The organism is Winslowiella sp. 2C04 (genome assembly GCF_050037805.1).
GTDB lineage: Bacteria > Pseudomonadota > Gammaproteobacteria > Enterobacterales > Enterobacteriaceae > Erwinia > Erwinia toletana_A.
Window position 1 is genome coordinate 3,452,483 of the sequence record NZ_CP188300.1, and the last position, 230,189, is coordinate 3,682,671.

General features: G+C 52.2%; 218 protein-coding genes, 1 tRNA gene, 1 other RNA gene, 4 pseudogenes, 1 riboswitch and 1 other annotated feature (2 of these 226 running past the window's edge). Of the genes and pseudogenes, 121 read left to right on the top strand and 103 right to left on the bottom strand.

The genetic code is table 11. From position 1 onward, the window contains the following. The 6 genes from ACP3TC_RS15605 to ACP3TC_RS15630 all read right to left on the bottom strand — a co-directional run. A protein-coding gene (locus tag ACP3TC_RS15605; RefSeq protein WP_426816796.1) for a hemagglutinin repeat-containing protein crosses the window boundary here: on the bottom strand, nt 1-6,606 show its 5' portion. It extends 3,873 nt beyond the left edge of the window; 6,606 of the gene's 10,479 nt are visible here — the first part of the coding sequence; it begins with the start codon at nt 6,604-6,606; its stop codon lies beyond the left edge, outside the window. Nucleotides 6,607-6,628: 22 nt separating this feature from the next. Next, nucleotides 6,629-8,257, bottom strand: a complete 1,629-nt coding sequence (locus tag ACP3TC_RS15610) for a ShlB/FhaC/HecB family hemolysin secretion/activation protein (protein ID WP_313857619.1) — start codon at nt 8,255-8,257, stop codon at nt 6,629-6,631. A gap of 971 nt (nt 8,258-9,228) precedes the next feature. Next, the gene (locus tag ACP3TC_RS15615; RefSeq protein WP_313856301.1) at nt 9,229-9,465 is read right to left on the bottom strand and encodes a hypothetical protein; all 237 of its coding nucleotides are present in this window, start codon (nt 9,463-9,465) and stop codon (nt 9,229-9,231) included. 233 nt (nt 9,466-9,698) lie between these two features. Beyond that, nucleotides 9,699-10,679, bottom strand: coding sequence for a 3-oxoacyl-[acyl-carrier-protein] synthase III C-terminal domain-containing protein (locus ACP3TC_RS15620; protein WP_426816797.1), 981 nt, complete (start codon nt 10,677-10,679; stop codon nt 9,699-9,701). A gap of 18 nt (nt 10,680-10,697) precedes the next feature. Next, nucleotides 10,698-11,684: a 3-oxoacyl-[acyl-carrier-protein] synthase III C-terminal domain-containing protein gene (locus ACP3TC_RS15625; protein ID WP_426816798.1), complete on the bottom strand. Its 987-nt coding sequence runs from the start codon at nt 11,682-11,684 to the stop codon at nt 10,698-10,700. Between the two features lie 2 nt (nt 11,685-11,686). Then, nucleotides 11,687-13,378: a thiamine pyrophosphate-binding protein gene (locus ACP3TC_RS15630; protein WP_426816799.1), complete on the bottom strand. Its 1,692-nt coding sequence runs from the start codon at nt 13,376-13,378 to the stop codon at nt 11,687-11,689. 1,425 nt (nt 13,379-14,803) lie between these two features. Between ACP3TC_RS15630 and ACP3TC_RS15635 the strand changes: the two genes are divergently transcribed. The 15 genes from ACP3TC_RS15635 (at nt 14,804) to ACP3TC_RS15705 (ending at nt 29,511) form a co-directional block, all read left to right on the top strand. Then, on the top strand, nt 14,804-16,054 hold the full coding sequence (locus tag ACP3TC_RS15635; RefSeq protein ID WP_313856295.1) for an ammonium transporter: 1,251 nt from the start codon (nt 14,804-14,806) through the stop codon (nt 16,052-16,054). Between the two features lie 164 nt (nt 16,055-16,218). Further along, nucleotides 16,219-16,521 (top strand): urease subunit gamma, encoded by a 303-nt coding sequence (locus ACP3TC_RS15640; RefSeq protein WP_313856293.1) that lies wholly within the window; start codon nt 16,219-16,221, stop codon nt 16,519-16,521. A 33-nt stretch (nt 16,522-16,554) separates the two neighbouring features. Next, nucleotides 16,555-16,995 (top strand): urease subunit beta, encoded by a 441-nt coding sequence (locus ACP3TC_RS15645; protein WP_313856291.1) that lies wholly within the window; start codon nt 16,555-16,557, stop codon nt 16,993-16,995. A gap of 31 nt (nt 16,996-17,026) precedes the next feature. Continuing rightward, entirely contained in the window at nt 17,027-18,745 is a 1,719-nt protein-coding gene (locus tag ACP3TC_RS15650; RefSeq protein ID WP_313856289.1) for an urease subunit alpha, read from the top strand. Between the two features lie 39 nt (nt 18,746-18,784). Then, nucleotides 18,785-19,435, top strand: coding sequence for an urease accessory protein UreE (ureE, locus tag ACP3TC_RS15655; RefSeq protein ID WP_426816800.1), 651 nt, complete (start codon nt 18,785-18,787; stop codon nt 19,433-19,435). Beyond that, the gene (locus ACP3TC_RS15660; protein WP_313856286.1) at nt 19,419-20,135 is read left to right on the top strand and encodes an urease accessory protein UreF; all 717 of its coding nucleotides are present in this window, start codon (nt 19,419-19,421) and stop codon (nt 20,133-20,135) included. The genes ureE and ACP3TC_RS15660 overlap by 17 nt, the downstream gene beginning before the upstream one ends. Before the next feature lie 16 nt (nt 20,136-20,151). Beyond that, nucleotides 20,152-20,775 carry an urease accessory protein UreG gene (gene ureG, locus ACP3TC_RS15665; protein ID WP_313856285.1) on the top strand — a complete coding sequence of 208 codons (624 nt, stop codon included), beginning with the start codon at nt 20,152-20,154 and terminating at the stop codon, nt 20,773-20,775. A gap of 9 nt (nt 20,776-20,784) precedes the next feature. Further along, entirely contained in the window at nt 20,785-21,735 is a 951-nt protein-coding gene (locus ACP3TC_RS15670) for an urease accessory protein UreD (protein ID WP_313856283.1), read from the top strand. Nucleotides 21,736-21,837: 102 nt separating this feature from the next. Then, the gene (gene yut / locus ACP3TC_RS15675) at nt 21,838-22,836 is read left to right on the top strand and encodes an urea transporter (RefSeq protein WP_313856281.1); all 999 of its coding nucleotides are present in this window, start codon (nt 21,838-21,840) and stop codon (nt 22,834-22,836) included. Between the two features lie 35 nt (nt 22,837-22,871). Next, entirely contained in the window at nt 22,872-24,626 is a 1,755-nt protein-coding gene (locus tag ACP3TC_RS15680) for a SulP family inorganic anion transporter (RefSeq protein WP_426816801.1), read from the top strand. An 80-nt stretch (nt 24,627-24,706) separates the two neighbouring features. Next, a complete protein-coding gene (locus tag ACP3TC_RS15685; protein ID WP_426816802.1) occupies nt 24,707-26,296 on the top strand; it encodes an ABC transporter substrate-binding protein in 1,590 nt (529 codons plus the stop codon). An 11-nt stretch (nt 26,297-26,307) separates the two neighbouring features. Next, nucleotides 26,308-27,306 carry an ABC transporter permease gene (locus tag ACP3TC_RS15690; RefSeq protein WP_313856276.1) on the top strand — a complete coding sequence of 333 codons (999 nt, stop codon included), beginning with the start codon at nt 26,308-26,310 and terminating at the stop codon, nt 27,304-27,306. Continuing rightward, nucleotides 27,306-28,118: an ABC transporter permease gene (locus tag ACP3TC_RS15695; RefSeq protein WP_313857618.1), complete on the top strand. Its 813-nt coding sequence runs from the start codon at nt 27,306-27,308 to the stop codon at nt 28,116-28,118. Before ACP3TC_RS15690 ends, ACP3TC_RS15695 begins: the two co-directional genes overlap by 1 nt. Next, entirely contained in the window at nt 28,112-28,918 is an 807-nt protein-coding gene (locus ACP3TC_RS15700) for an ATP-binding cassette domain-containing protein (protein ID WP_313856275.1), read from the top strand. The genes ACP3TC_RS15695 and ACP3TC_RS15700 overlap by 7 nt, the downstream gene beginning before the upstream one ends. Next, complete coding sequence (locus ACP3TC_RS15705; RefSeq protein WP_426816803.1) at nt 28,918-29,511, top strand: ATP-binding cassette domain-containing protein; 594 nt, start codon at nt 28,918-28,920, stop codon at nt 29,509-29,511. The genes ACP3TC_RS15700 and ACP3TC_RS15705 overlap by 1 nt, the downstream gene beginning before the upstream one ends. Nucleotides 29,512-29,647: 136 nt before the next feature. Here ACP3TC_RS15705 and ACP3TC_RS15710 read toward each other — a convergent pair whose 3' ends face one another. Further along, nucleotides 29,648-30,661 (bottom strand): magnesium transporter, encoded by a 1,014-nt coding sequence (locus tag ACP3TC_RS15710; RefSeq protein ID WP_426816804.1) that lies wholly within the window; start codon nt 30,659-30,661, stop codon nt 29,648-29,650. Nucleotides 30,662-30,717: 56 nt separating this feature from the next. Further along, nucleotides 30,718-30,902: riboswitch (M-box (ykoK) riboswitch) on the bottom strand. A 523-nt stretch (nt 30,903-31,425) separates the two neighbouring features. Here ACP3TC_RS15710 and ACP3TC_RS15715 point away from each other — a divergent pair. Beyond that, the gene (locus tag ACP3TC_RS15715; protein WP_426816805.1) at nt 31,426-32,916 is read left to right on the top strand and encodes a basic amino acid/polyamine antiporter; all 1,491 of its coding nucleotides are present in this window, start codon (nt 31,426-31,428) and stop codon (nt 32,914-32,916) included. A gap of 38 nt (nt 32,917-32,954) precedes the next feature. Next, nucleotides 32,955-34,226 (top strand): phosphatidylserine decarboxylase family protein, encoded by a 1,272-nt coding sequence (locus ACP3TC_RS15720; RefSeq protein ID WP_426816806.1) that lies wholly within the window; start codon nt 32,955-32,957, stop codon nt 34,224-34,226. Between the two features lie 208 nt (nt 34,227-34,434). Here ACP3TC_RS15720 and ACP3TC_RS15725 read toward each other — a convergent pair whose 3' ends face one another. The 6 genes and pseudogenes from ACP3TC_RS15725 to ACP3TC_RS15750 all read right to left on the bottom strand — a co-directional run. Beyond that, nucleotides 34,435-35,706 (bottom strand): phosphatidylserine decarboxylase family protein, encoded by a 1,272-nt coding sequence (locus tag ACP3TC_RS15725; protein ID WP_426816807.1) that lies wholly within the window; start codon nt 35,704-35,706, stop codon nt 34,435-34,437. A 51-nt stretch (nt 35,707-35,757) separates the two neighbouring features. Next, nucleotides 35,758-37,134, bottom strand: a complete 1,377-nt coding sequence (gene potE / locus ACP3TC_RS15730) for a putrescine-ornithine antiporter (protein WP_426816808.1) — start codon at nt 37,132-37,134, stop codon at nt 35,758-35,760. Between the two features lie 193 nt (nt 37,135-37,327). Beyond that, complete coding sequence (gene aguA, locus ACP3TC_RS15735) at nt 37,328-38,428, bottom strand: agmatine deiminase (RefSeq protein WP_313856264.1); 1,101 nt, start codon at nt 38,426-38,428, stop codon at nt 37,328-37,330. 1 nt (nt 38,429) lies between these two features. Continuing rightward, the gene (aguB, locus tag ACP3TC_RS15740; protein WP_313856263.1) at nt 38,430-39,341 is read right to left on the bottom strand and encodes an N-carbamoylputrescine amidase; all 912 of its coding nucleotides are present in this window, start codon (nt 39,339-39,341) and stop codon (nt 38,430-38,432) included. A gap of 606 nt (nt 39,342-39,947) precedes the next feature. Next, complete coding sequence (locus ACP3TC_RS15745) at nt 39,948-41,024, bottom strand: PD-(D/E)XK nuclease family protein (RefSeq protein WP_426816809.1); 1,077 nt, start codon at nt 41,022-41,024, stop codon at nt 39,948-39,950. A gap of 358 nt (nt 41,025-41,382) precedes the next feature. Continuing rightward, nucleotides 41,383-41,532, bottom strand: a pseudogene (locus tag ACP3TC_RS15750) (transposase); the annotation flags it as partial. Nucleotides 41,533-42,198: 666 nt separating this feature from the next. Between ACP3TC_RS15750 and ACP3TC_RS15755 the strand changes: the two are divergent. The 7 genes and pseudogenes from ACP3TC_RS15755 to ACP3TC_RS15785 form a co-directional block, all read left to right on the top strand. Next, on the top strand, nt 42,199-42,513 hold the full coding sequence (locus tag ACP3TC_RS15755; RefSeq protein ID WP_426816810.1) for a hypothetical protein: 315 nt from the start codon (nt 42,199-42,201) through the stop codon (nt 42,511-42,513). 42 nt (nt 42,514-42,555) lie between these two features. After that, on the top strand, nt 42,556-42,762 hold the full coding sequence (locus tag ACP3TC_RS15760; protein ID WP_313856258.1) for a hypothetical protein: 207 nt from the start codon (nt 42,556-42,558) through the stop codon (nt 42,760-42,762). A 423-nt stretch (nt 42,763-43,185) separates the two neighbouring features. After that, nucleotides 43,186-44,333, top strand: a protein-coding gene (locus ACP3TC_RS15765; protein ID WP_426816811.1) for an IS3 family transposase whose coding sequence is annotated in 2 segments (ribosomal slippage) — nt 43,186-43,423 and nt 43,423-44,333 — 1,149 coding nt in all. Because the reading frame shifts where the segments join, the coding sequence is not laid out codon by codon here. A gap of 17 nt (nt 44,334-44,350) precedes the next feature. Then, nucleotides 44,351-44,549: pseudogene (locus tag ACP3TC_RS15770) on the top strand (integrase core domain-containing protein); the annotation flags it as partial. 388 nt (nt 44,550-44,937) lie between these two features. Continuing rightward, entirely contained in the window at nt 44,938-45,258 is a 321-nt protein-coding gene (locus ACP3TC_RS15775) for a hypothetical protein (protein ID WP_313856252.1), read from the top strand. A 341-nt stretch (nt 45,259-45,599) separates the two neighbouring features. Next, a pseudogene (locus ACP3TC_RS15780) lies at nt 45,600-45,852 on the top strand (IS3 family transposase); the annotation flags it as partial. After that, nucleotides 45,846-45,950, top strand: a pseudogene (locus ACP3TC_RS15785) (hypothetical protein); the annotation flags it as partial. The pseudogenes ACP3TC_RS15780 and ACP3TC_RS15785, both read left to right, overlap by 7 nt. Nucleotides 45,951-45,993: 43 nt before the next feature. Here ACP3TC_RS15785 and ACP3TC_RS15790 read toward each other — a convergent pair. Both ACP3TC_RS15790 and ACP3TC_RS15795 read right to left on the bottom strand, forming a co-directional pair. Further along, nucleotides 45,994-46,070, bottom strand: a tRNA-Arg gene (locus tag ACP3TC_RS15790). A 144-nt stretch (nt 46,071-46,214) separates the two neighbouring features. After that, on the bottom strand, nt 46,215-46,709 hold the full coding sequence (locus ACP3TC_RS15795) for a DUF1198 family protein (protein ID WP_426816812.1): 495 nt from the start codon (nt 46,707-46,709) through the stop codon (nt 46,215-46,217). Between the two features lie 237 nt (nt 46,710-46,946). On the opposite strand from ACP3TC_RS15795, the gene folD reads away from it, so the two are divergent. After that, on the top strand, nt 46,947-47,813 hold the full coding sequence (gene folD / locus ACP3TC_RS15800; protein ID WP_313856218.1) for a bifunctional methylenetetrahydrofolate dehydrogenase/methenyltetrahydrofolate cyclohydrolase FolD: 867 nt from the start codon (nt 46,947-46,949) through the stop codon (nt 47,811-47,813). Beyond that, a complete protein-coding gene (gene ybcJ, locus ACP3TC_RS15805; protein WP_313856216.1) occupies nt 47,813-48,025 on the top strand; it encodes a ribosome-associated protein YbcJ in 213 nt (70 codons plus the stop codon). Before folD ends, ybcJ begins: the two co-directional genes overlap by 1 nt. A gap of 220 nt (nt 48,026-48,245) precedes the next feature. Here ybcJ and cysS read toward each other — a convergent pair whose 3' ends face one another. After that, nucleotides 48,246-49,634: a cysteine--tRNA ligase gene (cysS, locus tag ACP3TC_RS15810; RefSeq protein WP_426816813.1), complete on the bottom strand. Its 1,389-nt coding sequence runs from the start codon at nt 49,632-49,634 to the stop codon at nt 48,246-48,248. 289 nt (nt 49,635-49,923) lie between these two features. Between cysS and ppiB the strand changes: the two genes are divergently transcribed. From ppiB to purK, 4 genes are all read left to right on the top strand, one after another. Continuing rightward, nucleotides 49,924-50,418 (top strand): peptidylprolyl isomerase B, encoded by a 495-nt coding sequence (ppiB, locus tag ACP3TC_RS15815; RefSeq protein ID WP_313856214.1) that lies wholly within the window; start codon nt 49,924-49,926, stop codon nt 50,416-50,418. After that, entirely contained in the window at nt 50,418-51,143 is a 726-nt protein-coding gene (gene lpxH / locus ACP3TC_RS15820; protein WP_426816814.1) for a UDP-2,3-diacylglucosamine diphosphatase, read from the top strand. Before ppiB ends, lpxH begins: the two co-directional genes overlap by 1 nt. A 149-nt stretch (nt 51,144-51,292) precedes the next feature. After that, complete coding sequence (gene purE, locus ACP3TC_RS15825; protein WP_426816815.1) at nt 51,293-51,802, top strand: 5-(carboxyamino)imidazole ribonucleotide mutase; 510 nt, start codon at nt 51,293-51,295, stop codon at nt 51,800-51,802. Beyond that, entirely contained in the window at nt 51,799-52,863 is a 1,065-nt protein-coding gene (gene purK / locus ACP3TC_RS15830; protein ID WP_313856210.1) for a 5-(carboxyamino)imidazole ribonucleotide synthase, read from the top strand. The genes purE and purK overlap by 4 nt, the downstream gene beginning before the upstream one ends. Nucleotides 52,864-52,906: 43 nt before the next feature. Here the strand turns inward: purK and ybbP are convergent, their stop codons facing one another. Together ybbP and ybbA are read right to left on the bottom strand one after the other, a co-directional pair. Then, entirely contained in the window at nt 52,907-55,324 is a 2,418-nt protein-coding gene (ybbP, locus tag ACP3TC_RS15835) for a putative ABC transporter permease subunit YbbP (protein ID WP_426816816.1), read from the bottom strand. Beyond that, nucleotides 55,321-56,007: a putative ABC transporter ATP-binding protein YbbA gene (gene ybbA / locus ACP3TC_RS15840; protein WP_313856207.1), complete on the bottom strand. Its 687-nt coding sequence runs from the start codon at nt 56,005-56,007 to the stop codon at nt 55,321-55,323. Before ybbA ends, ybbP begins: the two co-directional genes overlap by 4 nt. Here ybbA and tesA point away from each other — a divergent pair. The 5 genes from tesA to ACP3TC_RS15865 all read left to right on the top strand — a co-directional run bounded on the left by tesA (nt 55,978) and on the right by ACP3TC_RS15865 (nt 59,767). Continuing rightward, a complete protein-coding gene (gene tesA / locus ACP3TC_RS15845; RefSeq protein WP_313856206.1) occupies nt 55,978-56,598 on the top strand; it encodes a multifunctional acyl-CoA thioesterase I/protease I/lysophospholipase L1 in 621 nt (206 codons plus the stop codon). The genes ybbA and tesA overlap by 30 nt on opposite strands. Before the next feature lie 31 nt (nt 56,599-56,629). Continuing rightward, entirely contained in the window at nt 56,630-57,403 is a 774-nt protein-coding gene (locus tag ACP3TC_RS15850; RefSeq protein ID WP_313856205.1) for an SDR family oxidoreductase, read from the top strand. Between the two features lie 80 nt (nt 57,404-57,483). Continuing rightward, complete coding sequence (locus tag ACP3TC_RS15855) at nt 57,484-58,341, top strand: co-chaperone YbbN (protein ID WP_426816817.1); 858 nt, start codon at nt 57,484-57,486, stop codon at nt 58,339-58,341. 59 nt (nt 58,342-58,400) lie between these two features. Next, nucleotides 58,401-59,318, top strand: coding sequence for an SPFH domain-containing protein (locus ACP3TC_RS15860; RefSeq protein ID WP_313856203.1), 918 nt, complete (start codon nt 58,401-58,403; stop codon nt 59,316-59,318). Beyond that, nucleotides 59,318-59,767 carry an NfeD family protein gene (locus ACP3TC_RS15865; protein WP_313856202.1) on the top strand — a complete coding sequence of 150 codons (450 nt, stop codon included), beginning with the start codon at nt 59,318-59,320 and terminating at the stop codon, nt 59,765-59,767. Before ACP3TC_RS15860 ends, ACP3TC_RS15865 begins: the two co-directional genes overlap by 1 nt. Here the strand turns inward: ACP3TC_RS15865 and cueR are convergent. Further along, on the bottom strand, nt 59,764-60,174 hold the full coding sequence (cueR, locus tag ACP3TC_RS15870) for a Cu(I)-responsive transcriptional regulator (RefSeq protein ID WP_313856201.1): 411 nt from the start codon (nt 60,172-60,174) through the stop codon (nt 59,764-59,766). The two genes, ACP3TC_RS15865 and cueR, sit on opposite strands and share 4 nt — an antisense overlap. Nucleotides 60,175-60,397: 223 nt before the next feature. Here cueR and aphA point away from each other — a divergent pair, with 223 nt between their 5' ends. Continuing rightward, a complete protein-coding gene (gene aphA, locus ACP3TC_RS15875; RefSeq protein ID WP_313856199.1) occupies nt 60,398-61,111 on the top strand; it encodes an acid phosphatase AphA in 714 nt (237 codons plus the stop codon). An 87-nt stretch (nt 61,112-61,198) separates the two neighbouring features. Here the strand turns inward: aphA and ACP3TC_RS15880 are convergent, their stop codons facing one another. After that, nucleotides 61,199-61,603, bottom strand: a complete 405-nt coding sequence (locus tag ACP3TC_RS15880) for a hypothetical protein (RefSeq protein ID WP_313856197.1) — start codon at nt 61,601-61,603, stop codon at nt 61,199-61,201. 313 nt (nt 61,604-61,916) lie between these two features. Between ACP3TC_RS15880 and copA the strand changes: the two genes are divergently transcribed. The 3 genes from copA (at nt 61,917) to ybaK (ending at nt 65,958) form a co-directional block, all read left to right on the top strand. Beyond that, the gene (gene copA / locus ACP3TC_RS15885; protein ID WP_426816818.1) at nt 61,917-64,430 is read left to right on the top strand and encodes a copper-exporting P-type ATPase CopA; all 2,514 of its coding nucleotides are present in this window, start codon (nt 61,917-61,919) and stop codon (nt 64,428-64,430) included. A gap of 73 nt (nt 64,431-64,503) precedes the next feature. Further along, nucleotides 64,504-65,307, top strand: a complete 804-nt coding sequence (locus tag ACP3TC_RS15890; RefSeq protein WP_313856195.1) for a TraB/GumN family protein — start codon at nt 64,504-64,506, stop codon at nt 65,305-65,307. A 171-nt stretch (nt 65,308-65,478) separates the two neighbouring features. Next, complete coding sequence (gene ybaK / locus ACP3TC_RS15895; protein ID WP_313856194.1) at nt 65,479-65,958, top strand: Cys-tRNA(Pro)/Cys-tRNA(Cys) deacylase YbaK; 480 nt, start codon at nt 65,479-65,481, stop codon at nt 65,956-65,958. 2 nt (nt 65,959-65,960) lie between these two features. Here the strand turns inward: ybaK and ACP3TC_RS15900 are convergent, their stop codons facing one another. Beyond that, entirely contained in the window at nt 65,961-66,830 is an 870-nt protein-coding gene (locus ACP3TC_RS15900) for a LysR family transcriptional regulator (protein WP_313856193.1), read from the bottom strand. Between the two features lie 90 nt (nt 66,831-66,920). Between ACP3TC_RS15900 and ACP3TC_RS15905 the strand changes: the two genes are divergently transcribed. Beyond that, complete coding sequence (locus tag ACP3TC_RS15905; protein WP_313856192.1) at nt 66,921-67,355, top strand: multidrug/biocide efflux PACE transporter; 435 nt, start codon at nt 66,921-66,923, stop codon at nt 67,353-67,355. Between the two features lie 55 nt (nt 67,356-67,410). Here the strand turns inward: ACP3TC_RS15905 and ushA are convergent, their stop codons facing one another. Beyond that, nucleotides 67,411-69,024, bottom strand: a complete 1,614-nt coding sequence (gene ushA / locus ACP3TC_RS15910; RefSeq protein ID WP_313857616.1) for a bifunctional UDP-sugar hydrolase/5'-nucleotidase UshA — start codon at nt 69,022-69,024, stop codon at nt 67,411-67,413. Between the two features lie 293 nt (nt 69,025-69,317). Here ushA and ACP3TC_RS15915 point away from each other — a divergent pair, with 293 nt between their 5' ends. Both ACP3TC_RS15915 and ybaL read left to right on the top strand, forming a co-directional pair. After that, the gene (locus ACP3TC_RS15915) at nt 69,318-70,520 is read left to right on the top strand and encodes an MFS transporter (RefSeq protein WP_313856191.1); all 1,203 of its coding nucleotides are present in this window, start codon (nt 69,318-69,320) and stop codon (nt 70,518-70,520) included. 334 nt (nt 70,521-70,854) lie between these two features. Then, entirely contained in the window at nt 70,855-72,543 is a 1,689-nt protein-coding gene (gene ybaL, locus ACP3TC_RS15920) for a YbaL family putative K(+) efflux transporter (protein WP_426816819.1), read from the top strand. Between the two features lie 57 nt (nt 72,544-72,600). Here ybaL and ACP3TC_RS15925 read toward each other — a convergent pair whose 3' ends face one another. From ACP3TC_RS15925 to ACP3TC_RS15940, 4 genes are all read right to left on the bottom strand, one after another. Continuing rightward, nucleotides 72,601-73,908, bottom strand: a complete 1,308-nt coding sequence (locus tag ACP3TC_RS15925) for an inosine/guanosine kinase (protein WP_313856189.1) — start codon at nt 73,906-73,908, stop codon at nt 72,601-72,603. A gap of 69 nt (nt 73,909-73,977) precedes the next feature. After that, nucleotides 73,978-74,937, bottom strand: coding sequence for a ferrochelatase (gene hemH, locus ACP3TC_RS15930; RefSeq protein WP_313856187.1), 960 nt, complete (start codon nt 74,935-74,937; stop codon nt 73,978-73,980). 122 nt (nt 74,938-75,059) lie between these two features. Continuing rightward, the gene (gene adk / locus ACP3TC_RS15935; protein WP_313856186.1) at nt 75,060-75,704 is read right to left on the bottom strand and encodes an adenylate kinase; all 645 of its coding nucleotides are present in this window, start codon (nt 75,702-75,704) and stop codon (nt 75,060-75,062) included. A gap of 246 nt (nt 75,705-75,950) precedes the next feature. Then, nucleotides 75,951-76,568, bottom strand: coding sequence for a DUF6024 family protein (locus tag ACP3TC_RS15940; RefSeq protein WP_426816820.1), 618 nt, complete (start codon nt 76,566-76,568; stop codon nt 75,951-75,953). Between the two features lie 268 nt (nt 76,569-76,836). Between ACP3TC_RS15940 and ACP3TC_RS15945 the strand changes: the two genes are divergently transcribed. Then, nucleotides 76,837-77,712 (top strand): LysR substrate-binding domain-containing protein, encoded by an 876-nt coding sequence (locus tag ACP3TC_RS15945; RefSeq protein WP_313856183.1) that lies wholly within the window; start codon nt 76,837-76,839, stop codon nt 77,710-77,712. Nucleotides 77,713-77,811: 99 nt separating this feature from the next. Here the strand turns inward: ACP3TC_RS15945 and htpG are convergent, their stop codons facing one another. The 6 genes from htpG to ACP3TC_RS15975 all read right to left on the bottom strand — a co-directional run bounded on the left by htpG (nt 77,812) and on the right by ACP3TC_RS15975 (nt 83,939). Beyond that, complete coding sequence (gene htpG, locus ACP3TC_RS15950) at nt 77,812-79,680, bottom strand: molecular chaperone HtpG (RefSeq protein ID WP_426816821.1); 1,869 nt, start codon at nt 79,678-79,680, stop codon at nt 77,812-77,814. Between the two features lie 104 nt (nt 79,681-79,784). Next, nucleotides 79,785-80,390: a recombination mediator RecR gene (gene recR / locus ACP3TC_RS15955; RefSeq protein ID WP_313856179.1), complete on the bottom strand. Its 606-nt coding sequence runs from the start codon at nt 80,388-80,390 to the stop codon at nt 79,785-79,787. Then, a complete protein-coding gene (locus ACP3TC_RS15960) occupies nt 80,390-80,719 on the bottom strand; it encodes a YbaB/EbfC family nucleoid-associated protein (protein ID WP_313856177.1) in 330 nt (109 codons plus the stop codon). Before ACP3TC_RS15960 ends, recR begins: the two co-directional genes overlap by 1 nt. A 54-nt stretch (nt 80,720-80,773) precedes the next feature. Further along, complete coding sequence (dnaX, locus tag ACP3TC_RS15965) at nt 80,774-82,708, bottom strand: DNA polymerase III subunit gamma/tau (RefSeq protein ID WP_426816822.1); 1,935 nt, start codon at nt 82,706-82,708, stop codon at nt 80,774-80,776. After that, nucleotides 81,377-81,438, bottom strand: a sequence feature (DnaX frameshifting element). It overlaps the preceding gene by 62 nt. 143 nt (nt 82,709-82,851) lie before the next feature. Further along, the gene (gene apt, locus ACP3TC_RS15970) at nt 82,852-83,403 is read right to left on the bottom strand and encodes an adenine phosphoribosyltransferase (RefSeq protein ID WP_313856174.1); all 552 of its coding nucleotides are present in this window, start codon (nt 83,401-83,403) and stop codon (nt 82,852-82,854) included. A 158-nt stretch (nt 83,404-83,561) separates the two neighbouring features. Then, the gene (locus ACP3TC_RS15975) at nt 83,562-83,939 is read right to left on the bottom strand and encodes a DUF454 family protein (protein WP_313856173.1); all 378 of its coding nucleotides are present in this window, start codon (nt 83,937-83,939) and stop codon (nt 83,562-83,564) included. A gap of 57 nt (nt 83,940-83,996) precedes the next feature. Between ACP3TC_RS15975 and priC the strand changes: the two genes are divergently transcribed. The 3 genes from priC to rsmS are packed head-to-tail and all read left to right on the top strand — an operon-like array spanning nt 83,997 to nt 84,973. Continuing rightward, entirely contained in the window at nt 83,997-84,533 is a 537-nt protein-coding gene (gene priC, locus ACP3TC_RS15980; RefSeq protein ID WP_313856170.1) for a primosomal replication protein, read from the top strand. 36 nt (nt 84,534-84,569) lie between these two features. Beyond that, nucleotides 84,570-84,815, top strand: coding sequence for a GlsB/YeaQ/YmgE family stress response membrane protein (locus ACP3TC_RS15985; protein ID WP_313856169.1), 246 nt, complete (start codon nt 84,570-84,572; stop codon nt 84,813-84,815). Nucleotides 84,816-84,826: 11 nt separating this feature from the next. Beyond that, a complete protein-coding gene (gene rsmS, locus ACP3TC_RS15990) occupies nt 84,827-84,973 on the top strand; it encodes a pleiotropic regulatory protein RsmS (RefSeq protein ID WP_313856167.1) in 147 nt (48 codons plus the stop codon). A gap of 1 nt (nt 84,974) precedes the next feature. Here the strand turns inward: rsmS and acrR are convergent, their stop codons facing one another. Continuing rightward, the gene (acrR, locus tag ACP3TC_RS15995) at nt 84,975-85,622 is read right to left on the bottom strand and encodes a multidrug efflux transporter transcriptional repressor AcrR (protein WP_313856166.1); all 648 of its coding nucleotides are present in this window, start codon (nt 85,620-85,622) and stop codon (nt 84,975-84,977) included. Nucleotides 85,623-85,763: 141 nt separating this feature from the next. On the opposite strand from acrR, the gene ACP3TC_RS16000 reads away from it, so the two are divergent. The 4 genes from ACP3TC_RS16000 to ykgO all read left to right on the top strand — a co-directional run bounded on the left by ACP3TC_RS16000 (nt 85,764) and on the right by ykgO (nt 90,675). After that, nucleotides 85,764-86,960 carry an efflux RND transporter periplasmic adaptor subunit gene (locus ACP3TC_RS16000; RefSeq protein ID WP_313856164.1) on the top strand — a complete coding sequence of 399 codons (1,197 nt, stop codon included), beginning with the start codon at nt 85,764-85,766 and terminating at the stop codon, nt 86,958-86,960. Between the two features lie 17 nt (nt 86,961-86,977). Beyond that, nucleotides 86,978-90,136 (top strand): multidrug efflux RND transporter permease subunit AcrB, encoded by a 3,159-nt coding sequence (acrB, locus tag ACP3TC_RS16005; protein WP_313856163.1) that lies wholly within the window; start codon nt 86,978-86,980, stop codon nt 90,134-90,136. A 126-nt stretch (nt 90,137-90,262) separates the two neighbouring features. Continuing rightward, entirely contained in the window at nt 90,263-90,523 is a 261-nt protein-coding gene (locus ACP3TC_RS16010; protein ID WP_426816823.1) for a type B 50S ribosomal protein L31, read from the top strand. 11 nt (nt 90,524-90,534) lie between these two features. Then, a complete protein-coding gene (gene ykgO, locus ACP3TC_RS16015; protein WP_072133188.1) occupies nt 90,535-90,675 on the top strand; it encodes a type B 50S ribosomal protein L36 in 141 nt (46 codons plus the stop codon). 55 nt (nt 90,676-90,730) lie between these two features. On the opposite strand, the gene ACP3TC_RS16020 is transcribed toward ykgO, so the two are convergent. Genes ACP3TC_RS16020 through ACP3TC_RS16035 form a run of 4 tightly spaced genes read right to left on the bottom strand, consistent with a single transcriptional unit; the run spans nt 90,731 to nt 93,277 of the window. Further along, on the bottom strand, nt 90,731-91,609 hold the full coding sequence (locus ACP3TC_RS16020) for a metal ABC transporter substrate-binding protein (protein WP_426816824.1): 879 nt from the start codon (nt 91,607-91,609) through the stop codon (nt 90,731-90,733). Then, a complete protein-coding gene (locus ACP3TC_RS16025) occupies nt 91,606-92,475 on the bottom strand; it encodes a metal ABC transporter permease (RefSeq protein WP_426818289.1) in 870 nt (289 codons plus the stop codon). Before ACP3TC_RS16025 ends, ACP3TC_RS16020 begins: the two co-directional genes overlap by 4 nt. A 5-nt stretch (nt 92,476-92,480) precedes the next feature. Then, nucleotides 92,481-93,158 (bottom strand): metal ABC transporter ATP-binding protein, encoded by a 678-nt coding sequence (locus ACP3TC_RS16030; RefSeq protein WP_313856161.1) that lies wholly within the window; start codon nt 93,156-93,158, stop codon nt 92,481-92,483. After that, nucleotides 93,155-93,277 carry a hypothetical protein gene (locus ACP3TC_RS16035; protein ID WP_313856160.1) on the bottom strand — a complete coding sequence of 41 codons (123 nt, stop codon included), beginning with the start codon at nt 93,275-93,277 and terminating at the stop codon, nt 93,155-93,157. Before ACP3TC_RS16035 ends, ACP3TC_RS16030 begins: the two co-directional genes overlap by 4 nt. 299 nt (nt 93,278-93,576) lie before the next feature. Between ACP3TC_RS16035 and ACP3TC_RS16040 the strand changes: the two genes are divergently transcribed. From ACP3TC_RS16040 to ACP3TC_RS16050, 3 genes are all read left to right on the top strand, one after another. Continuing rightward, nucleotides 93,577-93,930 carry a hypothetical protein gene (locus tag ACP3TC_RS16040; protein ID WP_313856159.1) on the top strand — a complete coding sequence of 118 codons (354 nt, stop codon included), beginning with the start codon at nt 93,577-93,579 and terminating at the stop codon, nt 93,928-93,930. Nucleotides 93,931-94,081: 151 nt separating this feature from the next. Continuing rightward, nucleotides 94,082-94,462 (top strand): Hha toxicity modulator TomB, encoded by a 381-nt coding sequence (gene tomB / locus ACP3TC_RS16045; RefSeq protein ID WP_313856157.1) that lies wholly within the window; start codon nt 94,082-94,084, stop codon nt 94,460-94,462. Nucleotides 94,463-94,491: 29 nt separating this feature from the next. Beyond that, nucleotides 94,492-94,710: an HHA domain-containing protein gene (locus ACP3TC_RS16050; RefSeq protein ID WP_052899294.1), complete on the top strand. Its 219-nt coding sequence runs from the start codon at nt 94,492-94,494 to the stop codon at nt 94,708-94,710. Nucleotides 94,711-94,768: 58 nt separating this feature from the next. On the opposite strand, the gene ffs is transcribed toward ACP3TC_RS16050, so the two are convergent. Next, an RNA gene (gene ffs, locus ACP3TC_RS16055) (signal recognition particle sRNA small type) lies at nt 94,769-94,865 on the bottom strand. Nucleotides 94,866-95,169: 304 nt separating this feature from the next. Here ffs and ACP3TC_RS16060 point away from each other — a divergent pair. Next, nucleotides 95,170-95,481 carry an MGMT family protein gene (locus ACP3TC_RS16060; protein ID WP_313856155.1) on the top strand — a complete coding sequence of 104 codons (312 nt, stop codon included), beginning with the start codon at nt 95,170-95,172 and terminating at the stop codon, nt 95,479-95,481. A gap of 76 nt (nt 95,482-95,557) precedes the next feature. Here ACP3TC_RS16060 and ACP3TC_RS16065 read toward each other — a convergent pair whose 3' ends face one another. Then, nucleotides 95,558-96,115, bottom strand: coding sequence for a YbaY family lipoprotein (locus tag ACP3TC_RS16065; RefSeq protein ID WP_313856153.1), 558 nt, complete (start codon nt 96,113-96,115; stop codon nt 95,558-95,560). Between the two features lie 223 nt (nt 96,116-96,338). Between ACP3TC_RS16065 and tesB the strand changes: the two genes are divergently transcribed. Further along, nucleotides 96,339-97,199, top strand: coding sequence for an acyl-CoA thioesterase II (gene tesB, locus ACP3TC_RS16070; RefSeq protein ID WP_313856151.1), 861 nt, complete (start codon nt 96,339-96,341; stop codon nt 97,197-97,199). A 99-nt stretch (nt 97,200-97,298) separates the two neighbouring features. Here tesB and amtB read toward each other — a convergent pair whose 3' ends face one another. The 5 genes from amtB to ACP3TC_RS16095 form a co-directional block, all read right to left on the bottom strand. Then, a complete protein-coding gene (amtB, locus tag ACP3TC_RS16075; protein WP_313856149.1) occupies nt 97,299-98,585 on the bottom strand; it encodes an ammonium transporter AmtB in 1,287 nt (428 codons plus the stop codon). A gap of 34 nt (nt 98,586-98,619) precedes the next feature. Continuing rightward, on the bottom strand, nt 98,620-98,958 hold the full coding sequence (gene glnK / locus ACP3TC_RS16080) for a P-II family nitrogen regulator (protein ID WP_313856146.1): 339 nt from the start codon (nt 98,956-98,958) through the stop codon (nt 98,620-98,622). A gap of 267 nt (nt 98,959-99,225) precedes the next feature. Then, nucleotides 99,226-100,995 carry a SmdB family multidrug efflux ABC transporter permease/ATP-binding protein gene (locus ACP3TC_RS16085; RefSeq protein WP_313856144.1) on the bottom strand — a complete coding sequence of 590 codons (1,770 nt, stop codon included), beginning with the start codon at nt 100,993-100,995 and terminating at the stop codon, nt 99,226-99,228. Continuing rightward, entirely contained in the window at nt 100,988-102,757 is a 1,770-nt protein-coding gene (locus tag ACP3TC_RS16090; protein ID WP_313856143.1) for a SmdA family multidrug ABC transporter permease/ATP-binding protein, read from the bottom strand. Before ACP3TC_RS16090 ends, ACP3TC_RS16085 begins: the two co-directional genes overlap by 8 nt. Before the next feature lie 45 nt (nt 102,758-102,802). Continuing rightward, nucleotides 102,803-103,264: an Lrp/AsnC family transcriptional regulator gene (locus ACP3TC_RS16095; RefSeq protein WP_313856141.1), complete on the bottom strand. Its 462-nt coding sequence runs from the start codon at nt 103,262-103,264 to the stop codon at nt 102,803-102,805. A 113-nt stretch (nt 103,265-103,377) separates the two neighbouring features. Between ACP3TC_RS16095 and ACP3TC_RS16100 the strand changes: the two genes are divergently transcribed. Beyond that, on the top strand, nt 103,378-104,424 hold the full coding sequence (locus tag ACP3TC_RS16100) for a PLP-dependent cysteine synthase family protein (protein WP_313856139.1): 1,047 nt from the start codon (nt 103,378-103,380) through the stop codon (nt 104,422-104,424). 3 nt (nt 104,425-104,427) lie between these two features. Here ACP3TC_RS16100 and ACP3TC_RS16105 read toward each other — a convergent pair whose 3' ends face one another. Both ACP3TC_RS16105 and cof read right to left on the bottom strand, forming a co-directional pair. Then, nucleotides 104,428-105,579 carry an RHS repeat-associated core domain-containing protein gene (locus ACP3TC_RS16105; protein WP_426816825.1) on the bottom strand — a complete coding sequence of 384 codons (1,152 nt, stop codon included), beginning with the start codon at nt 105,577-105,579 and terminating at the stop codon, nt 104,428-104,430. A gap of 180 nt (nt 105,580-105,759) precedes the next feature. Continuing rightward, the gene (gene cof / locus ACP3TC_RS16110; RefSeq protein ID WP_426816826.1) at nt 105,760-106,581 is read right to left on the bottom strand and encodes an HMP-PP phosphatase; all 822 of its coding nucleotides are present in this window, start codon (nt 106,579-106,581) and stop codon (nt 105,760-105,762) included. A gap of 99 nt (nt 106,582-106,680) precedes the next feature. Between cof and ACP3TC_RS16115 the strand changes: the two genes are divergently transcribed. Further along, entirely contained in the window at nt 106,681-108,381 is a 1,701-nt protein-coding gene (locus ACP3TC_RS16115) for an SgrR family transcriptional regulator (protein WP_426818290.1), read from the top strand. Nucleotides 108,382-108,431: 50 nt separating this feature from the next. Further along, nucleotides 108,432-109,127 (top strand): 7-cyano-7-deazaguanine synthase QueC, encoded by a 696-nt coding sequence (gene queC / locus ACP3TC_RS16120; protein ID WP_426816827.1) that lies wholly within the window; start codon nt 108,432-108,434, stop codon nt 109,125-109,127. A 68-nt stretch (nt 109,128-109,195) separates the two neighbouring features. Here the strand turns inward: queC and ACP3TC_RS16125 are convergent, their stop codons facing one another. The 9 genes from ACP3TC_RS16125 to bolA all read right to left on the bottom strand — a co-directional run bounded on the left by ACP3TC_RS16125 (nt 109,196) and on the right by bolA (nt 119,672). Further along, entirely contained in the window at nt 109,196-109,597 is a 402-nt protein-coding gene (locus tag ACP3TC_RS16125) for a YbgC/FadM family acyl-CoA thioesterase (protein WP_313856129.1), read from the bottom strand. Nucleotides 109,598-109,707: 110 nt separating this feature from the next. Then, on the bottom strand, nt 109,708-110,049 hold the full coding sequence (locus ACP3TC_RS16130) for a helix-hairpin-helix domain-containing protein (protein WP_313856127.1): 342 nt from the start codon (nt 110,047-110,049) through the stop codon (nt 109,708-109,710). A gap of 141 nt (nt 110,050-110,190) precedes the next feature. Beyond that, nucleotides 110,191-112,059 (bottom strand): peptidylprolyl isomerase, encoded by a 1,869-nt coding sequence (ppiD, locus tag ACP3TC_RS16135; RefSeq protein ID WP_426816828.1) that lies wholly within the window; start codon nt 112,057-112,059, stop codon nt 110,191-110,193. Between the two features lie 252 nt (nt 112,060-112,311). Beyond that, entirely contained in the window at nt 112,312-112,584 is a 273-nt protein-coding gene (hupB, locus tag ACP3TC_RS16140; RefSeq protein WP_313856124.1) for a nucleoid-associated protein HU-beta, read from the bottom strand. A gap of 213 nt (nt 112,585-112,797) precedes the next feature. After that, entirely contained in the window at nt 112,798-115,152 is a 2,355-nt protein-coding gene (lon, locus tag ACP3TC_RS16145; protein WP_313856122.1) for an endopeptidase La, read from the bottom strand. Nucleotides 115,153-115,341: 189 nt separating this feature from the next. Continuing rightward, entirely contained in the window at nt 115,342-116,616 is a 1,275-nt protein-coding gene (gene clpX / locus ACP3TC_RS16150) for an ATP-dependent protease ATP-binding subunit ClpX (RefSeq protein ID WP_267141425.1), read from the bottom strand. A gap of 124 nt (nt 116,617-116,740) precedes the next feature. Continuing rightward, nucleotides 116,741-117,364 carry an ATP-dependent Clp endopeptidase proteolytic subunit ClpP gene (clpP, locus tag ACP3TC_RS16155; protein WP_313856121.1) on the bottom strand — a complete coding sequence of 208 codons (624 nt, stop codon included), beginning with the start codon at nt 117,362-117,364 and terminating at the stop codon, nt 116,741-116,743. A gap of 346 nt (nt 117,365-117,710) precedes the next feature. Beyond that, complete coding sequence (tig, locus tag ACP3TC_RS16160) at nt 117,711-119,015, bottom strand: trigger factor (RefSeq protein WP_313856120.1); 1,305 nt, start codon at nt 119,013-119,015, stop codon at nt 117,711-117,713. Nucleotides 119,016-119,357: 342 nt separating this feature from the next. Further along, nucleotides 119,358-119,672 (bottom strand): transcriptional regulator BolA, encoded by a 315-nt coding sequence (bolA, locus tag ACP3TC_RS16165; protein WP_052899271.1) that lies wholly within the window; start codon nt 119,670-119,672, stop codon nt 119,358-119,360. A gap of 276 nt (nt 119,673-119,948) precedes the next feature. On the opposite strand from bolA, the gene ACP3TC_RS16170 reads away from it, so the two are divergent. The 8 genes from ACP3TC_RS16170 (at nt 119,949) to ACP3TC_RS16205 (ending at nt 128,896) form a co-directional block, all read left to right on the top strand. After that, nucleotides 119,949-120,527, top strand: coding sequence for a lipoprotein (locus ACP3TC_RS16170; protein WP_313856118.1), 579 nt, complete (start codon nt 119,949-119,951; stop codon nt 120,525-120,527). A gap of 128 nt (nt 120,528-120,655) precedes the next feature. Then, on the top strand, nt 120,656-122,131 hold the full coding sequence (gene ampG / locus ACP3TC_RS16175) for a muropeptide MFS transporter AmpG (RefSeq protein ID WP_313856117.1): 1,476 nt from the start codon (nt 120,656-120,658) through the stop codon (nt 122,129-122,131). A 457-nt stretch (nt 122,132-122,588) separates the two neighbouring features. Further along, on the top strand, nt 122,589-123,515 hold the full coding sequence (gene cyoA, locus ACP3TC_RS16180; protein WP_313856116.1) for a cytochrome o ubiquinol oxidase subunit II: 927 nt from the start codon (nt 122,589-122,591) through the stop codon (nt 123,513-123,515). 4 nt (nt 123,516-123,519) lie between these two features. Continuing rightward, complete coding sequence (gene cyoB, locus ACP3TC_RS16185) at nt 123,520-125,502, top strand: cytochrome o ubiquinol oxidase subunit I (protein ID WP_313856115.1); 1,983 nt, start codon at nt 123,520-123,522, stop codon at nt 125,500-125,502. Then, the gene (locus ACP3TC_RS16190; protein WP_313856114.1) at nt 125,502-126,116 is read left to right on the top strand and encodes a cytochrome o ubiquinol oxidase subunit III; all 615 of its coding nucleotides are present in this window, start codon (nt 125,502-125,504) and stop codon (nt 126,114-126,116) included. The genes cyoB and ACP3TC_RS16190 overlap by 1 nt, the downstream gene beginning before the upstream one ends. After that, nucleotides 126,116-126,445, top strand: a complete 330-nt coding sequence (locus ACP3TC_RS16195; protein WP_052899266.1) for a cytochrome o ubiquinol oxidase subunit IV — start codon at nt 126,116-126,118, stop codon at nt 126,443-126,445. The genes ACP3TC_RS16190 and ACP3TC_RS16195 overlap by 1 nt, the downstream gene beginning before the upstream one ends. A 13-nt stretch (nt 126,446-126,458) precedes the next feature. Next, nucleotides 126,459-127,346, top strand: a complete 888-nt coding sequence (cyoE, locus tag ACP3TC_RS16200) for a heme o synthase (RefSeq protein WP_052899265.1) — start codon at nt 126,459-126,461, stop codon at nt 127,344-127,346. A gap of 185 nt (nt 127,347-127,531) precedes the next feature. Next, nucleotides 127,532-128,896, top strand: coding sequence for an MFS transporter (locus ACP3TC_RS16205; RefSeq protein ID WP_313856113.1), 1,365 nt, complete (start codon nt 127,532-127,534; stop codon nt 128,894-128,896). A 76-nt stretch (nt 128,897-128,972) separates the two neighbouring features. On the opposite strand, the gene ACP3TC_RS16210 is transcribed toward ACP3TC_RS16205, so the two are convergent. Then, nucleotides 128,973-129,464: a YajQ family cyclic di-GMP-binding protein gene (locus ACP3TC_RS16210; protein ID WP_313856111.1), complete on the bottom strand. Its 492-nt coding sequence runs from the start codon at nt 129,462-129,464 to the stop codon at nt 128,973-128,975. Between the two features lie 137 nt (nt 129,465-129,601). Between ACP3TC_RS16210 and panE the strand changes: the two genes are divergently transcribed. After that, a complete protein-coding gene (panE, locus tag ACP3TC_RS16215) occupies nt 129,602-130,522 on the top strand; it encodes a 2-dehydropantoate 2-reductase (RefSeq protein WP_426816829.1) in 921 nt (306 codons plus the stop codon). Then, the gene (gene yajL, locus ACP3TC_RS16220) at nt 130,476-131,081 is read left to right on the top strand and encodes a protein deglycase YajL (protein ID WP_426816830.1); all 606 of its coding nucleotides are present in this window, start codon (nt 130,476-130,478) and stop codon (nt 131,079-131,081) included. The genes panE and yajL overlap by 47 nt, the downstream gene beginning before the upstream one ends. A 48-nt stretch (nt 131,082-131,129) precedes the next feature. On the opposite strand, the gene thiI is transcribed toward yajL, so the two are convergent. Beyond that, the gene (gene thiI, locus ACP3TC_RS16225; protein ID WP_313856105.1) at nt 131,130-132,578 is read right to left on the bottom strand and encodes a tRNA uracil 4-sulfurtransferase ThiI; all 1,449 of its coding nucleotides are present in this window, start codon (nt 132,576-132,578) and stop codon (nt 131,130-131,132) included. 233 nt (nt 132,579-132,811) lie between these two features. Here thiI and xseB point away from each other — a divergent pair, with 233 nt between their 5' ends. The 4 genes from xseB to ACP3TC_RS16245 all read left to right on the top strand — a co-directional run bounded on the left by xseB (nt 132,812) and on the right by ACP3TC_RS16245 (nt 136,910). Continuing rightward, a complete protein-coding gene (gene xseB, locus ACP3TC_RS16230; RefSeq protein ID WP_313856104.1) occupies nt 132,812-133,054 on the top strand; it encodes an exodeoxyribonuclease VII small subunit in 243 nt (80 codons plus the stop codon). Next, entirely contained in the window at nt 133,054-133,953 is a 900-nt protein-coding gene (ispA, locus tag ACP3TC_RS16235) for a (2E,6E)-farnesyl diphosphate synthase (RefSeq protein ID WP_313857613.1), read from the top strand. The genes xseB and ispA overlap by 1 nt, the downstream gene beginning before the upstream one ends. A gap of 19 nt (nt 133,954-133,972) precedes the next feature. Continuing rightward, a complete protein-coding gene (gene dxs / locus ACP3TC_RS16240) occupies nt 133,973-135,838 on the top strand; it encodes a 1-deoxy-D-xylulose-5-phosphate synthase (RefSeq protein WP_313856103.1) in 1,866 nt (621 codons plus the stop codon). A 97-nt stretch (nt 135,839-135,935) separates the two neighbouring features. Continuing rightward, complete coding sequence (locus ACP3TC_RS16245; RefSeq protein ID WP_426816831.1) at nt 135,936-136,910, top strand: aldo/keto reductase; 975 nt, start codon at nt 135,936-135,938, stop codon at nt 136,908-136,910. A gap of 56 nt (nt 136,911-136,966) precedes the next feature. Here the strand turns inward: ACP3TC_RS16245 and ACP3TC_RS16250 are convergent, their stop codons facing one another. From ACP3TC_RS16250 to nrdR, 6 genes are all read right to left on the bottom strand, one after another. Further along, entirely contained in the window at nt 136,967-137,488 is a 522-nt protein-coding gene (locus ACP3TC_RS16250; RefSeq protein WP_313856099.1) for an Ail/Lom family outer membrane beta-barrel protein, read from the bottom strand. Between the two features lie 245 nt (nt 137,489-137,733). Next, on the bottom strand, nt 137,734-138,711 hold the full coding sequence (thiL, locus tag ACP3TC_RS16255) for a thiamine-phosphate kinase (RefSeq protein ID WP_313856097.1): 978 nt from the start codon (nt 138,709-138,711) through the stop codon (nt 137,734-137,736). A gap of 53 nt (nt 138,712-138,764) precedes the next feature. Next, the gene (nusB, locus tag ACP3TC_RS16260) at nt 138,765-139,184 is read right to left on the bottom strand and encodes a transcription antitermination factor NusB (RefSeq protein WP_313856094.1); all 420 of its coding nucleotides are present in this window, start codon (nt 139,182-139,184) and stop codon (nt 138,765-138,767) included. A gap of 20 nt (nt 139,185-139,204) precedes the next feature. Beyond that, nucleotides 139,205-139,675, bottom strand: coding sequence for a 6,7-dimethyl-8-ribityllumazine synthase (ribH, locus tag ACP3TC_RS16265; protein ID WP_052899253.1), 471 nt, complete (start codon nt 139,673-139,675; stop codon nt 139,205-139,207). Nucleotides 139,676-139,764: 89 nt separating this feature from the next. Then, nucleotides 139,765-140,868, bottom strand: a complete 1,104-nt coding sequence (ribD, locus tag ACP3TC_RS16270) for a bifunctional diaminohydroxyphosphoribosylaminopyrimidine deaminase/5-amino-6-(5-phosphoribosylamino)uracil reductase RibD (RefSeq protein ID WP_426816832.1) — start codon at nt 140,866-140,868, stop codon at nt 139,765-139,767. A gap of 3 nt (nt 140,869-140,871) precedes the next feature. After that, nucleotides 140,872-141,321: a transcriptional regulator NrdR gene (gene nrdR, locus ACP3TC_RS16275; RefSeq protein WP_026111667.1), complete on the bottom strand. Its 450-nt coding sequence runs from the start codon at nt 141,319-141,321 to the stop codon at nt 140,872-140,874. Between the two features lie 214 nt (nt 141,322-141,535). Here nrdR and ACP3TC_RS16280 point away from each other — a divergent pair, with 214 nt between their 5' ends. Beyond that, nucleotides 141,536-142,114 carry a DUF3251 domain-containing protein gene (locus ACP3TC_RS16280; protein ID WP_426816833.1) on the top strand — a complete coding sequence of 193 codons (579 nt, stop codon included), beginning with the start codon at nt 141,536-141,538 and terminating at the stop codon, nt 142,112-142,114. A 50-nt stretch (nt 142,115-142,164) separates the two neighbouring features. Here ACP3TC_RS16280 and secF read toward each other — a convergent pair whose 3' ends face one another. The 5 genes from secF to queA form a co-directional block, all read right to left on the bottom strand. Beyond that, entirely contained in the window at nt 142,165-143,133 is a 969-nt protein-coding gene (gene secF, locus ACP3TC_RS16285) for a protein translocase subunit SecF (RefSeq protein ID WP_313856090.1), read from the bottom strand. Nucleotides 143,134-143,143: 10 nt separating this feature from the next. Further along, on the bottom strand, nt 143,144-144,991 hold the full coding sequence (gene secD / locus ACP3TC_RS16290) for a protein translocase subunit SecD (protein ID WP_313856089.1): 1,848 nt from the start codon (nt 144,989-144,991) through the stop codon (nt 143,144-143,146). Between the two features lie 26 nt (nt 144,992-145,017). Beyond that, nucleotides 145,018-145,350, bottom strand: coding sequence for a preprotein translocase subunit YajC (yajC, locus tag ACP3TC_RS16295; RefSeq protein WP_313856088.1), 333 nt, complete (start codon nt 145,348-145,350; stop codon nt 145,018-145,020). A 24-nt stretch (nt 145,351-145,374) separates the two neighbouring features. Continuing rightward, nucleotides 145,375-146,499: a tRNA guanosine(34) transglycosylase Tgt gene (tgt, locus tag ACP3TC_RS16300; protein WP_426816834.1), complete on the bottom strand. Its 1,125-nt coding sequence runs from the start codon at nt 146,497-146,499 to the stop codon at nt 145,375-145,377. A 95-nt stretch (nt 146,500-146,594) separates the two neighbouring features. Next, entirely contained in the window at nt 146,595-147,665 is a 1,071-nt protein-coding gene (gene queA, locus ACP3TC_RS16305) for a tRNA preQ1(34) S-adenosylmethionine ribosyltransferase-isomerase QueA (protein ID WP_313856086.1), read from the bottom strand. A 159-nt stretch (nt 147,666-147,824) separates the two neighbouring features. Between queA and ACP3TC_RS16310 the strand changes: the two genes are divergently transcribed. Next, nucleotides 147,825-148,406 (top strand): ACP phosphodiesterase, encoded by a 582-nt coding sequence (locus tag ACP3TC_RS16310; RefSeq protein WP_313857612.1) that lies wholly within the window; start codon nt 147,825-147,827, stop codon nt 148,404-148,406. 195 nt (nt 148,407-148,601) lie between these two features. Continuing rightward, nucleotides 148,602-149,204, top strand: coding sequence for a peroxiredoxin C (locus ACP3TC_RS16315; RefSeq protein WP_313856085.1), 603 nt, complete (start codon nt 148,602-148,604; stop codon nt 149,202-149,204). A 132-nt stretch (nt 149,205-149,336) separates the two neighbouring features. Here ACP3TC_RS16315 and proY read toward each other — a convergent pair whose 3' ends face one another. The 6 genes from proY to phoB form a co-directional block, all read right to left on the bottom strand. Next, nucleotides 149,337-150,695: a proline-specific permease ProY gene (gene proY, locus ACP3TC_RS16320; RefSeq protein ID WP_313856084.1), complete on the bottom strand. Its 1,359-nt coding sequence runs from the start codon at nt 150,693-150,695 to the stop codon at nt 149,337-149,339. Nucleotides 150,696-150,764: 69 nt separating this feature from the next. After that, a complete protein-coding gene (gene brnQ / locus ACP3TC_RS16325; protein ID WP_313856083.1) occupies nt 150,765-152,084 on the bottom strand; it encodes a branched-chain amino acid transporter carrier protein BrnQ in 1,320 nt (439 codons plus the stop codon). A 410-nt stretch (nt 152,085-152,494) separates the two neighbouring features. Next, nucleotides 152,495-153,598, bottom strand: coding sequence for a cobalamin-independent methionine synthase II family protein (locus ACP3TC_RS16330; protein ID WP_426816835.1), 1,104 nt, complete (start codon nt 153,596-153,598; stop codon nt 152,495-152,497). A gap of 229 nt (nt 153,599-153,827) precedes the next feature. Beyond that, on the bottom strand, nt 153,828-154,748 hold the full coding sequence (locus tag ACP3TC_RS16335) for a PstS family phosphate ABC transporter substrate-binding protein (RefSeq protein ID WP_426816836.1): 921 nt from the start codon (nt 154,746-154,748) through the stop codon (nt 153,828-153,830). Between the two features lie 19 nt (nt 154,749-154,767). Next, complete coding sequence (gene phoR, locus ACP3TC_RS16340) at nt 154,768-156,081, bottom strand: phosphate regulon sensor histidine kinase PhoR (protein ID WP_313856079.1); 1,314 nt, start codon at nt 156,079-156,081, stop codon at nt 154,768-154,770. Nucleotides 156,082-156,095: 14 nt separating this feature from the next. Continuing rightward, complete coding sequence (phoB, locus tag ACP3TC_RS16345) at nt 156,096-156,785, bottom strand: phosphate response regulator transcription factor PhoB (RefSeq protein ID WP_052899539.1); 690 nt, start codon at nt 156,783-156,785, stop codon at nt 156,096-156,098. Nucleotides 156,786-157,000: 215 nt separating this feature from the next. Between phoB and sbcD the strand changes: the two genes are divergently transcribed. The 3 genes from sbcD (at nt 157,001) to ACP3TC_RS16360 (ending at nt 162,349) form a co-directional block, all read left to right on the top strand. Then, nucleotides 157,001-158,218: an exonuclease subunit SbcD gene (gene sbcD, locus ACP3TC_RS16350; protein ID WP_426816837.1), complete on the top strand. Its 1,218-nt coding sequence runs from the start codon at nt 157,001-157,003 to the stop codon at nt 158,216-158,218. After that, complete coding sequence (locus ACP3TC_RS16355) at nt 158,215-161,892, top strand: SbcC/MukB-like Walker B domain-containing protein (protein ID WP_426816838.1); 3,678 nt, start codon at nt 158,215-158,217, stop codon at nt 161,890-161,892. Before sbcD ends, ACP3TC_RS16355 begins: the two co-directional genes overlap by 4 nt. A gap of 73 nt (nt 161,893-161,965) precedes the next feature. Further along, nucleotides 161,966-162,349, top strand: coding sequence for a cell envelope integrity protein TolA (locus tag ACP3TC_RS16360; protein ID WP_313856073.1), 384 nt, complete (start codon nt 161,966-161,968; stop codon nt 162,347-162,349). 10 nt (nt 162,350-162,359) lie between these two features. Here ACP3TC_RS16360 and mak read toward each other — a convergent pair whose 3' ends face one another. After that, complete coding sequence (gene mak, locus ACP3TC_RS16365; RefSeq protein ID WP_313856071.1) at nt 162,360-163,265, bottom strand: fructokinase; 906 nt, start codon at nt 163,263-163,265, stop codon at nt 162,360-162,362. A gap of 146 nt (nt 163,266-163,411) precedes the next feature. Between mak and rdgC the strand changes: the two genes are divergently transcribed. Then, nucleotides 163,412-164,323 carry a recombination-associated protein RdgC gene (gene rdgC, locus ACP3TC_RS16370; RefSeq protein ID WP_313856070.1) on the top strand — a complete coding sequence of 304 codons (912 nt, stop codon included), beginning with the start codon at nt 163,412-163,414 and terminating at the stop codon, nt 164,321-164,323. Between the two features lie 48 nt (nt 164,324-164,371). Here the strand turns inward: rdgC and ppnP are convergent, their stop codons facing one another. From ppnP to ACP3TC_RS16395, 5 genes are all read right to left on the bottom strand, one after another. Further along, the gene (gene ppnP, locus ACP3TC_RS16375) at nt 164,372-164,656 is read right to left on the bottom strand and encodes a pyrimidine/purine nucleoside phosphorylase (RefSeq protein ID WP_313856068.1); all 285 of its coding nucleotides are present in this window, start codon (nt 164,654-164,656) and stop codon (nt 164,372-164,374) included. Between the two features lie 95 nt (nt 164,657-164,751). Beyond that, nucleotides 164,752-165,429, bottom strand: coding sequence for an AroM family protein (locus ACP3TC_RS16380; protein ID WP_313856067.1), 678 nt, complete (start codon nt 165,427-165,429; stop codon nt 164,752-164,754). A 318-nt stretch (nt 165,430-165,747) separates the two neighbouring features. Beyond that, nucleotides 165,748-165,939, bottom strand: a complete 192-nt coding sequence (locus ACP3TC_RS16385; protein WP_313856065.1) for a YaiA family protein — start codon at nt 165,937-165,939, stop codon at nt 165,748-165,750. Nucleotides 165,940-166,105: 166 nt separating this feature from the next. Further along, entirely contained in the window at nt 166,106-166,630 is a 525-nt protein-coding gene (gene aroL / locus ACP3TC_RS16390) for a shikimate kinase AroL (protein WP_426816839.1), read from the bottom strand. Between the two features lie 171 nt (nt 166,631-166,801). Then, the gene (locus tag ACP3TC_RS16395; RefSeq protein ID WP_313856063.1) at nt 166,802-167,245 is read right to left on the bottom strand and encodes a YaiI/YqxD family protein; all 444 of its coding nucleotides are present in this window, start codon (nt 167,243-167,245) and stop codon (nt 166,802-166,804) included. A 236-nt stretch (nt 167,246-167,481) separates the two neighbouring features. Here ACP3TC_RS16395 and proC point away from each other — a divergent pair, with 236 nt between their 5' ends. Then, entirely contained in the window at nt 167,482-168,297 is an 816-nt protein-coding gene (gene proC, locus ACP3TC_RS16400) for a pyrroline-5-carboxylate reductase (protein ID WP_313856061.1), read from the top strand. Nucleotides 168,298-168,330: 33 nt separating this feature from the next. Here the strand turns inward: proC and ACP3TC_RS16405 are convergent, their stop codons facing one another. The 6 genes from ACP3TC_RS16405 to cspE all read right to left on the bottom strand — a co-directional run bounded on the left by ACP3TC_RS16405 (nt 168,331) and on the right by cspE (nt 172,967). Next, nucleotides 168,331-169,854: an FAD-dependent oxidoreductase gene (locus tag ACP3TC_RS16405; RefSeq protein ID WP_426816840.1), complete on the bottom strand. Its 1,524-nt coding sequence runs from the start codon at nt 169,852-169,854 to the stop codon at nt 168,331-168,333. A gap of 281 nt (nt 169,855-170,135) precedes the next feature. After that, nucleotides 170,136-171,200, bottom strand: coding sequence for a diguanylate cyclase AdrA (gene adrA, locus ACP3TC_RS16410; RefSeq protein WP_313856059.1), 1,065 nt, complete (start codon nt 171,198-171,200; stop codon nt 170,136-170,138). 101 nt (nt 171,201-171,301) lie between these two features. Further along, the gene (locus ACP3TC_RS16415; RefSeq protein WP_313856058.1) at nt 171,302-171,604 is read right to left on the bottom strand and encodes a PsiF family protein; all 303 of its coding nucleotides are present in this window, start codon (nt 171,602-171,604) and stop codon (nt 171,302-171,304) included. A gap of 183 nt (nt 171,605-171,787) precedes the next feature. Continuing rightward, nucleotides 171,788-172,048 (bottom strand): anti-adapter protein IraP, encoded by a 261-nt coding sequence (iraP, locus tag ACP3TC_RS16420; protein ID WP_313856056.1) that lies wholly within the window; start codon nt 172,046-172,048, stop codon nt 171,788-171,790. Between the two features lie 256 nt (nt 172,049-172,304). Continuing rightward, nucleotides 172,305-172,460, bottom strand: coding sequence for a hypothetical protein (locus ACP3TC_RS16425; RefSeq protein ID WP_313856054.1), 156 nt, complete (start codon nt 172,458-172,460; stop codon nt 172,305-172,307). Nucleotides 172,461-172,754: 294 nt separating this feature from the next. Next, the gene (gene cspE / locus ACP3TC_RS16430; protein WP_052899568.1) at nt 172,755-172,967 is read right to left on the bottom strand and encodes a transcription antiterminator/RNA stability regulator CspE; all 213 of its coding nucleotides are present in this window, start codon (nt 172,965-172,967) and stop codon (nt 172,755-172,757) included. Between the two features lie 342 nt (nt 172,968-173,309). Here cspE and ACP3TC_RS16435 point away from each other — a divergent pair, with 342 nt between their 5' ends. From ACP3TC_RS16435 to ACP3TC_RS16460, 6 genes are all read left to right on the top strand, one after another. After that, a complete protein-coding gene (locus tag ACP3TC_RS16435; protein ID WP_313856053.1) occupies nt 173,310-173,981 on the top strand; it encodes a MarC family NAAT transporter in 672 nt (223 codons plus the stop codon). Between the two features lie 206 nt (nt 173,982-174,187). After that, nucleotides 174,188-174,436, top strand: coding sequence for a biofilm development regulator YmgB/AriR family protein (locus ACP3TC_RS16440; RefSeq protein ID WP_313856052.1), 249 nt, complete (start codon nt 174,188-174,190; stop codon nt 174,434-174,436). 100 nt (nt 174,437-174,536) lie between these two features. Beyond that, the gene (locus tag ACP3TC_RS16445) at nt 174,537-175,373 is read left to right on the top strand and encodes an ATP-binding cassette domain-containing protein (protein WP_426816841.1); all 837 of its coding nucleotides are present in this window, start codon (nt 174,537-174,539) and stop codon (nt 175,371-175,373) included. Then, the gene (locus ACP3TC_RS16450; protein ID WP_313856049.1) at nt 175,373-176,152 is read left to right on the top strand and encodes an ABC transporter ATP-binding protein; all 780 of its coding nucleotides are present in this window, start codon (nt 175,373-175,375) and stop codon (nt 176,150-176,152) included. The genes ACP3TC_RS16445 and ACP3TC_RS16450 overlap by 1 nt, the downstream gene beginning before the upstream one ends. Nucleotides 176,153-176,169: 17 nt before the next feature. Continuing rightward, nucleotides 176,170-177,648 (top strand): ABC transporter substrate-binding protein, encoded by a 1,479-nt coding sequence (locus ACP3TC_RS16455; RefSeq protein ID WP_426816842.1) that lies wholly within the window; start codon nt 176,170-176,172, stop codon nt 177,646-177,648. After that, a complete protein-coding gene (locus ACP3TC_RS16460; protein WP_426816843.1) occupies nt 177,648-179,372 on the top strand; it encodes an ABC transporter permease subunit in 1,725 nt (574 codons plus the stop codon). Before ACP3TC_RS16455 ends, ACP3TC_RS16460 begins: the two co-directional genes overlap by 1 nt. Before the next feature lie 67 nt (nt 179,373-179,439). On the opposite strand, the gene ACP3TC_RS16465 is transcribed toward ACP3TC_RS16460, so the two are convergent. Next, nucleotides 179,440-179,754, bottom strand: coding sequence for a hypothetical protein (locus ACP3TC_RS16465; protein WP_313856045.1), 315 nt, complete (start codon nt 179,752-179,754; stop codon nt 179,440-179,442). Between the two features lie 340 nt (nt 179,755-180,094). On the opposite strand from ACP3TC_RS16465, the gene ACP3TC_RS16470 reads away from it, so the two are divergent. The 4 genes from ACP3TC_RS16470 to ACP3TC_RS16485 are packed head-to-tail and all read left to right on the top strand — an operon-like array spanning nt 180,095 to nt 183,744. Next, on the top strand, nt 180,095-180,457 hold the full coding sequence (locus ACP3TC_RS16470) for a copper resistance protein (protein WP_426816844.1): 363 nt from the start codon (nt 180,095-180,097) through the stop codon (nt 180,455-180,457). Between the two features lie 46 nt (nt 180,458-180,503). Beyond that, nucleotides 180,504-182,522 carry a protein-disulfide reductase DsbD family protein gene (locus tag ACP3TC_RS16475; RefSeq protein ID WP_426816845.1) on the top strand — a complete coding sequence of 673 codons (2,019 nt, stop codon included), beginning with the start codon at nt 180,504-180,506 and terminating at the stop codon, nt 182,520-182,522. Further along, complete coding sequence (locus tag ACP3TC_RS16480; RefSeq protein WP_426816846.1) at nt 182,522-183,241, top strand: DsbA family protein; 720 nt, start codon at nt 182,522-182,524, stop codon at nt 183,239-183,241. Before ACP3TC_RS16475 ends, ACP3TC_RS16480 begins: the two co-directional genes overlap by 1 nt. Continuing rightward, nucleotides 183,238-183,744, top strand: a complete 507-nt coding sequence (locus ACP3TC_RS16485; protein WP_313856041.1) for a protein disulfide oxidoreductase — start codon at nt 183,238-183,240, stop codon at nt 183,742-183,744. The genes ACP3TC_RS16480 and ACP3TC_RS16485 overlap by 4 nt, the downstream gene beginning before the upstream one ends. Nucleotides 183,745-183,791: 47 nt before the next feature. Here the strand turns inward: ACP3TC_RS16485 and ACP3TC_RS16490 are convergent, their stop codons facing one another. Continuing rightward, the gene (locus tag ACP3TC_RS16490; RefSeq protein WP_313856040.1) at nt 183,792-184,088 is read right to left on the bottom strand and encodes an I78 family peptidase inhibitor; all 297 of its coding nucleotides are present in this window, start codon (nt 184,086-184,088) and stop codon (nt 183,792-183,794) included. 384 nt (nt 184,089-184,472) lie between these two features. Here ACP3TC_RS16490 and ACP3TC_RS16495 point away from each other — a divergent pair, with 384 nt between their 5' ends. From ACP3TC_RS16495 to ACP3TC_RS16525, 7 genes are all read left to right on the top strand, one after another. Further along, complete coding sequence (locus ACP3TC_RS16495) at nt 184,473-185,129, top strand: CPBP family intramembrane glutamic endopeptidase (protein WP_426816847.1); 657 nt, start codon at nt 184,473-184,475, stop codon at nt 185,127-185,129. Nucleotides 185,130-185,407: 278 nt separating this feature from the next. Continuing rightward, nucleotides 185,408-186,940 (top strand): ABC transporter substrate-binding protein, encoded by a 1,533-nt coding sequence (locus tag ACP3TC_RS16500; protein WP_390902531.1) that lies wholly within the window; start codon nt 185,408-185,410, stop codon nt 186,938-186,940. Next, on the top strand, nt 186,940-187,992 hold the full coding sequence (locus ACP3TC_RS16505) for an ABC transporter permease (protein ID WP_426816848.1): 1,053 nt from the start codon (nt 186,940-186,942) through the stop codon (nt 187,990-187,992). Before ACP3TC_RS16500 ends, ACP3TC_RS16505 begins: the two co-directional genes overlap by 1 nt. Continuing rightward, the gene (locus tag ACP3TC_RS16510) at nt 187,989-188,849 is read left to right on the top strand and encodes an ABC transporter permease (protein ID WP_313856034.1); all 861 of its coding nucleotides are present in this window, start codon (nt 187,989-187,991) and stop codon (nt 188,847-188,849) included. Before ACP3TC_RS16505 ends, ACP3TC_RS16510 begins: the two co-directional genes overlap by 4 nt. Beyond that, a complete protein-coding gene (locus tag ACP3TC_RS16515; RefSeq protein WP_426816849.1) occupies nt 188,839-189,687 on the top strand; it encodes an ABC transporter ATP-binding protein in 849 nt (282 codons plus the stop codon). Before ACP3TC_RS16510 ends, ACP3TC_RS16515 begins: the two co-directional genes overlap by 11 nt. After that, on the top strand, nt 189,680-190,345 hold the full coding sequence (locus tag ACP3TC_RS16520) for an ABC transporter ATP-binding protein (RefSeq protein ID WP_313857611.1): 666 nt from the start codon (nt 189,680-189,682) through the stop codon (nt 190,343-190,345). Before ACP3TC_RS16515 ends, ACP3TC_RS16520 begins: the two co-directional genes overlap by 8 nt. Nucleotides 190,346-190,521: 176 nt before the next feature. Beyond that, nucleotides 190,522-192,096: an ABC transporter substrate-binding protein gene (locus tag ACP3TC_RS16525; protein WP_426816850.1), complete on the top strand. Its 1,575-nt coding sequence runs from the start codon at nt 190,522-190,524 to the stop codon at nt 192,094-192,096. A 90-nt stretch (nt 192,097-192,186) separates the two neighbouring features. Here the strand turns inward: ACP3TC_RS16525 and ACP3TC_RS16530 are convergent, their stop codons facing one another. The 3 genes from ACP3TC_RS16530 to copM all read right to left on the bottom strand — a co-directional run bounded on the left by ACP3TC_RS16530 (nt 192,187) and on the right by copM (nt 193,312). Beyond that, nucleotides 192,187-192,381, bottom strand: coding sequence for a hypothetical protein (locus ACP3TC_RS16530; protein WP_313857609.1), 195 nt, complete (start codon nt 192,379-192,381; stop codon nt 192,187-192,189). A gap of 103 nt (nt 192,382-192,484) precedes the next feature. Continuing rightward, nucleotides 192,485-192,868 (bottom strand): RidA family protein, encoded by a 384-nt coding sequence (locus ACP3TC_RS16535; protein ID WP_426816851.1) that lies wholly within the window; start codon nt 192,866-192,868, stop codon nt 192,485-192,487. 93 nt (nt 192,869-192,961) lie between these two features. Then, complete coding sequence (gene copM, locus ACP3TC_RS16540) at nt 192,962-193,312, bottom strand: CopM family metallochaperone (protein WP_313856029.1); 351 nt, start codon at nt 193,310-193,312, stop codon at nt 192,962-192,964. Between the two features lie 683 nt (nt 193,313-193,995). On the opposite strand from copM, the gene ACP3TC_RS16545 reads away from it, so the two are divergent. Further along, nucleotides 193,996-194,232 (top strand): hypothetical protein, encoded by a 237-nt coding sequence (locus ACP3TC_RS16545; protein ID WP_426816852.1) that lies wholly within the window; start codon nt 193,996-193,998, stop codon nt 194,230-194,232. 328 nt (nt 194,233-194,560) lie between these two features. Then, entirely contained in the window at nt 194,561-194,731 is a 171-nt protein-coding gene (locus ACP3TC_RS16550; protein WP_313856026.1) for a hypothetical protein, read from the top strand. Between the two features lie 31 nt (nt 194,732-194,762). On the opposite strand, the gene ACP3TC_RS16555 is transcribed toward ACP3TC_RS16550, so the two are convergent. Beyond that, complete coding sequence (locus ACP3TC_RS16555; RefSeq protein WP_426816853.1) at nt 194,763-195,302, bottom strand: chorismate mutase; 540 nt, start codon at nt 195,300-195,302, stop codon at nt 194,763-194,765. Between the two features lie 231 nt (nt 195,303-195,533). Between ACP3TC_RS16555 and ACP3TC_RS16560 the strand changes: the two genes are divergently transcribed. From ACP3TC_RS16560 to ACP3TC_RS16580, 5 genes are all read left to right on the top strand, one after another. After that, entirely contained in the window at nt 195,534-195,767 is a 234-nt protein-coding gene (locus ACP3TC_RS16560) for a hypothetical protein (RefSeq protein ID WP_313856023.1), read from the top strand. A gap of 199 nt (nt 195,768-195,966) precedes the next feature. Beyond that, on the top strand, nt 195,967-196,464 hold the full coding sequence (locus ACP3TC_RS16565) for a DUF523 domain-containing protein (protein WP_313856021.1): 498 nt from the start codon (nt 195,967-195,969) through the stop codon (nt 196,462-196,464). A gap of 21 nt (nt 196,465-196,485) precedes the next feature. Next, nucleotides 196,486-196,638 (top strand): hypothetical protein, encoded by a 153-nt coding sequence (locus tag ACP3TC_RS16570; protein ID WP_313856019.1) that lies wholly within the window; start codon nt 196,486-196,488, stop codon nt 196,636-196,638. A 147-nt stretch (nt 196,639-196,785) separates the two neighbouring features. Beyond that, nucleotides 196,786-197,526: a MipA/OmpV family protein gene (locus ACP3TC_RS16575; RefSeq protein WP_426816854.1), complete on the top strand. Its 741-nt coding sequence runs from the start codon at nt 196,786-196,788 to the stop codon at nt 197,524-197,526. Nucleotides 197,527-197,726: 200 nt separating this feature from the next. Then, the gene (locus tag ACP3TC_RS16580; RefSeq protein WP_313856017.1) at nt 197,727-198,623 is read left to right on the top strand and encodes a Kdo hydroxylase family protein; all 897 of its coding nucleotides are present in this window, start codon (nt 197,727-197,729) and stop codon (nt 198,621-198,623) included. A 38-nt stretch (nt 198,624-198,661) separates the two neighbouring features. Here the strand turns inward: ACP3TC_RS16580 and ACP3TC_RS16585 are convergent, their stop codons facing one another. Together ACP3TC_RS16585 and ACP3TC_RS16590 are read right to left on the bottom strand one after the other, a co-directional pair. Continuing rightward, nucleotides 198,662-198,973 (bottom strand): hypothetical protein, encoded by a 312-nt coding sequence (locus ACP3TC_RS16585; RefSeq protein WP_313856016.1) that lies wholly within the window; start codon nt 198,971-198,973, stop codon nt 198,662-198,664. 150 nt (nt 198,974-199,123) lie between these two features. Continuing rightward, the gene (locus ACP3TC_RS16590) at nt 199,124-199,336 is read right to left on the bottom strand and encodes a DUF1471 domain-containing protein (RefSeq protein ID WP_313856015.1); all 213 of its coding nucleotides are present in this window, start codon (nt 199,334-199,336) and stop codon (nt 199,124-199,126) included. A gap of 296 nt (nt 199,337-199,632) precedes the next feature. Between ACP3TC_RS16590 and ACP3TC_RS16595 the strand changes: the two genes are divergently transcribed. Beyond that, nucleotides 199,633-199,956 carry a hypothetical protein gene (locus ACP3TC_RS16595; protein ID WP_426816855.1) on the top strand — a complete coding sequence of 108 codons (324 nt, stop codon included), beginning with the start codon at nt 199,633-199,635 and terminating at the stop codon, nt 199,954-199,956. A 105-nt stretch (nt 199,957-200,061) separates the two neighbouring features. Next, the gene (locus tag ACP3TC_RS16600; protein WP_313856013.1) at nt 200,062-200,160 is read left to right on the top strand and encodes a YoaK family small membrane protein; all 99 of its coding nucleotides are present in this window, start codon (nt 200,062-200,064) and stop codon (nt 200,158-200,160) included. A gap of 22 nt (nt 200,161-200,182) precedes the next feature. Here the strand turns inward: ACP3TC_RS16600 and umuC are convergent, their stop codons facing one another. Both umuC and ACP3TC_RS16610 read right to left on the bottom strand, forming a co-directional pair. Continuing rightward, nucleotides 200,183-201,445, bottom strand: coding sequence for a translesion error-prone DNA polymerase V subunit UmuC (gene umuC, locus ACP3TC_RS16605; protein WP_313856012.1), 1,263 nt, complete (start codon nt 201,443-201,445; stop codon nt 200,183-200,185). A 256-nt stretch (nt 201,446-201,701) separates the two neighbouring features. Further along, nucleotides 201,702-202,340, bottom strand: a complete 639-nt coding sequence (locus ACP3TC_RS16610) for a DsbA family protein (RefSeq protein ID WP_313856011.1) — start codon at nt 202,338-202,340, stop codon at nt 201,702-201,704. A 111-nt stretch (nt 202,341-202,451) separates the two neighbouring features. Between ACP3TC_RS16610 and ACP3TC_RS16615 the strand changes: the two genes are divergently transcribed. Next, entirely contained in the window at nt 202,452-203,351 is a 900-nt protein-coding gene (locus ACP3TC_RS16615; protein WP_426818291.1) for a LysR substrate-binding domain-containing protein, read from the top strand. Nucleotides 203,352-203,378: 27 nt separating this feature from the next. Here the strand turns inward: ACP3TC_RS16615 and ACP3TC_RS16620 are convergent, their stop codons facing one another. Together ACP3TC_RS16620 and ACP3TC_RS16625 are read right to left on the bottom strand one after the other, a co-directional pair. Continuing rightward, nucleotides 203,379-203,786: a cupin domain-containing protein gene (locus ACP3TC_RS16620; protein ID WP_426816856.1), complete on the bottom strand. Its 408-nt coding sequence runs from the start codon at nt 203,784-203,786 to the stop codon at nt 203,379-203,381. Nucleotides 203,787-203,823: 37 nt separating this feature from the next. Next, entirely contained in the window at nt 203,824-204,462 is a 639-nt protein-coding gene (locus ACP3TC_RS16625; RefSeq protein ID WP_313856009.1) for a carboxymuconolactone decarboxylase family protein, read from the bottom strand. A 131-nt stretch (nt 204,463-204,593) separates the two neighbouring features. On the opposite strand from ACP3TC_RS16625, the gene ACP3TC_RS16630 reads away from it, so the two are divergent. Continuing rightward, nucleotides 204,594-205,493, top strand: a complete 900-nt coding sequence (locus ACP3TC_RS16630; protein ID WP_426818292.1) for a LysR family transcriptional regulator — start codon at nt 204,594-204,596, stop codon at nt 205,491-205,493. A 17-nt stretch (nt 205,494-205,510) separates the two neighbouring features. On the opposite strand, the gene ACP3TC_RS16635 is transcribed toward ACP3TC_RS16630, so the two are convergent. Both ACP3TC_RS16635 and ACP3TC_RS16640 read right to left on the bottom strand, forming a co-directional pair. Then, nucleotides 205,511-205,930 carry a translesion error-prone DNA polymerase V autoproteolytic subunit gene (locus ACP3TC_RS16635; protein WP_313856008.1) on the bottom strand — a complete coding sequence of 140 codons (420 nt, stop codon included), beginning with the start codon at nt 205,928-205,930 and terminating at the stop codon, nt 205,511-205,513. A 192-nt stretch (nt 205,931-206,122) separates the two neighbouring features. Beyond that, on the bottom strand, nt 206,123-208,831 hold the full coding sequence (locus ACP3TC_RS16640; protein ID WP_313856007.1) for a cation-transporting P-type ATPase: 2,709 nt from the start codon (nt 208,829-208,831) through the stop codon (nt 206,123-206,125). Nucleotides 208,832-209,490: 659 nt separating this feature from the next. Between ACP3TC_RS16640 and ACP3TC_RS16645 the strand changes: the two genes are divergently transcribed. From ACP3TC_RS16645 to ACP3TC_RS16655, 3 genes are read left to right on the top strand one after another with little or no spacing between them, the layout of a single operon-like run. After that, nucleotides 209,491-210,573 carry an efflux RND transporter periplasmic adaptor subunit gene (locus ACP3TC_RS16645; protein ID WP_313856006.1) on the top strand — a complete coding sequence of 361 codons (1,083 nt, stop codon included), beginning with the start codon at nt 209,491-209,493 and terminating at the stop codon, nt 210,571-210,573. After that, entirely contained in the window at nt 210,573-213,635 is a 3,063-nt protein-coding gene (locus ACP3TC_RS16650; protein ID WP_313856004.1) for an efflux RND transporter permease subunit, read from the top strand. The genes ACP3TC_RS16645 and ACP3TC_RS16650 overlap by 1 nt, the downstream gene beginning before the upstream one ends. Continuing rightward, nucleotides 213,635-214,591 (top strand): acyltransferase family protein, encoded by a 957-nt coding sequence (locus tag ACP3TC_RS16655; protein WP_313856003.1) that lies wholly within the window; start codon nt 213,635-213,637, stop codon nt 214,589-214,591. Before ACP3TC_RS16650 ends, ACP3TC_RS16655 begins: the two co-directional genes overlap by 1 nt. Nucleotides 214,592-214,628: 37 nt before the next feature. Here the strand turns inward: ACP3TC_RS16655 and ACP3TC_RS16660 are convergent, their stop codons facing one another. Next, complete coding sequence (locus ACP3TC_RS16660) at nt 214,629-215,954, bottom strand: MFS transporter (protein ID WP_313856000.1); 1,326 nt, start codon at nt 215,952-215,954, stop codon at nt 214,629-214,631. Between the two features lie 357 nt (nt 215,955-216,311). On the opposite strand from ACP3TC_RS16660, the gene ACP3TC_RS16665 reads away from it, so the two are divergent. The 9 genes from ACP3TC_RS16665 (at nt 216,312) to ACP3TC_RS16705 (ending at nt 227,383) form a co-directional block, all read left to right on the top strand. Further along, nucleotides 216,312-217,625: an MFS transporter gene (locus ACP3TC_RS16665; protein WP_426816857.1), complete on the top strand. Its 1,314-nt coding sequence runs from the start codon at nt 216,312-216,314 to the stop codon at nt 217,623-217,625. Beyond that, a complete protein-coding gene (locus ACP3TC_RS16670; RefSeq protein ID WP_426816858.1) occupies nt 217,618-218,958 on the top strand; it encodes an enolase C-terminal domain-like protein in 1,341 nt (446 codons plus the stop codon). Before ACP3TC_RS16665 ends, ACP3TC_RS16670 begins: the two co-directional genes overlap by 8 nt. Nucleotides 218,959-219,411: 453 nt before the next feature. After that, nucleotides 219,412-219,951: a sugar dehydrogenase complex small subunit gene (locus ACP3TC_RS16675; RefSeq protein WP_313855997.1), complete on the top strand. Its 540-nt coding sequence runs from the start codon at nt 219,412-219,414 to the stop codon at nt 219,949-219,951. A gap of 23 nt (nt 219,952-219,974) precedes the next feature. Next, nucleotides 219,975-221,606, top strand: coding sequence for a GMC family oxidoreductase (locus tag ACP3TC_RS16680; protein WP_426816859.1), 1,632 nt, complete (start codon nt 219,975-219,977; stop codon nt 221,604-221,606). Further along, nucleotides 221,603-222,988, top strand: coding sequence for a c-type cytochrome (locus ACP3TC_RS16685; RefSeq protein ID WP_426816860.1), 1,386 nt, complete (start codon nt 221,603-221,605; stop codon nt 222,986-222,988). Before ACP3TC_RS16680 ends, ACP3TC_RS16685 begins: the two co-directional genes overlap by 4 nt. A 77-nt stretch (nt 222,989-223,065) precedes the next feature. Then, complete coding sequence (locus ACP3TC_RS16690; protein WP_426816861.1) at nt 223,066-223,569, top strand: sugar dehydrogenase complex small subunit; 504 nt, start codon at nt 223,066-223,068, stop codon at nt 223,567-223,569. A gap of 27 nt (nt 223,570-223,596) precedes the next feature. Next, nucleotides 223,597-225,201 (top strand): GMC family oxidoreductase, encoded by a 1,605-nt coding sequence (locus ACP3TC_RS16695; RefSeq protein ID WP_426816862.1) that lies wholly within the window; start codon nt 223,597-223,599, stop codon nt 225,199-225,201. Continuing rightward, a complete protein-coding gene (locus ACP3TC_RS16700; RefSeq protein WP_426816863.1) occupies nt 225,194-226,537 on the top strand; it encodes a c-type cytochrome in 1,344 nt (447 codons plus the stop codon). Before ACP3TC_RS16695 ends, ACP3TC_RS16700 begins: the two co-directional genes overlap by 8 nt. 156 nt (nt 226,538-226,693) lie before the next feature. Further along, entirely contained in the window at nt 226,694-227,383 is a 690-nt protein-coding gene (locus tag ACP3TC_RS16705) for a FadR/GntR family transcriptional regulator (protein WP_426816864.1), read from the top strand. Here the strand turns inward: ACP3TC_RS16705 and ACP3TC_RS16710 are convergent. Then, nucleotides 227,355-227,564: a hypothetical protein gene (locus tag ACP3TC_RS16710; protein WP_426816865.1), complete on the bottom strand. Its 210-nt coding sequence runs from the start codon at nt 227,562-227,564 to the stop codon at nt 227,355-227,357. The genes ACP3TC_RS16705 and ACP3TC_RS16710 overlap by 29 nt on opposite strands. Nucleotides 227,565-227,614: 50 nt before the next feature. Further along, nucleotides 227,615-228,877 carry a chloride channel protein gene (locus ACP3TC_RS16715; RefSeq protein WP_426816866.1) on the bottom strand — a complete coding sequence of 421 codons (1,263 nt, stop codon included), beginning with the start codon at nt 228,875-228,877 and terminating at the stop codon, nt 227,615-227,617. Between the two features lie 205 nt (nt 228,878-229,082). On the opposite strand from ACP3TC_RS16715, the gene ACP3TC_RS16720 reads away from it, so the two are divergent. Beyond that, nucleotides 229,083-230,189, top strand: the 5' portion of a protein-coding gene (locus tag ACP3TC_RS16720) for an AI-2E family transporter (protein WP_313855986.1). Its footprint extends 3 nt past the window's final position; the window shows 1,107 of its 1,110 coding nt (coding positions 1-1,107); its start codon is at nt 229,083-229,085; its stop codon lies beyond the right edge, outside the window.

Sequence of the window (230,189 nt, forward strand, 5' to 3'; positions counted from 1 at the left end):
CTTAGGCGCAAGAACGGTCTGCCCGTTAACGGTAGTTTTCTCCCACCAGATAATACTGCTGGTCAACGCTGCGACCTGATCCTGCGTGAGGCTGACGCCAAATTGCAGGCCAAGCCCACTCTGCTGTGCAGCTGCGTTATCGATCAAATACTGCATCTGCTCCAGATCAGAGCCGGTTCCGGCGACGTAACGCTGGCCGGTCTGGCTGAGTACCGCATTACTGATATAACGGGTATCAAACGCCGCATCGCCAAGAAATTTATAGTCGTAATCCGGTCTCAGATTAAGCCTGTCGAGAAAGTAGGCTGAGCCGATAAATTGACTCTGATCGGTGTACAACGCCGCCGTCTCAATACGCGGCGCGGTTGGCGTACCCGGTATAACCGCAGGATTCGCTATCTCACCGGCCACAGGGATCCCGCCCGGTAAGGCCTCAGGACTCTGCGCTGAACCGGCCGGTCGTGCGAGATAATCATTTAACGCCTGAAATAATCCAGCATCGGTTTTACCCACGCTGGCCAGCTGCGGATTAGTGGTGACCAGGTACGGACTGGAAGGATCCTCGCTCGCCACAAAGAGACCATTATTTCCCGTCGGCAACGGATAGTCCGTCAGCGCTGCGCCCTGATTACCGATCTGCTTAAGCGCACTGCCAATCGATTCGCTCCACTGTACGGAACCCACGACCAGATTCCCTGCGCTTGCCAGTTGCTGGCCTGGTGTTCCGCTGACCGGTTGCAGGCCTGGCATACCCATTAACGTTGGTGCACTGATTACCTGCGATAAACCGCCCGCGTTAGCGGTTGTCGTCGTGTTACTGATGTCATCACGGAAGCTGGCGTTGACGGCACCGCCTGCCTGAATAACTGAACGATAACCTTCACCAGTATTGACCGTTTCATAGACGGGGCCGCCGACAAGATTGTAGGTAACGAGACTATCGGTTGAATTAGATCTAAAGCAGCACTGCTCAGAATCTGGTGCGAAGAAAGCCAGATCGTACCGGCCACTGAACTCCTTGCTCGCCTGCTTTCCGGTATACTGATACGTCAGATACTCATTCTGAACGCCATTTTCATAGGACTGATTATTCAGCGATTGGCCCGATAAAGAAATATTGCCGCCGGCGAGAATATTACTGGCGATATTATCAAGGGTATCTGCCGCGACGGTCAGATTACCGTTGGCCGCTATACGGCCTGCACCACCATTGGCCTGAGCCGCAACCGTTGAGCTGGCCACTAAATAGCGTTTTTCCGCTCCGCTACTGTTAGGTGCAAGATAAAAGTGTTCGTCATCGGAGCCATTACTGTGACCGGTACTGCCGCCCGTTTTCACCGTTTCCGTGTAGAAACCCAGCTCGCTTTCGTCTAAATCCCCTAATCTCATATCAACCGAGCTTTGACCCAGCCACAAAGGTCCATCAGCCGGTGTGAGCGAGGTGTTGACCACCACCAGTCCATCACGCTGGTTTAGCAGATGATCGGTGTTAATGGTGATATCGCCACGGGTGGTTTCAATATTACCTGAGGTATTGACCACTTCATTGCTGGCATGACCCGCCGCGTCCCTTTGCATCCACAGGCTATTGCCCGCCAGAATGTCACCGCGATTATTTTGAATACTGTTCGCCAGCAGCTGCATGTTGTTACCGGCATAAATCAGCGCACTGTTAATCAGTTGGGTGGCAGCAGTCATCACCAGATTGCCTGCGCCACCAATAAATCCGCTGTTACTGATAAGTCCGCGGCTGTTCAGGGCAATATCACCACCGGACTGCACGCTGCCGCTGTCACTGAGTGTGATATTACCGGCATCAACAGCCACGCGCCCTTCTCCACCGCGCAGTTGACCTTGATTCACAAAGTTCCCGGTCGCGCTGAGCAGAATATCGCTTCCCTGAAGCGTGCCCAGCACGTTGAGGTCGCCCTGAGTACTTAAGTTAAGTGCCTGACCTGCCGCCAGTATCCCGCTCTGAGTGAACCCCGACCCAAGTTGTAACGTCATGTCACCGAGTGCCAGTACGCTGCCCGACTGAGTCAATGTCGGTGTCACCAGCGTCAGCGATCCCGCGCTAAAGAGATTGGCGCCCGACAGATTTTCAATATTTTGCAGACTGAGATTAAGCGCCTGACTGCCGAACAGCGTGCCGCTGTTGCGCAGCGCATTGCCGGTTAATTGCAGCCGATCGCCCTGAAGCTGCCCCTGATTGTTCACCGTCCCGACGCTCACTGCCCCGTCGCCCTGTGCCGTCAGCGTACCGTTGTTGTTCAGTGTGTTACCGCTGAGAGTCAATCCCTGAGCCTGCAGTACACCGCTGTTGTTCAGGACAGGCGCAGACAGCGTCAGTTTACCGCCGGTCAGCAGACTGCCCTGATTATTAAGGCTATCGACCAGCGTCAGCTGGCTAATGCCATCGCCCTGAATGTGTCCCTGATTGAGCAGCGACTGCGCCCCGAGTTCGAAGATTCCCTGACTGCGCAGCGTGCCGCCCAGCAGATTGCTGACATCACCCTGAACCGTCGCCAGCAGGCTATGCTGGCTCTCGACTTGTCCGAGGTTAGACAGGCTATTGGTTTTCAGGATCAGATCGTTTGCCTGGATATTGCCGCGGTTGGCAATACTCCCGGCATTCAGGGTGCTGGTGCCAGCGCTAAGTAATGTGGCGTTCTGCTGCAGCTGTAATGCGCCACTCAGCGTCGCCGCCAGTTGGCTGACGCCAGTGATCGCGCCGCCGTTAGTTAGGGTTTCGCCCTGAAGTGTGAGATTATCGGCCGACCAGTTTCCCTGATTATTCAGGCTACCTGCCTGCAGAATAGCCAGTCCGGAGGAGATAATTTTACCTGAGGCCAGGGTGTTGAGTTCGCCAGAGAGATTGAGCGTTGCACGCGAGACAGTTTGTATCGCACCACTGAGATCAAGCTGGCTGGCATGCAGTTCCGTATTGTCAGCCTGCCAGCGACCTTCATTGATAACATGATTGGCCGCGATGTTTAGCGATCCTTGCGTCAGCACACTGCCGGACGCCGCATTGTTAAGATCCTGCTGAAGCTGAGCAGTCAGCGCTTTCAGGCCAATCAGATTACCGCTGTTATCTGCACTATCCGCGATAACTGTCAGCGTATCGCCCTGAATCTGCCCCTGATTATTCAGGTAACTAACTGAGATCGCGGCATCTTTTCCACTGAGCAACTGGCCGCTGTTATCCAGTTGGGTTGCACCAACGGTTGCCACACCTTGCGTCAGCAGGCTGCCCGAATTGTTGAGCGTATTGTCTATGTTCAGGGAAAGCCCGTTGCTGCCCAGCACCGTACCGCTGTTGGTAAAGCTGTTGCCAGCAACATTCAGCGCATCTGCTTGCAAACGCCCCTGATTGTGGAATTCACCCAGTTGTAAGTCGAGCAATCCGCCGGAAAGCACGCGCCCGGATGCACCATTGCTCAGCAAGTCGGCGGTTAGCGTGAGGTCAGTACTGCCCTGCAGCAAACCCTGGTTCGTCACGCTGACGGCGTTGATGTCTGTCATTGTTGCCGCCAGCTCGCCTGCATTAATCAGAGAGCCGGTCGACAGGCTGAGATTGCCTGTCGCCGCGACAACGCCAGACTCTTGGTTAGTCAGACTGGTAATGGCGTTAATAGCCAAGTGGTCTGCAGAAAGACGTCCCTGGTTAACCAGCGTATCGCCTTTAAGCAATATCTGGTTTTTCGCAGTAAGTTGCCCCTGCTGCTGAAGCGTTTTCGCTTCAATTTGCAGGCTGTCGTCTGCGGTGATAGCCCCTTTGTTGCTTAGGGCACTGACCCTGAGGGCAACCGCATTCGCCGCCAGTGTGGCCGCGCTATTCACTATCCCGGCAAGCAGCGTCAACGCTCCGGGCGTGACCAGCCTGCCGTCTAAATCTGCCCGCTGCGTTGCCGTGAGGCTAAGCGCATTTTTACCCTGGATTTGCGATTCGCTGCCGGTGATCAGCTGCCCGGTTTTCAACGTCATCGCGCCGTCAGCGGATAAAAATCCATTGAGCGTTGCCGATGCTGTATCCAGCATGACATCACCCTGACTGGTTTGCACTGAACCGACGCGGCTGGTCAGCGACCCAGCGTGAAGCTCTGCGCCCCGCGTTGCGGTTAATCTGCCCCCCAGCCCGGCCAGCTCAGTGTGAAGCGTAAGATATCCACCGGACAACAACGTGCTGTTATCGCCTGAGGTCAGTTCATCACGTACGTTCAGGTCAATATTTCCCTGTGCCCCAATCAGCCCCTGATGATTGAGCTGATTCAGGGTTAAGGTCTGATCACCAGCGGATTGCGACGTGCCAGTGTTATTGAAGGTTTCACCGTTAAGCCACTGGCTCCCCATCGACTGAAGCAGCCCGTCGTTATTTAACGTTCTGAAACTAAACTGCCCATTACGATTAGCCGCCAGCGTGCCGCCGTTGCGAAAATCACCGGAAGAGAACGTCAGATCCTGACCGGCAATCAGGCTACCCAGCCACTGACCTCCTTCGGCGATCTGCGCATTAATATCACGGTGTGCGGAGATCTTACCGCTACCGGCGGCATTAAGTTCACGGGTGTCAATTATCAGATTTTTGCCCGCACTGCTCACCCCATCAAGTTGCTGCTGAAGGGCTAACAGGCGCATATCGCCCAAAGACGTCAGCGAGCCAGTATTAGTGAGCACCAACTCACCGCCACTGACCTCCACGCTTTGTGCCTCCAGCACACCCGCCAGCGTGGCGCGATGGCTGGAAGAAATCGACAAATCTTTATCGCTGTGGATCTTGCTATCTGTGCCCACGGCAAGATCGCTGGCATTCAGGCTGATATTGCCCGGCGTTGAAAGCTGACCATTTAGCCACTGCTGCGCTACGTTGAACTGAATATCACCCAGACTGGTGATCAGAGAGTGTGATCCGGCAGAGACCGATGCAGCATTGAGCATCAATCCGCTTTTACCAGTCAGCACGCCGTCAAAAGTCATCTGGCCGCCACCCATCGTCAACCGATCGCCCGCGAAAAGGGATCCTTTCTCGTCAAGCGTCAGGCGCTCGGCTGCCTGTAGCTCCAGTGATTGCTGCGAACCGATAAGCCCAAAATTATAAACATTATTAGTAAAGATTTGCTGTACGCCGCCAGACTGGACATTTCCGCTGTTGCTCAGTTCTGTGGCGTTAATGGTCTGAGAATCCTGCGCCTGAATCAGCCCGCTGTTCGACAGATCCGCGTTGACGCGGAGCTCTGCAGCGCTGTTGGTGGCGAGAGTGCCGCTGTTCTGCAGGCTGTCAGCCTGGATTTTCTGCCCACCGGTGGCCTGAATTTTACCCTGATTATTCAGTGCCGTTGCCTGCACAGCTTGCTCTCCCCGCGCCTGCACTGTACCGGTATTAAGCAGTTTCCTGGTGGTCAGAACGGTATTGCCGTCGGCCGCAATCAGCCCGCTATTGCTGAGATCGCCTGTATTAAGATTAAGATTTTTACCGGCTGTCAGGCTACCCTGCCACTGCCCGCCGTTGCTGGCACTGGCGCTGATATTCCCGGCAGCCGACACCTGCGCCGCACTGTCAGAGCTGAGCTGACCCGCTACCAGCGCCATATTGCCACCGCTGGTGACGCGGCTGCCCTGCATCGCCAGCGTGCCGTCGGTGTTCAGCGCCATATCGCCAGCGGACTGCTGACTACCCTGCAGTGCAATATCCTGCGCATTGGCGATCAGCTTACCCGCCGCCGAGACATTGCTCAGCTTCAGCTTACCGCTGGCATCAATCTGCATATCGCCAACCGCGGTATTCAGGTTGCCGAGATTAACGCCAACTCCTTTTTCACTGGAAACCAGATGGATACGATTGGCGTACATCCCGCCGAGCACGCCGGTATCAATTGCCACCTTCGGCGCATCGCCAGTACCTGCAATCGGCGTAATATGACCCGCAGCATCAACGCGGTTAGCACCGAGGGTAATCGCCGCCTCTTTGGCATAAAGCTGCGCATTGATGTCAGTTGCGCGGGCAATCAGCGCGAACTTGTCACTCTGACTGGCATCCAGCCCTTTACCCTGAATACTGATCGCCCCCTGTGTGACCTCAAGCGACTTAAGTTGCCCGTCTGGCCCCATCACCGGCTTACCTGTGGTCAGCGTTGCGTTCGGTGTGTTGATAAAACCGCAGCCGTTACAGGTAATACCATAGGGATTAGCGACCATAACGCTGGCGGCTTTACCGGCCACTTCCAGGTATCCCTGCAACTGTGAGCGGTTAGGCGCCACCACCTCATTGATGATGCCTTTTGCTTCTTGCCCGGCTTTCAGATTCGGGTTGTTCTGTATCAGCCCCCCAAGCTGGCTTTGAGTCAGCTGACCGGTGGCATTGTTAAGGATTAATCCTTCACTATCGACATTGAACTCATTGTATTTATTGTGGGAGATGCCGGCCTGATTAGGCGTAGCAATATTGACCACCGGCACGCCGTTACCCGCTTTATCCAGCGAGGTATTTCCCGCTGCAACGTTGACGCCAGCGGCAAAAGCAGGCAGCAACGGCTGCCACATAAGCAGGCTACAGAGCAAATAAGTCAGACCACGCTGAGACAGTTTTACCGGTTTGTTATGGTTCATCCCTGATACCTTTTCCTGAAAATTAAAGTACGATGCTCGCGCGATAAAAAACGGAGACGCGGTCGGGCCCAAGCCATTCCGGCCAGGCAAACGGCAAGCCTACGGTGAACTGACTGCTGAAATAACGGTTGCGGCTGCCCACACCCACAGCACCGCCCCACAATGAGCCAGACGCAAAACTGTCCTGGTTATCATGCCTGAGGTAACCGCCATCGATGGCTGCCAGTGCGTTGAGAGTGCCGATAAAAGGCAGCGTCAGCAGGTCATAATTAATTTCATTTCGCCAGTAGCCGCCTTTGTCACCGGAAAGATATTGTTCCCTGAAGCCCCTGACCGAGCTTTCTCCGCCAATGGTCAAACGTTCGCTGCCATAGAGGCGGTCAGGCGTCCATTGCCCGTAAAAGCTGGTCAGATAGTGCCAGCCCTGTGCTAACGGCAGGTAATAGCTGCCTGATAACGTCCATTTGTTGAACCCGGCGCGAGGTACATCTGCGGATTTATCCGCATCATTCTCAGCACCAAACCACGGCACGCCGCGGCTGTAAGCAGGGTTCAGGGTGGCAAACCCTGCCCAGATTTTCTGGCTGTGATTTGCACCCAGCATCACGCTGGTCAGCTTACGGCTGCTGCTAAGGCGGGTATCATTGAGGTAGTTACGGCCGATACGGTGAGACAAACCGAGAGACGCGCCGGTTTTCATATCGCCATTACGGAAAAGCACGCGCGACAGGGTCAGGTGATGAATCTGGCTGTCACCGTCAGAACGCCAGTCAAATCCCTGATTATTAATGGTTGTCAGATAGTCACTGTAGGAATAATTATAATCCATCAGCCAGTAGCCGTAAGGCACGCTGAAGTCAGCCTGCACGCTGCGCGCATTATGATCGCTGGCAAAATCGCTGCTGCGCGCGCCGGAAATAAACCACTGGTCGGCAAATCCGAGCAGGTTATTGGCCGTCAGTGAGCCATTTATTTGCCCGGTGCCGGTACTTTTTTGCCCACTGTTATCAAAACCGACCCCCGCCGTCAGCGGAAACTCAGGAGTGGCAGTCAGATTAACTATCGAATAGCCGGGCAGGGTTCCAGGCAGGATCTCAATTTGGACCGGTAATTTACGCAACCGGTTGATGCTTTCCATGCCCTGTTCAATATCGCGCAGGTTGAGAATTTTATTTTTCAGTCCAGGAAAAGCCATACTTAGCATTCTGGCATCCTGTTTCTCCAGCTCGATTTTCTCCAGCTTTCCTTCAAGGACCTGCAGATCTAATTGCCCGTGGGAGAGATCCTGCTCAGTGAGAAAAGCGCGGCTGGTTATATAGCCGCGGCTGATGTACCAGTCTGATACCTGTTGCACCAGCGTTTGTATCTGGCTAAGGGGAAGACAACGCTGAAGATAGGGCTGAGTCAGTTGCTGCTTTACTGATGCGGGCAGATGCTCAGCACCGTTTAACTGTATGGATGAGATAACAAAACAAGGGCTTCCTGGTTGATTCGCAGAGGGACGGGTTGCCGGTAGCAAGGGAGTAATACTGCGCTGTAACGACTGTCGCTGCTGACTATTTTGTTGTAATAACCGCTGCTGCTGCTGCTGAATGGCATCACGATCGGCAGGCGTAATTAGCGCGGCACTGGCATGAAAGGGTAGTGCCATAACCACAGAGAGAGAAAGCACGGGATAACGAATGAAGGTGAATAATCTCCCCCCACTGATTGCAGCTAAAGATTTTACTGACAGTAATACGCCAGAGTATTTAATATTACTGGAGAAAGCCGCGAGATAGCGTTTTTTATTCTTATGCGCGTAGAGATGCTTATCTAAGCCGTCATCCATGACAGACAATCCATGATAATTTTTTAAGCATAAAATACGCTTTTCTGTTCACAACTCAAGTGCAAAAGTAATTTTTTATCATCAACATCTTAAAAAATTAATTCATTTATAGTTGCACACATAATTATAATAAAGAATATTCTTACTTGTAATATAATTATCGTTCTTTCGATTTATCGCTCTGTTTTTTATTAAGAATATAATTTGCAGGCTATCAAATTTTTTCCCGAACCCGAAAGAGTCAACCTTATCAGACTGACTCTTCCACAGTCTGATAAGAACAATGCATCGACTACAAGATTAAACTGGCAATATATTTACTGGTATAGAATCAGATAAAACAGATGATTGTTTTATCAAAACGTCATATACAGAACGGGTTCAAAGAAATAGATTAAAGCGCCCAGCATGACAAATGATGGCAGCGTTACTAATAACGAAATCCATTTTTTCCGAATAGAAAGGAAAGAGAGTATAATTGTCGATATTGCAAATATTATATTGATAGCAAAAACAAGATAAGGCATGATTATTTGCATACCTTTTAATTCAAAGGTTATAAAAGCATAAAACGTACCGAGAAAAAAACCGAGATTGATTATGGAAAGAAATAAGATAGTCAGATTTTTCTTCACAACAACACAATCTCCTTGATGATAAATATACAATTTTCATGCTATTAAACCGCCGCAAGTTTAAATCATAAACATGAATAATACAATCAATAATCAGGCACTATCGCAATAGCGCCATCAGAAAGCCAGCCGTTTAAAAGCGTAACAGCAAGAAAATCACTTAGGCAGTCCCAACCCTTTAATTCCCATATCTTTTATTACCTGTGCATTTTGTTTATCAAACATTATATCCTGATGGAATTTTTCTGCGCGGCGATCGCTTCTTTCCTCCTGGTAGCAAACATCACGACTTATTCCCTTATCTTCACACTCTTTAATACGTTCCATTTCTGTTTTGGTGGCGCATCCTGAGAGAGAAACAGCAATAACAGCCAAAAAAATTACGTTTTTCATGGTTAATCCTTTTCCTTGTGATCAGGAAAATGATATTAAACAGCCGATCACAAACGTTTTCTAAACGAGCGATAAATGGTACATTTTCAGGAAAGTTCCCTGCCAGAGATGATTCTTAACAATTTTTTTCTTCTGACGATTAAGATGATTCGGAGCAACCGCGGTTGCTGACCATCCTGCTTATATCCGTTGCTGGCTGCGGGCCAGCAACGAGGACAGCCTGAGTAAGGCGTTTAATACTTTATTAATACCGCTGCACTCTGCCATCCCGCACCTATGGTCCAAAAAACCAGGTGATCTCCTCTTGATAACTTTCCTTGTTTTTTTAATTCGTGAAAGGCAATAAAGGGACTATTCGTCGCGGTGTAACCATAGGTATCGCCGATAAATGGCGCTTTAGCGGCAGGGATATTCAACAGCTGACAAATTTTCCTGATATTGCCAAGGGACATTTGAGATAAAAAATAATAGCGAATATCTTCACCTGTCAGGCCATTCCTCGTAAGCAGAACTTCAATCGATTCGCCTGCAACATCGACACAAACTGCATCGTCAAAAGGGATAAATTTAACCCGGGACGAGAGTTCTTCACGCTGGACAGAGGAGAGGCCGTTAGCGGGAAATAGGGAGTTATTAATGACTGAGGTTTGCACCCGAAACTCAGAGTCTATAACCCCCTCACTCGCCGTCGATTTTTCCAGTAATACCGCGACCGCTGAATCAGCAAAACAGGAGTGATAAAAGGGTTCACCCTCGCTGTGTGGACCAAGATAATCTCCACCGACGACCAGCGCCCGCTGGCACGATAATCGTGACATCATAATGCGCGATACCTGCTCAACGGCAATAAGCAAACCTGCACAATTGGCATTCATATCATAAGAGAGTGTTCGCTCTCCTCCACCGAGGGCGTGGTGTATTTTTAGTGCTGTTGCAGGGATAAGATATTCCGGCGTCTGCGAACTGAAAATAATTAGGTCGAGATCGCAGGCCTGCCATCCGGCCTGCTCTAACGCCATTTCAGCAGCAGCGACTGCCATAGTTAGCGTATTTTCAGAATCATCATTAATCAGATAACGATTCTGTTGCCCAAGAGAAGCTAATAAGCCTTTAACCTCAATACCTTGTGATGCATAGTAGTTAATATACCAGTCATTTCCCCTGACATGTTCAGGGTGATAGAGTCCCGTGGATACAAGGCTGATTCCGCTCATTCTTTCTCCGAAAGATCATCATGTCATCTGGTGAGTTATAGATACCGGGACTTTTTTTATTTTCAGCAATACAGCAGTAGCCGTCGCTGCTGGGCCAAATCCCAACAAAATTACGCGATCGCCATCCGACAGGCTGCGGTGATTAATCAGAGTCATAAAACCAAAGTAATTCTGCGCAGGCCCTAAACTTCCATACTGCTGAAAAATTGAGAAAATACGTCTCCGGTCAACACCCAATGCGGTTGCACTGGCACTTGCCACCCAGTTAGTTGGATCATAAATATGAAAAGCATCAATATCTGCCAGGCTAATAGCGGCTTTTTCACACAGCGAACGGCAACATCGAGCAGCGGTTTCCGGGTAATGCTCAGCAATAAATTGGCCGGATTCAGGCGGATAACTGACGTAGCGTGCTCCGTTTATTTGGCCCGCGACCAATGGAGCATAATCATGCGTACTGATGGTATGGCTGGAAATAATTTCTGAACCGGACGCAGAAGCAAGAATCATACAAGCGGCGCCATCACTGAGCAGCGACGTTGCCGAGTCATCTGGCCTGAACCAGTGTGCATAGCTGCAGGCAGCAATAACAGCAATATTGCGATAGTTGCCCTGACTGATTAATCCTGCCGCCAGCTCCAGCGCAGTCAGCCCCCCTGCCGTTCCTGAACTTACGGGCACCACCGGGCAACGTAATTGTGTTTCCCGCACCAGTGCGGAGACCTCCTCATCCAGTATTGTGGCAGGCCAGACCAGGCTAACAATGACATAATCCAGCTGGTTTACTTGCATTCCAACCTGCTGTAGCGCGTTCAACAAACTGGTTTTCATTAATAATGAGATTTGCTGTTGATGCTGCGCGCGCCAGATATGTCTTGGCCCGTCAGACAGTGTGCCGGTGCTGAATACTGTCAGAATATCTTTATCCGGCGTGATAATAATAGTGTTGTCCGGTAGCACACCGGCACAAGAGATGATGTCTACCCTGTCAGTTTTAGCCGCCATCGTCATAGCTTCTGTAACGTATTGATTCTGTCATCCAGAGGCGGGACAGCATAACGATCAACAATCACATCAATAACCGCCGTCTGCCGGGCGCTAATTGCCTGTATCAACGCCTCTTTCAGAGCAGCCTTATCACTGACACGATAACCCGTGGCTCCCAATGATTTTCCGAGTAAAGCAAAGTCTGTGGCGGGAATATCGCAATCCAGCGGCGCATTGCCCAGCATATCCAGCCCCTGTCGGCACATGTTGTAACAGCCATCATTCATCACCAGCCATATAGCCGGAAGTTTATATTGGACAGCGGTACTGACCTCATTGCCCATTAACATCGCACCATCACCAATAACCCCGACCGCACAATGCGTGGTGCTGGCAGCGATTCCGATAAGTCCGCAAGCGTAATGCCCCATCGCACCGAATCCGGTACTGGTTCGATAACGAACCGGCCGGGAGAATTTTAAAAAGCGATTGGTCCAGACAAAAGAGTTGCCTGCGTCTGCTGCCAGGTAGCCGTCATATTTATCTATGACGATCTCCTGTAAAACCTGCATCACGATGCGCGGATGCAGAGCGTTTTCTTTGCGTTCGGCATCCTCTGAATTCGCGGTGAATAACTCAGGTGATGGAGTGAATACCGGTAACAACTGCTGCGGAGTCGGCTCTTTAAGCCTGAGTGTTTGTGATAATGACGCCAGAAACCGATCGATTTCACTCTCAATAACGATGGTCTGTGGCGGCAGATTCGATGCGACATCCCGGCTTTTCAGACCAATATAATAAATAATTGAATCAGACAGTTGATCCTGAGCCCTGGATGAACTGAGCTCGCTGAGGCGCGATCCCAAAATCACTACCACCGGATGACGCCTGCGATCCAGTTGCGCAGCGATGTTTTCGCCATTCGATCCCAGCCCGGTTGCACCGGCATACAGCGGGTGCTTTTCCGGAAATATGCCTTTTCCTCGCGGGGTTGATATCACGCTGGATTGCGTCTTGACTGCTATCCTGGTGAGATTTTCTGCGGCATGACGTGCACCAAAACCGACCCAAAAAAGCGTTTTTTGCGTCATCATGTCATCGGCTAATTTATGGACCTGTGACAGGGCCTTTTCAGATATCCCTTCAGGTGGGGTGCCACCAGCAATATTACATCCGCCATCTTCCAGCAAGGCTTTCTGTAGCGTGGTAGTGATAAACACGCCGATGCTACAGCCAGACGGTTCTCTAAGCTTTGCGGCGATTTCTTTTTTAGCAGCCAGATAATCAGACATCGTTGAAATAACCAAAACGCTATCAAAATAACCCTGCCCGTCATTCTGAAGCAGCGTCTCAACATCCTGTCGGGTTGTTTCCTGCAAACACCAGCGACCGGTCTTGGCTTCAGCGGTAATCGATGAGATAAAAATAAGCTGTGATCCATCAATCCGTGCAGCTTTGATACCGGTCAGCGCATTGGTAATACCCGGCCCCGCAGTTGCGAAGGCGACTGTCGGTTGGTTTTGACACAAACTATATTCAGAAGCAGCAAAAACACCACCGGACTCATGCCTGCAGTGGTAGAGCCTGATTTTTTCTGACTGAGACAGCGCTTGCCAGACAGGAACGATAAATCCACCAGAGACGCCAAAGGCTGCACCCACCCGCAAACCTTCAAGAAATTTTACCAAATCATCTGCGACCGTTATTTCCATTTCACCCTCTCAATTAAATTTGTCGTTGTGACCAATACTGGATTTACAGGTTTCAGTCCGCTTTAAAACGGCTGACAGAACGCTGCGCCAAATCTACGAGATTGAGAAATATAATTACAATTCAATTACTTATTTTATTTACACTAAAAAAAACAGGTTACAAATGGATTTAAGGTTACCTGAGTGTGGTAGATTTAAAATGAAACACCAAATTATGAGACTCAATTCTTTTTTTTCAGCAAATGAGTAATAAAATTACTATAATGATTCGTAACAGGAGAAAGGCGCACGGTGAATAGGGTCATTATTGACCTGACGATTTTGCAGTTAGTCGCGGGAAAACGCCGGTCAAAGCTCCTGCTGAAAGGCCGACAACCAGCGTCACGCAGAAGGAAAAAGATATTCACAGAACGCCAAAGGCGGTGGATTTATTCAAGATCAGTTTTTATAAACCGTGCCCGGTTCAACATTCAGCCAGCTACATCAGCCATCGCTTTTGGGCGCAGATTAACACACTCATCACAGGTCATATTTCCCGACTGACTTGCGCAGCCTGTACGCCATAGCAGTGTCTCGCCCTGATTTCAGGCGATAACAGAGCAATAAAAGATGCCAGTCTAAGCAGAGCATTTTTATAAATACCTTACGGTAAAGAGCCATGTCCATATGTGATCTTAGCAATTTATATAAGTAACGACGGCTATTTGGCAGGAGATAATACCGTGAAACTCTGCTGCCCCAGGCGCACTGTTCTATTTTTAGCCAATAATATTTGAGTATCAGGTATAACAGCCGGGCGTCATTGAACCTGTTGAATCTCAATCAGCGTTATTGCCGTCCAGATATCGGACCATGCCACTGGCTAATATAATTTACTGCTGAAACTTTTGTATTCTTCGCGATGTTATCGTTTGGATAATATATTTTAAATTCAGTGTTAAATGACATAAACGATAAATAAACAAAAGTATTGTGCAATTATTAACTTTAGATAAACCTGCCCTAAACTCCATAATTTTCCCTGATAAATTGAGGAAAAGCTGATTTTGAGACAGCGATACAGCCCGACAGCTATTTTTCCCTGTCTGCCTCACAACCAGATAAAATACAATCGATTGATTTTAATGATAATTTTAAAATAAAGGACATTTATGTGCTGGTTACGGACAACCTCTAACTTTCTTCGTACATTGACCCTCGATTCATAAGGCTATGCTGACTACACACCATAGACTTAAATATTTCTAATGTATTTATTATGTTATCAGCAAAAAAAAACATTACTTTTCTCAAAACATGACTATCCTGAGTAAATACGATTTTTCTGATTGACGGAGTTCCATATAAATCCGATCCGCCAATCGACCTTTTCACAACGCATTCTGAAGCGTTATTAGCGTTTTTATACACGATAGAGAGAACTGTATGGATCATGCACTTGTAGCAATTCAGTCATTAGATGTTCCCAACACGGCATTTATATTGCTCTGTGCCAGCCTTGTTATGCTAATGACGCCCGGACTGGCCTTTTTCTATGGCGGTTTGGTCCCACGCAGAAGCATTGTGACAATAATGTCACAAAGTTTTTTCTCAATGGGATGGGTAGCAATCCTTTGGTTTGTAGTGGGTTATTCGCTTAGCTTTGGCCCGACGATGAATGGAATTATCGGTGACCCGTTCTACTACGCTTTTTTGAACAATATTACTCCGCAAACCATGTATACCGGTAATGACGGTGGATTGCCTCTGTTAGTCCATTTCGTCTATCAAATGATGTTTGCCATTATTACACCAGCGTTAATTACCGGTGCTTTCGCCAACCGCGTGAACTTCCCGGCTTATCTGGTGTTTCTGACTTTCTGGACACTTTTGGTTTATTGCCCATTTGTTCATATGGTCTGGAGTCCGGAAGGGATGTTTGCTAAGTGGGGAGTGGTGGATTTTGCCGGCGGTATTGTCGTTCACGCCACCGCTGGTTTTGCCGCCCTCGCGTCAGCGCTGTATGTCGGTAAACGTACTGTCGTTTCAGATGGCAGCCATAACATTCCCTATATCGCATTGGGTGCCGGTTTACTGTGGTTTGGTTGGTATGGCTTCAACGCCGGTTCAGAACTGCAGGTTAATACCATCACCGTTTCCGCTTTTATCACCACTGATATCGCCGCTGCATTTGCTGCTATCACCTGGTTTATTATCGAGAAAATCCGTACGGGTAAACCTAAGCTGATCGGCTTTTTAACCGGTGCGGTCGCGGGTCTTGCAACCATCACACCTGCCGCAGGCTATGTTTCCATTCAGTCAGCAGCGATTATTGGCATCATTGCCAGCCTGGTCTGTTATTACGTGGTTCTGCTGGTAAGACGCCATCTTGACGATGCACTGGACGTATTTGGCGTTCATGGTGTTGGTGGCATAACCGGCTCAATTCTGGTGGGTGTGTTCGCCTCAACCGCCTGGAACGCGAAAGGTCCTGATGGCCTGCTGGAAGGCAATGGGATGCAAATCGTTAAACAGATTACTGCCGTCGTCTTTACCAGCGTCTGGTCGTTTATTTTTACACTCGCCATTTTGTGGTTAATTAATAAATTCACCCCGGTTAAAGTCAATCAAAATACCGTTGGGGCAGAACTGGATTACACATTATTCGGTGAAGATGCCTACTCTGAGAAGAATTAATATCATCCGTACCTTCGATTCACAGGAGCAGTTTGTCGATGACGTAACCCACAGTCCTTAAATTCAAGTTGGGAATTTATCGGATTAATACGTTAATCGGCAAAACTGCACGTCCTATTCCGGAAGGTATATACATCAAAGATAGCATTGTTAATGGAGAAATTATGCAACTTACACCCAGAGAAATAGAAAAGCTGATGGTTTATACCTTAGCTGATGTCGCGTTAAAAAGGAAAAATAAGGGGCTGAAGCTTAATCACCCAGAAGCCGTCGCTATTATTACCGTCACCGCAATGGAAGGGGCGCGCGAGGGAAAAACCCTGGAAAAAGTGATGGTCGAAGCGCGTACCGTTTTAACTAAAGAAGATGTGATGGACGGCGTTGCTGATTTAATTCCCAACGTGCAGGTGGAAGCCATTTTTACTGATGGCAGCCGCCTTGTAACGGTCCATGACCCGATTCAGTGATTAAACGACGCCTTTTCACTTCAAGGATTATTTATGAAAAAGAAATCTGACACCACGTCAACCGTGGCTACCACCGCTGAAACAACGGTGCCGCTCGGTGGTTATGTATTAGCAGATACACCAATCACATTTAATGAAGATCGTCCGGTCACCAAAGTGAGTGTTAAAAATACCGGCGATCGCCCAGTTCAGGTAGGTTCTCACTTTCACTTTTTTGAAGCGAATAAAGAACTGGAGTTCGAGCGCGAAAAAGCGTTTGGCAAACGGCTGAATATCACCGCAACCACCGCTATACGTTTTGAACCGGGCGATGTTATTACGGTTGAGTTGATTCCTTTCGCAGGCAAACAAACGGTCTACGGATTTAATAACCTGGTTGACGGCTGGGTCGGTAATTCTTCCGGCGATCAAAGTGATGCGCCTGACGAAATTCTTGAAAACGCGGTCAAGCGCGGATTCAAATCGTCTCATTAAAATTTAAAAATTAAATGCAATTGGAGGAATCATGCCAACAATTTCAAGAAAAGAATATGCCAGTCTGTTTGGACCAACCGCCGGTGACAAAATTCGCTTAGGTGAGACCGACCTTTATATTGAAATCGAAAAAGATCTGCGTGGTTACGGTGAAGAATCCGTATACGGCGGAGGCAAATCGCTGCGTGATGGAATGGGCGCCAATAACACGTTAACGCGTGATAACGGCGTGCTGGATTTGGTGATTACCAACGTCACCATTGTTGATGCCAAACAGGGTGTCATCAAAGCTGATGTCGGTATCAAAGATGGCCTGATTGTTGGCATCGGTAAAAGTGGCAACCCGGCAGTCATGGACGGCGTGACGCCAAATATGATTGTCGGACTGAGCACTGACGCCATTTCCGGCGAACACTTAATCCTGACCGCTGCCGGTATCGACAGCCATATTCACTTTATCTCGCCACAGCAGGCTTATGCTGCGCTGTCCAATGGTGTTACCACCTTCTTTGGTGGCGGTATTGGCCCAACAGATGGCACCAACGGCACCACGGTAACGCCAGGGCCGTGGAATATTCGCAACATGCTGCGTTCGTTTGAAGGACTGCCGGTCAATGTTGGCCTGTTAGGTAAAGGCAACGCCTTCGGCAGAGCCCCACTGGTGGAGCAAATTGTTGCAGGTGTCGCCGGTTTGAAAGTGCATGAAGACTGGGGTGCTACGCCAAACGCGATACGCCACTCATTGCGCATCGCGGACGAAATGGATGTTCAGGTATCGGTGCATACCGACAGCCTTAACGAAGCGGGTTATGTAGAAAACACCATTGAAGCGTTCGAGGGTCGCACCATCCACACCTTCCACACTGAAGGTGCAGGTGGTGGACACGCGCCGGACATCATCAAAGTCGCCAGTCAGCCAAATGTGTTGCCAAGTTCAACCAACCCTACCCTGCCTTTCGGCATCAACACTCAGGCCGAACTGTTCGACATGATCATGGTTTGTCACAACCTGAATCCGAACGTAGCTGCAGATGTCTCTTTCGCGGAAAGCCGCGTACGTCCGGAAACTATCGCTGCCGAAAACGTGCTTCATGACATGGGGGTTATCTCTATGTTCTCCAGTGACTCTCAGGCAATGGGCCGCGTTGGGGAGAACTGGTTGCGCATCGTGCAGACCGCTCATGCGATGAAGTGTGCACGCGGCAAACTGCCGGAAGACAGCGACAGCAACGATAACTTCAGGGTACTGCGCTATGTCGCCAAAGTCACCATTAACCCGGCAATTGCGCAGGGTGTAAGCCACGTTATTGGCTCAGTTGAAGTGGGCAAAATGGCTGACCTGGTACTGTGGGATCCGCGCTCGTTCGGCGCTAAACCAAAGCTGGTGATTAAGGGTGGGATGATCAACTGGGCGCTGATGGGCGATCCCAATGCGTCGTTACCAACACCGCAGCCAGTGTTCTATCGCCCGATGTTTGGTGCGATGGGTAAAACCCTGCAGGACACCTGTGTCACTTTCGTTTCTCAGGCCGCACTGGATGACGGCGTGAAAGAGAAAGCAGGACTGGAGCGTCAGGTTATTGCCATCAAAAATTGCCGATCGATTACCAAACAGGATTTGGTGCGCAACTCAGCCACGCCACACATTGATGTCGATCCTGAAACATTCGCCGTAAAAGTTGACGGGGTGCATGCCACCTGTGAACCGATCACTACTGCGGTAATGAACCAGAAATACTTCTTTGGCTAAGCGCACCTTTCGCGCGTTCTGATCTAAGGCGATTACAACATGATACTGATTGAAAACATTATTGGTAATACTAAAAACGACCCGTCATGGCAAGAAAAAACCAAGGGATATCAGCACGATGTGTTGTCTCTCGAGCAGTGGGAAGCCCAGAAGAGTCGTTGCCGTAAGCAAAGTGAACAAGGGCTTGATATCGGTATCGCGCTGGATCGCCGTGTTCGGTTAACGGATGGGGATGTTTTGTTATGTGATGACGACAAAAAATATCTGTTAACCGTTCATATCACCCTGCGCGAAGTTCTGGTTATCCACCTGGAAAGCCTGGCAGATGCAGGTTTCGAAGCGTCTATTAAACGCGTGTTTGAACTGGGGCATGCCCTGGGTAACCAACACTGGAAGTCAGTGATTAAAAGCACTGAGGTGTATGTGCCGCTGACTGTCGAAAAGAAAATGATGAATTCGGTCATGAAAACCCACGGCTACAGTGAGTCTGAATATCACTTTGTACCGGGTGAAACAGTGCTACCGCTTCTCACCCCGTCTGAGTCGCGACTGCTGTTTGGTGGCGCTGAAGATTCCCATGTGCATGTCAGCGTGATCCACCAGCATTCACATGAAGACCATGCTCACCCTCACCATCACGACCATCACGACCACGCACCTCATGGGAAAGAGCATGAGCATAAACATTAATATTGATGAACCACACCAGCTTCTTCATCTGGTCAGGGTGCTTCAATTTGGTGACTCGGTGCTGCCAGTAGGAGCATTTTCCTTTTCCTGCGGGGTTGAATCAGCCATTCAGGTTGGGCTGGTTCACGATGTTGTGACGTTAAAAGCCTTTGTCGAAACCTCGCTGAGGCAGGCCGCACAATGCGATGCCATTGGGTTGGCCCATGCTCACCAAGCCTTGCTTGATGGCGACTTCAGGCAAATTCTGGCCGTTGATCGCGAGATTATTAATCGCAAACTCAACGATGAAGCGCGGGTAATGACTCAGCGGATGGGCAAGAAGCTGGTGGAAATGACCATCAAAGTCTTCGAGTCAGAAGTGCTGACGTGGTGGCTTGATAAAATTAAGGCCGGTGAAACCGCAGGCACCTTTCCGGTAAGCCAGGCATTAATCATGGCATTACAGGGTGTCAGCGCCCAGGAAGCCATCGCCATGCATCAGTATGGCGTTGCCATGACAATCTTAAGCGCCGCCCAACGGTTGATGCGAATAACGCACTTTGATAGCCAGAAAATTCTGTTTGAGGTTAACAAAAGCATACCCGAATTTTGCCAGCAGGCCGTTAATGCAAATATCAGCGAGATGGCATCGTACACGCCACTGATCGATATTCTGGCAGCCGTACACGTTGATGCGCATGTGCGTTTATTTATGAATTAATGAAAAGGAAAGAACAATGAAAAAAATTACGCGCTTAGGTATTGGCGGCCCGGTCGGCTCAGGTAAAACAGCCATCATTGAAGTAATCACGCCAAAATTAATTGAGCGAGGTTATAAGCCGCTGATCATTACCAATGATGTGGTGACCACTGAAGATGCTAAACAAGTCAAACGTACCCTGAAAGGAATTCTCGACGAAGACAAAATTTTAGGCGTTGAAACCGGCGCCTGCCCGCATACCGCGGTGCGCGAAGATCCCAGCATGAATATTGCTGCCGTCGAGGAAATGGAAGATAAATATCCTGACAGCGATCTGATCATGATTGAAAGCGGCGGCGATAATTTAACCCTGACCTTCAGTCCGGCGCTGGCTGATTTTTATATCTATGTTATTGATGTGGCCGAAGGGGAAAAAATTCCGCGTAAAAATGGGCCGGGCCTGGTGCAGGCCGATATTCTGGTAATTAATAAAATTGACTTGGCCCCATACGTTGGCGCGAGCCTTGAGGTCATGGAACATGACACTAAAATTGTGCGCAGCGGCCGTCCCTATATTTTAACCAATTGCAAAACCGGCGAAGGCATCGATGCTCTGGTGGATATGATCGAAAAAGACTTCCTGTTTACTCACGCTAAATAGGGGGCCACGATGCAGATTAATGAAGAGGCGCCGCTGGCGCTTGATTCTCTCTCGCTGGGCGCATTAGCGCCCGAATTAGCGAATTATCAACATGAGCCGCCGCAAATGGCCAGTGCCGCCGTTGGCAAACACGGCTATCTGCGGCTGAGATTTGCTAAGCGTGGCGCTAAAAGTACCCTGCATGAAATGGAAAGAAAAGTACCGCTGCTGGTACAAAAAGCGCTCTACTGGGATGAGGAAATGCCGTTCCTGCCCTGTGTGACGATGATTTCCACTTCAGGATGTATTTTGCAGGGTGATCGCTTAACCGTTGAGATTGACGTTGACGCGGGAGCGTGTGCCCACGTTACCACGCAATCTGCGACTAAAGTTCATTCGATGGATAATAACTTCGCCGCGCAAACGCAGCATATTCGCGTCGGAAAGCAGGCCTATCTTGAATTTATGCCCGACCAGCTGATCCCGCATCGCAATTCACGATTTATCAGTGATACCGTGATTGAATGTGACAGCACCGCGACCGTCATTTATTCAGAGATTTTAATGTCCGGGCGCAAATATCATCATCAGGATGAGCGTTTTGGATTTGATGTCTACTCTTCCCGCATTACGGCGAAAAATGAGCTTGGCAACACCCTGTTTAATGAAAAACTGGTGTTAACGCCGAAAGAAAGGCCGCTGGATGTGGTAGGCGTAATGGGCAAATTTGACGTTTACGGCAACGTCATTGTTTTAACACCGAAAGAACATCAGGATGAAATTTTAGCCCAGTCGCCATCATTTTACAGCGAGCAGTTGTGTTATGGCGTCAGCCGTTTACCGAATGAATCAGGGCTTATTTTCAAAGTGCTTTCGTGCGACAGCACCGATGTGAAAAATGCTATCCGCGAATTCTGGCAAAAAGTTCGTAAAGTCACCACCGGATATTCATTACCCACGCCGTTTATCTGGAAAGTATGATTATTCCGTATTTGTGCCAGCCGAGGAAAAAGGGCTTCTATTGCCCTCTTTCCTCAAAGAGTTCGCCAGGGCAAAAGTCAATTATCAGGAGGAGTTACTGATATGAGTATCTCATCAAGCATATCAACTAAATGGGATCATTTCGCAGATTCCAACGGCGTGATTAAGTTTATCGACGTGACGCTGCGTGGATGCGCGCAGGTGATGTTTCAAAATAATCCGCTTACCGGATTAATCTTCTTTATTGCAATATTTATTGCTGCCTACGGTGAGGGAAACCCCGCTGCGGCATATGGCTGTGTTCTGGGTACCCTGATAGCAACATTTACCGGCCGCTTTCTTCGCGATCGCACATCCTGGCTGGCGGGACTTTACGGTTACAACGGCTGTCTGGTTGGGGTTGCGCTGCCGACCTTTCTGGCAGTGACGCCACTGCTTTGGTGCTGCATTGTTATTGGCAGCATCGTTTCGGTTATCGCCACCGTCAGTATTGCCGACGTACTGAAAACCTGGAAGGTTGCGGCGTTAACGGCTCCGTTCGTACTGACAACCTGGGTTATTTTGCTGGCAAGCTACGCGTTTTCTGATCTGCCAGCTTCAGGCTTGCCGGTCCCTGAACTTCCTCTTCCTTTAATGGATGTCAGCGCACAAAGCTTTTTTAACGACAGAATCTTCGAAAATTTATTTAAAGGCATTTCTGAAGTCTATTTATTGAGTAGCGTCACGGCCGGTGTGCTGTTTGTTGTCGGTCTCGCGGTGGCATCACGCTGGGCGGCGATATTCGCTATCGGTGGCTCGTTTCTCGCCATTATCACTGCCGCGTTGCTGGGTGCGAAAGCCAACAGTATTGAGAGCGGACTGTATGCGTTTAGCGCCGTACTGACGGCCATCGCCCTCGGTTCCACCTTCAATAAACCAAGCTGGCGCGTGCTGGGTTACACCTTGATTGGCGTGGTGTTTACCGTTTTTGTTCAGGGCGCGATGAATACGTTGCTGACTCCAGTGGGCATACCGACGCTGACCATGCCGTTTGTGCTGGCGTCGTGGCTATTCCTGGTACCGAATCAGGATATTATGCCACCGCATCGTCAAGGGCAGTAATGCTTTGCTGACCGATGATAACAGGAGCCACCCCAATGCTGTTGCATAAATTAATTGGCTGGATGCCAGGGCTTAACGATCTCATCCATTATAAGAAAGCGTTTATCAAGGATGATATTGTGGCAGGACTTTCGGTTTCCGCCGTAGCATTGCCGGTGGCTATTGCCTACACCCAGTTAATGGGCATTAACCCGGTGATTGGGCTGTATGCCTGTATCCTGCCGATGATTGTTTATGCATTATTTGGTACTTCGCGCCAGCTTATTGTCGGGCCTGATGTAGCAACCTGCGCGGTTATTGCCTCGGTAACCATGCCGTTAGCAATGGGAAATAGTGATGTCATATGGGAACTGACTATTATTATGACCATCATGACAGGGCTGTGGTGCCTGCTTGCAGGTTATTTTCGGCTCGCTATTTTTGCCGAGTTTCTGTCACAACCTATTCTGACGGGCCTGTTTAACGGCGTGGCGGTCACTATCGTTGCCAGCCAGATGAGCAATATTTTTGGCCTGACTCCGTTACCCACCAACTTCATCGCCAGCGTGCTGGCGTTACCGGGAAAAATAGTCGAACTGCACGGGATTACGCTGGCACTGGCCTTAAGCAGCCTGGCGATTTTATTACTTTTTAAAAAATTCAGACCGACCTGGCCCTCTACGCTTATCGTAATGGTACTAGGTACCGTGCTGAGTGGTTTTTTTGACTTCCATGCCGCCGGCATTGCCATAATTGGTGATATAGGCACAGGTTTACCGCATATTCACACTCCCTACTTTGACTTCTTGCTATATAAAGAACTGCTGATCCCCTCGCTTAACCTGACGGTTATCAGTATCGCCAGTTACATGATGACGGTCAGAAGCTTTGCAGAAAAAAATCATTATGAAGTGGATATTGACCAGGAGCTACGCGCATTAGGCTATATCAATATTGCCGCTGGCATCAGTCAGGGATTTGCCGTAAGCGCCGCGACCAGCCGCACCGCCGTTAACGATGCTAACGGTGGCAAAACCCAGATGGTCTCTGTGGTAGCGGCATTAATGATTGCGCTGGTACTGTTTTTCCTGACGCAATACCTTAGTTTTATCCCGCTGGCCGTACTCGGCGCCGTGCTTGTTTTTTCAGCGACCTCAATGTTTAGTCTGTCCACGCTGTATGCGATGCGTAAAACCAACCGCGCAGATTTTATTTTAGCGTCATTTACGTTTCTGGCGGTGCTGGTCGTTGGATTAGTGAACGGTATTGGCTTTGCTATTCTGGTCGGATTACTGCAGTTTTTGCACACTGTTTTCAGACCAACCGATTTACTCCTTGGTTTAGACGACGGTGGCGTTGTTCGCTCCATGCGTGCGGATAATGATATTAAACCGATCCCCGGTGCGCTGTTGTACCGTTTTAACTCACCACTTACCTATTTTAATATCAGCTACTTTAAAAAGCGGATTCATCAACTTATTGATGACTCATCCACACCGTTGCAATGGGTGATTATCGATGCTGCAAGCAGTTTTACCTATAACGACTCTACGGTGATGAAATATATCAGCGAACTGGCAAATGAATTAAAAAACAGAGAGATAAAATTAATTTTAGCCGGACGCAGCAGCGAATTACGCTCATGGTTACTTAAAAACCAACTGGCCTTGTACCCGAAAGGGCCGATATTAGTTCCCGATCTCTATTTTGCCATCGGTCTGATGCAAAGCTATCGCGAACAAAATGAAATTAACGAACAAACTCTGGCACTGGATTCCGCTGTTGCGCACAGAACCAGCCAGCTTAACTGATTTTGAACAAAATGATTAACCTGCGCAAAAAGATAACATTGCATGATTTATCTTACCGCCATGGAATTTAAGGAAACGACATGCCACTGAACCTGAAAGCACTAAGTTATGCACTTGCCTTAATCGTAAGTACTTCACCGTTTTTTTCCCACGCTGATAATTCGCCGTCACCGCGACACTCGCTCAAACTGGCGATTGGTGACGAACCAGCAGAAGGCTTTGATCCTTTGTTGGGCTGGGGTCACGGCAGCTACTTGTTATTACACAGCCCGCTGTTGAAACAGAAAATCGATTTAAGCTGGGATAATTTACTCACCGAGGAAGTGGTTAATAGCACCGACGGAAAAACCTGGACAATAACACTTAAACCCAACCTGAAATTCTCTGATGGTTCTTCTCTCACCGCCAGAGACGTCGCCTTTACCTATAATCAGGCTGCGCAAAGCGGCGGTAAAATTGATATGGGTAATTTTGCCTCAGCCAAAGCTCTGGACGACCGTCAGGTTGAAATTGCCTTATCTGCGCCGCAAAGCACATTCGTCAATGTCTTAGGGTCGCTCGGGATCGTGTCTGAAGAAAAATACGATGCAAAAACCTATGCGCAGAATCCTGTCGGCGCAGGCCCCTATCGCCTGGTAGATTTCCAGCCGGGTCAGCAACTCATCGTCGAAGCGAACCCTTATTATTCCGGCCCTAAAAATGATTTCGATAAGCTGGTCTTCGTCTTTTTAGATGAAGACAGTGCCTACGCGGCAGCGCAAAGTGGCCAGTTAGGGTTAGTCAGAATAGCGCCTTCTGTCGCGGTGACACCGAAACAGGGTTTAAAACTGTGGGTTCGTCCGAGCGTAGAAAACCGCGGAATTGTTTTCCCAACCACGCCCGCCGGAAAAAAAGACGCCAACGGTTATCCTGTCGGCAATGATGTTACTGCCGATGTCGCTATCCGCCGCGCCATCAACTACGCCATTGACCGTCAACTGCTTGCTGACCAACTAATGGAAGGCCACGCCATCCCCGCCTACACCGCCGTACAGGGTTTGCCCTGGGATAACCCAAAGGCATCGTTTAAAGACGGTGATATTGCCAGAGCGAAACAGATTCTGGATGACGCCGGCTGGAAAGCTGGCGATGACGGAATTCGGGTCAAAAACGGTAAAAAAGCGCAGCTCACGCTTTGGTACGCCAGTGGTGACAGCACCCGACGCGATCTGGCGCAGGCGGTTCGCGCCATGGTGAAACCTTTGGGTATCGAGATGGATCTGAAATCCGGCAGCTGGGAAACGGTTGAGCGAAATATGCATGCCAACCCGACACTGTTTGGCTGGGGCGGCCTCGATCCAATGGAGCTTTACCACCATTACAGCAGCAAAACCGCTGGCATTGAGTATTTCAACCCGGGCTACTACAGCAATAAAACGGTTGACCAGCATCTGCAACAGGCACTTGATGCACCAACCTGGCAGCAAGCTGTTCCTTTCTGGCAGCAGGTTGAATGGGACGGCAAAACCGGAGTAGGCGTACAGGGCGATGCAGCCTGGGCCTGGCTGCTTAATTTACAACATACTTATCTTGCAAATCCCTGCGTCGACTTAGGCAACGCCGCGCCTGAAGTTCACGGCAGCTGGTCGGTACTGAACAATCTGCAAGACTGGAAATGGACGTGCAACTGAAGCGCCTCTTTATGACAACGCTGAGCGTGGCCCGGTCTGACGGGCTGCGCCAGCTGCTGTTTACATTGCTGCGGCTGGTACTGCTGCTGATTCTGGTGATGGCGGGAACCTTTACGCTACTCAGCTTTTCGCCGGTTGACCCGATTCGAGCCTACATCGGTAACGATTTACTGCATGTGCCTCCTCAACAGTATCCGTTGATCGCTGCGCGCTGGGGATTGGATCAACCTTTATGGCTGCGTTTCTGGCACTGGTTTTCGCAACTGATACAGGGCGATCTCGGTTATTCGATGGTGTATAACGCCCCCGTCGCGCAAGTGATCGGTGAGCGCTTCTCGGTTTCTTTTGCCTTATTAGCCAGTGCGTGGGTGCTGTCAGGCGTGTCAGGTATCCTGATGGGATTTCTCGCCGGGCGTTATCTCAATCGCTGGCCGGACCGGTTAATCTGCCGCATCAGCTATCTGTCATCTTCACTGCCGACGTTTTGGGTCGGATTATTACTGCTGGTCATTTTTGCCGTGCACTGGCAATGGTTTCCGGTTTGCTGTGCCTGGGATCCGGGCAGCAACGCGCAGGACGCCAGCATTGGCGATCGTATTCATCATTTAATTTTGCCGGTGATTGCGCTGAGCCTGATGGGCTTTGGACAAATCGCGCTGCACACCCGGGAGAAAATTGCCGAAGTGATGCGCAGTGATTTTGTGCACTATGCCCGCGCGCAGGGTGATAAAGGCTGGTCATTGTTACGCGTACAGGTATTTCGCCATGCGCTGACACCGGCGTTATGCCTGCAATTCGCTTCGATAGGTGAATTGCTTGGTGGATCGTTACTGGCCGAAAAAATATTTGCTTACCCCGGCTTAGGGCAAGCCACCATTGACGCCGGGCTGCGCGGCGATATTCCTCTGCTGATGGGCATTGTGCTGTTTTGTACGCTGCTGGTGTTTTGCGGCAATAGTCTCTCTGCGCTGTTATTGGCAAGAATGAACCGGATTCTGGAACATAAATGATGCTAAATAATCCCGCTCCAGCGTTGCTACGGGTGATCTTTTCCACCCTGCTTCTCAGCCTGTTGACGATATATGGTATTTCTTTGCTGTCAGCTGATATACCGATCGATCTGCTGGCGCGCTATCAGCCACCGAGCGCTGCACACTGGTTTGGCACTGACAATATGGGGCGTGACCTGTGGTTACGCTGCTTTCAGGGCGCATTGATCAGTTTGCAAATTGGTGTTGGCGCAGCATTGTGCAGCGGAATCATCGCGATGCTGGTCGCCAGCCTGACCTTAATCCATCCGACCATCGACCAGGCTCTGCGGTTAGTTATCGACACGTTGCTCTCATTACCGCATTTGCTGTTGCTGATCTTAATTTGCTTTACCGTGGGGGGTGGAAAGCAAGGTGTGATCATCGCCGTCGCCTTAACTCACTGGCCAAAGCTGGCATTAATCCTGCGGGCGGAAGCACAACGCATCCGCACCAGTGATTACATGACGCTGGCCCAGCGGATAGGAAATGGTCGTTGGTACTGCTGGCGGGCGCATTATCTGCCCGCGTTATCGTCACAGTGGTTTGTTGGCACGCTGTTGATGTTTCCTCATGCAGTGTTACATAGCGCAGCGCTGAGCTTTCTCGGCTTCGGGCTGGCACCGCATGAACCGTCACTGGGCATTTTGCTGTCAGATGCTTTACGTTTTCTCAGCAATGGGAGTTGGTGGTTGGCGGTGTTTCCCGGCCTGATGCTTTTGCTGATTGTTTTACTGTTTGATCAAAGCGTTCGCGCTATTCACTCCCTGTGGCTGAGGAATCAATCATGCTAAATTTCAGGCACGTCTCTGTTGAAAATGTTCACTACAATTGGTTTGGCCGCAAACGGCTCTCACCGATCCTCAGCGATATCAATCTGACGCTGCAACGCGGTGAAATTACCGCGCTGGTAGGTGGCAGCGGCGAAGGTAAGAGCCTGCTGCTGCAAAGTGCCCTGGCGCTGTTACCGGAAAATTTGCGGATGCGCGGAGAGATCAGGCTTGAAGGTAAATCGCTTAATTCACGGCAATGCCAAAAGTTGCGTGGAAATACCCTGTGCTATGTGCCGCAAGGCGTAAGTTCGCTTAATCCTTTACTCAGGGTGGGCACTCAACTGAAGCGCAGTCTGCAACTGAGCGGCAGACATACCTGCGCACTGGCACTTGAGCAGCAGATTAAACACTTTCATCTTCAGACCGACATCCTGCTGAAGTACCCCAGGCAGTTATCCGGCGGTATGGCAAAGCGTGTGCTGGCATGTAATGCCGCGTTGGGCGGAGCGCACTATATTCTGGCGGATGAAATTACTGCCTGGCTCGATGAACCGCTGGCCTTCCAGCTCTTACAACAGTTACGCGCGCTGAGCGCCCAGGGTGCCGGAGTACTGTGGGTAACGCACGATCTGTCACTGGCGGCGCGTTTTGCCGATCGTATCGTCGCGCTTAATGAGGGGCGGATTAGCGATGATATCTCAATCAATGAATTAAAAAACGGCAGCGGCAGCGCAGCGCTACGCCGACACTGGCTGGCGCTGCCGGAATACTACAGCTTATTTCCTGACGACAGCTCGTCAGTTCAGGCACGGAGAGCGTGATGTTTTGTGTTTCTCAGCTGACTATCGAGCAAGATAAGCGCCTGCTCTGGAATAATTTATCTTTTGATTTATCCGCGGGTGAAAGATTAGGCATATCCGCGCCAAGCGGTTATGGCAAAACAATGTTAGGCCGGGTATTGGCCGGCTGGCAGACATATCAGCAGGGGCAAATTACCCTGGATGGTCTCCCGCTGCCGAAGCATGGCTATTGTCCTGTCCAGTTAGTTCCGCAGCATCCCGAGCTTACATTTAATTCATTCCGCACCACGGGAGATGCGCTACGCGACGCGTGGAGCCCTGATGAAACCCAGATGGCACATTTTCACGTCAATCCAGAGTGGCTGACGCGTAAACCCGGCCAGCTTTCCGGCGGTGAACTGGCGCGCATTGCGCTACTGCGCGCGCTTGATCCGCGTACTCGCCTGCTGATTGCTGATGAAGTGACTGCGCAACTTGATCCCCCTATCCAGCGAGACATCTGGCAGCGGTTAATTATCGAATCTCAGCAACGCGGTCTGAGCATCATTATTTTTAGTCATCAGCTGGCATTACTGCAGCAAATCTGCACGCGCATTATTGTTGCGCCGGTTTAAGAGGCAGGTGTTTCTGAAGAATAACTGCGGCTGATGCGCTGCAAAAATAACAAAACGCTGCACCGACCGGTGCAGCTTTTGTTTTTAGCAGACCCCGCCAGGATCCGAACATGGCTGAGCGGATATTCAGGCCGGTTTAATTAAGTTCTAAAAAATATTGTGCAATTTTGAAGTAGATTATCAGCCCGGTGCCATCAATGAGAGTTGCAATAAAGGGTGCTGAGACAACAGCGGGATCTATGCCCACGCGTTTTAAAACCATCGGAATAACTGATGAAATGATTGCACTCCACATGGTGATACAAACCAATGTCAGACTGACGATAAGCGTTATTTCAGGCCCAATCCCCATCATCCAGGCTCTACCGCAGCCCGCCAAACCCAGCGTGACTGCCACCATCAGTGATGTTGTCATCTCCTTGCGAATAATTTTACCCAAATCGCGCAAATGCACTTCACCCAGCGCCATAGCGCGCACCAGTGTTGAGGTAATCTGCGTGCCGCTGTTCCCTCCGGTACCAATCAGCAAAGGAATAAAGAAGGCCAGTGCAATCGCTGACTCTAACGCATCTTCAAAGTGCTGAATGACGCTGCTGGTGTAAGCTTCAGCAATAAATAGCAACAATAACCATACCGCACGTTTCTTCCACAGGGTAACTGGGCTGGTTTCAAGATAAGGTTTATCAAGCGGCAAACTTGCCCCTTGCCTTTGTGCATCTTCAGTAACATCATCCTCTAATAAATGCGCAATTTCTTTCGCTGTTACGCATCCCACGAGTTTGCCATTACTGACGACGGGGAGAATATCACAGTCGCTTTTAGAAATTAATTCGACAATATCTTGCCTTTGATCACCCGGTGCCAGACTAATGTAGCTTTCATCCATTAAATTAGTGATTGGCTGCATCACCTCTTTTTCTTTCAACATTTTTTTTACGGATAATATCCCACATAACTTTTTTCCATCCGTGATAAACACCTGTGATGGTATATCGTCATCTTTGAGTTTAGTTAGAAACATCTCGCGAGCTTCGTAAACCTGCAGGATATGCGGCAATGCGATATAGTCAGTGTCCATATACTGAGCTATAGCATCATCTTCAAATTCTGAATAATTGTTATGAATGGTATGTTTGACGTGATGAGGCATGGTTTAATTCCCTATAGAATAAAAATCTCATAGGGGCGACAAGACTTCAATAGGAAAATGGATCCCTACGTCTTGGTTTTAGCACTATACAACGTATCTCACGTTGTCTGCGACAACATAAGAAGTTACCTTGGCAACACCTTGATTCGATGAAACCTGTATTTCCCTGCGAGGCCTCTCTCGATGCCATCAGGGCGGTAACTTGTGTTTGTATAGGAGCCTCGCCATAACGAGATCGTTAACAACAGAACTATCTTACACAGCATCTTCATCATAACGTGTAAAAAATAGATTACGTTTATCAATTGTTTACAAAACCATACTAAGGGTGAGGCTTTTTAGCCTGCGCTTCGCGATTACACAACATTATTCTACTGCGAGCTTTTTTAGGACTCCCCGCGACAACACCTGGCGGGCATCCTTTAATGCTACATATATCCCAGCCATCGAATGACTTTCGCAGATTTTTTAAAGTCACGCTTCCTGATTGCATTCTGTTAGATAGCCGTTGAACATTATAACAACCCGCGCAATCAAAAAACCCTCTGCATCATCATAACATTTACAATAATGAAACTTGCTTTTGATATATAATGCAATAACATATTAATTCTTGATTGGTTATCTTGAAAATATTTTACTTCTTCCCGTTTTCCTACAGGCATCAGATAAATTTGACGCCACCTGTTTTGTCGTCTGATACCGGAGCCATTGATTAAACCTTAATATAAGGAATGACATTTCATTCACTTTAAGGATTTATAATGGCGGTTGACAAGCAAGCTAAACCTGCCCCTACCAAACAACTTGGCGTGCTTGCGATGACGTTACTCGTTATCAGCGCGATGTTTGGTGGGGGTGTATACAACATCCCGCAAAACATGGCTCAATCAGCCGCACTGGGCGCGATTTTGATCGCCTGGGTCGTTACCGGATTGGGCGTTTTTTTCCTCGCAAGAACCTTTCAGATTCTTGCGGACATTCATCCAGAAATGACGTCGGGTATTTACATGTACTCCCGGGCTGGATTTGGGAAATTGAGTGGTTTCTTAATCGCCTGGGGATACTGGATGTCAGCCGCATTCGGTAATGTCGGATACGCCGTCTTACTGATGGACGCACTGAATTACTTTTTCCCTCCCTATTTTCAAGGCGGCAATACCTGGCAAGCCATTACTACAGCTTCGATCATCATCTGGGCACTCAGTATTTTTGTTATGCGTGGGGTTAAAGGCATCTCGGTTCTTAACCTTGTTGGCACCATTGCTAAATTTATCCCGGTTGCTGTCTTTATCTTCGTGTTGGCCTTTTTCTCTCTGCGTTACCACATGATGGGAACTGACTTTTGGGGACACTTAAGAGATAACGCATTACATGATCGACCACTTGGCGGCCTTTTCGATCAAGTCAAAAGCACCATGCTGGTAACGCTTTGGATGTATATCGGGATCGAAGGTGCGGTTGTCATGTCTGATAAAGCCGATGGACGCACCGTAAGTCGTGCGACGATTCTCGGCTTTATCATTTCAACCGTCCTGTTTATGTTAGTCAGTATTTTGCCATTTGGCGTGTTCTCTCAAGGGGAACTTGCCGCCATGAATGCCCCCTCTACAGCGGCAATTCTGAGCGCGATAGTTGGCAAATGGGGTGGCGTCTTTATAAATATCGGCGTCATCATTGCCCTACTCTCTTCATGGCTGGTGTGGACGCTACTGGTAGCCGAACTGCCGTGGGCGTGTGCTAAAGATGGCACCTTTCCCAAGTTTTTTGCAAAAACGAATGCCAACGGCGTTGCTTCAAACTCACTATGGGTTTCAACACTGGTTATGCAGGCAGCAATGGCACTGGTCTTCTTCTCCAATAATGCCTGGAATGCCATGCTTTCTATTACCGGCGTGGTAATTCTTCCTGCCTATATCGGGTCCGCCGCATTTTTGTGGAAAGTTATAGCCAAAAAAGATTATCCAAAAACTGCTCGCTATAGCCTGAACAGCGCATTAGTGACGAGCGTATTAGCAACGCTGTATGGATTTTGGCTGGTTTATGCTGCCGGGATCTCCTTCATCCTTGTTGGATGTGCAATCTACGCCATTGGATTATTAGTATTCGTATGGGCACGTAAAGAACAAGCCCCTAAGGAGCCGTTATTCACAGGCTCAGAAAAAGTATTGGTGATGCTGATTATTATTGCTGCTCTGACCAGCTTGTGGATGCTCTTTACCGGCCATCTCCCGCAGATTTATAAACCATCCTGAATCATAATTTTATTATATAACTTATATCTGGAGTCAAAATGCACGCTTCTTTAAAACCTTGTAATAAGACCTATACCGTTGGAAAATGGATGCCATCCGATCAGCGTACTCTGCGCAATTGGATGTTAAAAATAATGGAAAAGGCCGAGAACAATACCGACGCATTATTACCCTGTGTCGAGGACTTTAAAAACTTTATCGAGAATGACCCGAAAGCATTTATGCTCTTTACGCAAATGTTTGACCAGGTTAATCAAGATGACGCTCACGCACTTTCGCCATCAGGATTACCGCAAGTACGCGATTATCAGCATATGCTGAGCTTAATAAACGTCATCATGACTCATGCGCCAGAGTTCGATGAAACAGGATTAGTGGGCTTCCCTTTTAACGCCATCTTCAACTGGTCTATGGCAACGCAAGGCGGCTGGAGTGGTTTCCTGGACGAACGAATCAATAAACATATTAAAATCATACTTAATGAATGGGCGGTGTTTCTCAGTTCAGCTCAAAGCACCTCGGTTTTAAATGACGATCCCCGCTCTGGCTGGTTTGGTGAAGACGCCCGTAAAGCTATGCCGACATTTGTGGATGACTTTATTTGCGACCCATCGCTTGATCATCACGGATTCAAATCATGGGATGATTTCTTTACGCGACAGTTCCGCGAAGGCGTCCGCCCTGTTGCTGAACCCGATAATGATGATGTGATTGTAAATGCTTGTGAATCAGCACCCTATCGCCTTGCCAAAGATGTAAAACAACGCGATCAATTTTGGATTAAATCACAGCCCTACGCGCTGCAATATATGATGGATAACGATCCTTTGGCTGAGGCTTTTACAGGAGCGACGGTGTATCAGGCATTTCTGAGCGCCCTGAGCTATCACCGCTGGCATGCACCCGTATCAGGCAGGATTGTTAAAACACGTATTATCGATGGAACCTACTACTCCGAAACATTAAGTGAAGGGGAAGATGTTGCAGGCCCAAATGCTTCTCAGGGATATATTACTGAACTGGCAACCCGAGCATTAATTTTTATTGAGGCTGATAATCCGGAAATTGGATTAATGTGCTTTATGGCCGTGGGTATGGCTGAGGTATCCACCTGTGATGTGACCGTTTACGAAGGACAACACGTTAACAAAGGTGAGCAATTGGGCATGTTCCACTTCGGTGGTTCAACTCACTGCTTATTCTTCCGCCCGGAAGTCAATCTGGAGTTTGATTTTCATGGCCAAACGCCGGGACTGGAAAGTAATAATATTCCTGTTAACAGCGCGTTAGCCCGTATCAAACGAAGCTAAGTCACGCAGCCGGGGCAGGTTCCTGCCCCGGAAAAATAATTCAGCGCATAGCGCTTATGCTTATGCCATTCCAACATCAAGACTTTGCAGCTGTCGTTAATTAACCTTAGAGCCTTACTGATTTATCAGCGCCAAAGATGCCTTTCAACAAGATGAAAGGCATCACATCAGGCAATACAGTTATCATTCCCTTTGAGTGGGAGCCGAATCAGCGATTACGCAAGCCAACTTTAGCAATTTGAGCATTGACCGGTATATTATGGCTGTGATGCCCTGGAACCTGACCATGCAGATCAAATTCAATATTCACCTGAGGGCCGAAGAACAGGCAATGGGTTGACCCACCGAAATGGAACATGCCCAATTGATCGCCTTTTTTGACATATTGCCCTTCAAAAGCGGTAATTTCACAGGTGGATACTTCAGCCATACCAATCGCCATAACGCACATCAGACCGATATCAGGATTATCGGCTTCAATGAAAATAAGACCGCGCGTGGCAATCTCGGCAATATACGACTGCGAGCGATCGGGACCGGCTGCATCGATACCGGCATACAGCGATTCTGAATAATAAGTTCCTTCAATCATCCGCGTTTTCACCACACGACCTGATACCGGTGAATGCCAGCGATGATAGCTCAAGGCACTGAGATACGCCTGATAGATAGTGCCGCCCTCAAACTGAGAGACCAGAGGATCGTTATCCATCATAAATTGCAGAGCATAAGGCTGAGCTTTAATCCAGAATTTATCCCGCAGCTGGACATCGGTTGCGACACGGTAAGGTGCTGACTCACAAGCGTTAATGATGATGGCATCATTATCCGGCTCAGCAACAGGCCGTGCACCTTCGCGTAGAGTACGAGTAAAAAAATCATCCCAGGAATGGAACCCGTAATGCGGTAATTGCGGATCACACTGGAAATCCTCTACAAAAGTTGGCATTGCGTTCAGAGCATCTTTACCGAACCAGCCTTTTTTGGGGTCATCACTCAGAACGTAAGCACTGTCAGCAGAACGCAAGAATTTTCCCCATTCGTTCAGAATCGCTTTCAGGTGCAAGTTGACTTTCTCGTTGATAAACCCAGCCCAGCCACCACGGGTTGCCATCGACCAGTCAAAGAGCGCATTGAACGGACAACCAACCAGCCCGGTTTCATCGAAATCGGGGGCATGGGTCATAATCACATTGATCATGCTCAGCATATGGTGGTAATCGCGTACCTGCGGCAGTCCGCCTGGTGACAGTTTTTTGTCTCTGCCAACCTGATCAAACATCTGGTTAAAAAACATGTACGCCTTAGGATCGCTTTCAATAAAATCCTTAAAATTCTGAACCACCGGGAGAAGTGGCGTATCATTATTTTCTGCTTTATTCATAATACGCAGTAACCATTCCGTCAGTGTTTTCTGATCGGAAGGCATCCATTTCCCGATAGTGAAGGTTTTATCGCAAGGATTGATTTCGTTATTCATATTAAGCCTCAATTAATTTATAAATTTTATCTGTAAAAAAAATCAAATACATTATGACTGGAGCACTTCTTTCTGCTCATCATTATTACTCTGTTCAATTACAGGTTTATTTTGCTGAGCGGAGGTATACCGGCCAAAGATAACCCATCCTGCGAAAGTAACCAGTGAGCCATAAACCACTGCCTGACTGCCTGAACTGTAAATGGCATAGAATGTATAGGCATTCGCGAGGAAACAGACCATACCGATTGTGACCAGTTTTGAATGGCTTAATTTTCCTTGTTTAAATTCATCAGATGACTTAATAATTGTGGAGCATGCAGACATTGATAGAATATAAGGAATAAGATCAATGACCACAGAGAAGTCGACAATGACGTTAAACTCATGACTGAAGCTTGGTGTGATGGACATCATCAAAAACAATGACTGAACAATACAAATGATGATCATGCCAATTACCGGTGCCCCCCGTTTAGTTATCTTCCCGAATATTTTGTAAAAATAGCCGACATCTGCGCAGGATTTAAAAACCTGGCCGGTAGTGAACTGCCAGGTCAGTAATGAGCCAAGACAGGCGATACACATCAGCAACTCGATAATTTTTCCGGTAACACCGCCAAACATGTGTGAATAGACTAAGCCGAAGGGCGCAGAAGAAGCAGCCAGTTCCTGATAAGGAATAATGCCGCCAATAACCGCAGTAGAAAGAATATAAATAACCGCAGTAAAAAGTGTTCCTGCCAAAACTGCAATCGGTACCGCTTTTTCAGGATTCTCCACCGCATCGGAATTGGCACTGGCCGATTCAAGACCTAAAAATGCCCACATCGTCAACGCCAGAGCCTGAGGCAGAGCATCAAAAAATCCAAGATGGTGGGGGTTCCAGCCTGCGACATAAATGTCAGTTTTAAACCAGAACCAGCCAAGAATGATGATCCCGATAACCGGTATAATCACGCCCCATACGGTAACGGAACCAATACGCCCGGTTATTTTAGAGCTCCAGAAATTAGGTAACGTTGTCAGCCAGATAAACAGCATCGTCCACAATGCGGTCGCGATACCACCAAGTTCAATATCAAAAAAATTACAGAAATAGCCAACAGCCGAGATCGCGACCCCCACATTAGCAATTACAATAGCGATAGCATACGTGTAGTTGGCAAGCATATTACCCGACCGCCCAAAAGAATACTGAGCATATCCTCCCATCCCACCAATATTTTTACTGTAACGACCACATTTCGCAAATCCATAGGCCAAAGCCATTGCCCCGACTGAAGTTAATATCCAGGAAAAGATAGTGATATTTCCTACACCTGCCATTTGCGAGGGCAGCATAATAATACCTGACCCTATCATATTGACGACAGTGATTATTGTCAGTTGCAAAGCACCCATTTTATGCTTTTGGGAACCTGCCATAATTATCCCCTTATTACTTTTAGAAAGTAATTATCATAATGAATATGCACAGTCGCAGTCGATTATGCATATTTTTTTTAATTTAACTCCCGTATCGCTACTTTCTTATTCAGACAGTCTTCAGCAGGAGTCTACCGGAGGTGTTATCGGGGATCGCCCCCGATAACCGGTGATTAGAATAGTATTAAGATATTTAAATCCGACCTGATGGGATTTGCTGCGTAATACAGTGAATATTTCCACCACCCAGCAATATTTCGCGGCTGGATAACGGTATAATTTTATGCTGCGGAAATGCTTCCTGAATCACCGCGACGGCCTTAGCGTCCGTTTGCGGATCGAACTGTGGAAATATAACCCGTCCATTTGTAACCAGATAATTGACATACGAACCGGCCAGACGCTGACCCACGCCGCGGCTCATGCCTGGACTGGGTTGTATGGAGCTCGCTTCTTCTTCCGTAATAAACAGTGGACCAGGCTGGGGCAATTTTCGGACTTTTATCTTGCGTCCTTTAGCATCTGTTTCATTTTCAAGCACATCAAGCGCTTTTTTTGACCGGGCGTATTGAGGATCACTTTCATCATCCGTCCAGGTCAGGACGACTTCCCCCGGACTGGTGAAGCAACACATATTATCAATATGGCCGGACGTTTCATCCTCATAAACGCCTAAGGGTAACCAGATCACTTTATCAATATTGAGATAATCCCTTAAATAATCCTCGATCTGGGATTTCGTCAATGCAGGATTACGATCCGGATTAAGGTGAACTTCCTCCGTTGCGATGCAGGTCCCCTCTCCGTCGACGTGAATACCGCCGCCTTCTACTACCAACGGGGCCTGATAGCGTTCGAAGTTATGGTGGGCCAGGATCTGTGGCGCGACCTGCTCATCTTTATCCCAGGGATTGTAAAGTCCGCCTTTGACTCCACCCCAAGAGGTAAAAATCCAGTCGACACCACGGCGTTCACCCTTCTCATTAATGACCAGCGTTGGGCCACAGTCGCGTACCCAGGCATCATCGCTTTCCATCGGCACAATAGTGACCCGAGAAGGCAGTATAAGTTTCGCCTCATCTACACATTCCACTGGGACACCAACAAACACTGGCGTAGCGACACTGATGGCCTCGGCCACTGCAGCGTAATTTTTCTGAGCAGGTCTGGCTCCTTCCCGCCAGTTGTCAGTTCGGTACGGCCATAGCATCCATATCGCTTCGTGAGACTCCCATTCGGCTGGCATCCAGAATCCATCGTGTGCAGGTCGGGTAACGCGTGTTGTTGTACTCATCTTATTTCTCTCCTGTCACACTGAAAGCATTCCGGCCATCTGAGGTTGTCAATATGTTGTACATTTCGGGGCGACGATCGCGGAACAGGCACCACCAGTCGCGATGCTGTTTGATTGCATCAAGATCAAAGGAATGGACCAGAATACCTTCTGAGACTTTATCGGCCTGAGCGACGAGTGTGCCGGTTTGATCAGCGATAAAGGAGCTGCCATAGAAGGTCATTTCGAGGCCGGGAGTAAATTTACTCTCTTCAGTACCGATACGGTTAGATGCGATAACCGGCACCATATTGGCGCCCGCTGCACCACATTGCACATGAGTCCAGTGTGGTTGACTGTCATACTGGCCTACCCCCTCACCAGGTTCTGTACCTATCGCGGTCGGATGAAAAATCAATTCCGCACCCATCAAAGCCAATGAACGCTGAGTTTCAGGAAACCATTGATCCCAGCAGATACCGACCCCAATTCGGCCAAACTGTGTATCCCAGACGCGGAAACCGGTGTCCCCGGGAGTAAAATACTGTTTTTCCTGATAACCAAAATCATTGGGAATATGCGTCTTACGGTAATAACCCAGAATGGACCCATCGGCGTCAATCATTGCCAGCGAGTTGAAATAGGCATTATTTCCTTTCTCAAAAAAAGAAAGGGGCAGAACAATATTTAGTGATTTTGCTAACGCTTGAAAATGTCTCAGTAATGGACTGTTATCTACTGACTGAGCCAGAGTTAAATGACGCATATCCTGGTCAATACAGAAATAAGGCGACATAAATAACTCCTGAAGCAGAATCACATTAGCGCCTTTTGCCTGTGCTTCGCGTATGAGCTTATCTGCTCGTGCAATATTTTCCTCTAAATTCCAGCTGCAGTGCATTTGAGTTGCAGCCACCGTAACCATTCTGGTCATAGTTATCTCCTGATATTTAATAATTAATAAGTGATTCGTTCTGATGAAGAATATTATCTAAAAACTACCTTATGTAAAGTTTTCACTAATTACCTATATCTCACTGAAAAAAAAGAGAAGTTATTCATCTTGACATTTCGTGCTTAATTTATTTAAAGGAAGGTTTCATAGTAGTTAAAAGAATTATTTCATAATAAAAAACATAGAGTTAAAACATGATAGTAATTATCATTATGCTTTTCGATAGAGGAATGGCCTAAAAAAGACATTTTTGTTGAAGCTCAGTCGCTATTTGTTTATGAATGAAAGTGAGCAAGCCCCATAAAAAGAAACAGCATGTTTAAGCATCATTTAATTAAGGTATCAGCGTGTTTACACATTATTTAATTCGGGCTGAAGTAATCAGCAAGCAGATAAACAGCGGCAGTAGCAGGTAAGCATCGTAATTTTCTCGCCACGACGATTAATAGTTTGGAGTGAATGTGATTAATAGCAGGATTGCGGCGACAGCAATCATCAGGGCGCAGGACACTGGCTGACGCTCTGAGCCCCACGCGGACGCGCCTGGAGCATTGTTATTTCTACTACAGACCTACGCTTTCGATATTATCGTTGCTCACACTCAAAGCGATCCAGTAGAAGCATACGTTTGGCAACTTCAGTAAATAATGCTGACGTTTTAGTCGTTTGTGGTTGATAGATTCTGAAACCGATGATCGTGCGCTTACCCTCATCCCAATAATCACCCTCACAACCTTCGACGTTCAAAGCAGAGATTGCCCGCTCACGCAGCTCCTCGTCGATAAGCTCGCAAGTGTAGGTACGGACCTCATATTGTTCTTCCGGCTCACCATGCAGGAACAACACGACATCGGAATATGATGTCCAGTGTTCGAAAGAAAAACGCAGTGCTGGATAGCCGGACCATGTGTGCTGTGTCACTTTTACTTCATATTGCTGTCGACTAAATTGCGCAGTTAGCCAACGTCTACCTTCCTCCATCATCCCCTTAATCACACTGTTTTTCAGTTGCACCATTTCATGTATCCGATGCAGGTTTTCACGGATAAACTCTTCAGTTTCCACGGGGAAGGCCGGATTTATCATCAATGACTCCAGATGTAACACATATTCACGTAGCAGAATTAACCACTTATTCAGCGGCGCGCTGATAAAAGCCTCACCGAGGCGGAGAGTCAGTTGTCGGGTAAACTCACGATAGCTGACTCCCGTCCAGCCAACTGGTGCGCGACCATTCGGTGACAGCACGATGTAGTAAGGCTTTTTCTCCCGATAGCTTTCGTCATTCAGGTAAGCAGTGTAATCATCAAATGGGTTATTCAGTAGATGCCCGATTTTGTTTTCGATGATCATTACCCATTCATTCGACTCGAGAAGAAGATCAATACGATTACCCGCCACGGTGCTTACCTCACGTTCCGGCGGTTTAATCAGTGCTGATGCGAGGTCACTCGCCTCTTCCAGACAAGCCAATAGTGCATCCAGCGTCAGTGTATCTAATCCATGCTCACCATCAGGATCGAGATAAAATGCCAGCACGTCACTGACTGGGTTTTCATAATGTCCTCGTGCCCCAACAGAAAAAAGGTTAGCTTCTCTTTCGTGCGGAACAGGTAAGGTTTTAAGATGGTTGAGTAGAGATTCTAAATCCGTGAGTTTCATACAAAGATCCTTGTGATATTAACAGCCTTTTTTTGATAACTGTGGACTAAGAGTCAATCTAATCAATAACTGAAACCCTTTTCCATTACTTTCTCACAGACTATCAAGATCTTATCGATCATCCCTAATAAAACCGGCAATCAATGTCGGTTAATCCACTATGGATAAGTAGGTTCGACAGCTGAAAGAAGAGCAAGGGGAGAAATACCCATATCGTGACCAATGACACCTGAGCAGGTTGAAATACGCGAACTGAAGAAAAGACTTCGATGCGTTAAAATGAAGAGTGATATATTTAAAAAGGCTACTGATGTCGCCGGATCTCAGACAGAGTATCGGGCTGCGTTTAAGTGGCTGATGAATCAGGGCCATACTTTTTTAACCAGGCGTAGAGGCTGTGCGTGGTGATATCAAAACGGGTGGCGACGCATGCAATGGAATGGCCGCGGTCAACAACCTGTTTAACCGCTTCAATTTGGTACTCTTCGGGATGACGTTTATCGCTCATGGGCACCTCTCTTATCAGTCATCTTAAATGACTCTGAGGTGTCTGTTAAACCCGCGGTGATTCAATGTTCCCGCGGGGTTTAGCCTAAATGCTGAGAAGGCCCCCGACTCATCAGCATAGCAGTCTGGCACAAGCTTACCCGGTAGTTCGCATTTGGCCGGTGTGAGTTGAGCAGCACCTCTTTTCCCGGAATATGAAGCTTTGGTGTCTGCCAGCGGACGTCAGGTAATGATAAACATCAGGGCGCAGAAAATTATTTACTTCAGCAAGTATAAAAAATCACATTCTTCTATATGTATTTATTTTTTAATAAAATTCATATGTTCGCATAGCTATTTCAGCATCCATGAACGCCAAAGAAGCTCCCTGTCCAGAGGAGTTGCCCCAATATAAATGAGACACATTTCACATTTATAAAAAAAAGCACAAGTAAAGCGGAAGGAATACTGGAAGCTTTAGGGTGGCATCATCACCCACAACCCCATAACAATTAGCTGATTTTATTATGAAATTAAAAAACACAAGAACCCACTCATAATTATAATATCCAGAAAGAATTTTATAACCAAGAGAAAAACAATTTTTTTATTGTTTCACAAAGTAAGAATTTACGATACCTTACATAAGCCACATACAGGTGGGGTTAAACCAATAAGGATATAGAATATGAGAACGTTATCATTACAGGAAATGGAACAGGTTTCCGGAGCAGGAAATTATTCAGATAAATACGGCCCGGGTAACAGCAACAGCAGCAGTAAAAATAATGGCGGTAATTCCTCCTCCAGTTCATACGTTGAAGGATGCAATAACGGAATTATTGGTGGAATGATTGCTGGATCGGCAGGCGGAGTCGTTGGACTGGGGCTGGGTCTTGCTGGCGGAGCGATTGCGGGCGGATGCTTCTCTGGAAGCTCATCTTCTAATAATGGTAGCAATAACAGTAGTGCTGGCAATATCGGCGGACAGTGTCACTGGTAGTCACCATCCCGGCTGAAACGCCGGGATATTCGGAGTGAAATAATGCAGAAAGTAATTAGTGGACTGGTAATTTTTGTTTGTGTTCTTTTGTCAGCATCATTTTTAAAAGGTGCGGGAGTGGGTTTCGAAAAGTGGTATGGGGCTCCACAGGGTATTTCACAAATTATTGTGATAATCCTGACCATGGTAGGTTTTGTGAAAGCAGCACTCTATCTGCTACAGTTATTTTTCAAAAATAAAAAAAATTAACCTCCGTTAATATAAATAAGAATCTCTTGTTCTGCTGGAAAAATCATTTCTGGCAGAATAAAATTTTTTTAAGAATGAAAATTAATATTTTACTTATCATCAACAGATTCTCTTCAGGCTGAGCACTCTGTTAGCCAGCACCTTCATGGAATGAACTGAATGTACAGAAAGGAAGCGATAGAAAATCGTTCACACAGCTGGCGTGGCCACGCACTACTTCTCCCCGGCGTACCTTTGTGGGTTGTTGCTTTATTCAGCTTCTTTTTCTTTACAGTTTTCCTCGCTTTTATTATTGCGGGATCTTACACGAGAAGAGTGAATGTAGCAGGTGAGATCACCACCTTTCCAAGACCAGCTAATGAATCGCCACAGGTTTAACAGACACCTCAGAGTCATTTAAGATGACTTAAAAGAGAGGTGCCCATGAGCGGTAAACGTTATCCCGAAGAGTTTAAAATTGAAGCGGTAATACAGGTTGTTGAGCGTGGCCATTCTGTTTCCAGCGTCGCAACACGTCTCGATATCACTACTCACAGTCTTTACGCCTGGATAAAGAAGTACGGGCCGGACTCCTCCACCAATAAAGAACAGTCAGATGCTCAGGCCGAGATCCGCCGACTCCAGAAGGAGTTGAAGCGGGTTACTGACGAACGGGACATATTAAAAAAAGCCGCGGCGTACTTCGCAAAGCTGTCCGACTGAGGTACGCCTTTATCCGTGACAACAATCGTTGCTGGCCTGTCCGCCTTCTCTGCCAGGTACTGGATGTGCATCCGAGTGGGTTTTACGCCTGGCTTCAGCAGCCACATTCACGACGGTATCATGCTGACCTGAAGCTGACGGGGCATATCAAACAGTTCTGGCTGGAATCGGGCTGTGTTTATGGCTATCGCAAGATCTATCTCGATCTACGGGATACCGGGCAACAATGCGGTGTAAACAAAGTCTGGCGGTTGATGCAACGTGTGGGGATAAAGGCTCAGGTCGGAGACCGAAGCCCACGGGCGCGTAAAGATGAAGCCAGTATTGTGACGCCTAATAAGCTCCAGCGGCAGTTCAACCCGGAAGCACCGGATGAACGTTGGGTGACAGACATAACCTATATACGAACCCACGAAGGCTGGCTGTATCTTGCCGTGGTCGTTGATCTGTTCTCGCGCAAAGTTATCGGTTGGTCAATGCAACCCCGAATGACAAAAGATATTGTCCTGAATGCGCTTCTGATGGCCGTGTGGCGACGTAATCCTCAAAAACAGGTGCTGGTTCATTCTGATCAGGGTAGTCAGTATACAAGCTATGAATGGCAGTCGTTCCTGAAGTCGCACGGACTGGAGGTCAGTATGAGCCGTCGCGGTAACTGTCATGACAACGCGGTTGCAGAAAGCTTTTTCCAGCTACTGAAGCGTGAACGGATAAAGAAAAAGATCTACGGAACGAGAGACGAAGCCAGAAGCGATATTTTTGATTATATCGAAATGTTTTATAACAGTAAGCGTCGGCATGGCTCGAGCGAGCAGATGCCACCGACTGAATATGAAAACCTATATTATCAACGGCTCAGAAGTGTCTAGATTATCCGTGGCGATTCAAAAGGCTTAACCGCACTTACCGAACAGAATTCCATGATTTTATCTGTTCACAATCCTGAATGAAGTACGGGAAATCACTGAAAGATGGCTGTCAGAGGTTAACTGTGAACCTCCGCATGAATTACTGAAAACCTGGCGGCGGAGGAATACTGGCTACAATATCATCTGGCCGGGATCTCAAACAGAGCGTGGAACTAAAACGGATCTCTTTATAAGCCCAAGAGCTATCGGCCAGCGCATTAGAGTAAAGGCTACAGGCCATCTCAGGCTGGATACGATTGATTAATTCTTCGTCAGTCTCGCCTGATTGAGTATTACGGTGATTTTGCAGTGGTCAGGCATATTACTCTCCTGGTTCATCATCGGGCGCACGCTGAAATGCGCCCTGGGATGAGGACTGTTTGATGATTGCGTCGTCTCAGCAGTTAAGGCTGCCTACCTGACCGGTATCAATTCTATTTTTATAAAGTCAACATATTCAATGTGATAGCGTTATGCCAATATATATACAGCATTCAGTTTATTTAATGTTTAATTCTGGTTCGTAATATAGCGTCTAACAAAATATATAAGGACTATTCCTAACATGAAAATTTCAATCATTGCTGCCACCGTTTTAATTGGTGCTTTTTTAAGCGGATGTTCTGTGCAAAACGATAAAACACAGTTTCAAGGCCTGGGCTTAACGTATCAGTCAGATATCAAAAAGCTGGATAATGGAGATTATCTCACCGAAGTTGAAGCCGCGCCTGCTGCAGGTCGTATTCCAGGTGCTATTGGCACTGCAACTAAAAAAGCTACTGACTTTTGTCGTGTACAAAATAAATCCATGCAAGAAGTGAAAACTGATATTGATACACACTTACTCGTTAATGGCGTTGCTCGCCTGACTTTCAAATGTGTTTAAATATCCCTAAGCTGTAAAGTATTCCATAAGACTTAGAGAGCCGTTGTGAAAGCGGCTCTCAGTTTTTCCAACGCTGCTTTGCATTGGTAAAGTAACTATTGGTAATGGCAGCATAGTTGTCGGGTTAAAAGACTCAACAGATGTAATTTCCGCTAACTCGCGCGAGCGAATTGCATCGTGAATATTCTCGAAATACCCAAGACTCTTTTGTTTTTCGGTTGCGCATAATGTAAGCAATCCACTTATCATTACGCTTACACCAGCAGACCCCTTTCTCCCATATATGTTATTTTTGAGAGCGGTTCTATTCATCCCATTCCGGCTTCTTGTCACCAGCCTTAAATTACACCGTCTCTGACGCCGCCAGGGCTATGGACGTTGGCCTTTCTACGATGACAAAATGGGTAAAATAACTGCGTGATGAGCGTCAGGGAAAAACGCCAAAAGCCTCCCCGAACAGTTCTCGATAATCGGGAAACTCAGGGCGCGTTACCCTGTGTCCACACTCTACCATGTGTTCTGGATTCATCGCAGCAGCTACAAATACTGGAAAACCGTCCTGAAAAACCCGACGGCAGACGAACTGTATTACGCAGGTACAGCGTTATGCTCACCTGGCACCGAGCCACTTAACTGAACATGCGCGCAAAATTGACTCACTTTTGGGGGGTGACGACACAAATATGACATAAGGGGGAAATCAGATGGGATTGAGAATTGCTTAACTTATTGAATTGGTACGCCCTACAGGATTCGAACCTGTGACCTACGGCTTAGAAGGCCGGTGCTCTATCCAACTGAGCTAAGGGCGCATGGTGACTGCGACGAATTATACGGTGCGCGTGTGATGAGTCAACGTTTTTACTTGTTACTACGCCCTGTTGCTGCACTTATGAACAGTAACAGCCTTATTTGTGCCTGAAAGCGCTATTAATCACAGATTATTTAAGTTTTACTCAGTGTCGGTTCAGCCGTGAATCAATTGAATAGACATTGCCGTGTTCCGCTTCAGTGAACGTCTCTGCGGGCGCAAAACGCGCGTTGTAGCGCAAGCGGAAAGCATGCATCTCCTGAGCATCGGGCTCAGTCTCGCGCAGGAAGCTAAGCGCCAGTCGAACATGTTCCCCGCTCAATGTGGTCGGCAGATAGGCTTTGCGCAGCACGCCGCGCCAGAACATCAGGCTTTCATCGGACTCATCAACAATAAAGACCTGATAGATAAATAACACGCTGGCCGCATTGGCAAAGTGGGATTCATTATCACGAGAGAGATAATCGACAAATTCATCCCCTGCCGGTTTTCCCATCAGGCTAACCAGCGATTCCACGTAAACCGGGTCGAGATTCAGCCGTTTGCTCAGCGCTTTGGTTGCCCGGCGTGATTGCGAGTTGAGCACGCGGAAACCAATAATAAACACCAATACCAGAGTCACGAGCATCAGCCAGATCATGCGTTATCCTGCCAAAAGGCGTTGAATCGGGAAATAAGGGTCGTCAGAGTAGCAGTCAGCCCGGGGGCAGGCAACCTGCTGAAGGGGCTGGCGCGGGTTGATATCGCCTGAGTAAAAAAATCTCATGCCTGGATTATCAGCAAACAGAGAACATTCTGTGCCTGACAGCGGCGCTGGCTTCTGACAGAATAGGCGTATTCCCCCGTTTCAACTTAACACAGATGGATTTCCTCTCTGATGGTAGCAAAAATTATTGACGGTAAAACGATTGCGCAGCAGGTGCGCCTTGAGGTTGCTGAAAAAGTTAAGCAACGTCTGGCTGACGGAAAACGTGCACCTGGCCTGGCAGTGGTGTTAGTCGGTGAAAATCCGGCATCGCAGATTTATGTCGGCAGCAAACGTCGTGCTTGTGAAGAAGTCGGTTTTCTTTCGCGTTCATACGACCTGCCCGCCACCACCAGCGAAGCCGAGTTACTGGCGCTGATTGATAAGCTGAATAACGACAGGGAAATCGACGGTATTCTGGTGCAGCTGCCGCTGCCTGCCGGCATCGATAATGTCAAAGTGCTGGAGCACATTTCGCCGGATAAAGATGTGGATGGGTTCCATCCGTATAATGTTGGTCGTCTGTGCCAGCGAGCGCCCAAGCTGCGCCCCTGTACGCCGCGCGGCATTGTAACGCTGCTGGAGCGTTATAATATCGATACCTATGGCCTGAACGCGGTAGTGGTTGGCGCATCCAATATCGTCGGCCGGCCGATGAGCATGGAGCTGTTGCTGTCCGGTTGCACCACCACCGTCACCCACCGCTTTACCCGCGATCTGCGTCATCATGTTGAGCATGCCGATCTGCTGGTGGTCGCGGTCGGTAAACCGGGCTTTATCCCGGGTGAATGGATTAAGCCAGGCGCGATTGTTATCGATGTCGGAATTAACCGTCTGGAAAGCGGCAAAGTGGTCGGCGATGTGGATTTTGACAGCGCATCAGAACGCGCAGCCTATATTACGCCGGTGCCTGGCGGTGTCGGCCCGATGACGGTGGCAACCCTGATTCAGAATACCCTGCAGGCATGCGAAGAGTATCACGACGGAGCAGCAAAATAATGGCAACCTTTTCTCTGGGTAAGCACCCACACGTAGATTTATGCGATTTACTGAAGCTGGAAGGCTGGGTAGAAAGCGGCGCGATGGCCAAGACGCTGATTGCGGATGGTTATGTTACCGTAAATGGCGCGGTTGAAACCCGCAAACGCTGCAAGATTGTCGCCGGACAAGTTGTTGAGTTTGATGGTAATCAGGTGACAGTCACGGCCTGAAGCCAGTGATTAACGGCAGCCCTGGCTGCCGTTTGATGACTTATCCTGAAAAGTACGTTTAGCGTAACTGTCATCAGGATAAGAATTCGTAGGATTGTAAATCATTCTGGAAGCTGCTCAAGCTTTTAAAAAAAAGAGGCCTGGTCGTATCCAAACTCCATGTTGGTTAAACATCCTTTTACTGACAATATCTTCATCTTCCCGCTAATTTAAATCTCATTTACTTACGACGCCAGCTGGTTCCCTGCGGGCCATCTTCCAGAATAATGCCCAGCTCGTTCAGCTTATCGCGGGCAATATCCGCTTGCGCCCAGTCTTTTGCCTGGCGCGCATCAAAACGCATTTTGATCAGCGTTTCAATCTCCGCCACTTCCGCGTCGTTACTCTGTGCACCGCTTTGCAGGAACTGCTCCGGATCCTGCGCCAGCAGGCCCAGCACGCCCGCTAACTGACGCAGTTTCGCCGCCAGACCGTTGGCTGCGCCGATATCTTCGCTTTTCAGGCGGTTAACCTCTCGCGCCATATCGAACAGTGCCGAGTAGGCTTCTGGCGTGTTGAAATCATCGTCCATCGCCTCGCGGAAACGCGCTTCAAAGGCTTCCCCACCGGCAGCGACTGCACTCGCGTCGGTGTTGCGCAGCGCGGTGTACAGACGCTCCAGCGCGGCACGCGCCTGCTTAAGGTTATCTTCACCGTAGTTGAGCTGGCTGCGATAGTGGCCGGACATCAGGAAGTAACGCACGGTTTCCGCGTCGTAATGCGCCAGCACGTCACGCACGGTAAAGAAGTTATCCAGCGATTTTGACATCTTCTCGCGGTCAACCATGACCATGCCGGAGTGCATCCAGTAATTAACATAAGGGCCGTCATGTGCGCAGGTTGACTGGGCAATTTCGTTTTCATGATGCGGGAACATCAGGTCGGAACCGCCGCCATGAATATCAAAATGCTCGCCAAGCTGTTTGCAGTTCATCGCTGAACATTCGATATGCCAGCCCGGACGTCCTTCGCCCCACGGTGACGACCAGCTCGGTTCACCGGCTTTCGACATTTTCCACAGCACGAAATCCATCGGGTTGCGCTTCACGTCAGCAGCCACTTCAACACGTGCGCCCGCCTGTAACTGCTCCAGATCCTGTCGCGAAAGTTTGCCGTAATCGGCATCACTTTCTACCGAGAACATCACGTCACCATTGCTGGCAACATAAGCATGTTCACGCTTAATCAGCTTCGCCACCAGCTCGATAATTTCGCCGATATGACGGGTAGCACGCGGCTCGAGATCCGGCGGCAGAATATTCAGCGCGGCGAAATCGGCATGCATTTCGGCGATCATGCGATTGGTCAGCGTTTCAACGCTTTCGCCATTTTCATTGGCACGCTTGATAATTTTGTCATCAATATCAGTGATATTGCGCACGTAATTCAGCTGATAGCCGCAATAACGCAGATAACGCGAAACGACGTCAAACGCCACAAAAGTACGACCGTGGCCAATATGACAGAGGTCATAAACGGTAATTCCGCACACGTACATGCCGATCTTGCCAGCATGAATAGGTTTAAATTCCTCTTTTTGACGACTCAGGGTGTTGTAAATCTTTAGCATTGAGACATTCCGTATGACGTGTGCGGGTTAACAAACTGATTATTTCCCGGGTAGCTGGCGCGGCAGCAACAACGGCAATCACCCGGGTATATAAAGGCTTATTTTGACGTATTGTTAACGTAAGCGCGCTGCAATGCAAGAACATGGCAGCAACTCGGCTGATGTCGCCATGCTGACGCGTCATCACAATTTGTGATATAAGAAGCGTCTGTCAAAACTGGCCCGGCATTTTTACTACCCTGCCGTGAGCACAGTCGTTTAAAACTCCCACCTTTAACAGGACGAGATTATGGTTACTTTCCAGACCAATCATGGCGACATCGTTATCAAAACTTTCGACGATAAAGCCCCAGCCACCGTGAAGAACTTCCTGGATTACTGTCGTGAAGGTTTCTACGACAACACCATTTTCCACCGTGTAATCAACGGCTTTATGGTTCAGGGCGGCGGCTTTGAGCCAGGCATGAAGCAGAAAGCAACGAAAGAAGAAATCCGCAATGAAGCTAATAACGGCCTGAAAAACACCAAAGGCACGCTGGCAATGGCGCGTACTTCTGCCCCACACTCCGCCACTGCCCAGTTCTTTATCAACGTTGCAGACAACGACTTCCTGAACTTCAGCGGTGAGAACCTGCAGGGTTGGGGTTATTGCGTATTTGCTGAAGTAGTTGAAGGTATGGACGTGGTTGAGAAAATCAAAGGCGTTGCTACCGGCCGTAGCGGTATGCATCAGGACGTGCCAAAAGAAGACGTCGTGATCCAGAAAGTGACCGTTAGCGAGTAATGTCACGCACGCTATTTATCGCAGATTTGCATCTGTGTGAAGAAGAACCGGCAATTACTGCCGGTTTTCTGCGTTTTTTACAGCGCGAGGCACCGCATGCCGATGCGCTGTATATTCTTGGCGATCTGTTCGAAGCCTGGATTGGCGATGACGACCCTAATCCGCTGCATGCCGAAGTCGCGGCGGCGCTGATGGCGCTGAAGCAACAGGGCGTGCCCTGCTACTTTATTCACGGTAATCGTGATTTTCTGCTGGGCCATCGCTTTGCCCACGCCAGCGGCATGATTCTGCTGCCGGAAGAGCAGCTGCTGGAACTGTATGGTAAACGCGTACTGATTCTGCATGGCGACACCCTCTGCACCGACGATCAAGTCTATCAGCGTTTTCGCCGCAAAGTGCATCAGCGCTGGCTGCAAAAGCTGTTCCTCGCGCTGCCGCTGTTTATCCGCCAGCGCATCGCCGCCAATATGCGCGCCAACAGTAAAAATGCCAATCGCGGCAAATCCGCAGCCATTATGGATGTTAATCAACACGCGGTAACGGATGCTTTCCAGCGCCACCAGGCGCAGTGGATGATTCACGGGCATACCCACCGGCCTGCGGTACACGCCTTACAAATTAATGGTCAGCCAGCAGAACGCGTGGTGCTGGGTGCCTGGCACCAGCAAGGCTCGATGATTCAGGTCGATGCTGACGCCGTGACGCTGAGCGCTTTCCCCTTCTGATCTCGCCTTAATAAGCCGAATTTTGCCGCGCCAGGCGGCTACGCAACCGTTTTCCTTGCTGTCGAGTCATGGTATTCTCTCTGCCCTTCCCACCCGGCTGTTTAAAATCGCACGGGTGAAGTTTGTACAATCACAGGAGTCAGACTCGCATGTCATCCAACGCCGCCCCAGCCCGCATTGCCATTGTTATGGGTTCAAAAAGTGACTGGGCAACCATGGAGTTTACCGCAGAGATTCTTACCACCCTTGCGGTTCCTTTCGACGTTGAAGTGGTCTCAGCCCATCGCACCCCGGATAAACTGTTTAGCTTCGCTGAAAACGCAGCGGGAAATGGCTATCAGGTCATTATTGCCGGTGCCGGTGGCGCGGCCCATTTGCCAGGCATGCTGGCAGCGAAAACGCTGGTTCCGGTGCTGGGTGTACCGGTACAGAGCGCCGCCCTCAGCGGTGTTGATAGCCTCTACTCCATCGTGCAGATGCCGCGTGGTATTCCGGTCGGTACGCTGGCGATTGGTAAAGCCGGTGCCGCCAATGCCGCGCTGCTGGCGGCGCAGATTCTGGCAATCCACGATAGCGTACTGGCGGCGCGTCTGGCCGACTGGCGTCAGAGTCAGACCGATGAAGTGCTTAACAATCCTGATCCACGGGGTAATGCATGAAGCCGGTTTGCGTATTAGGTAATGGTCAGCTTGGGCGCATGCTGCGTCAGGCTGGCGAGCCATTGGGCATCGCGGTGTATCCGGTGGGGCTGGACGCCGAGCCGGAAGCGCTGCCCATTCAGCAAAGCGTGATTACTGCCGAGATTGAACGCTGGCCGGAAACTGCGCTGACCCGTGAACTGGCGAAACACCCGGCGTTTGTAAACCGCGATATTTTTCCAATATTGGCCGATCGCCTGACGCAAAAACAGCTTCTCGATCAGCTTGGCCTCGCGACCGCCCCGTGGCAGCTGTTGGCGTCAGACGATCAATGGCCGCAGGTGTTTTCAACGCTCGGTGAACTGGCGATCGTTAAACGTCGCACCGGCGGCTATGACGGGCGCGGACAGTGGCGTTTGCGTGCCGATCAAATCCAGCAGCTGCCGCCAGAGTGTTACGGTGAGTGCATCGTCGAACAGGGCATTAACTTCAGTGGCGAAGTCTCTCTGGTGGGGGCGCGCAACCCTAATGGCGAGACGGTATTTTATCCGTTGACCCATAACCTGCATCAGGATGGCATTCTGCGCACCAGCGTGGCGTTGCCTGAGCCGGATGCCGCACTGCAACAGCAGGCGGAGCAGATGCTGTCTGCCATTATGCATAAGCTGCACTATGTCGGCGTGATGGCGATGGAGTGTTTTGTGGTGCCGGAAGGTCTGTTAATCAATGAACTGGCCCCGCGCGTGCACAACAGCGGTCACTGGACGCAAAACGGCGCATCGATCAGCCAGTTTGAACTGCATCTGCGAGCAATTCTTGATTTGCCAATGCCGAAACCGGTAGTCAGCTCGCCGTCGGTGATGGTTAATCTGATTGGCACCGAGATTAATTTGCAGTGGTTACAGCAGCCGTTAGTTAATCTGCACTGGTATGAGAAAGAAGTGCGTGCCGGACGTAAAGTCGGTCATCTCAATCTGAATGACGTTGAGGGTAGTACGTTAATCAACGCATTAAACGCGCTGGTGCCGATGTTACCGCCGGAATATGCCAGCGGTATTGAGTGGGCTATCGCAAAACTGTAACGGTAAGGGAGCCGAAAACGGCTCCCTTTCGACTAAATGAGCTTTACGCAGACTCATAACTTCTGAATAACGCCTTCCCTTTCAGTAAGCGAATACCCAGCCAGCCACCACACACCGACAGCAGCAGCGCGCCGGCCAGCGGTAACACCCCCCAAAGCATATAGTCAGGCTGCCACGGGAAATCAAATACCTTACGTTGCAAACCCCACAGCGCGGCTTCAGCGCCGATTGCGGCGGCAATCCCGGACACCGCGCCCAGCACGGCAAACTCACTCCACAAGGTGCCGCGCAGCAGTTTTTTACTGGCTCCCAGTGTGCGATACACTACCAGCTCCTGTCGCCGCTGGCGCATACCGACCTGAATTTGTGCCAGTAACAGCAGCACACCACAAGCGGTAACCAGCACTACCATAATTTCCAGCGCACGGCTGACCTGCGTCAGCACCTGCCCGACCTGACGCAAAATGCTGCCAATATCCAGCAGGCTGAGCGTCGGAAACTGGCGATTGAGCTGCGCCAGCATGGTCGGATCGCTGTCCATATGGAAGCTGGTCAGCCAGGTTTGTGGCTGCTGGTCAAGCGCTCCCGGCGGGAAAATAAAGAAGAAGAAGGGGCGCAGGCTTTCACGGTCAATTGAACGCAGGCTGGTAATTTTTGCGCTAAACGACTGCGTATCTCCGGTAAAGGTCAGCGTATCGCCCAGCTTCAGGCCCAGACGCTCCGTCAACTCTTCCGCCATTGACACCTCACCTTGTTTCGGCGGCCAGCTTCCCGCTACCAGCGGGCTGTTATCCGGCAACTGTTCAAGCCACGTCAGGTTAATTTCACGGTTATAGGTATTGTCTTCAGCCGGATCGACCGGCGTATTGTTAGTCTCAGTCAGCCGCACGCGCGCGATCGGATAGAAGTTTTCCGTTTTAATCTGATGCTGTTGCAGGAAGGTTTTCACCTGCGGTACCTGTTCAGTGGCGATATTCAGCAGATAGTAATTTGGACTGTCCGGCGGCAGTTGCTGCTGCCAGCGATCAAGCAAATCACCACGCATCACCAGTAGCAGCGCCAGCAGCATAAACGACAGCGAAAACGCCGCCAGCTGGCTCAGAGTGGTCAGCGGCTGGCGCAACAGGCGATTGATTGCCAGGCGGAATGCCAGATTACGCACCGACAGTTTACGTAACAGCAATAAACCGCCCCAGCCCACCGCACCCAGCAATAGCGCCAGCAATGCAATACCGGCGATCAGCGCCCATAACAGGATGCTGCCGCCTACCAGCAACGCCAGTAAGCCAATCACTACCAGAGCCATAACCGGCAGATAAAACTTCAGCGGCCAGACCTCGGCAATCGCATCACGACGCAGCACCCGCAGCGGCTGAGTTGCCAGCAGCAGGCGATAGGGCCGCAGCCCAACCAGCAACGAGATAACAAACAGCGAGCCAATTGCCCACAGCCATGGCCAGATGCCGGAAGGTGGTAGTGCCGCCGGCAGCACCGGCTTCAGCATTTGTAACAGCAATGCTTCAAATCCCAGCCCCAGCGCGCTACCCACCACCGCCGCCAGCAGTAATACCGCCAGCCACTGGCCGATAATCAGCTTGCGCAGCGCCGCACGATTGGCCCCCAGGGTCTTTAATACGGCGACTAAATCATAGCGACTGCGGCAATAATGGCTCATTGCCACCGCCACCGCTGAAATCGCCAGTATCAGAGTCAGTAATGCGGAAAGCAGCAGAAATTGCTGAGCGCGTTGCAGCGAGCGGCCAAGCGCATCATCGGAATTGTCCACGCTCATCCAGCGCTGATCGGCTTTCAGCTGCGGCTCAATCCAGCGATCGTAGCGGCTGAGCTGCTCCGGCGTACCGGCAAACTTATAACGCCAGGTTAGCCGGCTACCCGGCTGAACCGCGCCGGTTTTTTCCACATCCGCCAGGTTCATCATCAGCCGTGGGGCAGTCTGAAAAGGATTAAAACCGGAATCCGGCTCCTGAATCACCTCGCCCGCGATACGCAGTGAGGTATCACCAACGTCCAGCATATCGCCGGTTTTCAGATTAAGCAGCGCCAGCAAACGTGGCGCGGCCAGCACCGTACCCGGCTGCGGTTTAAGGTTTGCCGGTTCCGTGGTCAGCTGACCAAACATCGGATAAACATCATCGACCGCTTTCACCGAGGCCAGCTGCGGCGTATTTTCGGCGAAGGTCATGGTCATAAAACTCAGTTGGCTGCTGATCTGCAAGCCGTCACTGCGCGCCTGCTGCAACCATTCTGGCGATACCGGATTCGAGCTGCTTAAGGTGCGGTCGCCCGCCATAAAATCGCGGCTTTGTTGATTCAGCCCTTTCTCCATTCGGTCGCTGAGTGAACCCAGCGCCAGCACGCAGGCGACAGCCAGCGTCAGCGCCAGCCAGACAATCAGCAGCGATGGCGAACGCCATTCACGCCAGAACCAGCGCCAAATCATGCTTCCTCCCACAATTTACCGTCGCGCAGCCGCAGTCGGCGGTCACAGCGCGCCGCCAGTTGCTCATCATGGGTTACCAGAATCAGGGTGGTGGCAAAATCACGATTAAGAGAAAACAACAGATCGGCGATGCGGTCACCGGTTTTACGATCAAGATTGCCGGTCGGTTCATCGGCGAACAGCAAATCAGGGCGACCATTGAAGGCGCGCGCCAGCGCCACGCGCTGCTGCTCACCGCCGGACAGCTGGGCGGGAAGATGACTCAGACGTTCTGCCAGCCCCAGTTGAGCCAGCAAAGCGCTGGCCTGCTCGCGACTCTGACTCTCACTGTCGCCGCGCAGCAGGGCCGGAAGCTGCACGTTTTCCAACGCATTTAGCGTTGGCACCAACATAAACGACTGAAAAACAAAGCCAACATGTTTTGCCCGCAAAGCCGCACGCTGCTCTTCGTTATGCTGATGTAACGGCTCGCCGCAAAGAAACACTTCCCCTTCACTGCCGTCATCAAGCCCGGCAAGAATACCCAACAGCGTAGATTTACCCGATCCCGACTCGCCAATCAGGGCGATAGTCTCAGCCGGTTTGACAACCAGCTCAACTCCGGTAAGGATGGTTAACTGATGATCACCCTGACCGACGGACTTACTAAGACGATGAACTTCAAGAATGTTTTCCGCTGGCATTACCCGTTCCTGTTATTATTGCTACTCATTTCGCGCGTGGCGTCGGCAGATACCCTGCTGATTCTCGGCGACAGTTTAAGCGCCGGATATCGCATGTCGGCCAGCGCGGCATGGCCTGCGCTGCTTAACGATAAATGGCAAGAAAAGCCCACCGTGATTAACGGTAGTATCAGTGGTGATACCGCCACTCAGGGTCTGAGCCGTTTGCCCGCCCTGCTGAAACAACATCAACCGCAGTGGGTGCTGATCGAACTGGGCGGTAACGATGGTTTACGCGGTTTCCCGCCGCAAAATATCGAACAGGATCTGCGTAAAATCATTACCGAAATCAAGGCGGCAGATGCCCAGCCGCTGTTAATGCAAATCCGTTTGCCCGCGAACTATGGTCGCCGCTACAACGAGGCATTCAGCGGGATTTACCCGAAGCTGGCGCAGGAGTTCAACATTCCATTAATCCCCTTTTTTATGGAGCAGGTTTATCTGAAACCTGAGTGGATGCAGCAGGATGGTATTCATCCCGCTCCCGATGCGCAGCCCTTTATTGCTGATCTGATGGCCAGACAACTGTCACCTCTAGTTAAGCACGAGTGAAAGAAAACTGTGATCGCTGACAGGTAAAGTTATGAAAAAAAGCATTTTAATTACCGGTTGTTCCAGTGGTATTGGCCTGGTCGCCGCCGAAGATTTACAGCGTCGAGGCTATCAGGTGTTTGCCGCCTGTCGCAAAGCGGACGATGTGGCGCGCATGAATCAGTTGGGATTTACCGGCATTGAACTGGACCTTGATGATGCCTATAGCGTCGGGCAGGCCGCGCAGCAGGTGATTGAGCTTAGCGGCAATCAGCTGTATGCGCTGTTTAATAATGGGGGTTACGGCGTTTATGGCGCGCTGCATACGTTGTCGCGCCAGCAGCTGGAACAGCAGTTTTCGACCAACTTCTTTGGCCTGCATCAGCTGACGATGCTACTGCTGCCAGCGCTGCTGGCGAATGGCGGTGGACGAATTATTAATACCAGCTCAGTGCTGGGATTGCTGTCGACGCCGCGCCGCGGTGCCTATGCTGCCAGTAAATATGCGCTTGAAGCCTGGTCTGATGCGCTTCGCATGGAGCTGCACGGCACCGGGGTACGCGTCAGCCTGATTGAGCCAGGGCCTATTCACACCCGCTTTACTGATAACGTTAATCAAACTCAGCAGGATAGTCCGGTAAAAAATCCGTCGATTGCGGCCCGTTTTACGCTGCCGCCAGCAGCAATTCTGCCGAAATTGCACCATGCTTTAGAGAGTAAGCATCCTAAATTGCGCTATCCGGTCACCCTGGTGGCCTGGGCAATGACCGTTATCCGTCGTTTGCTGCCGGGCTGGATGCTGGATCGCATTTTGCGCAGTAACTAGCACTGCAACAACAATTTCGCTTGAAGCGAGGCGTAACGCCCCAATATTGTTACAAAGTCATCAGCAAAAGAGACGAATTCATGTCACCACAAGCTTCGATTATTAACATCAATGAATCTAACCTGCATCAGACGCTGGAGCAGTCAGCTTCCATTCCGGTGCTGTTTTACTTCTGGTCTGAACGCAGCCAGCACTGTCTGGAGCTGACTCCACTGCTGGAACGCCTCGCGCAGCAGTATGCTGGTCAGTTTATTCTGGCGAAGCTGGATTGCGATGCGGAGCAGGCGGTTGCTGCCCAGTTCGGTCTGCGCTCGATTCCGACCGTCTACCTGTTCCAGAATGGTCAGCCCGTCGACGGTTTCCAGGGGCCACAGCCGGAAGAAGCGGTGCGTGCGCTGTTGGAAAAAGTGTTGCCGCGTGAAGAAGAGCTGAAAGCACAGGAAGCGCTGCTGCTGATGCAGGAAGGCAAAATGATCGACGCGCTGCCGCTGCTGAAAGATGCCTGGCAGCTGAGCAATCAGTCGAGTGAGATTGGCTTTCTGCTGGCCGAAGTTCTGATCGCCCTGAGCCGCAGCGATGAAGCCGAAGCGGTACTGAAAGTGGTGCCATTACAGGATCAGGACACCCGTTATCAGGGGCTGATGGCGCAAATCGATCTGCTGAAACAGGCCGCGGACACCCCGGAAATTCAGCAGTTACAACAGCAGTTGGAAGCCGAGCCGGAAAATGCTGAACTGGCGGCGCAACTCGCGCTGCAACTGCACCAGGTTGGCCGTAATGAAGAGGCGCTGGAGCTGCTGTTCGTGCATCTGAAAAAAGACATGAATGCCGCAGACGGCCAGGTGCGCAAAATGCTGCAGGAGATTCTGGCGGCGCTCGGTACCGGTGATGCACTGGCAGCGAAATATCGCCGCCAGCTCTATTCGCTGCTCTACTAAGCACGAATTAAACGGGTCGGAATGAGTCGGCCCGTTCATCAACAATCTGGAGGTTGTCTATGCTGGCTGTTATCCCGGTGCTGATTATTCTGGCACTGATCGTCGTCTGGTCTGGCGTAAAAATTGTTCCACAAGGTTATCAGTGGACGGTTGAGCGCTTCGGTCGTTATACCAATACCCTCTCGCCTGGGCTGAACCTGATCGTGCCGTTTATGGATCGTGTTGGTCGTAAGATCAATATGATGGAACAGGTGCTGGATATCCCGTCGCAGGAGATCATCTCCAAAGACAACGCCAATGTGACCATCGATGCCGTCTGCTTTATTCAGGTCGTTGATGCCTCACGTGCTGCCTATGAAGTCAGTAATCTTGAGCTGTCGATTCTTAATCTCACCATGACCAATATTCGTACCGTACTGGGTTCGATGGAGCTGGATGAGATGCTGTCACAGCGTGACAATATTAATACCCGCCTGCTGCATATCGTTGATGAAGCCACCAATCCGTGGGGCATTAAAGTGACGCGTATTGAGATCCGCGATGTACGCCCGCCGGTGGAACTGATCGCCTCAATGAATGCGCAGATGAAAGCGGAGCGTACCAAACGCGCTGATATTCTCGAAGCAGAAGGGGTAAGGCAGGCGGCGATTCTGCGTGCAGAGGGCGATAAACAGTCACAGATCCTAAAAGCCGAAGGTGAACGTCAGTCAGCATTTTTACAAGCTGAAGCGCGTGAACGTGCCGCCGAAGCGGAAGCGCGTGCGACCAAAATGGTGTCTGAGGCGATCGCTGCTGGTGATTTGCAGGCGATTAACTACTTTGTGGCACAAAAATATACCGATGCGCTGCAAAAAATCGGTTCTGCCAATAACAGCAAAGTGGTGCTGATGCCGCTCGACGCCACCAGCCTGATGGGTTCGATTGCCGGTATCAGCGAGCTGCTGAAGGAAACTAAACAGGATCGGAGTAACAGCTGATGCTGGCCGAAATGGTTGCCCATCCCCACTGGTTCTGGCTGACGCTCGGCGGGCTGCTGCTGGTCGCGGAAATGCTCGGCACCAGTGGATATCTGCTGTGGAGCGGGATTTCTGCGGTGCTGGTTGGTTTAGCGAGCTGGCTGGTTCCGCTGCCGTGGGCGTGGCAGGGGGTGCTGTTTGCGGTGATCACCATGATTTCTGCCTGGCTTTGGTATCGCTGGATGCAGCGGCGTGAAACACAGCGACAACCCAATACTCTGAATCAACGGGGTAATCAGATGATTGGTCGGCACTTGACGCTGCATACGGCATTGGTCAACGGCATCGGTCATATTCAGACTGGCGACAGTAGCTGGCGGGTACAGGCGGACAGTGACCTGCCTGCCGGTTGCGAGGTGGTGGTGGTAGCAATTGAAGGCATTACCTTACGCATCAGCCCACGGGTTTAAACCGACTTTACCGAGTGACAGCATCCCGCAAGGTTGTTGATAATCGGGCAGTCAGCACTGTCATCGCCAGGGCAAGCCGCTGCCAGTTCCAGCAGGCGCTGGCGCATCTGGCTGAGCTGATCGATATGTGCCTCGATCTCGGCAACTTTATCGAGGGTGCGCGCTTTAACATCCGCGCTGTGGCGTGCAGGATCGTTGAATAGCGCCACCATTTCCCGACACTCATCGAGATTAAACCCCACCTGCCGCGCCTGACGCAGCAGCATCAGTTCATCCAGATGTTTACTGGTATAACTGCGATAACCATTCTCGCTGCGCAGTGGTGGCGTCACCAGCCCTTTCTCTTCATAAAAGCGAATCGCTTTGCTGGTCAGCCCGGTCTTTTTCGCCACGTCACTGATATTCATCGTTCCCCCTCACCTCACCTCTGGTGGTCATATTTTAGCAGATGCTGACTTCAGCGGTACTGCGCCCGCTCCCGAATTTTAATGGCGGTAAAATGTTAGCCTCCAGCACTTTCGACATCACAATTTTCTATGACTCCGATGATAAATCCCTTTAATAATCAGCCTCTGATGGTTATGGTGGAAAAAATCAGATGCATAAAATAACCAGAGGAAAGGGAAGAACATGCGTAAAATCACTTATGCCCTCAGTGCCGCCTGCCTGCTTATTGGCCTCAGCCAGAACCTGATGGCGAAAGAATCGGTACCGGAACCGCTCTATTCAGGCGTAAATGTCGCGCAGCTTGCACAGCAGGCACCGATACATTGGGTTTCCGTCGCGCAAATTGAAAATAGCCTGCAGGGGCGTCCACCGATGGCGGTGGGTTTTGATATTGATGATACCGTATTGTTTTCCAGCCCCGGTTTTTATCGCGGTCAGAAAGAATTTTCTCCTGGCGGGCAGAGCTATTTAAAAAATCCACAGTTCTGGGAAAAAATGAATAATGGCTGGGATGAATTCAGCATGCCGAAAGAAGTCGGCAGCAGCCTGATTGCCATGCATCTAAAGCGTGGTGACAGCATTTACTTTGTAACCGGCCGTAGCCAGACGCAAAGCGAAACGGTGACCAAAACCTTACAGCAAGATTTCAGCATTCCTGACGCCAGTGTTAACCCGGTTATTTTTGCCGGTGATAAAGCAGGTCAGAATACCAAAACGCAGTGGCTGAAAGATAAAGAGATTAAAATATTTTATGGTGACTCTGATAATGATATCACCGCCGCACAGGAAGCGGGTGCGCGCGGCATTCGCGTGCTGCGTGCATCAAACTCCAGCTATCAGCCATTGCCACAGGCTGGCTCATACGGCGAAGAAGTTATCGTAAATTCTGAATATTAAAACGACTGAAAGGCGTGCCGAATAATCCGGCACGCCTTTTTATTTTATGCCGATGGCAAATAGAGGAAATGTCTGTTTATTTAATTATCAGGCTGCGGCAATTGCCCCAATCACAGCAATAGTTGCAGCTGAAACCATAACAATCAGAATCACCGTGGTCGCGGCGACGCCTCCGCCCACCAGCGATGCCGTCTTGCCTTTAGAAAAATCTTTTCTTTCCAGCGAGGCGATATCAGATATCGCAATAACCTTACCTGTATCACTAACAATAGTATTAGGTTCAACTTTCCCTACGGTTAATTCATCCTCTTTGCCATCTTTTAATTTATATTTAATTTTATCACCGACATACAACGGAGGATCCATTTTATAATAACTATAGTCACTGCCTATTTTATCCCGGTTAAGCTGTACAGCGTTATATGACGAGCAGCCGCTCATCGTCAGCGCGGCCAGCAACATCACCGCGGAGATGCTTTTTTTGAATTTCATATTTGTTTGCCCCTACCCAAAGGCGATTAATCAGTACCGGAGTTTGTCACTACGGTTACACTCCGCATTGCTGGAAATAGCGTTAATTTTTTTACCGGCTAAATACCACGTTATAATGGCATAGCCAACCTGACTAAAAGTTAAACAAAATGATTCTGATTAGCGTTACAGACGCGGCACATTTGCAATAAAGTTCTACCCTGCTTAAACAGAGACAGGATAGAGGCTTGACCCTCCCCCTGATGGAAGGTTTAAGCTTATATTCAATCCGGACTGGCACTGGCGTCAATCGGGAAAATCAGGAGCGATAACTATGTCACAGATTATTTCACTGGCGCTGGAAGGGCTATCCTGCCAGCACTGCGTCAAACGGGTAAAAGAGGTTCTGGAACAACGTGATGACGTTGAACAGGCTGACGTGTCCCTTCATGAGGCGCGGGTAACCGGCACCGCTTGCGGCTACAAGTTAATTGAGGCAATCGAACAGGCGGGTTATCAGGCTACCCTGCAAGCGGATACCGCCCACCCAAAGCCTGATCCGCTGACAGATTCAGAACACCAGCCGGAAGCGCTGACAGCGGACACTCCACAGCTTCCGGCACCCACTGCCGTCGACAGCTATCAATTGCTGATCGACGGAATGACCTGTGCCAGCTGTGTCAATCGGGTACAGAGTGCTTTACAACAGGTTCCCGGCGTTACGCAGGCGCGGGTGAATCTTGCCGAACGCAGCGCGCTGGTGCTGGGTTCGGCCTCACCACAGGCGCTGGTGCAGGCGGTAGAAAAAGCCGGTTATGCTGCAGAAGTGATTGAAGATGAAACTGAGCGGCGCGAGAAACAGCAAAATAACGCGCGTCAGGCGATGCGCCGCTTTAGCTGGCAATCGGCGTTAGCGCTGACGCTCGGCATCCCTTTGATGATTTGGGGGATGATCGGCGACAATATGATGCTCACCGAAAGCAATCGCAACGGCTGGCTGGTGGCTGGCGTAATGACGCTGCTGGTCATGGTGATTGCCGGTGGCCATTTCTACCGCAGCGCATGGCGTAGCCTGTTGAAAGGCACCGCCACCATGGATACGCTGGTGGCGCTGGGCACCGCCGCCGCCTGGCTCTACTCAATCAGCGTGAATATCTGGCCTGATTTCTTCCCGATGGCCGCACGCCACCTCTATTACGAAGCCAGCGCGATGATTATTGGCCTGATTAATCTTGGCCATGCGCTGGAGCAACGCGCACGTCAGCGCTCTTCAAAAGCGCTGGAACGGTTGCTCGACCTTACCCCCGCTTCGGCGCGAGTGATAACCGACGATGGCGAAAAAGTGCTGCCGCTGAGTGAAGTGACGCCAGGCATGACTTTACGGCTGACCACCGGCGATCGCGTTCCGGTTGATGGCGAGATTAACTCAGGGGAAGCCTGGCTGGATGAAGCCATGTTGACCGGCGAGCCGGTACCGCAGCAGAAATCTGTCGGTGATACGCTACATGCCGGTACGCTGTTACAGGATGGCAGCGTACTGTTTACCGCTCAGGCTACCGGGAAAAATACCACCCTGGCACGAATTATTCAGATGGTACGTCAGGCGCAAAGCAGCAAGCCGGAAATTGGCAAACTGGCCGATCGGATCTCTGCGGTGTTTGTGCCAACCGTAGTGGCCATCGCCATTATCAGCGCGGCAATCTGGTATTTCGTCGGCCCACAGCCGCAGCTGGTTTATACCCTGGTGATTGCCACCACCGTACTGATTATTGCCTGTCCTTGTGCGCTGGGGCTGGCAACACCGATGTCGATTATTTCCGGCGTTGGCCGCGCCGCCGAATTCGGCGTGCTGGTGCGCGATGCCGATGCGCTGCAACGCGCCAGCAGTCTCGATACGCTGGTATTTGATAAAACCGGTACGCTGACCGAAGGCGCGCCGCGAGTCACGGATATTCTCACCTATAATCAGGCTGAACAGTCACAGGCGCTGCGCTGGGCGGCGGCGCTGGAACAGGGATCAAATCATCCACTGGCGCGCGCCATCACAGAACGCGCCGGTGCAACGTCGCTGCCTGCAACTGAGCAATTTCGTACAATCCCTGGCCAGGGCGTGAGCGGCATAATTGACGGCATCAAAGTGCTGGTGGGCAATCATGCCATGATGCAACAGCATCAAATCGCCACCGATCAAGCGGATGAGTCGATTGCTTCACTGGCTGAAAGCGGTGCTACACCGGTGATGCTGGCAGCCGATGGCAAACTGGTCGCGGTAATGGCCATTCGCGATCCGCTGCGTGCCACCAGCGCCGATGCGCTGAAACGCCTGCATCAGCTTGGCTATCGACTGATTATGCTGACCGGTGATAATCCGGCGACGGCGCATGCCATTGCGCGCCAGGCGGGCATAGATGAGGTGATTGCCGGTGTGTTACCGGATGGCAAAGCGCAGGCGATTATCCGTTTGCAGCAGCAAGGTCGTCAGGTGGCAATGATCGGCGATGGTATTAATGACGCCCCGGCGCTGGCGCAGGCGGATGTCGGTATAGCGATGGGCGGCGGCAGCGATGTGGCGATTGAAACCGCCTCCATTACCCTGATGCGGCATGATCTAAACAGCGTGGCTGATGCGCTGGCGATTGCCAAAGCCACATTACGCAATATGAAGCAAAATCTGCTGGGTGCCTTTATTTATAACTCATTGGGTATCCCGATTGCGGCGGGCGTGCTGTATCCGCTGACCGGTACATTACTGAGTCCGGTGGTTGCTGGTGCGGCGATGGCGCTATCCTCTATTACCGTGGTCAGCAACGCCAATCGCCTGCTGCGTTATCAGCCACCAAAAGCATGAGCTTACAGATCTCCTCTGTTCATCATACAGTTAAACCGCTAGCATAAATTGTTTGATTGCATAAGGCGGAAAAATGGGCAAATTGCTGCGTAAAGTGGCCTCACTGTTCAGAGAGCTTTCTCCGGTGGAATACGCGTACCCGGCGCTGGATATTTTGCTGCCTGGTGAGCGGCAACTGCATCTGGTCGGCAGCATCCATATGGGCACCCGCGATATGATGCCGCTGCCCGCCACGCTGTTGCAGCGTCTGAGTAAAGCGGATGCGCTGATTGTCGAAGCGGATATTACCGGCGGCGTCTCGCCCTTCGCCCACAGCGAATCGCATCCGCCGCTGGAGCAGCGCCTTTCAGCCGAAAACATGCAAACGCTGAAGCGGCTGTGCGAAGAGCTGTCAATTGATGTCGAAATGATCGCCTCACTGCCCGGCTGGCAGGTGGCGCTGATGTTGCAGGCACAGCAGGCGCAGCAACTGGGCCTGCGCCCGGATTATGGTATTGATTACCAACTGTTGCAGGCAGCAAAACAGCAGCAGCTGACAGTGACAGAGCTGGAAGGCCCGGACGAGCAGCTGGAACTGCTGAAAACCCTGCCGGACAACGGTCTGCCGCTGCTGACCGATACCCTGCAACACTGGCATACCAATGCCCGCCTGTTGCAGACCATGGTGAGCTGGTGGCTGGAGACGCCTCCGGCGCAGAACCAGGTGGCGCTGCCGACCACCTTCTGTAGCGAACTGAATGATGTGTTAATGAATCAGCGCAATCTGCGCTGGTGCGAAGCGCTGCACCGCTTACCGGCGGGCCGATACGTGGTGGCGGTCGGGGCACTGCATCTGTATGGCGAGGGAAATTTGCCGGATTTGCTGAAAGGCAGATAAAAAAAAGGCCAATATTGCTATCGGCCCGTCAAAGAGGAATTTTTTTATGATTTTGGTTATCCACCAACAATTGACTTGCTGATGGGACGGCGATTGTCGCTCAAAGCCTGGAATTTCGCCAGCACTTTTCTTCATCAGTGACTATGAGACTTTTCTAAAAAGGATCGAAAAATGACCCCGGCGGTTAAACTACTGGAAAAACAGAAAGTCGCCTTCACTCTGCATCCCTACCAACATGACAGTGATGACACTCACTTTGGTGATGAGGCTGTACGTAAGCTAAATCTGAATGCCGAACAGGTGTATAAAACCCTGTTGGTGGCGATGGACGGCGATGCAAAAAACCTCGCGGTGGCGGTAACGCCGGTTTCGAGCCAGCTGGATCTGAAAAAGGTCGCTAAAGCGCTGGGCGCAAAAAAAGTGGAAATGGCCGATCCACAGATTGCGCAACGCGTAACGGGTTATCTGGTTGGCGGCATTAGCCCGCTGGGCCAGAAGAAGCGACTGCCAACAGTAGTTGATCACCTGGCGACCGGCTGGCCAGCTATCTATATTTCCGGCGGTAAGCGCGGGCTGGATATCGAGCTGGCCGCCAGCGATTTGGTGTCGCTACTTAATGCCCGACTGGCTGATATCGCGCGCCGAGATTAATTTTACCGCTGGGCGCAAAGCTGGTCGATCATCCAGCGTCCGGCCGGACCAGGCGGCGAGCGTTTTGACCACACCGCATCCACCTCAATACTCTGCGGCCAGCCGTTTACCGGCAGCTCGGTCAAGACCTGGTGACCAAACTGCTCCACCAGCCAGCGCGGCAGAATGCTCCAGCCAAAGCCCTGCTCCGCCATCTCCAGCAAAAACAGATAGGAATGCGCATACCACACCGCCGCCGTTGCCGAAGTGCGCGGGTGCAAACTCGGTGCCCAGGTATTCAGCCGCAACTGACGTTCGCCGTCGAGCTGACTTTGCGTCACCAGGCGCTGCTGTGCCAGTGGATGCTGCTGATGAATATAGATCGCCATCTGTGCCTTAACCTGTAGGCGCGAGGAAGCAATTTCCAGCGGCAGTTTAGGCTGCACTCGCACCACGCCGACATGAACGCGGCCAACCTGTAGCTGATCGATAACATCGACATCTTCAGCAATCATGCATTCAAACTCAATTGCCGGGTAACGTGCCGCAAAACGCTTCAGCAGTGATTCATGGTGATCCGCCTGCCAGAAGTCGGAGATCGCCAGGCTGAGCCGCGGCTCAACGTTGCCAGCCAGCCGCACCGCCAGCTCATCCAGCCGCGAACTGGCCGCCAGAATTTCCTGCACCTGTGCCAGCGCCCGTCGCCCTTCCTCAGTCAGCACCGGCTGGCGCGCCTCGCGGTTAAATAGCGCAAAGCCGAGATCGGTTTCTAAATTAGCCACGGCGGTGCTGACGGTTGACTGACTTTTACGTAACGCGCGCGCCGCCGCCGAAAATGAGCCGCTTTCAACGGTTTGTACAAATGCTTCAAGTGATTCAGGAGAGTAACGCATGGCAAACTATCGCTTTTATCGATGGATACTCATTTTATATTACCAATAAAAACGATGATAATCGCCATCAGAACTTATTAAGGAGTGGATATGCGTACCAGAACACTGAAAGAACGTTTTTTACATGCTGCAGGCTTTGAGGTGCTGGCGATCGCAATCGTTGCGCCACTGGCTGCCTGGATTATGGATAAACCGCTGTTTCAGATGGGTGCTTTGGCGATCATGTTATCGACCGTGGCCATGCTGTGGAATATGATTTACAACGCCGGTTTTGATCGCTTGTGTCCACCGGGCGTGGTGAAACGCGGCCTGGGTATTCGTATTATGCATGCGCTGGGATTTGAAGGCGGTTTTATCGCTATTGGCTTGCCGATCGCCGCATGGATGCTGAATGCCACCTTGTGGGAAGCGTTTCTGGTTGAAGTGGGCTTTTTCCTGTTCTTCCTGCCGTACACCGTGGTCTATAACTGGGCGTATGACACCTTACGTCAGAAGGTGATGGCGAAGCGCGAGTGTCAGGCCTGAGAATCGCAACACCATGTCACGGGCGACGAAATCGCCGCCCGTGCAATAAAACGCGTCAGTTTACTGTTTTATAAACAATTTCGCCCTTCGGTGCATATTTCTCCGCATCCAGCGGTGAATGTTGCTCGATATACTGTTTCAATACTTCCGCATCAACAAAACCGGTATTAACGTAACTTGCCAGATTGCTGACCACCGGATAACCGTCACCGCCGGTCGCGTTAAAGCTGAGTAACGCCATGCGGTAAGTTTTGTCCTGCTGCAACGGCTCACCTTTGATTTTGACCTCGCTGACGCCTTTACCGTCGGCAACCAGACTGACATTAGCAAATTGCGCATAGGCTCCGGAATCGACCTGCATATTGGCGACCACCGCCAGATACTTTTCGACATCGCTACCTTTCATATCGACATAAGTCAGGGTATTGCCAAACGGCTGCACCTTCAGCACATCTTTATAGGTGATATCGCCCTTTTCGATGGAATCACGCACGCCACCTCCGCTCATCACGGCAAAATCCGCGTTGGTGCGATCGATCTGTCCGGCAAGGATCACCCGCGACAGGTTAGTCTGAACAAAGCGTACTTTGCTGCGATCGCCTTCCAGATGCTGATTCACGCTACCGATCTTCACGCCAAGCTGTGCCTCGCCTTTTTTCTGGAAAGGCGTCAGTAATTTCATCATCCCCGGATGTTTTTCGATTGGCTGGGTATAGTTCACCCAAGTCTCAGTGCCATCACTGTTTTTGACTTTATGCTTCAGGTTAACCGGGATCAGCTGATAGTGATCCATCGTCAGCTTGCCGTTGAGGAAAGTGAAATCTGCCCGACCAACATATTTGCCCCACTCATGAGCCTGCACGATCCAGGTGCCGTTTTGCTGATCCGGTACGCACGGCGTGCCGGGCACATAGTCAGCCTGTTTAACATTGTCTTTTGCCATACAGACCGGATCCTGCGAATGACCGCCGACGATCATATCGAGATAGCCTGTCGGCAGCTCGCGTGCCATTTCAACATCACCCGGGGCATTTGAACCATGATGACCATTGTCGTAATGGCCCATATGGGTCGCCGCAATAATCACATCCGGCTTTTCACTGGCGCGCAGCGCCTCTACCACGGCTTTTGCTTCCGCAGCAGGCTTACGGAACTCCATATCGGTGAAGTATTCCGGATTGCCGATTTTGGCGGTGTCGTCGGTGGTTAAGCCGATAACCGCGATTTTCAGTCCAGAACGGTTAAATAACGCGTAAGGCTGAAACAGGCGCTCGCCGCTGCTTTTCTGATAAATATTGGCAGACAGCAGCGGAAACTTGGCCCACTTTTGCTGCTGACGCAATACCGACAGCGGATTATCAAACTCATGATTACCGATCGCCATCGCATCATAACCAATCAGGTTCATGCCGCGAAAATCAGGTTCAGCGTCCTGTAAATCGGACTCCGGCACGCCGGTATTAATATCTCCGCCGGAGAGGATCAGTACCGACCCCCCGTGCGCCTGCACATCGTAACGAATACTGTCGACCAGGGTTTTCTGTGCCGCGAGGCCATACTCATCGCGATCGTTATTCCAGAAACGCCCGTGGTGATCGTTGGTGTGCAGTACGGTGAACTTATAGCTGCGGTCTTTTTCCCACGCCTGCGCCAGCAATGGCGTCGCCATTAATGACAACAATAAAATGCCCGGTAAGGCTTTGGTAGTGAAACGCAAAATCAATCTCCTTGTCTGCAACGCCATCTGGTCATCGCGCCAGTGTAAGTCGCCGCGTGCGATAACATCAATGCTTTCAATTTTTTACTCCTGGTGACTTATTATCCCGCAATTTGATTACCGCACCCAGTCAGGATTGTTATAGATATGTTAGCGATCACGGTTTCAGTGATTGCAATCTGTCGGGTAACCCGGTTGAATATCCCGCGAGACACAAAAAAATTCTAACGAAATCAGGTTAATTTATGGCAAGCGATCAAACGGTTTCTGCAACTCCGGCGGCATCCCCACGCACCGCTTTTGGCGTGCTGGGTGCCATCAGCCTGGCGCATTTATTAAATGATATGATTCAGTCGCTGATTCTGGCGATTTATCCGCTGCTGCGCAGTGAGTTTTCACTCAGTTTTGTGCAAATCGGGCTGATAACTCTGACTTTTCAGGTCACAGCCTCGCTGCTTCAGCCGCTGATTGGTCATTTTACCGATAAGCATCCTCAGCCCTGGTCATTGCCGATTGGTATGGGTTTTACCCTTTCCGGCCTGATATTGCTGGCAATGGCGCATAACTTCCCATTAATCTTGCTGGCCGCCGCACTGGTTGGCACCGGTTCGTCGGTGTTTCACCCGGAATCTTCCCGGGTGGCGCGTATGGCATCCGGCGGACGTCACGGTCTGGCACAGTCGCTGTTTCAGGTCGGTGGTAATCTCGGCAGTTCACTCGGGCCGCTGCTGGCTGCATTAATTATCGCCCCTTACGGTAAAGGTAACGTTGCCTGGTTTACGCTGGCGGCGCTGCTGGCGATTGTGGTGCTGTTGCAGATTAGCCGCTGGTATCAGCATCAGAATCGGGTGGCGAAAAGCCGTCCGGTCAGCGTGATTATCAATCCGCTGCCGCGCAAGAAAGTGGTGCTGGCGGTCAGCATTCTGCTGCTGCTGATCTTCTCTAAATATTTTTATCTGTCCAGTATCAGCAGTTATTACACCTTTTATCTGATCCATAAATTTGGACTGTCAGTACAGGATGCACAGTTCCACCTGTTCGCCTTTCTGTTTGCGGTTGCCGCCGGTACGGTAATTGGCGGGCCGCTGGGCGATAAGATTGGCCGTAAATACGTTATCTGGGGTTCAATCCTCGGCGTTGCACCCTTTACCCTGCTGTTGCCCCACGCTTCGCTGGCGTGGACCGGCATCCTGAGCGTGATTATTGGTCTGATTCTTGCCTCGGCCTTTTCCGCCATTCTGGTGTACGCGCAGGAGCTGATGCCGGGACGCATCGGCATGGTTTCCGGCCTGTTCTTTGGCTTTGCTTTTGGGATGGGCGGGCTGGGTGCCGCAGTGTTAGGTCTGGTTGCCGATCGCACCAGCATTGAGTTGGTCTACCAAATCTGTGCTTATCTGCCACTTATTGGCATTCTGACGGCTTTCCTGCCGGATAATCGGCGAAAATAGCCTGCCAGTGCTATGGATATCTGTGAATTGCGTCGCACCTCAGCGTGATAATATATAGTCTGAATTATGATGAGTGGCAGAAATCTCACTCATTGACGGGTTTTCACTGATTTTTCATATTTTTTGCAATTATCACCATTATTGACAAGCGCGCGTCTGAAATATGCAATAAACTTAATGCTTACAACCGGACACATTTGCATACACCCGTAGTGACTGAATATGCAGCAAGGCGGTCAGATTACCCACCGCGATGCAGGGTTGGTATTCGCCGCCCATCCGCGCCTGATGCCGTTACAGCTTCAGTTATTCCGGGAGACACAAGGAGACAGGCATGCATCACACCACACCGCTTATCACGACAATTGTCGGAGGCCTGGTTCTTGCCTTCCTCCTTGGCATGCTGGCCAACCGCCTGCGCATCTCGCCGTTAGTCGGGTATTTGTTAGCAGGGGTACTGGCTGGCCCTTTTACGCCAGGCTTCGTCGCTGACACCAACCTCGCCCCGGAGCTGGCTGAACTCGGCGTTATTCTGCTGATGTTTGGTGTTGGTCTGCACTTCTCGCTTAAAGATTTAATGTCCGTCAAATCCATCGCCATTCCCGGCGCTATTGCGCAGATTGCGGTCGCCACTCTGTTGGGTATGGCGCTGTCGTGGAGTATGGGCTGGTCGCTGATGACCGGCCTGGTGTTTGGCCTCTGTCTCTCCACCGCCAGTACCGTGGTGTTACTGCGCGCGCTGGAAGAACGTCAGTTAATTGACAGCCAGCGCGGTCAAATTGCCATTGGCTGGCTGATTGTTGAAGACCTGGTCATGGTATTAACCCTGGTTCTGCTGCCTGCCATTGCCGGTATGCTGGAGCAAGGCAATGCCAGTGTCTCAATGCTGGCGTGGGATCTGGTGCTGACCATCGGTAAAGTGGTGGCATTTATGGTGCTGATGATGGTGGTTGGCCGCCGCGTAGTACCATGGATTCTGGCAAAAAGCGCCGCTACCGGTTCACGTGAGCTGTTCACTCTCGCAGTATTAGCATTGGCGCTGGGTATTGCCTTTGGCGCCGTTGAATTCTTTGATGTCTCCTTCGCGTTGGGCGCCTTCTTTGCCGGTATGGTGCTGAATGAGTCAGAGCTGAGCCACCGTGCTGCCCACGATACGCTGCCGTTGCGCGATGCGTTTGCGGTGCTGTTCTTCGTCTCGGTTGGTATGCTGTTTGACCCGATGATTCTGGTACAGGAGCCGCTGGCGGTTCTTGGTGCGCTGGCCATTATCGTGCTCGGCAAATCCATCGTTGCCTATTTCCTGGTGACACTGTTTGGACACTCGCGTCGTACCGCGCTGACCATTTCGGCAAGTCTGGCACAAATCGGCGAGTTCGCCTTTATTCTGGCTGGACTGGGTATTTCTCTCAATCTTCTCTCAGCAGAGGGGCGTAATCTGGTGCTGGCAGCGGCGATTCTGTCGATTATGCTCAACCCGATTCTGTTTACCCTGCTGGAGCGTTTTCTGGAAAAAACAGAAACCATCGATGAACAGACAATGGAAGAAGCCATCGAAGATGAGAAACAGATTCCGGTCGACCTGTGTAATCACGCGCTGGTGGTCGGCTACGGGCGCGTCGGCAGCCTGCTTGGCTCGCGCCTGATTGAAGCTGGCGTACCGATTGTGGTGGTTGAAAACTCCCGGCCACGCGTCGAGGCGTTGCGTGAACAGGGAATCAAAGCGGTGCTGGGCAATGCGGCGCGCGCCGACACCATGGAACTGGCGCGGCTGGATTGTGCCCGCTGGTTGTTACTGACGATTCCAAATGGTTATGAAGCCGGAGAGATCGTCACTGCCGCTCGCGAAAAGCGCCCTAATATCGAGATTATTGCCCGTGCGCATTACGACGATGAAGTGGAATACATCATGGAGCGCGGAGCCGATCGCGTGGTGATGGGCGAGCGTGAAATCGCTAACAGCATGTTGAATATGCTTAAGCTGGACCTGGAAACCGAGCCGCAACCCCAGCAGTGCCCAATTTAATCGCTATAAAGCAATATGGGCGGCATTTAGCCGCCCATTCGCTGAATTAACCGGTAGTTACCTTTCCCAGTAAGACTCTTCCAGGCTGTCTTCACGTTCCGGCAATCCCCGTGTCAGGCGTGGTGAGTGCTGATTTAACACCTGATAGCTGACGCGATTAGCGTACTTACATACTTGTGCCAGCGAGGAGTAGGTCAGATAACTGCGTGCATGCTTGCTGGAATTCGGCACATTGGTCCGGTGATAGTTGTTGGCGGTAATATCGTGCAGTAACGCCGCCAGCGCTCCATCCCCTGCCCCGTTGGTATTCATTATCTTCTCAGGGCCGCCCATATAGGGAGCGATATGCGAGAAAATGCGCAGCGGCTGCTGACAATCCTGATGGCGCATCGCACGGCTGAATTCATACTGGTTAAACTCGGCAATTGCCCCCGGCAGCAGCGGATGATTGGTCTTGCGTTTGCCTTCATCCTCGGTAAAACCTGCCATATACAGCCCGTTTGGCCCGGCGGTACATAATACCAGGTCAACCCAGTCCAGTGCCTTATCTGACGCCAGTAGCGGATCGCTGAGGCCGGTCAGCTCCTGCGCTTCATCTTCATTCATCGCCACAATAGATACGTGGTCGCGCAGGAAGTCGCGCCAGAACTGTGGGTTATCGGCAATCACATATTTGGTGCCGAGCGTCAGAACCACCGGCACATTATGCTTTTTCGCATATTCAATCGCTTTCATGGTGGCAGCCGGCATCGGCTCACCCGGCTTGCAGCGCACCAGGTAAGAAGTCAGCACCAGCGCAGAAGCACCGGCGATCACCTGTTCCGGAATATTCTCCTCGCGCAGCTGATTCATCATCCCCGGGCTGATGGCAAAGGTCCGCTCACCGTTATCGCCAATCAGGGTAAAGCAGCGGCCAATCGCACCATCGACGCCTTGCAGGTAGTTGAGATCGGTACGGCTGGAGGTGTTACACAGGTAGCGATAGGCATAGCCACCAATCTGCACGTTGCTGCACATCACACCCAGCAGCACCGAGCGGTCATCCGCCAGCACCGAGTAGTTATGCAGGGTGTTACCGATGGTGCCACCGGCAAACTGATGGCTGATTAACTGCTCGCGCATCAGCTCGCTGTACAGCGCTTCAGCAACGTCATCGTCAATCACCAGCGAGTGACCGGCGCTGAGACCATAACGCGCGACAAAAGCATCATCCACTTTGGCTTCGATATCCACCAGCGTCTGATCGATACCCACTACCCAGCTGCTGCCGTTTTCATTTTCTGGCTGGAGTTGAGGTTGCAGTAACGGATCGCGTGCGCTAACGGGGAAGTAGTGTTTGGATTTACGTTTGCCGGGAAATTTCATGATTAATAACTTTGGAAGAATTCAGGCCGTGAATCATAACATATTCACGGCCCCACTTAGCCAGAGTGATTAACGCTGGCGGTTGACTAAATCCACCATCATATCGATATGTTCGGCGTCATCATTTAGCGCCGGAATATATTCAAACTGCGTACCACCAGCATGCATAAAGAATTCACGGTTCTGTTCGCTAATCTCTTCCAGCGTTTCCAGGCAGTCTGCTGAGAAGCCAGGGCTCATAATCTGAATATGCTTAATGCCCTTAGCCGGTAAACCTTTCAGCGTTTCATCGGTATACGGCGTTAACCAGGGTTCGCGACCGAAGCGCGACTGGAAGGTCAACATCACTTCGTTCGGACCCAGTCCCAGCGCCGCCGCCAGTGCATCGGCCGTATCGTGGCAGCGCTGCGGATAATCATCACCTTCGTCGGCAAAACGCTGTGGAATGCCGTGAAAAGACATCACCAGCAGATCGGGTTTACCGTGGGCAGCAAAAGAGCGTTCCACCGACGCCTTCAGCGCGGCAATGTAGCCAGGATGAGTGGCATAATCGCGGATAAACTGCACGTCCGGTAGCGAACGGTAGCCGGCAAACACTTTGGTTAAGCCGTCCCACACCGCCGCTACGGTCGAGCAGGAGAATTGCGGATAGAGCGGCAGCACGATCAGGCGCGTGACGCCCTGCTGCATCAGGCTGTCCACCGCGCTTTTCAGGCTGGGATTACCGTAGCTCATGCCGAGCGCAACCGGCATATCCAGACGGGCTGCCAGCGCGTCACGCTGACGTTTGCTGTAAACCAACAGCGGAGAACCGTCATCCATCCATACCGAAGCGTACAGCTTTGCCACGCGCGGAGAGCGAATCGGCAGGATCGCGCCGTTAAGGAGCGGCCACCACAACCAGCGCGGCGTATCAACAACGCGCGGATCGCTAAGAAATTGTTTCAGGTAGCGCTTTACCGCAGCGGCGGTTGGCGCATCAGGCGTGCCGAGATTTACCAGCAATACGCCGGGTTTATCTTGCCTCATTTTTATTCCTTTTATTGGCATAAAGGTGGGTATAAATGAAAACGAGAATGATTGTAGCTAAAAATTGCGGGGGATGAACCGATTGCTGCAAAAGGGCCAGGTGAAACCCGGCCCAGAAACGATTAACCGAGGATTTTTGCCAGCTCGGCGCTGACTTCAGACACTTTACGCGTGCCGTCAATTTTGTGGTAGGCGGTGTTACCGGCTGCCGCTTCTTTGCTGTAATAAGCAATCAGCGGAGCAGTCATCTGATGGTATTCCACCAGGCGCTTACGCACGGTCTCTTCCTGATCGTCTTTACGCGTGGTCAGCTCTTCGCCGGTCGCGTCGTCTTTGCCTTCTTCTTTCGGTGGATTGAAGGTGACGTGGTAAACGCGGCCTGATGGCGCATGCACACGGCGACCCACAATTCGCTCAACGATCAGTTCATCAGGTACGGCGAACTCCAGCACGTTATCCACTTTGATGCCGGCTTCTTTCATAGCATCAGCTTGTGGAATGGTACGCGGGAAGCCGTCGAGCAGAAAACCGTTACGGCAATCATCCTGCGCAATTCGCTCTTTAACCAGCGCAATGACCAGCTCATCGGTCACCAGCTTGCCAGCATCCATAATCTCTTTGGCTTGTTTACCCAGCTCACTTTCAGCTTTGACTGCTGCACGTAACATGTCACCGGTGGAGATTTGCGGAATGCCGTATTTCTCCATAATGAACTGAGCCTGAGTACCTTTTCCTGCGCCCGGAGCGCCGAGCAGAATAATACGCATTGCGTAAATCCCCTTGCGAATCGCATTGATCTAACTAATAAGGCCAAGAACATACCATTAAGCCCAGGTATCCACAAGAAAGCGGGCAGTTAAGCGGCAGTAACATTTATGCTGCCATGTTGTGAATTAATAAATAAATCCATCATTATTACAGCAACTTAACAAGCTTGTTCTCGGTAACACCTTCGGAGGTTGACGTGTTTATCGTCACTGTATTTATCCGTTTTATTCAGCGTGCGCTTTCAGCTACGCCAGATTATACGGCTGCCAGTGACTGCTGCGTATTATCCCTAGCGCATCGGCCAGCGGCCTCGCCGGAACCGTTGAGGCTTCAAACAGCCGCAGTTCACTGCGCATCAGGGTACTGAAGGCGGTGGTGCGCAGCGCAATCATCGCCAGGCCAGACGACAACGAAGCATGCCGGTGAAGTGGCGTAATAAAAATAGCGCTGTCGCGCACCAGCTCCTCATGCAGCGAGGTGGCAAAACTGTCGGAGGCATCGACCACTCCCTTTCCCTCACAGCCGCGCAGGCTGTTGACCTTACCGGTGCGGGGATTTACATGGGTGATCATCGGCACTTTTCCCGGTTCGCCAAGACGTGCGGTGCGGTGGTTCAACAGTTCACTGGCTGGCAGCTGGCTGGTTTGTCGCGCCACACAGCGCGCCACCTCCTGCTTGTGAAACAGATGCGATAAGATCACCCGTCCGGCTGTGACTGATTTCACAAAAAAGAGATCGTGATTTTCCAGCTTATACAGGCGGGAAAGGGCCTGGCGCAGCTGATTGTGCAGCGTCTTTGCGTCCTTTTCGGACGATGTATCTGCAATTTTTTGCCGCAAAGGAGAGAGCGAGGATTTATCCATTATTGATTAACTCTTGCCGGTAAAAAACTGCTTTGCGGCTGATTGCTGTGTGCAGCCGCGGAGAGAGTGCATGGTTGTTATTTTTTTGCGGCCAGCAGTGCCAGAAAGCACGATACTGATTCCCCGGTGCTGGCGAAGTAATTAGCGGCCACGGCTTATTCTCGCCGTGTTTCGTTAACTTCCGTCGCCAAGAGTATGAAATTGCAGCTGGACTTTGAAATGATATAAACAGACACTTCTTGTTAGTTTTTCTAACAGGTAGTCATCAATGGCGGGACTTCCCTCATTACGCGCACTGCGTTATTTTCAGCAGGCGGCACTGCACAACAGCTTCAGCCTTGCGGCTCAGTCACTGAATGTTACCCACAGCGCCGTCAGCCATCAGATCAAACAGCTGGAGGAGTGGCTGGGTAAACCGTTGTTTATCAGGGCGAATGGTCGGGTTCAGCTGACAGCAGACGGCGAGCGCCTGAAGAAAACCTGTACGCAGGCATTTAACGAAATTGAAATCACCTGTGAGAAAATATCGCAACGCACCAGCAGCAGCCTGACGGTATCCAGTGCCCCCAGTTTTCTTTCCCAGTGGCTGATCCCACGCATCAGTGATTTCAGCCGGCAGCACCCCAATATTGCTCTTAATTTTCAGACGCATATGGATATTGATAAAGTGCGCAGCGATCAGACTGACGTGCTGATTCTAAGCCACGAGCAGACCACTCATCAGGATATTGCCACTACGCTGATTACCGTTGATTATATTGGCCCGGTTTGCTCAGCCGATTTTGATCGGCAGGTCGACTTCGACACCGATTTCACCACCCTGCCACTGCTGCATGCCGATACCAAGCGCCATGCCTGGGCTGAATGGGCGGAAAAAAGCGGCGCACGCGGAGACTTCTGGGCTGGCAGATATTTCGATAACCTGACGCTCGGTATTCAGGCGGCGCGCAACGGATTAGGCCTGATGATTACGCCACGGATTCTGGTAAAAAAAGAGCTGGAAGATGGCACGCTGATTGCGCCGGTGGGATTCACTGCGATGGCTCGTGCCACCTGGATGATGGTGAAGCAGGCAAGGGAAGATGAGCCGGACATTGTGATTTTTCGCCGCTGGTTACTGGCTGAAGCGGCTGGCGCAGAGTAAAAAAGGCGGCCTTAGCCGCCTTCAGATCCGGTTATGATGACATGCAGGATGCCACCTCCGGGCATGGGCGGCGAAAACGCCGCCGCTTTACAACCGGCCTCAGGCAATCAGCAGCTGATTCATCCGGCGGATAAACTGGTTTGGATCGTCCAGCGTACCGCGCTCAGCAAACAGCGCCTGATCCAGCAACAGCTCGATCCACTCGGCAAAGCGCGCTTCGTCCTGCGTGTCGGCAGCGCGTTTCACCAGCGCGTGATCCGGATTGATCTCAAACAGATACTTCACTTCCGGCACCGCCTGCCCCGCCGCGGCAAACAGTTTCGCCATTTGGGTACTCATGTCGTTGGCTTCGGTAGTCACGATTGCCGGCGTATCAGTCAGACGATGGGTCAGGCGCACTTCTTTCACTCGTTCGCCAAGCAAGGTTTTCACCCGCTCGATAAACGGCTCCAGCGCTTTTTCCGCTTCTTTCTGCTCGTCGCTCTCTTCATCAGCCAGCTTGCTTAAAGAATCGTCCGCCTTGCTGACCGACTGGAAGGACTTACCGTCAAACTCAGTCAGGTAGCTCATCATCCATTCGTCAATGCGGTCTGAAAGCAACAGGACTTCGATGCCCTTCTTGCGGAACACCTCAAGGTGCGGGCTGCTTTTCGCCGCTGCATAGCTGTCGGCAGTGATGTAGTAAATTTTATCCTGACCTTCAACCATCCGGCTGACGTAGTCTTCCAGCGACACGGTCTGCGCTGAACCTTCACTGCTGGTTGAAGCAAAGCGCAGCAGTTTAGCGATAGTTTCACCGTTGCTGGCATCTTCTGCCGGGCCTTCTTTCAGGACCAGGCCAAATTGCTGCCAGAACTGCTGATATTTTTCCGCATCATCCTTCGCCATTTTCTCCAGCATCTGCAACACACGCTTACTCAGCGCACTGCGCAGGTTCTGGGTGATACGGCTATCCTGCAGGATTTCACGAGACACGTTCAGCGGCAGGTCGTTGGAGTCGATCAGTCCACGCACAAAGCGCAGGTAGTTCGGCATAAACTGCTCAGCGTCATCCATGATAAACACGCGCTGAACATACAGTTTCAGGCCATGCTTATGATCGCGGTTCCACATATCCCACGGCGCCTGTGCCGGAATATACAGCAGGCTGGTGTACTCTTGCTTGCCCTCGACGCGGTTGTGGCTCCAGACCGCCGGATCGGTAAAGTCGTGGGCAATATGCTTGTAGAACTCTTTGTATTCGTCGTCGCTGACGTCGGACTTATTACGCGTCCATAACGCCTGCGCTTTGTTGATTTTTTCCCAGTGGGTGGTGTCGTCTTCTTCGTTGTGCGTCTCAATCTCTACCGGCAGAGCAATGTGGTCAGAGTATTTGCTGATAATGCCACGCACGCGCCACGCATCAAGGAACTCATCTTCGCCTTCACGCAGATGCAGAGTGATTTCGGTGCCACGATCGGCTTTTTCGATATCAGCAATGGTGTAGTCACCCTCACCTTCCGACTCCCAGAATACCCCTTCATCGGCAGCAGCACCGGCCGCACGGGTGCGCACCGAGACTTTATCCGCCACGATAAACGCCGAGTAGAAACCGACACCAAACTGACCAATCAGTTGGCTGTCTTTCGCCTGGTCGGAACCGAGCGACTCGAGGAAAGATTTGGTGCCAGATTTGGCAATCGTCCCCAGGTTTTCAATGACTTCATCACGACGCATACCAATACCGTTATCGCTCAGCGTAATGGTACGTTGCTCCTTGTTCACCGAAACCCGGACCCGCAGCTCGCCATCACCTTCATACAGTTCAGGGGAAGAGAGCGCGCGGAAACGCAGCTTGTCCGCAGCATCTGAAGCGTTGGAGATCAGCTCGCGCAGGAAGATTTCTTTATTTGAATAGAGGGAGTGGATCATCAAATGCAGAAGCTGTTTTACTTCTGACTGGAAGCCACGTGTCTCTTGTCCTTTCATGGTCATTGATACCTCAACAAATCAGGTTTATTGAATGTTGAGGAGGAGATGGGGATGAAATAAAACTTTTCAAGCAGGCACGATTACGCCGTACCTGCAAATGTTCAGAATTTAATCTTTTGACGTCCCGCCAGCGAGTGTGACAGGGTGGTGCCATCGACCATTTCCAGTTCGCCACCCATCGGTACACCGTGAGCGATGCGGCTGGCATCGACACCATACTGCCCGCAAAGCTCCGCAATATAGTTAGCAGTCGCCTCACCTTCTACCGTCGGATTGGTAGCAAGAATCACTTCCTGAAGAGTTTCACGTTCCAGTCGCTGTTCAAGGCGATCCAGTCCGATATCATTAGGGCCGATACCGTCCAGCGGTGAAAGATGGCCCATCAGCACAAAGTAGCGACCGCCAAACTGGCCGGTTTGCTCAATGGCGTGAATATCAGCCGGGCTTTCCACCACGCAGATCTGACCATTCTGCTGACGTCGCGGATTGGCGCAGATGGTGCAAATGTCCTGCTCGGTAAAAGTATGGCAATCCTTACAGTGACCGATTTCAGACATCGCGCGGGTCAGCGCCTGCGCCAGCCGCATTCCGCCGCTGCGATCGCGCTGCAACAGCTGGAATGCCATGCGCTGCGCTGATTTAGGCCCGACACCGGGTAAACAGCGCAGCGACTCCATCAGTGTTTCGAGGAGCGGGCTGGTTTGCATCAGAATGGCATCTTAAAGCCCGGCGGCAACTGCATTCCGCTGGAAACTGCTGCCATTTTCTCTTTCTGCGCTTCACCAACACGGCGCGCCGCATCGTTGAATGCCGCAGCGACCAGATCTTCCAGCATGTCTTTGTCATCTTCCAGCAAGCTTGGATCGACTTCAACACGACGGCAGTTATGTGCGCCGTTGATGGTCACTTTTACCAGACCGGCACCGGATTCACCGGTGACTTCCATTGCAGCAATCTCTTCCTGCACCTGGGCCATTTTGTCCTGCATTTGCTGGGCCTGCTTCATCAGGTTGCCCAAACCGGCTTTACCAAACATAGTCTTCTCTCTCAGCTCAGGCCGCGTAATCGTCGGATACGCTTAGGCGGCGGTTCAAACGGGGCGAATACTCTCTTCATCCAGATCGGCATCAAAAAACCGACGCAGGGTCTGGATGTGAGTATCCGCGATTATCGACTGGCGCGCCTGCGCCAGCTTTTCTTCATAAATTGCCTGTCGCCACTCCAGTGGGGTTAGCACCGATGGATTATCATCTTCGATAATCGTCAGTTCAACCGTCTGGCCTGCCGCCAGGCTTAATGCTTCCGCCAGCGCTTTCTGTGCCGATGGCGAATTAAGGTGGCGCTGTCCGGCACGTAAGTGTAGACAAACGCCCTGCTCAGTCTGTTCTTTCCAGGCGTTTAATGCCAGCTGCTGGACGAGTTTAGGCAGCGTCATTGCGGCAATTTCTGCCGCCCAGGCATCGCGCTGCTGCGACTCTTCTGTCAGTCGGTTGGCCAGCTCCGGCGTTTTCTCGTGCTCTAACGCCGAGCGCAATGCTTTCGGCGTGGCGACCGGTTCCGGCTTCGCCTCGACCGGATTCAGCGCTTTCCAGCGATACGCCTCTTTTTTTACCGTCGCGCCAGCCTCTGCGGCAGCAGCTTGCTGTCGCTTCTGACCGCGCTCGGTAACTGAAGCCAGTCGCTCCAGTGCCGAACTTGCCGGCCGCGCACCTGGCGCCGCCGGCTCACTCTTTTTTGCTTTGGTCGCTCCCTGCTGACGCATCAGTTGGGTGCGCGCCTGCAGTAGCTGACTGGTAGCATCGGGCAAATTATCCGGCGGTGCGCTGTCCGGCACAGTATGAGGTGCTGGCGGCTGTGACGGCGCGCTGGTCGGTGCACTCAGCTGTGGCTGAGCTTGCGGCGTCATCACCGGCCGGGATACCGGTTCGGCAATCACCTGGCGCGGATGAAACGCCAGCGCGCGCAGTAACGTCATTTCAACGCCCATACGGCGATCCGGTGCCAGCGCCAGCTCTTTACGCCCGACCAACAGCGTCTGATAGTAAAGCTGCACATCCGCAGGTGGCAACACTCGGGCCAGCTCGCGCAACCGCTGTTCTATCGCGGCCTGATCGTCGCCGATCGCCGAAGGCAACAGCTGCAACATCGCAATACGGTGCAGCAGGCGCAACATTTCAACCAGCAACGCTTCCCATTCTACGCCGCGTGACGCAGCCTGGTTCAGCAACGCCATCATCTGCTGACCTTCAGCATCCACTAACGCTTCAATCAGTGCCAGTGGCTGTTCGTCGTCGAGCGTGCCAAGCATGGCGTTAACCGTCTCGGTACTGACCTGCCCCAGTCCCATGGCGATCGCCTGATCGGCCAGGCTGAGCGCATCACGCATACTGCCATCGGCGGCACGCGCCAGCAGCTGCAGAGCACGGTTTTCCGCCGGTATCGCTTCCTGTTTTAATACATGCTCGAGCTGGCCGCGAATTTGCTCTGCATCCAGTGCTTTCAGATGGAACTGCAGACAGCGTGACAGAATGGTCACCGGCAGCTTTTGCGGATCGGTCGTGGCAAGCAGGAATTTGACGTGTGACGGCGGCTCTTCCAGCGTTTTCAACAGGGCGTTGAAACTGTGCCGCGACAGCATGTGCACTTCATCAATCAGGTAAACTTTAAAACGACCGCGTGCCGGAGCGTACTGAACGTTGTCCAGCAGATCGCGGGTGTCTTCAACTTTGGTGCGTGAAGCCGCATCGATCTCGATCAGATCGACAAAGCGCCCCTGTTCAATTTCACGGCAGTTATCGCACTGGCCGCAGGGGGTGGCAGTAATGCCGGTTTCACAGTTCAGTCCTTTCGCCAGCAGGCGCGCAATGGTGGTCTTTCCCACACCGCGGGTGCCGGAAAAAAGATAAGCGTGATGGATGCGGCCGAGCGACAGGCCATTTGCCAGCGCTGTCAGGACATGCTCCTGACCGACAACATCAGTAAACGCTTGTGGACGCCACTTGCGGGCAAGTACCTGATAGCTCATTAATTCGCAGAATTTGTCAGTGAAACAGGGGTTAATGCTAACACAGCCGCAGTTTTACAGCGAGGCTGAAGATGGTAGGTAAAGAATGTCCAATATAATTCGAGCGGCAGCCAACGCCACTGCCGCCTGAAGTATCTGGGATCTTAGTGGCCGGGGAAATTGACTAAGCTATAGCAGTCAACGCCCATCGCTTTCAGGCGCGCTTCACCGGTCAGATCAAACAGGTTGATCACAAAAGCGGCGTTTTTCACTTCACCACCGGCGCGGCGGATCAGTTTCACCGTGGCTTCCAGCGTGCCGCCAGTTGCCAGCAGGTCATCAACCACCAGCACGACATCGCCGGCGCCAATCGCGTCGCAATGCAGTTCAAGGCTGTCGGTGCCGTATTCCAGCTCGTAGCTTTCACTGAAGGTTTTGCGTGGCAATTTGCCCGGTTTACGTACCGGTACAAAACCAACGCCCAGCCCCAGCGCGACGGGTGCACCAAACAGGAAACCACGCGCTTCGGTGCCCACCACCTTGGTGATGCCAGTATTGCGATAGCGATCAACTAACAGTTCAATGCAGATGGCATACGCTTTCGGGTCTTCCAGCAGGCTGGTTACATCACGAAAGAGGATGCCCGGCTTAGGATAGTCCGGGATGCTTTTGATACTGTCTTTAAGGAATTCAAGCTGCTGCGCAGTCGCGGTCATAATGTTATGCCTGGTAAAAACGAATCTGACTCGCGCAGCTCCGGACCTCTCTGGCAGTCTACAGCCGCAGAGAGAGATCGGGTCAAACAGGGGAGCCGCGCACGAAAACGTTCAAATCTAAGCAAAGTGCCGGATAATTGCAACCATCATCCGCCACATCAGCGATTTTCTTGCTCTGACGCAACCACCGGCAGGCGCAGCATAAACCAGATTAATCCGCAGAGCATGAGTGCCAGCAGAACACGTAACCACAGCAGTTTTACCAGCCACAGTGAAACGGCAAAGGTAATCACAATAAACAGTATCGCCCGGCCTTTTGCCTTGGGCGGTAGGGCGCGATGTTGTTGCCAGTGACGAATATAGCCGCCAAACCATGAGCGATACAGTAACCAGTGGTGAAAGCGCGGAGAAGAACGTGCAAAACACCATGCCGCCAGTAGAATAAACGGCGTGGTCGGTAATAGCGGCAAAATAACGCCAAGCGTGCCGAGCGCAATTGCCAGCCAGCCGATGATCAAGAGTAAGATGCGCTGCATAGAGTGACCTGAATACGTCGAACTGCGATTATTTTACCACAGTGACCGGAAACCTTAATGAAAACCACCCTTTTACTGCAACAGCTGGATGCGCGGCTCAATCAGCTGGCGCGTAGCATCTCGCCACTGGCGGAGCGTCGCACTCGCCGGGCGCGCTTCGACAATCAGCTGTTTTATTGCAAGAGCACGCGCCTTGGGGATTATCTACAGGAAGTGCAGCAAACGCTGGCACAATTAAAACAGTGCGTGGCCGGAACCCAGCCTGAGCGTCTCAGCTGGCTGGCAGAACGGGTGGTGCTGCAAACTGGCGCGCTACAGCGTGAGGTTGCCACGCAGACGCTGCGCAGCCAGGAGGGCGTGAAGCAAAGCCCGGCGGAAAAATTGCATCAGAAACTGGCCGACCATCATGAATTTGAGCGGCGTCTGCTGGCAATGCTGATGGAACGCGAGCGCCAACTTGGGCAACAGGAAACGCTGCTGCAACAGCAAAAAATTCAGCAGGAGATGGTGGCGCTGGAAGCGCGGTTACAGCGCTGCCGTGCGGCGCTGAAGCAGATTGAGCAGGAGATTGCTCAACGTGAACAGGGTTTTTAACTATAATCACAGCCTGGTGACATCGGGGGAAGCACAATGGGAATTGTCAGCTGGATTATTATCGGCCTGCTCGCCGGTTTTGTGGTGCGTAAATTTTTCCCTGGCCGACCGGGGGGATTAATTCCGACGCTGGTGCTGGCGATGATCGGTGGATTGATTGGCGGCTATATCAGCAGCTACTTCAGCTGGGGCTCACTGACTCAACTGCACCCACGGGCGCTGTTGTTCGCCCTGCTCGGCTCACTGCTGATGCTACTGGTGGTTAAAAAATTACGAATTTAACGGAGTGAAGGATGTCTTTAGAAAATGCCCCCGATGAGGTCAAACTGGCAGTCGATCTGATTATGCTGCTGGAAGAGAACCAGGTGGCACCGCAAACGGTGCTGGCGGCACTGGAGATCATCAGACGCGATTTCGAAAATAAGCTGGCGCAGGCATAGATTATTTGCCATTGGCAGGCTGACGGAGCGACGGGCTGCTGGTCAGCATTTCGATTAGGGTTTCCACTAAAAGTGGCGCATCCGCCGCCAGATCGAAACTCTCCGGCATAAACAGCCAGTTTTCCATAATACCGCTGACGTAGCCGCGAATGATTACCGCCGCGCGTCGGGTATCAAGGTCAGCCGGTAACTGCTGGTGTCCGATGCAGTCGCGCAGGACTTCTTCAATTTTTTCGTAGCATTCCAGATATAAATTTTGCTGCACCATTTGCAGAGTTGTCATTTCACCGACAAACTCACACTTGTGGAAAATGATTTCCATAAGTGACCTTCTGCGCTGGTCGCGTGCTGTTGCCTCAAAGACATAGTTAAGCATTGCGCGCATAACTGATAGTGGATCACCTGGGTATTTTATTTGATACTCATGTTCTAAGTCCTCCATTCCGGACTCAGACTGCGCCCAAATCTCATTCAGTAAGTCGGCTTTGTTTTTGAAATGCCAGTAAATCGCACCACGTGTCACGCCGGCAGCATGAGCAATATCTGCCAGTGACGTTGCAGAGACACCATGTTCAGAGAACCGGGCAATTGCCGCATCAATGATTTGGCCCCGCGTTTCAAGGGCTTGTTCTTTGGTTTTTCGTGCCATAAGTGGGGTATTTACAAAAGGTTAGATTTACATACATTTGCGAATGTATGTAACATAGCACGACCATAATTTAAACGCAGCAATGGGTTTAACGGTTTGTGATCCATTGAACAATCGATATCGGACACTCGAGGTTTATTTATGAACAAAAACAGAGGGTTAACGCCTCTGGCGGCCGTCCTGATGCTATCAGGCAGCTTAGTGCTAACAGGATGTGATGAAAATAAATCCCAGGAAGCCGGCCAGCAACAAGCACCAGAAGTTGGCATCGTCACCCTGAAAAGTGAACCGTTGACCATTACCACTGACCTACCGGGAAGAACCTCATCTTACCGTATTGCAGAAGTGCGCCCGCAGGTTTCGGGCATTATTTTGAAACGGAATTTCGTTGAGGGAAGTGAGATTAAAGCCGGGGAATCGCTGTATCAGATCGATCCGGCTACCTATCAGGCTGCCTATGACAGCGCTAAGGGCGACCTCGCGCAGGCTCAGGCAAACGCGCAAATCGCCGCTGTAACGGTGAAACGCTATAAGCCACTGCTCGGCACCAAATACATCAGTCAGCAGGATTACGACCAGGCGATTGCGACCCAGAGCCAGACTGCTGCCGCAGTTCAGGCTGCTAAAGCCAATGTCGAAAGCGCGCGTATCAATCTCGCCTATACCAAAGTGACTTCGCCAATTAGCGGACGCATTGGTAAATCGACAGTGACGGAAGGTGCACTGGTGCAAAGCGGTCAGACTACCGCACTGGCAACCGTGCAACAACTCGACCCGATCTATGTCGATGTGACGCAATCCAGCGGTGATTTCCTGCGCCTGCGTGAAGAGCTGCAATCCGGCAAACTGAAACAGACTGACGGCAAAGCCAGCGTCAAACTGTTAACGCAGGATGGTAATACTCACCCGCAGGCGGGAACATTAGAATTCTCTGATGTTACCGTGGATGAGACCACCGGCTCGATTATGCTGCGCGCTATGTTCCCTAACCCTGACAAAAGTTTGCTGCCGGGTATGTTCGTTCGTGCACGTCTGGATGAAGGTACCAATCCAAATGCCCTGCTGGTTCCACAGCAAGGTGTAACGCGGACGCCAACCGGTGAAGCTACCGCGATGATCGTTGGTGCAGACAATAAAGTGGAAGAGCGCAAGCTGACCGCTGAGAAGGCGATTGGCAATATGTGGTTAGTGACTGCAGGCCTGAAGGATGGCGATCGCGTGATTGTTACCGGCATTCAGCGTGCGAAACCCGGCGCTAAGGTGACTCCGCAAGAAATGAGTTCAGACGAGGCGAAGAAACAAGATTCGCAGCAGCAGTCTGAACCAGGCAAGTCTTAAACAGGAGCCGCTGATACATGGCTAAGTTCTTTATCGATCGCCCCATATTTGCATGGGTCATCGCCATCATCATTATGCTGGCGGGTGCGCTGTCGATTCTCAAACTGCCGATTGAGCAATATCCTAATGTTGCTCCACCTGCGATTGAGATCACAGCAACCTACCCAGGTGCGGATGCGAAAACCTTGCAGGACTCGGTCACACAGGTAATCGAACAGAATATGAATGGCCTTGATGGCCAGATGTATATGAGTTCCAGTAGTGACTCCTCAGGTACGGTTACGCTGACGATTACCTTTGAATCGGGAACCGATCCGGATATCGCTCAGGTTCAGGTGCAGAACAAACTGCAGTTGGCAACGCCGTTGCTGCCGCAGGAAGTTCAGCAACAGGGGATCAGGGTTCAGAAATCGTCCAGCAGCTTCTTGATGGTGGCAGGTTTCATCAACACTAACGGCAGCATGACGCAGAACGATATTTCGGACTACGTTGGCTCCAACATTAAAGATCCTATCAGTCGTGTTAACGGCGTTGGTGATACTCAGCTGTTTGGTGCGCAGTATGCGATGCGTATCTGGATGGATCCGCACAAGCTGAACAACTATGCCTTAACTCCGGTTGATGTGATTAGCGCTATTAACAACCAGAACTCACAGGTTGCAGCCGGCCAGCTTGGTGGTACGCCACCGGTGAAAGGCCAGCAGCTTAACGCCTCGATTATCGCGCAGACCCGTCTGACCTCAACCGATGAGTTCGGCAAAATTTTGCTGAAAGTCAACGAGGATGGTTCTCAGGTTCGCCTGAGTGACGTTGCGAAAATCGAACTCGGCGGTGAAAACTACGAGATCATTGCCCGTTTTAATGGCCAGCCGGCTTCCGGTCTGGGTATTAAACTGGCGACCGGTGCTAACGCACTGGATACCGCTGCCGCGGTAAAAGCGCAGCTGGCTGAACTGGAACCGTTCTTCCCGTCTGGTCTACAGGTGGTTTACCCGTACGACACCACGCCGTTTGTTAAGATCTCTATCAATGAAGTGGTGAAAACCCTCGTTGAAGCTATCGTGCTGGTGTTCCTGGTCATGTACCTGTTCCTGCAAAACTTCCGCGCAACTCTGATCCCAACGATTGCGGTGCCGGTAGTTCTGCTGGGTACATTTGCCATCATCAACGCCTTTGGCTATTCGATAAACACCCTGACGATGTTTGGTCTGGTGTTGGCAATCGGGCTATTGGTGGATGACGCCATCGTGGTGGTGGAGAACGTCGAACGCGTGATGGTGGAAGAAGGACTGCCACCGAAAGAAGCCACGCGTAAATCAATGGGCCAGATTCAGGGCGCGTTGGTGGGTATTGCGCTGGTGCTGTCAGCGGTATTTATTCCGATGGCGTTCTTTGGCGGCTCGACCGGTGTTATCTATCGTCAGTTCTCGATCACTATCGTCTCGGCGATGGTTCTGTCGGTCGTTGTTGCACTGATCCTGACTCCGGCACTTTGTGCCACCATGCTGAAGCCGGTTAAAAAAGGCGACCACGGTAAGACCACTGGCTTCTTCGGCTGGTTTAACCGCATGTTTGATAAGAGCACCAATCACTACACCGATAGTGTGGGCCATATCATTCGCAGTACCGGTCGTTATCTGGTTATCTACCTGCTGATCGTAGTCGGCATGGCGTTTCTGTTCTTGCGCCTGCCAAGCTCGTTCCTGCCGGAAGAGGACCAGGGGGTATTTCTGACCATGGCTCAGCTGCCAGCGGGTGCGACTCAGGAACGTACTCAGAAGGTGCTGGATCAGATCACTGATTACTACCTGGAAAAAGAAAAAGCCACCGTACAATCCGTGTTTACCGTTAACGGCTTTGGCTTTGCAGGTCGTGGTCAGAACACCGGTATTGCCTTCGTCAGTCTGAAACCGTGGGATGAACGTTCAGGTTCAGAAAACAAAGTCCCGGCGATTATCGGACGTGCAATGGGTGCCCTCTCGTCAATTAAAGATGCGATGGTCATTCCGTTTAACCTGCCGGCAATTGTCGAGCTGGGTACGGCAACCGGTTTTGACTTCCAGCTGATCGATCAGGCTAACCTGGGTCACGAAAAACTCACTCAGGCGCGTAATCAGTTACTGGGTATGGTCGCGCAACACAGCGATGAGCTGGTGGGTGTGCGTCCAAACGGTCTGGAAGATACGCCACAGTTCAAGCTGAATATCGACCAGGAGAAAGCACAGGCATTAGGTGTTTCTATCTCTGATATCAACACCACGCTGGGTGCATCCTGGGGCGGAAGTTACGTTAACGACTTTATCGACCGCGGTCGCGTCAAGAAAGTGTACGTAATGGGTGAAGCGCCTTACCGTATGCTGCCAAGCGACATTGGTGACTGGTATGTGCGTAACAGCAGCGGTGGCATGGTTTCATTCAGCGCCTTCTCTTCGGCGAAGTGGGAATATGGCTCGCCGCGTCTGGAACGCTATAACGGTCTGCCATCCATGGAGATTCTTGGCCAGGCTGCACCGGGCAAAAGCTCTGGTGACGCGATGAATCTGATGGAAGAGCTGGCGTCTAAGCTGCCAACCGGTATCGGCTATGACTGGACGGGTATGTCCTATCAGGAACGTCTGTCCGGTAACCAGGCCCCTGCCCTGTATGCCATCTCGCTGATTGTGGTATTCCTCTGTCTGGCGGCATTGTATGAGAGCTGGTCAATTCCGTTCTCAGTCATGCTGGTAGTGCCACTCGGGGTTATCGGTGCGCTGCTGTTTACCACCCTGCGTGGTCTCAGTAATGACGTTTACTTTGTGGTAGGCCTGCTGACAACCATTGGCTTGTCGGCGAAGAATGCGATATTGATCGTAGAATTCGCCAAAGATCTGATGGAGAAAGAAGGCAAAGGTCTGGTAGAAGCGACGCTGGATGCAGTTCGTATGCGTTTACGTCCAATTCTGATGACCTCACTGGCGTTTATCCTCGGGGTACTGCCTCTGACCATCAGTACCGGTGCGGGTTCCGGCTCTCAGAACGCCGTAGGTACTGGCGTAATGGGCGGCATGGTCACCGCGACGGTACTGGCAATCTTCTTCGTACCGGTGTTCTTTGTCGTGGTTCGTCGCCGCTTCAGTAAACACAAAGAAGAAGTTGAGCACGGACATCCTGTCGAGCATAAATCACAAGATCACTAAGTTTTCTCAGTGACTGAAAGAGGCCGCAAATGCGGCCTCTTTTTTTTGCCTGCGGATCGGGTTGCATTTCAGCTAAGCGACGCGCATAATAATTGTTATGTTATAACATACCATTTTGGAGCAACCATGAAAGCTGATATCCATCCCCACTATCGCCCGGTGATTTTTCATGACACCAGTGCCGATCACTACTTCAAAGTAGGATCGACCATCAAAACCGACCGCACCGTCGAGTTCGAAGGGGCAACTTATCCTTACGTAACGCTTGATGTCTCCTCCGCTTCCCATGCGTATTACACCGGCAAGCAGAAAGAGTTCAACAAGGAAGGCAGTGCAGCTCGCTTTAATAAGCGTTTTGGCAGTTTTCTTGGTAGCAGCAATAAATAAGGAACTGTCTCATGCAGGTACTGAGTTCATTACGTTCAGCCAAAAAGCGTCATAAAGACTGCAAGGTAGTGCGTCGCCACGGTCGCATCTATGTGATTTGCAAAACTAACCCACGCTTTAAAGCGGTTCAGGGCAGAAAGAAAAAACGATAGTGTTGTTGTGTCATGTTGTCCTTTTGGGCCGGACTTCCCATCCGGCCCTTTTTTATTACTTCATACTGCCTGCCATCGCCTCAACGTTGTGCTTAAATGCCGCAATATAGCTGGCTGCTGGCCCATCTTTTTCTGATAACGCTTCAGGATACAGTTCCCCGCCCGGCTGTGCGCCGGTGGCAGAGGCAATCTGCTTAACCAGCCGCGGATCGGTCTGGTTCTCAATAAAGTAGCGATGAATATCCCCGGTTTTAAGCTGCTTAATTAACGCCGCCACATCGCCAGCACTGGCTTCCGACTCGGTAGAAAAACCAACCGGCGCAAGAAAACGTACGCCATAACGCTGACCAAAATAGCCGAACGCATCGTGACTGGTCAGCACCTGACGTTTCGCCTCAGGAATCGCGTCAAAGGTCTGTTTCGCCCAGCTATCCAGCTGGTTGAGCTGGCTGATATAGGCCGCACCGTGCTGACGGAAGTAGTCCGCATTATCTGGATCGGCAGCGATCAGCGCATTCATCACGTTAGTAGCATACACCGTGCCGTTGTGCATGCTGTTCCACGCATGTGGATCGGTAATGGTTTGCCCATCTTCTGTCATTTTGCGCGTATCAATACCCTGAGATGCAACCACGACTTTGCCCTGATAACCCGAGGCGCTGACCAGTCGATCCATCCAGCCTTCCAGCCCAAGGCCGCTGACAAAGACCACCTGCGCTTTTGATAAAGCCTGGCTGTCCTGTGGCGTTGGCTCAAAGCTGTGCGGATCGCCGTTCGGTCCAACCAGACTTCTTACCCGGACATGTTCGCCGCCAACCTGCTGCACGATGTCGGCTAACACGGTAAAACTGGCAACGGTTTCTACCGTTTTCGCCAACGCCAGCGGGCTGCTGAGCAGTGCCGCAACCGCCAGCGCCAATGATAACTTCTTCATACTTTCTCCTTGCCTGTCGTTAAAAAGCGGAGGCTGCTGAGCAGACCACCGCAGGGCCCCAATAAAATTGAGATAAAAAACAGTATTGCGGCACTCAGCACCACCGCCGGACCGGCAGGCAGTGAGAGATAAAATGAAGCAAACAGGCCACTGAAGCTGGCGATCACCGCGAGAATTATTGCGGCGGTCAGCATTCCCGGCAGGCGAATACTCCAGAAGCGGGCGCTGGTAGCGGGCAACATCATCAGTCCAACCGACATCAAAGTACCGAGCACCTGAAATCCGGCCACCAGATTCATCACCACCAGTATCAGAAAAATGCCGTTGACCAGCGGTGAGCTCCAGCGGCTTTGCGCACGCAGAAAACTGGCATCGAAGGCATCGATAACCAGTGGACGATAGATCAAGGCCAGTGCCATCAGGGTAATCGCGGCAATGCTACCTACCAGCAGGATCGATTGATTATCAACCGCCAAAAGCGATCCAAAGAGCACGTGCAGCAGATCGACACTCGATCCGCGCAGCGACACCAGCGTGACGCCTAAAGCCAGCGAACCCAGATAAAAACCGGCAAAGCTGGCGTCTTCACGCAACGGGGTTAAGCGGCTGACTGCGCCGGAAAGCAGTGCCACCGACAACCCGGCGATAAAACCGCCCACGCCCATCGCTACCAGCGACAGGCCGGAAATCAGGTAGCCAATCGCCGCACCCGGCAACACCGCATGTGATAACGCGTCGCCAACCAGGCTCATACGCCGCAGCAGTAAAAATACCCCCAGCGGAGTGGCGCTAATCGATAACGCAATACAGGCCACTAACGCCCGGCGCATAAAACCAAATTCGATAAAAGGTTGCAGCAGCGAGATAACCATTATCGCTCTCCCATCTGGCGCAGCGACGCGGCCTGCACGTCGCGCGAACGCCATTCGGCAGCATCGTCCTGTAAGCGCAGAACTTGCGGAAACCAGGTATCGACCATGCTCATATCGTGCAGCACCACGATTAAGGTGCAGCCCTGACGATGGCGATCGGCCAGTAAGTCCAGCAGCAGTGCAATGGTCTGGCTGTCAATGCCGGTAAACGGCTCGTCCAGCAGCAGCAGAGAAGCCTGTTGCATCAGTAAACGCGCAAACAGCACCCGCTGTAACTGGCCACCAGACAGCATTCCGGGTTGCGCATCGGCAAAATCGTCCATTCTCACCTTACGCAACGTTTGCATAATCTCCTGACGCAGCTGACGGCCAATGCAGCCAAACCAGCCGGTGCGCTGCCAGCACCCCATCGCCACCAGATCAAACACGGTGATCGGGAACTGGCGTTCGATTTCCGTCTGCTGCGGTAGCCAGCCAACGGCAGAGGGCGGCAGCGATAACTGATATGAGCCGTTCACCGGCGGCAGTAACCCCGCCAGAGTCTTCAGTAACGTCGACTTGCCACAGCCGTTGGCACCAACCAGCGCAGTCATCGATCCCGGTAAAAAGCGTCCACTGATCGGCGGTGTCACCGACTGATGCCGGTATCCCGCCTGTAACTTATCCAGGCTAATCATTGTGACATTGCCCAGCCCAGTGCCGCGCACAGCAAGGCAATGGGTATCAGACTCAGTAACAGCCTGACTGCCGCAGAGCGGGTAAACAGCGTGGGTTTGGTGGTAAAAGAGTAAGGCATGACGATGATCCGACAGATTTATTATGTTATAACATAACATTAAATCTTCCGGGCGGTTATTTATACACGGCAAAAAAACTGTTTCGAGGTGTTACGCCAGCGATATTCAGCACGGTTTGCTTATCTGGTAAAATAAATTAATATTCATGCTTTAAGCTATCAGAGAAAAAGCCTTGACCTTTCAAGATAAATCACATAAAAATCATAACGATAGATAATTATCTTTTTTTGCATCTTGCTTTATCGGCTGCGCGGCACAATGATAAACATTAAGGTGAAATTAACTTAATGAGGGAAAAATGCGCAAATTGATCCCGTGCAATTATTCGCAGGATGAAGTTAACCCGCTATTATTGATGCAAGTCATTCAACAGAATATTCTCAAAATACAACCACAGTTAGTTGGCGATTTAACCTGGTATTCGCAAGATGCGCGTTTTGTTCCCGACAGCCTGAAAATTATTTCAGTCGATCCACTGGAAAGTTTGCGTTATAAGATGCGTTATCAGTTTACATGGAACATATTCAATGCCTGTTTAGATATTGATGCTGGCCAGACCGTTGCTGAAAGCGTCTGTTTCCAGATTATTCCGGGCCATCTGGTTTTTGAACTGATTGACAACCACTATCCAACAACCGCCGATGAATTGTAATTTTTGGTAATATCCTCAGGCAATATTAATTAATCTGCGTTATATTCAATATGTCCGTTTATAAAGTATTTTTTTATAATCGCTTCCAGGCCGCATACCTTCAGCTCAGCCCAAGTAACGGCTTTTGTCATTCGCTATGGAGGGGAAAGAGATGGACGAATACTCACCGAAAAGGCATGATATTGCTCAATTGAAATTCTTGTGTGAAAATCTGTATGACGAGAGTATGGCAACCCTGGGCGACAGTCACCATGGGTGGGTCAACGACCCGACGTCAGCCGTCAATTTACAACTTAACGAATTGATTGAGCATATCGCTTCTTTCACCATGAATTACAAAATTAAACACGTTGAAGATACGGATCTGATTGCTCAAATTGATGAATATCTTGATGACACATTTATGCTTTTTAGTAACTACGGTATTAATGTGCAGGATCTTCAACGTTGGCAGAAATCAGCCAGGCGACTTTTTAACATCTTCATCGAAGAATGCGCTCAGCGACCTTTATCAGCTAGCCATTCATTTTAGCAACCCATTATTTTTACTACGGTTTAACAATGACAGACAAAATTCTGACCAAAACTGATTATCTGATGCGTTTAAGACGTTGTCGTTCAATTGATACTCTTGAGCGCGTAATTGAAAAAAATAAGTACGAATTATCTGATGATGAATTAGAAGTGTTTAATTCTGCGGCGGACCATCGACTGGCTGAATTGACCATGAATAAGCTGTACGACAAAATTCCGGTATCAGTCTGGAAATATGTACGTTAAAGGCAACTTTAAATATTGTGACGGGAAAAGTAATGCGAAGGGCTGAAATTGGTGGAGGCCCTGCCAGCGACATCCCGGCACACGCGTTACCTGCTGCGGCTGCTTCCTTCCGGATCTGACCGAGTTCACAAGTTAGCGTTGCGGGAGCACCAACAGGGCCTCCATTGACGGCTCTAACGTTCAGAGCGCAGGCATTATCAATGATGCCTTCATCAATTGCAAGCGAACCCCAGGCGACCGTTGCTTTCTTGAACAACTGATGCATTTTAGTCAAATTTAACGGCGTTGCACTGCCGGTTACTGCCTAAAATATCCGCAGCCGATTTTGACGGTTAATTGATCATACTGGCGATTATCGCAGCAATGCTGCCGCGGGCTGCCGGGCTCGCTGATTAAAATTGCTTTAGTATCCATAAGTTATCGATTAAGGTTTTGTAATTATTCCTTCGGATAATTCGCATGTTCGACAATGACAGCTTTCAACAACGTGTCTGGCAGATAGTGGCATCGATTCCCTTCGGCTGCGTCACCACTTATGGTGAAATCGCCCGTCTGGCCGGCTCACCGCGTGCCGCCAGACAAGTAGGCGGCGTGCTGCGCCGTCTGCCGCAGGGCAGCAAACTTCCCTGGCATCGGGTTATCAATCGTAAGGGTGAGATATCTTTGGTGGGTGACGATCTCAGTCGCCAGCGTGATGCGCTGGAGGCCGAAGGGGTTGAAGTCAGCAACGACGGGAAAGTGTCACTGGCAGATTACCGCTGGAAACTTTAAGTTAAGACGGGAGCCGAAAACGGCTCCCCTGCAAATGACTACACCGCAGTAATGTTCTCACTGCCCACAAGAATTATCAGTACATTGTCGGAGCCGGTACTGAAGTTGAAGGCGTCACCTGCGTTGGTGAAGTTGACGGTACCGTGCGGGTCGCGCCGTTTTGGGTTGGCATCGCCACTGACGGCACCGGCACCATAATCAGCTCCGCTTTGGTTCCACCACCGTTAATAACCGGTTTAACCGTATCGGTAATAAATGCCAATTTGCCATCAATTGTCACTGCGGCACTTAACAGGATACGCGCGTTAGGCTGGATATCTGCCGGATTAAACGGTAGCACGAACTGGAACGGCGACTGTTTGCCATCGGTACGAACCGCACGCTGCGCCAGCACTTTAGACGGCGCGTCAGCCAGTGAAGCGTCTGACAGCGTTACCGTCAGTACCGCGTCAGGTGGCAAGGCAATGCGCTGGCGGATATACACCGAGCCGCTGACATTTGGTTGCGCTATGGCCGCCTGCTGCCCAGCCGTCGGCGATCCCAGCGTTGGAGTAGGAATATCATTGCTTTTATCTGCACAACCAGCCAGTGCCACAGCCAGCGCAGCGCCACTCATTACATGCCAAAGTTTCATTGATTTCTGCTCCTTATGATCAATGTTTGCCGGTAAACCTGCCGGAAACTACGCTATTAACAGCGTCACAGAGTTAATTCTGGCACAACTTACTGATTTTTGCCTGGGACAGCAGTTTCATCAGCGTGAAATGCAAAAAACAGCGCATTAGCTTTGAACGCAGTTGACGGTAACTGGTCGGATCTCGCAAACTAACTGCTGAACCATTTTCGAGGATGTTGCTATGAGCCAGGCACTGCAAAACCTGTTAGATCTGCTCAAATTAGAAAAATTAGAAGAAGGCCTGTTTCGTGGTCAGAGCGAGGACTTAGGCCTGCGCCAGGTCTTTGGAGGCCAGGTTGTCGGCCAGGCGCTGTACGCGGCTAAACAGATGGTGCCTGCCGACCGGATGATCCACTCTTTTCACAGCTATTTCTTACGCCCCGGCGACAGCCAGAAGCCGATAATCTACGATGTCGAAACCCTGCGTGACGGCAATAGCTTCAGCGCGCGCCGCGTCAGCGCGATTCAGAATGGCCAGCCGATTTTCTATATGACCGCTTCATTCCAGTCGCCGGAAAGCGGTTACGAACATCAAAACAGCATGCCGCAGGTTCCGGGGCCGGAAAATCTGCCCTCAGAGACCGATATCGCCATACAGCTGGCGGAATTTATTCCGGAAAAGGCGCGCGAAAAATTTCTTGCTGAAAAACCACTGGAAATTCGCCCGGTGAAGTTTCACAACCCGCTGCAAGGGCATGTGGATCTGCCTGAACGTCAGGTGTGGTTTCGCGCAAATGGTCAGATGCCCGAGGATATCCGTATTCATCAGTATCTGCTGGGTTATGCTTCGGATTTCAACTTTTTGCCGGTGGCATTACAGCCACATGGTAAGGGGTTCCTTGAGTCGGGAATGCAGGTGGCAACCATCGACCACTCGATGTGGTTCCACCGCCCTTTCGATCTGAATCAGTGGCTGCTGTATAACGTAGTCAGCACCTCAGCTTCAGGCGCTCGCGGCTTTGTACGCGGTGAATTTTATACTCAGGATGGCACGCTGGTGGCATCGACGGTGCAGGAAGGGGTTATGCGTCATCGCAGTTAAGCTGGCCGGAGGCAAATAGTAAGGGGCGATGTCAGTGACATCGCCCCTTTTTTTTCTTCTGTTTTTTATTGCACTGCTTTTCTTAGTCAGCCATTACGCTTAGTGGTTGTAAGCATTCTCGCCGTGGCTGTTAACGTCCAGACCTTCACGCTCCTGCTCTTCCGGTACACGCAGGCCAACAATCATGTCGGCAATTTTGAAGCCGATAAAGGCAACCACTGCGGTCCAGACAATCGTCACTACCACACTCAGCAACTGAATCAGCACCTGGTGGCCCATGGTCACGCCCTCTGCGTAGCCAACGCCGCCCAGTGAGGTAGAGGCGAACACACCGGTCAGGATGCAGCCGACAATACCACAAACGCCGTGCACACCGAACACATCGCAGGGATCGTCAACGCGCAGCCATTTCTTCAGGATGGTGACCCCCCACAGGCCAGCGATACCACCGGCGATACCAATAATCAGAGCACCCCCGACGCCGACATAACCACAGGCTGGCGTTATTGCGACCAGACCGGCAATGACGCCTGAACAAGCACCCAGCAGTGAAGGCTTACCGCGGAACATCCACTCGCCAAAGGTCCACGCCAGTACCGCGCCCGCTGTTGCCATTACGGTATTGAGGAACGCCAGCGCGGCGATTTCGTTGGCAGAGCTTGCCGAACCGGCGTTGAAACCAAACCAGCCAACATACAGAATCGCCGTACCGATAAATACCATCGGCAGGTTGTGTGGTTTGAAAGCTTCTTTACCGAAGCCAGCACGTTTGCCCAGCAGGTAAGCGCCAACCAGACCGGCAACCGCGGCATTGATGTGCACCACTGTCCCACCGGCGAAGTCCAGCGCGCCATCCTGTGCCAGGAAACCACCGCCCCACACCATATGCGCCACCGGCAAATAAGCCAGCGTCAGCCAAATCACCACAAAGATCAGTACCGCCGAGAAGCGAATACGCTCGGCGATGGCACCAACAATCAGCCCCACGGTAATACAGGCGAATGAACACTGAAACGCCACGTGAATATACTGATAGAAGGAACCCGATAAGGCCGTCAGTTCGATATTTTTCAGCATTGCCATGCTGAAACCACCGAAGAAAGCATTACCTTCGCTGAACGCCAACGAGTAGCCATACAGCATCCACAGCACGCAAACCAGCGAAAAAGTAACCGCCACCTGCGTCAACATCGACAGCACGTTTTTACCGCGAATCAGACCGCCGTAAAACAATGCAATACCTGGTATAGACATAAACAGCACCAGCGCGGTGCAAATCATCATAAAGGCGTTATCAGCTTTATCTGCAACGGCAGGTGCAGCCATCGCGAGCGATGGTAACAGTGCCAGGCTTGCCAAACCCAACGTCGTCAGTACTTTTTTCATTTTATTCCATCCCATCACAGTTCAGACCCCGAAATTACAGCGCGGCTTCGTCAGTTTCACCGGTACGAATACGGATGACACGCTGCAGTTCTGCAACGAAGATCTTACCGTCGCCAATTTTGCCGGTGTAAGCGGCTTTGCTAATCACGTCGATCACTTCATCGATCTGATCGTCGGCGATAGCCACATCAATTTTTACTTTTGGCAGGAAGTTCACGCTGTACTCAGCACCGCGATAGAGTTCTGCATGACCTTTCTGGCGACCAAAACCTTTCACCTCGGTGACGGTCAGGCCCTGAATGCCGATAGAGGACAGTGCTTCACGCACGTCTTCCAGTTTGAACGGTTTGATTACCACGGTAACCAGCTTCATACGATCCCCTCCAGCTATTGGAAAATGTCAGTTACACCCAACCCGGGATGTATAAAGCAAAGGCTGTGCCATAAATTAAAAACCGGGAAATTTCAGCGAATAAGACGGTCTGCAACCGGGTAATACCGGGCATCAGGATGGGAAGCGCCGCAGCGTACTGGCGGGCAATAAGGACAAAACGCACCATTTCGGTGCGTTAGCTGTTCAGGAAAGTGCATCAAGGTGAAACATGCCGAAAAAATTGCGCAAAAAAGGTGCAATCAGTCCTCAGGCTTCGGCCGTGATGCCCGAGTTAAGTTCATCGCCGGCCAGCTGCAACTGATACATTTGCCAGTAACGCCCCTGCTGCGCCAGTAATTCTCGGTGATTACCCTGCTCGACCGCCTGGCCGCGATGCAGCACCAGAATGGTATCGGCTTCGATAATGGTGGACAGGCGATGGGCAATCACCACCAGCGTGGTGTGCTGACGAATCGCCCGCAGCGCGCGCTGAATCGCCTGCTCAGTACCCGAATCAATATTGGCAGTCGCTTCATCCAGAATCAGAATCTGCGGTGCCGCCACCAGCACACGCGCCATGGCCAGCAGCTGTTTCTGGCCGACTGACAAATTATTACCCTGCTCGCCCAGCCGGGTATGGATCCCCTCGGCCAGGCCGCGCGCCAGTTCGGCCAGCTGTACGGTCTCAAGTGCCTGCCACACCTGCTGCTCGCTGATATCGCGCCCCAGCGTGACATTGGCAAAAAAGGTATCCGCCAGCACCACCGGATCCTGCTGTACCATCGCCACGCCCTGACGTAGCGTCTGGTGGCTGAGGCTGCTCAACGGGCGGCCATCGAGGCGAATTTCGCCCTGCTTCAGCGGATAATAACCCATCAGTAAATTAGCCAGCGTGCTCTTGCCGCTGCCGGTATGCCCGACCAGCGCGACAAAATCGCGCGCAGGCACCTGCAAATTAATGTCACTGAGTACATTACGATCGTCGCGATAGGCAAAGCTGAGCTGGTCAACCTCAATGCGGCCGCTGGTCAGCGGCCGCCGGTCGTGACCGTATTGCTGGCGCGGCGCATCCATCAGTTCAAAAATACGCTCGCCGGCGACCACCGCTTGCTGCAACATTGATTGTTGCGTGGTCAGCTCAATCAGCGGCTCGTTGAGTCGTCCAAGGTAGTTAATAAAGGCATACAGCACGCCAACCTCAATACTGCCGACCGAAGAGAAGCCAAACAGCATCATCAGGCCGCACAGTATCAGAGCCGAGAACAGGCTGAGTAACGGACGCAGTAAAAAGCCATCAAGCCGCAGCGTTTGCATCCGCGCCAGATAGTGTGAACGGCTGGCTTCGCCCATGCGCTCGCCAAAGCGAGCCTGCTGGCGAAACTGCTGAATCACGCTCATACCGTTAATTACTTCATTAAAGCCGTTGTTAATATCCGCCAGATAGCTGCGTACCCGACGCACGATTGGCGTGCTGTAACGCTGATAAATCAGCATTACGGTGATTACCGCCGGGAAAATCGTGATTGCCACCAGCGCCATGCGCCAGTCAAGGCTGAACATCGCCACCAGCATGGCACCAATCAGCGCCGCGGCACGCAGTACCGTCGCCACCACGGTGACATACAGATCGCGCACCACTTCGGTGTCATTGGTCACACGCGAAATAATTTGCCCAACCGGTTGAGTATCGAACGCGCTGAGTGGCTGACGCAGCGCCGCATCCATCACATCACTGCGCAGGCGTTGCACCACGCCGACCGCCGCCTCACTGAACAGCAGTGACTGAGCGTAATGCAGTGAGGCCGCCAGCACCTGCAGCAAGATGTAACCGACCACCAGTCCGAGCGCGATCCCCAGCGGCATATGGTGTTTCGCCACCATATTATCGATAAAGTAGCTGATCAGGATCGGTCCCATCACTTCCGCCGCCGCCGCGATCCATAACAGCACTACCGCAATACCCAGCGATTTACGCCAGGGTTTACCGTAGGAGAGCAGGCGCTTTAAGGTAGGCCAAATCTGCGGCAAACTATTCATGTGGCACGCCCTTCTCATTCTCATCTTCATCAAGCGCCGCTTCCAGCTGCTGATAACGATACATATCGCTGTACCAGCCCGACTGTTCCGTTAGCTGCTCATGGCTACCGCGCTGCGCCACCACGCCGTGCTGCATCACCAGAATTTCACTGGCCTCGGTCAGAGCTGACAGGCGATGGGCACTGATAATCACCGTGCGTCCTTCACCCCAGCTGCGCAGATTATGCAGAATCTGATGCTCAGTGCGACCATCCACCGCCGACAGTGCATCATCCAGCAGCAAGATTTCGGCGTTAAGCAGCAGCGCGCGCGCGATAGAAATACGCTGTTTTTGTCCGCCGGACAGCATCACACCGCGCTCGCCCACCTCAGTTTCATAACCCTGCGGCAGCCGCAAAATATCGTCATGCACGCTGGCGAGACGCGCCGCCTCTTCGATTTCGCTCTGAGTCGCCCCCGGACGACCCAGCGCAATATTATTGGCGACGCTATCAGAAAACAGGAACGGCGTCTGATTGACCACCGCCAGTCGCCCACGCCAGCTGTCAATGCGTAGCTGGGTCAGCGGAATACCGTGATAGCGAATATCGCCCTGCGCAATATCGAAATGGCGCTGAATCAGACTCAGCAAGGTGCTTTTACCAGAACCTGTCGGGCCGCACAGCCCTAACATCTGCCCCGGCTTCAGGTTGAAATTCACATTGCGTAACGCGGCCTGCTGACTGCCCGGCCAGCTAAATTCACGGATCGCCACCTGCAACATACCGCGCCCTTCCGGCAGCGTTTTATCGCCGTCGGCGACCGCTGGCGCTTCTGACAACAGCGCGCGAATGCGGCTCCACGCCGCGCTGCCGCGCTCGACAATATTAAACATCCACGCCAGCGCCAGCATTGGCCAGATCATCAGGCCGAGATACATCACAAAACTGGTCAACTGGCCCAGCGTCATGTCCCCATGCCATACCAGCCAGCTGCCGCCGCCAATCGCCAGCAGGTTAGACATGCCGATTGCGATATAAATAGTGGGATCAAAACGCGCATCCACGCGCGCGACGCGCATGTTTTTCTCGCCGGTATCACGGGCGATATCGGCAAACTGGGCAGACTGATGGTCTTCCAGACCAAAAGCTTTGATCATGCGGATACTGGTCAGGCTTTCCTGAGTCTGGTTATTCAATGAGGAGAACGCAGCCTGTGCCAGTTTGAAGCGGTTATGCAGCTGATCGCCGTAGCGTTTAATCACCAGCGCCATTACCGGCATTGGTAACAGCGCCAGCAGCGTCAGTTGCCAGCTGATTTGCGTGCTCATTACGATCAGCACCGCCAGCCCCATCACCAGAGAGTCCACCAGCGTCAGTACTCCTTCGCCGGCGGCAAATACCACCCGGTCGACGTCGTTGGTGGCGCGGGCAATCAGATCACCGGTGCGGTGGCGCAGATAAAATTCAGGATGCTGCCGGCTCAGCTGACGATAAAAATCTTCGCGCAGCTCCACCGCCAGCTGATAAGAGGCACCGAACAGCAGCACGCGCCAGACGTAACGCAGCAGATAGACCACCAGCGCGGTTACCAGCATCAAGCCGATCCACATCATAATTTGCCCGGCGCTCATCTGCTGTTGCGTCACGCCGTCGACAATCTCCCCCACCACTTTTGGTGGCAGCAGTTGCAAAATTGCTATCACAATCAGCAATGAAACCGCGCCGAGATAACGACGCCATTCCCGGGCAAAATACCAACTTAATTGGCTAAACAATCGCACGCAATAATTCCTGGGGGTTGGAGAAAGCGGTGATACCGCATCAGATTATGGATTTACCGGCAATGCCGTAGTGTATTTTATCTCTTCCATGGCAAAACTCGAAGTGACATCGATTAAGCCTGGAATGCCGTTCACTAAACGTTTGTAAAACGCATCGTAGCGTTTCATGTCAGCCACCTGGATTCGCAGCAGATAATCATACTCACCGGCCATGCGATAAAACGCCATGACTTCTGGCATGCTCTGTACCACATCAACAAACTGCTGATACCACTCGCTGCTGTGCTGATGCGTTTTAATCAGCATAAACGCCGTCAGCGACAGCCCGAGTTTTTCACCGTCAAGCAGCGCTACCCGGCCACGGATAATGCCGTCATCTTCCAGCTTTTTCAGCCGTTTCCAGCACGGTGTGGTGGTGAGATTCACCGCGTCGGCCAGGGCCTGTAAGGACAACGTGCAGTCATTCTGCAATAACGCCAGCAGTTTACGGTCAGTTTTATCTAACATACGGCCATCCAGGAGAAAATATTTCTCTAATCTGGCGATTATACAGGAAAGAAGGCAAACCTTTTTTCCCGGAAATGCCTTACTCTCTGTTCATCATTTTCAGGAGCCAGCCCATGAACAGCCAGTGGACCAAACACGCCATCAAAGAAATCAACGCTGACTTTCAGCGATCTGCCGATACTCATCTGATCCGCCTGGCACTGGCTGATTATCCTGGCATCTGGCTGTATCTGAAAGATGAAAGCACCCATCCGACCGGCAGCCTGAAACATCGGCTGGCACGCTCCCTGTTTTTGTATGGCCTGAGTAATGGCTGGATAAAACAGGATCGTCCGATTATCGAGGCATCATCGGGCAGTACCGCCGTATCGGAAGCTTATTTTGCCCGGCTGTTGGGGTTACCTTTTATTGCCGTGATGCCGGCCAGCACCGCCAGACGTAAAGTTGAGCAGATTGCCTTTTATGGCGGTCAGTGTCATTTCGTCAGCGATCCTTGTCAGCTGTATGCTGAATCAGAACGGCTGGCGCGCGATCTCGATGGTCACTTTATGGATCAGTTTACCTATGCCGAGCGTGCCACCGACTGGCGTGGCAATAACAATATCGCGGAAAGCATCTTCCGCCAGATGTCCAGCGAGCCTTTCCCGATTCCTGATACCATTGTAATGAGTGCCGGAACCGGCGGTACTTCAGCCACCATTGGCCGCTATTTACGTTACCAGGGTCATGATACCCAACTGATGGTGGTCGACCCTGAAAATTCAGTATTTTATGATTACTGGCGTCAGCGTGATGCTGCCCTGCGTAGCGCGGTGGGCAGCAAAATTGAAGGGATTGGCCGCCCACGCGTCGAGCCGTCGTTTATTCCCGACGTAATTGACAGCATGCTGAAGGTGCCGGATGGCGCCAGCATCGCAACCATGCTGTGGATGGAAAAACAGCTTGGCCGCAAAGTCGGCGCGTCCACCGGCACCAACGTTTGGGGAGCCTTGCAGGTCGCCCGACAGATGCGTGAGCAAGGGCGTCAGGGGGCGATTGTTACTCTGCTGTGTGACAGCGGTGAACGCTATCTCGACAGTTACTACAACGCCAAATGGGTGGCTGACAATATCGGTGATATCAGCAGTTGGCAGGCGGCGTTATCAAGCGGCAACGTCTGACCGTTAGCTTTTTGCCGGACGAGTGGTCAGCGGATTATACCCGCCGCTGATCCCCCGGTTCTCTTTGATGACACGGAATAAATTATCTCTCGATTCCAGCTCGACAAGCCCCTCATTTAAAGATTCTTCCGCTACCAGTAAATTACCGTTAAACATCTTTTCAAGGTGGGTGGGTGATGCATGCGCATTGACCATGGATTGCAATTCACCTTCTGTGGTTACCGGCCCGCTGAATGCTTTTACCGATAAACCCGACTGCCGGGCAAAGCTGGCGGCAAAGCTGTCAGCGCCATCCGCGGAATAGCAAACGATCAGTCTTACGCCGCCGTCAGCATAATCAGAGAAGTTGATGCCCATATCCGACAGATAAGCTGCAAAGCTTGCACCGGTATAGCGGGTGGATACCTGACTGAATCCAACGGTCGCGTAATTTAAACTTTGTTCAAACCGGCCATGCGCAACAATATTCAGACGTCGGGAGCCTTTTTTAACGTCATCAAAGCTGTAATAGATGTCTGTGATCCTCGAGGGGCGAGTTGAGCTTCCTACTCCCAGCATCTGAATATTTTCTATATCGTCGACATTTCCCCATGTGGATCTCGCTGAACTCAAGTTGCCCAGTTGTCTGACCGCTGAATTCACTCTTCGCCAGGCCATAGATGCCAGCCCCATCCCGAGGGAAAGCATTCCGGCTGCAAGAGAGATCCAGCTTAGCGCCGTTGACGCTCTGCGGTTGCTGTGTGCGGTGGCGGTGCTGGCGATGCCGCTGACATCTGCCACCAGCCCTGCAATTCCGCTGAGCAATGACAGCGGCGAGGCGCTGCCGATTGCCGCACTGAGACTTCCGGCTACGGCGATAGCGGCACCGCCGGTTAACAGCGCAGCGACAATGCCCAAAATTCCCAGTCCGATCCCCAGGCCAGCCAGCCAGCTTGCGTGCCCCGACGGGTCAACGCGATTCAGCGGATCGCCGTCACAGTAGAGATAAGGATTGATGCCGCCAGCGCCAAAGGGCGCCCAGCCATCCGGGCGATTAAATCGCATCAGTGAGGGATGATAAGCGCGATAGCCGTTACCTAAATGGCTGGCTCCGCTGATTGGGTCCAGACGCTGGCCATTAAATCCCACCCGACAAGGGTTCATATTTCGCTCCATTGAAAATAGCCTGAGAAGATTGAGGTTATCTCAGCCACAGCAAAGCGAAGCCAGTAAAATTAAATTCAATTAATCATTATGTTACGTAATCATTAAGGTGATGCCGGGCGAAAAAAAGCCGAACAGTGCGAAGTGACCGGCTCGCGATAGTTAACACTGGCGGGATGGGTTGCTGTCGCGTCAGGAGCGCGGGGTATAACTGAGATCCGGAGTTGTCAGCCAGTGATTCAGATAATGTGATACCCCCTGCGTCGCACAATGCCCGATCACCGGTAAATGCGGCAGTTCGTTTTTCAGTTGATGCATTGCATTGCCCATAATAAATCCGCGCCCGACGCTCTCCAGCATTTCCCGATCGTTCATCGCATCACCAAAAGCCATGCAGTCGGCCATTGTCAGCCCCAAATGGTTGCTGAGAAAATTAAGCGCGGTGCCTTTATTACAGTTAAGCGGCAGCACTTCCAGACACTCCCAGGCCGAAAAACACAAATGCGCACGATCGCCCAGCGCTTCGCGCAGCTGGATCTCGAGGCGGCACAGTTCGTCATGCTCAGCGATAAAGCAGATTTTAGTTACTTTATCGGCCGGAATATTGCGTACATCACCCAGCTGATAACTGAAGCCACTCAGCAGATGCGCCTGTAATATTTCCGGCAGCTCCGTGCCGGTAAACCAGCCATCATCATTAAACAGATGCAGAGTGGCCATGGTGTCCCACTGGGTGTGGGTCACCTGATGCGCAATCTCCGCGGGCAAATCGCAGCCGAACAATTGCTCGCCCTGTAGTCCGTTGATGCGTGTGCCATTGCCGGTGATAAGCCAGGCATCAAGAGCCAGATCGGCGGCCAGAATTTTCATTTCAAGCAGATGCCTGCCGGTAGCGAAAGCCAGCACCACCTTTTTTTGCTGCAGCGCACGCAGTGCCGCCAGCGTCTCTTCCCCTAACTGGTGGTTAGGCAATAATAAGGTGCCATCCATATCAAAAGCGGCTAAACGTGACATCTCATCTCCTGCTAACGATTAAATAATCATCGTAGAGTATCACCTGGTATTTACGGAACTAATAGTGAATACTTTGTGAAATCACTTCCGGGTTTCATTATGCGCCAGCTCAATCGTCTGAATCAGTTTACCAGACTCTGGCAACACAGTCGGGGCGCGGTACAGCAAACCAGCGTGGCCGAGATGGCTGAACGCTGCTTTTGCAGTGAGCGCCATGTTCGTACTCTGTTGCGCCAGTGGCAACAGAATGAATGGCTTGACTGGCAGGCGCAATCCGGCCGCGGTAAACGCGGCACGCTGCGCTTTCTGCAAAATCCTGAGCAGTTACGCAGCGCGTTGCTACAGCAGCAACTGGATGGCGGCCAAACGCAGCATGCGCTGCAATTAGTGCAACTGGCACCAGAGCAACTTGCTCATCTGTTGCAGCCGTTTATGGGCGGACAGTGGCAAAATGACGCACCGACGCTGCGTATCCCCTACTACCGCCCACTGGATGATATTCAGCCGCTAAGCCTTGACGGACGTGCCGAGCAGCATCTGGCACGGCATATTTATGCCGGACTCACCCGCTTTGCCGACCACCAGCCGGTGGCCGATCTGGCACATCACTGGGTGTGCGGTGACAATCAGAAAGAGTGGTTTTTCTTTTTGCGCCCGCAGCTGCACTGGCACAGCGGCGAAGCGATCGATGCCGGTCAGTTACAGCAGCAACTGCAACGCATTCTGCAAAGTGAAACCGGCAGTAAACTGCTTGCCAGTGTCAAAAGCATCACGCTGGCGCATGCACTCTGCCTGCGCTTTGAACTGCACTGTCCTGACAACTGGCTGGCACACCGCCTGGCCAGTGTGAGCTGTCTGTTACCCCATCCACAGGATGAAAAGTTGGGGGCCGGGCCGTATCGTCTCAGCCATTTTTCGCCAACGCTGGTGCGGATCGAAAGCCACGGCTGGTATCACCTGCAACATCCGCTGATGCAGGCGATTGAGTACTGGATTACGCCACAGCTGTTCGACAGCCAGCTGGGCACCAGCTGTCGCCATCCGGTGCAGATTGCCATTGGCGCACAGCATGAGTTGTCGCGGCTACGCCCGGTCAGTAACAGCATCAGTCTCGGCTTCTGTTATCTGGCGATCAGGCAAAGCGAGGCGTTGAGCCCTGCCCAGGCGGCAAAACTGATGCATTTGATCCAGCAGGCGGAGATGGTTGCCAGGCTGCCGCTGGAAGAGGGACTGATTACCCCGGGTCGCGAATTGCTGCCGGGCTGGCCGCTACCATGCTGGCCGGAGAATCCGCATATTTCGCTACCGGCGATCCTGCAACTCCACTATCACCTGCCGGTGGAGCTGGATGCGATGGCGCATCAGTTACAGCAACTGTTGGCAATGCATGATTGTCAGCTGCAGCTGCATTTTCATCCGGGTAAAAGCTGGAAAAATTACAATGATCTGCCCAGCGCCGATCTGATCATGGGCGATCGCCTGATTGGCGACGCGCCGCAATTTACGCTGGAAAGCTGGTTACGCCTTGATTCACTCTGGCCCGCCATTCTGGACGCAGAACAGTATCGCAGGTTGATCGCCAGCCTCGATCAGATCCAGGCGCTGGCGCAGGAGTCCGATCGCTTTGACGGCCTGCAACACACTTTTCAGCAGCTGATGAGCGATGCGGTTATCACGCCGTTGTTTAATTATCGCTATCAGGTCAGCGCACCGCCAGGCGTAGAAGGAATTTATCTTAACAGCTGGGGCTGGTTTGATTTTACCCGCGCCTGGATACCCCCGCCGGTGATGATTGAGTGAGAGTGCCGCAGGCAGTACCATAGGCGCTTAACCCGATATTCAGGACAACTATGAAACGTGCAATAGTGGTTTTTAGCGGCGGTCAGGATTCAACAACCTGCCTGATTCAGGCCCTCAAACAATATGACGAAGTGCATTGCGTCACTTTTGATTATGGTCAGCGCCATCGCGAAGAGATCGAGGTTGCGCAGGCGCTCTCTCTGCAGCTGGGTGCGCGGGCGCATAAGGTGCTGGATGTCACCCTGCTGAATGAACTGGCGGTCAGTAGCCTGACGCGTGATAACATTCCGGTTCCCGCCTTCGATCCGGATGCCGGCGGTTTACCCAGCACCTTTGTACCGGGACGCAACATTCTGTTTCTGACGCTGGCATCAATTTATGCTTATCAGGTAGAAGCAGAAGCGGTGATCACCGGCGTCTGTGAAACCGACTTTTCGGGTTATCCCGACTGCCGAGATGAATTTGTTAAAGCGCTGAATCATGCCGTCGAACTGGGTATGGCTCGCAGCGTGCGTTTTGAAACGCCGCTGATGTGGCTGAATAAAGCCGAAACCTGGGCGCTGGCCGATTACTGGCAGCAGTTGCCGCTGGTGCGCCAGCAGACGCTGACCTGCTATAACGGCATTAAGGGTGATGGCTGTGGCGAATGTGCCGCCTGTCATTTGCGTGCCAATGGCCTGAAAGAGTATCAGGCTGACGCCGCCACAGTGATGGCCAGTATGCAGCAAAAAACCGGCCTGATGTAATTTTGCTTCCGGTATTATGGGGAGCCGTTTTCGGCCCCCTTGCTGATGGCCTGCCGAGTGGCGCGCCACTACACTTCTGTTAACATTGACTGCAGCCGCGCTTTCATGTCCTCTTCAAGCGGCAGCGCTTTTTGCGTGCGCAGATCAACACATACGAATGTCAGCGCAGCATCCGCTACCAGCGTCCCGTCGGCCAGCAATACTTTTTGGCTCATCACCCCGCTTTTGCCCTTCAGCTCCAGCAGCTGACTGTCGATAGTCAGTACGTCACCCAGTACCGCCGGACGACGATAATTAATATTGATATTGACCGCAATAAACGCCAGATGGTTGTCGCTGAGCCACTGAAAAGCCTGTTTGCGCTCCAGCCACTCCCAGCGCGCTTCTTCAAGAAACTCCAGGTAGCGCGCATTGTTGACATGCTGATAAACATCCAGATGATAACCGCGCACTTTAATTGTTGTCTGCATAACGTTGTCGCCCCGCCAGAAGAAAAGGCCATACCGACTGGTATGACCTCTTACAGGTTAGCAGCCTGGTTTCCCGCTTTCGACAGCAACATGCCTGGCTGAGAGCGCGATCACAATTTCAGCCGGGCCAGATTACGCTCTACCAGTGCATTACCGATACCCGGCACCTCTTTCAGCTGTTCTACTGCACTGAACGGGCCATATTTTTCGCGGTAGCTGACTATCGATTCTGCTTTCTTAATGCCCACACCATTCATTGCCGCAGCCAGCTGTTCTGCGCTGGCATTGTTGATACTGATGGCTTCCGCGGAACTGGCTGTAGCAGCCTCTGCTTCGGTCTGCGCTTGCGGCTCGCCCAGTGAACTGGCGTGCTGCGCGCTGGCCACCGCAACTCCACTACCGAACAGCAGTGCCAGCGAGAGACAGAGTGCATTAAGTGATTTGTTGTTCATGCTGTAATTCCTCCGTGTGTTTGACAGCACGGCTAACATACGTGGTTTACTTAGCAGGAAACAAACGGCAAAAAACCAAAATGGAAAAGGCCGCATAAGCGGCCTTTTCTGTTGCAACGGGTTGCATTTTAATTGCGAGGATTACTGTGCCTGTGCAGCAGCGCCATACTTAATTTTGGCGTCTTTACGCAGGTTGCTCAGCAGTGCTTCAAAAGCGATTTGCGCATTGTTCTGGGTCATGCCCTCGATCATTGCTTTCTTCTGCTCTTCCGGCATGCTGCCAGCCTGCACTTTATCCAGTGACAGCAGCACAACATTGCCCTGCATATCTTCGCTGATGCCATAAGAGGCATGGTCTTTCGTCGGCTCCGGCAGCGCAAACACCGCCTGAGTGATTGCGTCCTGACCGTTACGCGTCAGGGTTTTGCTTTCACCAAAGCTCAGACCTGCCGCTTTCAGCGCATCCTGTTTGCCCGCTTTCAGCTCGGCAATAATTTTGTCAGCATCCGCTTTCGCCTGCTTAACCGCTTTATTGTGCTTAACGGTATCAACAATCTGCGCCTGAACCTCAGCAAACGGTTTCACCGCTTCGGCTTTATGTTCGGTGATGCGCAGAACAAAAGCACGATCGCCATCAACGGTAATGATGTCGGAGTTGCTGCCCGGCGCGCCGCCTTCTCCAACTAAGCCGCCGTTGAAGATCGCCTGCTCTACCGGCTTGAAGTTCAGCTCGGCTGGCAGATTGTCTTTACCAAACCAGCTGGTCTCAACCGCCTTCACACCCGCCGCCTCTTCTGCGCTGGCCAGTGACTCGTTATCATTACTCGCTGCATCACTGACTTTCTGCTGCAGTTTGTAATACGCGTCGATAGCTTTTTCCTGCTTCACTTTATCAGCGATAGCATCACGGACTTCAGACAGCGGTTTAATCTTCTCAGGCTGAATATCGTCAAGACGCGCCACCAGGAAACCAACGGAAGAGTTGATCACACCAGAGAGCTGGCCTTTGCTGGTCAGGTTAGCGTCTTTCAGCTCATCAGGCGTGGTAGAAGGCTCCAGCCAGCCCATATCACCGCCTTTGCGTGCAGAGATCGGATCGACTGATTTTTCTTTCGCCAGAGCAGCAAAGTCACCGCCCTGCTTCAGCTGATCGAGAACCGCCTGCGCTTCTGCTTCGGTTTTGGTCTGAATGATGCTGTAGCGATTACGCTGCGGTTGGCCATAGTCAGCTTTATTATCTTCATACCAGCTCTGAATTTCGCTGTCGCTGGCCGGCTGCTGCATGCTCGCCGCATCCAGCTTGATATAGCTGACACGGAACTGCTCTGGCGCCATAAAGCTGTTTTGATTCTGCTGGTAGTAGTTTTTGCTCTCTTCGTCGCTGACGGTCTGCTGCGCCGCCAGCTTATTGACGTCGATAGTCGCAGTACGCACCAGGCGCTCTTGTGAAACTAATGCTGCCAGCGCATCTGACTCACCTTGCAGCATAAAGTCGGTACCGGCCACTGCCGTCACCAGTTGCTGACTGGTCAGCTGCTTACGCAGTGCTTCGGCATATTGATCGGGGCTGAAGCCCATATTGCCGATCAGCGCCTGATATTTGGCATTATCAAATTTGCCATCGGTCTGGAATGCTGGCTGTTCGAAGATTGCCTGTTTGATCTGGTCATCACTGATGCCCAGTTTCAGATCTTTGGCGTACTGGCCCAGCAGCACTTCATCAATCAGCTGAGACAACGCCTGCTGACGCATCTGCTGCATATAGCCTTCGTTACTGGCCAGCTGAGAGAACTGCTCGCCCAGCATCTGCTGCTGACGGCTACGCTCAGTGGAAAAAGCTCGCTCTAATTGCGACCGGCTGATCTCCTGACCGTTAACTTTTGCTGCGTAGTCTCCGTTACCGCCAATCAAAAAGTCGCCGACCCCGGTCAGCACGAATGACAGGATAATCAGTCCCAAAATAATTTTGAGCACGACATGGTTCGACGCCGCGCGTAAATTGTCCATCATGGTATGCCAACACTCCGCTGTAGTGTGAATGTAAACCCTACGTTTTCATCCCGCATCCTCGCGGGAATTCGACGCTGCTGCACTTCAGGCCTGCAGCATTCGGCCAGGTTTTGACACGCGCAAACAGCGTTTGTCACAGATAACGATAAAAAAAGGCACATCAATTGCCTGATGTGCCCTTATGTTACATGAGAACGCTTTGTCAGTCCTCAATCCACCGAAGAAATTGCTTCAATGTAGGATTAACTGCTATCAGTTTACCGCGTCTTTCAGCGCTTTACCGGCACGGAAGCCAGGAACTTTACCCGCTGGGATGGTGATCTCTTTACCCGTCTGAGGGTTACGGCCAGTACGCTCTGAACGCTCGCGAACAGAGAAAGTACCAAAACCAACCAGCGCCACTTCTTCACCTGCTTTCAGAGAATCGGAAATGGAAACCATAAAAGCATCTAATACACGTCCAGCTGCTGCTTTGGAAATGTCAGCATTCGCAGCAATTTTGTCGATCAACTGTGACTTATTCACTCTATTCATCCCCTCTTTATTATTCACATCGTACCCGAGCATCCCGCCCTGCACGATCGCGCAGCAAGTTATATCAAGCCTGAAGTGCTGAAACAATATTTAATCATTAACAGTTTCATCTCAGCAGCCCTCTAAATTAGCGAGTCAAAAAAAAGCTGGCAAGCCCGATTTGACTTACCAGCTGCACTTTTTGACGCTTTTTGTCTTAAATCACTATTTTACAGTCGCAACCTGCATGCCGTATGGGGCATTTTGCAACGCCAGCGCCAGCACTTCCTCAATGCGCTTCACCGGATGAATTTCCAGATCGGCAATTACGTTATCAGGAATCTCTTCCAGATCGCGTTTGTTCTCATCAGGAATCAGCACGGTTTTGATACCACCACGGTGTGCCGCCAGCAGTTTCTCTTTCAGGCCACCAATCGGCAGAACCTGACCACGCAGCGTGATCTCACCGGTCATCGCCACATCGGCACGAACCGGATTACCGGTCAGGCAGGAAACCAGCGCGGTACACATTGCAATACCCGCGCTCGGGCCATCTTTTGGCGTAGCGCCTTCTGGCACGTGCACGTGGATATCACGTTTTTCGTAGAAGTCACCGTTGATACCCAGTTTCTCCGCACGTGCGCGTACCACGGTTAACGCTGCCTGGATCGACTCCTGCATCACTTCACCGAGTGAACCGGTGTAAGTCAGCTTGCCTTTACCCGGAACACAGGCGGTTTCGATGGTCAGCAGATCGCCGCCGACTTCGGTCCACGCCAGGCCAGTCACCTGACCAACGCGGTTTTCACTTTCTGCGCGGCCATAGTCAAAGCGCTGCACGCCAAGGAAATCTTTGAGGTTATCGCCGTTGATTTCGATGTGTTTGACAGCTTTGTCCATCAGCAGCGCTTTCACCGCTTTACGACACAGTTTCGACAGTTCACGCTCCAGGCTACGCACCCCGGCTTCACGGGTGTAGTAGCGGATAATGCCGACGATAGCGCTGTCGTCCACCGAAATTTCATTTTTCTTCAGCGCGTTACGCTCAATCTGCTTTGGCAGCAGGTGCTGTTTAGCGATGTTCAGTTTTTCATCTTCGGTATAACCCGACAGACGAATCACTTCCATACGGTCAAGCAGCGGAGCCGGAATGTTCATGGAGTTTGACGTCGCGACAAACATCACATCGGAGAGATCGTAATCCACTTCCAGATAGTGATCGTTAAACGCGATGTTCTGCTCCGGATCTAACACTTCCAGCAGTGCAGAAGCCGGGTCGCCACGCATATCTGACGACATTTTGTCGATCTCATCCAACAGGAAAAGCGGGTTTTTAACGCCGACTTTCGCCATTTTCTGAATCAGTTTGCCCGGCATAGAGCCGATATAGGTACGGCGGTGACCACGGATTTCCGCTTCGTCACGCACGCCACCCAACGCCATGCGCACGTATTTACGTCCGGTGGCTTTGGCAATCGACTGGCCCAGTGAGGTTTTACCAACACCCGGCGGCCCTACCAGACACAGAATCGGCCCTTTAATCTTGCTGACGCGACTCTGTACCGCTAAATATTCCAGAATGCGGTCTTTGACGCGCTCGAGACCAAAGTGGTCGGTATCCAGCGTTTCCTGCGCTTTAAGCAGGTCTTTCTTCACCTTGCTGCGGGCGTTCCACGGAACCTGAACCATCCAGTCAATGTAACCGCGCACCACGGTCGCTTCTGCTGACATCGGCGACATCATTTTCAGCTTCTGCAGCTCAGCTTCGGTTTTTTCGCGCGCTTCTTTTGGCATTTTTGCCGCATCGATTTTGCGCTTCAGGGCTTCATTTTCGTCAGGTGCGTCATCCATTTCGCCCAGTTCTTTCTGAATCGCCTTCATCTGCTCATTCAGATAGTACTCGCGCTGACTTTTTTCCATCTGTTTTTTGACGCGGTTGCGGATGCGTTTTTCTACCTGCAACAGGTCAATTTCAGATTCCATCATCGCCATCAGATATTCCAGACGTTCGTTAACGTCTGACATCTCCAGCACCGACTGTTTATCCGCCAGCTTCAGTGGCATATGCGCAGCAACGGTATCGGCCAGACGTGCGGCGTCATCGATGCTGTTCAGCGACGTCAGCACTTCTGGTGGAATTTTTTTGTTCAGTTTGATGTAGCCTTCAAACTGATTAATCGCGGTGCGTACCAGCACTTCCTGCTCACGCTCTTCGATTTCTGGTGAAACCAGATATTCCGCCTGTGCAGTAAAGTGGTCGCCGTTATCAGCCAGGGTAGTGATATGCGCACGCTGTAAGCCTTCCACCAGCACTTTTACCGTGCCATCTGGCAACTTCAGCATTTGCAATATTGAGGCAACGGTCCCTACCGAGAAGAGATCGTTAATGCCAGGTTCATCCGTTGAAGCCTCTTTCTGTGCAACCAGCATGATCTTTTTATCGTGATCCATGGCGGCTTCGAGGCACCGAATCGATTTTTCCCGACCAACAAACAACGGAATTACCATGTGCGGATAAACCACTACGTCGCGCAGAGGCAACACAGGGATTTCAATGCGTTCAGAACGCTCAGGATTCATAGAGCTCTCTCTTAGTTTAATGTCCGCCAGGGTGATGGGAACCGCATAATGCAGTAAAAGTGCGGTCAACCCACAGGTATTTGAGTATATGGGGATGAATGTCAGACATTCAACGTAAAGCTGGAGAGAAAAATAAAAGGGGAAAGAATTTTCCCCTTTTTAGATAACTGACTGGATTGATTTGGTTATTTATTCGCCAGAAGCTTGTTGTGCTTCAGGCTTACCGTAAATCAGCATCGGATCGGTTTGCTCATCGATCACTGATTCATCAATCACCACTTTCTCCACGTCATCCATTGAAGGCAAATCGTACATGGTGTTCAGCAGCGCACCCTCGACGATAGAACGCAGACCACGCGCACCGGTTTTACGCGACATGGCTTTTTTGGCAATCGCCGTTAACGCCTCGTCACGGAATTCCAGCTCCACGCCTTCCAGGTTAAACAACGCCTGGTACTGTTTAGTCAGCGCATTCTTCGGCTCACGCAGAATCTGGATCAACGCTTCTTCACTCAGCTCATTCAGCGTTGCCACAACAGGCAGACGACCAATAAACTCAGGAATCAGACCAAACTTGATCAGATCTTCCGGTTCTACCTGCTCAAGCAGCTGGCCTTCAGACGCTTTCTGCGATTTACCTTTTACCGTCGCACCGAAACCAATACCGGAGCCGGTTTCAACACGCTGCGAAATCACTTTATCCAGGCCGGCAAATGCACCGCCACAGATAAACAGGATCTTCGAGGTGTCGACCTGCAGGAACTCCTGCTGCGGATGTTTACGCCCGCCCTGCGGCGGCACCGCGGCAACCGTACCTTCGATCAGCTTCAGCAATGCCTGCTGCACGCCCTCACCGGAAACATCACGCGTAATTGACGGGTTATCCGACTTACGTGAGATTTTATCAATCTCATCGATGTAAACGATGCCGCGCTGGGCTTTCTGCACGTCGTAGTCGCACTTCTGCAACAGTTTCTGAATGATGTTTTCGACATCCTCACCCACATAACCGGCTTCGGTCAGGGTGGTGGCATCGGCCATAGTAAATGGCACATCCAACAGACGCGCTAAGGTTTCTGCCAGCAGCGTTTTACCGCTACCAGTAGGACCGATCAGCAGAATGTTACTCTTGCCCAACTCAATACCATTGCTGGTATCGCCATTGCGCAGGCGCTTGTAGTGGTTGTAGACCGCAACGGCCAGCACCTTTTTCGCCTTCTCCTGACCGATAACATAATCATCGAGGTGATGGCGGATTTCGTGCGGCGTCGGCAGCGCACTGCGCTCGCGGTGCGGAGCCACTTCTTTAATCTCTTCGCGAATGATGTCATTACACAGATCGACACACTCATCGCAGATATACACTGACGGCCCGGCAATCAGCTTGCGCACTTCATGCTGGCTTTTGCCGCAAAAAGAGCAGTACAGCAGCTTTCCTGAACCGTCTTTGCGCTTATCTGTCATCAGTTAACCTCTTCATTTATTCGTCCGCATGCTTTGCGGCGATGACAACGCCTGGCGCTGCCCTCGATAGTGCAACTCTCGGCGCTGGACTCACTAACTATAGTCCGAACAGCGGATTTGAGCCTTATTCGCGATGCGTCAGGATGGAATCGACTAAACCATACTCTACAGCTTCACTCGCGGAGAGGAAACGATCGCGTTCAGTGTCTCTCTCTATTTCTTCAAGAGATTTACCCGTATGTTCAGCCATTAACTGGTTCATGCGCTGTTTCACTTTCAGAATTTCACGCGCATGAATCTCAATATCGGTCGCCTGGCCCTGATAACCACCTAACGGCTGGTGAATCATTACGCGCGAGTTTGGCAGGCAGTAACGCTTACCTTTAGTACCCGCAGTCAGCAGGAACGCGCCCATGGAACAGGCCTGGCCCATACAAATAGTGCTGACATCCGGCTTGATGAATTTCATGGTGTCGTAAATCGACATACCTGCGGTAATTACGCCACCAGGAGAGTTGATGTAGAGATGGATGTCTTTTTCCGGATTTTCCGCTTCAAGAAACAGCATCTGCGCCACAATCAGATTTGCCATATGATCCTCAACCTGACCGGTAAGGAAAATAATGCGCTCTTTCAGCAGGCGCGAAAAGATGTCGTAAGATCGCTCTCCGCGCGAAGTTTGTTCAACCACCATTGGCACCAAAGCCATATGAGGTGCAGTTTGTTCACGTTCGCCACTGTATGACATTACCGTCTCCTGGATAAATTTCATTTGGCAACACTCTGTACCGATTCTACTAGAGTGAGTCGGGGAATACGAAGATTCCCGAGGTTCACTCGCCGACGCCATCCGGACGGTCAATCAGCCAGCATTCAATAACGGGTATATGCATAAACTATCTGGGGATGCTGCCCTGGTATTTCAAGCATAACAACGTTTTCGTCAATCGCTAACCAGGAAAAACAGCATAGACGATAATTCGTCGCATAATTAAGCAAATAACTGTTAAAAGGTGACGTTTGATAGAAAATGATCAAGAAAAAGCCCGCGACCTTGCGGCTGCGGGCTTGATTTATCTGACAGAAAAATCCGATCAGGCAGAAGCAGTCTGATTCATCAGATCCTGGAAGCCAGTCGCTTTTTCAGTCACTTTTGCTTTAGCCAGAACCGCTTCAACCGCTTGTTCTTCCAGAGCAACGTTACGCATGTTGTTCATCAGCTCATTGTTTTTGCTGTAGAACTCGATAACTTCCTGCGGATCTTCATAAGCAGAAGCCATCTCTTCGATCAACGCTTTAACGCGATCTTCGTCAGCTTTCAGCTCATGGGTACGAATCACTTCACCCAGCAGTAAACCAACCACTACGCGACGTTTTGCCTGCTCTTCGAACAGTTCACGTGGCAATTCAAACGCTTGTTTCTCGTTACCACCGAAACGCTGAGCAGCCTGACGACGCAGAACGTCGATTTCGCTGTCAATCAGTGCTGCCGGAACGTCGATTTCATTTGCGTTAACCAGACCGTCGATTGCCTGAGTTTTCACACGGTTACGCACTGCGCCTTTCAGCTCGCGCTCCATGTTTTTACGCACTTCGGCACGCAGACCTTCAACGGAGCCATCTTCAACGCCGAAACGCTTGATGAACTCTTCGGTGAATTCTGGCAGCTCGCGCTCTTCAACTTTCTTCAGCACGATGTCGAACTTCGCTGCTTTACCTTTCAGGTTTTCAGCATGGTAATCGTCCGGGAAGTTAACGTCGATGGTGAATTCTTCGCCAGCTTTATGGCCAACAACACCTTCTTCGAAACCTGGGATCATACGACCCTGGCCCATTGCCAGTACGAAGTCAGACGCTTTGCCGCCTTCGAACTCTTCGCCGTCCACAGAACCGGTGAAATCGATAGTTGCGCGATCTTCAGCAGTCGCAGCAGCATCGGTCTCTTTCCAGGTCGCCTGCTGCTTACGCAGGGTGTCCAGCATGGTATCGACGTCAGCATCGGTCACTTCAACAACCGGTTTTTCAACTTCGATTGCGTCCAGACCTTTCAGCTCAACTTCCGGATAGACTTCGAATTCAACCGCAAAAGTGAAGTCTTCACCCGTTTTGTACTCGCCTGGCACGTAGTTAGGTGCGCCAGCCGGATTAATTTTTTCTTTGATGATCGCGTCAACAAAGTTGCGCTGCATCAGTTCGCCCAGCACGTCCTGACGAACAGAAGCACCGTAACGCTGTGCAACAACGGTCATCGGTACTTTGCCTTTACGGAAGCCATCGATACGTACTTTTTTAGCCACGTCGACCAGCTCTTTTTTAACAGCGCTCTCGATGCTGTCAGCAGCGACAGTAATCGTAACGCGACGGCCCAGGCCCTGAGTGGTTTCTACTGAAACTTGCATCTTGTTACCTCAAAAAAAATCACGTGCTCGGTCAACTTCAGACAGCACACAAACCGCATCAGGCGATAGTGTGCGCTCTCTAACAACCGGGACGGCCTCTGTTGTCAGAACCGAATTCCCTGTTACCAGAAGCGTCCCGAAGACATTCCGGAAAAATAGACGCAGCATTATAGCGGCATCGCCGGACTGAGTCGAGAACGCAAAATCGCCCCAAACACACCGTTTTTTACAAATTCCGCTACAAATAGCAAATTATTGCCCCGTTATTTACGCGGACAGATAATGCGGCACAAAACGACAAAACGGCCCGCAGGCCGTTTTCTTTAATTAACATCCCTGAAATCAGGCCAGGGTACCGGCACCACGACAATTTGGTGATGCGGGTACAGTATCCTGCAACCCTTCCCACTCTTTAACGGTGTAAGTATGCAGCGCCAGCGCGTGCACACTACCTGCTAACTCATCGGCTAACACACCATAAATGGCACGATGCCGCATCAGGAAACGTTGGTTCGTGAAACTGTCACTGACAATGATCACTTTGAAATGACTTTCCGAACCAGCTGGCACGTTATGACGGTAACTTTCGTCGTTGACCTCCAGATGAACCGGATTAAACGCCGTGCGTAACTTTTCTTCTATTTGTCCGCGAATCATAACTACACTCCTCTACGGCAGCGAGCTGCGCCCCATCTCTTTAAATAATAGTCGGTTTTTAATCCAACCCGCGGTTTCGCGAAGAAAATTTCTCAAGCTGTTCTTTTCTCAGGTTGTCATCAACAGCGCTTCGCTGAACCACTTGCCCTTCGCGGAGTCCTAAATTACCGCAAGCTGATGAATTTACGCCCTCTCAGGGCTTCCCTCCACGCCTGCCAATGATATGATGGCCGACGTTTTGTCAGCAATACAACTTACGCGAATGAGAAAATACGCATGTTAAAAAAATTATTATTTCCGCTGCTGGCCGTATTTATTCTGGCTGGCTGTGCCAACAACAGCAATACATTAAACGTTTCACCTAAGATCGATCTGCCACAGCAGGATCCAAGCCTGACCGGCATCACGGTCAGCATCAACGGTGCCGATCAACGTAGCGACCAGGCACTGGCAAAAGTGAACCGCGATGGCCAGCTGGTTACCCTGACGCCTTCGCGCGATCTGCGCTTCCTGCTGCAGGAAGTGCTTGAGAAACAAATGGGCGCCCGTGGCTATATGATTGGACCGAACGGCGCGGTGGATCTGCAAATTGTGGTTAACAATCTGTATGCCGATGTCACTCAGGGCAGCGTGCGTTACAGCATTACCACCAAAGCTGATATCTCGATTATCGCCACGGCGAAAAACGGTAATAAGCAGGTGAAAAACTATCGTCAGACCTACAGTGTTGAAGGCGCTTTCAGCGCTAACAATGAAAAAATCACTAAAGCGGTTAACGCAACCCTTGGCGACGTGATTTCTGATATGGCGCAAGACACCAGCATCCATACCTTTATTAAGCAAAACGCACGTTAAGTTGCTGCGGGTGGTGCAAACGCCACCCTGACGGATATTCTATGCACGGGCGGTATTTTTCGCCGCCCGTAATGATAATGTTCTGCGGCGTTTCCGATAGCCCGACCGTTATGTGATACCGAGATTTTATGGGCAATAACTACCTTCGCATTTTCACTCAACGTAACGCCGCCCTTCTGCTGTTGTTAGGCTTCGCTTCCGGTTTACCTCTTGCATTAACCTCCGGCACGCTGCAGGCGTGGATGACCGTTGAGAATGTCGACCTGAAAACCATTGGTTTCTTCTCACTGGTCGGCCAGGCGTATGTATTCAAGTTCCTCTGGTCGCCGATGATGGACCGTTACACGCCGCCATTCCTCGGGCGTCGTCGCGGCTGGTTATTGATCTCGCAGCTGCTGTTAATTGCCGGCATAGTGGCGATGGGCTTTATGGAGCCGTCGCGCAATCTGACGATGCTGGCTGCCCTGGCGGTGCTGGTCGCCTTCTGCTCGGCATCGCAGGATATTGTTTTTGACGCGTGGAAAACCGATGTGCTGCCAGCGGAAGAGCGCGGCAGCGGCGCGGCGATTACGGTTTTAGGCTATCGGCTGGCAATGCTGGTATCGGGCGGGCTGGCACTGTGGCTGGCCGATCGCTATCTCGGCTGGCAGGCGACCTACTGGCTGATGGCGCTGATGATGGTGCCCGGAGTGATTGCGACGCTGTGCGCCAGCGAACCGACGGATGCCATTCCAAAGCCGCGCAGCCTGGAACAGGCCGTCATGGAACCGCTGCGCGACTTTTTTAACCGCAACAATGCGTGGCTGATTCTTTCCTTAATTGTGTTGTATAAGCTCGGCGATGCGTTTGCTGCCAGCCTGACCACCACTTTCCTGATTCGCGGCGTTGGTTTTGACGCTGGAGAGGTCGGGCTGGTTAACAAAACCCTCGGCCTGCTGGCGACAATCATCGGTGCCCTGTACGGCGGCGTATTGATGCAGCGCCTGACGCTGTTTCGCGCCTTGATGATCTTTGGTATTTTGCAGGCGGTTTCAAATCTCGGCTACTGGATACTGTCGGTCACTGATAAACAGATGCTCAGCATGGCCAGTGCGGTATTTGTTGAGAATCTTTGTGGCGGCATGGGCACCGCCGCTTTTGTTGCGCTGCTGATGACACTCTGCAACAAATCCTTTTCTGCTACCCAATTTGCGCTGCTCTCTGCGCTGTCGGCCGTTGGTCGGGTGTATGTTGGTCCGGTTGCCGGATGGTTTGTCGAGCTTTGGGGCTGGCCGACGTTTTATGCCTTTTCGGTAGTCGCCGCGCTTCCCGGGCTGCTGCTGCTGGCCGGTTGCAAACGCACGCTGGAATATACTCAGGCTACCGACAGCTTTATGCCACGTACGGCGTTCCGCAGTGGTTATCGCTGGGCGCTACGCGCGCTGACCGCTGGCTGCGTAATACTGGCGGGCTGGCTGCTGCTGTTGGCTATCGACGCGTTGGGATGGGAGGTGAGTGGTGGCTTACTGACTTCACTGTTTGAACTGGCTATGGTGCTGGCGCTGACCGGCATTGTTATCGGCTCGCTGCTGGATTATCTGGCACAACGTAAAACCACTGAGTGAAAATTTCGGCCTGTTACCACATGACGGGCCGTTCATCTTTTCACCAGCGAGACAAAATTTCCGCTGTAAATCATTTACCCCGTTCAGGTTATTTTTAAAAAAAAGACGTCGGCAACAATGTTGTTTTTTGTACTATATTAAAAACCGGTACGTTATTATTTTTGTATATTTAATATCACCCAAATGATACAGATTTGTTAAATATTTGAGTAGTAAATTCGATGGTTATATCGCCACGGTTTTTTCCTCAGAAAAAATAAGCCATTTCTGTTATATTAGCGCCAACTCATTGTGGTCGTTAATATTTTGTCATTATGAGTAACATCTGTGACACCCTTAGCAAAAGGTGTCAACACCGGCCTGACACAATCTTAAGCTGGTTTACAGTGCCGAAACCTTGCCGTAAAATGCCGCCACACTTAAACGACAATAGAGCCCTTGTCATTGAGGTCGTTAAATGAGACTCATGAAATACAATAAAAGTTTGGGGATTTTGTCATTAATTGCAGGCACTTTATTGTTAAGTGGCTGTGATAGTGCATTGTTAAATCCCAAAGGACAGATTGCATTGGAGCAACGTTCGCTGATACTGACCGCTTTCGGTTTGATGTTGATCGTCGTTATTCCGGCAGTCTTAATGGCAGTGGTGTTCGCCTGGAAATATCGGGAGTCCAACACCAAGGCAAAATACAGCCCTAACTGGTCACACTCGAATAAAGTGGAAGCCGTAGTCTGGACTGTGCCGATCCTGATCATCGTGTTCCTTGGTATTCTGACGTGGAAATCAACCCACGCGCTGGAACCAAGCAAACCGCTGGTCTCTGATGTCAAGCCTATCGAAATTGATGTGGTGGCGCTGGACTGGAAATGGCTGTTTATCTACCCTGAGCAGGGTATTGCAACCGTAAACCAGATTGCCTTCCCGGCGAACACGCCAGTGAACTTTAAGATCACCTCTAATTCCGTGATGAACTCCTTCTTCATTCCTACCCTTGGTAGCCAGATTTACGCTATGGCGGGTATGCAGACTAAACTGCACTTGATTGCGAATGAACCCGGCACGTTTGACGGCATCTCTTCCAACTTTAGTGGTAAAGGCTTCTCTGGCATGAAGTTTAAAGCCATCGCAACTGCTGACAATGCGGCATTTGAGCAGTGGGTCGCTAAAGTGAAGCAGTCGCCAAATACCTTAACCACGATGGATGAATTCGAAAAAATCGCTGCACCTAGCGAGAATCATCCAGTTGAGTTCTTCTCTACCGCTAATCCTGAATTGTTCAAGCAAGTCATTGGCAAATTCAAGATGAGCCACGGGAAGATGGACATGTCTGAACACGAAGGCATGGACATGAGCGAAGCCTCTCACGCTGGAGCTGAGGAATAACACGATGTTGGGAAAATTAACACTGGATGCAGTACCGTTACACGAGCCAATTATCGTGATTACGGTTGCCGCCATTATTCTTGGTGGTCTGGCACTTGCTGGTGCATTAACTTACTTCGGTAAGTGGAAATACCTGTGGACCGAGTGGCTGACTTCCGTCGACCACAAACGCCTCGGTATCATGTATATCATTATGGCTTTCGTCATGTTGCTGCGCGGCTTTGCCGATGCGGTAATGATGCGTAGCCAGCAGGTTCTGGCCTCCGCAGGTGAAGCCGGCTTCTTGCCACCCCATCACTACGATCAGATCTTCACCGCCCACGGCGTGATTATGATCTTCTTCGTGGCGATGCCGTTTGTTGTCGGTCTGATGAACATCGCTGTTCCTTTGCAGATTGGCGCACGCGACGTGGCCTTCCCGTTCCTGAACAACCTCAGCTTCTGGTTTACTGCTGTCGGTGTGGTGCTGGTTAACCTGTCACTGGGTGTGGGCGAATTCGCACAGACCGGCTGGCTGGCTTATCCACCGCTCTCTGGCGCGGAGTACAGTCCGGGGGTCGGGGTCGACTACTGGATATGGAGCCTGCAGTTGTCCGGTATCGGTACGACATTAACCGGGATTAACTTCTTCGTTACTATCCTGAAAATGCGTGCACCGGGCATGACCATGTTCAAGATGCCAGTATTTACCTGGGCATCTCTGTGTACTAACGTTCTGATTATCGCTTCTTTCCCGGTGTTGACCGTAACACTGGCGTTGCTGACCCTTGATCGCTATCTGGGCTTCCATTTCTTTACCAATGATATGGGCGGCAACATGATGATGTACGTCAACCTGATTTGGGTTTGGGGTCATCCGGAAGTGTACATCCTGGTTCTGCCGGTCTTCGGTGTGTTCTCCGAAGTGGTTGCAACCTTCTCTAAAAAACGTCTGTTTGGTTACACCTCACTGGTATGGGCAACGGTAGTTATTACCATCCTGTCCTTTATCGTGTGGCTGCACCACTTCTTCACCATGGGTGCAGGTGCGAACGTTAACGCCTTCTTCGGTATTATGACGATGATTATCGCCATTCCGACCGGTGTTAAAATCTTTAACTGGCTGTTCACCATGTACCAGGGCCGCATCGTGATGCACTCTGCCATGCTGTGGACTGTTGGCTTCCTGGTCACCTTCTCTGTTGGTGGTATGACCGGTGTTCTGCTGGCGGTTCCAGGTGCTGACTTCGTGCTGCACAACAGTCTGTTCCTGATTGCACACTTCCATAACGTGATTATCGGTGGTGTGGTGTTCGGTTGTTTTGCTGGTGTGACTTACTGGTTCCCGAAAGCATTCGGCTTCACCCTGAACGAAACCTGGGGTAAACGCGCATTCTGGTTCTGGATCATCGGCTTCTTCACTGCCTTTATGCCGCTGTACGTGCTTGGCTTTATGGGTATGACCCGTCGTCTGAGCCAGGATATCGATCCTCAGTTCCACTCGATGCTGGTTGTTGCAGCCTTCGGTGCGGCACTGATTGCATGTGGTGTGATTTGTCAGGCAATTCAGTTCTACGTTTCTGTCCGTGACCGTGAGCTGAACCGTGATGTGACTGGCGACCCGTGGGGCGGCCGTACGCTGGAGTGGGCAACCTCTTCTCCACCGCCGTTCTATAACTTTGCCGTAATTCCAGAAATTCACGAACGTGATGCTTTCTGGGAAATCAAAGAGAAAGGTGAAGCATACAAGCAGCCTGCTCATTACGAAGAAATCCACATGCCGAAAAACAGCGGCGCGGGTGTCGTAATTGGCTTCTTCAGCCTGATCTTTGGTTTTGCTGCAATCTGGCACATCTGGTGGTTAGTCGGTCTGTCATTCCTCGGTATGATCCTGACTTGGGTGATTAAGAGCTTTGACGAAGACGTGGACTACTACGTACCGGTTGCAGAAGTCGAGAAAATCGAGAATCAGCACTTTGACGAAATTACCAAAGCAGGCCTGAAATAATGTCAACTGAAACTCTGAATAAACACCACGACGCCCATGCGGAGCATGGGCATCACGATGCAGGAGCCAACAAAGTCTTTGGCTTCTGGATCTACCTGATGAGTGACTGCATTATCTTCGCAACCCTGTTTGCGACCTATGCAGTAATGGTCAACAGCACTGCTGGCGGCCCGTCTGGTAAAGATATTTTTGAACTGCCGTTTGTACTGGTAGAAACCGCACTGCTGTTATTTAGCTCAATTACCTATGGTTTTGCTGTTATCAGCATGAACAAAGGTGCTAAAGCAGCGGTTAACGGCTGGCTGGCACTGACTTTCCTGTTTGGTGTCGGCTTTATCGGTATGGAGATCTACGAATTCCATCATCTGATCGCTGAAGGCTTTGGTCCACAGCGTAGCGGCTTCCTGTCTGCCTTCTTTACCTTAGTCGGCACGCACGGTCTGCACGTGACCTCTGGTCTGATCTGGATGCTGGTACTGATGTATCAGATCTCCCGTCGCGGCCTGAACGCGACCAACCGCACCCGTATCATGTGCCTGAGCATGTTCTGGCACTTCCTTGATGTGGTATGGATCTGCGTATTCACCGTTGTCTATCTGATGGGGGCCATGTAATGAGTCATTCTGCAAACGAACATGGTGCATCTCACGGTAGCGTGAAGTCATATATGATCGGCTTTGTTCTGTCGATCATCCTGACGGGTATCCCATTCTGGATGGTTATGGATGGCGGTGCTTCTCACGGTACTATCCTGGGTGTGGTTCTGGTTTGTGCGGTCGTTCAGGTGCTGGTGCATCTGGCGTACTTCCTGCACCTGAATACCTCTTCGGATGAAGGTTGGAATATGGTTGCTATTGTGTTCGCAGCAATCATTATCCTGATCGTTGTTGTTGGCTCGATATGGATCATGTGGAACCTCAACTACAACATGATGGTTCACTAAAGAGTCGCCTGTGATGATTAAGCAATACCTGCAAGTAACGAAACCAGGAATTATTTTCGGAAATTTAATTTCTGTCATCGGGGGATTCCTGTTGGCCTCTAAGGGCAACATCGATTATTCCCTGTTTCTCACCACCTTAGTCGGTGTCTCTCTGGTGGTCGCATCAGGTTGTGTTTACAACAACTTTATCGACCGCGATATCGACAAAAAAATGGAGAGAACGAAAAACCGAGTGATGGTCAAAGGACTTATCTCGCCGACAGTAATCCTGGTTTATGCAACCGTTCTGGGTATTGCTGGCTTTGCGTTGCTGTACCTTGGCGCTAATCCGCTGGCCATGTGGCTGGCGGTGATGGGCTTCGTGGTTTATGTCGGCGTATACAGTCTGTATATGAAGCGTAAATCAGTATACGGCACGTTAGTCGGTAGTCTTTCCGGCGCAGCGCCGCCGGTTATCGGCTACTGTGCGGTGACCAACGAGTTTGATGCCGGAGCATTGATCCTGCTGGCTATCTTTAGCCTGTGGCAGATGCCGCATTCCTATGCGATTGCTATCTTCCGCTTTAAAGATTATCAGGCAGCGAATATCCCGGTTCTGCCAGTGGTAAAAGGCATTTCGGTGGCAAAACACCATATCACGGTGTATATCATCGCGTTTATGGTAGCCACGCTGATGCTGACCCTCAGCGGTTACGCGGGTTACAAATATCTGGTGGTTGCAGCCGCGGTGAGCGTGTGGTGGCTGGGGATGGCACTGAAAGGTTACAACACTTCAAACGATCGCGTTTGGGCTCGTAAACTGTTTGTCTTCTCCATCGTCGCCATTACCTCACTGAGCGTGATGATGTCTGTAGACTTTATGGCTCCTGCCTCTAAAGATCTGCTGACTTACGTCTGGTAACGACAAAGCACATCACTAAGGGCGCGTTTATCGCGCCCTTTCTTTTTGTTACCACTGCTTAAACACTTATGTTTTACCTGCCCTGCCCTGATACTTAAAATGACCCAATGAATGAAGATGCTATTCCATCAGGTTATTCGCCTGACCAATAGTACCTGGTGGAATAGACTCTAACTGAGGTTTTAATGAACGATAATAAAATGACTCCAGTCGAGCTGCGCGCGACCTGGGGTTTAGGGACCGTTTTTTCCCTGCGTATGCTGGGAATGTTTATGGTCTTACCGGTACTGACCACTTATGGCATGGCGTTACAGGGAGCCAGCGAAGCGCTGATTGGGCTGGCGATTGGTATTTACGGGCTGGCGCAAGCTATCTTCCAGATTCCCTTTGGCCTGCTTTCAGACCGTATTGGCCGTAAACCGCTGATCGTTGGCGGGCTGTTAGTGTTTGTGCTGGGTAGCGTGATTGCCGCCTGCACCACCTCCATCTGGGGAGTCATTCTTGGCCGTGCTTTACAAGGCTCCGGCGCGATTGCGGCTGCGGTAATGGCGCTGTTGTCGGATTTAACGCGCGAACAGAATCGCACCAAAGCGATGGCATTTATCGGCATCAGTTTTGGTGTTACTTTTGCCATTGCGATGGTGGTCGGCCCAATTGTTACTCATGCGCTGGGCCTGCATGCGCTGTTCTGGATGATTGCCATCCTCGCAACACTCGGCATCGTGATCACCCTGCTGGTGGTGCCCTCCTCGACGCACCATGTGTTGAATCGTGAATCCGGCATGGTCAAAGCCAGTATTCGTGAGGTGCTGGCTAATCCACGCCTGCTGAAGCTCAATTTTGGCATCCTTTGCCTGCACATTCTGTTGATGTCGAGTTTCGTCGCGCTACCTGGACAATTTGAACAGGCCGGTTTTCCGCCTGAGCAGCACTGGAAAGTCTATCTTGCCACCATGCTGATTGCCTTTGCCGCTGTGATCCCGTTTATCATCTATGCGGAAGTGAAACGCCGTATGAAGCGCGTTTTTGTCGGCTGCGTGGCGCTGATCCTGATAGCTGAGATTGTGCTGTGGGGCGCAGGTAACCACTTCTGGACCCTGGTGTTTGGCGTGCAGCTGTTCTTCCTCGCCTTCAATCTGATGGAGGCGATTTTGCCGTCGCTGATCAGCAAAGAGTCACCTCCGGGCTACAAAGGGACGGCGATGGGGGTTTACTCCACCAGCCAGTTTATTGGCGTGGCGATTGGCGGTAGCCTTGGCGGCTGGATTTTTGGCAATGTTGATGCGCAGAGCGTTTTCCTGCTGGGTGCAGTGCTGGCCGCGGTGTGGCTGTTTGTCAGCTTCAGTATGCATGAACCGCCTTACGTCAGCAGTTTGCGCATTACGCTCAATGATGCTCAGGGCAGTTTCGAGAAAGTTGAGCAGCGGCTGAAAGCACAGCCTGGCGTCGCGGCAGTGTTTATCGTGCCGGAAGAGAAAAGTGCGTATGTTAAAATTGACAGCAAAATGACCAACCGCGTTGAGTTAGAGGCGCTGGTAGCCTCGGCGTAGTCGTTTTCGGCGGCGTAAACGCCGCCGCTACGCAAACTTTATGTTAAGGCGGCAGTCGATTTCGCCGCCTCTGTTATCAGTCGCGGAAGTTTTTGAACTGGAACGGCTGTCCCAAATCGCCATTGCGCACTAACGCCATCGCGCTCTGCAAATCATCACGCGACTTACCGTTAACCCGCACTTCATCGCCCTGAATCTGCGACTGCACTTTAATTTTGCTGTCTTTGATCAGCTTAACGATCTTCTTCGCCATTTCGGTCTCGATGCCCTGTTTCATTTTGGCTTCGACGCTCCAGGTTTTACCGCTATGTTCAATCTGCTCTGCCACATCGAGTGAGGCACCCTCGATACCACGCTTCAGCAGCTTCTCGCGCAGGATATCCACCAGCTGTTTTACCTGGAAATCTGATTCACTGATCACTTTTATCGATTCGTTTTGCTCATTCAGCTCAAAGCTGGCGGTAACGTTACGAAAATCAAAGCGGGTGGACAGCTCGCGGTTGGCATTTTCCACCGCATTGCGTACTTCTTGCATGTCGATTTCAGAAACAATATCGAAAGATGGCATGATTTATTCTCCAGATTCTAAAGTGACATGCATAATACTCGGTTGTCTGGTTCAAAGAAAACCGCCAGCAGAGAAAGCTATAATTAAAACTGTGCCGGGTGAGGCGCAGTGTATAAACCCGTACGCGGGGAGGAATAATGAAAATTACCGTTCTGGGTTGCGGTGCGTTGGGGCAAATTTGGTTATCTGCCCTCCATAAACAGGGACATGACGTTCAGGGATGGCTGAGAGTTCCGCAGCCCTACTGTTCTGCGAACATTATCGACCTTGAAGGCAATACGGTTAATCAGACCTGGATTGCCAACGATCCGCAGTTTTTGGCGCAAACCGAATTATTACTGGTGACGCTTAAGGCGTGGCAGGTTTCTGAAGCCTTGCGCAGCCTGCAAACGCAGTTACCTGCTGACTGCCCGATTTTACTGCTGCATAACGGCATGGGCACGCTGGATGAGCTGAAAGATCTGCCACAGCCGATTCTGCAAGGTATTACTACCCATGCCGCTAAACGTGATGGCACCGTGATTATTCATGTTGCCAACGGTGTCACCCATATCGGCCCCGGCACGCCAGAAAGTGCCGGGCTGAGCGATCTGGCGGAAGTGCTGCATCAGGCGCTGCCTGACGTTGCCTGGCATAATCATATGGCGTCGGCCAGCTGGCAGAAGCTGGCAGTTAACTGCGTGATAAACCCGTTGACGGTGATCTGGAACTGTAGCAATGGCGACCTGCTGGCACACCGCGAGCAGATCGTGCGCCTGTGCGAAGAAATTGCCACCGTTATGGAACGCGAAGGCCAGCACACCTCGCCGGACAGCCTGATGGATTATGTTCTCGCGGTCATCGAAAGTACCGCCGGGAATACCTCGTCGATGCTGCAAGATATCCGTGCCGAACGCCGCACGGAAATTGAATATATTACCGGCTATCTGCTACGTCGCGCACGCGCCCAGGGGATTGCTACGCCGGAAAACAGTCGTCTGTATGAATTGATTAAGCGAAAGGAGCAAGATTATGAGCGCGAACGCATCGGTGCTGGTTTGCCTGGCACATGGAACTGAGGAAACTGAAGCGGTCACTACCATCGACTTACTGGTTCGTGGCGGCCTGAGCGTCACCACCGCCAGCGTGGAGAGTAATGGTGAACGCGAAATAGTCTGCTCACGCGGCGTGCGCCTGCTGGCCGATGCGCCACTGGTAGAAGTGGCGGATAATGACTTTGCGGCCATCGTGCTGCCCGGTGGCCTGAAGGGCGCCGAAACTTTCCGCGACAGCCCGCTGCTGGTGGAAAGCGTGCGTCAGTTTCATCTTTCCGGCCGCATTGTTGCCGCTATCTGTGCCGCCGCCGGGACGGTGCTGGTTCCCCATGATCTGTTTCCGGTCGGTAATATGACCGGTTATCCGGGCCTGAAAGAGACCATACCAGCAGAAAAATGGATGGATCGCCGCGTGGTATGGGATCCGCGCGTTAACTTACTGACCAGCCAGGGGCCGGGTACGGCGATTGATTTTGCGCTGAAGCTGATTGATTTGTTGGTCGGCAAGGAGAAAGCACACGAAGTAGCGTCGCAGCTGGTGTTAGCCGCCGGGATTTTTGATTATCGCGAGTGGGTAGAATAAGGCAGCCATTAACAACGGGCGGCGTACATAAACGCCGCCCGTTCAGAACTATGGGCGATAAACCTTCACGTTTTTAAAGCCCTGTTCGTGCAGATACAGCGCCTGTAAACGGCTCATCACGCCACGATCACAGTACAGCAACCAGGTTTTACTCTGATCGAGGTCGCCAAACTGGCTGCTGAGCTTGTAGAACGGCAGCGATTTCACTTCCATCCCCTCAATCTCCAGCGGTTTGTCGTCCTGCTCATCGATTGAGCGAATATCCAGCACCACATCATTTGCGCTAAATGAGGCAACGGTTTCAACTTCCACCACCTCTTCCTGCGTCTGGGTAGCGATTTCGCGGATATCGACATTGGTCGCTTCCTGCACCACCTGGTCGAGAATGGCAAAATCGAAGTTCTGCTCTTCCGCTTCAATCTTCGCCTTCACCGCTTTCACCGTCGGGCTTTTCGAAATAACACCACAGTATTCCGGCATGGTACGGGCGAAATCTTCGGTGCCGATATGGCGCGCCAGATTGATGATATGCTCTTTGTCGTGCGAAATCAGCGGACGCAGAATTAAGGTATCGCTGGCATTATCGATCAGCCGCAGGTTAGTCAGCGTCTGGCTGGAAACCTGACCCAGTGCCTCACCGGTCACCAGCGCCTGTACGCCGTAACGCTCAGCCACGCGCGAAGCCGCACGTACCATCATACGCTTCAGCACCACGCCCATCTGGCCATCATCGACTTTTTCCAGAATCTCACCGACTACCGGTTCAAAGTTGATCGCCACAAACCGTACCCGGTGCGAGCTGCCAAAGCGATTCCACAGGTAGTGTGCGACCTGACGTACGCCAATTTCATGCGCTGCACCGCCAAGATTGAAGAAACAGTAGTGCACACGGCAACCACGACGCATCAGCATATAGCTGGAAACGCCAGAGTCAAAACCACCGGAGATCAGTGACAGTACATCTTCCTGAGTACCGATCGGGAAGCCACCAATACCTTCATAGCGGCCAGTGACCAGCAGCAGGCGATCGTTTTCAATCTCCAGATTAACCGTCACCTGTGGCTGATTGAGTTTCACCTGTGCGCTGGCGACATGCTGATTCAGTCCACCACCGACATAGCGTTCGACGTCCTGTGAGCTAAACTCGTGCTTACCACGGCGTTTTACGCGCACGCAGAAGGTTTTGCCTTCAATACGCTCACGATTTAGCTCCAGCGTCTGCTCGAAGATGTCATGAACATCGGTATAAGCGCGGTCTTCGACGGCCAGAATGTGATGAATACCGGGAATTCGCGTCAGCAGATCAACAATGGTGCTGCGCAGCTCTTCGTTTTTAGAGCGAACTTCAATATGATCCCAATGGCGAACGACCGCCAGCGAGTCATCGTGGTGCTTGAGAACGTTACGAATATTCCCCGTCAGTATTTTGATGAAGCGCAAGCGCACAGATTGGCTCTTGATTGTGATTTCGGGGAACAATTTAATGATAAACTTCATGGCGGCACAGGTTCGTTAGGCAATTAAGGGCTGAAAAGCACAGCACTTAGCTGTTAAAATCAATGTATTGCAAAGTAGCCTGAGCCCTTTGCATCCGAGGCGCGAAAGTATACCACCTTTGACTGGCGACTGCTTCAGCAACCGCCGCCCATATCATTATTTTGCTAATTAATTCCAGTCGGCTACCATAGCTGCCAGCAAGATGATGAAAAACCACTGAGCCGATACGTATTATGCCGAAAAAAGCCGAACAGCCCGCCAGTTTTGAGACCTCACTGCAGCAGCTTGAACAGATTGTCACTCGTCTGGAAAGTGGTGATCTGCCGCTGGAAGAGGCGCTGAACGAATTTGAGCGCGGCGTGCAACTGGCGCGTACAGGTCAGCAAAAACTGCAGCAGGCCGAGCAGCGCGTCCAGATTTTACTGAGCGACGACAAAGATGCAGAACTCTCTCCTTTCACTCCGGAAAGTGAATGATGGATTTCGCCAGTTTACTTGATGCCTATCACCAGCGCGTAAATGGCGCGCTGAGCCGCATGCTGGCGCCACTGCCTTTTCAGAGTTCTCCTCTGGTGAAGGCCATGGAATATGGCGCATTATTGGGCGGCAAAAGATTACGTCCGTTTCTGGTTTACGCGACCGGTGAGATGTTAAAAGCCGACCCGGCCAGCCTGGATGCCCCAGCGGCGGCGGTGGAATGTATTCATGCATACTCCCTGATCCACGACGATCTACCGGCAATGGACAACGACAGCCTGCGTCGTGGTCAACCCACCTGTCATATTAAATTCGGTGAAGAGACGGCGATTCTGGCGGGCGATGCCCTGCAAACACTGGCGTTTACCATCCTCGCAGATCAACCAATGCCGGGAGTCAGCGCCGTGGATCGTATTGCGATGATCTCTGAACTGGCGCAGGCCAGCGGTGTGGCCGGAATGTGCGGCGGTCAGGCGCTTGATCTGGCAGCCGAAGGTAAGCAAATTGATTTAACCGCACTGGAGCAGATTCATCGCCATAAAACTGGCGCGTTGATCCGCTCCGCCGTGCGCTTAGGTGCATTAACCGCAGGTGAACGTGGACGCCAGGCGATGCCTGCTCTCGATCGCTATGCCAATGCGGTCGGCTTAGCCTTCCAGGTTCAGGACGATATTCTGGATGTGGTCGGGGACACCGCCGTGCTGGGCAAACGTCAGGGTGCCGACCAGGATTTAGGTAAAAGTACCTATCCGGCGTTAATGGGGCTGGAAAATGCCCGCTCAAAGGCCTGGGACCTCTATCAGGAGTCGCTCAGCGCTCTGGAAACGCTTGCTGCGCAATCATTTAATACAACGTCATTACAAGCGTTAGCAAGTTTCATAATTGAACGCGATAAATAACTGCCACGATGAGTCTCTGATGAGTTTTGATATTGCAAAATACCCGACATTAGCTCTGGCAAGTTCGGTGCAAGAGTTACGTTTGTTACCGAAAGAGAGCCTGCCGAAGCTGTGTGATGAGCTGCGGCAATATTTGCTCGACAGCGTAAGCCGCTCCAGCGGACATTTTGCTTCCGGCCTTGGCGTGGTAGAGCTTACGGTGGCATTGCACTATGTCTACAACACGCCGTTCGATCACCTGGTGTGGGACGTTGGCCATCAGGCTTACCCGCACAAAATCCTGACCGGACGTCGCGATCGTATCGGCACCATCCGGCAGAAAAACGGTTTACACCCTTTCCCGTGGCGTGAAGAGAGCGAATTCGACGTGCTGTGCGTCGGCCACTCTTCCACCTCGATCAGTGCAGGTCTCGGCATGGCCGTGGCGGCTGGCAAAGAAGGTAAAGGCCGCCGTACCGCCTGCGTGATTGGCGATGGTGCCATCACTGCCGGCATGGCTTTTGAAGCGATGAACCATGCAGGCGATATCAAAGCCGATTTACTGGTGGTGCTGAACGACAACGAAATGTCGATTTCAGAAAACGTTGGCGCACTGAACAATCGCCTGGCGCAGATCCTCTCCGGCAAAACCTACTCGCGCTTGCGTGAGAGCGGCAAAAAAGTGCTGGACGGTCTGCCACCGATCAAAGAGCTGGTGAAACGCACCGAAGAGCATCTGAAAGGTATGGTGGTGCCGGGTACGCTGTTTGAAGAGCTCGGCTTCAACTATATCGGTCCGGTTGACGGCCATGATGTGCTGGCGCTGGTGAATACGCTGAAGAATATGCGTGACCTGAAAGGCCCGCAGTTCCTGCATATTATGACCAAAAAAGGCAAAGGCTACGCACCGGCTGAAAAAGATCCGATTAGCTGGCATGCGGTTCCGAAATTCGATCCGGCCAGCGGCCTGCTGCCAAAAAGCGCGGAAGGTCTGCCAAGCTACTCGAAGATTTTCGGTAACTGGCTGAACGAAACCGCCGCTGACGACGCTAAATTAATGGCGGTGACGCCAGCGATGCGTGAAGGCTCGGGAATGGTTGAGTTTTCCCGCAACTATCCTGGACAATATTTTGATGTGGCAATTGCGGAACAGCATGCGGTGACCTTTGCTGCAGGGCTGGCGATTGGTGGCTATAAACCGGTGGTCGCGATCTACTCTACCTTCCTGCAACGCGCTTACGATCAGCTCATTCACGATGTGGCGATCCAGAAATTACCGGTACTGTTTGCCATTGATCGCGGCGGCATTGTCGGTGCCGACGGGCAAACCCACCAGGGCGCGTTCGATATCGCTTTCCTGCGTTGTATTCCCGACATGCTGATTATGACGCCGAGCGATGAAAATGAGTGTCGTCAGATGCTGTATACCGGCTTCCACTACAATGATGGCCCGAGCGCAGTGCGTTATCCACGTGGTAACGGCACCGGCGCAACGCTGGAACCGCTGGCCGGGCTGCCACTGGGTAAAGGCGTGAAGAAACGCAGCGGTGAAAAGCTGGCGATTCTGAACTTCGGTACGCTGCTGCCGGAAGCGCAGGCCGCCGCCGAAGCGCTGAATGCCACTCTGGTCGATATGCGTTTTGTTAAACCGCTGGATGAGGCATTGATTCTTGAGCTGGCTGCCAGCCACGAATCGCTGATTACGCTGGAGGAAGGCGCAATCAAAGGCGGTGCGGGCAGCGGCGTTAACGAGCTGCTGATGGCTAAACGTCGCCCGGTGCCGGTGCTGAATATTGGTCTGCCGGATCGGTTTATTCCGCAAGGCACCCAGGATGAAGTGCGTCATGATTTCCAGCTGGATGCCGAGGGTATTCGCGCACAAATCGCCAGCTGGCTGGCACAGTAACCTGTCAATGCGCTCCCCGTTCGGGGAGCGTCTCACCTGCTATGCTTATAAAAATCATCTGGCTGGAAAGCCCGTAAGCTGAATAGCAGGAGCCCTTATGAAAACCATCCAATTAGGCAGCACCGATCTGCAGGTTTCCCGTCTCTGCCTGGGCTGTATGACCTATGGCGAGCCCGAACGCGGCAAGCACGCGTGGACATTACCGGAAGAGAGCAGCAGGCCGCTAATCAAGCAGGCGCTGGAAGCCGGTATCAACTTCTTCGATACCGCTAATAGCTACTCTGATGGCAGCAGCGAAGAGATTGTTGGCCGCGCACTGCGTGACTATGCTCGTCGTGACGAGATCGTTGTCGCCACTAAAGTCTATTTTCCGATGAGTAATCTGCCCGGCGGTCTGTCGCGAAAAAATATTCTGCAGTCGATTGATGACAGCCTGTCGCGGCTCGGTATGGATTATGTCGATCTGCTGCAAATTCACCGCTGGGACTATCACACCCCGCTGGAAGAGACGCTGGAAGCGCTGCATGAGGTGGTAAAAGCCGGTAAAGCGCGCCACATCGGTGCTTCATCAATGTACGCCTGGCAGTTTGCCAAAGCGCTGTATACCGCCGATCTGCACGGCTGGACGCGTTTTGCTTCCATGCAGGATCAGTACAATCTGATTCAGCGCGAAGAGGAGCGCGAAATGCATCCACTTTGCCAGGCAGAAAATATCGCCGTATTGCCCTGGAGCCCACTGGCGCGCGGCCGTTTGACCCGCCCGTGGGGTGAAACTACCGCGCGTTCGGTATCGGATGAGTATGGCAATACCCTGTATAATCAGAGTGAAGAGAACAATGCGGCCATCGCTGAACGCGTTGCAGCCATTGCAGAGGCTAGAGGCGTCAGCCGGGCGCAAATCGCGCTGGCGTGGATGCTGAGTAAACCGGCCGTCACCGCGCCAATTATCGGCGCTTCACGCGCCGGACAGCTGGAAGATTTAGTTAAAGCCGTGGATGTGGAACTCAGCAGTGAAGAGATTGCCGAGCTGGAAACGGTTTATCATCCGCACCATGTAGTGGGGTTTGAGTAGCTGCATGCCACTCAATTTCAGGGCGGCGCTGACGCCGCCCGTGCGAGCCATCACGATCAGAAACGGTAACCCACACCCACTGTCCAGACATTCATCTGGGTGCGTTTATCGTCTTTATCATAGCTCTTTCTCGGTGCCAGGCTACTACGCTCGTAACCGGCATCCAGCACCAGATTTTGTATCAAATCAACCTGAACACCCAGGCCCCAGGTAAAGCCGTAAGTATCACTTTTCGCGTCACTGTGACTGTATGACAGTTGCCCTTTACTTGCCCCGGCCAACGCATACAGCGTGACAAAATCAGCCACGCGCAGTGCCGGACCCGTGGTCAGCGAATAATAATTGAACTTCATTTTGCTAAAGCCCATATCCTGCTCGTTCCAGGTACTGGTGAATGAGCCAGCCCAGCCGACGGGTAAATCGCTGTTGTCATAGATATATTTGGTGTTAAAGCCTTTGGAATTGAGAAAATCGTTTGAGGCGTAACCGGCAGAAAACGTATGGTTACTTTCGGCTTTGGCTGAGGTGTTGACAGCCAATAAGGCTGCTAAAGATAAGATGAGCGTTGCTTTACGCATGTTACTGTCCTTGTTATCTGGTTATCCATCGAATTAAAGAAAGGCGTCTCCTTTCTGGCAGAATCATAACCAGATCTAGTAACGTTACTCAATAGTCACTATGGTAAATCATTGAAAATATCATCAAGGGGAGGAAAGTGTTTGATCTCTGAATAATGTGCTCACTCCCTCACAGAGTAAGGGAGTCACAATACGATGATTATAACGGCCGGTGGTGACCTGAAGGTTTAAAGATTGCCGCCGCTTTAGCGCGCGGCAAAATGGTCGAATCCTTTCAAATCAAACTCAACGGCTTTGCCCTGCTCCATCAGCTTCACCCCTTCCGAAACCGGTGCAATCTGACCAATACAGGTATAGGGCACGCCATGATGACCCAGCGCCACATCCAGCGCACCGCGGTTAATTTCCGGCACGGTAAAGCACAACTCGTAATCTTCGCCACCGGTTAATGCCCAGCGCAGCGCCTGCTGCATCTCAATATTGTCGACCAGTACCGGCGACAGCGGCAGCGCATCGAGATTGATCCGTGCGCCGCAGTCACTGGCTTTCAGGATATGCCCCAGATCTGACATCAGCCCGTCAGAGATATCAATCGCCGAGCTGGCCAGATCGCGCAGCGCCTGACCTTGCAGCACACGCGGCATCGGACGCAAATGACGTTTGATCAGCGCTTCACAGGCAGCAGGATCGGCGATGCGAATATGATGCTGTAACAGCGCCAGACCCGCCGCACTGTCGCCCAGCGTACCGGTTACATAGATCCAGTCACCGGGACGCGCACCAGAACGTTTCAGCGCTCGACCCACCGGCACCAGACCATGAATACCCAAGGTCAGGCTGCGCGGGCCGCGGGTGGTATCCCCGCCAATCAGCTGCATATCGTAGTAATCCAGCAGCTCAAACAGGCTGTCGCTGAAGGCTTTCAGCCAGCTTTCATCAACTTCCGGCAGGGTGATCGCCAGCGTTAACCACGCCGGATCGGCGCCCATTGCCGCCAGATCGCTCAGATTCACCGCCAGCGCTTTATAACCTAAATCAGCAGGATGGATATCACGTAAAAAGTGAATGCCTTCAACCAGCGTGTCAGTGCTTATTGCGAGGGTTTGTTTTTCCGCTACGTTGAGTAACGCGCAGTCGTCGCCAATGCCTTTTTCCACATCGCGACGAGAGCTTGTCACACGATTAAAATAACGTGCGATAAGTTCGAATTCGCCACATGCCATAAATGCGTTCCGCTAAGACTTAAAGAAAAGGCCGGAGAACCGGCCTGAATTGATTATTTGCGATTAGGGCGAATTGCCGGGCCTGCTTTATCCAGTACGCCGTTGACGAATTTGTGGCTGTCTTCAGCACCAAATATTTTCGCCAGCTCGATACCTTCATTGATGGCCACTTTGTAAGGCACATCGGAGCGCTTACTCAGTTCAAACAGCGAAATACGCAGGATGGCTTTTTCCACCTGGCCCAGCTCTTCCAGCTGACGCGACAGGTAAGGCTTCATCAGACCGTCGAGGTATGCGCTGTTGGTTGCAACGCCGCCCACTAACTCACGGAAATAGTTGATATCGACGTCTTTGACGTCTTGTTCCGCCAGAAACTGGTATTCGACATCAGCGATGTCGTTTTTAGACAGCTGCCAGGAGTAAAGCGCCTGGACAGCGCACTCACGGGCGCGGCGACGTGCAGCAGGTTTCACAAAATTCCCCTTACAAAAAATCAGGCTTTGATGGCTTTCAATACATTAATCATTTCGAGTGCAGTCAGCGCAGCTTCTGCGCCTTTGTTACCCGCTTTGGTGCCGGCGCGCTCAATGGCCTGCTCGATGTTTTCGGTAGTCAGAACACCGAAAGCCACCGGAATGTCGCTGTTCATCGCAACACTTGCCAGGCCAGAGCTGGCTTCACCAGCAACATATTCAAAGTGCGCGGTGCCGCCACGGATTACCGTGCCGAGCGCGATTACCGTGTCATGTTTACCGGCTTTCGCCAGCGCACGCGCGGTAATCGGTAATTCATAAGCACCTGGAACCCAGACGACAGTGATATTTTCATCTTTTACCTGGCCGATACGCTTCAGCGCGTCAATTGCGCCGCTCAGCAGGCTTTCATTGATGAAGTTGTTAAAGCGCGCGATAACAATTGCAACGCGAGCGTCGGGAGTGGCAACAGCTGCTTCGATAATCTTCATATTAGTCCTTTCAGGGTTCTGTTTGGCCCCGCAGGGGGGCGGATTCTATCATACTCTTCGTCGGTCTGCTTCCGCTTTTCCGCAGGCCGCTAGCGAGGACTCAGCGTCAGGCGCAAATCTGGCCCAACCTGACGGACATCGCTAAAAGAAAATTCTGGTGCATCAGCCAGTTGCGCTAACCCAGGCAGATGACAAAGGCCGCGCGCATGGTCACCCAATAATTTTGGCGCAAGGTATACTATCACCTCGTCGACCACACCAGCGGTCAACAATGCACCTGCCAGACTGGCTCCGGCTTCAACCCAAAGGGTATTTACCTGACGTTTGCCCAACAGCATTAATAAAGAGACCAAATCGATACGCTGATTCAGCGCCGGAACTTTCAGCTGTTCCACACTCTCTGGCCAGGCTTGCCGATCCGGCTGCAAACGCGCCAGCAGGCTGTTACCCGGCAGGTTAATCAGGCGGTGCTGTGGCGTCACGCGGTTCTGACTGTCAATAATCACCCGCAGCGGCTGATGTAAATCTTCTGCGGCATAAGCTGCGTGGCTGGCGCTGTCCAGCTCTTCCCAGCGCACCGTCAATGACGGATCGTCTGCCAGAACCGTGGCGCTGCTGCTGAGAATCGCCGAACTCTGCGCCCGCAGTCGCTGCACATCACGCCGCGCCTGCGGTGAGGTGATCCACTGGCTTTCGCCGCTGGCCATCGCCGTGCGACCATCCAGTGAGGCACCCAGTTTAAGCTGTACCCACGGAAAACCGGTGCGCATACGCTTAAGAAAGCCGCGATTAAGGGCTTCGGCTTCATGGCTCATCAGGCCATGACTGACCTCAATGCCCGCCTGCTTCAGACGATAAAGCCCGCGCCCAGCCACTTCAGGGTTAGGGTCCTGCATGGCGGCGACCACACGCTGCACGCCAGCAGTAATCAGCGCATCACAGCAGGGGGGCGTGCGGCCAAAGTGGCTACAGGGTTCGAGCGTAACGTAAGCGGTCGCGCCTTTGGCTTTATCACCGGCCATGCGCAGCGCATGCACTTCAGCGTGCGGCTCCCCGGCGCGCTGATGCCAGCCCTCACCGACAATCTCGCCGTCACGAACAATCACACAGCCAACATTGGGGTTCGGCGTGGTGGTAAATCTGCCCCGGCGCGCCAGCTCCAGCGCACGGGCCATGTAAAATTCATCTCGCATGGCTTAATCCTGTAAGCGGGCGATCTCTTCGCCAAATTCACGGATATCTTCAAAGCTGCGATAAACCGAGGCAAAACGAATGTAAGCCACTTTATCCAGCTTTTTCAGCTCGTCCATTACCAGATTGCCAATCATCTTGCTCGGCACTTCGCGCTCGCCGGTAGCGCGCAGCTGGGTTTTAATATGACTGATGGCGTTTTCCACATCATCGGAATTAACCGGGCGCTTTTCCAGTGCCTTCATCAGGCCGCTGGTCAGTTTATCTTCATTAAAAGGTTCGCGAATATCATTGCTCTTGACCACACGCGGCATCACCAGCTCTGCCACTTCGAAAGTGGTAAAGCGCTCATGACATACCAGACACTGACGACGGCGGCGCACCGAAGTACCCTCACCCACCAGACGGGAGTCAATCACTTTGGTATCCACAGCGGAACAGAATGGGCAATGCATGATGCTTCCTGATAATTCAGCAAATTGTTCAACAGTGTAGCGCGAAGTGCCGTTCAACAAAATAACCGCATTTGGCTTTCCTTGCCTTTCCGGCTACTTTGCCTCAGTTGCGCATTCCGCGCAGCAGTGCAAAAGAAATGGCGTAAATTCCGCTATGCTTAACTGATAACTGAAACAGTCCTGTTTTCAAGCTATCGCGAGACGTGGAGGCGAGATGGAAAGGAATAAGCGGTACAAACCCGCATTACTGGCAATGGTGATCATGCTGGCCGGTTGCGCAGCACCGAAGCCACCCGCAGTTAATCAACTGCACAATGAAGTGGGTAAACTTAATCAGGAATTGCGTCAGCTGACCGATCAGGCGTCGATGCTTGAGCAGCAGCGCTTGCTTAACAATGGTGTAGCCAATGGCGCATGGCTACTGCCGTCAGCTAATACCGCCGTCGTATTACAGAGTAATGCCGGGCAGCTGCGGCTGTCATTAAGTCATGTCGAAGCGGAAGCCAACGGCACCCGCGCGCTGTTACATATCCGCGCGGCAAGCGAGCAACGGCTGGTACCGATGACGATTAAAGTTGAATGGGGCGAACTCGACCCGACCACCGGAAAACCGCTGGCGGTCGACAGCCAGTCGCAAACGATTGAAGTTCCCTCTACTTTGCTACCCAGAGCCGATGCCACCGTGCCACTGCGTTTAAGCGGTATTCAGCCGGAACAGCTTGGCTACGTGCGGGTGCATGATGTCATGCCCGCCGCGGCAACCTCGCCGGTTACGCCGTCGCCAGCGCAATAAAAAAAAGCCACGCAAATGCGTGGCTTTTTATTAACCGTGCGGTTCCGCTGTTAAGGCAGAATCGACGGTTGATCCGCACCTTCTTTATCCACTTTCTGCTGGATCATGTGCTCACGCTTCATGCCCAGTTTCAACGCCAGCGCAGAGGCGACGTAGATGGAAGAGACGGTACCGATTGAAACACCAATCAGCATGGTCAGCGAGAAGCCTTCCAGCAGTGCGCCACCGAATATATATAGCATCAGCACCACCACTAACGTGGTAGCGGAAGTCATAATGGTACGGCTCAGCGTCTGGGTCAGTGAGACGTTAACGATATCGTAAGGCGTGCCGCGACGGATTTTGCGGAAGTTCTCACGAATACGGTCCGATACCACGATACTGTCGTTCAGCGAGTAACCGATAACCGACATCAGTGAGGCAATAATGGTCAGGTCAATCTCGACATGGAACAGCGAGAGAATACCCATGGTGATGATCACGTCGTGCGCCAGTGCTAATACCGCACCCAGCGCCAGTCGCCACTCAAAGCGGAAACCGACGTAAATCAGAATCGCAATCAGCGCTACCAGCAGCGCCATGCTGCCCGCCTGCGCCAGATCGCTGCCCACGCTAGGGCCGACGAACTCAATACGCTTAACCGTCGCATTTTGCTCAGTCGCCTGATTGATAATCGTCACCACCTTGCTGCCTAACTCCTGACCCGCATTGCCTTCATTTGGCGACATGCGCACCAAAACGTCACGGCTGCTGCCAAAGTTCTGCACCTGCGGTTCGGCGAAACCGGAATTCACCAGCGCCCCACGCAGGGAGTCCAGATCGGCAGGCTTCTCGAGGGTAATTTCAATGACTGTACCGCCGGTGAAATCAAGCCCCCAGTTAAATCCGCGCACGCCCATAATGATCACCGCAGCGACCAACAGCAACCCGGAAATGGTGAAAGCCAGTTTATCCCAGCGCATAAAGTCATGAACTTTACGCCCGTAGTTTAGTTGTTCAACGCTATAGTCCTGTGCCACAACGCACTCCTCAAATAGACAGCTTGTTGATGCGTTTGCCGCCGTACAACAGGTTGACGATGGCACGTGTACCGACAATTGCAGTGAACATTGAGGTCACCACGCCGATGGCGGTAGTGATCGCAAAGCCTTTAATCGAACCGGTACCCACAGCGTACAGAATGACGGCGGTAATCAGGGTGGTTACGTTAGCATCGACGATACTGGAGAACGCACCTTTATAACCTTCATGAATCGATTGTTGAATCGACCGACCATTCTTCAGCTCTTCTTTGATACGTTCATTGATCAGTACGTTGGCATCAACCGCCACCGCCAGCGTCAAGACAATACCCGCGATACCTGGCATGGTGAGCGTGGCACCCGGCAGCAGCGACATCACCCCGATGATTAACACCAGGTTAGCAATCAGCGCCGAGGTAGCAATCACACCAAACTTACGGTAGTAAACCACCATAAACACGATAGATGCCAGCAGACCCCATAAGCACGCTTCCAGACCCTGTGTGATGTTCTGTGCACCCATGGTCGGGCCGATAGTCCGCTCTTCAACGATCTGAATTGGCGCGATCAGCGCACCGGCACGCAGCAGCAACGACAGTTGACGCGCTTCGTTCGGGTTATTGATACCGGTAATACGGAAGCTGTTACCCAGACGAGACTGGATATTCGCAACGTTGATCACCTCTTCCTGCTTCTCAAGAATGGCGCGACCGGTGGCATCTTTCTTACCGCTGTCTTTGTACTCAACAAACAGCGTTGCCATTGGTTTACCAATATTGTCCTTGGTGAAGTTGGACATGATGTTACCGCCAGCGCTGTCCAGTGAAATATTCACTTGTGGCTGGTTGTACTCATCGGTACTGGAAGTGGAATCGGTAATATGGTCACCGGTCAAAATCACACGCTTGTACAGCACAACCGGCTGCCCTTCACGGGTGTTTTTAACTTCAGAGTCACCAGGCACACGGCCAGAAGCCGCCGCAGACTGATCGACGCTGGTGTTGACCAGACGGAATTCCAGAGTTGCGGTTGCGCCAAGAATCTCTTTCGCACGCGCAGTATCCTGAATCCCTGGCAGCTCTACCACGATGCGGTCAGAACCCTGACGCTGCACCAGTGGCTCGGCCACGCCAAGCTGGTTAACACGATTACGTAAAATATTGATGTTTTGCTGAACCGCATACTCACGCGCTTCACGCATACGCTCGTCACTCATCACAGCACGCAGTGCATTACTGCCGCTGTTGCTGATAACCAGATCGCGATGGCGGGAAGTTAAGTACTGCACCGCATCATTACGGGCGCTGGCGTCGCGGAAACGCACTTCCACACCGTAGTTATCAATTTTACGAACGTTAGTGTAAGGAATATTTTTGTCACGCAGGTCGCTACGCAGGCTGTCGGTATTCTGTTCCTGCAGTTTACCCAGTGCGGTATCCATATCCACTTCCATCAGGAAGTGAACACCACCACGCAGGTCAAGGCCGAGTTTCATCGGCTCTGCCCCCAGCAGACTCAGCCAGGCTGGCGTTGCTGGTGCGAGGTTAAGTGCGACAACGTAATTCTCGCCAAGAACCTTCATAATCGCTTCGCGGGCGCGCAGCTGCACATCCGTATTAGCGAAACGCGCCAGAATGGCACCGTTTTCCAGCGCAATTGATTTGCTCTGAATATTGTCTTGTTTTAATGCTTCCTGGATCTGACCCAGCGTTTGCTCACTGGCGGCGGCACCGCGCGCGCCAGTGATTTGAACAGCCGGATCCTCACCATAAAGGTTGGGAAGTGCGTACAGCAGACCGACGAGAATCACGACGATCAGCATGATGTACTTCCACAGAGGATAACGGTTTAACACGGCAGTTCCCTTAGGGAAAAACTAAATTACAGCGCCTTTATCGTACCTTTCGGCAGAACGGCAGCCACGAAATCACGTTTGACCACAACTTCCGTTGTATCGTTCAGCGCAATTGCTACATAACCGGTTTCAGCGACTTTAGTCACACGACCTACCAGACCACCGGTGGTCAGCACTTCATCACCTTTGGCAATGGAGTCCATCAGCTTCTTGTGCTCTTTCGCACGCTTCTGCTGCGGACGCAGGATCATGAAGTAGAAAATCAGACCAAATACTACCAGCATGATTACCAGAGAATAAGGACTTCCCTGAGACGGCGCGCCTGCTGCAGCCACTGCGTCAGAAATGAAAAAGCTCATTAAATTTCCCTCATTGTTTAATTATCAGACGGTTAAAGGCGGAACTGCCTTACCCTTCCGTTCATAGAACTCGGTAACGAAGCACTCTAATTTACCCTCTTCGATGGCCTGGCGTAAACCCGCCATCAAACGCTGGTAATAGCGCAAGTTATGAATAGTATTCAGCCGCGCACCCAGGATTTCATTACAGCGATCAAGGTGGTGCAAGTAAGCACGGCTGTAACTGCGACAGGTGTAGCAATCACATTCGGCATCCAGCGGAGAGGTGTCATCTTTATACTTCGCATTGCGGATTTTAACCACGCCATCGGTCACAAACAGATGACCGTTACGCGCGTTACGGGTTGGCATCACACAGTCGAACATATCAACGCCGCGACGAACCCCTTCCACCAGGTCCTCAGGTTTACCCACGCCCATCAGATAGCGCGGCTTGTCTTCCGGGATCTGCGGGCAGACATGCTCCAGAATACGGTGCATATCTTCTTTCGGCTCACCGACCGCCAGGCCGCCCACAGCGTACCCATCAAAGCCAATCTCTACCAGCCCTTTGACGGAGACATCACGTAAATCTTCGTAAACACCGCCCTGAATAATGCCAAACAGCGCATTTTTATTGCCGAGCGAATCGAAACGGTCACGGCTGCGTTGTGCCCAGCGCAGTGACATTTCCATCGAGTTTTTGGCGTAATCCCAGTCAGCAGGATAAGGCGTACATTCGTCAAAGATCATGACGATATCGGAACCGAGATCGTACTGAATTTCCATCGATTTTTCCGGATCGAGGAAGATAGGATCGCCATTGATCGGGTTACGGAAATGAACGCCGGCTTCGGTGATCTTACGGATATCACCGAGGCTGAATACCTGAAAACCGCCGGAGTCGGTAAGAATCGGGCCTTTCCACTGCATAAAGTCGTGCAGGTCGCCATGCAGCTTCATGATCTCCTGGCCAGGACGCAGCCAGAGGTGGAAGGTGTTGCCCAGAATAATCTGCGCGCCGGTCTCCTGCACTTCTTCCGGGGTCATCCCCTTAACGGTACCGTAGGTGCCGACCGGCATAAACGCCGGGGTTTCTACCACGCCACGATCAAATACCAGGCGTCCGCGACGAGCGCGTCCATCGGTAGTATCAAGTTCAAACTTCACATTGCCTCCAGACCATCAGAGAAACAGTCTGATGATGTTAACAACCGCGCGCTGCGCGATTAAAGGTTCCGCCCGGTTAACCCCGGCGGAATAAATTACTCGCCGACCACTTCGACTTCGGCCTGCGGATTACGGCTGATAAACATCGCATCGCCGTAACTAAAGAAACGATATTGCTCCGCCACCGCCTGCTGATAAGCCTGCATGGTGTGGCGGTAACCTGCAAATGCCGACACCAGCATAATCAGCGTCGACTCCGGCAGGTGGAAATTGGTCACCAGCGCATCGACAACCTGGTAGTGATAGCCCGGGTAGATAAAGATTTTGGTATCGTCGAAGAAGGGCGCAATCAGTGCATCCTGACTGGCTTTGGCCGCGCTTTCCAGCGAACGCACCGACGTGGTGCCGACCGCTACCACCCGCTTACCGCGCGCTTTGCACGCCAGTACCGCATCGACGACATCCTGCGGCACTTCAGCATATTCGGCATGCATAATATGGTCTTCGATGGTTTCTACCCGCACCGGCTGGAAAGTGCCCGCACCAACATGCAGCGTAACGAACGCCATCTCAATGCCTTTCTCACGCAGCGCAGCCAGCAACGGCTCGTCAAAATGCAGACCGGCAGTCGGCGCGGCAACCGCGCCCGGACGCTGGCTGTAGACCGTCTGATACAGCTCACGGTCAGCATCTTCATCAGGACGGTCGATATACGGCGGCAGTGGCATATGGCCGACGGCGTTCAGAATATCGAGTACCGCGCGTTCGTCGTGAAACTCGATTTCAAACAGCGCATCATGGCGCGCTACCATCGTCGCTTTCACGCTTTCATCTTCACCCAGCAATAACTCTGCACCGGGCTTCGGCGATTTAGAGGAGCGCACATGCGCCAGCACGCGTTTTTCATCGAGCATACGCTCGACCAGCACTTCGATTTTACCGCCGCTGGCTTTACGTCCGAATACGCGCGCCGGAATCACCCGGGTATTATTGAATACCAGCAGATCGCCAGCCTCGAGTTTATCCAGCAAATCGGTGAATACCCCATGCGTCAGTTCACCGCTCGGCCCGTCGAGGGAAAGCAGGCGACATCCGCTGCGCTGTGGCTGCGGGTAATGGGCAATCAAAGATTCAGGTAACTCAAAAGAAAAATCGGCAACGCGCATGGGTATCAATCTTCAGGTGTGAAACAGGCGGCATAGTTTAGCCGAAAAGCGCTCAATTCTAAACAACTGGCTGAAACGGATAATAAACCATCGTGTAACCGGGCGAAGGCGCACGCGCCGCCCGTGCCATTGAGCGGTAAAATGGCTATACTCGCCGGCATGAACTTTCTTGCTCATCTTCATCTGGCCACGCTGGCCAACAGTTCGCTGCTCGGCAATCTGATGGCCGACTTCGTCCGCGGCAACCCGCATAACGACTGGCCTCAGCCGGTAGCCGAAGGCATTTCGTTGCACCGTCGTATTGATGTCATGACGGATTCGCTGCCGGAAGTCCGCGCCGCGCGCCGTTACTTCCGCGAGGAAACGTATCGCGTTGCGCCCATTACGCTGGATGTTATCTGGGACCATTTTCTCGCGCGCCACTGGCAACAGATTGCGCCGGAAATATCCTTGCCAACTTTCCTCAACCAGGCACGCGCGGTGATCCAGCCTGAATTACCGTCGACGCCAGAGCGCTTTCAGAACCTTAATCGCTATTTATGGACCGAGCGCTGGATGGAAAACTATGCCGATGCAGCTTACTTAGAGAAGGTGCTGTATGGCATGGCCTCACGCCGCCCCCGGCTGGCTGCCCTCAGCGACTCTTATCAGGATTTTGTCGCGCATTATCATCAATTTGACACACTGTTCTGGCAGTTTTATCCGCGCATGATGGCACAAGCCGCACAGCAGCAGCTGTGAAGCAGCCAGAAACCACTTGCTGCTTGCCCTTTTGTCAGAAAGGGTTATTGTATGAGGCTACCTTGATAATGCACCCTATTTGATAGGTAACGCCTATCAAATTAATCGGCGTTATGCATTGGTTCCCGCGGTAACGTACCCTCTATAATTGCGGGCATTAAATTTTATTAACCTCACACTTTTACAGGAGTGAATATGGTCCTGGTAACTCGTCAAGCCCCTGATTTTACTGCAGCAGCTGTACTGGGCAACGGTGAAATCGTTGAAAACTTTAACTTTAAAAAACACACCGCTGGTAAAGCCACCGTTGTGTTCTTTTGGCCAATGGACTTCACCTTCGTCTGCCCGTCTGAGCTGATTGCTTTTGACAAGCGTTACGAAGAGTTCCAGAAGCGTGGTGTTGAAGTTGTTGGTGTCTCCTTCGATTCCGAGTTCGTGCACAACGCATGGCGTAAAACTCCGGTTGAGAAAGGCGGCATCGGCGAAGTGAAATACGCAATGGTTGCTGATATCAAACGCGAAATCCAGAAAGCTTACGGTATCGAGCATCCGGACGCAGGCGTTGCACTGCGCGGCTCTTTCCTGATCGACCAGAACGGCGTTGTTCGTCATCAGGTTGTCAACGATCTGCCACTGGGCCGTAACGTTGATGAAATGCTGCGTATGGTTGACGCGCTGCAATTCCACGAAGAGCACGGTGAAGTTTGCCCGGCTCAGTGGGAAAAAGGAAAAGAAGGCATGGGCGCATCTCCGGAAGGCGTTGCGAAATACCTGTCTGAAAACGCGACCAACCTGTAATTCAGGTCTGTTGCAGAAAAAGCTCGCTTCGGCGGGCTTTTTTTTATGCCCGCAGCATGACGTATCAGTCATCAACCAGCGAAGCGGTTAATAAAAAGGGCGGGAGAACCCGCCCTTTCCGTCAGTTATGGCTTAGCGGCGACTGACGCGCTGCTTAATCACATAACCGACCAGTAGCAATACAATCCACGCCATACCGACATACAGCGAAATACGGGTATCCGGGAAGTAGCCAATCAGGCCGATGATAAACACCAGAAATGCGATACCAACCATCGCGGTAGCCGAGCCGCCCGGCAAGGCAAACTTCAGCGCCTTCGCCTCTTCACTGCTCAGTTTACGACGGAAAGCAATTTGCGAACTGAGGATCATAATCCACACCCACACCGTGGCAAACGTCGCCAGTGAGGCGATTACCAGGAACACTTTTTCCGGCATCAGGTAGTTCAGGTAGACCGCCACCAGCATCGCCAGCATCATCACGATCACCGTGACCCACGGAATACCGCGACGTGAGACTTTCATAAACATCTTCGGCGCATGGCCCTGTTCGGCCATCCCGTGCAGCATACGACCGACGCCAAACACATCGCTGTTAATCGCCGACAGCGAGGCGGTGATGACGACGAAATTAAGGATAGAAGCGGCAGCAGCAATACCGAGGTGCTGGAAAGTCAGAACAAACGGACTGCCCGAGGTGCCCACCTGGTTCCACGGGTAAATCGACATAATGACAAACAGCGTGCCGACATAGAACACCAGAATACGCAGCGGCACTGAGTTAATCGCACGTGGAATCGACTTTTCCGGATCTTTCGCTTCACCGGCGGTGATACCGATAATTTCAATACCGCCGTAAGCAAACATCACCATCTGCAGCGACAGCAGCATGCCGACGATACCGTGAGCAAAGAAGCCGCCATTGGTCCACAGATTATGGATACCGGTTGGCTGACCACCGTTGCCAATCCCCCAGATAATGATGCCGAAGCCGGCGAGGATCATGATGATAATGGTGGCAACTTTAAAGAAGGAGAACCAGAACTCCACCTCGCCAAACACTTTCACGCTGAGCAAGTTGATGCCGCCGATAATCAGCACCACGCTCAGTACCCAGATCCAGTGCGGCACATCCGGGAACCAGACGCCCATATAGATGCCAAAGGCAGTAACATCGGCAATGGCAACAATCAGGATTTCAAAACAGTAGGTCCAGCCGGTGATATAACCTGCCAGCGGGCCGAGATAATCCTGGGCATAGCGCGAAAACGAGCTGGACTGCGGATTGTTCACCGACATCTCACCCAGCGCACGCATAATAATATAGGCTACCGCGCCGCCAATAATATAGGCCAGCAGCACGCTTGGTCCGGCCATTCTGATGGCATCAGCCGAGCCGTAAAACAGCCCGGTACCAATTGCCGATCCTAATGCCATAAAACGGATATGGCGCGTGCTCAGTCCGCGTTTGAGCTTGTTCGTTTCTTGCATAGCGACTTATCACCTGTGGAAATGAAAAAACCACGGGCAAGCCCGTGGTTAAAAAATAAACCTGAATTCTTACTGGTGCGCAGTGACGTGCTGACGCCCCATCACGCGATCGATAATCGCGACAACCACCAGTATCGCCAGTGATGGCGGCAGCCAGGACAGACCCTGATCGGCCAGCGGTAAATGCTGACTCCAGGCTGGCAGAACATCGTTGAAACTGGTGGTCTTAATCGCGTCAATGATACCAAAAAGCAGGCTAATCAGCATCGTTGGCGCAATAATCCGGCTGCTGTTATTCCACCAGCGCAGAGTAAAGCTCAGCACTACCAGCACAATACACGGTGGATAGATAGCGGTCAGCACCGGAATCGAGACCTGAATCAGGTGGCTCAGACCGAGGTTTGAGACCAGCATTGAGAACAGACCGAGAATAAATACCAGCGTGCGGTAAGAGAGCGGCAGATACTGCTGGAAGAACTCCGCACAGGCGCAGGTCAGGCCAACCGCTGTAACGATACAGGCGACGAAAATCAGCGCAGCAAGGAAGAAGCTGCCCATTCCGCCAAAGGTATGCTGCACATAGTTATGTAAAATCATCGCGCCGTTGGCATTCTGATCGACAATGCTGGCACTGTGCGAACCCAGTTTAAACAGGCTGAGATAGACCAGCGTCAAACCGACACCGGCAATCAGGCCAGCAATCACGGTGTAACGAGTCAGCAGGCGCGCATCGCTGACGCCACGTGAACGCGCAGCATTAACAATAACGATGCCAAACACCATCGCGCCCAGCGTATCCATGGTCAGATAGCCCTGCACGAAACCGTTGGAGAACGCAGCATGCTGATAGGCTTCCGTCGCCGGAGCGAAATCGCCTGCTGGCCACAGCATTGCAGCAACGCCGAGCACACCCAATGCAATAATTTTCAGCGGCGCCAGAATATTGCCTACGGTATCCAGCAGCTTGCCCGGATAAAGAGAAATACCCATGACCAGCGCGAAATAGACCACGCTGTAGATAAACAGTGGCAGCGGGCCGTCACCGGTCAGCGGTGCAATACCCACTTCGAAGGAAACCGTTGCGGTACGCGGAGTGGCGAACAGCGGGCCGACTGCCAGGTAGCAGACCGTCGCCAGCAGCAGACCCGCCGCTTTACCAATCGGCGAGCTCAGGGCGTCAACACCGCCACCGACGCGTGCCAGCGCGATCACCGTAATCACCGGTAAACCCACTGCGGTAATCAGAAAACCCAGTGAAGCCATCCAGACGTGTTCGCCAGACTGAATTCCCACCATTGGCGGGAAGATAATATTGCCCGCGCCGACAAACAGGGCAAAGGTCATAAAGCCCAGCGCGATGATATCTTTAGGAGTTAAACGATATTTCATAAAAGCCGTGATGCCTGTTCCTGATGTTGCAGTGAAAGTTGTGTTTAAAGCGTTGCGAACCCCACAGCACGTTAAAATTTTCATTAATTCAGACAACTACAGAGCATTATGCTTACTGATGGCCTGGCGCGCAGGTGATTTGAGCTAATTTTCTTCTGTTCACAGGGGGATAAATCGACAACGGCGCTAAGTAAAACGTTTATAGCGAAGAAAGGCAATACGGGATCGGAAAAGCAGGATGATATAGCAGATATTTCTCTAAAAGCAGTGCATCACTTCAACATATGAGTAATGCACACTAGATGATTTGTATTTTTTATGTACAACCAGGGGTTATATTGCTCGTTTGTGCGCATTCTGATGCACGAAAGGCGCGGAAAGCCGCGCCTGTCCGCACAACTTTACGCCAGTTACCAGACGTTTTTAGCGATATCGACCAGCAAACGCAGCTTGGCCCACTGCTGCTCTTCCGTCAGACTGTTGCCTTCCTCCGTTGAGGCAAATCCGCACTGCGGGCTGAGGCAGATTTGATTGATGTCGACATACTGCGCCGCTTCAGTCAGGCGCTGTTTTACCGTTTCCGGATTTTCCAGCTCGCCATTTTTAGTCGTGATCAGACCGAGCACCACCTGCTGGTTGCCTGGCCGGATAAAGCGCAGCGGCTCAAAACCACCGGAGCGCTGGTTATCGTACTCCAGGAAGAAAGCGTCAATGTTCACCGTGCCAAACAGAATTTCAGCCACTGGCTCGTAGCCGCCTTCAGAGATCCAGGTAGAGCGGAAGTTACCACGGCAAACATGCAGGCCAATGGTCAGATCGTCTGGCTTACCCTCAATGGCTTTATTCAGCACGCGGGCATAGATACGCGCCAGCTCTTCAGGATCGTCACCGCGCTCGCGGATCTGTTGTTTCTGATCGTCGGAGCAGAGATAGGCCCAGACGGTGTCATCCAGCTGCAAATAGCGGCAGCCGGCATCATAGAACGCTTTGATCGCATCACGATAAGTCTGTGCCAGGTCGTCAAAGTACGCATCCAGCTCAGGATAAACCGTTGCGTCGATCGCTTTACGTCCGCCGCGGAAGTGCAGCACGCTTGGGCTGGGTATCGTCATTTTGGCCACGGCATCACCACTGACGCTTTGCAGATAGCGAAAATCTTCCAGCATCGGGTGGTCGCCAAAGCCCAGCTTGCTGACCACGCGCACGCTGTGAGCTTTGGTCTGCACGCCGTTAAACTGGATGCCCTGATCGACATCGTAGCGCTCAACACCCTGCAGGCCGTCGAAAAAGTCAAAATGCCACCATGCGCGACGGAACTCACCGTCAGTCACCACCTGTAAACCGCAGGCACGTTGATGAGTCACCACATCACGGATCGCCTCATCTTCGATACGACGCAGTGCGGTGGCATCGATTTCACCCGCAGTAAACTGCTCACGCGCCTGTTTAATTGCCTGCGGACGCAGAAAGCTGCCAACGGTATCGGCACGAAATGGCGCGGTGGTTCTTTGCATGGTTTTTAACTCCTGACTGATGCGCGCAGCGCATAATTTACCGGTAAAATAGTTGCCCTTCGTTATTTTTAGACTTCTGGACATCCATATGTCTGAACCCACATTGCCATGAGCCTTGTTCAGGTGCAACAGAGGAAATTTCATTAGTGATGAATTAAATTCATGTTGGCAGGTGAGCGGCCTGATGCCGCCCCTGGGGTTAACACGTACCGGCTAATAATTTTAAAATTTAGTTAATCAGCGCCCGCGCCTGACGTAACTGCGCTTCAGACAGCGGCAAATAGCCCGAACGCTCCACCAGCGCCTGCCCTTGTGGCGAAATCGCCTGCTGCAAAAAGGCACGGGTTAACGGCTCCAGCGGTTTACCTGGGGCTTTATTCACATAGATATAGAGTGGGCGAAGATAAGGATAACTGCCGTTACGAATATTTTCGGTGGTTGGCATCACGCCTGGCTGGCCATCACGGCCAATCGCCAGCGTTTTAACGCCGCTGATATGAAAACCAATACTGGCATAGCCAATGCCATTCAGACTGCTGGCCACCGCCTGCACCACCGCCGCCGAACCGGGATACTCACTGACATCCTGGCGAAAATCACCGTTACACAGCGCCTGCTGTTTGAAGAACCCCCAGGTGCCGGAAGCGGAATTGCGCCCAAAGCGTTGCAGGGTGCGCCGCTGCCAGTCAGGTGCGGTCAGCGCTAAGTCTCCCCAATATTGCGGCGCAGCGGTAGCACCACATAAGCGCGTGACCGAAAATAGCGCATCAAGCTGCTGACTATCGATTGAGTTCAGCGGATTGTCCTGATTCACCACCACCACCAGCGCATCCATCGCCACCGGTACAGCCAGCGGTGGATAACCATATTTAGCCTCAAATAACTGGCGTTCTCCCGCCTGCATCGGGCGGCTCATGGCACCAAGCTGCGCTGCGCCAGCAGCCAGAGCTATCGGCGCGGTGGACGAACCGGCAGCCTGAACCTGCACGTTCACACCAGGGAACTGACGATTAAAGTTCTCACCCCATAGCGCCATCAGGTTACCGAGGGTATCCGAACCGACGCTGGTAAGATTTCCCGCCAGCATCCCCTCTTTCGCCTGAACTGCCGCTGACAGCACCAGCGCCGCTGCCAGAATCACTCGTTTCATGCTTTGCGTCCGTGAATGGTTAACGCTTTGCATTCTCCGGTAATTCAGCCGGAACAATCAACCTCGGCGCCAGCGTAAAGGCAAAACAGGTCTCAACATCAGCAGCACTGGTAATATCCAGCCGCGAATTATGATGGCTCAGCGCATGTTTTACGATCGCCAGCCCAAGACCGCTGCCGCCGGTGGCGCGCGAACGCGCTTTATCCACGCGGTAAAAGCGTTCGGTAAGCCGTGGAATATGTTCCTTCGCAATCCCCGGTCCGTTATCTTTCACCGCAAAATGCGCGCCGGTTTTATTACGTAACCAGCTGATATCAATCCGGGTGCCTGCTGGCGTATGGTTAACCGAGTTATAGACCAGGTTAGAAAGCGCACTGCGCAGTTGTTCATCATTACCGAACACCCGCAGGTGTGGATCGGTGTGGAAATGAATTTCATGCCGTCCATTGCTCAGCGTTTCCGCCTCACGTTGCAGCAGGCGCAACATCATCGGCACGTCCACTTTCTCCTGCAAATCAATCGCCGGCGCCGCTTCAATCCGCGACAGGGTAAGCAGCTGTTTAACCAGGCTATCCATACGCCGCGTCTGCTCCTGCATGGTATGCAGAGCCTTGCTGCGTGCAGGTCCTTCCAGCACCGCATCGTTCATCATTTCCAGATAACCCTGCAACACGGTTAACGGCGTGCGCAGTTCGTGACTGACATTGGCGAAAAAGTTGCGCCGCGCCCCTTCCAGCTGATGCATCTGAGTAACATCACGCGCCACCAGCAGCCACTGCCCTTCGCTGTAAGGCATGATACGAAACTCTAAATGACGATGATTATTCAGTACCAGAGTTAGCGGTCGGGAAAAATCGCGCTGGCGCAGATAGTGGGAAAACTCAGGATAGCGCAGCAGGTTAAGAATATTTTGTCCGTTATCCTCCGGCCAGCGCAGCCCAAGATGCTGTTGTGCCAGGCCGTTACACCAGAAAATATTGCCCTCTTCGGTCGTCAACACCACCGCATCCGGCAACGATTCTGCGCCGCTGCGAAAACGTTTAATCAGGTTGCCCAGCTCGCGACGTCGCCGCCGGTTACGCAGCTGCATCTGATACAAACCATAGAACAGTGGCTCCCAGCTGGCTTGCCCGGCGGGCGGCGTCATCGTACGGTCGATCCATAGCCAGTGCGACAGGCGCTGCAGATTATAGAAATGCCAGCCCAGCACGCCAAGCACCGACAGCAGCAGCCACCACGGCAGAAAACCCACCACCAGGCCGAGTATCAGTGCTGGCACGCAGGCCAGCAGCAGTTCCAGTAATAATCTCTTCCAGGAGAGGCGTTCCAGCACGGTTCAGACTCCGATCAAAAACGAGCGGAGAAACGATACCCCGTTCCACGCACCGTTTGCACCATGCGATCGTGGCCGGAAACTTCCAGCGCCTTGCGCAAACGGCGGATGTGCACATCAACAGTACGATCTTCCACATAAACATTGGTGCCCCAGACGTGATTCAGCAGCTGTTCACGGCTGTATACCCGTTCCGGATGGGTCATAAAAAAGTGCAGTAATTTATATTCGGTCGGGCCCATTTCCAGCGGGGTATTTTCTGACATCACCCGGTGCGACGAAGGATCGAGGCTGAGTCCCTGCATTTCGATCACCTCTTCAACCGCCATCGGTGATATACGGCGCATCACCGCTTTGATGCGTGCCACCAGCTCTTTCGGTGAAAACGGCTTGGTGATGTAGTCATCGGCACCGACTTCCAGCCCGCGCACCCGGTCTTCCTCTTCACCACGCGCGGTCAGCATCATCACCGGAATATCCCGGGTCATGGCTTCGCGTTTCAGATGCTTAATAAATTGAATGCCGCTGCCGCCAGGTAACATCCAGTCGAGCAGAATCAGATCGGGCCAGGGTTCGATAAGTAAATTGATCGCACTGTCATAATCTTCCGCTTCTATCGGTTGATAGTCATTTTGCTCAAGAACGAAACACAACATCTCACGGATTGGGGCTTCATCTTCGACTACCAAAATGCGCTTAGCCATTATTGCTCCTGCTGATGTGACTTTAGTCACTGGGATTCGCGGCGCCATTATGCGTCAGTTTTATGACAGATTTATGAAAAATGCACGGACCAAAATCGCCTTTGTGATACTTTTTTTTAGGCTGATTATGCATTTACTCACCCGCCGTTAAGCTCTCTGTTTATAATCGGCAACTTACGTTACCGTTATGTACCCTAAATAAATCGGGAAGTTTTATGCGCATTATCCACACCTCGGACTGGCATCTCGGTCAGTTTTTCTACACCAAAAGCCGGGCGCCGGAGCATCAGGCGTTTCTTAACTGGCTGGTACAGGTAGTAGAACAACATCAGGTCGATGCGGTGATTGTGGCCGGTGATATCTTCGATACCGGCTCGCCTCCGAGCTATGCGCGTGAACTGTATAACCGTTTTGTCGTGCAACTGCAGCAAACCGGCTGCCAGCTGGTAGTGCTCGGCGGAAACCATGATTCAGTGGCAACGCTCAATGAATCTCGCGAGCTGCTGGCCTGCCTGAATACCCGGGTGATTGCTGCCGCCAGCGATGACATCGGGCAGCAAGTGTTACAGCTGAATGACCGTCAGGGCAACCCAGCTGCGCTACTGTGTGCAATTCCATTTTTACGCCCGCGCGATATTCTGCGCAGCCAGGCCGGGCAATCGGGACGCGAAAAACAGCAAAGTCTGCTGGAAGCCATCAGCGAGCATTATCAGAGCTGCTATCAGCATGCGCTGACACAGCGCACCGCGCTGGGGCTGGCATTACCGATTATCGCTACAGGCCATCTGACGACCGTCGGCGTCACCACCAGTGACTCGGTGCGTGATATCTATATCGGCACGCTCGATGCCTTCCCGGCGCAGGCTTTTCCGCCCGCCGATTATATCGCACTGGGCCATATTCATCGGGCGCAACGCGTCGCCAACAGCGAACATATTCGCTACAGCGGTTCGCCTGTCCCACTCAGTTTTGATGAACTGGGTAAAGAGAAGAGCGTATTTCTGGTGGAGTTTGCCGGCGACCAGCTTCGCCGCGTTGAAGCGCTGCCGGTTCCGTTGTTTCAGCCGATGTGCATGATTAAAGGCTCGCTGGCAGAAATTGAGCAGCAGCTGGCACAATTCACCGATACTGACAGCAATGTCTGGCTGGATATCGAAATCGTCACCGCCGATTATCTCAATGATATTCAGCGCCGCATCCAGGAGCTGACCGCCGCGCTGCCGGTAGAAGTGGTGTTACTGCGCCGCAGCCGCGAACAGCGTGACAAGGTGATTGCACGTCAAAATAACGAAACCCTAAGTGAGCTGAGCGTTGAAGAGGTGTTTGCCCGGCGACTGGAACAGCAAGAAGATAATGATACTCCGCGTCAGCAGCGCGCGCAGCAGCTGTTTGTTACCACTTTAGATGCCATTCGCCATGAGGAGCAGCCGTGAAAATTTTGACGCTGCGTTTTAAGAACATCAACTCGCTGAAGGGCGAATGGAAAATCGATTTCACCGCTGAACCCTTCGCCAGTAACGGCTTGTTTGCGATTACCGGGCCAACCGGAGCCGGTAAAACCACCCTGCTCGATGCTATTTGCCTGGCGCTGTATCATCAGACCTCGCGCCTCGGCGGTATTACCCAGTCGCAAAACGATCTGATCACTCGCGATACCGCCGAATGCCTTGCCGAAGTGGAGTTTGAAGTTAAGGGTGAAGCCTGGCGCGCATTCTGGAGTCAGAATCGCGCGCGTGGCGCGGTGGATGGCAATTTGCAGGCGCCAAGAGTCGAGCTGGCGCGCTGTAGCGATAACACCATTGTCGCCGATAAAGTTAACGACAAGCTTAAAATGACTGAAAGTCTGACCGGCCTCGATTTTAACCGTTTTACCAAATCGATGATGCTTTCCCAGGGTCAGTTTGCCGCCTTTCTGAATGCCAAAGCCAATGAACGCGCAGAGCTGCTGGAAGAGCTGACCGGCACCGAAATTTATGGCCGCATCTCAATGGAGGTGTTTGAACGTCATAAAGCCACCCGCCTTGCGCTGGATAATTTGCGCGCGCAGGCATCCGGGATGGCGTTACTGGATGAAGAGACGCGTCAGACTCTGCAACAGCAGCTGGATCAGTTGATTGCGCAGGAGCAAGTACTTACCCAGCAACTGAATAAGCGACAGCTTGAGCAACAATGGCTGACCCAGCGCGATAAGCTGCAACAAAGTTGTCAGCAGGCAGAGAGCACTCAGCAGCAGGCGGAGCACGCATGGCAGCAGGCACTTCCGCAGCGGGAGCAGCTGGCGCAGGCAGAACCGGCAGAAAAACTGCGTCCGCTGTGGCAACAGCGTAACCAGACTCAGCAGGATGTAGCCGATGCTGAGCAACAGCTTCACGCGCTGAGCACACAGCAGCAGCAAGCCAGCATCGCGCTGCACAGCCTGAGCGAACAGCAGCAGCAGGCAGAATCGCAGCTGAAACAGCTGTCAGCACAACGTCAGCAGCAGGAAACGCTGATTAATGAGCAGGTTATTCCGCTCGATCATCAGCTGGCAACATTGCAACAGCAGGCAGAACAGCTGGACAAAACGCTAAGTGAGTACCAACTTTCACAGCAGCAGAAACTGCAAAATCAGGCGCAGTATGCTCAGGAAATCAACAACCTGGAGCAGCAACGCTACCAGCACCAACAGTGGCGCGAGCAGCATGAGCACGTCGCTCACTGGGGTGAATCACTGCTGTTGTGGCGGGAACGATTCAGCCAGTTACAAAAAAGCGAGCAAGCACTGACTTCGCTGCAACAGCGCGAACAGCAACAGTTGCAGACTATCGCACAGCAAAATCAGTCGCTTGAGCAGCAGGCAACGCAGCTGGCCCCGCTACAGGCACAGTACGATATTACACAGCAGCAGCAGAATCAGGCCGAACAAGCGCTGGCGACGCTGCAACAGCAGCAACCCGAACAGACATTGCGGGCAGCGCTGGCGGCTCTGCAACAGCAACGTCCGCAGCGGCAACAGCTGGCGCTGCTGTCATCGCAGTGGCTGCAGCTGAGTCAGCAGCAACAACGTCAGCACGCTGCACTGCAGCAGCTGAATTCGCAATTACTCCAGGACGAGCAGCTGCTGCAAGCGCTGCGCGGCGCATGGAAAGAGAAAAAGCAGCACTATCTCGATCTGAAAACGCGCTGCGAACTGGAAAAGCAAATCGCCGATTTAGCGCACTATCGCGCGGCGTTACAGCCTGAGCAACCCTGTCCGCTATGCGGCTCCTGTCAGCACCCGGCCATTGCCGAGTATCAGTCACTGGAACTGTCCGAAAATCAGCAGCGCCTGCAGCAACTGGAAAAAGAGGTGCAGCAACTCGCAGAGCAAGGCAGTGCTAAAGGTGAACAGGTGCGGCTGAGCAAGCTACAACTGGAAAAACAGCAGCAGGAAAGCCAGCAAATCGCCAGCGATATCGCCGGTTTGCTGCAACTGTGGCAGCAACTTGCCAGCCAGCTGGCAACAGACTTTGTCACGCCGGAAGCGGAAGCCGTCAGCCACTGGCTGCAACAGCAGGAGCAGCAGGAAGCCAGCCTGCAACAGACGCTGATCCACTATGAGCAGGCGTCGCGCCTGCATCAGCAAACTAAAGATGCCTGTAGCGCGCAATGGCAGGCGCTGCAAAAACATCAGCAGTCACAGCAACTGGCGCAGCAGCAGCTGAACCATGCGCAGCAACAGCTGGATGAGCTGCAAAAACAGCAGCAAAGCGATCGACAGCAGGCCCGGCAATTACGCGAAGCACTCACCGCCGAACTGGCCGTTTATCAGTTCAGTTTACCTGACGCCGACAGTGCCGACAGCTGGTTACAGGCACGCCAGCAACAGTGGCAACAGTGGCAGCAAACTGAACAACAACTGACTGAACTACAGCCTAAGCTGGCGGCGCTGGAAAGCCGCCAGCAAAGCCTCGCCAGTGAGCTGGCTGAGTTGCAAAAGCGCCTGACCAGCAGCGCAACCGAGCGCGATACGCTGCATCAGCACACCCTGGCTCTCCAGCAACAGCGCCAGCAGCTGTTTGGCGATCGCCAGATCGGCGACGTCCGGCAGCAGCTGCAACAGCAGATGGTTCAGGCAGAAGCGCTCAGTGCTGAGAGACAGCAACAGTGGCTGACAGCACAGAACCAGCTGAATAACCTGACCGGACAGCATAACTCACTAAATAATCAGCTGACATCATTACAATCCCGCCTGAAACAGGCGCAGGAACAGCTGAGTAACGCACTGACCGCCAGCGCTTTCGCCGATGAAAGTGCCTTTACCGCCGCACTGCTTGATGACGCCAGCGCACAACGCTTGCGTCAGCAGCAGCAACAGCTGGAAAGTCAGCGTCAGCAGGCGGTGGTGCTGTATCAGCAGGCCAGCAAAGCGCTAAGCGAACATCAGGCGCTGCAGCCGGAAAATCTGAATGACCAACCAGAAACCCTCAGCGAACAGATAGATATTTTACGCTTGCAGGTGCGAGACAATGCCCAGCAGCAGGGCCAGGCACGCCAGCAGCTGGATAGCGACCAGCAGCGTCGACAGCAGCAACAGAGCCTGCTGCAACAAATTGCCGACGGCGAGCAGCAGGCGGATGACTGGGGTTATCTCAATCAAATGATTGGTTCACGAGACGGCGATAAATTCCGTAAATTTGCTCAGGGACTGACGCTCGATCATCTGGTGTGGCTGGCGAATAATCAGCTAACCCGCCTGCATGGTCGCTATCTGCTGCAACGGAAATCACAGGAAGCCCTGGAGTTGCAGGTGATCGATACCTGGCAGGCCGATGCCCAGCGCGATACCCGTACCCTGTCCGGCGGCGAAAGTTTCCTGGTCAGCCTGGCGCTGGCGCTGGCGCTGTCCGATTTGGTTAGCCATAAAACCCGTATTGAGTCGCTGTTCCTTGATGAAGGCTTTGGCACGCTTGATGCTGAAACACTGGATACCGCGCTGGATGCCCTCGATGCGCTGAACGCCAGCGGCAAAACCATCGGCGTGATCAGTCACGTCGACGCGATGAAAGAGCGTATCCCGGTGCAGATTAAAGTACGCAAGGTGAACGGCCTCGGCTACAGTAAACTGGAACCCGTATTTTCAGTTTAATCGGCCTTTCGTCGCGCTACAGATAGCGTTAGTGTGGCGCCTTTACCGCACCACGCGCTGTTCAGGGGTAGAGATGTCACGATTGACTGTATTAATGGGGATGGCGCTTAGTCAGTTGTTACTGAGCGCCTGTCAGATGCCGGCTGACAAGCAGCCAACTGGGGCAGAACAGGCTTGTTCGCGCACGCAAACTATGAGTAAAGAGATGTGCATGTATACCCGGCAGATATATGCAAAGGTCACGGCAAATTTCTTTGATTATGACCGCTATTCTGGCCAGCAGTGCGATGCGACCATCGAGTACAGCAGCATTCATCAGCGCTATAACGTGATTCGCACTCAGGGTGATGAACCGCTGTGCCTGAAGGCCTGGCAAGTTATCGGCACGGCGAAAGATCTTCCACCGCCGCCGACTAATTTTACCCGAGGTGTGGTGCTGAGTTTCCGGCCAGACTGATAGTGAATGCTTACAGCGGCCACAGCCACGCCGCGCCACGCACGCCGCTGGAATCACCATGTTGCGCTCTGAGCACCGGCGTTTCACACTCGCCGCCGAACACCCAGTTTTTCAGCAGCAGCGGCACTGTTTGATACAGGCGCTCTACATTACTCATGCCACCGCCCAGCACAATGACATCCGGATCGAGAATATTGACAACCTGCCCGAGAGATTTCGCCAGCCGTAGCTCATAACGATTCATCGCCAGCTCTGCCAGCGGATCCTGCTGCCCCAGCAGCTCGATAATCTCTGCTCCGCTACGTTTCTGCCCGCTTAACCGATGGTAATCGGTGGCAAAACCGGTGCCGGAAATAAAGGTCTCGATACAGCCGGCCTTGCCGCAGTAACATGGAACCTGCTGCCGATAGCGTAATTCGTCTTCATCCATCCACGGCAGTGGGTTGTGCCCCCATTCGCCTGCGTTGCCATTACCGCCGATGTGCGCCTGACCATTTAACGCCACGCCCGCGCCGCATCCGGTGCCGATAATCACCGCAAATACCGTCGATTTACCCGCCGCCGCGCCGTCGACCGCTTCTGAAACCGCCAGACAGTTGGCGTCATTGGCGATACGCACTTCGCGTTGCAGCAGCGCGGCAAGATCGGTATCCATCGGCTGCCCATTAAGCCAGGTCGAGTTGGCATTTTTCACTTTGCCAGTATAGGGCGATAAGGTGCCGGGAATGCCGATTCCCACGCTGCCCTGCTGGCCGGTTTTCTCTTCCGCCAGTTTTACCAGTGTTGCAATCGCATTCAGCGTTTGTTGGTAGTCGTCACGCGGAGTCGCCACTCGATGGCGAAACAGCTCTTCGCCCTGGTCAGATAACGCAATCACTTCAATTTTAGTGCCGCCTAAATCAATGCCTATACGCACCTGTTATTCCTCATTATTCGTCGCAATGCTCCTAACATTAGAAGGGTGGCGCAGGAAAGGCAATGAAACCGCCGCGATGTTTCGCTATCATGCCCGCTGACTTTGAAACATGCGCGTTCGATCGCGCTCCAGCCAGGGAAAACACCATGTTGTGGTTTAAAAATTTGATGGTTTATCGTCTGAATCGTGACATTCCGCTGTCCGTTGACGATATGGAAAAACAACTCGATGCGTTTTCTTTTAGCCCGTGCGGCAGCCAGGATATGGCCAAAACCGGTTGGGTTTCGCCGATGGGATCGCGCAGCGACGCGCTGACCCACGTGAATAACGGTCAAATCCTGATTTGCGCGCGCAAAGAAGAGAAAATTCTGCCCTCGCCGGTGATTAAACAGGCGCTGGAAGCAAAGATTGAAAAGCTTGAAGCTGAACAACAGCGTAAGCTGAAAAAAACCGAGAAAGACTCGCTGAAAGATGAAGTGTTGCACAGCCTGCTGCCGCGCGCCTTCAGTCGTTTCAGTCAGACCTTCTTATGGATCGATACGGTCAACAATTTGATTATGGTTGACTGTGCCAGCGCCAAAAAAGCGGAAGATACGCTGGCGCTGCTGCGTAAAAGCCTCGGTTCGCTGCCGGTGGTGCCGCTGACGCTGGAAAGCCCGATTGAGCTGACGCTGACCGAGTGGGTGCGTTCCGGCGATCTGCCAGCCGGTTTTGCATTAATGGATGAAGCCGAGCTGAAAGCGATTCTGGAAGATGGTGGCGTGATCCGTTGTAAGAAACAGGATCTGGTTTGCGACGAAATCGCCAACCATATCGAAGCCGGCAAGCTGGTGACCAAACTGGCACTGGACTGGCAGGAGCGCATCCAGCTGATATTGTCTGATGACGGCTCGCTGAAACGCCTGAAGTTTTCCGACACCCTGCGCGAGCAGAACGACGATATCGATCGTGAAGATTTTGCTCTGCGTTTTGATGCTGACTTTATTCTGATGACCAGCGAACTGGCAGCACTGGTCAGTAATCTGGTTGAAGCACTCGGCGGCGAAGCACAGCGTTAACAACCCGCCTGCGCGGCAGCAAGGCCGGGGATCTCCCGGCCTGAGATCTTACAGGTAACGACACAGATACGAGGTCGGTTCTGCGACCTGCAGATGGAACTCGCTGTGCGCCGGAACATTGAAAATCTCACCCGCCTGATACAGTTTCCACTCGGTTTCACCCGGTAGCAGTACCTTCAGTGAACCACTGACCACCGTCATCTCTTCTGCCTGACCGGTGCCAAAATTGTATTCACCTTCGACCATCACGCCAACGCTGGCGCGTCCGGTACTGGCACTGTCAAAAGCAATCGATTTCACTTTTCCGTCAAAGTACTCGCTAATGGTGAGCATACTGCTTCCTCGAAACCTAAAAATGGGTGGAAAAACAGTGTAGAACGTTGATTCAGCCTCTGTCACGCAAAATTCGTCTGTGGTGAGTGGCGTGACTACATCAACAGTTCAGCCGCCAGCGTTGCCACCAGCGTATTCGATAACAGCACCGGAATACCGAGCAGTTTTTGCAGGAAGTCGCGATGGCGCTGGTGGTATCCCATACTGTCCAGCAGCAGCACATCTGCCCCCTGCTCCAGCAGTGACAGCGCCGCATCGATCAGTTGTTCATCATCAGATTGCCAGGGGCTGGCGACCGCAAAACAGGGAGGATTGCTGAGATTTTTCCATTTTCCCGCCTGCTCTTCAATTTGCTCAAATAGCGGCACCATTATCCCGACCTGATATCCGGCAACGATGGCTTCAACCAGCGGAGGAATAATGCGATCCGGCTCGAGTAATACCGCGCTGGTGGTATTAAGCGAGAAAATATTGCCCGGGCAGCACAATAAAATTGTGTCATACCCCTGCTGTTCCAGCGCCAGCAGACACTTTTGCAGTCCGGCTTCAACTTTAGCCGCCGATAACGTCAATGAGCTGCCATCCTGCAAGTGGACCAGTAGCGTTTTTTCATCAGCTTCCGGCATAAACTGCTGGTTTATATCGCTTAGCGTCATGCCATCTAACAGGGCGACACTGGTAATCTGCTGCTCCGGTAAGTGCTCAAGTAGCAGTGGAAAGAAATCGCTGCGGGGCATATGGCTGATTGTCAGCGTGACCAGTGTCTGTTTCATAAAAGCTGTCCGGGTGAAATGCTTCTGACTGCTTTATCGCGCCAGATTTTTTTAAATAATCGGCCATGATAAAACCGGTAAGACTGACGTCCAACCTCTTTTGCCCAACCTTTAGTAATTAATCCGGCAAAGTAGTAATCAATGCGATAAAGCCATCAATGTCGCCTTTCATTTAGAGCATAGCCCATCTAAATGAGACTCTGATCTCAATGAGACTTTCATATAAAAGCCAGCAAATCACTGCGAATGGGGTTCAGACTGCATCAGGATTCAGGGGGAGAAATGCGAGGAAAAGCGTCGGCGTCCTTGCCGCTGGAACTATTCTTTATCTTTATCTTCGTAGCGTTCTCTGGCGTCCAGCGCTTCCTGTTCAGTTTCATGTTCGCTGATCAAGGTATTGGCATGAGGGTGATCGGCGCGCAGCTGATACCAGGTGACGGTTTTGCCGGGCGCACCTTTCTCTACCGTTTCAATTCGCGCTTCACGTGGATATGGAGGTCTTGTCGCCATAAAAGTCTTCCCTCTTATTGTCGATGAATACTATCCGCTAAATCCTGGGAAAGATTCCCGTCGCAGACATTTTTACTGCCCGAAGGATAAGTATAGACAATTTCAGGTATTTTTCAGGACGACAGCGGAGAGCAGACGACGAGGGCGTCGCCTGCCGGACAACAGATTAGCTGGCGCGCGCCAGAGACAAGGTTTGCAACAGCTGGAGGACAACTTGCTCAGGCGTATGCATCGCATTGATCACATGATGGGCCGCCTGATGATAGAGCCTGTCGCGCTGTGACAGCACTTCCACCATCTCGTCAGCAATTGGACGCCCGGTTAAGGTTGGACGCTGCTCCTGCTCAGGATACGCCTCCAGCCGGGCAGCCAGCACATCCGCTTCGGCATTCAGATAAACCACCGTGCCGTGATCGCGCATAAACTCACAATTTGCTTCGGCCAGAACCATTCCGCCACCGGTAGCAATCACCGTGGAGGGCGCGGTCACAGCCATCAGCGATTGTGTTTCACGCTGGCGAAATCCATCCCATCCTTCAGCAGCAACGATATCGGCAACCGTACGCTGCGTGCTCTGCTGTAGAAAGTGATCGGTATCACTAAACGCATAGCCCAGCGCCTGGGAAAGTGCCATTCCAACGGTAGTTTTTCCGCATCCGCGGGCGCCGATCAAATAGATGGGTAACGACATAAAGCGCAAATCCTCAGGCGCATTACCGATACCGCGAGTGCCATCGATAATGCTTAAAACAGGTCAACTTTGCGTCGCATCATACCGACAATTTTTTCTGTGAGCCAGATGTAACCACAGATTTACGCCTGCCAGATGACAAACCTGATGATTTTTTATCTGCAGGCTGAGTCAGCCTCTCAGCAACCATTTATCCAGTTCGTTGGCGAACTGCTGTCGATCCTTTTGGCTTAATGCGCTCGGCCCACCGGTCTGAATGCCACTGGAACGCATCGTGTCCATAAAATCTCGCATCGTCAGGCGTTCACGTATCGTGGCATTGCTGTAACGCTCGCCGCGCGGATTCAGTGCCACGGCACCTTTTTCCATCACCTCCGCCGCCAGCGGGATATCGGCGGTAATCACTAAATCGCCTTTCTCCGAGCGCCGGACGATTTCATTATCAGCCACATCAAAACCGGCGGGCACGCGTAACGTGCGAATAAAACGCGATGGCGGCACCGTTAACGGCTGATTGGCAACAAAGGTAATCTCGATCTGCGCACGCTCAGCAGCGCGGTACAACACTTCTTTAATCACTTTTGGACACGCATCGGCATCCACCCAGATTGGCATAACATTTCCTGTCAGGATTGGGGAACTATGGAGATCTTGCCGTTCTTTTCCAGAATGGCAAATTTTATCTGATCAAAACGCTTAACCACTGTAAACCGCAGGCGGAGAACAGGATGTTGTCTTGCTTTATCTCCGCCATTCATGATTGGCATTGTTTTAAGATCGCTGAAGCTGGATTAAGGTGAAGAATGTCGTAAGCTAGTTGGCGGCGAAAAACACAACGCATTAAGGAGCAGATGTTGGAGAAGAAGATAGGTTTTATCGGCTGCGGCAACATGTCTAAAGCCATCATTGGCGGTCTGGTGGCCGGTGGACAGATTCAACCGGAGAACATCTGGGTCTTCGACCATAAACCTGAAACCAATCAGGCGATGCAGCAGCAGTATGGCATCACGCCCGCAGAAAGTGCGGAAGAGGTGGCTAAACAGACCGATATTTTATTTGCTGCCGTAAAGCCAAACGTGATTCTGAAAGTCCTGAAGGACCTGGCCGGCAGTCTGAACAGAGATACGCTGGTGGTGTCAATTGCCGCCGGAGTGACGCTGGATGCGCTGGCGATGGCGCTTGGTCATGACCGCAAGATTGTGCGGGTAATGCCCAATACACCGGCGCTGGTTAACGAAGGTATGACTTCGGTTACGCCAAATGCGCTGGTATCCCAGCAAGAAACCGAAGAAGTCGTGGCCATTTTTAACAGCTTTGGCAAAGCAGCGGTTGTCGCTGAATATCTGATCCACTCGGTGGTTGGCGTCAGCGGTTCAGCACCCGCCTACGTATTTATGTTTATCGAAGCGATGGCCGACGCCGCGGTACTCGGCGGCATGCCGCGTGCCCAGGCTTATCAATTTGCTGCACAGGCGGTAAAAGGCTCAGCCCAGATGGTACTGGAAACCGGCAAGCATCCAGCCGAACTGAAGGATATGGTCTGCTCACCAGGCGGCACCACCATTGAAGCGGTGAAAGTGCTGGAAGAGAAAGGCTTCCGTTCTGCAGTCATCGAAGCGATAAGCCAGTGTATGGCGAAATCCGAAGCGCTGAGTAAAAAATCCTGAGTTGTCGGGTCGGGCCTGCCCGACCCGTAAGCTTTACTGCCGTTGCTTAGCCAGTGAAATGGCCTGCTGAAGCGTCATCGGTTGCTGCATACGCATCACCAGCTCGGCCGTCAGAGTGTACATTCCACAGGATATCACCGCTGCCAGCTTTCCTTGCTGACCATAGAAACCGATAAACTTCTGATCGTCTAACGAACCGATCAGCTCGAACTGATCCCATTCGCTGGCATGTCCCAGATATTCATAGCGAGTGCCAAAATGCGCGGTCCAGAAAAACGGCACCCGGTCAAAAACCTGTGTCGCACCCAGCATGTTCTTTGCCGCCAAACGACCTTGCTGCTGTGCCACCCGATAGTGTTCGATGCGCTGATAGCCCTTCGCGACCGGATAACTGGCAATATCACCTACCGCCCAGATATTTTCACTCAGCTGCAACTGTTGATTGGTTGGCAGGCTGCCATCATCCAGCAATTCGATATCATGGATAAATCCGGTGGCGGGCGCTACACCAGTGGCCAGCAGCACGACATCCGCAGGCACCACTTCACCACTTTTCAGTTCCACGCCGCAAACCTGCCGTTCACCCTGCAGTGCGGCAACCTCACCCTCAATAAAGCGCACACCCTGCCCTTCATGCAGTTGACGGAAGAAGCCAGCAACCTTTGAGCCAAACTGCTTTTTAAACGGCAGCGCATCGCGGGCGATCACCTGCACTTCGATCCCACGCGCTCGCAGCGCCGATGCCAACTCCATACCAATAAAACTGTTGCCGATAATTACCAGCTTTTGCTTTTCATCCACTTCCCGCAACAAACTGTCGGCTTGCTCAATACTGCGCAACAGATGCACACCAAACAGTGCCTTACCGGGTATCTCGGGACGCTGGGGTACGCCTCCGCTGGCAATCAGTAATTTATCGAAATGCAGCGTCGAACCATCAGCAAAATGCAGATTTTGCTGACGGCTGTCGAGCCGCTCAACATCACCATAATAGCGCTCGACCTGCTGCAAAAATGCGTCATCGACCGGCGCAGGCACTTCACTGATTTTCATCTCTCCGGCAGCAACAAATTTACTGAGAGCAGTGCGATCGTAGGGCGCTTCTCGCTCGCGATCGACCAGTATCAGTTTGCCAGCAAAACCTTGATCGCGTAGCGTCCACGCTGCCGCACTGCCCGCCGCCCCACTCCCCACAATGACAAAAACCGCCGATGAAGGACTGCCAGATTGGGGTTGCCGTGCCGGCAGCGGCTCAGGCTTAACCTGCACCATGCCATTTTCAATCCGCAGTGGGTACTGCGGCAAATGACTCAGCGCCAGCGGCTCTGCCAGGCTGCCGTCATCAAGATTGAACGCTGCCTTATGCCACGGGCAAATCAGCTTGCCATCGCAGATTGCACCTTGTTCCAGCGGGGCTCCGGCATGAGGGCATGTTGCCTGATACGCATGGACTGAATCACCATGACGGATCAATAACACATTGGTTTCCCCTACCGGGGCTTTAACCGGCTTCATCTCTGGAAGATCCTGCAATACCATTACATTCTGATAACCCACGACATGACTCCCTTGCATTGATTGGTGTCGCGCAATGGCAAAACCGGCCAGTGGCATACCCATATAGTTATTGTGAATATTAAGCCTGGCAGGCTAAGCGAAGATGGCAACGCGTGAAGTAAAGCGAAGGGGAAATGCTGGCTAACTGATTGTTTAGCGGTATTTTAAAATATTTAAGCAAATATTAACCGGCAAAATTTATCCTGACGCGCAGGACGGCGGAACGGCGGAACGGCTATATAACGGGATTGTTAGGCATCTATAAATACCGGCGATAATTGCTATCGATCCGCCACTTCGGTGCGGCTACGCCCGGCCTTTTTCGCCCGGTATAACGCTACGTCCGCCGCCTTAATCCAGTCATGATAGTTTTTCATATGCTCGCTGTATTCAGCTACGCCAACGCTGATATGGATTGTCATTGCCGGTGCCTGACCCTTTCCTGCCAGGTGCAAATTATCCCGCACCCGACTAATGGCCTGAATCGCCTTTGCCGAAGAGGTGCCTGGCATAATCACGGCAAATTCATCGCCACCAAAGCGACCGATAATATCGCTGGTGCGAAGCCTTAGGCGCAACTCTTCCGTCACCCGCATCAGTGCTTCATCACCCAGGTCGTGTCCCCAGGTATCGTTAATAGTTTTAAAATGGTCGAGATCAATAAGTAGTAACGTGGCAATGTGTTGATAGCGCTGACAGTTGTCATATTCATTGTGCAGCAAATGTTCCCAGTAACGACGATTAAAAACTCCGGTCATTCCATCGTGGATACTCATTTCCATCAGCTTACGTTTGTGCTGCGCCAGCTTTATTGCCATGCTATAAGTCACCTGGCCGAGAAATACAGGGTAAATAAACAGCATCGGCAAACAGATATACATCTGTTGTGGCGAGGTGGCAAAATTAATTGTCGGTTGCACCAGTAACAGCGTCACGGCGATCACCATCAGTTGCAGTATAAAACCACGAAAAAAGAATTTCGCGCCACCGGCGGCAATATTGTTCATGCCCATCATCGCGGCAAGTAGGGTGGAAGGCAGCGCATTCAGCCCCATTAACGCAATCCAGAAACCGCCGAATGCGGCGTCCAGCAGCAGATTTCGCCGCTCACTGCGCATCGGATCTTTCGCATGAATGGCTAACCAGTAAGCCAGATGTGGCCAGATAAAGCCATTGACAAACAACAAGCTTATCAACCAGTTGGATGGATTGTCGCCCAACGACCACATGACAAGAATAAAACCAAATCCCAGCCCGACGATACGGGGCAGATAGACGCGGCGGGCAAAACGCAGTCCCGAACGTCGCGCGTCAACTTTTAATAAAGTTGCAACGGGTAAGGTCATTGCCACCTCGTCAGTCAGACCGGCAATTCCGGTGTGACGTTTCAGGCCTAAGTATCCTGAGAGACTGAAATAGCGTGGACCTTCAGGCCCACGTTAATATTTTAGCTTTTCTTCAGGCAACCGCTCATAAAGGTTTTTCGTTCATCGCCCTTCAGGGCCTTTTCACCAGCCTGTGCATTGCAGGTTTTCATCCTCATTTGCTGCGGCGTCATCCCACTTATCTCATGGTCTTTACGCAGGCATTTGCTCATAAACTGTTTACGGGCATCACCTTTTAACTCCTGACTACTGGCCTGCTGATTACACAAGGTCATTTTTTGCTGCTGTGGCGTTTTTTCTACTGCACCAGCATAACCTGACGCCATAATGCAGGTTAGGGTTATCATCAGCACCTGAACTTTCATACCCGATCCTTTTAGTTAATAAATAACTGCTGAGAAAATGCCTTAGCATTAATTATCAGTCTGGCAGCAATCAGGATTTCAGCGAGCGATCTGATAACAAATTTATCACTGGCCAGCAGTTCAGCATTCGATAACTAAGATGCCAGCGGGAGGGTAAACGTTTACACCGGCTTTTAATATGGCTTAATAACGCGGATGGGTTAACAGTCGTTGAATAAAGCCCTCCAGCAGGGCGGCGTCTTCAGGGCTGGTTGCGGCATCTTCCGCCGCTTTGACTATTGCGACCTTAATTCCCTCGTTGAGCTCCTGGCGCTGGGACTCTTCCATTTTACGCAGCAGTGCCGTCACCACAATTTCCAGTGCTTCAACCTGTGCCGTTAACTCTTTAGATTCTTCTTCTTTTGCAGCGAGCTTTATCAATAACTCAGCAATAAGGTTTTTCATGCTAATGTCTCAGCGATTTAAAGCTGAACGTTAACATTGAGATAAATAAATTGGTAGCAGTTTTATCTATAATTTTACAGCTTAGCAACTGGGAATAATCTACGAAGAGAGAGAAACGTTTCGATTGCCATTACAATAATAATCAAATGAATTATATCCAAAAAAAATAGTATGGTCAGATTCGGCTAAACATTATTTTTGATTGAATGGTCAAAATAAAATTATCCCCTTCTCGGTGCAAAAGGGGATTTCTGACTTAACGTGGGCCTTCCATAAAACCACCGCGCGGGCCGCCGCCATGTCCATGACCACCGCCTCCCCAACCGCCGCCGCCGCCTGGAGGCGGGAACAGACATCCGCTCAGTGCGCTGACCAGCATTACCATGGTGACTGCCTTAATAATACGACTCATAAACCTTACCTTAATGTGACAATTTCGGCTGAGTTTATGCGGTGCAGCCATGCCCGACAATGGGGAATAATCTGCATCAGGGCGCTATTAACCTTGAGTAACTACGCTTAACAATTTCCTGTCAAAACAGTGTTATAAGGCTGCAAACAGCAGGTCAGCAGGCGTCTCAGAGCGTGACCATTAAGGCAGGCTCAATCACCAGAAACGCAAAAACCCGCACAAGGCGGGTTTTTTTAGCGTTTCGTGACCAGTGCTTAAGGCGCTAAGCCTCAATTTCAGGTCGCGAGAATTCGCTTAGATAGCAGTTACGTTAGCAGCTGCTGGGCCTTTCTGGCCATTCTCGATAGAGAACTCAACTTTCTGACCTTCTTCGAGGGTCTTAAAGCCGTTGTTCTGGATCGCAGAGAAGTGTACGAAAACGTCTTTGCTGCCGTCGGTTGGAGAAATAAAACCGAAACCTTTCTCAGCGTTGAACCATTTTACTAAACCAGTCATTTTGTTAGACATTTGTCTATCCTTCATTCAATTACAAGCCACATAGGGCGAAATGGTTTGTCCACAGAATTTATGAGGCACTCAGGAAGGAGTCAGGAAGAAGAGATATCTAAGATAACGCTTGAACTGAAGACTGCTTTACTAAAACTGCTCGCATATTCGGCTCTGCTTAACAAACCGACGATGCATTTACTCACATGGCGTATTGAGATGCAAGGTTTATTTTAGCAGGACAGCATAATAGTGAGTTAAATCCCGATTCAGGCTGGATTTTAAACCTTGTAGTTATAATAATGCTGCGGATAAGGCGTCTTACTCAGGCGACAGAACCTCACTTTTTTAAGGGATGACAGCATGCTGGAACTGTTTAAAGCGGTTGGCCTCGGGTTGGTAGTGATTCTGCCGCTGGCGAACCCGTTAACTACCGTCGCTCTGTTTTTAGGCCTTGCGGGCGATATGAATTTTAACGAGCGCAACAAGCAATCGCGCGACGCATCAATCTATGTCTTTATCATTATGACCGTGGCTTTTTATGCCGGAAACGTCGTAATGGACACCTTTGGCATCTCGATACCCGGCTTAAGGATGGCGGGTGGCCTGATTGTTGCTTTTATCGGTTTTCGCATGCTGTTTCCGCAAAAACCGGCCGGACAGTCGGTTGAAGCGGAGCATAAACAGGATGAAATGAGCGAACGCAAAGCGGTAAATATTGCCTTTGTGCCGCTGGCAATGCCCAGCACCGCCGGCCCTGGTACCATTGCGATGATTATCAGCACCGCATCAACCATCCGTAACGGCGTCGAATTTTCGCCATGGGTCGTGATGGTCGCACCGGTACTCACTTTCTTTACCGTCAGCGTAATTTTATGGATCAGCCTGCGCAGTTCCGGCGCAATTATGCGGGTGGTAGGTAAAGGCGGCATTGAAGCCATTTCACGTCTGATGGGATTCCTGCTGGTCTGCATGGGGGTGCAATTTATTATTAATGGCGTGCTGGAGGTTATCAGTACTTATCCGCACGCATAATCCGCACGTATAATGTGAAAAAATATTTCAGCTGGCGGCTGACATTTGTATCGCCGCCAGCTATGGTTAAAAAATCCCCACCTGTTTAGCTTCAGGCAAGTGGCGGGTCAACTGTTCTGGTGACCCGTGATCGCACTCATACGCTTTCTCTATCCTCTCATCGGGTGACCGATGGGTGACCGATGCCGCTGTTTCGGAGGTTTATCATGCGAGCTGTTTCATACGGCGCAGGCCGTGAGATTACCGAATATTTTAACAGTCCGGCATGGCATGCTCCGCGCGAAGCCGAACTCCTGGCCGCTATAATGACCGAGCTGATGCAGGCCGGTAAGCCAGCGACCAGTAAGGCGATTATTGCCAGCGTCATCGGTCGGCTGGAGCGTGAAGTAGATGAAGCGATGTTGCAGGGCTACCGCAATGTGTTGGCGCAAATCATGGATGAGCAGCGGGAATAAGATTTTTTAATTAACGGGTAAACAGTGAAACTCACTTTGCATCACCCCGTTATAATTTGTTATGTTATCACATAACAAGCTCACTTTTTTTCGCGATGCCATGCTGACTTCTGTATCTCAGGCACCTGACACGGTGCTGCAACTGATTAATCTCGACTTAATGCTGTCACGACAGCAAAAACTGCATGGCGTCAGTTTCACCCTGCGGCGGGGCGAGTGCGTCTGCCTGTTGGGAGAGTCGGGCTGTGGCAAATCACTGACCGCCAGTGCGATTGTCGGCGCCCTGCCCGCCGCCGCCAGTTTAGGCGGTGGCTTGCAGATTGCCGGGCAATCGGTGCTGGGCTGTCCGCCAGCACAGCGCTCTGTCAGCACCCGCGCCGCGATGATTTTTCAGGATTCAGCCAGCGCGCTCAATCCGCTGGTCACTATCGGTAAACAGTTACAATTGGTGTTGCGCGCACGTCAGTCACTGTCTCGCCATGATGCTCAACAGGCTGCTGCCGCACTGCTGGAAGAGATGGGTTTTAACGACAGCATAAAAGTGTTGAGTAGCTACCCGGCAGAATTATCCGGTGGCCAGCGCCAGCGCGTCTGCATTGCGCTGGCGCTGGCCAGTCAAAGTCCGCTGATCGTCGCCGATGAACCCACCAGCGCCCTTGATGTCGTCACTCAGCAAACGGTCGTTGCCGCATTTCAGCGTCTGCTACAGCGGCCGGATGCTCCTGCACTGCTGTTTATCACCCATGATATTGTGCTGGCCGCACAGCTCAGCCGCCAGGCTCTGGTAATGGAACAGGGTCATATTGTCGAGAACAGCAGCATAAAGCAGTTACTGACGCAGCCACGGCATCCGGCCAGCCAGCGATTGGTGGCGGCAGCACGCCATGCTGAACAAAGCTTTGTACGCCAACAACCGTCACTCCAGGGGATTGCCTGATGTCGTCGGCCGCGTTTCTTGAAACACGCCAGCTCAGCTATCAGCCTGCCGGGCTGCGCCACGCCCTGGTTTCAAACATCTCGCTGCAACTGCACGCTGGCGAGCGTGTGGCGCTGATTGGCTCGTCCGGCTGTGGCAAATCTACTCTGCTGAAACTGATGCTGGCATTGCTGCCCGCCAGCGAAGGCACGGTGTGGTGTCAGGGCCAGTTAATTCGTCCCGCCTCGGTACGCGCTTTACGCGGTTATCGCCAGCAGGTGCAATATATCGCGCAGGATCCGGCGACCACGCTCGATCCGCGACGTAACGTGGCTGATGCACTGGCCGAACCGCTGCGCCAGTTAACCAACAGCAAACCTAATATCCCTCAGCTGGAGCAGGCGCTGCAGCAAGTCAGGCTCGATCGTCATCTGCTGAACCAGCGCTGTGCCAGCTTATCCGGCGGCCAGGCGCAGCGAGTGGCGATAGCCCGCGCCATTGCGCTGCGGCCACGCTTTCTGCTGGCTGACGAACCACTCAGCGGGCTCGACCTGCCATTAAGACAGCAGATCGGTCAGCTGCTGGCGGATCTTGCCGATCAAAATGACATGGGCTTACTGGTGGTTTCCCACGATCTGTCGTCGGTTGCTGCGCTTTGTCATCGGGTACTGGTGATGCATAACGGCGAAATCGTTGAGGATGCGCCGACGCAACAGTTACTGAGTAATCCACAACATCCGGCATCGCAGCAGTTGCTGAACGCCATTCCCCGTTTACCTCCTCTGGTCTGTTTACAATAATAAAGGATATCTGGTTAATGAAAGCTCGCATTTTTTGGCTGCTGAGTACCAGCTTACTGCTTAGCGGTTGCTTTAACGAACAGGAAGCCCAGCCGGACGAGTCACGCATTCGTCTGGCAATGTTACAACCGCCGCGTTCCGGCCTGACGCCGCTCAGCGATGACGCCTTTAAGCTGTCGCGCTGGCAGACGGCGGAAACGCTGGTCACGCTTGATGCGCTGGGCGAAGCCAAACCCGCGCTGGCCACCCGCTGGCAACAACTCGACGATCGGCGCTGGCGCTTTGAATTACGCGATAACGTTCATTTTCACGATGGCAGTCTGCTGACCTCAGAAGCCGTAGTCCGGTCACTGACGGTTGCTACCCACGCGGCACCGAAGCCGCGTATTCTTGATGGCGTGACGCTGGATATTGTCGCCGACGGCGATGGCGCGGTGGTGGTCACCAGTGCCGATCCCGATCCGCTGCTTCCTCAACGCCTCTCCAGTCCGCAACTGGCGATTCTTGCCGCTAAAGCCTATGGAGCCAATGGCGTGGTCAATCCGCTGGGCAGCGGCAGCGGACCATTTATTCTGCGCAAGGTCACCGGCACCAGCAGCGCCAGCTTAGATCGCTTTGATAATTACTGGGGCGAGAAAGCGCGATCCAGCGGCATAGATGTCAGCTTCGTACCGGATGGCGCGGCCCGCGCAGCGGCGCTGCGTACCGGCAGCGCGGATATTGTGGAAGCGGTACCAGTATCCCAGGCCGCCCTGCTGAAACCTGAGCAAATCCACGAAGTGCCAATGCCACGCACCAATACGCTATACCTTAACAGTCAGCACGGCGTCTTCCGTGATGCGGCGTTGCGGGCAGCGGTGCGTGATGCGATTAATCGTCAGCAGCTGGTAGATAATGTCTATGAAAAGCGTGCGGATATCGCGGAAGGCCTATTAGGACCAGCGCTGCCGTGGGCAGCGCAACTGCGTCAGCCGGTCGCGAATCCGGTCGCCGCCGCTAAACCTGATGGCCAGGTGATCACGCTGGCGACCTTCAGCGACCGCGCAGAGCTGCCGGAAGTGGCGGTCTATCTGGCGCAGCAATTAACCGCTGCCGGTTTCCAGGTTAAGCAGGTAGTGCGCGAGTATGCGCATATCGAAGCCGATGCGCTGGCGGGTAAATTCGACGCCTTTATTCTGTCACGCGCCACGGTGCTCGATTCAGGCGATCCGGTGGCCTATATGTACAGCGACTTTGCCTGCAAAGGTTCATTTAACATTGCTCAACTGTGTCAGCCCGCAATCGATAAGGCACTGCAACAGGCCGCCGCGATCCCCGCAGGTGAATTACGCCGCAAGGCCATTATGGCCGCAGAAAATCTGATCCTTGCCAGCAATGCGGCGATACCGATGTTACATGAACGCGTAATCCAGGGAGAAAGCCCGGCGGTGCGTGATGCCGAACGCGATCCGCGCGAGCGCCGTCTGATCACCAGCCAGACCCACCTGGAGCGATAATGCGCTCTCTTTCTGCCCTGCTGCCACTGCTCTCGCGCCTGATTACCCTGAGCGCGATGGTGATTCTGGTTGGCATTTTGCCGTGGCTGGCGGGGGGCGATCCTGCTCTGGCACTACTGCGCGCCCGCTCCGGCGATCAGGAAGCGACGCCGGAAGCACTGGAAGCTATTCGCCACTCGCTGGGACTGCATCTGGGACCAGATGCACTGCTGTGGCACTGGTTGCAGAATTTGCTGCAGGGTGACGCCGGTAACTCGTGGATATCCGGCATGCCGGTGCTGCCGGGTATGTTGCAGGCCACGGCGGTCTCACTGACGTTAATGGGCTGTGCGCTACTGGTGGCATTGCTGCTGCTGGCGCTGATCTGCCTGCCGGTAATGCGCGCCGGACTGGCTGGGGTAGCACGCCGTCCCTCCGGTACCGTAGCGGCGGCGCTGACCGCGTTACCGGAATTTCTGCTGGCGGCGCTATTATTGCTGGTGGGTTCCGTCTGGCTCGGCTGGTTTCCTCCGTTTGGCTGGAGCGGCTGGCACTCGGCAGTTCTACCGGCACTGGCGCTGGGTATTCCGGCTGGTGGTCTGCTGGGACGGCTGTTTTCTGATGCGCTGAGCGCCAGTTTCCAGGAAAAGTGGGTACTGAGCTGGCAAACTGCCGGTATTCCGGCTCGTAGCCTGGCGCTGGCAGCGATCAAGCGCACCCTGCCCGCGATGCTGCCGCAGCTGGCGATGGTATTGATTGGCCTGACTGGCGGTGCGATTGCGGTAGAAAAAGTGTTTGCCATTCCCGGCTTAGGTCGCGCCACGCTTGGCGCGGCGGCCGCCAGCGATTTGCCCGCACTACAAACCGGCATGCTGATTCTGCTGCTGCTGGGCAGTGCTGCCGGTCTGACAGCAAATCTGTTACAGCGGTTATTATTAGGCCCGGCACTGAAAGCGGGCGCATTGCCTGCTCCCCCACCACAATCTTCTGGTAAATCCTTCGCCTGGTGGGTTCCGGCAGGCTGCCTGTTACTATTGCTGGCGCTGATTGCCGCCGGATTGCCGCGCGACGCTTTCAGCTCAGACTGGCTGCGGCTGCAACCGCCCTCCTGGTCGCTGCCGTTCGGAGCCGATGCCATGGGACGCGATATTCTGGCGCGCGTGGCGCAGGGTGCATTACATACTTGCTTGCAGGCGCTACTGGTCACACTCTGCTGCCTGGTGACTGGAATTCTGGTGGGGCTGTTTCCACGCGTGATGGTTGGACCGATTGAGGTGGCTAATGCCACCCCTGCGGTGATTGCCGGCATGGTGATTGCCGCTATCAATGGCCCGACCGCCGCTGGCGCGGTAATCGCCGTAATTATCGTCAGCTGGGCACCGCTGGCGGCGCATACCGCCGCGCTGGTAGCCGAAATTAACGCCCAGCCGCATGTGCGTATGTTACCGGTGCTGGGGGTTGGCCCGCTGCGCCGGGCATGGCGCTATGTGCTGCCGCCGATGATTGCGCCGCTGTTACGCCATGCAATGCTAAGGCTGCCGGGCAACGCGCTGGCGCTGGCAGGCCTGGGCTTTCTCGGCCTTGGGCCACAACCACCGGCGGCCGACTGGGGAATTGTGCTGGCAGAAGGGATGCCTTATATCGAACGTGCTCCCTGGGCGGTGGTCGCCCCGGCACTGGCACTGATTATACTGTCGATTCTGGCGGTAACCAGCGCCAGCCTGTCGCGAAAGACCCGAGGGTAACGCCTGTCATACGGATGGGCAGTAAAAACGCCGCCCATCCGAGACTTCAATATTAATCATCAATAAATTATGGCAGCAAATCGTCAGCTTCTGTCACTGAGGCACGCTGGGTAGCACGCTGATAAAGACAGAGTTCGCGACCACGCTTATTTTTCATATGTTTTTGCGGGTAAGTGCCCTGAAGCACCAGCGCAGAATACCCCACGCGATCGCTGAACAACATCACCTTACTGACCGGTTTGGCATTTTTTAATCCACTGGCCTTGATGCAGGCCTGTTTCATCCGGTGGTCGCCGGAAAGCCAGGATTCCGTCGATGCCGCCAGCACCGGCGTCGTGGTGCCCAATACCGCCAACAACACTAACCACTTAGAACAATGCATAATCACTCCTCCAATTTTATCGGTTACAGCGTAGACGATCGCCATGGCAACTAAACAGCAGAAAACAGGTGTGGTTACCAGGATAATTCTCGCACCAACTGCGCCGGAATCGCTGAGGCGTGATGTAATAAAAAAATCCCGCACGGGGCGGGAAGAGTTGAAAGGCGAGCATTGCCTATTTTAATAGTAACGAGGAGAGCATCGTTTAGTGACAGAATCAGCCTGACATGCCGCTGTTGCAGCAATATGACAGTCAGGTCACACAAATGTTTACATCCGTTACCATTGCCAAACCGATTTACGCCGTTAAGATAACCTCACTTTCTGTTCTGAGGCTGCAATGGAAAAACGGCGTCGTATCGCAACAAGCTTTCTCGCTCTGGCGTGTCTGGTGGTGCTGATCTGCATCACTCAGCGCATTGCGAGCCTGCACGCCTTGCAGATGAGACTCAGTGAAAGCGCCACGCTCAGCACTGCGCCCGGTACTGAACAGGCCGAAGCTCCGCTAACTTCCTGTGAACTCAGCAGTAAATCGCTGTTGATGGCCTCGCCGCTGATTTTTGAAAGCGCGCTGTTTGCCGCCGTCATCCTGCTGTCGATGCTGGCGCTGACCCGTGCTCTGCCGCTGCGCTTCCCACCGATACGCGAATTCTCTTCGCCGGTGCTGCGAATACATCTGAGAAACTGCGTCTTCCGCGAATGATTTGCCGCTCTGCCCGGCACTGAAAAAATCATTTACGGAGAAAATCATGTTATTACCCATCAGGAGTTTGCTCCTGCTGCTGCTGTTGTGGCTGCCTGCATTACAGGCGGCAGACAGCGGCTGGCTGCAAAATCCACAAAACGACCACGCACAGGTGCGCCTGCGCGCCGATACTTCACAGCCGGAGCAAATCCGGTTGCTACTCGACGTCGAGCTACAAAAGGGCTGGAAAACTTACTGGCGCTCACCCGGTGAAGGCGGCATTGCGCCGGAAATTCGCTGGCAGGACAATCCCGCTCAGGCTCAATGGTTCTGGCCGACACCGCAACGCTTTACCGTTTCTGGCCTGACAACCCAGGGTTATCACCATCGGGTCAGCATTCCGATTGTGCTGCCTGCCGACAGCCGCCGCCTGCTGGCGGGCACCTTGACGTTATCTACCTGTAGCAACGTCTGCATTCTCACCGATTACCCCTTCAGCCTTGATCTGAGCGCCGCGGCTGACGCGCAGTTTGGCCACGATTTTGCCGAGGCGATGGGGCGGGTTCCGATTGAGCATGGCGTCACCGATCGGCTACACGCGGGCTACAGTCAGGGACAATTACAGCTGATTGCTGAGCGTGAAACAGGCTGGCAGCAGCCGGAACTGTTCTTTGATGGCTTTGCGGACGCCAGCCTTGGCGCGCCCGCCATCACCATCAAAGGCAGTCAGTTACAGGTACGCGTACCGGTTACCGACCAGTGGGGAGAACAAGCCCCTGACTTACGCCAGCGCAAGCTGTCACTGGTGATTGCCGACCAGGGGCTGGCTCAACAAACGACGCTGGAAATCGGTGAAGCGCTGGCGCTGAATCCGGCCAGCCCGCCATGGTGGCAACTGATGCTGTTGGCGCTGGCCGGGGGATTTATCCTGAACCTGATGCCGTGCGTGCTGCCGGTGCTGGCGATGAAACTCGGCACGATTATCCAGACGGAGCGGCGCGACCGTCGCAGCGTACGGCTGCAATTCCTCGCGTCCACCAGCGGCATTCTGCTCTCGTTTATGGCGCTGGCGCTGATGATGACGCTATTGCGGCTCGGCAATCACGCGCTGGGCTGGGGCATTCAGTTTCAGAATCCGTGGTTTATTGCACTGATGCTGTTCATCACGCTGCTGTTTAGCATCAACCTGTTTGGCTGGCTATATCTGCGCCTGCCTTCGTCGCTGAATAGCCGCTTAGCTACTTATGGCGGCGACCGTGGCCTCGCCGGACATTTCTGGCAAGGCGCTTTTGCCACTCTGCTGGCGACGCCGTGCTCGGCACCGTTCCTGGGTACTGCCGTCGCAGTGGCGCTGGTGTCCCCACTGCCGATGCTGTGGGGAATTTTCCTTGCGCTGGGGGTTGGCATGAGCCTGCCGTGGATAGCGATTGCCCTCTGGCCGAGGCTGGCGTTAAGTTTGCCGCGCCCCGGACGCTGGATGAATCAGCTACGCGTCCTGCTGGGGCTACTGATGCTGGCCTCCAGCGCCTGGCTGCTTAGCCTGCTGAGCAGCCATATCGGTAGCAGCAACACGCTGATCATCGCCGCGCTGATCGCCGTCATCCTGCTGGCGCTTCAGTTAAAACATCATGGCGGCAAAACCACCGCCATCAGCGCGATGATGGTGCTGTTGATCTCCGCCGCGCTGCTGTTCAGCTGGCGCAAAGGGCCTCAACCGCTCCAGGATAACGTCCACTGGCAGCCGCTAACGGAACAGGCAATTACCCAGGCACTGGCTGAGCACAAGCGGGTATTTATTGATGTTACCGCCGACTGGTGCATCACCTGTAAAGCCAATAAATACCATGTATTACTGCGCGATGACGTGCAGCAAGCACTGCAAGCTGAAGATGTGATTGCGCTGCGCGGTGACTGGAGCCATCCGTCAGCGCCGATCAGCGCGTTTTTACAACGCCGCGGCAGTGTCGCTGTGCCTTTTAACCAAATTTATGGACCGGGATTACCTCAGGGCAAGGTGCTGTCGCCGCTGCTGGATCGTGAAACCCTGATGCAAACCCTGAACGACGCCAAAGGAGAAAATTAATGAAAAAGCTGATGATATTATTGCTGTTAGTCGCGACGCCATTATGGGCCGCCGCACCTTTCACCGCGGAACAGGAAGCGCGTATTAAACAATTAATCGGTGAAACGCTGGTAGAGAACCCACAGATCCTTGCGCAGGCGGCAGATGCTTATGATAAGCAGGCAGAGCAACAGCAAAAAGAGGTTGTGGCACAGGTTATTGAACAGAATAAAACGGCACTGTATCAGGATCCCGGCTCGCCGCGTATCGGTGCCAAAGATGCCAGGCTGACGCTGGTCTCTTTTACCGACTATAACTGCCCGTTCTGTAAGCAATTCGATCCGCTGCTGGAGAAGCTGGTGAAAACCTATCCAGACGTCGCGGTGGTGATTAAATTACTGCCGTATCGTTCGGAAAGTTCACTGACCTCAGCGCGTGCAGCGTTGACGGTGTGGCAACAAAATCCACAGCAATTCCTCGCGCTGCATCAGCGTCTGATGGCGAAGAAAGGCTATCACGATGATGCCAGTATCCTTGCTGCCGAAAATAAACTGGGCATTAAACCGGGCGAGCCCAGCAAGCAGAGTCTTGAAATCGTTAACAGCAGCCTGCAGCTGGCGCAGCATCTTGGCATCCAGGGTACGCCTGCCACGCTGATTGGCGATAGCTTAATATCCGGTGCTGTCAGTTGGGAACAGCTGGAAGATAGGGTGAAGCAGCAGCTGGCTCGCCAACAATGAAAAAGCTGAAACGCCTGCTGCGCGAAGCGCTGCTGATGCTGCTGTTGATTGCCGGAGTGGTTTACGCCCTCGACAGCTTTCGCGCGCCTCAGGCACCGTTAACCTTTGCCGATCAGCAGCTGCAAACCATTGATGGTGAAACCGTCACTCTGGCGGCCCTCAGCGATCAACGGCCGCTGTTGGTCTATTTCTGGGCCAGCTGGTGCGGCATCTGTCGTTACACGACTCCGGCGGTGGCAGCAATGTCCGACGGGGGAGCCAATGTGATCTCAGTCGCGCTGCGATCCGGTGAAGCACAGAACGTCACGGATTATTTGCAGGCGAAAGGTTACCGCTTGCCGGTGGTCAATGATGAAAAGGGAATGCTGTCATCCCGCTGGCAAGTGGGCGTCACGCCAACGCTGGTGATCATTAATAAAGGTGAGGTGGTCAGCAGTACTACCGGCTGGACCAGCAGTTGGGGAATGAAGCTGCGCTTATGGTGGGCGGAGAAAAAACCGTAACTCGCCGTAGAGAAAGGGGCGAAAAATCTTCGCCCCTTTTCAACGGATTAGCCGCAGTAAACGCTGCTGATTTTACCGCTGCTGTCAGCCATAAAGTTCAGACGATTCAGATTGAAGTCCATGGTGACCGCAGAATTGTACGGGATCGCGCGCACCGGCACGGAGAATTTCACCTGATCCAAAGAAGAAAGAGGTTTACCCACATAGCTCTGATACTGCGAAGCACCGCAGCGATCGTTTTCAGGATCGACAGGCTGCACGCCAGCGTCATTTTTAGGTGTAGTATTACAAGCGGTCAGTGCAAACATAGCTGCCAGCATCAGTGATTTAGCATAAAACTTCACGTATTCACTCCTCTTCGACGTGTTTTTACCTCAGTTCGCCACCAAGATTAGCAGATCGCGTTGCCGAATGAGACCAATTTTTGACCTTTCGTGCCTTGCACGTTTCATCAGCTTAAAGCGGCACTAATCGCGCAAATTTAAGCCTCGCGAGCGATATAATTACCTAAGATAAATCTGAGGAGGTAATGATGGAATTGGCTATTTTTATCTGTGCTGCCGCGTTGATGACGGTTATCGCCATCCGGGTACGTTAGGCGATCAATCGCTTCGGGCCGGGTATTCACCTGGCCCATCAGTTATCCCACTCTGCTCTGTTCCCTGCCCTCGCTCGACAGCGTTTTAACTGATTGATAGTATTACGCACCCCATCTTTCCGAGCAAAATATGAACGCCACCAGTAACCGAATTACGCTGACGCTGTTTTACGGCGGCATGTTTGTAGTCTGGTATTTGATTACTCTGCTGATCACCCTGTTTCCCAATTTCAGTCAGCTGCGCAGCAACGGGCTGCTGGTACCGGTTATTTGCCTGTTCGAAACCGCCGTACTGTGGCCACTCTATCGTTTTTATTGCAGCCGCCGCGACGATATTCCGTTTGGCAAACTGCGCCGCAATTCTGTGCTGCTGTTTATCGCGGCGTTGATTACGCTGATGCTTATTCAGAGCTGGGTACTTCAGCCAGAAGCCTGGCTGGAACAGCAGTCGCAGCAAAGCCGCCCGATGCTGCTGATTTTGCTGTTTTCCGCCGTGATCCTCGCGCCAATATTTGAAGAAATTTTGTTCCGTGGCTTTCTGTTACAGGGATTATTACTCTGGTTACCGAAAACTCCGCTGGCCTGCATGATCCTGACCTCGATTCTGTTTGCCGTGCTGCATACGCAGTACGTCCATCTGCAAACCATGATCATGCTGATGCTGTTCTCACTGCTGCTGTGCTATGCACGGCTCAAATCCGGCAGTCTGATCCTGCCGATATTTCTGCATATGCTGAATAATCTGGTGGCGCTGTTGCCCGCGCTGTACGCGGCAATGCAGGCGTGATAAGTCGTAACGATAGATGGCATAAGTAATCCCTTTGTTTTCGCGGTAGAAAATTGATTAATACCACCTATGCTGATAGCAGCAACTGGCGATTTAACGCGCCGTTGTGGCGCGAAATGATTAACGCCTATAACCGATTTCATTTACTTAGAACAAAAACACATATCGATAGCCTTTAATCTACTATTTGATCAGCCTTCCGGTCAATTACACTCGCGACAAATTTTAGGTAAGGAAACGTCATGAAAAGTATCGTTCCGTCAATGATCGCCGTGGCGCTGGCCACCTCATTTGCCGCTCATGCAGCGACCCCGCCAGATACGCTGGTGATTGCCCAGTCTATCGATGACGCCAGCAGTTTTGATCCGGCGCAGGGCTTTGAACTGACCTCAATGCAGGCCTTTACTAATATTTATCAGCGCCTGGTACAGTCAGATCCACAGAATCCGGTCGACCTGAAACCGACGCTGGCTACCTCCTGGCAGGCCGGCAGCGACAACCGCAGCCTGACCTTTGCGCTGCGCGATGGCGCAAAATTTTCCACTGGCAACCCGCTACGTCCGGAAGATGTGATCTTCTCGCTGTCGCGCGTAGTGAAGCTGAATCTCGATCCTTCATTTATCCTGACCCAGCTTGGCTGGACTAAAGATAATGTTGATGCACAGCTGAAGAAAATTGATGACCAGCACGTGCAAATTAGCTGGACGGCGGATGTCAGCCCGACTTTTGTACTAAGCCTGCTCTCAGCGCCGGTCGCATCGGTGGTTGATGAAAAAACCGTCATGGCCAATCAGCAGAAAAACGATCTCGGTAACCAGTGGTTGGGTGGCCATTCTGCCGGTAGCGGCCCTTACCAGATTCGCAAATATATCCCACATGAAGTGGTACTGCTGACGGCAAATCCAGCCTCGCCGGCGGGTGCTCCGAAGCTGAAAAATATCCTGATTAAAAACGTTCCGGAACCGGCTACGCGTCGTCTGCTGCTGGAACAGGGTGATGTGGATATCGCGCGTAATCTGGGTGCCGATCAGATTGCCGCGCTGAAAGGTAAAGCGGGCGTCAAGCCGCTGGCCATTCCGTTCGCTTCACTCTATTACATGCAATTCAATATCGATGCCTCTCCGGCGCTGAAAAACCCGGCGCTATGGGAAGCATCCCGCTATCTGTTTGACTATAAGGGCATTGCCGACGAGTTGCTGAAAGGCCAGTTCAAAGTGCATCAGTCATTCCTGCCGGAAGGCTATCTCGGCGCGCTGAACGACAACCCATACAGCTACGATCCGGAAAAAGCCAAGGCGATTCTGCAGAAAGCTGGCCTGACTAACGTGCGCTTTAAGCTCGCCGTCAGTAACCAGCCACCGTATCTGGATATTGCCCAGGCGTTGCAGGCCAGCTTTGCCAAAGGTGGCGTTAACATTGAGCTGATCCCTGGCCTGAGCACTGAAGTCTCCACCAGCGTTAAAGCCCATAAATATGAAGCCACACTCAATGCATGGGGCGCGGACTATTTCGATCCCAACACTAACGCTTCAGCCTTTGCTTATAATCCGGAAAATGGCAGCACCACGCTGGCGTGGCGCTCAAACTGGCACATTCCTGAGCTAAGCAAGCAGACGCTGGCCGCCACTGCCGAAAGCGATCCCGCCAAACGCATTGAGCTGTACCAGAATATGCAGCGCGAAGTGCAAAAGAGTTCACCGTATGTAATAGGACTACAGGCGCGTAATCTGATTGCAGTACGCGATAACCTGAAAGGCTATGTGCAGGGAATTAACCCGGATATGGTTTACTACAACCAGGTCAGCAAGTAATGTCAGTCACTTCCACAGAAGCCGGGTCCGCCCGGCGTTTCTGGCGCGGTGGCGGTCGTTTCGCTACCGGCCTGATTTCGCTACTGGTCACGCTGCTTGGCCTGCTGGCGTTTACTTTCATGTTGTCTCATCTGTCGCCGGTCGATCCGGTGTTACAGATCGCCGGCGATCACGCCAGCGAGTCGACTTACGCCCAGGTACGCCACGATTTGGGTCTCGACCAGCCGGTACTGATGCAATTCTGGCACTATATTGAGCACCTGGCGCGCGGTGATATGGGAATATCCCGTATTACCAATCAGCCGGTTGTCAGCGATCTGCTGCGCACCTTCCCTGCCACCGTCGAGCTGGCGACCTGTGCAATGATTTTTGGCGCCTTTTTTGGCATCTCGCTGTCGCTGCTGGCGGCATGGAAGCCGGGCAGCATTATCGATAACCTCGCCCGAATGATTTCGCTGCTCGGCTATTCGGTACCAATTTTCTGGCTTGGCTTACTTGGCCTGCTGCTGTTCTATGCGGTTTTGCACTGGTCGGCGGGTCCGGGTCGGCTGGATGATATCTATGTCTACACGCTGGAGCCGACCACCGGTTTTGTGCTGATTGACAGCTGGCTCTCTGGCGATCCGGAAATGTTCCGCAATGCGATTGCTCATCTCTGGCTGCCGGTGGTGGTACTTGGCATGCTGGCGATGGCGGGCATTACCCGCCTGCTGCGCGCGGCTCTGCTGGAAGAGAGCAGCAAAGAGTATGTGACGCTGGCACGGGCTAAAGGTGCCGGGCGCGGTCGCATTCTGCTGTTGCATATCTTCCCTAACGTCTCCGGCACGCTGATTACCGTGCTGGCACTCTCTTATGCCTCACTGCTGGAAGGCTCGGTGCTGACCGAAACCGTCTTTGCCTGGCCGGGCGTTGGCCGCTATATGACCACCGCGCTGTTCGCCTCCGATGCTCCGGCGATCCTTGGCTCAACGCTGCTGATTGGCAGCTGCTTTATTGTGCTGAACACCCTGGCTGATGTGTTGACCTGGCTAACCGATCCGAGAACCCGATGACGCAAAATTTAACTGATGCTGAAACAGTGGCACCGCGCCGCCATCGCCGCCGCCGGATTACCACGCTGGCGATCGGCGGCACGCTGGTTGCCATCCTGCTGTTGGCCGCGCTGTTTGCGCCGCTACTGGCTCCTTTTGATCCTAACGCCCAGCAGATGGCCGCGCGCCTGATGCCACCGTCGGCAACCCACTGGCTGGGAACCGATGGTTTTGGCCGCGACCTGTTGTCGCGCGTGATTTACGGAACCCGTCCCACGCTATTACTGGTGTCACTGATTCTGGTGCTGACGATTCCGGTTGGCATGCTGACGGGCATTGCCGCAGGCTACCTTGGTGGCTGGACTGAACGCGTGCTGATGCGCATTACTGACATCTTTTTATCACTGCCTAACCTGGTGATTGCGCTGGCGTTAGTGGCGATGCTCGGTCCTGGCCTGATGAACGGTGCGCTGGCACTGGCACTGACCAGCTGGCCGCCGTTTGCCCGTCAGGCGCGGGCGGAAACGCTGGCGCTGCGCCGCAGCGATTATCTGGCGGCGGCACGCATGCAGGGAATTACCGGTTTACGCCTGATGTTTGGCCATATTCTGCCGCTGTGTATGCCAAGCGCGGTGGTACGTGCCGCCCTCAGCCTGGGTGGAATCATTCTGGCAGCGGCTGGCCTTGGCTTTCTCGGCATGGGCGTCCAACCGCCGACCGCGGAATGGGGTTCGATGGTGGCCGAAGGCAGTAAAGTCATTTTTGATCAGTGGTGGGTCGCTGCCGCACCGGGTGGCGCGATTCTGTTTGCCAGCCTGGCTTTTAACCTGACAGGCGACGGCCTGCGTGACCGACTGGATACCCGCAATGCCAACTAATAATTCTCCGCTGATTGTGGCCGACCGGCTCAACATTTCACTGGATAATGGCACAACGCTGGTTAACAACCTGTCATTTTCCCTTGGCCGCGAGCGCGTAGCGCTGGTCGGCGAATCCGGTTCGGGTAAATCCCTGACCGCCCGCTCACTGATGGGCCTGCTCTCCCCTTCACTGCATATCGGGGCGCGAACCTTAAATGTCGCCGGTGAAAATGCGCTGACGCTGAGTGAGCGACGCTGGAGCCAGCTGCGGGGTAATAAACTGGCGATGGTGATGCAGGATCCTAAATATGCCCTGAATCCCTCCCGCACGATTGGCTGGCAGGTTGAGGAACCGCTTAAACTGCATCGCGACTTCAGCCGCGCCGAACGGCGTGAAAAGGTGTGTGAAATGCTTGATGCCGTCGGCCTGCCGCAGCCGAAACAGCTGATGGATCGCTATCCGCATCAGCTCTCAGGTGGAATGGGACAGCGCGTCATGCTGGCCATCGCGCTGATTGCCGATCCACAATTTCTGATTGCCGATGAACCGACTTCAGCGCTCGATCACGCCATGCGCGATCAAGTGCTGGCACTGATTCGTCGGCTGATTGAACAACGTAATATGGGTTTACTGCTCATCAGTCACGATCTGCAACAGGTGGCCGAACACTGTGACCGGGTGATGGTGATGTATAAGGGCGAAGTGCTGGATAGCCTGCCAGCAGCAGAGTTGCCGCACGCCACGCATCCTTACACTCGTACGCTGTGGTCATGCCGTCCAGGCAAGGCGACTCACGGCCAACCGTTGCCGGTACTGGATCGCGCGGCACTGGAGGCACATCGTGAGCATAATTGATTTGCAACAGCTTAGCGTGGCACACCGTCAGGGCTACGATCTGCGCACCGTGGTGCATGATGTTTCACTGTCGATTAACACCGGAGAATGTTTTGGACTGGTGGGTCCTTCCGGCTGCGGTAAGTCATCGCTGCTGTGGGTAATGGCCGGGCTGAATCCGCACTGGAGCGGCAGCATGCGGCTGGCGGGGCATCAGGCCGAAGCGGGTAAAGCCTTCACTGGTGATTTACGTCGCGAAGTGCAGATGGTATTTCAGGATCCCTATGCTTCTCTGCATCCGCGCCATCGCCTGCGCCGTACGCTGGCCGAGCCGCTCAAGCTGCTGAAGATAAAAGATATTGATGACCGTATCAGCCAGGGCTTTCGCCATGTCGGCCTCGATCCGGCGATGGCCGAACGCTATCCACATCAGCTCTCTGGTGGGCAGCGTCAGCGCGTTGCCATTGTGCGCGCACTGCTGCTGGAGCCGAAAGTATTACTGCTGGACGAGCCAACCTCAGCACTGGATATGTCGGTACAGGCAGAGATCCTTAATTTGCTTAACGACCTGAAACGCCAGGATAATCTGACTATGGTACTGGTCAGCCACGATCCTGATGTGATTGATCATATGTGCGATCGTGCCGCCCATATGGCCAACGGCCGCATCGTCGGCTAGCAGTACCCTACCGCCGCCCCTGTATCTGATTTGTTGAGGGGCGGCGTTATCGCCTTCTGTTCTAAGCCATTGATCTCTCTATATCATTATTTCAGAAAACCATAGTATAAAGCCGTATTTCCCGCCGCTTTATTGCAGCTTATAGTCCTGATATCTCTCCTTGTCAGGATCGCCCAATGCGTAAACTGTTATCTGTTGCTATTGCCAGTGCCTTAGCGTTTTCTACCGCCGTCCATGCCGCAACGCCGGCCGATACCTTAGTGGTAGCGATTCCGCTTGATGGCATTATTAGCTTCGATCCGGCTGAAAGTTTCGAAACCGTCAGTACCAGCAGCCTGATCGATGTCTATCAGGGGTTGGTCGCTTCCGATCGTGACGATCCACGCAAGCTGGTGCCGGAACTGGCTACCACCTGGCAGCCCGGCAGCAGTGAGCACAGCCTGGTGTTTACCCTGAAACCCGGCGTAAAATTCGCCAGCGGCAATGCATTTACCGCCGATGACGTCATTTATTCATTTACCCGCGCCGTAAAGCTGAATAAGACACCGGCGTTTATTCTCGGCGAACTAGGCTGGACGGCAGAGAATATTGATGCCCAGTTTACCCGCATCAGTGATGACAAACTGGAGCTGCGCTGGGTATCACCTATCGGCAGCGATCTGGCTTTACGCTTGCTTTCTGCGCCGGTCGCCTCGATCGTCGACAGCAAACTGGCACAGCAGCACGCCAGCAATAACGATTATGGCAATGGCTGGCTGCGCACCCATTCTGCCGGCAGCGCCGCCTTTAGCATTAAAAACTATGTTCCACAGCAGGCGCTGGTGCTGGAACAAAATCCGCAGGCTCAGCCAGCGGCGAAACTAAAACGCGTTATCCTGAAAGGCGTTGCTGATGCCGGCTCGCGCCGCTTGCTGCTGGAACAGGGTGATGCTGATGTGGCGTACGAACTGGGTGCCGATCAGTTTGATGCAATCAAAAATAAGCCCGGCATCAAAGTGGCGAACTTTCCTTCCAGTCTGATTTACTATCTCGGTTTCAATACTCAGGACAAGCAGCAGCCGGCCCTCGGCAATCCGGCCTTATGGCAGGCGGCACGCTGGCTGGTGGATTACGACAGCCTGTCGAATCAGCTGCTGAAAGGCCAATATCAGGTGCATCAGGCGTTTCTGCCGCAGGGCTTTGACGGCGCACTGACCGATAAACCGTTTAAGCTGGATGTCGCCAAAGCCAAACAGATTTTGCAACAAGGCGGCATTAAGCCCGGCACGCGCTTTTCACTGACCATCGTTAATCAGCCGCCGTATACCGATGTGGCACAGGCGCTGCAGGCCAGCTTTGCTAAAGCCGATATCGATATTCAGATTCAGCCGGTCGCGGAATCCGAGCTGTGGGGCAAGATGCGCAGCCGCAATTTCCAGTCAATCTTTATCTACTGGGGCGCCGACTATGTGGATCCAAATACCAATGCCAGTACCTTTGCCTATAACGTGCCGGGCGGGCCGAAAACGCTCGCATGGCGTACAGGCTGGGAGATTCCGAAACTGAGTGCGCAAACCCGTGCAGCCGCGGCAGAGAGTGATGTCCAGAAACGCCAGGCGCTGTATGGCGAACTGCAGAAAGAGATCCAGCAGAATTCACCGTATGTCGTGACGTTACAGGGACAGAAGCTGGTCGGGCTGCGTGATAATGTGCAGGGCGCGAAGCAAGGAATTGGTACCAGCATGCTCTGGTACGATCAGGTCAGTAAATAGTCCCGATAAATCCCGCTAAACGCCATTATGAATAGTGTGTTTAGGGTATTTCAGACAGTTTGCGGGCGGGCGTCCCCGCACCGCATACTGTCAGGAGATCGCTGAATCGGCGTTATGTTTATGCTTATCCGCTTCGAAGTGATCTTTAAACTGCTCGTAGATTGAGATCATATTTGAGGCGTCGCCCTGCAATGGGCTGAGTTTTCCTGCGCGCACCAGCTCAATAACCAGCTGCAACGCAGCCTGTTTAGGGCTGCTGGATGGATGTGCAATTTCGTTCGACATACGACTCCCGGCAAAGTGTAAAACATCAACTTTAGCAAGTTTAGCCATGCCCCGTTACCCTTTTCACTTATGAAAGCTGGCGTCCGCAGCAAAACCAGGCAAATCATCCATTAAGCGCAATGCTGGCTTCAATTTCGATTTTTAAATCGGGTGAAAACAGCTGGCTGACCTGAACCAGCGAACTGGCCGGCAGATGATCGCCATAGCGGGCAAACAGCACCTCGCGCAGCGCGGTCAGGTGAGTTAACTCAGTCACAAAAATAGTGACTTTGATCAGTCCCGCCATCGAGGTTTTCTCCTCTGCGGCAATAATATTCAGTTGATCAAATATCTCCTGCGCCTGTGCCGCAACTCCGTGATGCTGCGCCTCGCTGCCGTAAGCCGTCAGGCCTGACACGTACAGTACAGACTGATATTTAACGGCATGGACGTAAGGTCCAACGACATGGCCTAATTGCGGATAGTTTTTTCTTTCCAGCTGGCTCATCAGTGATTTCCTCAACAGGTTAACCTGTTGTAGTTTAGCTAAACGGCTCGACGATGGGTTTATTACTGACGAAATACCTGCATGGAAGCAACGCTATTTTTTCTGCTGTTTCAGCCACTGTTGCATGCGGTCGATTTCTGGCTGCTGGGCATCGATAATTTCCTGCGCCAGTTTGCGCATCGCCGGATCTTTACCGTATTTAAGCTCGGTTTTTGCCATCTCAATCGCTCCCTGATGATGCGCGGTCATACCCTGAGCAAAAGCAATGTCAGGATCGTCAGATTTCATCCCCTGCATCATCTCGTCGTGCATCTTCGTCATACCGCTTTGATAACTCTGCTGCGCGCCGCTCTCCTTTGCGTGATCCTGATGCGCCGTTTCGACAGCACTGGCGCTGAGCGGTGCCAGCAGTGCGATAAACAATAACGATTTTATGTTGTTCATTGGATTCCCTTATCAGCCAGATAACCTCAGACCCCATAAGGGTAAACCCTCCCCTAACGGTAAGGTCAAGTTATGACGAGGATTTCGCGCAAGCACCAGAACGACAAAGCCCGCGCAAGGCGGGCTTTAAGGGTTAAACATCTTGATTTTCCAGACTTCTCTGCAATATCGACGCGAACGTCAGGGGTTTACTGCAATGGCTACATACCGCCCCGTGGGGATGATTTTTACTGCTGTCAGCGACGGTGAACAAAAACGTCGAGCTTCCGCAGTCGGTGCAACTCAGGCTAATACTGGAGATATCCACCCTCTTTCTGTTTAGTGGAGATTCACCATAGCACTTTTGTTCCGCATAAACCGCTCGATTATTTCGTTGCAGACGGGATAAATGTTCTTAAAAACCGAAATTTCCTGCGGCAGCATTTCGTCTTAACACCTAAACTCAACTTAACATTGGGCAAAAATACCTGCGGTTATTCTGATTTTTTCTGGATTGATACTGCTGGGCAGGCTTCAGGATTAAAATCGTGATCGACCAGCCATTTATGCAGTTGACGAAGCGCAGCCTTTCGCAATATTTTGTTATTATTAAAACCAATTATTAGCATACTCATTATGATCAACCCCTAAGAGGTCTCTCACCGTCCGGTGAGACCTGAAAAGTACTTAAAAGGATGTCTGACATGAAACGCCAACAGGTGCGGCATACCACCAACCTGCTTGCTCTACCGGCGTTAGCGCTATTGCTATCACCATTAACTCTGGCAGAGACGGTAACGGTATCACTTTCACAGGAACAGGACGGCGGCGACATGGGTCGTGCCTGTATTTATGTTCATCAAGGTAAGGCGGAGTTTCGCATTGTAAAACAAGACCAACAATGCGAGCCGCAAATCACGCTCGAAAAGGTAAAAACCTGAAGCTCAGGTTATTAAAACTAATTAAGTTATAACTGATGTGCTATCAGCGCATTATTCGGTGAATATTTTTAATTTACCGCTTGTCGTCAGTGCGATTCACTGCGGCTAACTACGCAAAGCTAACTCTCTTTATCTTTCCGGGATTATGCCGGTAGCTGTTACTGGCATAATCTTTCGGTTACTCAACCGGCACTCCGGCGAACAAAACTCCAGGCTACTGAATTCAAAAGCTTTATTCTGCCTTCTGCGCACTTGCCGCTTCGTTCTACTATACTGATGTCAAGCCGGGCTGTTCTTCGCCATCAACGATAGCGGATAAGGAGGAAAGATGTTAATTGGATTTGTACTGTTAGTCAGCGCCTGCGGCCATGATGCCTGTGACGCACTACCGGTCTCAGAACACATCTACCCGACGCTGGAAGCGTGTCAACAGATGGCGGATCGTATTCACCAGCGTCGTCCTTTTGCCGTGCTACTGTGCGGAGAAGTACATCGTTAACCTCTTTCCCCCATCAGCCATTCACTCTGTGTTACTTCAGCGCCACGTTTTTTAACGCATCAAAAATCAGCGCTTTGTCATTATCGGTGATATTATGCTGTGAAATCAGCATATTGAATGTTACACGATCGTTTTCATTGATAGGGTTACCGGCTTTCAGCACCTTAGCCAGCTGCTGTAAAGAATCAGTGCTGAGCTGACCTATCTTTTCGCGTACTACCGGCAATGACAGTGGTGTCCATTTCACTTCAGGCTTCGACAACCAGTCAGCGCTATAGCGATACTGGATCGCTTTGGCAGCATCCATCTGTGCCTTAACAAACGGCTTTACCGACGCCGCCTGCAGGCCAAATTTTTCAGCACTGCTGAGGGTCAGCACTGATACGCGCGCTTCCTGCTGTAAATCTTCTATCGGCTGATGGTTAGCGGCTTTGTATCCGGCCACATCCTTCATATAGGCGAGGCGTTGATTGATTTGCACGAAAAGTTGGGTCTTATCGTCCGCCTGCGCCACGGGCATCAACAGGGTGAGTGAGAGCGCCACAAGTCCATATTTAGTGATCATTTTCATTCTCTTCCTTGGGGAAAACATCGGTAGTTTAGCATAAAAACTCATTAGCAAAACTTCACAGTTATTTTTTTACTGCTGACCGGCAACCGATTTGTTATCTGGCGATGCCGGTACTGAAAGCGATAAACTTGAAGCTGAGCGCACTACACGCCATTGCAGGTTGAAACCCCCTGCGGTACAGGTCAAAATATAGCCTATTTTATTATTATATCTTCTGCAATAGTTGCTCTGATGAAAACGTTGAAGCCACGTCGCCCTAATGGTCGATGGATTTATTACATACTCTATGAAGGCATCTTGTGGCCCTGCCCGGTTCGCTGGGAATGGGAACATGGCTACGGCGGCTGGCTGCCCTTTTATTACTCCCCGACCTTTGAGTTTGTCGCTGGCGATCCGGCTAAGGCCTATCGGATAACTAAAAGCGCGGTCAAAACACGTGATACCTCGCGGATAAATCAATCCTGATAGCCAGGATTGCCACACACCGCCCCGGCTAATCGGCGCTTCAACTGGTATCAGGTGAACTGATATCAGGTGAAAATGTTGCCGTAAAGCCAGCCTCTGATTCAGTTTATTGAATAGTTCTTAACTGAGTTCCGCTTCTCTCGCCTTGCTGCACAATGAATGCGATGATGCAAAACCTTAGCGTTCAGGTAAGGCATCGATGAAAAAAATCCTCCTCAGTGCATGTTTAGCGGGCTTTCCGGTACGCTACAACGGCTCAGCAAAAACCGTGGTTTCTGAACATCTTGCGCGCTGGCGTCAGCAGAATCGCCTGGTGGTTTTCTGCCCGGAGCTGGCTGCCGGATTTCAGACGCCGCGCCCTGCGGCCGAGATTCAGCCGACCCGCAGCGGAAACGGCGTTATTGCGCATGGTGCCAGAGTGAGAGAAGCAAGCGGGGATGATGTCACCGAACGCTACATTCTGGCGGCATGGCTGACGCTGGAAATGGCGCAGCAGCATGGCTGTCAGTATGCCATCTTAACCGAGGGTAGCCCGTCGTGCGGCACTGACCTTATCTATAGCGGTGATTTTACTCAGCGCAAAATAGCCGGTAGCGGAGTGACCACCGAGCTGTTAACCCGCCACGGTATTGAGGTATTCTCCGAACACCAAATTCCGCGCTTATGCGCAAGAATTCATGAGTCAGATGCTGTTTAGCCAGACCCGAAGGAAATCATAATGAAAAAACGCTGGATTGTGGTGATCGTCATCGTGCTGATGCTTGGCTGGTGCAACCGCGATACGCTTAATCCTTTTGCACCAGATTGCAGTAAAACCCCCCACGCCGAGGGCTGTAAGAAAAAATGGTCAGCGCCTGGCCTCGAGCTGTGATAAAAATTTTGCGGGCCGTTACGCGGCCTGCTCTGATATCCTCGACCCCCACCACATTATTCCCCATCCTTTCCTGATAAAAGATATTTACACTGAAATAGCATCGGTAATCTGCTCCTCTTTTATGCTGGTCTGAGACAGGTGATTATGATGAATAAAAAACCCGGATGGTGTTGCCTGATCCTGCTGTTTACTGCGCCAGTATCCGCAGACGATCTGGCACTGGCGCTGGATAATCAATGGCAAATTAATCCTTATCGCGCCAAACGCGTTGACTACACTCCCTTTCCGTTATTGAGCTGGACCGGTAATCATTTTTATATCGACGGAGATGAAGCGGGAATTCTGGCGTGGAAAGATGACGTTAATGAGCTAAAGATAAAAGCATTATGGTTTGATCGGAGCTATGACCGCAGCGACGGTAAAGGGTGGCAAATGCAGCAGCTGAATAACCGTCGTACCACCATGATGGCCGGTCTCAGTTATCAGCGCATCACGCCGTATGGCGCATTATCCGGGCAGCTGGCAGCTGATACGCTGGGGCTGAGCAATGGCGTCGTTGCCACTGCTTCATGGACCGGTTATCTGCAAAGTGGAAAACTGGCGTTTATTCCTGCAGCAGGAATTGACTGGGAGGACGCACGTCAAACCCGCTATTACTATGGTGTAACTGCGGATGAATCGCAACGCAGCGGATTAGCCCGCTATCGCCCGTCAGCCAGCCTGACGCCATGGCTACAGCTGGCGCTGGATTACCGTTTCACCCCCCAGTGGGAAGGCTTTATCTCTACGCGGGTAAACTTCCTCGACAGCAATGTGCGTGACAGCCCGATGGTAGAGAAATCGACCAGCTATGTTATCGATCTCGGTATTAACTATCATTTTTAAATGCTCAGCGAAATAACCGCGAGGCGCGCCCGCACCAACTCAGTTTGATGCGGCAATAATGGAACACGCTTAATCCCGGACGTCGGATTAGCAGGCTAACTATTTTCCGACTCCGGACGCTCGTTTAACTTAGGTTTAACTTAATATTCTTCAGCGCAATATAATATTTAGTGAATTTTATAAAATAATAAGGCGTTATCATGTCCGGAAGCCTCTTATCTCCGCAGTCCGTGATTCACTCACTGCCTAATACCCAGTGGGATGAGCCGGTAAATAATGTCTCTGCGGTAGAAACTCTTGAGCAAGGAAAAGTGCTGTTTCTGCCTCGTCTGGCATTTACTCTTACTGATGAAGAGCAATTGCTGCTGACGCCAGATTTAGTCGATATCAAACGTAAAAATATCAGCTTTAATCCTCAAACCGGTAAAGTGAATGGGCTTGCGACTGAAGATAAAATGCCGCAGGTGAAAGCGTTGCTGGAGCGTCATCATCAGCACAGTCTGCAACTGGTCAGGGCGCTGCTGCCTGAGTATCGTACCGCGCTGCACACCCCGAATAATACCCTACGCCTGCATCCGGTTGCGGCGTGGCGTGAATCCAGTTCGTGGCGCAAAGATGACAGCCGTTTGCACGTTGATGCCTTTCCATCACGCCCGAACCATGGCGAACGTATCCTGCGCATCTTCACCAATATCAATCCCAATGGTGAAAGCCGCCAGTGGCGCGTCGGTGAACCTTTTCCGCAGCTGGCAAAGCGTTTTATGCCACGCCTGAAGCGCTACTCACCGCTCAGCAGCTGGTTGCAACACCGGCTCGGCATCACTAAACGCTATCGCAGTCATTATGATCATCTGATGCTGCAACTGCATGATGCAATGAAAGCCGATCAATCTTACCAGCAGCAAGGGCCACAGGTGGCGCTGGAACTGCCTGCAGGCAGCAGCTGGATCTGTTTTTCCGATCAGACCCCTCATGCCGCAATGAGCGGTCAGTTTATGCTGGAACAAACATTCCTGCTGCCGATCGCCGGAATGAAAGATCCGCAGAATGCCCCGCTGGCAATCCTCGAAAAGCTGCAACAGAAATCACTGACCTGAATCACTGGCAGAGTGCTTTACCCACTCTGCCAGCCGCTTTATAAGGCGGTAATTTCACTGACCTGATGCTGAAAAACATAGGGGTCGGACAACAGTTCAAATTGCTCATCGTCGGCGTAAGTCACCGCAATATGATAATCCTCACCGGCAAACGCTTTTACTGCATCAATATCCAGCCAGTAGGTGGCGAGAAAGAAGTGCTCCCAAGCCCCCTGCGTTTCACGACGGACAAATGCTCCAAGATTACCCGCCACGCTTTGTGAATGCTGAACACCAGTAAGCTGTAAATGTGCGGCAAAACCTTCGGCAAATTTTACCGGCACGCAGCCGTGCCATGTTCTGACGATCATAATATTCATCCTGTTGTTATTTAAGTCATTATGACCATAACATTATTCTGATCACCGCGACTATGGATGTCGATCAATGCATTCAAAACGCAAAATGCCAGTCACCTGAGGCGACTGGCATTTAAAACTGATTGGGCGGGCTGGAAGAGATTATTTAATCAGGTCAGCAGTCATATAGACCTGGTTGCCAACGCGTGCGCTGGTGATTTTATAAGATGATGCACCGGCTTGCTCTGCTTTTGCCGCAATGCGCGCTTCAGCACTGTCAAGGTGGCTACCGTAGGCGCTGACGCTTTGCGCAAAGCTGCCAAAAGAAATGGTAGAGAGGGCAATTACTGCAACAAAAGTTTTGATAGATTTCATGGTGTAGCTCCTTTAGTTTTTTTACCGGGAGAAGGCTTATCGCCTTCGATGGAGCTATAATAGCCACACAGAGTTTGAGTTGATAGCGGAGCTATTTGCTTATCTTTGTCAAAAAAACTGATTTAGAAATATACAGCTATTTTGCTAGCTTAAATTTCTGCTTCTGCCACCGTCAGGCAATCCTCTCCGCGCTTTAATTTATCTCTGTGACTGTGCCTGCATATTCCACTGACTCCTCCGGCACAAATCGGGTAGCGCCTATACTCAGCTTGTTCACAATGGAATTGGAGTGATTTATGTTATGGCTTGAACAGGGACTTTATCTGAGAGTTCAACAGCTGGAAAACGGCCCGCGCCCGCTCCCTTTGCTTAGTGGTTTCAGTAGCGACTTTGCCTATCGCGCGATAGGTTGCTTTAACCCTTCAGAAAGCTCCGACGCGTACTATATCTTGTCCAATGACCGTGATGAGATATGGTTTATCTGCAACCGCCATTTAAGAACCGTCTGTCTTGCCGCCCAGCTCACCGAGTTCAGAACGCCCCTATCGCTGTTGTGCAGGCCATCCGACGATCGCAGTGCGCGAGCTGGCGAAGCCGCTAAGGATAAAAAACAGGGGTAATTAATCGGCTGATGGTCAGGCCAGGCTTTCCCGTATCATCTCTCTCCGGATGGCGTTATCATAAGTGGCTGTTTAATCGCGTAACCATCATCGGAGAGAGTATTTATGGACAAAAGAGCGATTGCCCCGGCTATTATCTTTATTGCGGCTATGGTGTTTTTTGTCTGGTTTATTGCCAGCGGTGCGGCAATGCCGGGTAGCTGAGGCGCGACTGTTGCGCGGAAAATCACTTCGCTACCGGCAAATCTGCAAAGCGCGTGGTGTACGCCGGAGAGAGCATTTCGCGCTTCATCGCCCACGACTTATTAATCCCCTGGCCGGCAAACCAGACTTTGCCTTTGCCCGACTGATTCAGCTCGTCAATCACGCCCATCAGCGCCTCACTGCCCATCCGCGGCCGATACTCATCAAACAGATTCAGCTGGGCAATGCCCTGACTGAAAAAGTCCCCCAGCATCACGCCCGCTTTCATATAGCGATGACCATCAATCCAGATCCGATCCAGCGACTCCATCGCAATCCGCACGATATCGCGCGTATCGTTTGACGGCGTCAACAGCGTTCCGCCCGCCTGGTTACCGTAAAACTGCTCGTTAGCCGCGTGCGGACTGGTGCGCAGGAATACCGCAATCTGTCGGCAATACTGCTTCTCGCCACGTAATTTCTCCGCCGCACGTTCCGCGTAAGCACACACCGCCTGACGCATCTCCTGGTAATCCGTAATGCGGCTGCCAAACGATCGGGAACAGACAATCTGTTGTTTGGTCGGCATAACCTCTTCGATCGCCAGACAAGGCTCGCCATTCAGCTCGCGCACGGTACGCTCCAGCACCACGTTAAAATTTTTACGAATAAACGAGGGCGTGCACTCTGCTAAATGCAGCGCGGTTTCAATGCCCATCAGGTTTAACGTTTTGCTGATGCGCCGCCCGACTCCCCAGACATCCTCAACCGGCACCATACTCATCAGTTTTCGCTGTCGCTGCTGGTCTGACAGATCAAGTACCCCACCGGTCTTTTTCCATTTTTTGGCGGCATGATTCGCCAGCTTGGCCAGCGTTTTTGTTGGAGCGATCCCCACCCCGACGGTCAGATGGGTTTCTTTCATCACCCGGGCGCGTACATCGCGACCAAACTGCTCCAGCGACATGCAGTTACTGACGCCGCTCAGGTTCATAAATGCCTCATCAATCGAGTAAATTTCCACCGAGGGTGCCATCTCTTCCAGCGTGGTCATCACCCGATTACTCATATCGGCATACAGTGCATAGTTCGAACTGAATACTTTTACTTTATGGCGCTGAATATCCTCCTTCATTTTGAAGTACGGCGCGCCCATTTTGATGCCAATCGCTTTCGCTTCAGCGCTGCGGGCAATCACACAGCCGTCGTTATTCGACAGCACCACTACCGGAACGCCACGCAAATCGGGCCGGAACACCGTTTCACAGGAGGCGTAAAAGCTATTAACGTCTACCAGCGCGAACATTATTGCATCCCGCAACATACGACTAATGCAGCAGCCATATTGCCCTGAAAAATAGCCGTGCCGGGTTCGATTAGTGACTTGACTGGATGTGAGAAGGTCATCGCTTCCCCCTGTGATTATACTGGTTATAATTACAGTATAATCGGATTTCGCCGGGCGTGGGAAGTGCGGTTTTAAGCCCGTAAGATAAGATGTTGAACGGTAACGAAAGAGAGTGCAACCCGCATCAGCACCGGCGAATATTATTCACAGCAGGTTATGCATTCTGTAACTGGCGAACCCACTCCTGTGGATTTGAATACACTAAACCTGAGTTAATTATCTGGCGCGTTGAACCCGATTCAGCAATAAACGTCGGAACGCCACGCGCACCGTATTCCTGCATCATCTGCTGGGCCCGCACGGTACGATTGTGGGTTGCTTTCAGTAAATTTTCCGCAGGATGCAGAACGTTTTCTGCCGCACTCTCTAATCCCAGCGCACGTAATATATCTGCAAGCACCGGCAATGAGGTGACGTCAAGACCTTCGACGTAACGGGCGTGCTGTATGGCTTTCAGTGCATCAAGCTGCCTTATCGTTTGTGTCTGCGAGACGGCGGTTAACGCAACGGTGGCCGGGCCACTGTCAAATTGTTGCTGCCGATCCTGAAGAACATTCTTACGATAAAGTGCGGAGAAAGGTTGCCCGGTCATGTGAGCAATTCGCTGGTCGTTTTCCCACGCGTAGGCGGCGAAATCATCGCCCATCGGGCGGGCGCCGGCACCTGAAAACAGGCCGGTTGGCAGTAGCTCAAGCGTAATATTCTGAGCCTCAGCCAGCTTGCTCAGCGCAGGTGATGCCCCGTAGCACCAGCCACATAGCGGATCAAATAAATAGTGAAGGGTAATGTTCATTGACTGTTCCTCATGTGAAGTTACTCATCATAGGAAATATCAATTGGATGTTAAACAGAGCTATGATAAACACACTGTCATTTAAAAGCATACAATAGAGGGCCGTCAGTGATGGAACCAGGCAGCATCAGACGACTTACCTACTTCGTCTCGGTGGTTGAGACCGGATCGTTTACCGCCGCGGCGGAACGTCTGGGGATCACCAAAGCGGTGGTCAGCCAGCAGGTTGCACGTCTGGAGCAGGAGCTCAGTACCACACTGCTGATCCGCACGACGCGTAAAGTTCAGATAACCGATGCCGGGAAGATTTTCTATGAGCACTGCGCGTCTATTCTGCGTGAAACAGAAGAGGCCTTTGCACAACTCGCCGCTGCGGTGGCAAAGCCTTCAGGCACGCTAAAGCTGACCGTTCCTTTTGACTACGGTATCAGCGTCGTCGTTCCTGCCATTGCGGCTTTTACTCAGCTTTATCCTGACTGCAAAGTCGATGCGGTGCTCAGTGATAATACGCTTGATATTGTCGCCAACAATATTGAAGTGGCGATCCGCGTGGGCTGGCTGGCGGATACCCGCTTGCAGGCAAGAAAAATTGGCACTTTTCGACAGCGGCTGGTGGCTTCCAGCAGCATGCAATCACACGTCGATCGGCTAAAGAAACCGGAAGAGATCACCGCGCTGCCGTTTATCGCCAATACCGCGCTGCGCGATCCCACTGAATGGCAATTTACGCTGAATGAGAAACAACAGCGTGTTGAAGTGCAGCCCTGCATATCTCTTGATGCCACACTGGCGGTGCGTGAAGCCGTGAGAGAAGGTGCGGGTATCTCAGTGTTACCCGATTTTGCCATTTCAGAGGATCTGCATTCAGGTCGTTTAATTCCGGTGCTGCCACAGTGGACACTGCCCGTCGGCGAGATCTATGCGGTTTTTCCCGCGTCACGCTTTCGCCCGATAAAGGTGCGCTCATTTATCGATCTATTGATAAAAAAGGATAAAGAGCGCAGCGCGTGACAGGAGCGACGACGCTCACCGGCCTGGTTATGGTAACTGACGATATTCCTCATCAGAAACCGGCTCCAGCCACTCATTGGAAGCATTCTCAGCCGGAACTTCAACCGCGACATGTGCAAACCAACTGTCTGAAGCGGCACCATGCCAGTGTTTTGTACCGGGTGGAATATTGACCACATCTCCGGCAACAAGCTGCTGAGCAGGTTTATTCCATTCCTGATACCAGCCGCGTCCCCCCGTAACCAGCAGAATCTGACCGCCCTTATGGTGAATATGCCAGTTATTCCGGCAGCCTGGTTCAAACACCACATTACCGATGGTTACGCCCACAGTGGACAACATACTGAGGTAGCTGGTCCCCTGGAAATAGTCGGCGTAAGCCTCATTTTTCGGCCCTTTAGGGAAAATACCGTTACCGTCAAATTTCTCGTTCATTTTGTCTCCACTGCCGGATTATTCCGGCGTATTGGTGTTATTCGTTATTAGCCAGCACTGAATCCAGCACTGCACTGGCATTGGCTGCGATGGCGTTTCCGCATTTTTGTTGCAGCACGTCGACAAAAGCCCGTAACTGCGCTGCGGTTAATCCCGTATTGAGGCTAATGCCATAGTGGCTCTGAAGCTGGCTGTTGACGCCAGTCATCGCCGCCAATGCTGAAATGGTCGCCAGCTCTCGGGTCTGCCAGTCCAGCACGTCTCGCTGGAAAATATCGCCAAACAGGTGCGATTTAAGATATTCATCAATCACCGGAGCAAATTCAAACAGCGGCCCTTTCACCGGCTGGCCGACCAGTTTTGTCTGGTTTTCAGTTCCCCGCTCGAGGCTGCTGCGCCGATCGGTAACAGGTGTCGCCTCTCTGCCCGGCTCATCCTCAAGGCCTTCCTTGCGGCGTAACGCCAGAACGCTCATCAACGTGCCCAGCGCATTCAGGCTGCGTGGAAATCCCGCATAGGCATACAGCTGAACCAGGATTTCTTTTATCTCGCTGATGGTCATTCCGCTATTCAGACCAGTACTCAGCGCTGTTTTCAGCTTTTCTGTCTCTCCACTGGCGGTAAATACCGCAATCGGGATGGCAGCCTGCTGTTTATCGTTCAATAAATTTTGCATAGCAAAGCCTCAGTAAAGTGCTCATAACGGATGGCTGTCATCTGGTGCAGCCCAGTGGAGAGAGTGTATGGGAAGCGCGATTAAATGATAAGATAGCCAAATCAACATACACTTGTGCAAAAAATTCACCAATCATGACAAGAGAAAAGCTGAACGACCTCCAGGCATTTGTAATGGTAGCCAATGAGCGCAGTTTTACCCGCGCGGCCGCATTGCTGGGAGTCTCCCGTTCAGCGCTGAGCCATACGCTACAGGGGCTTGAAGAGCGGCTGGGGGTGAGGCTGTTAACCCGGACCACGCGGAGTGTTTCCCCGACTGAAGCGGGCGAACGTCTGTTAAACGTGCTGGCACCGCGACTTGGCGAAATCGAAGCGGAGCTCGCTTCACTGAGTGCATTTCGTGATAAACCTGCCGGCACGATACGTATTACCGCCCATGACCACGCCATCACCTCCATTCTCTGGCCGCGGCTGTTACCGGTGCTGAGGGAATATCCTGACATCAACATTGAATTCAATATGGGCTATGAACTGACGGATATTGCGGCCGGGCGTTTTGATGCTGGTGTGCGAATGGGCGATCAGGTAGACAAGGATATGATTGCGGTGTGCCTGACACCGGATGTACAGATGGCGGTGATTGCCTCACCCGCTTACCTGTCCGGCAAGCAGCCGATTGTAAAACCTGAAGATCTTCTGTCGCATAACTGTATTAATCTGCGGCTACCTACGCATGGGGGGTTATACGCGTGGGAGTTTGAGCAAAACGGCCAAAAAATCGACGTCAGGGTCAGCGGGCAAAGCGTATTTAACAATACCTTTCTGATGATTCAGGCGGCCATTGATGGCGGCGGCCTGGCCTATGTGCCCTATGATGTAGTGGTAAAATATATTGAGTCAGGCGAGTTAATCCAGCTACTGGCAGACTGGAGCCCATGCTTTCCGGGATATTATCTTTATTATCCCAGCAGGCAACACCTGCCTGCTGCTTTTGCCATCGTGATTGATGCCCTGCGCTGGCATCAAAGATAGCCCGATGTCCGAAGATGCTAGCTGGTTGCTTTAATCACAAAGGTCACCACGCCGAAGATCTCCAGCGCCTCTTCACTGCCAATAACGATCGGCGAGTAGCTGGCGTTCATCGGCATCAGCTGAACTCTGGGGCGCAACTGCAACTGTTTAACCGTGAACTCTCCTTCCAGCGCGGCGACCACAATGCTGCCATGTTCAGCACGCATCGAACTGTCTACCACCAGCATATCGCCGTCGCTGATGCCGCCCTCAATCATCGAGTCGCCACTGACTTTAATAAAATAGGTGGCGGCCGGATGCTGCACCAGCAGGTCGTTTAGATCGATGCGCTGCTCAACATAATCTGCTGCCGGAGAGGGAAAGCCACAGGGAACCCGATCGATAAACAGAGGTAACTGCATGATTGCGCGGACATCTACGGGGTTTAAAAATTGCATAACGGCTGATCTCAATTAACACTGTATATAATAACAGTATTATTAATTATGATGATCAAGCAAGTGGCTTTTTTGCTGCCGACGTGAAGCTGATGATGACAAAGAGATTTTAGTCTGAGGGGATAAAGCGGTATCTCCTCGCCAGCGGCGCGCAAACCGCACGCCCACTGGCGAGGAAATCATCATTGCGAACTACTTACGCCAGTTACGCGTCAGCTTTTTCTCAATCTCCACGACCACAAACAGCATGGCACCAATCATCAGCGAGATAATCCAGTAGCTGAACGGTAATGGACGCGTACCAAACAGCGTGTTCATCAGCGGCACATAGATAATCAGCGCCTGCAGCGCGATAAGCACCAGCGTCACCAGCCAAATACCTTTGTTTTTCAACAGGCCAGCATTTAACGAGAAGTGTTCTGAATCACGGCAGTTAATCATATATACCCATTGCGCCGTCACCAGCATTTGTAACAGCACGGTACGAATAAACTCCGTGCTGTAGCCACGTGGCTCTAACCACGCCTCAAGGATAAAGGCGCTAATGGAGATCAACAGGCCTACAAACACCACGCGCCAGATGGCATAACCATCCATAACATGGCTTTTCACATTGCGCGGTGGTCGCCGCATGGCATTTCTTTCAGCCGGTTCAAACGCCAGACCAAATGACAGCGTGGCCGAGGTCGCCATGTTCATCCACAAAATCTGTACTGGCGTCAGCGGCAGCAGATTCCCCATCAGAATGGCAATAATAATTAACAACCCCTGCGCGAGGTTGGTCGGCATAATAAACAGGATGGTTTTTTTCAGGTTATCGTAAACCCGACGCCCCTCTTTCACCGCGCTGGCAATAGTGGCGAAGTTATCGTCGGCGAGAATCATATCCGCGGACTCTTTCGTCACTTCGGTTCCCTTAATCCCCATCGCGATACCGACGTTAGCCTGTTTCAACGCTGGCGCATCATTGACGCCGTCACCGGTCATACCGACAATCGCGCCGGTCTCCTGTAACGCTTTGACCAACCGCAGCTTATGTTCCGGACTGGTGCGGGCAAAAATATCATACTCCTGCGCCACCGTTTGCAGCTCCCGATCGTCCATATGCTCCAGCTGATAGCCGGTAATTGACGAGGCGCTGTTGCCGATTCCCAGCATCTGGCCGATGGCCATTGCGGTTTCCTGATGATCGCCGGTGATCATTTTCACCCGGATTCCCGCCTGCTGGCACTGCTCAATCGCCGCAATCGCTTCAGGACGCGGTGGATCCATCATGCCGGCAATCCCCAGCAGCACCAGACCTTGCTGGAGGTCCGGATGATCCAGCGATGTCAGATTTTGCTCTACAGGCTTACGCGCGGCAGCCACCATGCGTAATCCTTCACTGGCATAGGTTGAGATAGCATTTTCCCAGTAAGCCAGATCCAACGGCACCACGCCATCTTCCTGCTGCTGCGACTGGCACAAGCGCAGTAACACATCCGGCGCGCCGGTCAGCAATACTTGCGCTTCGCCATCAATCTGGCAGGCAACCGCCATATATTTATACAGCGAATCAAACGGAATTTTACTGCCGATGGTGCAGGATGCGTCATCAAGCTGGGCTTTCGCCGCCAGCACTTTCAGTGCTCCTTCAGTTGGTCCACCGGTAATCACCCAATGCCCGTGATCGTCCTGACGCAGCTGGCTTTCATTACAGATATCCACGGTGCGCAGAAACTGGGTAAACACCGGAGACGTGTTTGGCGTGGCCGCTTCGCTGGCACCGGCCGGGTAAAAATCGCCGCGCGGCTCGTAGCTGCTGCCCTCCACTCGCCACACCTTGTCCGCGAGGATCACCGCTTTAACCGTCATTTCGTTCATCGTCAGCGTGCCGGTTTTATCCGAACAGATCACTGACATTGCGCCCAGCGTTTCTACCGTCGGCAGCTTACGAATAATCGCCTGGTTGCGCGCCATCGCCTGCACGCCGAGCGAGAGAATAATCGAGATAATCGCGGGCAGACCTTCAGGCACCGCTGCCACCGCCAGGCTGATCACCGAAAGTAAGAGTTCAGCAAACGGAATATCACGCAGCATCCAGCCGAAAATCAGCAGCGCCACCATCATCAGCAAAATGATGGCAAAAATGGCTTTGCCGAGCTTGTCCATCTGAACCAGCAGCGGAGTTTTATTCTCGTTAATCGACGAGAGCATTTCGTTGATATGCCCCAGCTCGGTATCGCCGCCGGTGGCAATAACCACTCCGGATGCGGTACCGGAGCTGACGGTGGTGCCGGAAAATGCCAGGTTTTTACGATCGCCGATCGATTTCTCGCCCTCAAGCGCCGCGAGCTTTTTCGATACCACCGTCGATTCGCCGGTCAGGATCGCCTCTTCCACCCGCAGATTGTGGATGTCGATCAAGCGCAGATCTGCCGGAATACGATCGCCAGGCCGCAGCATTACAATATCGCCGGGCACAATATGTTCGGTACTGATGGTAATATGCTGACCACCGCGCACCACCAGCGCTTCGCTGGAGAGCATATTCTGGATACTTTTTAATGACTTCTCGGCATTATTTTCCTGAATAAAGCCGATCAGCGCATTGATCACCGCAACGCCCAGAATCACCAGCGTATCGACCCAGTGCCCCATGATCGCAGTGACAATGGCGGCGGCTAATAACACATAGATCAATACATCTTTAAAATGAGAAATAAACTTAACAAACAGAGATTTAGGTTTCTTTTGCGGCAGGGCATTAGGACCATGTTCCAGTAACAGGGTCTGCGCATCGGCTTCTTTTAATCCCGAGGGGGAGCTGTTAAGTGCGGCAAGACTCTCTTCAACACTGCGCTGATACCACTGTTGTGTCGACGGAGAAGACTCCCCGCTGACCGGTTTGAACTCACTCATAACTTATTGACTCCTGTTTTCCCACAATACTCCCATGCCAGGTATGAGCCAGCAGCTCCACTGCATGGGATAAACAAATTGCCATAACGTCAGCCAGTCAGACGCTGTGGTTCAGAAAATCACGACAAAAAAGCCTTAAAAAAGATGAGGAATAGAAAACTCCATCAGGTATGTTCCAGGTCAAAAAAGTTAAATAGCCTGCTGTTAAGATGATATCTAATTAAGCATAATCGATATTATTCTAAAATCTATTTATAAGTTTTCTTTCGAAAAATACCGGTTCAGCTATAACTAGGGAATCTGTAGTTTTCCTCATTACCTTAATTATGGAAAGCCTATGAAAACCTATAGCGCATTCAGAATTGGCAGCTATGTTTTGCTGGCTGTCGCCAGCTGCACCATTACAGGATTAATGACTTATCTGATTGTTTCCAGCATGCAAGGCTAATGATACTCCGCCGCAACAGCGGACAGGCAGCATCGTGGAGAAAAAACGGCATAAACCCGGGCATGACTATTTAACTCACTGAATTTTAGATGCCGTACTACTTTCAGCAGCATAACTGCCGGTAAAGCAGATACCTCTGGCATGCTGCTGCCATTATTGATTACTTTCTCTGGCGTGAATTAAGGCCTTAGAAATAGTAAGGGGATACCTCTTGAAAAGAATACTTTTTATTATTGCCCTGTCGCTAGCGTTGACGGCATGCGATCGTAAGGAGCCTGAAAGTGACCACTCCCCGCGCCCGGTAAAAAGCATTGTAGTAAAATCCGATAACCTACTGAATGACAGAGTATTTCCGGCCAGAATTTTAGCCGGTGACAATACCGATATCGCCTTTAAACGTGCCGGTCAGTTGGAAGCGCTGCCGATCCGTGAAGGAATGTCGATTAAGGCCGGTCAGGTACTTGCCCGGCTGAATAATGTCGATGCCACGCTGCGGGTTAACGATCGGCAGAGCGCGTTTAATCTTGCCCAGCGCCAGTTCCAGCGCTTTCAGTCACTTTCCGGTAACGGTGCCGTTTCGCGCTCAGAGATGGATGTTCAACGCGCAAATCGCGACTCGGCCCGTGCAGCATTAGACAGTGCCAAAGAGGAGCTGAATTATCTGACGCTGACCGCACCGTTTGATGGTGTTATTGCACGGGTTAATGTGCGTAATCATCAGGTGGTGGCTGCCGGACAGACCATTGCCACTATCAGCCGTACCGAGATGCTCGATGTGGTGTTCACTATCCCCGAACGCCTGTTTACCGCGCTGGACGCCAGTAACGTCGATTATCAGCCGCGGGTACGCATTAACTCCCTGCCGGGTCGCGAATTTACCGCACGTTATAAAGAACACACCACCAATACCGATGCCGGCAGCTTAACCTATCAGGTCACCCTGGTGATGCCACGTCCGGACGATCTGCCTACGGTTGGCGGCTTAAGCGGTACGGTCACCGTCAGCCTCGGTAACTTACCGAATGCTTCGCGTGACACCACCATTATCGTGCCATCGGCGGCGGTATTTAATCCGGACAGCAGCCAGCTGAATCAGGCGCACGTCTGGGTGATCGCGAAAAATGAACAGGGTCTTTACCTGGAAGATCGCAAAGTAAGCGTGGGCCAGATGACCTCGCAGGGTATTGAAATCACTGAAGGCTTACAGGATGGTGAACAGATTGTCGTGGCAGGCGTCGCTGAGTTAAGCGCTCAGCAACCCGTGCGTATCTGGACGCGGGAACGAGGTCTGTAATGGGAATAATTGAGCGCTTTATTCAGAACAATATCCGCATCTGGTTGGCCATTTTATTACTCGGCGTCGGCGGCATTATTGCCCTGTTGAATATCAGCCGGCTGGAAGACCCTGCCTTTACCATTAAAACGGCGGTCGTGGTCACTCAATATCCAGGCGCGTCGGCACAGCAGGTAGAAGAGGAAGTAACGCTACCGCTGGAGAACGCGCTGCAACGGCTGCCGTATCTGGATAATATCACCTCTATTTCCAGCGTCGGCTTATCGCAGATTACCGTTAATATTGACGCCCGTTACCAGGCATCAGAACTGCCGCAAATCTGGGATGAGCTGCGCCGCCGGGTCGGCGATGCCGCCCGGCAGTTCCCGCCGGGCGTCTCTCAACCCTTTGTTAATGACGACTTCGGTGACGTCTACGGCTATTTCTTTGTGCTGTATGGCGACAATTACAACAATCAGGAACTGCGCGATTACGCCGAACAGCTTCGCCGTGAGCTAATCCTCGTGCCTGGCGTCGGAAAAGTGGCGATTGGCGGAGTAATCCCTCAGCAGATCCATGTTGATATTTCGCATGCCAAAATGGCAGCGTTTGGCATTACTCCGGCGCGGCTGGCAGATATTTTAAGCCGCCAGAATATCGTTTCCGACGCGGGCAGCATTACCGTTGGCAGCGAATCGATTCGCCTGCATCCTACCGGCGAATTCCAGAACCTTGACGACCTCGGTAATCTGCTGATTAGCACGCCTGGCAGCACCGGCAGCGTCTATCTGCGTGATATTGCCACCCTCAGCTCCGGCATCAGCGACAGCCCGGATAATATTTATCACGCTAACGGCCGCCCGGCACTGGCGGTCGGCATCTCCTATGTGCCTGGCGTCAATGTGATCAATGTCGGCGAAGCGCTTAATCAGCAACTGAGCCGGATGGAGAGCGGAAAACCAGCCGGTATTGAGCTTAAAGTATTCTACGATCAGGCACAGGAAGTGAAGCAGTCGGTCGACGGCTTTATTCTTAACTTCCTGATGGCACTGGCGATTGTTATCGGCACACTGCTGATATTCATGGGGTTAAAAAGCGGTGTAATTATCGCCGCCTCGCTGGCAATTAACGTGCTCGGTACGCTGCTGATTATGTATCTGGCGGGAATCGAGCTACAGCGGGTGTCGTTAGGCGCGTTAATTATTGCGTTAAGTATGCTGGTGGATAACGCCATTGTGGTGGTCGAAGGGGTGCTGGTCGATCGGCAACGCGGCAATAAGCTACTGAAGTCGATTACCCACGTGATTAAACGTTCCGCGCTGCCATTGCTCGGTGCCACAGTGATCGCCATCCTTGCCTTTGCGCCCATTGGCCTGTCGCAGGACTCCACCGGCGAATACTGCAAATCACTGTTCCAGGTGCTGCTGATTTCACTGATGCTCAGCTGGCTGACGGCTCTGACGCTGACCCCGGTATTTATCAAATGGGCATTCCGCAAAGCAGAGCAGACGCCACAGAGTGCGCCGCAGTCTGGCTCACCTTATGACGGCAAACTGTTCCGCGGCTATCGCCGCCTGCTGAGCGCGCTGTTACGCCACAAAACGCTGACCCTGACCACGCTGGTGGCGCTACTGGCGCTGTCGCTGTACGGTTTTGGTCAGGTGCGGCAGAACTTCTTCCCGTCGTCAAACACGCCGATTTTCTTTGTCGATCTCTGGATGCCCTACGGCACCGATATCCACTACACCAGCAAAATCGCCAGTGAAATTGAACAGCGGATCAATAAACAGCAAGGGGTGGCCGCGACCGTCACAACCGTTGGCCAGGGCGGGATGCGCTTTACCCTGACCTATAACGGACAACGACAGTACACCAACTATGCGCAGATTATGGTGCGGACTGATAACGAGCAGCGTATTGCCAGCCTGTCACGCGAAATCGAACAGGATATCCAGGCCAACTATCCGGAGGTCAACGAGCGGATTAAACGCATTATGTTCGGCCCTTCCGGCGACAGCGCCATTGAAGTTCGTATTCGCGGCAGCGAGCCGGATGAACTGCGCCGTATCGCCAGCCAGGTTGGCGAGATTATTCAGCGTGAAGGCCGGGTATTTACCGTACGCAATGACTGGCAGGAGCGCAGTAAAATCATCCGTCCGCAGTTCTCACCCTACCTGGGACGTGAACTGGGCGTTGATAAACGCGAAGTCGACAATGCCTTACGCATGAATTTCAGCGGGTCGCCGGTGGGTATTTATCGTGAAGGCTCACGCCTGATGCCAATGCTGTTGCGCACTCCTGATGCCGAGCGCCTGGATGCCAGCCATATCGCTAACATTCAGGTGTGGAGCCAGACGCAGAATCAATTTATTCCGCTGAGTAATGTGGTCAGTGAATTCACTACCGAATGGGAAGATCCGTTAATCATGCGGCGCGACAGGATGCGTATTCTGACGGTGCAGACCGATCCCGATCCGTTAAGCGACGAAACTTCCGGTGACGTGCTGGCGCGTATCCGCCCGCATATCGAAGCGTTACCGCTGCCGCCAGGTTACAGCATTGACTGGGGCGGCGATGAGGAGAACTCCCGTGAAGCACAGGCCGGGCTGTTCAGCACCCTGCCGATCGGTTTCCTGTTAATGTTTATTATTACCGTACTGATGTTCAGCTCACTGAAAAATGCGGTAGCCATCTGGCTGACCGTGCCGCTGGCACTGATTGGCGTCACCTTCGGCTTCCTGCTGACCGGTATTCCCTTCGGCTTTATGGCGCTGATTGGACTGCTCAGTCTGAGTGGCATGCTGATCAGAAACGGTATCGTACTGGTGGATGAAATTAACCAGCAGTTGGCGAGCAAAAGTCAGCACGACGCCATAATTGATGCTGCGACTTCTCGTTTGCGCCCAATTCTGCTGACCGCCTTCACCACCGTACTGGGGCTGGCACCGCTGCTGCGCGATGTGTTCTTCCAGAGCATGGCGGTGGTGATTATGTTTGGTCTCGGGTTCGCCACCGTGCTGACGCTGCTGGCACTGCCAGTGATTTATCAGTGTTTTCATTTGCGGGCCGGAAAAACGCAATAATGAACAGCAGCGGACTGAACCTGATTAAAACCTTAGGTTGCCTGACGGCGGTGACCTTTTTCACCCTTTACAACACTTATGACAACTATTCGTATAACTACAACCAGGCATTAGCCTTTCTGACGTTTATATCGACCATTGCAACGCCACTGTTTTTTGTGGTGGCGGGCTATCTGGATGCCGGTAGCCAGCATTCTCCAGAGTGGCAGCTGAAAAAAATCCGCCGGATTGTGGTGATTTTTCTGTTCTGGTACTCAATTTATTATTTTATTGAACCCTTCTATAAGGGCTATCTGATTCAGCCGTGGTTTGCGCTGGCGCTGGTGATCATCTACTGCTTCCATCCGCTGATTGACTGGCTGATAAAGCGGCGGGTGCTGTGTTTGTCGCTGCTCGGTCTGCTGCTGCTGTTCGCACTCGGTTACGATCTGCAAGCGGTGTCTCCATCGGAACACCGCTGGTTGTCGATTCCCGCCGAGTTTCGCCTCTGGACATGGCTACTGTATTACCTGACCGGGCAACTGCTGTTTGACCCGGCCATCGCCGCTTTTTACACCCGCCCACGCGTGGCGAAAGCCGCGCTGATCGCCGTGCCCTTTGTCTATGTTTTTACCTGGCTCTACGAAAAACACTTTTTCTTTGCCCTGTTCCGGGTAGAACGTGACGGTTATATCCTCACCGGTTCACAAGTTTATATTCTGGTGGTGCTGATCATTATTGCTATTAACGGGCTGAATATCTCGGAAAGTCTGAATCGAATCTCTGCCACCCTCAGTAAGACGATGACCGGCGTCTATATTCTGCACTACTCGTTTTTTAATCTGCTGATCCAGTGGATCAGCATTACCTCACTGGCATCCAAACTGTTTACTATCCTGCTGACTTTTTTGCTGTCGGTAATGCTGACGCTGCTCATGCTGCAGTTTAAGGTAACCAAACGGCTGGTGTCATTCTGACCCTCCAGCCGCCCAGCGTCTGAAGCGCCGATCACCTTCAGACGCGCTCCTCTTCCTTCTCCGGCTCGATTTCCGCATCGTCCACCCGTTCATCCTCTTCTTCGCTATTCACCATGGCTGACTGAATCTCTTCTTCATCAATCGTCGGGTTCAGCGCGGCAGCCAGAGGCGAACTGGCCAGACTGTCCGGCACCAGCACGTGAGGAAACTGCGTTTCGTCGGCAGGCGTGACCGAAGAGACTTTCTGCCAGCTGAGGGCTGCGATCACCACGCCGCAAAGACAGAAGAATGAATAGAGCATATTGCCGCCGAGCGGCTGCATCAGCGCACCGGTCAGCAGCGGCCCGATACAGGCACCGACGCCAAATGCCATCAGCAGACAGGCGGTCAGCGACACGCGCCGCTCGGGAACCACCTGGTCATTGGCTATCGCCACCGCCAGCGGATAGAGCGAAAACTGCATCATACTGGCGGCAAAAGCCAGCCCGACGGTCAGCGCGAACGGGAAAGAGACCGGCAATGCCAGCGGGCTGGCTGCCAGCGCAAACAGCAGCGCGGTAATAAACAGCAGGCGATTACGATCGACCCGATCTGACAACCAGCTCAGCGGGAATTGCGAAATTAAACCGGCAAAAATGGTGATGCCCATAAATATCCCGGTGAGATGGGTGCCGAACCCCAGCTGGCTGACATACACCGGCGCCATGCCGTAAAAGCCACCAACTACCATGCCGATAACCAGCGTCATGACCAGAATTCGCGGAATAGTTTTGAAAAAGTACCCCAGTTCCATTGGCGCGGGTGACATCGGCTGGGCATTGGTACGGGTTGTCAGCGCAATCGGCACCAGGCAAAGCGCAAAACAGAGCGCGACGATCATCAGGCTGGTCAGGCCAAAGCCGCTCTGTACCACCAGAATAAACTGACCGGCGGACAGACCAAGATAGGTCGCTACCATATACAGGCCAAAGATCACCCCGCGCTGACCCACTTCTGCCTGATCGTTCAGCCAGCTTTCCAGCACCATGTACTGGCACATCATGCACAGGCCGATAACCATTCGCAGGAAAATCCACAGCGGCAGATAGTCGGTCAGGCCATGCCCGAGCACCGAGGCGGTAATCACCCCGGCGCAGGATACATAAGCACGAATATGACCGACGCGGGCAATCAGGTTATGCCCGACCTTGCCGCCAATCACCAGGCCAATATAGTTGGCCGCCGTAATTCCCCCGATCAACGCCCCGCTCACCTGCTCGTGAGCCAGACGTAAAGAGACGTAGGTTGTCAGTAAACCGGAACCTAACAGCATTAATAACGTGGTGGTGTAGAGCGGTAAAAATGTTCTGAGGACTTTCTTCATTACGTCTCCCTGTAGCCTTAAGTCCGGTGAGATGATAAACCTTCCCGCTATCGTAGTATCAATTCCGCATAACCAGCAAATCGACAAGCGATATTCGGATTTCTGGAAACGATAAGTCGAACATTTAGTGAACTACTTCACTCTTCCAGACAAAAGTTTACAGAATCGTTCGTGCCGCTTTGTGCAAATTCACATCACTGTCAACCTGACCTCTGACTCACCAGATGGGATAGTGGACGCTAATTGCGACCATTAACCGGCGGCGTCTTTGTGCAACTGCCTCAGGCTTTTCCCGCCGCCAGCATTAATGATTATCCCGGTAAATCATCTGATTTGGATGAAATTGAAGGGGCCGTTATGACAGGACATGACAATGCAGCGGTGCGGAGTGCGAACCGCAAGTTCTTTGCCCGCATTATTCCGCTGTTAATGCTGATGCTGATAATTAACCAGATCGATCGTTCGAATATCGATTTTATCAAACATCAGCTGGAACTGGATGTCGGGATCAGCACCGCGGCATTCGGTTTCGGCGCGGGGCTGTTTTTTATTGGCTACGCGCTGTTTGAAGTGCCCAGTAATATCCTGCTGGATAAACTGGGCGCACGCACCTGGCTGACGCGTATTATGATCACCTGGGGCGTGGTGGTGTTTGCCACCGGATTTATTCAGACCCCAACCCAATTCTATATCGCCCGTTTTCTGCTCGGCATCGCCGAAGCCGGTTTCTTTCCCGGCCTGCTGTTTTACTTCCGTAAATGGGTACCTAATGTGTATCGCGGGCGTGCCACCGCCCTGATACTGAGCAGTTCAGCCGCCGCTTACCTGTTGTCCGGGCCGATTACCGGTGGACTGCTGGAGATGCATGATTTTCTCGGCATTGCCGGCTGGAAATGGGTGTTGTTTATCGAAGGTGCCATCTCGGTATTAGTGGGTATTTTTGCGATTGGCTGGCTGGTTTCCGCTCCGGAAAGTGCAAAGTGGCTGACGCCGCAGGAAAAAACTGCCCTGAACAGCACGCTGGCCGAAGAGTCAACCTCACGCGATCGCACCTCACGCGAAGTTTCAAAGTGGAAGCTGCTGTTCGAAGGGCAGATGGCCTATCTCTGTTTCCTGTTTTTTACCATGTGTATGACCGGCTATACCCTGGTTTTCTGGCAACCACAGATCATCGCGCGTATCGGAGGGCTGTCACCGTTTGAAGTTGGGCTGCTGACCTCGGTACCCTGGCTGTGTGCGATCATCGCCATCAATATTCTTGGCCGACTGGCTGACCGCTTTCATCATCGACGCGAACTGATGCTGTCGATTGCGCTGGTGGTGACGGCTATCGGCACCTTCCTTTGCGCGACGGGCAGCCCGATTTTCGGCCTGCTGGCACTGTGCATCGTCTGCGTCGGCAGCAAGTCCAGCGCGGTGCTGTTCTGGCCTATTCCACAGGCTAACCTGCCGTCCAGCATTGTGGCTCCGGGTATCGCCCTGATCAATTCGCTGGGAAATTTAGGCGGCTTTTTTGCCCCGACGGTATTTGGTTATCTCGAACTGAAAACCGGCAGCACCATGGGTGGACTGATGGGGCTGAGCGCCTTCTCGGTCTTTGCCGCCATTACGCTGTTGTTTGTTAAAACGCGCCCTAAACCTGTTGCGATGGAGAAGTCACCAAATGTCTGATTCGCCCGTCATCACCGACGTCAAAGTTATTCCGGTCACCGGTTACGACAGCATGCTGTTAAACATCGCTGGTGCGCACAGCTGCTTTTTTTCACGCGTATTGCTGGTGATCACCGACAGCGCCGGCCATAGCGGCGTCGGTGAAATTCCCGCCACTCAGGTGGTACAAAAAATTCTGCAAAATGCCGCGCCTTTCCTGATCGGGCAGAAAATTACCCGGCTGAATGCGCTGGTGGCCGAAATGCACCAGCGCGATCTTAACGGTGAGCATCCGGATATGCTGCAGTTTCCGCAGGCGCGCGCCTGGGATCTGGAGCGGCATTACAATGCGGTGGCAGCGGTTGAAGCCGCGCTGCTGGATTTAATGGGCCAGTTTCTTAATGAGCCGGTGGCAGAGCTACTGGGTGCTGGCAAACAGCGCGATGAGATTCCGGTGCTGGGCTATCTGTTTTATATCGCCGATCGCCAGCGGGCGGATATGCCCTATCAGCCCGGCCGACAGGATCAACATCCCTGGTATCACCTGCGCCACCAGCAGGCGATGGGCATCGATGATGTGGTGCGGCTGGCCGAAGCGGCGCAGGATCTTTATGGCTTTAAGGACTTTAAGCTGAAAGGCGGCGTACAGCGCGGCGAAACCGAAATCGAAACCGCGGTAGCGCTGAAAAAACGCTTTCCTGAGGCGCGGGTTACCGTCGATCCAAACGCCAGCTGGTCGCTTGAACAGGCGATTACGCTGTGTCGCGGTATGGGCGATGTACTGTCGTATGTCGAAGATCCCTGCGGCGCAGAGCAAGGCTATTCCGGGCGTGAAACTCTCGCCGAGTTTAAACGCGCCACGGGATTACCGGTCGCGACCAATATGATTGCCAATGACTGGCGACAGCTTAATCATGCGCTACAGCTGAACGCCATTGATATTCCGTTAGCCGATCCGCATTTCTGGACGATGCGCAGCGCGGCCACTGTCGGACAGCTGTGCCATGAATGGCGACTGACAATGGGCTGCCACTCCAATAACCACTTCGATATTTCACTGGCGATGCTGGCACACCTTGGCGCGTCTGCACCGGGCGAGATCACTTCGTTCGATACCCACTGGATTTGGCAGGACGGGCAATACTTAACCAAAGAACCGCTGCAAATCCGTAACGGTAAAATCAGCCTGCCTGATAAACCCGGTTTCGGTATTGAACTTGACTGGGAAAAAGTGGAAGCGGCCAACCGTTTATATAACAGCCTGCCGGTTAAAGATCGTGATGATACGCTGCCGATGCAGTATCTGATCGATGGCTGGCAGTTTAATCCAAAGCAAGCCACGCTGCTGCGTTAACATCCGCTCGGGCAGCGAAACAAGACATCCAGCGGGAGCCGTTTTCGGCTCCCACTCTGATGGCATACCGACTATTGCGCTGTCAGTGAGTAAACAGCGTAAAAGTACCCGCATAGTAATTTACCATCCAGCCGACGTAACCAATCCATACCAGCATCATCAGACCTAAAGCGAATTTACCTGTCATGTTCCTGTCCCCTGTTTCATCAATTTATTGAGAAATTGTTGTTTGTCATAAGAGTGACAGGACGCCTGATGGCGAATATTGCGCAGGATCAATTTAAAGCGTAATTGTGCGAAAGTTGCTAAACAGAGGTTAGCAAACGGTTACCCCTATTTTTTGAGGGGAGTTTTCGGGATAGAATAACCACCATAAAAAATAATTAATTTTTCCGTCATGCGGAAAAAATTCGGGCGTCTCGCCCGGGCATTGTCGTCTATCAGGGCCAGGAAATGAAAAATAAACATCCCTTTCCAGGCGCGGAAGTATCACTTTCGCGTCGTAAGGTATTGATGGCAGGTGCAATAATCCTCGCCAGCGGCATTACAACATCCGCACTCCCTGCATTTGCTTTACCCTCACAATCAGAACAACTCACCTCCTTTATGCAGTTGTCACGCCTGTTGGTCAATCACCAGCTGGATGACGGCGTGGGTCAGCGGATGCTGGCCCTGCTGATCGAAGAGAATTCTACTCTGGCTGATTCCATCCGGCAGATTCTGGCGATTGCTCATCAGCATCAGGCGACACGGGTTGAAGATTTCTTTGCGGCGATACCGCAAGGCCCGCTCAACGAGCTGGCCCATAAGATTATCTTTGGCTGGTATACCGGCAGTCTTGAGCCGACGCGCTCCGCGAAAACTTTCGCCTTTGAACAGGCGCTGAGTTATCACACCACGCTGGATGTGATCACGATTCCATCTTATGGGCTGAGTGGCCCGAATAACTGGAGTCGTCCCAATACACCGGTCGCAAATATGCCCCGTTTCTGATCCCCTGATAAAAGCTGATTTTTATGGCAACTCCTTCTGAATCCACCGTGGTAATCGTTGGAACCGGCGTCGTTGGCGTGGTGATCGCCGAACAGCTTCTTGATGCCGGTATTTCCGTACTGATGCTGGAAGCCGGTCCTCGGGTTTCTCGCGCAGAGATCGTTGAAAACTATCGTAATCTTCCCATGGCGGCAAAAGGTAACCCCATTGAATGTTACCCGTCGCGCAAGTGGGCACCACACCCGGAACCCGCAGGTGCCGGTAAAGGTTATCTGCAGTTAAGCGGCAGCGACTCCTATGCACAAAGCTATGTTCGCTACGCGGGCGGCTCGACCTGGCACTGGGCCGGAACCTGCTGGCGACTGACGCCAGATGATATGCAGTTACACACCCGCTATGGCGTTGGCCGCGACTGGCCGTTTGATTATCAGACGCTGGAACCCTACTACGTGCGCGCCGAATATAAGCTGGGTATTTGCGGCCCGGATGAACCCGCGTTGCAGTGGCCGCCACTGCGTTCCAAACCCTATCCAATGAAAGCGTTGCCGTTTGGTCCAGGCGAAAGCCGTTTTACCGAGGTGGTAAAAACCCTCGGTTATCACAATATTCCCTGCGCTCAGGCGCGCAACAGCGGCATTTCTTACGATGAGCGCCCGGCCTGCTGCGCCAATAATAACTGTGTGCCGGTATGTCCGGTCGGGGCCAAGTATGATGCCGCCACGGCACTGTCGCGCCTTGAGTCTAAAGGGGCAGTGATTATCGATAACGCCGTGGTATGGCGCGTCGAAACTGACAGCCGTAATCAGGTTGCCGCGGTACATTATTATGACCAGCACAAGCAGACGCATCGCGTGGGCGGCAAGCTGTTTATCCTCGCCTGTAACGGCCTGGAAACGCCAAAACTGCTGCTAATGTCAGCCGATGAGCGCAATCCAAATGGCCTGGCAAACAGTTCCGATCAGGTTGGCCGTAATATGATGGATCACCCGCAGATTACCATGACGGTGACGCTGCAGGAGCCGTTCTGGGCCGGTGTTGGCCCGGTGGTTAATAGCGGAATTATGGAAACCTCGCAGGGAGATTTCCGTGCACAGCACGCCGGTGCCTATTTCCGTTTTAACAACTTCGCACGTAACCGTTTTGTCACCTTTGGCGCGCTGAAAAAAGGGCTGGTCGGTCAGGCACTGGATGAAGAGATCCGCCGGATGACCGCCTGCACCGCCGATATTGTTATGGCGCATGAAATTCTGCCGGATCCTAATAACCGCCTGACGCTCTCAGACGAGAAGGACTGGTTGGGACTGCCTAAGCCCGCGATTCACTATGATGTCGGCGATTACGTGCGCCGCTCCGCAGAGCAGTATTCGCTGCCTATCGCACGCAAAATTGCTGAGGCGATGGGGGCCACAGAGGTGAAGTTCTCCACCCAGTTTAATCAGAGTAAACACATTATGGGCGGCACCATTATGGGTAACGATGCGGCTCATTCGGTGGTTGACGCCGACTGTCGCGCCCACGATCATGCCAACCTGTTCCTGCCCGGCGGCGGCGCGATGCCAAGTACCGCTTGTGGCAACAGCACCCTGACGATGGTTGCCCTCGCCTTTAAAGCATCCGATGCCATTCTCCAGCAGCTCCAGGAGAAAGCATCATGAAATATTCCCTGCTGATGTTACTGGGCATAACGCTGTTCAGCAGCGCTGCATCGGCTGAAAGCGATCTGACGCTGATTAAAAAAGGCGAATATCTGGCGGTGGCCGCCGACTGCACCGCCTGCCATACCGCCTCATCCGCACAGCCATTTGCCGGTGGCAAAGTGATTGCTTCCCCAGTAGGCGAGATTATTGCTACCAATATTACGCCGTCAGCCACAGACGGTATTGGTCACTACAGCGAGCAGCAATTCTCCGCTGCGCTGCGTAAAGGGATCCGTGCAGACGGTGCCAATCTCTATCCGGCAATGCCTTACACCGCTTATGCCACGCTGACCGATGACGATATCCACGCGCTGTACGCTTACTTTATGTCAGGCGTGCAGGCGGTGGATAAAGCTACCGCGACCACTCAGTTGCCGTTCCCGCTGAATATCCGCTTTTCGATGAAGTTCTGGAACGCGCTGTTTCTGAAACCTGCCGGTTACACTGCCGATACTTCGCAGTCGGCCAGCTGGAATCGCGGTCGCTATCTGGCAGAAGGGGCAGCCCACTGTAGTACCTGCCATACCCCACGCGGCTTCTTAATGCAGGAGAAGCAGGATCAGGCGCTAACCGGTGCCCAGGTCGGCCCCTGGTATGCGCCCGATATCACCGCCAATCCGCTAAGTGGAATTGGTCAGTGGTCGCGGGAAGAGCTGGTCACCTACCTGCGCACCGGCCGGCTGGTAGGCAAAGCGCAGGCGGCGGGCAGTATGGCAGAAGCTATCACCCACAGCTTCCAGCATCTTACCCGTCAGGATCTGAATGATATTGCTGAATACATTGAGAGCGTGCCGGGCAATCCGACCGCAACAACCGGTCAGTCGCGCTTTGAACAGGGTCATCCGGGGAACGCGCTGGCGACTTTCCGTGGCAAGCCGTTTAGCGCGCCAGTCGATGACGAAGGCGCCCGACTCTATTCGGGTAACTGTGCCTCCTGCCACGGCATCAACGGCCAGGGGACTGCCGACGGTTTTTATCCCAGCCTGTTCCATAACTCGGCAACCGCCGAATCTAATCCGTCGAATCTGATCGCCACTATTTTATTTGGGGTCGAGCGCAACACGGCAGAAGGCGATGTGTTTATGCCACCGTTTGGCGATCAGCCGAATGCTCTTAATCATATGAACGACAATCAGGTAGCAGCGCTGTCCAACTTTATACTTCGAATGTATGGCGATGCTGCACAGACGGTAACGGCTCAACAGGTGGCGGTCATTCGTCAGGGAGGCCCGACGTCACCGCTGGTGATGCTGGCGCAGATTGGCGTCGGCGCAGGTGCGCTGGTGATAGTCGCCGTGATGATTGTGCTGTGGTATCGCCGCAAGCGTAAAACCGCCTGATACGCGATTGCTGGATTATCCTGTTCGCCACCAGAGACGTCGCCTTCGGGCGGCGATTTTATGAGAAAAATAATACGATGAAACAATACACACGCAGACGCGTTCTTAAGCTGGCCGGAGTTGTAGCACTGACCGGCATCGCGGGGAAAATCCTGCCGCTGCCGAAGCTGAATGCCGCAATGCCAACACGTCACACGCAAGGGCTGGCCGATCTGTTGCAAATATCCCGTCAACTGACAATGCAGACCTCACTGAATGAAGCCGTCGGCCTGGCACTGTTTAATGCGCTGCAACTGATACAGCCGAATATTTCTCAGGAACTGGGGCAGTTAAAACAGCTGCTGGCGCAGCAACCCGAGCTGCTGGAACAGCCGTTGCTGAGCTTCCCGGAAAGCAATGCCAGCGAGGAGAAACTGGCAAAGACCATCCTCGCAGGCTGGTACAGCGGTGTGGTGGGTAAAGGTAAGCAGGCAATTTATATCACTTACGTCAACACCCTGGCTAACCAGCTGGTCGCCGACAAACTGGTGCCGCCGAGCTTCTCTTACGGGCCTTGCGGTAGCTGGCAGCAAAAACCTTAAAATCAATTATTTAGAGTAATGTCATTGATGGATAAAAATAATTCTGCCGACGTCGTGGTGATTGGTGCCGGTGTTTGTGGCTCCCTGCTAGCCACCCGCCTGGTCAAAGCCGGTAAATCGGTATTGCTGCTGGAATCCGGCCCGAAAGTCGGGCGTGCTGAACTGGTTGAGCGCTTTCGTGAGTCGGCGTTTAAGTCCGACTTTATGTCACCCTATCCGTACTCGGAACTGGCACCGCAACCGCGCTTTACGCCAGAACCCAACCATTATCTGGAACAGACCGGACCACACGCTTTCCAGGCGCAGTATATTCGTATGTTTGGCGGTACCAGCTGGCACTGGGCGGCGCAGCTCTGGCGCTATCTGCCCAACGACTTTCGTCAACACAGCGTCTACGGCATTGGTAAAGACTGGCCAATCAGCTATGACGACCTGGAAGACTATTACTATCAGGCCGAAGTGATTGCCGGTGTTGGCGGCTCAATGGATACCGGTTCGCCACGCGCCAAACCGTTTCCGATGGAGCGCGTTCCTGCTTCCTGGCTGCAACAGCGCGTTACCGAACGTCTGGCACCGGATTTTAAAGTGCTGGATGACTGCACCGGACGCAACAGCCACAGCTACGATGGTCGTCCGGCCTGCTGCGGCAATAACAACTGCATGCCGCTGTGTCCGATTGACGCGCAATACCATGGCGGTATCGCCGCCAGTCAAGCAGAAGCGTCCGGAGTGAAGATAGTGACCGAAGCGGTGGTGTATAAACTGGAACATGACAGTCAGGGCAAGATTACTGCCGTCCATTACTATGACTGGGAAAAAGTCAGTCATCGCGTCACCGGCCAGACATTTGTTCTGTCGGCAAACGCCATTGAGACGCCGAAATTACTGCTGATGTCCACCAGCGAGAAATTCCCGACCGGCATTGCCAACGCCAGAGATAATGTTGGCCGCAACCTGTGCGATCATCCGGCGATTGGCATTACCTTCGACGTAGATGAACCGATCTGGCCTGGCCGTGGCCCGGTCAGCCCAAGCTCCATCGGGCAGTTCCGCGACGGTGATTTCCGCTCAGAACATGCACCGTTCCGTATTGATATCTCTAACGCCTCGCAGGTGGCTGCCGTCACCAAAGAGCTGCTGGCCGAAGGCTACTACGGTAAGAATCTTGAAGAGCAGATTCGCTTTCGTGCCGCTCGCCGCCTGAGCATCAAGAATGCCCTTGAGCAGCTGCCGGACCGCAATAACCGCGTCACGCTTAGCGACAAAAAAGATGCGCTTGGTCTGCCAACGCCCGCGCTTTACTGGAGTATGGATGACTACGTGTTGAAAGGCACCGAAGTCACGCGCCAGTGTTACGACCAGATTGCGGCAAAACTGGGCGCGACCAATATCAAACACAGCAAAAGCGGTGCGTTCTCAAACCGTCAGCATATCACCGGCACGCTGTCGATGGGCCTCGATCCAGCCAACAGCGTCACCGACCAGTGGGGCCGTGCCCACGATCATCAGAACCTGTTTATGGTCGGCACCGGCGTAATGCCAACGGTGGGAACCTGTAACGTAACACTGACGGCGATGGCACTGGCGTTAAGAACCGCAGATAAAGTGCTTGAGGAGACTCAACATGGGTAAGCGGTGGAGAAAAGTGCTGCCGTTGGCAGCCGTGTTGCTGGCGATGAACAGCAGTATCGCGGTTGCCAGCGCAGATCAGAGTGAATTAATTAAACGTGGGGAATACCTGGCAATTGCCGGTGACTGTGGCGCATGCCACAGCGACGAAGGCAAAGCGGCGTTCAGCGGCGGGCATCCGATTGTCAGCCCACTCGGCACCATTTACAGCACCAATATCACGCCATCGCTTAGCGCCGGGATCGGCAACTATACCGAGCAGCAATTCGCCGACGCGCTGCGTAAAGGGGTACGCGGCGATGGCAGCCAGCTGTATCCGGCAATGCCTTACACCGCTTACGCCACGCTGACCGATGAAGATGTCTCCGCGCTTTATGCCTATTTTATGCATGGCGTAAAGGCAGTCGATACGCATCCGCAAGCCACGGCGCTGCCCTTCCCGTTTAACCTGCGCTTCTCGATGGCGGCGTGGAATTTGCTGTTCCTGAATGAGAAACCGTTTACGCCAGACAGCGCACATTCCGCAGAGTGGAACCGCGGTGCTTATCTGGTAAACGGTCTGGCGCACTGCAGCACCTGCCACACACCGCGTAACTTTTTAATGGCGGAGAAGCAGGATCAGGCGTTATCCGGCGCATCACTCGGTACCTGGTATGCGCCAAATATCACGCCAGACAGCCAACATGGCATAGGTAACTGGAGCCGTCAGATGCTGGCGGAATACCTGATGACCGGCCACACCAGCAATGGTGCTACGGCGGGCGGCCCGATGCTGGAGGCTATCGACAAGAGCTTCTCGCGGATGACGCCAGAAGATATTAATGCGATGGCCGCTTATCTTTTACCTGATGATAAGCAGCACGGCACTGCGCCCTCACCGGAGGGATTAACACCGGTTCGCGGCGATGACACACCACAAGCATTGTCGAAGCTGAGTCGCGGTGAAAGTATTTACCGTAACAACTGCGCCTCCTGCCATAACTTAGCGGGTGCCGGACTGAACGGTTTACCGGCGCTGGCAGGCAATCCGGTGCTGGATAAACCCAACGCGGATAACGTGGCGATGGCGGTACTGGATGGCGTCTGGCCTGAGCACCGACAGGGCATGATCGGCTTCCGGCATGAGCTTAACGATAGCCAGATTGCTGACGTCACCAACTATCTGATGAGCGATATTGCTCACCGCAACGTGCAGATAAGCGCTGAGCGGGTTGCAGAACTCCGCCAGGGCGGTGCGACCTCACCGCTGCTGTTAATGGCACGAGGCGGCATGATTGCCGGTGCAGTAGTGGTAGTAATTCTGCTGATGTGGTTACTCTGGCGTCGTCGTCATCAATAATCGTTAAATCCGGTTAATTTCGCCTCATCCGGGGCGAAATTAATCAGCTTATCCCTCGCTATAGCGCCAACCCCACTAAGTTTGTAGTACAAAGTTGAGGAAAAATCTGGCAATCACGGTAAAGTACGCTGTCAGATATTTTGCCAGGGAGAGCGTATGGCTATCGCTAAAACCGACCGAATTATTACCATCCTCGGCAGCCAGATTGTCAGCGGCAAATATGTGCCGGGCACCTCGCTGCCAACCGAAGCAGAACTCTGTGAAGAGTTTGCCACCTCGCGCAATATCATTCGTGAAGTGTTTCGCTCACTGACGGAAAAGCGGCTGGTGGAGATTAAGCGCTATCGTGGTGCTTTTGTTGCGCCGCGTAGCCAGTGGAATTTCCTTGATACTGAAGTGCTGCAATGGGTGCTGGATAATCAATACGATCCGCAGCTGATTGCCGCCATGAGCGAGGTCCGTAACCTGGTTGAGCCAGCGATTGCCCGCTGGGCCGCCGAACGCGCGACCTCCAGTGACCTGACGCTGATTGAAACTGCGCTGAATGATATGGTGGCGAATAATCAGGATCGTCAGGCGTTTAACGAGGCCGATATCCGTTATCACGATGCCGTGCTGCACGCTGCTCACAACCCGGTTTTACAGCAGCTAAATGTGGCGATTCGCTCGCTACAGCGCGTGGTGTTTGAGCGAACCTGGATGGGTGATGCCGCAAATATGCCGAAAACGCTTCAGGAACATAAAATCCTGTATGACGCGATTCGCCATCAGAATCCTCAGGCTGCCGAGCAGGCGGCGCTGGCGATGATCGCCAGCTCTACCCAACGGCTAAAAGATATTTCCTGAGTATCCAGCTTTCAGGAGCGGGACGTTTTCCGCTCCTGTAATCAAAAGATATTAGCGGATAACGGCTGGAAACCGTACAGATATGACCAGCAACATTATTCAGCTGATTTTCTGGCGTAACGGCCTGCACTGAAACGCCCCAGGCGTGCCGCGGCTCAAATATAAAACCAAACAGCGGCATGCATTGTTGGGATAAAAGATAAATCGGTTGGTTATCGGTAAAAATCTTTCTTAGCCGTTGGTTCCATTAATCTCCAGCGCCTTACAGGTAAAGTAAGATCCGCACACGCATAACATCACCGGAACAAAATAATCGTGGTCCATATGGGTAAACTCCATGATCAGCACCACTGCGGTAAACGGCATTTGCATTGATGCGGCAAGAAATGAAGCGCCGCCCACCAGAGCGTAGCTGCTGCCGTCTCCGCCCGGCATCACGGTTTGCCACGCGGTAAACAGCAAAATACTGAGCAAGGCGCCAACGGTCAGCCCGGGCGTCAGTAATCCGCCCTCAGCCCCGCCGCGCAGTACCGCCAGGATAACCACCAGCTTCAGCACCAGCAGAATCGCCGCCAGCCAGAGATCAAGGCTACCATTTAGCGCCAACTGCATCGGCCCTTTGCCATTACCCGGCAGTTGCGGAAAGAACAAACTTAGCCCAGCCAACAGCGTAAAGGCCAGCAGGCTGTAAACCGGCATTTGCCAGTTGGTTTTCACCTGACGCCGCACACCGGTAGTCAGCTTACGAAAAACCCACGCCGCAGCGCCAAGAATTGGCCCGGCAATCAGCGCCCACCACACCAGAGAGTGAGTAACCTCACCGGCAGCAAAGTGATATTGCGATTCATTACCCAGACCAAAAGTCGCCACCCAGGCCGCAATCGCCGAGGTAAGCATTGCGGCCAGCGCGCTTTCCCAGCGGAACGAGACCAGTAATACTTCGAGAGTAAATACCGCTCCGGCCAGCGGCACATTATAGACCGCCGCCAGTCCGGCTCCGGCACCACAGGCCAGCAGAATGCGGGAATCTTCCAGCGATAATCCCAGACGGCGTGCTACCACTCCGGCGGTCAGCGCACCGACTTCACGCGGCGCAACCTCCCGCCCTAAAGGAGAACCGAGCGCTACGGTAATAATTTGCAGCAGCGCATGAATTAACGTGGTGAAAAAAGGCATCGTCTTATCCGGATCCTTCACCACCGCGCTGATTGAAACCCGCGGCTTTCCGAAGCGTGCCAGCAGCCACCAGCCACATCCGGCAACCAATCCGGCCCCGACAATTACCGCAAAACGCCGTTGCGCACTGGCATCCGTTACCCCTTGCAAAAAGGACTCGGTGCCCACCACCTCATCCATGCTGTAGCCAAAAGCCAGATGCTGGATAGCATGAAGTAATAATGCCAGCAGCATCGCGCCCAGTCCGGCGATGATACCGGTCAGCACCAGTGCCAAAAGTCGATGAAAAACCAGGTTACCGCTGGTGACTTGTGTCATAAGTTCAAAGCCTTAACTAATAGATAGGCTAACTATAACCCGAAACAGAGGTATCGAGGCGAACAACAACTTTCTGTTGGCTGGCGATCTGCACCTCACATTGGTTTATTCTCTCTTCAGCTTCATTAGCGCTTTTTTCACTGTCACATTGCAAAGTGACAAAGAGGCTCTATAGTTCGTTGGTGATTTTTTACGAGGAACACCCATGAGATTCAAAGGATTAACTAAAGGTTTCTTTATCCTTATATTGTTTATTGTCACCATCGCCTTCTTCGATGTGCTTGCACCTTATTACTCCGCTATTTTATGGGCAGCCATCCTGGCAGTGATTTTCCATCCATTAAAATCAAAAATCCGCCAGAAACTGGGGGATAAAAACGGACTGGCGGCATTTGTCACCTTACTGGTAATTTGCCTGATTGTTTTCACGCCATTGGCGATCATTGCCTCTTCACTGGCGTTTGAAATTAATACGGTTTACAACAAACTACAGGGTAATAATACGCAATTTCCGGCGGTGCTCGCCGAGCTGTTGCAGCATCTGCCAGGCTGGGCCAGGAACTTCCTTGCCGAGAATAACCTTGATAATGCCGCTGACATTCAGCAGAAACTTTCCGACGTGGCGCTGAAAGGCGGACAATATCTTGCCGGCAGTGTGTTCCTGATTGGTAAGAGTACTTTCAGTTTTACTATTGGCTTCGGCATTATGCTGTACCTGCTGTTCTTCCTGCTGAAGGACGGTTCGTACCTGGTACGCCTGATTCTTGAGGCGCTGCCGCTTTCTACCCACGTGAAGCATCATCTGTTTATGAAGTTTGCCGCCGTCTCGCGGGCAACGGTTAAAGGTACGGTGATAGTCGCGGTGGTACAGGGTGCGCTCGGCGGGATTGCCTTCTGGATTACCGGCATTGACGGCAGCGTATTGTGGGGCGCGCTGATGGCATTCCTGTCACTGATCCCGGCAGTGGGTTCAGCGATTATTTGGGTACCGGCAGCCATCTACTTCTTCGCCACCGATATGCTGTGGCAGGGCATATTTATCGTACTGTTCTTCGTGGTGGTTATCGGCCTGGTGGATAATATCTTGCGTCCGCTGCTGGTCGGCAAAGATACCAAAATGCCGGACTATATGATTCTGATTGCCACCCTTGGCGGTATGGAAGTATATGGCATTAACGGCTTTGTTATCGGTCCACTCATTGCAGCGCTGTTTATTGCCTGCTGGAACCTACTGTCAGGCCGCGATAATGCCGAGAACGCGGAAGAGATAGGTGATGAGTTTATTGAAGAAGGGAAAAATCATCCGGTGGAG

Excerpts from the sequence above, each read along its gene's own strand:
- ACP3TC_RS15610 (WP_313857619.1), bottom strand. The coding sequence starts at position 8,257 with ATGGCACTACCCTTTCATGCCAGTGCCGCGCTAATTACGCCTGCCGAT.
- ACP3TC_RS15615 (WP_313856301.1), bottom strand. The coding sequence starts at position 9,465 with ATGAAAAACGTAATTTTTTTGGCTGTTATTGCTGTTTCTCTCTCAGGA.
- ACP3TC_RS15620 (WP_426816797.1), bottom strand. The coding sequence starts at position 10,679 with ATGAGCGGAATCAGCCTTGTATCCACGGGACTCTATCACCCTGAACAT.
- ACP3TC_RS15625 (WP_426816798.1), bottom strand. The coding sequence starts at position 11,684 with ATGGCGGCTAAAACTGACAGGGTAGACATCATCTCTTGTGCCGGTGTG.
- ACP3TC_RS15630 (WP_426816799.1), bottom strand. The coding sequence starts at position 13,378 with ATGGAAATAACGGTCGCAGATGATTTGGTAAAATTTCTTGAAGGTTTG.
- ACP3TC_RS15635 (WP_313856295.1), top strand. The coding sequence starts at position 14,804 with ATGGATCATGCACTTGTAGCAATTCAGTCATTAGATGTTCCCAACACG.
- ACP3TC_RS15640 (WP_313856293.1), top strand. The coding sequence starts at position 16,219 with ATGCAACTTACACCCAGAGAAATAGAAAAGCTGATGGTTTATACCTTA.
- ACP3TC_RS15645 (WP_313856291.1), top strand. The coding sequence starts at position 16,555 with ATGAAAAAGAAATCTGACACCACGTCAACCGTGGCTACCACCGCTGAA.
- ACP3TC_RS15650 (WP_313856289.1), top strand. The coding sequence starts at position 17,027 with ATGCCAACAATTTCAAGAAAAGAATATGCCAGTCTGTTTGGACCAACC.
- ureE (WP_426816800.1), top strand. The coding sequence starts at position 18,785 with ATGATACTGATTGAAAACATTATTGGTAATACTAAAAACGACCCGTCA.
- ACP3TC_RS15660 (WP_313856286.1), top strand. The coding sequence starts at position 19,419 with ATGAGCATAAACATTAATATTGATGAACCACACCAGCTTCTTCATCTG.
- ureG (WP_313856285.1), top strand. The coding sequence starts at position 20,152 with ATGAAAAAAATTACGCGCTTAGGTATTGGCGGCCCGGTCGGCTCAGGT.
- ACP3TC_RS15670 (WP_313856283.1), top strand. The coding sequence starts at position 20,785 with ATGCAGATTAATGAAGAGGCGCCGCTGGCGCTTGATTCTCTCTCGCTG.
- yut (WP_313856281.1), top strand. The coding sequence starts at position 21,838 with ATGAGTATCTCATCAAGCATATCAACTAAATGGGATCATTTCGCAGAT.
- ACP3TC_RS15680 (WP_426816801.1), top strand. The coding sequence starts at position 22,872 with ATGCTGTTGCATAAATTAATTGGCTGGATGCCAGGGCTTAACGATCTC.
- ACP3TC_RS15685 (WP_426816802.1), top strand. The coding sequence starts at position 24,707 with ATGCCACTGAACCTGAAAGCACTAAGTTATGCACTTGCCTTAATCGTA.
- ACP3TC_RS15690 (WP_313856276.1), top strand. The coding sequence starts at position 26,308 with ATGACAACGCTGAGCGTGGCCCGGTCTGACGGGCTGCGCCAGCTGCTG.
- ACP3TC_RS15695 (WP_313857618.1), top strand. The coding sequence starts at position 27,306 with ATGCTAAATAATCCCGCTCCAGCGTTGCTACGGGTGATCTTTTCCACC.
- ACP3TC_RS15700 (WP_313856275.1), top strand. The coding sequence starts at position 28,112 with ATGCTAAATTTCAGGCACGTCTCTGTTGAAAATGTTCACTACAATTGG.
- ACP3TC_RS15705 (WP_426816803.1), top strand. The coding sequence starts at position 28,918 with ATGTTTTGTGTTTCTCAGCTGACTATCGAGCAAGATAAGCGCCTGCTC.
- ACP3TC_RS15710 (WP_426816804.1), bottom strand. The coding sequence starts at position 30,661 with ATGCCTCATCACGTCAAACATACCATTCATAACAATTATTCAGAATTT.
- ACP3TC_RS15715 (WP_426816805.1), top strand. The coding sequence starts at position 31,426 with ATGGCGGTTGACAAGCAAGCTAAACCTGCCCCTACCAAACAACTTGGC.
- ACP3TC_RS15720 (WP_426816806.1), top strand. The coding sequence starts at position 32,955 with ATGCACGCTTCTTTAAAACCTTGTAATAAGACCTATACCGTTGGAAAA.
- ACP3TC_RS15725 (WP_426816807.1), bottom strand. The coding sequence starts at position 35,706 with ATGAATAACGAAATCAATCCTTGCGATAAAACCTTCACTATCGGGAAA.
- potE (WP_426816808.1), bottom strand. The coding sequence starts at position 37,134 with ATGGCAGGTTCCCAAAAGCATAAAATGGGTGCTTTGCAACTGACAATA.
- aguA (WP_313856264.1), bottom strand. The coding sequence starts at position 38,428 with ATGAGTACAACAACACGCGTTACCCGACCTGCACACGATGGATTCTGG.
- aguB (WP_313856263.1), bottom strand. The coding sequence starts at position 39,341 with ATGACCAGAATGGTTACGGTGGCTGCAACTCAAATGCACTGCAGCTGG.
- ACP3TC_RS15745 (WP_426816809.1), bottom strand. The coding sequence starts at position 41,024 with ATGAAACTCACGGATTTAGAATCTCTACTCAACCATCTTAAAACCTTA.
- ACP3TC_RS15755 (WP_426816810.1), top strand. The coding sequence starts at position 42,199 with ATGAGAACGTTATCATTACAGGAAATGGAACAGGTTTCCGGAGCAGGA.
- ACP3TC_RS15760 (WP_313856258.1), top strand. The coding sequence starts at position 42,556 with ATGCAGAAAGTAATTAGTGGACTGGTAATTTTTGTTTGTGTTCTTTTG.
- ACP3TC_RS15775 (WP_313856252.1), top strand. The coding sequence starts at position 44,938 with ATGAAAATTTCAATCATTGCTGCCACCGTTTTAATTGGTGCTTTTTTA.
- ACP3TC_RS15795 (WP_426816812.1), bottom strand. The coding sequence starts at position 46,709 with ATGATCTGGCTGATGCTCGTGACTCTGGTATTGGTGTTTATTATTGGT.
- folD (WP_313856218.1), top strand. The coding sequence starts at position 46,947 with ATGGTAGCAAAAATTATTGACGGTAAAACGATTGCGCAGCAGGTGCGC.
- ybcJ (WP_313856216.1), top strand. The coding sequence starts at position 47,813 with ATGGCAACCTTTTCTCTGGGTAAGCACCCACACGTAGATTTATGCGAT.
- cysS (WP_426816813.1), bottom strand. The coding sequence starts at position 49,634 with ATGCTAAAGATTTACAACACCCTGAGTCGTCAAAAAGAGGAATTTAAA.
- ppiB (WP_313856214.1), top strand. The coding sequence starts at position 49,924 with ATGGTTACTTTCCAGACCAATCATGGCGACATCGTTATCAAAACTTTC.
- lpxH (WP_426816814.1), top strand. The coding sequence starts at position 50,418 with ATGTCACGCACGCTATTTATCGCAGATTTGCATCTGTGTGAAGAAGAA.
- purE (WP_426816815.1), top strand. The coding sequence starts at position 51,293 with ATGTCATCCAACGCCGCCCCAGCCCGCATTGCCATTGTTATGGGTTCA.
- purK (WP_313856210.1), top strand. The coding sequence starts at position 51,799 with ATGAAGCCGGTTTGCGTATTAGGTAATGGTCAGCTTGGGCGCATGCTG.
- ybbP (WP_426816816.1), bottom strand. The coding sequence starts at position 55,324 with ATGATTTGGCGCTGGTTCTGGCGTGAATGGCGTTCGCCATCGCTGCTG.
- tesA (WP_313856206.1), top strand. The coding sequence starts at position 55,978 with ATGAACTTCAAGAATGTTTTCCGCTGGCATTACCCGTTCCTGTTATTA.
- ybbA (WP_313856207.1), bottom strand. The coding sequence starts at position 56,007 with ATGCCAGCGGAAAACATTCTTGAAGTTCATCGTCTTAGTAAGTCCGTC.
- ACP3TC_RS15850 (WP_313856205.1), top strand. The coding sequence starts at position 56,630 with ATGAAAAAAAGCATTTTAATTACCGGTTGTTCCAGTGGTATTGGCCTG.
- ACP3TC_RS15855 (WP_426816817.1), top strand. The coding sequence starts at position 57,484 with ATGTCACCACAAGCTTCGATTATTAACATCAATGAATCTAACCTGCAT.
- ACP3TC_RS15860 (WP_313856203.1), top strand. The coding sequence starts at position 58,401 with ATGCTGGCTGTTATCCCGGTGCTGATTATTCTGGCACTGATCGTCGTC.
- ACP3TC_RS15865 (WP_313856202.1), top strand. The coding sequence starts at position 59,318 with ATGCTGGCCGAAATGGTTGCCCATCCCCACTGGTTCTGGCTGACGCTC.
- cueR (WP_313856201.1), bottom strand. The coding sequence starts at position 60,174 with ATGAATATCAGTGACGTGGCGAAAAAGACCGGGCTGACCAGCAAAGCG.
- aphA (WP_313856199.1), top strand. The coding sequence starts at position 60,398 with ATGCGTAAAATCACTTATGCCCTCAGTGCCGCCTGCCTGCTTATTGGC.
- ACP3TC_RS15880 (WP_313856197.1), bottom strand. The coding sequence starts at position 61,603 with ATGAAATTCAAAAAAAGCATCTCCGCGGTGATGTTGCTGGCCGCGCTG.
- copA (WP_426816818.1), top strand. The coding sequence starts at position 61,917 with ATGTCACAGATTATTTCACTGGCGCTGGAAGGGCTATCCTGCCAGCAC.
- ACP3TC_RS15890 (WP_313856195.1), top strand. The coding sequence starts at position 64,504 with ATGGGCAAATTGCTGCGTAAAGTGGCCTCACTGTTCAGAGAGCTTTCT.
- ybaK (WP_313856194.1), top strand. The coding sequence starts at position 65,479 with ATGACCCCGGCGGTTAAACTACTGGAAAAACAGAAAGTCGCCTTCACT.
- ACP3TC_RS15900 (WP_313856193.1), bottom strand. The coding sequence starts at position 66,830 with ATGCGTTACTCTCCTGAATCACTTGAAGCATTTGTACAAACCGTTGAA.
- ACP3TC_RS15905 (WP_313856192.1), top strand. The coding sequence starts at position 66,921 with ATGCGTACCAGAACACTGAAAGAACGTTTTTTACATGCTGCAGGCTTT.
- ushA (WP_313857616.1), bottom strand. The coding sequence starts at position 69,024 with ATGGCGACGCCATTGCTGGCGCAGGCGTGGGAAAAAGACCGCAGCTAT.
- ACP3TC_RS15915 (WP_313856191.1), top strand. The coding sequence starts at position 69,318 with ATGGCAAGCGATCAAACGGTTTCTGCAACTCCGGCGGCATCCCCACGC.
- ybaL (WP_426816819.1), top strand. The coding sequence starts at position 70,855 with ATGCATCACACCACACCGCTTATCACGACAATTGTCGGAGGCCTGGTT.
- ACP3TC_RS15925 (WP_313856189.1), bottom strand. The coding sequence starts at position 73,908 with ATGAAATTTCCCGGCAAACGTAAATCCAAACACTACTTCCCCGTTAGC.
- hemH (WP_313856187.1), bottom strand. The coding sequence starts at position 74,937 with ATGAGGCAAGATAAACCCGGCGTATTGCTGGTAAATCTCGGCACGCCT.
- adk (WP_313856186.1), bottom strand. The coding sequence starts at position 75,704 with ATGCGTATTATTCTGCTCGGCGCTCCGGGCGCAGGAAAAGGTACTCAG.
- ACP3TC_RS15940 (WP_426816820.1), bottom strand. The coding sequence starts at position 76,568 with ATGGATAAATCCTCGCTCTCTCCTTTGCGGCAAAAAATTGCAGATACA.
- ACP3TC_RS15945 (WP_313856183.1), top strand. The coding sequence starts at position 76,837 with ATGGCGGGACTTCCCTCATTACGCGCACTGCGTTATTTTCAGCAGGCG.
- htpG (WP_426816821.1), bottom strand. The coding sequence starts at position 79,680 with ATGAAAGGACAAGAGACACGTGGCTTCCAGTCAGAAGTAAAACAGCTT.
- recR (WP_313856179.1), bottom strand. The coding sequence starts at position 80,390 with ATGCAAACCAGCCCGCTCCTCGAAACACTGATGGAGTCGCTGCGCTGT.
- ACP3TC_RS15960 (WP_313856177.1), bottom strand. The coding sequence starts at position 80,719 with ATGTTTGGTAAAGCCGGTTTGGGCAACCTGATGAAGCAGGCCCAGCAA.
- dnaX (WP_426816822.1), bottom strand. The coding sequence starts at position 82,708 with ATGAGCTATCAGGTACTTGCCCGCAAGTGGCGTCCACAAGCGTTTACT.
- apt (WP_313856174.1), bottom strand. The coding sequence starts at position 83,403 with ATGACCGCGACTGCGCAGCAGCTTGAATTCCTTAAAGACAGTATCAAA.
- ACP3TC_RS15975 (WP_313856173.1), bottom strand. The coding sequence starts at position 83,939 with ATGCAGCGCATCTTACTCTTGATCATCGGCTGGCTGGCAATTGCGCTC.
- priC (WP_313856170.1), top strand. The coding sequence starts at position 83,997 with ATGAAAACCACCCTTTTACTGCAACAGCTGGATGCGCGGCTCAATCAG.
- ACP3TC_RS15985 (WP_313856169.1), top strand. The coding sequence starts at position 84,570 with ATGGGAATTGTCAGCTGGATTATTATCGGCCTGCTCGCCGGTTTTGTG.
- rsmS (WP_313856167.1), top strand. The coding sequence starts at position 84,827 with ATGTCTTTAGAAAATGCCCCCGATGAGGTCAAACTGGCAGTCGATCTG.
- acrR (WP_313856166.1), bottom strand. The coding sequence starts at position 85,622 with ATGGCACGAAAAACCAAAGAACAAGCCCTTGAAACGCGGGGCCAAATC.
- ACP3TC_RS16000 (WP_313856164.1), top strand. The coding sequence starts at position 85,764 with ATGAACAAAAACAGAGGGTTAACGCCTCTGGCGGCCGTCCTGATGCTA.
- acrB (WP_313856163.1), top strand. The coding sequence starts at position 86,978 with ATGGCTAAGTTCTTTATCGATCGCCCCATATTTGCATGGGTCATCGCC.
- ACP3TC_RS16010 (WP_426816823.1), top strand. The coding sequence starts at position 90,263 with ATGAAAGCTGATATCCATCCCCACTATCGCCCGGTGATTTTTCATGAC.
- ykgO (WP_072133188.1), top strand. The coding sequence starts at position 90,535 with ATGCAGGTACTGAGTTCATTACGTTCAGCCAAAAAGCGTCATAAAGAC.
- ACP3TC_RS16020 (WP_426816824.1), bottom strand. The coding sequence starts at position 91,609 with ATGAAGAAGTTATCATTGGCGCTGGCGGTTGCGGCACTGCTCAGCAGC.
- ACP3TC_RS16030 (WP_313856161.1), bottom strand. The coding sequence starts at position 93,158 with ATGATTAGCCTGGATAAGTTACAGGCGGGATACCGGCATCAGTCGGTG.
- ACP3TC_RS16035 (WP_313856160.1), bottom strand. The coding sequence starts at position 93,277 with ATGCCTTACTCTTTTACCACCAAACCCACGCTGTTTACCCGCTCTGCG.
- ACP3TC_RS16040 (WP_313856159.1), top strand. The coding sequence starts at position 93,577 with ATGCGCAAATTGATCCCGTGCAATTATTCGCAGGATGAAGTTAACCCG.
- tomB (WP_313856157.1), top strand. The coding sequence starts at position 94,082 with ATGGACGAATACTCACCGAAAAGGCATGATATTGCTCAATTGAAATTC.
- ACP3TC_RS16050 (WP_052899294.1), top strand. The coding sequence starts at position 94,492 with ATGACAGACAAAATTCTGACCAAAACTGATTATCTGATGCGTTTAAGA.
- ACP3TC_RS16060 (WP_313856155.1), top strand. The coding sequence starts at position 95,170 with ATGTTCGACAATGACAGCTTTCAACAACGTGTCTGGCAGATAGTGGCA.
- ACP3TC_RS16065 (WP_313856153.1), bottom strand. The coding sequence starts at position 96,115 with ATGAAACTTTGGCATGTAATGAGTGGCGCTGCGCTGGCTGTGGCACTG.
- tesB (WP_313856151.1), top strand. The coding sequence starts at position 96,339 with ATGAGCCAGGCACTGCAAAACCTGTTAGATCTGCTCAAATTAGAAAAA.
- amtB (WP_313856149.1), bottom strand. The coding sequence starts at position 98,585 with ATGAAAAAAGTACTGACGACGTTGGGTTTGGCAAGCCTGGCACTGTTA.
- glnK (WP_313856146.1), bottom strand. The coding sequence starts at position 98,958 with ATGAAGCTGGTTACCGTGGTAATCAAACCGTTCAAACTGGAAGACGTG.
- ACP3TC_RS16085 (WP_313856144.1), bottom strand. The coding sequence starts at position 100,995 with ATGAATAGTTTGCCGCAGATTTGGCCTACCTTAAAGCGCCTGCTCTCC.
- ACP3TC_RS16095 (WP_313856141.1), bottom strand. The coding sequence starts at position 103,264 with ATGTTAGATAAAACTGACCGTAAACTGCTGGCGTTATTGCAGAATGAC.
- ACP3TC_RS16100 (WP_313856139.1), top strand. The coding sequence starts at position 103,378 with ATGAACAGCCAGTGGACCAAACACGCCATCAAAGAAATCAACGCTGAC.
- ACP3TC_RS16105 (WP_426816825.1), bottom strand. The coding sequence starts at position 105,579 with ATGGAGCGAAATATGAACCCTTGTCGGGTGGGATTTAATGGCCAGCGT.
- cof (WP_426816826.1), bottom strand. The coding sequence starts at position 106,581 with ATGTCACGTTTAGCCGCTTTTGATATGGATGGCACCTTATTATTGCCT.
- ACP3TC_RS16115 (WP_426818290.1), top strand. The coding sequence starts at position 106,681 with ATGCGCCAGCTCAATCGTCTGAATCAGTTTACCAGACTCTGGCAACAC.
- queC (WP_426816827.1), top strand. The coding sequence starts at position 108,432 with ATGAAACGTGCAATAGTGGTTTTTAGCGGCGGTCAGGATTCAACAACC.
- ACP3TC_RS16125 (WP_313856129.1), bottom strand. The coding sequence starts at position 109,597 with ATGCAGACAACAATTAAAGTGCGCGGTTATCATCTGGATGTTTATCAG.
- ACP3TC_RS16130 (WP_313856127.1), bottom strand. The coding sequence starts at position 110,049 with ATGAACAACAAATCACTTAATGCACTCTGTCTCTCGCTGGCACTGCTG.
- ppiD (WP_426816828.1), bottom strand. The coding sequence starts at position 112,059 with ATGATGGACAATTTACGCGCGGCGTCGAACCATGTCGTGCTCAAAATT.
- lon (WP_313856122.1), bottom strand. The coding sequence starts at position 115,152 with ATGAATCCTGAGCGTTCTGAACGCATTGAAATCCCTGTGTTGCCTCTG.
- clpX (WP_267141425.1), bottom strand. The coding sequence starts at position 116,616 with ATGACAGATAAGCGCAAAGACGGTTCAGGAAAGCTGCTGTACTGCTCT.
- clpP (WP_313856121.1), bottom strand. The coding sequence starts at position 117,364 with ATGTCATACAGTGGCGAACGTGAACAAACTGCACCTCATATGGCTTTG.
- tig (WP_313856120.1), bottom strand. The coding sequence starts at position 119,015 with ATGCAAGTTTCAGTAGAAACCACTCAGGGCCTGGGCCGTCGCGTTACG.
- bolA (WP_052899271.1), bottom strand. The coding sequence starts at position 119,672 with ATGATTCGCGGACAAATAGAAGAAAAGTTACGCACGGCGTTTAATCCG.
- ACP3TC_RS16170 (WP_313856118.1), top strand. The coding sequence starts at position 119,949 with ATGTTAAAAAAATTATTATTTCCGCTGCTGGCCGTATTTATTCTGGCT.
- ampG (WP_313856117.1), top strand. The coding sequence starts at position 120,656 with ATGGGCAATAACTACCTTCGCATTTTCACTCAACGTAACGCCGCCCTT.
- cyoA (WP_313856116.1), top strand. The coding sequence starts at position 122,589 with ATGAGACTCATGAAATACAATAAAAGTTTGGGGATTTTGTCATTAATT.
- cyoB (WP_313856115.1), top strand. The coding sequence starts at position 123,520 with ATGTTGGGAAAATTAACACTGGATGCAGTACCGTTACACGAGCCAATT.
- ACP3TC_RS16190 (WP_313856114.1), top strand. The coding sequence starts at position 125,502 with ATGTCAACTGAAACTCTGAATAAACACCACGACGCCCATGCGGAGCAT.
- ACP3TC_RS16195 (WP_052899266.1), top strand. The coding sequence starts at position 126,116 with ATGAGTCATTCTGCAAACGAACATGGTGCATCTCACGGTAGCGTGAAG.
- cyoE (WP_052899265.1), top strand. The coding sequence starts at position 126,459 with ATGATTAAGCAATACCTGCAAGTAACGAAACCAGGAATTATTTTCGGA.
- ACP3TC_RS16205 (WP_313856113.1), top strand. The coding sequence starts at position 127,532 with ATGAACGATAATAAAATGACTCCAGTCGAGCTGCGCGCGACCTGGGGT.
- ACP3TC_RS16210 (WP_313856111.1), bottom strand. The coding sequence starts at position 129,464 with ATGCCATCTTTCGATATTGTTTCTGAAATCGACATGCAAGAAGTACGC.
- panE (WP_426816829.1), top strand. The coding sequence starts at position 129,602 with ATGAAAATTACCGTTCTGGGTTGCGGTGCGTTGGGGCAAATTTGGTTA.
- yajL (WP_426816830.1), top strand. The coding sequence starts at position 130,476 with ATGAGCGCGAACGCATCGGTGCTGGTTTGCCTGGCACATGGAACTGAG.
- thiI (WP_313856105.1), bottom strand. The coding sequence starts at position 132,578 with ATGAAGTTTATCATTAAATTGTTCCCCGAAATCACAATCAAGAGCCAA.
- xseB (WP_313856104.1), top strand. The coding sequence starts at position 132,812 with ATGCCGAAAAAAGCCGAACAGCCCGCCAGTTTTGAGACCTCACTGCAG.
- ispA (WP_313857613.1), top strand. The coding sequence starts at position 133,054 with ATGGATTTCGCCAGTTTACTTGATGCCTATCACCAGCGCGTAAATGGC.
- dxs (WP_313856103.1), top strand. The coding sequence starts at position 133,973 with ATGAGTTTTGATATTGCAAAATACCCGACATTAGCTCTGGCAAGTTCG.
- ACP3TC_RS16245 (WP_426816831.1), top strand. The coding sequence starts at position 135,936 with ATGAAAACCATCCAATTAGGCAGCACCGATCTGCAGGTTTCCCGTCTC.
- ACP3TC_RS16250 (WP_313856099.1), bottom strand. The coding sequence starts at position 137,488 with ATGCGTAAAGCAACGCTCATCTTATCTTTAGCAGCCTTATTGGCTGTC.
- thiL (WP_313856097.1), bottom strand. The coding sequence starts at position 138,711 with ATGGCATGTGGCGAATTCGAACTTATCGCACGTTATTTTAATCGTGTG.
- ribH (WP_052899253.1), bottom strand. The coding sequence starts at position 139,675 with ATGAAGATTATCGAAGCAGCTGTTGCCACTCCCGACGCTCGCGTTGCA.
- ribD (WP_426816832.1), bottom strand. The coding sequence starts at position 140,868 with ATGCGAGATGAATTTTACATGGCCCGTGCGCTGGAGCTGGCGCGCCGG.
- nrdR (WP_026111667.1), bottom strand. The coding sequence starts at position 141,321 with ATGCATTGCCCATTCTGTTCCGCTGTGGATACCAAAGTGATTGACTCC.
- ACP3TC_RS16280 (WP_426816833.1), top strand. The coding sequence starts at position 141,536 with ATGGAAAGGAATAAGCGGTACAAACCCGCATTACTGGCAATGGTGATC.
- yajC (WP_313856088.1), bottom strand. The coding sequence starts at position 145,350 with ATGAGCTTTTTCATTTCTGACGCAGTGGCTGCAGCAGGCGCGCCGTCT.
- queA (WP_313856086.1), bottom strand. The coding sequence starts at position 147,665 with ATGCGCGTTGCCGATTTTTCTTTTGAGTTACCTGAATCTTTGATTGCC.
- ACP3TC_RS16310 (WP_313857612.1), top strand. The coding sequence starts at position 147,825 with ATGAACTTTCTTGCTCATCTTCATCTGGCCACGCTGGCCAACAGTTCG.
- ACP3TC_RS16315 (WP_313856085.1), top strand. The coding sequence starts at position 148,602 with ATGGTCCTGGTAACTCGTCAAGCCCCTGATTTTACTGCAGCAGCTGTA.
- proY (WP_313856084.1), bottom strand. The coding sequence starts at position 150,695 with ATGCAAGAAACGAACAAGCTCAAACGCGGACTGAGCACGCGCCATATC.
- brnQ (WP_313856083.1), bottom strand. The coding sequence starts at position 152,084 with ATGAAATATCGTTTAACTCCTAAAGATATCATCGCGCTGGGCTTTATG.
- ACP3TC_RS16330 (WP_426816835.1), bottom strand. The coding sequence starts at position 153,598 with ATGCAAAGAACCACCGCGCCATTTCGTGCCGATACCGTTGGCAGCTTT.
- ACP3TC_RS16335 (WP_426816836.1), bottom strand. The coding sequence starts at position 154,748 with ATGAAACGAGTGATTCTGGCAGCGGCGCTGGTGCTGTCAGCGGCAGTT.
- phoB (WP_052899539.1), bottom strand. The coding sequence starts at position 156,785 with ATGGCTAAGCGCATTTTGGTAGTCGAAGATGAAGCCCCAATCCGTGAG.
- sbcD (WP_426816837.1), top strand. The coding sequence starts at position 157,001 with ATGCGCATTATCCACACCTCGGACTGGCATCTCGGTCAGTTTTTCTAC.
- ACP3TC_RS16360 (WP_313856073.1), top strand. The coding sequence starts at position 161,966 with ATGTCACGATTGACTGTATTAATGGGGATGGCGCTTAGTCAGTTGTTA.
- rdgC (WP_313856070.1), top strand. The coding sequence starts at position 163,412 with ATGTTGTGGTTTAAAAATTTGATGGTTTATCGTCTGAATCGTGACATT.
- ppnP (WP_313856068.1), bottom strand. The coding sequence starts at position 164,656 with ATGCTCACCATTAGCGAGTACTTTGACGGAAAAGTGAAATCGATTGCT.
- ACP3TC_RS16380 (WP_313856067.1), bottom strand. The coding sequence starts at position 165,429 with ATGAAACAGACACTGGTCACGCTGACAATCAGCCATATGCCCCGCAGC.
- ACP3TC_RS16385 (WP_313856065.1), bottom strand. The coding sequence starts at position 165,939 with ATGGCGACAAGACCTCCATATCCACGTGAAGCGCGAATTGAAACGGTA.
- aroL (WP_426816839.1), bottom strand. The coding sequence starts at position 166,630 with ATGTCGTTACCCATCTATTTGATCGGCGCCCGCGGATGCGGAAAAACT.
- ACP3TC_RS16395 (WP_313856063.1), bottom strand. The coding sequence starts at position 167,245 with ATGCCAATCTGGGTGGATGCCGATGCGTGTCCAAAAGTGATTAAAGAA.
- proC (WP_313856061.1), top strand. The coding sequence starts at position 167,482 with ATGTTGGAGAAGAAGATAGGTTTTATCGGCTGCGGCAACATGTCTAAA.
- adrA (WP_313856059.1), bottom strand. The coding sequence starts at position 171,200 with ATGACCTTACCCGTTGCAACTTTATTAAAAGTTGACGCGCGACGTTCG.
- ACP3TC_RS16415 (WP_313856058.1), bottom strand. The coding sequence starts at position 171,604 with ATGAAAGTTCAGGTGCTGATGATAACCCTAACCTGCATTATGGCGTCA.
- iraP (WP_313856056.1), bottom strand. The coding sequence starts at position 172,048 with ATGAAAAACCTTATTGCTGAGTTATTGATAAAGCTCGCTGCAAAAGAA.
- ACP3TC_RS16425 (WP_313856054.1), bottom strand. The coding sequence starts at position 172,460 with ATGAGTCGTATTATTAAGGCAGTCACCATGGTAATGCTGGTCAGCGCA.
- cspE (WP_052899568.1), bottom strand. The coding sequence starts at position 172,967 with ATGTCTAACAAAATGACTGGTTTAGTAAAATGGTTCAACGCTGAGAAA.
- ACP3TC_RS16435 (WP_313856053.1), top strand. The coding sequence starts at position 173,310 with ATGCTGGAACTGTTTAAAGCGGTTGGCCTCGGGTTGGTAGTGATTCTG.
- ACP3TC_RS16440 (WP_313856052.1), top strand. The coding sequence starts at position 174,188 with ATGCGAGCTGTTTCATACGGCGCAGGCCGTGAGATTACCGAATATTTT.
- ACP3TC_RS16445 (WP_426816841.1), top strand. The coding sequence starts at position 174,537 with ATGCTGACTTCTGTATCTCAGGCACCTGACACGGTGCTGCAACTGATT.
- ACP3TC_RS16450 (WP_313856049.1), top strand. The coding sequence starts at position 175,373 with ATGTCGTCGGCCGCGTTTCTTGAAACACGCCAGCTCAGCTATCAGCCT.
- ACP3TC_RS16455 (WP_426816842.1), top strand. The coding sequence starts at position 176,170 with ATGAAAGCTCGCATTTTTTGGCTGCTGAGTACCAGCTTACTGCTTAGC.
- ACP3TC_RS16460 (WP_426816843.1), top strand. The coding sequence starts at position 177,648 with ATGCGCTCTCTTTCTGCCCTGCTGCCACTGCTCTCGCGCCTGATTACC.
- ACP3TC_RS16465 (WP_313856045.1), bottom strand. The coding sequence starts at position 179,754 with ATGCATTGTTCTAAGTGGTTAGTGTTGTTGGCGGTATTGGGCACCACG.
- ACP3TC_RS16470 (WP_426816844.1), top strand. The coding sequence starts at position 180,095 with ATGGAAAAACGGCGTCGTATCGCAACAAGCTTTCTCGCTCTGGCGTGT.
- ACP3TC_RS16475 (WP_426816845.1), top strand. The coding sequence starts at position 180,504 with ATGTTATTACCCATCAGGAGTTTGCTCCTGCTGCTGCTGTTGTGGCTG.
- ACP3TC_RS16480 (WP_426816846.1), top strand. The coding sequence starts at position 182,522 with ATGAAAAAGCTGATGATATTATTGCTGTTAGTCGCGACGCCATTATGG.
- ACP3TC_RS16485 (WP_313856041.1), top strand. The coding sequence starts at position 183,238 with ATGAAAAAGCTGAAACGCCTGCTGCGCGAAGCGCTGCTGATGCTGCTG.
- ACP3TC_RS16495 (WP_426816847.1), top strand. The coding sequence starts at position 184,473 with ATGAACGCCACCAGTAACCGAATTACGCTGACGCTGTTTTACGGCGGC.
- ACP3TC_RS16505 (WP_426816848.1), top strand. The coding sequence starts at position 186,940 with ATGTCAGTCACTTCCACAGAAGCCGGGTCCGCCCGGCGTTTCTGGCGC.
- ACP3TC_RS16510 (WP_313856034.1), top strand. The coding sequence starts at position 187,989 with ATGACGCAAAATTTAACTGATGCTGAAACAGTGGCACCGCGCCGCCAT.
- ACP3TC_RS16515 (WP_426816849.1), top strand. The coding sequence starts at position 188,839 with ATGCCAACTAATAATTCTCCGCTGATTGTGGCCGACCGGCTCAACATT.
- ACP3TC_RS16525 (WP_426816850.1), top strand. The coding sequence starts at position 190,522 with ATGCGTAAACTGTTATCTGTTGCTATTGCCAGTGCCTTAGCGTTTTCT.
- ACP3TC_RS16530 (WP_313857609.1), bottom strand. The coding sequence starts at position 192,381 with ATGTCGAACGAAATTGCACATCCATCCAGCAGCCCTAAACAGGCTGCG.
- ACP3TC_RS16535 (WP_426816851.1), bottom strand. The coding sequence starts at position 192,868 with ATGAGCCAGCTGGAAAGAAAAAACTATCCGCAATTAGGCCATGTCGTT.
- copM (WP_313856029.1), bottom strand. The coding sequence starts at position 193,312 with ATGAACAACATAAAATCGTTATTGTTTATCGCACTGCTGGCACCGCTC.
- ACP3TC_RS16545 (WP_426816852.1), top strand. The coding sequence starts at position 193,996 with ATGAAACGCCAACAGGTGCGGCATACCACCAACCTGCTTGCTCTACCG.
- ACP3TC_RS16550 (WP_313856026.1), top strand. The coding sequence starts at position 194,561 with ATGTTAATTGGATTTGTACTGTTAGTCAGCGCCTGCGGCCATGATGCC.
- ACP3TC_RS16555 (WP_426816853.1), bottom strand. The coding sequence starts at position 195,302 with ATGAAAATGATCACTAAATATGGACTTGTGGCGCTCTCACTCACCCTG.
- ACP3TC_RS16560 (WP_313856023.1), top strand. The coding sequence starts at position 195,534 with ATGAAAACGTTGAAGCCACGTCGCCCTAATGGTCGATGGATTTATTAC.
- ACP3TC_RS16565 (WP_313856021.1), top strand. The coding sequence starts at position 195,967 with ATGAAAAAAATCCTCCTCAGTGCATGTTTAGCGGGCTTTCCGGTACGC.
- ACP3TC_RS16570 (WP_313856019.1), top strand. The coding sequence starts at position 196,486 with ATGAAAAAACGCTGGATTGTGGTGATCGTCATCGTGCTGATGCTTGGC.
- ACP3TC_RS16575 (WP_426816854.1), top strand. The coding sequence starts at position 196,786 with ATGATGAATAAAAAACCCGGATGGTGTTGCCTGATCCTGCTGTTTACT.
- ACP3TC_RS16580 (WP_313856017.1), top strand. The coding sequence starts at position 197,727 with ATGTCCGGAAGCCTCTTATCTCCGCAGTCCGTGATTCACTCACTGCCT.
- ACP3TC_RS16585 (WP_313856016.1), bottom strand. The coding sequence starts at position 198,973 with ATGATCGTCAGAACATGGCACGGCTGCGTGCCGGTAAAATTTGCCGAA.
- ACP3TC_RS16590 (WP_313856015.1), bottom strand. The coding sequence starts at position 199,336 with ATGAAATCTATCAAAACTTTTGTTGCAGTAATTGCCCTCTCTACCATT.
- ACP3TC_RS16595 (WP_426816855.1), top strand. The coding sequence starts at position 199,633 with ATGTTATGGCTTGAACAGGGACTTTATCTGAGAGTTCAACAGCTGGAA.
- ACP3TC_RS16600 (WP_313856013.1), top strand. The coding sequence starts at position 200,062 with ATGGACAAAAGAGCGATTGCCCCGGCTATTATCTTTATTGCGGCTATG.
- umuC (WP_313856012.1), bottom strand. The coding sequence starts at position 201,445 with ATGTTCGCGCTGGTAGACGTTAATAGCTTTTACGCCTCCTGTGAAACG.
- ACP3TC_RS16610 (WP_313856011.1), bottom strand. The coding sequence starts at position 202,340 with ATGAACATTACCCTTCACTATTTATTTGATCCGCTATGTGGCTGGTGC.
- ACP3TC_RS16615 (WP_426818291.1), top strand. The coding sequence starts at position 202,452 with ATGGAACCAGGCAGCATCAGACGACTTACCTACTTCGTCTCGGTGGTT.
- ACP3TC_RS16620 (WP_426816856.1), bottom strand. The coding sequence starts at position 203,786 with ATGAACGAGAAATTTGACGGTAACGGTATTTTCCCTAAAGGGCCGAAA.
- ACP3TC_RS16625 (WP_313856009.1), bottom strand. The coding sequence starts at position 204,462 with ATGCAAAATTTATTGAACGATAAACAGCAGGCTGCCATCCCGATTGCG.
- ACP3TC_RS16635 (WP_313856008.1), bottom strand. The coding sequence starts at position 205,930 with ATGCAATTTTTAAACCCCGTAGATGTCCGCGCAATCATGCAGTTACCT.
- ACP3TC_RS16640 (WP_313856007.1), bottom strand. The coding sequence starts at position 208,831 with ATGAGTGAGTTCAAACCGGTCAGCGGGGAGTCTTCTCCGTCGACACAA.
- ACP3TC_RS16650 (WP_313856004.1), top strand. The coding sequence starts at position 210,573 with ATGGGAATAATTGAGCGCTTTATTCAGAACAATATCCGCATCTGGTTG.
- ACP3TC_RS16655 (WP_313856003.1), top strand. The coding sequence starts at position 213,635 with ATGAACAGCAGCGGACTGAACCTGATTAAAACCTTAGGTTGCCTGACG.
- ACP3TC_RS16660 (WP_313856000.1), bottom strand. The coding sequence starts at position 215,954 with ATGAAGAAAGTCCTCAGAACATTTTTACCGCTCTACACCACCACGTTA.
- ACP3TC_RS16665 (WP_426816857.1), top strand. The coding sequence starts at position 216,312 with ATGACAGGACATGACAATGCAGCGGTGCGGAGTGCGAACCGCAAGTTC.
- ACP3TC_RS16670 (WP_426816858.1), top strand. The coding sequence starts at position 217,618 with ATGTCTGATTCGCCCGTCATCACCGACGTCAAAGTTATTCCGGTCACC.
- ACP3TC_RS16675 (WP_313855997.1), top strand. The coding sequence starts at position 219,412 with ATGAAAAATAAACATCCCTTTCCAGGCGCGGAAGTATCACTTTCGCGT.
- ACP3TC_RS16680 (WP_426816859.1), top strand. The coding sequence starts at position 219,975 with ATGGCAACTCCTTCTGAATCCACCGTGGTAATCGTTGGAACCGGCGTC.
- ACP3TC_RS16685 (WP_426816860.1), top strand. The coding sequence starts at position 221,603 with ATGAAATATTCCCTGCTGATGTTACTGGGCATAACGCTGTTCAGCAGC.
- ACP3TC_RS16690 (WP_426816861.1), top strand. The coding sequence starts at position 223,066 with ATGAAACAATACACACGCAGACGCGTTCTTAAGCTGGCCGGAGTTGTA.
- ACP3TC_RS16695 (WP_426816862.1), top strand. The coding sequence starts at position 223,597 with ATGGATAAAAATAATTCTGCCGACGTCGTGGTGATTGGTGCCGGTGTT.
- ACP3TC_RS16700 (WP_426816863.1), top strand. The coding sequence starts at position 225,194 with ATGGGTAAGCGGTGGAGAAAAGTGCTGCCGTTGGCAGCCGTGTTGCTG.
- ACP3TC_RS16705 (WP_426816864.1), top strand. The coding sequence starts at position 226,694 with ATGGCTATCGCTAAAACCGACCGAATTATTACCATCCTCGGCAGCCAG.
- ACP3TC_RS16710 (WP_426816865.1), bottom strand. The coding sequence starts at position 227,564 with ATGCCGCTGTTTGGTTTTATATTTGAGCCGCGGCACGCCTGGGGCGTT.
- ACP3TC_RS16715 (WP_426816866.1), bottom strand. The coding sequence starts at position 228,877 with ATGACACAAGTCACCAGCGGTAACCTGGTTTTTCATCGACTTTTGGCA.